At 71.6% G+C, this 230,686-nt stretch carries 182 protein-coding genes, 3 tRNA genes and 7 pseudogenes (1 of these 192 running past the window's edge); 84 read left to right on the top strand and 108 right to left on the bottom strand.

Annotated elements, in window-relative coordinates; genetic code table 11:
- The 3 genes and pseudogenes from AB0L74_RS07255 to AB0L74_RS07245 all read left to right on the top strand — a co-directional run.
- Positions 1-610 carry the 3' end of a carph-isopro domain-containing protein gene (locus AB0L74_RS07255; protein ID WP_365646652.1) on the top strand. It extends 836 nt beyond the left edge of the window, so 610 of the gene's 1,446 nt are visible here — the last part of the coding sequence; its start codon lies beyond the left edge, outside the window; the stop codon is at positions 608-610.
- An 11-nt stretch (positions 611-621) separates the two neighbouring features.
- A complete protein-coding gene (locus AB0L74_RS07250; RefSeq protein WP_365646649.1) occupies positions 622-1,575 on the top strand; it encodes an FAD-dependent oxidoreductase in 954 nt (317 codons plus the stop codon).
- Positions 1,576-1,588: 13 nt separating this feature from the next.
- Positions 1,589-1,900, top strand: a pseudogene (locus tag AB0L74_RS07245) (aminotransferase class I/II-fold pyridoxal phosphate-dependent enzyme); the annotation flags it as partial.
- A 222-nt stretch (positions 1,901-2,122) separates the two neighbouring features.
- Here the strand turns inward: AB0L74_RS07245 and AB0L74_RS07240 are convergent.
- Positions 2,123-2,650 carry a YbjN domain-containing protein gene (locus AB0L74_RS07240; RefSeq protein ID WP_365646646.1) on the bottom strand — a complete coding sequence of 176 codons (528 nt, stop codon included), beginning with the start codon at positions 2,648-2,650 and terminating at the stop codon, positions 2,123-2,125.
- Positions 2,651-2,799: 149 nt separating this feature from the next.
- Positions 2,800-5,397, bottom strand: coding sequence for an ATP-dependent chaperone ClpB (gene clpB / locus AB0L74_RS07235; RefSeq protein ID WP_365646643.1), 2,598 nt, complete (start codon positions 5,395-5,397; stop codon positions 2,800-2,802).
- A gap of 135 nt (positions 5,398-5,532) precedes the next feature.
- Here clpB and AB0L74_RS07230 point away from each other — a divergent pair, with 135 nt between their 5' ends.
- Positions 5,533-5,949 (top strand): TIGR03618 family F420-dependent PPOX class oxidoreductase, encoded by a 417-nt coding sequence (locus AB0L74_RS07230; protein WP_365646640.1) that lies wholly within the window; start codon positions 5,533-5,535, stop codon positions 5,947-5,949.
- A 147-nt stretch (positions 5,950-6,096) separates the two neighbouring features.
- On the opposite strand, the gene AB0L74_RS07225 is transcribed toward AB0L74_RS07230, so the two are convergent.
- Positions 6,097-6,432, bottom strand: coding sequence for a hypothetical protein (locus AB0L74_RS07225; RefSeq protein WP_365646637.1), 336 nt, complete (start codon positions 6,430-6,432; stop codon positions 6,097-6,099).
- Positions 6,433-6,685: 253 nt separating this feature from the next.
- On the opposite strand from AB0L74_RS07225, the gene AB0L74_RS07220 reads away from it, so the two are divergent.
- Positions 6,686-7,726 carry a helix-turn-helix transcriptional regulator gene (locus AB0L74_RS07220; RefSeq protein ID WP_365646634.1) on the top strand — a complete coding sequence of 347 codons (1,041 nt, stop codon included), beginning with the start codon at positions 6,686-6,688 and terminating at the stop codon, positions 7,724-7,726.
- A gap of 19 nt (positions 7,727-7,745) precedes the next feature.
- Here AB0L74_RS07220 and AB0L74_RS07215 read toward each other — a convergent pair whose 3' ends face one another.
- On the bottom strand, positions 7,746-8,783 hold the full coding sequence (locus AB0L74_RS07215) for a helix-turn-helix transcriptional regulator (RefSeq protein WP_365646730.1): 1,038 nt from the start codon (positions 8,781-8,783) through the stop codon (positions 7,746-7,748).
- Between the two features lie 188 nt (positions 8,784-8,971).
- Positions 8,972-10,078, bottom strand: a complete 1,107-nt coding sequence (locus AB0L74_RS07210) for a substrate-binding domain-containing protein (protein WP_365646631.1) — start codon at positions 10,076-10,078, stop codon at positions 8,972-8,974.
- A 399-nt stretch (positions 10,079-10,477) separates the two neighbouring features.
- Here AB0L74_RS07210 and AB0L74_RS07205 point away from each other — a divergent pair, with 399 nt between their 5' ends.
- Complete coding sequence (locus AB0L74_RS07205; protein ID WP_365646628.1) at positions 10,478-12,886, top strand: PA14 domain-containing protein; 2,409 nt, start codon at positions 10,478-10,480, stop codon at positions 12,884-12,886.
- 86 nt (positions 12,887-12,972) lie between these two features.
- Here AB0L74_RS07205 and AB0L74_RS07200 read toward each other — a convergent pair whose 3' ends face one another.
- The 4 genes from AB0L74_RS07200 to dnaK are packed head-to-tail and all read right to left on the bottom strand — an operon-like array spanning position 12,973 to position 17,170.
- Positions 12,973-13,443 (bottom strand): helix-turn-helix domain-containing protein, encoded by a 471-nt coding sequence (locus AB0L74_RS07200; protein WP_365646727.1) that lies wholly within the window; start codon positions 13,441-13,443, stop codon positions 12,973-12,975.
- Between the two features lie 5 nt (positions 13,444-13,448).
- Positions 13,449-14,624, bottom strand: a complete 1,176-nt coding sequence (gene dnaJ, locus AB0L74_RS07195) for a molecular chaperone DnaJ (RefSeq protein WP_365646625.1) — start codon at positions 14,622-14,624, stop codon at positions 13,449-13,451.
- Between the two features lie 36 nt (positions 14,625-14,660).
- Positions 14,661-15,329, bottom strand: a complete 669-nt coding sequence (gene grpE / locus AB0L74_RS07190; protein WP_365646622.1) for a nucleotide exchange factor GrpE — start codon at positions 15,327-15,329, stop codon at positions 14,661-14,663.
- On the bottom strand, positions 15,326-17,170 hold the full coding sequence (gene dnaK / locus AB0L74_RS07185; RefSeq protein ID WP_365646619.1) for a molecular chaperone DnaK: 1,845 nt from the start codon (positions 17,168-17,170) through the stop codon (positions 15,326-15,328). The genes grpE and dnaK overlap by 4 nt, the downstream gene beginning before the upstream one ends.
- A gap of 608 nt (positions 17,171-17,778) precedes the next feature.
- Between dnaK and AB0L74_RS07180 the strand changes: the two genes are divergently transcribed.
- Together AB0L74_RS07180 and AB0L74_RS07175 are read left to right on the top strand one after the other, a co-directional pair.
- Positions 17,779-20,076 carry a (Fe-S)-binding protein gene (locus tag AB0L74_RS07180; protein WP_365646616.1) on the top strand — a complete coding sequence of 766 codons (2,298 nt, stop codon included), beginning with the start codon at positions 17,779-17,781 and terminating at the stop codon, positions 20,074-20,076.
- 173 nt (positions 20,077-20,249) lie between these two features.
- Entirely contained in the window at positions 20,250-21,317 is a 1,068-nt protein-coding gene (locus AB0L74_RS07175) for a Yip1 family protein (protein WP_365646613.1), read from the top strand.
- 118 nt (positions 21,318-21,435) lie between these two features.
- Here AB0L74_RS07175 and AB0L74_RS07170 read toward each other — a convergent pair whose 3' ends face one another.
- Together AB0L74_RS07170 and dcd are read right to left on the bottom strand one after the other, a co-directional pair.
- Positions 21,436-21,933: a phosphoribosyltransferase gene (locus AB0L74_RS07170; RefSeq protein ID WP_164397822.1), complete on the bottom strand. Its 498-nt coding sequence runs from the start codon at positions 21,931-21,933 to the stop codon at positions 21,436-21,438.
- A 67-nt stretch (positions 21,934-22,000) separates the two neighbouring features.
- On the bottom strand, positions 22,001-22,576 hold the full coding sequence (gene dcd / locus AB0L74_RS07165; RefSeq protein ID WP_029381043.1) for a dCTP deaminase: 576 nt from the start codon (positions 22,574-22,576) through the stop codon (positions 22,001-22,003).
- An 853-nt stretch (positions 22,577-23,429) separates the two neighbouring features.
- Between dcd and AB0L74_RS07160 the strand changes: the two genes are divergently transcribed.
- Positions 23,430-23,503, top strand: a tRNA-Gly gene (locus AB0L74_RS07160).
- Positions 23,504-23,629: 126 nt separating this feature from the next.
- On the opposite strand, the gene AB0L74_RS07155 is transcribed toward AB0L74_RS07160, so the two are convergent.
- Both AB0L74_RS07155 and AB0L74_RS07150 read right to left on the bottom strand, forming a co-directional pair.
- On the bottom strand, positions 23,630-24,196 hold the full coding sequence (locus tag AB0L74_RS07155; RefSeq protein WP_365646611.1) for a flavoprotein: 567 nt from the start codon (positions 24,194-24,196) through the stop codon (positions 23,630-23,632).
- On the bottom strand, positions 24,193-25,506 hold the full coding sequence (locus AB0L74_RS07150) for a helix-turn-helix transcriptional regulator (protein ID WP_365646608.1): 1,314 nt from the start codon (positions 25,504-25,506) through the stop codon (positions 24,193-24,195). The genes AB0L74_RS07155 and AB0L74_RS07150 overlap by 4 nt, the downstream gene beginning before the upstream one ends.
- Positions 25,507-25,681: 175 nt before the next feature.
- Here AB0L74_RS07150 and AB0L74_RS07145 point away from each other — a divergent pair, with 175 nt between their 5' ends.
- Together AB0L74_RS07145 and AB0L74_RS07140 are read left to right on the top strand one after the other, a co-directional pair.
- Positions 25,682-26,269, top strand: a complete 588-nt coding sequence (locus AB0L74_RS07145) for an ATP-binding protein (RefSeq protein ID WP_365646606.1) — start codon at positions 25,682-25,684, stop codon at positions 26,267-26,269.
- A complete protein-coding gene (locus AB0L74_RS07140) occupies positions 26,263-26,646 on the top strand; it encodes a hypothetical protein (protein ID WP_365646603.1) in 384 nt (127 codons plus the stop codon). The genes AB0L74_RS07145 and AB0L74_RS07140 overlap by 7 nt, the downstream gene beginning before the upstream one ends.
- Positions 26,647-27,065: 419 nt before the next feature.
- Here the strand turns inward: AB0L74_RS07140 and AB0L74_RS07135 are convergent, their stop codons facing one another.
- Entirely contained in the window at positions 27,066-28,244 is a 1,179-nt protein-coding gene (locus AB0L74_RS07135; protein WP_365646601.1) for a hypothetical protein, read from the bottom strand.
- A 953-nt stretch (positions 28,245-29,197) separates the two neighbouring features.
- Here AB0L74_RS07135 and AB0L74_RS07130 point away from each other — a divergent pair.
- Together AB0L74_RS07130 and AB0L74_RS07125 are read left to right on the top strand one after the other, a co-directional pair.
- On the top strand, positions 29,198-29,797 hold the full coding sequence (locus AB0L74_RS07130) for a hypothetical protein (RefSeq protein ID WP_365646598.1): 600 nt from the start codon (positions 29,198-29,200) through the stop codon (positions 29,795-29,797).
- 1,119 nt (positions 29,798-30,916) lie between these two features.
- A complete protein-coding gene (locus AB0L74_RS07125; RefSeq protein WP_365646595.1) occupies positions 30,917-31,117 on the top strand; it encodes a dehydrogenase in 201 nt (66 codons plus the stop codon).
- A gap of 182 nt (positions 31,118-31,299) precedes the next feature.
- Here the strand turns inward: AB0L74_RS07125 and AB0L74_RS07120 are convergent, their stop codons facing one another.
- Positions 31,300-31,872, bottom strand: a complete 573-nt coding sequence (locus AB0L74_RS07120; protein ID WP_365646593.1) for a hypothetical protein — start codon at positions 31,870-31,872, stop codon at positions 31,300-31,302.
- 145 nt (positions 31,873-32,017) lie between these two features.
- On the opposite strand from AB0L74_RS07120, the gene AB0L74_RS07115 reads away from it, so the two are divergent.
- Positions 32,018-32,371 carry a hypothetical protein gene (locus AB0L74_RS07115; protein WP_365646590.1) on the top strand — a complete coding sequence of 118 codons (354 nt, stop codon included), beginning with the start codon at positions 32,018-32,020 and terminating at the stop codon, positions 32,369-32,371.
- A 152-nt stretch (positions 32,372-32,523) separates the two neighbouring features.
- On the opposite strand, the pseudogene AB0L74_RS07110 reads toward AB0L74_RS07115, so the two are convergent.
- The 3 genes and pseudogenes from AB0L74_RS07110 to AB0L74_RS07100 all read right to left on the bottom strand — a co-directional run.
- Positions 32,524-33,692: pseudogene (locus AB0L74_RS07110) on the bottom strand (tyrosine-type recombinase/integrase).
- Positions 33,692-33,904, bottom strand: a complete 213-nt coding sequence (locus tag AB0L74_RS07105) for an excisionase family DNA-binding protein (RefSeq protein ID WP_365646587.1) — start codon at positions 33,902-33,904, stop codon at positions 33,692-33,694. The pseudogene AB0L74_RS07110 and the gene AB0L74_RS07105 overlap by 1 nt, the downstream one beginning before the upstream one ends.
- Positions 33,901-34,620: pseudogene (locus AB0L74_RS07100) on the bottom strand (replication initiator); the annotation flags it as partial. The pseudogene AB0L74_RS07100 and the gene AB0L74_RS07105, both read right to left, overlap by 4 nt.
- Positions 34,621-35,309: 689 nt before the next feature.
- Here AB0L74_RS07100 and AB0L74_RS07095 point away from each other — a divergent pair.
- Complete coding sequence (locus AB0L74_RS07095) at positions 35,310-35,972, top strand: HAD-IA family hydrolase (RefSeq protein ID WP_365646584.1); 663 nt, start codon at positions 35,310-35,312, stop codon at positions 35,970-35,972.
- 58 nt (positions 35,973-36,030) lie between these two features.
- Here the strand turns inward: AB0L74_RS07095 and AB0L74_RS07090 are convergent.
- Positions 36,031-36,265, bottom strand: a pseudogene (locus AB0L74_RS07090) (IS701 family transposase); the annotation flags it as partial.
- A 344-nt stretch (positions 36,266-36,609) separates the two neighbouring features.
- On the bottom strand, positions 36,610-37,215 hold the full coding sequence (locus tag AB0L74_RS07085; RefSeq protein WP_365646581.1) for a lytic polysaccharide monooxygenase: 606 nt from the start codon (positions 37,213-37,215) through the stop codon (positions 36,610-36,612).
- Between the two features lie 374 nt (positions 37,216-37,589).
- Here AB0L74_RS07085 and AB0L74_RS07080 point away from each other — a divergent pair, with 374 nt between their 5' ends.
- The 3 genes from AB0L74_RS07080 (at position 37,590) to AB0L74_RS07070 (ending at position 39,375) form a co-directional block, all read left to right on the top strand.
- Positions 37,590-38,360: a calcium-binding protein gene (locus tag AB0L74_RS07080; RefSeq protein ID WP_365646578.1), complete on the top strand. Its 771-nt coding sequence runs from the start codon at positions 37,590-37,592 to the stop codon at positions 38,358-38,360.
- 245 nt (positions 38,361-38,605) lie between these two features.
- A complete protein-coding gene (locus tag AB0L74_RS07075; RefSeq protein ID WP_365646575.1) occupies positions 38,606-39,004 on the top strand; it encodes an MmcQ/YjbR family DNA-binding protein in 399 nt (132 codons plus the stop codon).
- Positions 39,001-39,375: an MmcQ/YjbR family DNA-binding protein gene (locus tag AB0L74_RS07070; protein ID WP_365646573.1), complete on the top strand. Its 375-nt coding sequence runs from the start codon at positions 39,001-39,003 to the stop codon at positions 39,373-39,375. Before AB0L74_RS07075 ends, AB0L74_RS07070 begins: the two co-directional genes overlap by 4 nt.
- A 36-nt stretch (positions 39,376-39,411) precedes the next feature.
- On the opposite strand, the gene AB0L74_RS07065 is transcribed toward AB0L74_RS07070, so the two are convergent.
- Positions 39,412-40,686 carry a beta-ketoacyl-[acyl-carrier-protein] synthase family protein gene (locus tag AB0L74_RS07065; protein ID WP_365646570.1) on the bottom strand — a complete coding sequence of 425 codons (1,275 nt, stop codon included), beginning with the start codon at positions 40,684-40,686 and terminating at the stop codon, positions 39,412-39,414.
- A 200-nt stretch (positions 40,687-40,886) separates the two neighbouring features.
- On the opposite strand from AB0L74_RS07065, the gene AB0L74_RS07060 reads away from it, so the two are divergent.
- Complete coding sequence (locus tag AB0L74_RS07060; RefSeq protein WP_365646567.1) at positions 40,887-41,651, top strand: helix-turn-helix transcriptional regulator; 765 nt, start codon at positions 40,887-40,889, stop codon at positions 41,649-41,651.
- Positions 41,652-41,875: 224 nt separating this feature from the next.
- Positions 41,876-42,550: a LuxR C-terminal-related transcriptional regulator gene (locus AB0L74_RS07055; RefSeq protein ID WP_365646565.1), complete on the top strand. Its 675-nt coding sequence runs from the start codon at positions 41,876-41,878 to the stop codon at positions 42,548-42,550.
- Positions 42,551-42,643: 93 nt separating this feature from the next.
- Here the strand turns inward: AB0L74_RS07055 and AB0L74_RS07050 are convergent, their stop codons facing one another.
- Positions 42,644-43,621: an aldo/keto reductase gene (locus AB0L74_RS07050; protein ID WP_365646562.1), complete on the bottom strand. Its 978-nt coding sequence runs from the start codon at positions 43,619-43,621 to the stop codon at positions 42,644-42,646.
- 235 nt (positions 43,622-43,856) lie between these two features.
- Between AB0L74_RS07050 and AB0L74_RS07045 the strand changes: the two genes are divergently transcribed.
- From AB0L74_RS07045 to AB0L74_RS07000, 10 genes are all read left to right on the top strand, one after another.
- Entirely contained in the window at positions 43,857-44,348 is a 492-nt protein-coding gene (locus AB0L74_RS07045; protein ID WP_365646559.1) for a hotdog fold thioesterase, read from the top strand.
- Entirely contained in the window at positions 44,345-45,358 is a 1,014-nt protein-coding gene (locus tag AB0L74_RS07040) for an AvrD family protein (RefSeq protein WP_365646556.1), read from the top strand. The genes AB0L74_RS07045 and AB0L74_RS07040 overlap by 4 nt, the downstream gene beginning before the upstream one ends.
- A complete protein-coding gene (locus tag AB0L74_RS07035) occupies positions 45,355-46,356 on the top strand; it encodes a beta-ketoacyl-ACP synthase III (protein ID WP_365646553.1) in 1,002 nt (333 codons plus the stop codon). Before AB0L74_RS07040 ends, AB0L74_RS07035 begins: the two co-directional genes overlap by 4 nt.
- A gap of 67 nt (positions 46,357-46,423) precedes the next feature.
- The gene (locus AB0L74_RS07030; protein ID WP_365646551.1) at positions 46,424-46,684 is read left to right on the top strand and encodes a phosphopantetheine-binding protein; all 261 of its coding nucleotides are present in this window, start codon (positions 46,424-46,426) and stop codon (positions 46,682-46,684) included.
- A 3-nt stretch (positions 46,685-46,687) separates the two neighbouring features.
- Positions 46,688-47,380, top strand: coding sequence for a histidine phosphatase family protein (locus AB0L74_RS07025; RefSeq protein WP_365646549.1), 693 nt, complete (start codon positions 46,688-46,690; stop codon positions 47,378-47,380).
- Positions 47,377-47,670 carry a putative quinol monooxygenase gene (locus tag AB0L74_RS07020; RefSeq protein WP_365646546.1) on the top strand — a complete coding sequence of 98 codons (294 nt, stop codon included), beginning with the start codon at positions 47,377-47,379 and terminating at the stop codon, positions 47,668-47,670. Before AB0L74_RS07025 ends, AB0L74_RS07020 begins: the two co-directional genes overlap by 4 nt.
- 15 nt (positions 47,671-47,685) lie before the next feature.
- Positions 47,686-49,248 (top strand): FAD-dependent monooxygenase, encoded by a 1,563-nt coding sequence (locus tag AB0L74_RS07015; RefSeq protein ID WP_365646543.1) that lies wholly within the window; start codon positions 47,686-47,688, stop codon positions 49,246-49,248.
- Positions 49,249-49,283: 35 nt separating this feature from the next.
- Positions 49,284-49,838, top strand: coding sequence for a carboxymuconolactone decarboxylase family protein (locus AB0L74_RS07010; RefSeq protein ID WP_365646540.1), 555 nt, complete (start codon positions 49,284-49,286; stop codon positions 49,836-49,838).
- 9 nt (positions 49,839-49,847) lie between these two features.
- Positions 49,848-50,828 carry an aldo/keto reductase gene (locus AB0L74_RS07005; protein WP_365646537.1) on the top strand — a complete coding sequence of 327 codons (981 nt, stop codon included), beginning with the start codon at positions 49,848-49,850 and terminating at the stop codon, positions 50,826-50,828.
- Positions 50,829-50,846: 18 nt separating this feature from the next.
- Complete coding sequence (locus AB0L74_RS07000) at positions 50,847-51,803, top strand: ketoacyl-ACP synthase III family protein (protein ID WP_365646534.1); 957 nt, start codon at positions 50,847-50,849, stop codon at positions 51,801-51,803.
- A gap of 65 nt (positions 51,804-51,868) precedes the next feature.
- On the opposite strand, the gene AB0L74_RS06995 is transcribed toward AB0L74_RS07000, so the two are convergent.
- Together AB0L74_RS06995 and AB0L74_RS06990 are read right to left on the bottom strand one after the other, a co-directional pair.
- The gene (locus AB0L74_RS06995; RefSeq protein ID WP_365646531.1) at positions 51,869-52,729 is read right to left on the bottom strand and encodes a helix-turn-helix transcriptional regulator; all 861 of its coding nucleotides are present in this window, start codon (positions 52,727-52,729) and stop codon (positions 51,869-51,871) included.
- Positions 52,730-52,857: 128 nt separating this feature from the next.
- Positions 52,858-54,240, bottom strand: a complete 1,383-nt coding sequence (locus tag AB0L74_RS06990) for an MFS transporter (protein ID WP_365646528.1) — start codon at positions 54,238-54,240, stop codon at positions 52,858-52,860.
- 316 nt (positions 54,241-54,556) lie between these two features.
- Between AB0L74_RS06990 and AB0L74_RS06985 the strand changes: the two are divergent.
- Positions 54,557-54,681 (top strand): annotated as a pseudogene (locus AB0L74_RS06985) (type II toxin-antitoxin system VapB family antitoxin); the annotation flags it as partial.
- Between the two features lie 543 nt (positions 54,682-55,224).
- Here the strand turns inward: AB0L74_RS06985 and AB0L74_RS06980 are convergent.
- The 3 genes from AB0L74_RS06980 to AB0L74_RS06970 form a co-directional block, all read right to left on the bottom strand.
- Positions 55,225-55,797 carry an RloB family protein gene (locus AB0L74_RS06980; RefSeq protein WP_365646526.1) on the bottom strand — a complete coding sequence of 191 codons (573 nt, stop codon included), beginning with the start codon at positions 55,795-55,797 and terminating at the stop codon, positions 55,225-55,227.
- A 56-nt stretch (positions 55,798-55,853) separates the two neighbouring features.
- The gene (locus AB0L74_RS06975; protein WP_365646523.1) at positions 55,854-57,164 is read right to left on the bottom strand and encodes an ATP-binding protein; all 1,311 of its coding nucleotides are present in this window, start codon (positions 57,162-57,164) and stop codon (positions 55,854-55,856) included.
- A gap of 510 nt (positions 57,165-57,674) precedes the next feature.
- Positions 57,675-60,878, bottom strand: a complete 3,204-nt coding sequence (locus tag AB0L74_RS06970; RefSeq protein WP_365646520.1) for a BTAD domain-containing putative transcriptional regulator — start codon at positions 60,876-60,878, stop codon at positions 57,675-57,677.
- 170 nt (positions 60,879-61,048) lie between these two features.
- Between AB0L74_RS06970 and AB0L74_RS06965 the strand changes: the two genes are divergently transcribed.
- Positions 61,049-61,828, top strand: coding sequence for an SDR family oxidoreductase (locus AB0L74_RS06965; protein ID WP_365646518.1), 780 nt, complete (start codon positions 61,049-61,051; stop codon positions 61,826-61,828).
- A gap of 347 nt (positions 61,829-62,175) precedes the next feature.
- On the top strand, positions 62,176-63,063 hold the full coding sequence (locus tag AB0L74_RS06960; protein WP_365646515.1) for a septum formation family protein: 888 nt from the start codon (positions 62,176-62,178) through the stop codon (positions 63,061-63,063).
- A gap of 305 nt (positions 63,064-63,368) precedes the next feature.
- Here AB0L74_RS06960 and AB0L74_RS06955 read toward each other — a convergent pair whose 3' ends face one another.
- The 11 genes from AB0L74_RS06955 to AB0L74_RS06905 form a co-directional block, all read right to left on the bottom strand.
- Positions 63,369-64,400, bottom strand: a complete 1,032-nt coding sequence (locus tag AB0L74_RS06955) for an amino acid--tRNA ligase-related protein (RefSeq protein ID WP_365646513.1) — start codon at positions 64,398-64,400, stop codon at positions 63,369-63,371.
- A gap of 177 nt (positions 64,401-64,577) precedes the next feature.
- Positions 64,578-65,492 carry a hypothetical protein gene (locus AB0L74_RS06950; RefSeq protein ID WP_365646510.1) on the bottom strand — a complete coding sequence of 305 codons (915 nt, stop codon included), beginning with the start codon at positions 65,490-65,492 and terminating at the stop codon, positions 64,578-64,580.
- Positions 65,493-65,523: 31 nt separating this feature from the next.
- Positions 65,524-66,711: a cytochrome P450 gene (locus tag AB0L74_RS06945; protein WP_365646507.1), complete on the bottom strand. Its 1,188-nt coding sequence runs from the start codon at positions 66,709-66,711 to the stop codon at positions 65,524-65,526.
- Positions 66,704-67,702, bottom strand: coding sequence for a hypothetical protein (locus tag AB0L74_RS06940; protein WP_365646504.1), 999 nt, complete (start codon positions 67,700-67,702; stop codon positions 66,704-66,706). The genes AB0L74_RS06945 and AB0L74_RS06940 overlap by 8 nt, the downstream gene beginning before the upstream one ends.
- Positions 67,703-67,713: 11 nt before the next feature.
- A complete protein-coding gene (locus AB0L74_RS06935; protein WP_365646501.1) occupies positions 67,714-68,253 on the bottom strand; it encodes a hypothetical protein in 540 nt (179 codons plus the stop codon).
- Between the two features lie 75 nt (positions 68,254-68,328).
- The gene (locus AB0L74_RS06930; protein ID WP_365646498.1) at positions 68,329-69,690 is read right to left on the bottom strand and encodes a HisS family protein; all 1,362 of its coding nucleotides are present in this window, start codon (positions 69,688-69,690) and stop codon (positions 68,329-68,331) included.
- A gap of 107 nt (positions 69,691-69,797) precedes the next feature.
- Entirely contained in the window at positions 69,798-70,823 is a 1,026-nt protein-coding gene (locus AB0L74_RS06925) for a S66 peptidase family protein (RefSeq protein WP_365646495.1), read from the bottom strand.
- A 9-nt stretch (positions 70,824-70,832) separates the two neighbouring features.
- On the bottom strand, positions 70,833-71,651 hold the full coding sequence (locus AB0L74_RS06920; RefSeq protein ID WP_365646492.1) for a class I SAM-dependent methyltransferase: 819 nt from the start codon (positions 71,649-71,651) through the stop codon (positions 70,833-70,835).
- Positions 71,652-71,742: 91 nt separating this feature from the next.
- Positions 71,743-73,026: an ATP-grasp domain-containing protein gene (locus AB0L74_RS06915; protein WP_365646490.1), complete on the bottom strand. Its 1,284-nt coding sequence runs from the start codon at positions 73,024-73,026 to the stop codon at positions 71,743-71,745.
- A gap of 64 nt (positions 73,027-73,090) precedes the next feature.
- The gene (locus tag AB0L74_RS06910; protein ID WP_365646487.1) at positions 73,091-74,308 is read right to left on the bottom strand and encodes an ATP-grasp domain-containing protein; all 1,218 of its coding nucleotides are present in this window, start codon (positions 74,306-74,308) and stop codon (positions 73,091-73,093) included.
- 25 nt (positions 74,309-74,333) lie between these two features.
- Positions 74,334-75,629, bottom strand: coding sequence for an MFS transporter (locus AB0L74_RS06905; protein ID WP_365646484.1), 1,296 nt, complete (start codon positions 75,627-75,629; stop codon positions 74,334-74,336).
- Positions 75,630-76,307: 678 nt separating this feature from the next.
- Between AB0L74_RS06905 and AB0L74_RS06900 the strand changes: the two genes are divergently transcribed.
- Complete coding sequence (locus tag AB0L74_RS06900) at positions 76,308-77,108, top strand: LuxR C-terminal-related transcriptional regulator (RefSeq protein WP_365646482.1); 801 nt, start codon at positions 76,308-76,310, stop codon at positions 77,106-77,108.
- 7 nt (positions 77,109-77,115) lie between these two features.
- Here the strand turns inward: AB0L74_RS06900 and AB0L74_RS06895 are convergent, their stop codons facing one another.
- Positions 77,116-77,946, bottom strand: coding sequence for an FkbM family methyltransferase (locus AB0L74_RS06895; protein ID WP_365646479.1), 831 nt, complete (start codon positions 77,944-77,946; stop codon positions 77,116-77,118).
- A 157-nt stretch (positions 77,947-78,103) separates the two neighbouring features.
- Entirely contained in the window at positions 78,104-79,423 is a 1,320-nt protein-coding gene (gene hisS, locus AB0L74_RS06890) for a histidine--tRNA ligase (protein ID WP_365646476.1), read from the bottom strand.
- A 451-nt stretch (positions 79,424-79,874) separates the two neighbouring features.
- On the opposite strand from hisS, the gene AB0L74_RS06885 reads away from it, so the two are divergent.
- Entirely contained in the window at positions 79,875-83,117 is a 3,243-nt protein-coding gene (locus tag AB0L74_RS06885) for an FG-GAP-like repeat-containing protein (RefSeq protein ID WP_365646474.1), read from the top strand.
- A gap of 96 nt (positions 83,118-83,213) precedes the next feature.
- Here AB0L74_RS06885 and AB0L74_RS06880 read toward each other — a convergent pair whose 3' ends face one another.
- The 4 genes from AB0L74_RS06880 to AB0L74_RS06865 form a co-directional block, all read right to left on the bottom strand.
- Entirely contained in the window at positions 83,214-84,437 is a 1,224-nt protein-coding gene (locus tag AB0L74_RS06880) for an FG-GAP-like repeat-containing protein (protein WP_365646471.1), read from the bottom strand.
- Between the two features lie 179 nt (positions 84,438-84,616).
- Positions 84,617-85,903, bottom strand: a complete 1,287-nt coding sequence (locus AB0L74_RS06875; protein ID WP_365646469.1) for a phosphatase PAP2 family protein — start codon at positions 85,901-85,903, stop codon at positions 84,617-84,619.
- Between the two features lie 413 nt (positions 85,904-86,316).
- Positions 86,317-88,995 carry an ABC transporter substrate-binding protein gene (locus tag AB0L74_RS06870; protein WP_365646466.1) on the bottom strand — a complete coding sequence of 893 codons (2,679 nt, stop codon included), beginning with the start codon at positions 88,993-88,995 and terminating at the stop codon, positions 86,317-86,319.
- Between the two features lie 298 nt (positions 88,996-89,293).
- Entirely contained in the window at positions 89,294-90,292 is a 999-nt protein-coding gene (locus tag AB0L74_RS06865; protein ID WP_365646463.1) for a helix-turn-helix domain-containing protein, read from the bottom strand.
- 152 nt (positions 90,293-90,444) lie between these two features.
- Here AB0L74_RS06865 and AB0L74_RS06860 point away from each other — a divergent pair, with 152 nt between their 5' ends.
- The 3 genes from AB0L74_RS06860 (at position 90,445) to AB0L74_RS06850 (ending at position 95,708) form a co-directional block, all read left to right on the top strand.
- Positions 90,445-91,497 carry a saccharopine dehydrogenase NADP-binding domain-containing protein gene (locus AB0L74_RS06860; RefSeq protein WP_365646460.1) on the top strand — a complete coding sequence of 351 codons (1,053 nt, stop codon included), beginning with the start codon at positions 90,445-90,447 and terminating at the stop codon, positions 91,495-91,497.
- A gap of 886 nt (positions 91,498-92,383) precedes the next feature.
- Positions 92,384-94,717, top strand: a complete 2,334-nt coding sequence (locus AB0L74_RS06855; protein WP_365646457.1) for a hypothetical protein — start codon at positions 92,384-92,386, stop codon at positions 94,715-94,717.
- Positions 94,718-94,760: 43 nt separating this feature from the next.
- Positions 94,761-95,708, top strand: a complete 948-nt coding sequence (locus tag AB0L74_RS06850) for a VCBS repeat-containing protein (protein ID WP_365646453.1) — start codon at positions 94,761-94,763, stop codon at positions 95,706-95,708.
- Positions 95,709-95,781: 73 nt separating this feature from the next.
- Here the strand turns inward: AB0L74_RS06850 and AB0L74_RS06845 are convergent, their stop codons facing one another.
- The 3 genes from AB0L74_RS06845 to AB0L74_RS06835 form a co-directional block, all read right to left on the bottom strand.
- The gene (locus tag AB0L74_RS06845; RefSeq protein WP_365646450.1) at positions 95,782-96,810 is read right to left on the bottom strand and encodes a hemolysin family protein; all 1,029 of its coding nucleotides are present in this window, start codon (positions 96,808-96,810) and stop codon (positions 95,782-95,784) included.
- Positions 96,807-98,222, bottom strand: coding sequence for a hemolysin family protein (locus tag AB0L74_RS06840; protein ID WP_365646448.1), 1,416 nt, complete (start codon positions 98,220-98,222; stop codon positions 96,807-96,809). The genes AB0L74_RS06845 and AB0L74_RS06840 overlap by 4 nt, the downstream gene beginning before the upstream one ends.
- Positions 98,223-98,532: 310 nt before the next feature.
- Positions 98,533-100,146: a right-handed parallel beta-helix repeat-containing protein gene (locus AB0L74_RS06835; protein ID WP_365646446.1), complete on the bottom strand. Its 1,614-nt coding sequence runs from the start codon at positions 100,144-100,146 to the stop codon at positions 98,533-98,535.
- Positions 100,147-100,435: 289 nt separating this feature from the next.
- Between AB0L74_RS06835 and AB0L74_RS06830 the strand changes: the two genes are divergently transcribed.
- On the top strand, positions 100,436-100,810 hold the full coding sequence (locus AB0L74_RS06830) for a DUF6479 family protein (protein WP_029385106.1): 375 nt from the start codon (positions 100,436-100,438) through the stop codon (positions 100,808-100,810).
- Positions 100,811-101,191: 381 nt separating this feature from the next.
- The gene (locus AB0L74_RS06825) at positions 101,192-101,566 is read left to right on the top strand and encodes a hypothetical protein (protein WP_365646444.1); all 375 of its coding nucleotides are present in this window, start codon (positions 101,192-101,194) and stop codon (positions 101,564-101,566) included.
- A 72-nt stretch (positions 101,567-101,638) separates the two neighbouring features.
- Here the strand turns inward: AB0L74_RS06825 and AB0L74_RS06820 are convergent, their stop codons facing one another.
- Positions 101,639-103,312: an alpha-amylase family glycosyl hydrolase gene (locus AB0L74_RS06820; protein ID WP_365646442.1), complete on the bottom strand. Its 1,674-nt coding sequence runs from the start codon at positions 103,310-103,312 to the stop codon at positions 101,639-101,641.
- A 309-nt stretch (positions 103,313-103,621) separates the two neighbouring features.
- Between AB0L74_RS06820 and AB0L74_RS06815 the strand changes: the two genes are divergently transcribed.
- Positions 103,622-104,605, top strand: coding sequence for an LAETG motif-containing sortase-dependent surface protein (locus AB0L74_RS06815; protein ID WP_365646439.1), 984 nt, complete (start codon positions 103,622-103,624; stop codon positions 104,603-104,605).
- A gap of 151 nt (positions 104,606-104,756) precedes the next feature.
- Here AB0L74_RS06815 and AB0L74_RS06810 read toward each other — a convergent pair whose 3' ends face one another.
- The 3 genes and pseudogenes from AB0L74_RS06810 to AB0L74_RS06800 form a co-directional block, all read right to left on the bottom strand.
- Entirely contained in the window at positions 104,757-105,725 is a 969-nt protein-coding gene (locus AB0L74_RS06810; RefSeq protein WP_365646724.1) for a nucleoside hydrolase, read from the bottom strand.
- A 55-nt stretch (positions 105,726-105,780) separates the two neighbouring features.
- A pseudogene (thrS, locus tag AB0L74_RS06805) lies at positions 105,781-106,999 on the bottom strand (threonine--tRNA ligase).
- Positions 107,000-107,260: 261 nt separating this feature from the next.
- Positions 107,261-107,542, bottom strand: coding sequence for a hypothetical protein (locus tag AB0L74_RS06800; RefSeq protein WP_365646436.1), 282 nt, complete (start codon positions 107,540-107,542; stop codon positions 107,261-107,263).
- 1,148 nt (positions 107,543-108,690) lie between these two features.
- On the opposite strand from AB0L74_RS06800, the pseudogene AB0L74_RS06795 reads away from it, so the two are divergent.
- Positions 108,691-109,070: pseudogene (locus tag AB0L74_RS06795) on the top strand (Scr1 family TA system antitoxin-like transcriptional regulator); the annotation flags it as partial.
- A 51-nt stretch (positions 109,071-109,121) separates the two neighbouring features.
- Here AB0L74_RS06795 and AB0L74_RS06790 read toward each other — a convergent pair.
- Complete coding sequence (locus tag AB0L74_RS06790; protein WP_365646433.1) at positions 109,122-109,904, bottom strand: GntR family transcriptional regulator; 783 nt, start codon at positions 109,902-109,904, stop codon at positions 109,122-109,124.
- A 296-nt stretch (positions 109,905-110,200) separates the two neighbouring features.
- Between AB0L74_RS06790 and AB0L74_RS06785 the strand changes: the two genes are divergently transcribed.
- A complete protein-coding gene (locus AB0L74_RS06785; RefSeq protein WP_365646430.1) occupies positions 110,201-110,638 on the top strand; it encodes an ATP-binding protein in 438 nt (145 codons plus the stop codon).
- A gap of 134 nt (positions 110,639-110,772) precedes the next feature.
- Here the strand turns inward: AB0L74_RS06785 and AB0L74_RS06780 are convergent, their stop codons facing one another.
- Complete coding sequence (locus AB0L74_RS06780; protein ID WP_365646721.1) at positions 110,773-111,456, bottom strand: GAF and ANTAR domain-containing protein; 684 nt, start codon at positions 111,454-111,456, stop codon at positions 110,773-110,775.
- A 507-nt stretch (positions 111,457-111,963) separates the two neighbouring features.
- On the opposite strand from AB0L74_RS06780, the gene AB0L74_RS06775 reads away from it, so the two are divergent.
- Positions 111,964-112,161 carry a hypothetical protein gene (locus AB0L74_RS06775; RefSeq protein ID WP_365646428.1) on the top strand — a complete coding sequence of 66 codons (198 nt, stop codon included), beginning with the start codon at positions 111,964-111,966 and terminating at the stop codon, positions 112,159-112,161.
- 21 nt (positions 112,162-112,182) lie between these two features.
- Here the strand turns inward: AB0L74_RS06775 and AB0L74_RS06770 are convergent, their stop codons facing one another.
- From AB0L74_RS06770 to AB0L74_RS06750, 5 genes are all read right to left on the bottom strand, one after another.
- Positions 112,183-113,595, bottom strand: coding sequence for an extracellular solute-binding protein (locus AB0L74_RS06770; RefSeq protein WP_365646425.1), 1,413 nt, complete (start codon positions 113,593-113,595; stop codon positions 112,183-112,185).
- Positions 113,592-116,183, bottom strand: coding sequence for a substrate-binding domain-containing protein (locus AB0L74_RS06765; RefSeq protein ID WP_365646422.1), 2,592 nt, complete (start codon positions 116,181-116,183; stop codon positions 113,592-113,594). The genes AB0L74_RS06770 and AB0L74_RS06765 overlap by 4 nt, the downstream gene beginning before the upstream one ends.
- 4 nt (positions 116,184-116,187) lie before the next feature.
- Positions 116,188-116,550: a hypothetical protein gene (locus tag AB0L74_RS06760; protein ID WP_365646420.1), complete on the bottom strand. Its 363-nt coding sequence runs from the start codon at positions 116,548-116,550 to the stop codon at positions 116,188-116,190.
- A 148-nt stretch (positions 116,551-116,698) separates the two neighbouring features.
- Positions 116,699-117,760 (bottom strand): hypothetical protein, encoded by a 1,062-nt coding sequence (locus AB0L74_RS06755; protein WP_365646417.1) that lies wholly within the window; start codon positions 117,758-117,760, stop codon positions 116,699-116,701.
- Between the two features lie 85 nt (positions 117,761-117,845).
- Positions 117,846-118,946 carry a PP2C family protein-serine/threonine phosphatase gene (locus AB0L74_RS06750; RefSeq protein WP_365646414.1) on the bottom strand — a complete coding sequence of 367 codons (1,101 nt, stop codon included), beginning with the start codon at positions 118,944-118,946 and terminating at the stop codon, positions 117,846-117,848.
- 259 nt (positions 118,947-119,205) lie between these two features.
- Between AB0L74_RS06750 and AB0L74_RS06745 the strand changes: the two genes are divergently transcribed.
- The 4 genes from AB0L74_RS06745 to AB0L74_RS06730 all read left to right on the top strand — a co-directional run bounded on the left by AB0L74_RS06745 (position 119,206) and on the right by AB0L74_RS06730 (position 122,834).
- Positions 119,206-119,673: a hypothetical protein gene (locus AB0L74_RS06745; protein WP_365646412.1), complete on the top strand. Its 468-nt coding sequence runs from the start codon at positions 119,206-119,208 to the stop codon at positions 119,671-119,673.
- A 385-nt stretch (positions 119,674-120,058) separates the two neighbouring features.
- Positions 120,059-120,982 (top strand): hypothetical protein, encoded by a 924-nt coding sequence (locus AB0L74_RS06740; protein ID WP_365646409.1) that lies wholly within the window; start codon positions 120,059-120,061, stop codon positions 120,980-120,982.
- Between the two features lie 25 nt (positions 120,983-121,007).
- Positions 121,008-121,805, top strand: coding sequence for an alpha/beta hydrolase (locus AB0L74_RS06735; protein WP_365646407.1), 798 nt, complete (start codon positions 121,008-121,010; stop codon positions 121,803-121,805).
- A 15-nt stretch (positions 121,806-121,820) separates the two neighbouring features.
- Positions 121,821-122,834: an endonuclease/exonuclease/phosphatase family protein gene (locus AB0L74_RS06730; RefSeq protein ID WP_365646718.1), complete on the top strand. Its 1,014-nt coding sequence runs from the start codon at positions 121,821-121,823 to the stop codon at positions 122,832-122,834.
- A 92-nt stretch (positions 122,835-122,926) separates the two neighbouring features.
- Here the strand turns inward: AB0L74_RS06730 and AB0L74_RS06725 are convergent, their stop codons facing one another.
- On the bottom strand, positions 122,927-124,999 hold the full coding sequence (locus AB0L74_RS06725) for a PhoX family protein (RefSeq protein WP_365646404.1): 2,073 nt from the start codon (positions 124,997-124,999) through the stop codon (positions 122,927-122,929).
- 255 nt (positions 125,000-125,254) lie between these two features.
- Between AB0L74_RS06725 and AB0L74_RS06720 the strand changes: the two genes are divergently transcribed.
- The 3 genes from AB0L74_RS06720 (at position 125,255) to AB0L74_RS06710 (ending at position 128,989) form a co-directional block, all read left to right on the top strand.
- Positions 125,255-126,793, top strand: coding sequence for a VWA domain-containing protein (locus AB0L74_RS06720; protein ID WP_365646401.1), 1,539 nt, complete (start codon positions 125,255-125,257; stop codon positions 126,791-126,793).
- A 95-nt stretch (positions 126,794-126,888) separates the two neighbouring features.
- Entirely contained in the window at positions 126,889-128,505 is a 1,617-nt protein-coding gene (metG, locus tag AB0L74_RS06715; protein ID WP_365646398.1) for a methionine--tRNA ligase, read from the top strand.
- A gap of 118 nt (positions 128,506-128,623) precedes the next feature.
- The gene (locus tag AB0L74_RS06710) at positions 128,624-128,989 is read left to right on the top strand and encodes a PH domain-containing protein (RefSeq protein ID WP_365646395.1); all 366 of its coding nucleotides are present in this window, start codon (positions 128,624-128,626) and stop codon (positions 128,987-128,989) included.
- Positions 128,990-129,509: 520 nt separating this feature from the next.
- Here the strand turns inward: AB0L74_RS06710 and aspS are convergent.
- A complete protein-coding gene (aspS, locus tag AB0L74_RS06705; RefSeq protein ID WP_365646392.1) occupies positions 129,510-131,273 on the bottom strand; it encodes an aspartate--tRNA ligase in 1,764 nt (587 codons plus the stop codon).
- 226 nt (positions 131,274-131,499) lie between these two features.
- Between aspS and AB0L74_RS06700 the strand changes: the two genes are divergently transcribed.
- A complete protein-coding gene (locus tag AB0L74_RS06700; RefSeq protein WP_365646390.1) occupies positions 131,500-133,659 on the top strand; it encodes a SpoIIE family protein phosphatase in 2,160 nt (719 codons plus the stop codon).
- On the opposite strand, the gene AB0L74_RS06695 is transcribed toward AB0L74_RS06700, so the two are convergent.
- The 3 genes from AB0L74_RS06695 to AB0L74_RS06685 all read right to left on the bottom strand — a co-directional run bounded on the left by AB0L74_RS06695 (position 133,584) and on the right by AB0L74_RS06685 (position 136,381).
- Positions 133,584-134,687, bottom strand: coding sequence for an AI-2E family transporter (locus AB0L74_RS06695; protein ID WP_365646387.1), 1,104 nt, complete (start codon positions 134,685-134,687; stop codon positions 133,584-133,586). The two genes, AB0L74_RS06700 and AB0L74_RS06695, sit on opposite strands and share 76 nt — an antisense overlap.
- A 133-nt stretch (positions 134,688-134,820) precedes the next feature.
- The gene (locus tag AB0L74_RS06690; RefSeq protein WP_365646385.1) at positions 134,821-135,798 is read right to left on the bottom strand and encodes a pirin family protein; all 978 of its coding nucleotides are present in this window, start codon (positions 135,796-135,798) and stop codon (positions 134,821-134,823) included.
- Positions 135,799-135,913: 115 nt separating this feature from the next.
- Complete coding sequence (locus AB0L74_RS06685; protein ID WP_365646382.1) at positions 135,914-136,381, bottom strand: SseB family protein; 468 nt, start codon at positions 136,379-136,381, stop codon at positions 135,914-135,916.
- A gap of 144 nt (positions 136,382-136,525) precedes the next feature.
- On the opposite strand from AB0L74_RS06685, the gene AB0L74_RS06680 reads away from it, so the two are divergent.
- The 6 genes from AB0L74_RS06680 to AB0L74_RS06655 all read left to right on the top strand — a co-directional run bounded on the left by AB0L74_RS06680 (position 136,526) and on the right by AB0L74_RS06655 (position 143,482).
- Positions 136,526-138,352 carry an acyl-CoA dehydrogenase gene (locus AB0L74_RS06680; protein WP_365646379.1) on the top strand — a complete coding sequence of 609 codons (1,827 nt, stop codon included), beginning with the start codon at positions 136,526-136,528 and terminating at the stop codon, positions 138,350-138,352.
- 83 nt (positions 138,353-138,435) lie between these two features.
- Positions 138,436-139,734: a M18 family aminopeptidase gene (locus tag AB0L74_RS06675; protein WP_365646376.1), complete on the top strand. Its 1,299-nt coding sequence runs from the start codon at positions 138,436-138,438 to the stop codon at positions 139,732-139,734.
- Positions 139,735-139,871: 137 nt separating this feature from the next.
- Positions 139,872-140,126 carry a DUF6458 family protein gene (locus AB0L74_RS06670; protein ID WP_365646373.1) on the top strand — a complete coding sequence of 85 codons (255 nt, stop codon included), beginning with the start codon at positions 139,872-139,874 and terminating at the stop codon, positions 140,124-140,126.
- Between the two features lie 80 nt (positions 140,127-140,206).
- The gene (locus AB0L74_RS06665; RefSeq protein WP_365646370.1) at positions 140,207-140,545 is read left to right on the top strand and encodes a hypothetical protein; all 339 of its coding nucleotides are present in this window, start codon (positions 140,207-140,209) and stop codon (positions 140,543-140,545) included.
- A 209-nt stretch (positions 140,546-140,754) separates the two neighbouring features.
- A complete protein-coding gene (locus tag AB0L74_RS06660; RefSeq protein ID WP_365646367.1) occupies positions 140,755-141,063 on the top strand; it encodes a hypothetical protein in 309 nt (102 codons plus the stop codon).
- Positions 141,064-141,166: 103 nt separating this feature from the next.
- Positions 141,167-143,482, top strand: a complete 2,316-nt coding sequence (locus AB0L74_RS06655; RefSeq protein WP_365646364.1) for a hypothetical protein — start codon at positions 141,167-141,169, stop codon at positions 143,480-143,482.
- A gap of 111 nt (positions 143,483-143,593) precedes the next feature.
- On the opposite strand, the gene AB0L74_RS06650 is transcribed toward AB0L74_RS06655, so the two are convergent.
- Both AB0L74_RS06650 and AB0L74_RS06645 read right to left on the bottom strand, forming a co-directional pair.
- Complete coding sequence (locus AB0L74_RS06650; RefSeq protein WP_365646361.1) at positions 143,594-145,405, bottom strand: NHL domain-containing thioredoxin family protein; 1,812 nt, start codon at positions 145,403-145,405, stop codon at positions 143,594-143,596.
- 68 nt (positions 145,406-145,473) lie between these two features.
- Positions 145,474-145,686, bottom strand: coding sequence for a hypothetical protein (locus tag AB0L74_RS06645; RefSeq protein ID WP_365646357.1), 213 nt, complete (start codon positions 145,684-145,686; stop codon positions 145,474-145,476).
- Between the two features lie 47 nt (positions 145,687-145,733).
- On the opposite strand from AB0L74_RS06645, the gene AB0L74_RS06640 reads away from it, so the two are divergent.
- Both AB0L74_RS06640 and AB0L74_RS06635 read left to right on the top strand, forming a co-directional pair.
- On the top strand, positions 145,734-145,988 hold the full coding sequence (locus AB0L74_RS06640; RefSeq protein WP_365646354.1) for a hypothetical protein: 255 nt from the start codon (positions 145,734-145,736) through the stop codon (positions 145,986-145,988).
- A gap of 121 nt (positions 145,989-146,109) precedes the next feature.
- On the top strand, positions 146,110-146,604 hold the full coding sequence (locus AB0L74_RS06635; protein WP_365646351.1) for an LURP-one-related family protein: 495 nt from the start codon (positions 146,110-146,112) through the stop codon (positions 146,602-146,604).
- Positions 146,605-146,631: 27 nt separating this feature from the next.
- On the opposite strand, the gene AB0L74_RS06630 is transcribed toward AB0L74_RS06635, so the two are convergent.
- Positions 146,632-147,429, bottom strand: a complete 798-nt coding sequence (locus AB0L74_RS06630) for a carbon-nitrogen family hydrolase (RefSeq protein ID WP_365646348.1) — start codon at positions 147,427-147,429, stop codon at positions 146,632-146,634.
- 245 nt (positions 147,430-147,674) lie between these two features.
- Here AB0L74_RS06630 and AB0L74_RS06625 point away from each other — a divergent pair, with 245 nt between their 5' ends.
- Positions 147,675-148,499, top strand: coding sequence for a maleylpyruvate isomerase family mycothiol-dependent enzyme (locus tag AB0L74_RS06625; protein WP_365646345.1), 825 nt, complete (start codon positions 147,675-147,677; stop codon positions 148,497-148,499).
- Between the two features lie 66 nt (positions 148,500-148,565).
- On the opposite strand, the gene AB0L74_RS06620 is transcribed toward AB0L74_RS06625, so the two are convergent.
- A complete protein-coding gene (locus AB0L74_RS06620) occupies positions 148,566-149,864 on the bottom strand; it encodes an MFS transporter (protein WP_365646342.1) in 1,299 nt (432 codons plus the stop codon).
- Entirely contained in the window at positions 149,861-150,511 is a 651-nt protein-coding gene (locus tag AB0L74_RS06615; protein ID WP_365646339.1) for a GntR family transcriptional regulator, read from the bottom strand. Before AB0L74_RS06615 ends, AB0L74_RS06620 begins: the two co-directional genes overlap by 4 nt.
- A gap of 209 nt (positions 150,512-150,720) precedes the next feature.
- Here AB0L74_RS06615 and AB0L74_RS06610 point away from each other — a divergent pair, with 209 nt between their 5' ends.
- On the top strand, positions 150,721-151,620 hold the full coding sequence (locus AB0L74_RS06610; protein ID WP_365646337.1) for a D-alanyl-D-alanine carboxypeptidase: 900 nt from the start codon (positions 150,721-150,723) through the stop codon (positions 151,618-151,620).
- 118 nt (positions 151,621-151,738) lie between these two features.
- On the opposite strand, the gene AB0L74_RS06605 is transcribed toward AB0L74_RS06610, so the two are convergent.
- From AB0L74_RS06605 to pdhA (AB0L74_RS06595), 3 genes are read right to left on the bottom strand one after another with little or no spacing between them, the layout of a single operon-like run.
- Positions 151,739-153,169, bottom strand: a complete 1,431-nt coding sequence (locus tag AB0L74_RS06605) for a dihydrolipoamide acetyltransferase family protein (protein ID WP_365646334.1) — start codon at positions 153,167-153,169, stop codon at positions 151,739-151,741.
- A gap of 10 nt (positions 153,170-153,179) precedes the next feature.
- Entirely contained in the window at positions 153,180-154,145 is a 966-nt protein-coding gene (locus AB0L74_RS06600; RefSeq protein WP_365646715.1) for an alpha-ketoacid dehydrogenase subunit beta, read from the bottom strand.
- A 17-nt stretch (positions 154,146-154,162) separates the two neighbouring features.
- Positions 154,163-155,398 carry a pyruvate dehydrogenase (acetyl-transferring) E1 component subunit alpha gene (pdhA, locus tag AB0L74_RS06595; protein WP_365646331.1) on the bottom strand — a complete coding sequence of 412 codons (1,236 nt, stop codon included), beginning with the start codon at positions 155,396-155,398 and terminating at the stop codon, positions 154,163-154,165.
- A 353-nt stretch (positions 155,399-155,751) separates the two neighbouring features.
- On the opposite strand from pdhA (AB0L74_RS06595), the gene AB0L74_RS06590 reads away from it, so the two are divergent.
- Together AB0L74_RS06590 and AB0L74_RS06585 are read left to right on the top strand one after the other, a co-directional pair.
- A complete protein-coding gene (locus AB0L74_RS06590; RefSeq protein ID WP_365646328.1) occupies positions 155,752-156,408 on the top strand; it encodes a response regulator transcription factor in 657 nt (218 codons plus the stop codon).
- A 155-nt stretch (positions 156,409-156,563) separates the two neighbouring features.
- A complete protein-coding gene (locus AB0L74_RS06585) occupies positions 156,564-156,992 on the top strand; it encodes a pyridoxamine 5'-phosphate oxidase family protein (RefSeq protein WP_365646325.1) in 429 nt (142 codons plus the stop codon).
- A gap of 133 nt (positions 156,993-157,125) precedes the next feature.
- Here AB0L74_RS06585 and AB0L74_RS06580 read toward each other — a convergent pair whose 3' ends face one another.
- Positions 157,126-158,739, bottom strand: coding sequence for a protein kinase (locus AB0L74_RS06580; protein ID WP_365646712.1), 1,614 nt, complete (start codon positions 158,737-158,739; stop codon positions 157,126-157,128).
- Positions 158,740-159,414: 675 nt separating this feature from the next.
- Positions 159,415-159,960, bottom strand: coding sequence for a bacterial proteasome activator family protein (locus tag AB0L74_RS06575; protein WP_365646322.1), 546 nt, complete (start codon positions 159,958-159,960; stop codon positions 159,415-159,417).
- An 859-nt stretch (positions 159,961-160,819) separates the two neighbouring features.
- Between AB0L74_RS06575 and AB0L74_RS06570 the strand changes: the two genes are divergently transcribed.
- A complete protein-coding gene (locus AB0L74_RS06570) occupies positions 160,820-161,125 on the top strand; it encodes a hypothetical protein (RefSeq protein WP_365646319.1) in 306 nt (101 codons plus the stop codon).
- Positions 161,126-161,145: 20 nt separating this feature from the next.
- On the opposite strand, the gene AB0L74_RS06565 is transcribed toward AB0L74_RS06570, so the two are convergent.
- The gene (locus AB0L74_RS06565; protein ID WP_365646317.1) at positions 161,146-162,126 is read right to left on the bottom strand and encodes an NAD(P)H-quinone oxidoreductase; all 981 of its coding nucleotides are present in this window, start codon (positions 162,124-162,126) and stop codon (positions 161,146-161,148) included.
- Positions 162,127-162,307: 181 nt separating this feature from the next.
- On the opposite strand from AB0L74_RS06565, the gene AB0L74_RS06560 reads away from it, so the two are divergent.
- Together AB0L74_RS06560 and AB0L74_RS06555 are read left to right on the top strand one after the other, a co-directional pair.
- Entirely contained in the window at positions 162,308-163,393 is a 1,086-nt protein-coding gene (locus tag AB0L74_RS06560) for an ATP-binding cassette domain-containing protein (RefSeq protein ID WP_365646314.1), read from the top strand.
- A complete protein-coding gene (locus AB0L74_RS06555) occupies positions 163,390-164,238 on the top strand; it encodes an ABC transporter permease (RefSeq protein ID WP_365646311.1) in 849 nt (282 codons plus the stop codon). The genes AB0L74_RS06560 and AB0L74_RS06555 overlap by 4 nt, the downstream gene beginning before the upstream one ends.
- Positions 164,239-164,304: 66 nt before the next feature.
- On the opposite strand, the gene AB0L74_RS06550 is transcribed toward AB0L74_RS06555, so the two are convergent.
- From AB0L74_RS06550 to pdhA (AB0L74_RS06525), 6 genes are read right to left on the bottom strand one after another with little or no spacing between them, the layout of a single operon-like run.
- A complete protein-coding gene (locus tag AB0L74_RS06550; protein WP_365646308.1) occupies positions 164,305-165,402 on the bottom strand; it encodes a potassium channel family protein in 1,098 nt (365 codons plus the stop codon).
- Positions 165,399-166,910 (bottom strand): molybdopterin molybdotransferase MoeA, encoded by a 1,512-nt coding sequence (locus AB0L74_RS06545; RefSeq protein WP_365646305.1) that lies wholly within the window; start codon positions 166,908-166,910, stop codon positions 165,399-165,401. Before AB0L74_RS06545 ends, AB0L74_RS06550 begins: the two co-directional genes overlap by 4 nt.
- Entirely contained in the window at positions 166,907-167,842 is a 936-nt protein-coding gene (locus AB0L74_RS06540) for an NTP transferase domain-containing protein (RefSeq protein WP_365646302.1), read from the bottom strand. Before AB0L74_RS06540 ends, AB0L74_RS06545 begins: the two co-directional genes overlap by 4 nt.
- Before the next feature lie 55 nt (positions 167,843-167,897).
- Positions 167,898-169,481: a dihydrolipoamide acetyltransferase family protein gene (locus AB0L74_RS06535; protein WP_365646299.1), complete on the bottom strand. Its 1,584-nt coding sequence runs from the start codon at positions 169,479-169,481 to the stop codon at positions 167,898-167,900.
- Complete coding sequence (locus tag AB0L74_RS06530; protein ID WP_365646297.1) at positions 169,481-170,485, bottom strand: alpha-ketoacid dehydrogenase subunit beta; 1,005 nt, start codon at positions 170,483-170,485, stop codon at positions 169,481-169,483. The genes AB0L74_RS06535 and AB0L74_RS06530 overlap by 1 nt, the downstream gene beginning before the upstream one ends.
- Positions 170,485-171,684 (bottom strand): pyruvate dehydrogenase (acetyl-transferring) E1 component subunit alpha, encoded by a 1,200-nt coding sequence (gene pdhA / locus AB0L74_RS06525; RefSeq protein ID WP_365646294.1) that lies wholly within the window; start codon positions 171,682-171,684, stop codon positions 170,485-170,487. Before pdhA (AB0L74_RS06525) ends, AB0L74_RS06530 begins: the two co-directional genes overlap by 1 nt.
- Positions 171,685-171,861: 177 nt before the next feature.
- Between pdhA (AB0L74_RS06525) and AB0L74_RS06520 the strand changes: the two genes are divergently transcribed.
- A complete protein-coding gene (locus tag AB0L74_RS06520; protein WP_365646291.1) occupies positions 171,862-172,449 on the top strand; it encodes an Lrp/AsnC family transcriptional regulator in 588 nt (195 codons plus the stop codon).
- A gap of 120 nt (positions 172,450-172,569) precedes the next feature.
- Here AB0L74_RS06520 and AB0L74_RS06515 read toward each other — a convergent pair whose 3' ends face one another.
- Together AB0L74_RS06515 and AB0L74_RS06510 are read right to left on the bottom strand one after the other, a co-directional pair.
- Positions 172,570-173,157 (bottom strand): TetR/AcrR family transcriptional regulator, encoded by a 588-nt coding sequence (locus AB0L74_RS06515; RefSeq protein ID WP_365646288.1) that lies wholly within the window; start codon positions 173,155-173,157, stop codon positions 172,570-172,572.
- The gene (locus AB0L74_RS06510) at positions 173,154-174,671 is read right to left on the bottom strand and encodes a 3-hydroxyacyl-CoA dehydrogenase (protein WP_365646285.1); all 1,518 of its coding nucleotides are present in this window, start codon (positions 174,669-174,671) and stop codon (positions 173,154-173,156) included. Before AB0L74_RS06510 ends, AB0L74_RS06515 begins: the two co-directional genes overlap by 4 nt.
- A 160-nt stretch (positions 174,672-174,831) precedes the next feature.
- Between AB0L74_RS06510 and paaN the strand changes: the two genes are divergently transcribed.
- Positions 174,832-176,529 carry a phenylacetic acid degradation protein PaaN gene (paaN, locus tag AB0L74_RS06505; protein ID WP_365646283.1) on the top strand — a complete coding sequence of 566 codons (1,698 nt, stop codon included), beginning with the start codon at positions 174,832-174,834 and terminating at the stop codon, positions 176,527-176,529.
- Here the strand turns inward: paaN and AB0L74_RS06500 are convergent.
- The 3 genes from AB0L74_RS06500 to AB0L74_RS06490 are packed head-to-tail and all read right to left on the bottom strand — an operon-like array spanning position 176,526 to position 179,508.
- The gene (locus AB0L74_RS06500) at positions 176,526-177,296 is read right to left on the bottom strand and encodes a TrmH family RNA methyltransferase (protein WP_365646281.1); all 771 of its coding nucleotides are present in this window, start codon (positions 177,294-177,296) and stop codon (positions 176,526-176,528) included. The two genes, paaN and AB0L74_RS06500, sit on opposite strands and share 4 nt — an antisense overlap.
- On the bottom strand, positions 177,293-178,555 hold the full coding sequence (locus AB0L74_RS06495; protein WP_365646278.1) for an HTTM domain-containing protein: 1,263 nt from the start codon (positions 178,553-178,555) through the stop codon (positions 177,293-177,295). The genes AB0L74_RS06500 and AB0L74_RS06495 overlap by 4 nt, the downstream gene beginning before the upstream one ends.
- The gene (locus AB0L74_RS06490; RefSeq protein ID WP_365646275.1) at positions 178,552-179,508 is read right to left on the bottom strand and encodes a DUF5819 family protein; all 957 of its coding nucleotides are present in this window, start codon (positions 179,506-179,508) and stop codon (positions 178,552-178,554) included. Before AB0L74_RS06490 ends, AB0L74_RS06495 begins: the two co-directional genes overlap by 4 nt.
- 419 nt (positions 179,509-179,927) lie before the next feature.
- Between AB0L74_RS06490 and paaA the strand changes: the two genes are divergently transcribed.
- The 5 genes from paaA to AB0L74_RS06465 are packed head-to-tail and all read left to right on the top strand — an operon-like array spanning position 179,928 to position 183,577.
- Positions 179,928-180,914, top strand: a complete 987-nt coding sequence (paaA, locus tag AB0L74_RS06485) for a 1,2-phenylacetyl-CoA epoxidase subunit PaaA (protein ID WP_365646272.1) — start codon at positions 179,928-179,930, stop codon at positions 180,912-180,914.
- Positions 180,911-181,198, top strand: coding sequence for a 1,2-phenylacetyl-CoA epoxidase subunit PaaB (gene paaB / locus AB0L74_RS06480; RefSeq protein ID WP_029386333.1), 288 nt, complete (start codon positions 180,911-180,913; stop codon positions 181,196-181,198). Before paaA ends, paaB begins: the two co-directional genes overlap by 4 nt.
- Positions 181,195-181,917 (top strand): 1,2-phenylacetyl-CoA epoxidase subunit PaaC, encoded by a 723-nt coding sequence (paaC, locus tag AB0L74_RS06475; RefSeq protein ID WP_365646269.1) that lies wholly within the window; start codon positions 181,195-181,197, stop codon positions 181,915-181,917. Before paaB ends, paaC begins: the two co-directional genes overlap by 4 nt.
- On the top strand, positions 181,911-182,513 hold the full coding sequence (paaD, locus tag AB0L74_RS06470) for a 1,2-phenylacetyl-CoA epoxidase subunit PaaD (protein ID WP_365646266.1): 603 nt from the start codon (positions 181,911-181,913) through the stop codon (positions 182,511-182,513). Before paaC ends, paaD begins: the two co-directional genes overlap by 7 nt.
- Entirely contained in the window at positions 182,513-183,577 is a 1,065-nt protein-coding gene (locus tag AB0L74_RS06465) for a 2Fe-2S iron-sulfur cluster-binding protein (RefSeq protein ID WP_365646263.1), read from the top strand. The genes paaD and AB0L74_RS06465 overlap by 1 nt, the downstream gene beginning before the upstream one ends.
- 48 nt (positions 183,578-183,625) lie before the next feature.
- Here the strand turns inward: AB0L74_RS06465 and AB0L74_RS06460 are convergent, their stop codons facing one another.
- Positions 183,626-183,955: a rhodanese-like domain-containing protein gene (locus tag AB0L74_RS06460; RefSeq protein ID WP_365646709.1), complete on the bottom strand. Its 330-nt coding sequence runs from the start codon at positions 183,953-183,955 to the stop codon at positions 183,626-183,628.
- Between the two features lie 145 nt (positions 183,956-184,100).
- Complete coding sequence (locus tag AB0L74_RS06455) at positions 184,101-184,904, bottom strand: hypothetical protein (protein WP_365646261.1); 804 nt, start codon at positions 184,902-184,904, stop codon at positions 184,101-184,103.
- 239 nt (positions 184,905-185,143) lie between these two features.
- Here AB0L74_RS06455 and AB0L74_RS06450 point away from each other — a divergent pair, with 239 nt between their 5' ends.
- Both AB0L74_RS06450 and AB0L74_RS06445 read left to right on the top strand, forming a co-directional pair.
- The gene (locus tag AB0L74_RS06450) at positions 185,144-185,989 is read left to right on the top strand and encodes a carbohydrate-binding protein (protein ID WP_365646258.1); all 846 of its coding nucleotides are present in this window, start codon (positions 185,144-185,146) and stop codon (positions 185,987-185,989) included.
- 570 nt (positions 185,990-186,559) lie between these two features.
- Positions 186,560-187,363 carry a BTAD domain-containing putative transcriptional regulator gene (locus AB0L74_RS06445; protein ID WP_365646255.1) on the top strand — a complete coding sequence of 268 codons (804 nt, stop codon included), beginning with the start codon at positions 186,560-186,562 and terminating at the stop codon, positions 187,361-187,363.
- A gap of 144 nt (positions 187,364-187,507) precedes the next feature.
- Here the strand turns inward: AB0L74_RS06445 and AB0L74_RS06440 are convergent, their stop codons facing one another.
- The 13 genes from AB0L74_RS06440 to AB0L74_RS06380 form a co-directional block, all read right to left on the bottom strand.
- A complete protein-coding gene (locus tag AB0L74_RS06440) occupies positions 187,508-188,446 on the bottom strand; it encodes a beta-ketoacyl-ACP synthase III (RefSeq protein ID WP_365646251.1) in 939 nt (312 codons plus the stop codon).
- A gap of 306 nt (positions 188,447-188,752) precedes the next feature.
- On the bottom strand, positions 188,753-190,222 hold the full coding sequence (locus AB0L74_RS06435) for an MFS transporter (RefSeq protein ID WP_365646248.1): 1,470 nt from the start codon (positions 190,220-190,222) through the stop codon (positions 188,753-188,755).
- Positions 190,223-190,257: 35 nt separating this feature from the next.
- A complete protein-coding gene (locus AB0L74_RS06430; RefSeq protein WP_365646245.1) occupies positions 190,258-198,615 on the bottom strand; it encodes a type I polyketide synthase in 8,358 nt (2,785 codons plus the stop codon).
- A 49-nt stretch (positions 198,616-198,664) separates the two neighbouring features.
- Complete coding sequence (locus AB0L74_RS06425; protein ID WP_365646242.1) at positions 198,665-199,528, bottom strand: alpha/beta hydrolase; 864 nt, start codon at positions 199,526-199,528, stop codon at positions 198,665-198,667.
- A gap of 144 nt (positions 199,529-199,672) precedes the next feature.
- Positions 199,673-201,244, bottom strand: coding sequence for a fatty acid--CoA ligase (locus AB0L74_RS06420; RefSeq protein WP_365646239.1), 1,572 nt, complete (start codon positions 201,242-201,244; stop codon positions 199,673-199,675).
- Between the two features lie 46 nt (positions 201,245-201,290).
- Positions 201,291-202,748, bottom strand: coding sequence for a polyketide synthase (locus AB0L74_RS06415; protein WP_365646236.1), 1,458 nt, complete (start codon positions 202,746-202,748; stop codon positions 201,291-201,293).
- Positions 202,749-202,752: 4 nt separating this feature from the next.
- A complete protein-coding gene (locus AB0L74_RS06410; RefSeq protein ID WP_365646233.1) occupies positions 202,753-209,181 on the bottom strand; it encodes a type I polyketide synthase in 6,429 nt (2,142 codons plus the stop codon).
- Positions 209,182-209,251: 70 nt separating this feature from the next.
- The gene (locus AB0L74_RS06405) at positions 209,252-209,653 is read right to left on the bottom strand and encodes an acyl carrier protein (RefSeq protein ID WP_365646231.1); all 402 of its coding nucleotides are present in this window, start codon (positions 209,651-209,653) and stop codon (positions 209,252-209,254) included.
- A gap of 7 nt (positions 209,654-209,660) precedes the next feature.
- Positions 209,661-210,236, bottom strand: a complete 576-nt coding sequence (locus AB0L74_RS06400) for an FcoT family thioesterase (RefSeq protein WP_365646228.1) — start codon at positions 210,234-210,236, stop codon at positions 209,661-209,663.
- A 22-nt stretch (positions 210,237-210,258) separates the two neighbouring features.
- Positions 210,259-211,479 carry a cytochrome P450 gene (locus AB0L74_RS06395; protein ID WP_365646225.1) on the bottom strand — a complete coding sequence of 407 codons (1,221 nt, stop codon included), beginning with the start codon at positions 211,477-211,479 and terminating at the stop codon, positions 210,259-210,261.
- A gap of 2 nt (positions 211,480-211,481) precedes the next feature.
- Positions 211,482-212,684: a cytochrome P450 gene (locus AB0L74_RS06390; RefSeq protein ID WP_365646222.1), complete on the bottom strand. Its 1,203-nt coding sequence runs from the start codon at positions 212,682-212,684 to the stop codon at positions 211,482-211,484.
- Between the two features lie 40 nt (positions 212,685-212,724).
- Positions 212,725-213,612, bottom strand: a complete 888-nt coding sequence (locus tag AB0L74_RS06385; RefSeq protein WP_365646219.1) for a TauD/TfdA family dioxygenase — start codon at positions 213,610-213,612, stop codon at positions 212,725-212,727.
- A 520-nt stretch (positions 213,613-214,132) separates the two neighbouring features.
- A tRNA-Leu gene (locus tag AB0L74_RS06380) sits at positions 214,133-214,216 on the bottom strand.
- 514 nt (positions 214,217-214,730) lie between these two features.
- Between AB0L74_RS06380 and AB0L74_RS06375 the strand changes: the two genes are divergently transcribed.
- From AB0L74_RS06375 to pknB, 6 genes are all read left to right on the top strand, one after another.
- Positions 214,731-215,600, top strand: a complete 870-nt coding sequence (locus tag AB0L74_RS06375; protein ID WP_365646216.1) for a DUF3662 and FHA domain-containing protein — start codon at positions 214,731-214,733, stop codon at positions 215,598-215,600.
- A gap of 10 nt (positions 215,601-215,610) precedes the next feature.
- Positions 215,611-216,120, top strand: coding sequence for an FHA domain-containing protein (locus AB0L74_RS06370; protein ID WP_365646213.1), 510 nt, complete (start codon positions 215,611-215,613; stop codon positions 216,118-216,120).
- A 140-nt stretch (positions 216,121-216,260) separates the two neighbouring features.
- Positions 216,261-217,823, top strand: a complete 1,563-nt coding sequence (locus AB0L74_RS06365) for a Stp1/IreP family PP2C-type Ser/Thr phosphatase (RefSeq protein ID WP_365646210.1) — start codon at positions 216,261-216,263, stop codon at positions 217,821-217,823.
- Between the two features lie 27 nt (positions 217,824-217,850).
- A complete protein-coding gene (locus tag AB0L74_RS06360) occupies positions 217,851-219,296 on the top strand; it encodes an FtsW/RodA/SpoVE family cell cycle protein (RefSeq protein WP_365646207.1) in 1,446 nt (481 codons plus the stop codon).
- Positions 219,293-220,765 (top strand): penicillin-binding protein 2, encoded by a 1,473-nt coding sequence (locus AB0L74_RS06355; RefSeq protein ID WP_365646205.1) that lies wholly within the window; start codon positions 219,293-219,295, stop codon positions 220,763-220,765. Before AB0L74_RS06360 ends, AB0L74_RS06355 begins: the two co-directional genes overlap by 4 nt.
- A gap of 250 nt (positions 220,766-221,015) precedes the next feature.
- Positions 221,016-223,031, top strand: a complete 2,016-nt coding sequence (pknB, locus tag AB0L74_RS06350; RefSeq protein ID WP_365646202.1) for a Stk1 family PASTA domain-containing Ser/Thr kinase — start codon at positions 221,016-221,018, stop codon at positions 223,029-223,031.
- A gap of 89 nt (positions 223,032-223,120) precedes the next feature.
- Here the strand turns inward: pknB and AB0L74_RS06345 are convergent, their stop codons facing one another.
- The 5 genes from AB0L74_RS06345 to AB0L74_RS06325 form a co-directional block, all read right to left on the bottom strand.
- Positions 223,121-223,885: a class E sortase gene (locus tag AB0L74_RS06345; RefSeq protein ID WP_365646199.1), complete on the bottom strand. Its 765-nt coding sequence runs from the start codon at positions 223,883-223,885 to the stop codon at positions 223,121-223,123.
- A 13-nt stretch (positions 223,886-223,898) separates the two neighbouring features.
- A complete protein-coding gene (locus AB0L74_RS06340) occupies positions 223,899-225,137 on the bottom strand; it encodes a class E sortase (protein ID WP_365646196.1) in 1,239 nt (412 codons plus the stop codon).
- Positions 225,134-225,772, bottom strand: coding sequence for an aminodeoxychorismate/anthranilate synthase component II (locus AB0L74_RS06335; RefSeq protein WP_365646193.1), 639 nt, complete (start codon positions 225,770-225,772; stop codon positions 225,134-225,136). The genes AB0L74_RS06340 and AB0L74_RS06335 overlap by 4 nt, the downstream gene beginning before the upstream one ends.
- Positions 225,769-225,966, bottom strand: coding sequence for a hypothetical protein (locus tag AB0L74_RS06330; protein WP_365646191.1), 198 nt, complete (start codon positions 225,964-225,966; stop codon positions 225,769-225,771). The genes AB0L74_RS06335 and AB0L74_RS06330 overlap by 4 nt, the downstream gene beginning before the upstream one ends.
- Before the next feature lie 81 nt (positions 225,967-226,047).
- Positions 226,048-226,827, bottom strand: coding sequence for a DUF881 domain-containing protein (locus AB0L74_RS06325; RefSeq protein ID WP_365646188.1), 780 nt, complete (start codon positions 226,825-226,827; stop codon positions 226,048-226,050).
- Between the two features lie 141 nt (positions 226,828-226,968).
- On the opposite strand from AB0L74_RS06325, the gene crgA reads away from it, so the two are divergent.
- Complete coding sequence (crgA, locus tag AB0L74_RS06320; protein WP_365646185.1) at positions 226,969-227,223, top strand: cell division protein CrgA; 255 nt, start codon at positions 226,969-226,971, stop codon at positions 227,221-227,223.
- Between the two features lie 258 nt (positions 227,224-227,481).
- Here crgA and AB0L74_RS06315 read toward each other — a convergent pair whose 3' ends face one another.
- Both AB0L74_RS06315 and AB0L74_RS06310 read right to left on the bottom strand, forming a co-directional pair.
- The gene (locus AB0L74_RS06315; RefSeq protein WP_365646182.1) at positions 227,482-228,396 is read right to left on the bottom strand and encodes a rhomboid family intramembrane serine protease; all 915 of its coding nucleotides are present in this window, start codon (positions 228,394-228,396) and stop codon (positions 227,482-227,484) included.
- Positions 228,397-228,486: 90 nt separating this feature from the next.
- On the bottom strand, positions 228,487-229,020 hold the full coding sequence (locus AB0L74_RS06310) for a peptidylprolyl isomerase (RefSeq protein WP_365646180.1): 534 nt from the start codon (positions 229,018-229,020) through the stop codon (positions 228,487-228,489).
- A gap of 455 nt (positions 229,021-229,475) precedes the next feature.
- Here AB0L74_RS06310 and AB0L74_RS06305 point away from each other — a divergent pair, with 455 nt between their 5' ends.
- Entirely contained in the window at positions 229,476-230,192 is a 717-nt protein-coding gene (locus tag AB0L74_RS06305) for a DUF5324 family protein (protein ID WP_365646177.1), read from the top strand.
- A 303-nt stretch (positions 230,193-230,495) separates the two neighbouring features.
- Here the strand turns inward: AB0L74_RS06305 and AB0L74_RS06300 are convergent.
- Positions 230,496-230,568 (bottom strand) — tRNA-Ala (locus tag AB0L74_RS06300).
- Between the last annotated feature and the right edge of the window lie 118 nt (positions 230,569-230,686).

Genomic DNA, 230,686 nt, shown 5'->3' with positions numbered 1-230,686 from the left:
CCTTGGCGAGGCCGCCCGCCGTGCCGGCGACGCCGCCCCGCTGGCCGTCCGGGCGTCCGTCCTGTCCCGGCTCGCCTACGCGTACGCCGCCGCCGGCCGTGACAACGACTTCGCCCACACCCGTGGTGCTGCCCGCGAACTGATCGCAAGCCGGGACGGCCGCCAAGAAGAGCCCCGCTGGATGTACTTCCTCACCGACAACCACCTGGACTGCCAGGCCGGCTACGGCCTCATCCAGATGGGTCGTGCACAGCAGAAGGCGGAGAGCGGAAAGAAGAGCCGTCGCTTCCTCGCCCAGGGGACCGAGATGCTCAGGTCCGGGGCGTACGGCGTCCCGCGCGGTGACCCCAGCCAGCGCCGAGCCATGTTCGAGGGAGCCTGGCTGGCCCTGGGCCACAGTGCCCACGGAGACCTGGAGGCAGCCTGCGAGATCGGCCAGATCGCCGCCGACCGCCTGGGTGTCGTCCGCTCACCGCGCAGCGCGGCGCTGCTCCACCAGCTTGCCGCCGACCTCCGCCGCCGACAGCGCAACCCTCACGTGCGCGGCTTCCTGCCGGCCCTGGAGGACGCCCTCGCCCGACACGCCCCATCGACGCAACCCGGCCGTTAGGGTCGGGGTTCATGACCGCAGGGGAGCGCGTTGTCGTCGTCGGGGCCGGGGTGGCTGGACTCACCACGGCCGTCGTTCTCGCCGAGGCCGGGGCTTCGGTGCACGTGATCGCCGAGCAGGTGCCGGGGGTCACGTCGCTGGCGGCCGGGGCGATGTGGGGGCCTTACCTGGTCGAGCCGAAGGACAAGGTCGACCAGTGGGGGCAGCGGTCCCTGGAGGTCTTCCGGAAACTGGCCCAGGACCCGGGGACGGGCGTCCGGCTCACCAGTGGCATCGAGGCGTCCCGCACGGCCGAGGCCGCGCCGGACTGGGCCACCACTCTGCCGGGTTTCCGACCGTGCGAGCGGGCCGAACTGCCGGCCGGGTTCACGGCGGGTTACCGGTTCACCGTGCCACTGATCGACATGCCCACCTACCTCGACCACCTCCTGCGCCGGCTCCGCGATGCCGGAGGTGTGGTCGAGCGGCGACGGCTGACCTCGCTCTCGGACGCCGGTCCGGCTTCGGCGATCGTCAACTGCGCGGGCCTCGGGGCACGCGACCTGGTTCCGGACCCTGACCTCCGGCCCATCCGCGGCCAGCACGTCGTCGTCACCAACCCCGGGCTGACCGAGTTCTTCTCCGAGGACACCGGCCTCTCCCCGGACCTCCTGTGCTTCTACCCGCACGGGGACACCCTCGTGCTGGGGGGCACGGCGATCGACGGCGAGGGCGACCTGGCCCCCGACGACAAGGCGGCGGCCGGCATCCTCGCCCGCTGTGCCGAGGTCGAGCCCCGACTCGCCCAGGCTCGTGTCCTGGAACACCGGGTCGGCGCTCGACCGACCCGTGCCACGGTCCGTGTGGAGGAAGAGGTGCGGGACGACGGCACCGTGCTCGTGCACAACTACGGGCACGGAGGCGCCGGCGTCACGCTGTCGTGGGGGTGCGCTGAGGAGGTTTTGGCGTTGCTCTTTGCCAAGTGATCTAAACCTGGAGGTACAGACCCTGCGGGCCAAGCGGGACCTGCTCGCGGCGGGGCTGGCGGAGGCCGGGTTCGGGGTGTTCCGTCCCGCCGGGACCTATTTCGTCACCACCGACATCCGCCCGCTCGGCTTCGACGACGGCTTCGCCTTCTGCCGCGCCCTGCCCGAACGCGCGGGTGTGGTCGCCATCCCCAACGCGGTCTTCTACGACCACCGGGAGCAGGGCGCTCCCTTCGTGCGGTTCGCGTTCTGCAAGCGCACCGCGGTGCTGGAGGAGGCCGTGGCACGGCTGACGGCGCTGACGCCCCGGCCGGCGGCCGGCTGACCGCGGGCCCTTCCCGGCGCCGTCCGTCCACAGGCTGTGGACGGACGGCGCCCGCCTCCGGACCGGGCGGCGGCGCCTCCCACCGCCCGCGCGGGACCCCCGGTACGCGCGCGAGAGCCCGGCCCCGGCACGCCACCGCGAGGGTGGGTGCCCGGCCGGGCTCTCCGCGTACGGCGCGCGCCCGTCGGCACGCGCCGGGACGCCGTGGGGCCGACGGGCGGCCTACTCGTCGTCCTCGGGCTTCTCCGCGTCGTTGACCTCCTGCTCCAGGCCCAGCTGCTCGACGAGCCAGCGGTCGAACTCGATCGCCGCGCGCACCCAGCTGACCGTGGAGGAGACGAAGTGCTCCAGGCTCACGCCCATGCCGATCAGCATCTGGGCCTCGCCGATCAGGCGGACCGTGCCGTCGTCGTGGGTGTGGGTGTAGACCTTGGGCCACAGGGTGCGCCGGTTCCAGTCGTCGATGGACTCCAGCAGCTGCGGCTTCTCGCCGATCTGGTGGGGCCGGTCGTAGAACGTCCGCACCGAGAAGACCTGCTGGTCGGCCTCGCCGCGGAACATGAAGTACGTGCGGAACTGCTCCCACGGCGCCGCGAGGTCTCCCTCCTCGTCGACGACGTACTTGAGCTCCATCTGCTCCAGGAGCTGCTTCACGAGATCCTGATCCGGGACGACGGGGCCCGCCGGTCCTTGGGGCTGCGGCTCGGGCTGGCCCCCGAAGTTCGGAATCGAGGACGGGTCGATGCTCACCGTGAATTTCCCTTCGTGCGGATCTCGCCATCCTCCCTCATCCGGGGAGGGGGGTGGCAAGGCCCGGCCGGATCTGTCTGCCATCGGCGGACACGATCCGGCCGGTCGGGGGGCGCCCGGCACCCGCCGGAGTGACGGGCCGGGCCGTCCTACAGCGTCTTGGCGACGGCCGGACCCACGATCAGCCCGTCACCGGCGCGGTCCACGCGCACGGTGTCGCCGTCCTTGATCTCGCCGGACAGGATCTCCTTGGCGAGGCGGTCGCCGATGGCGCTCTGGACCAGACGGCGCAGCGGGCGGGCGCCGTAGGCCGGATCCAGGCCCTCCTCCGCGAGCCAGGCCAGGGCCCCGGGCGTGACGTCGAGGCTGAGGCGCCGCTCGGCGAGCCGCCGGGCCAGGCGGTCGATCTGGAGGCGCGCGATGCGCTCCAGCTCGGGCTTGGTCAGGGCGGCGAAGACCACCAGATCGTCGAGCCGGTTGAGGAACTCCGGCTTGAACGAGGCGCGGACCACCTCCAGGACCTGCTCCCTCTTCTCCGTCTCGCTGGTGAGCGGGTCGACCAGGAACTGGCTGCCCAGGTTGGAGGTGAGCACCAGGATGGTGTTGCGGAAGTCGACCGTGCGGCCCTGGCCGTCGGTGAGGCGGCCGTCGTCCAGCACCTGCAACAGGATGTCGAAGACCTCGGGGTGGGCCTTCTCCACCTCGTCCAGCAGCACCACGCTGTACGGGCGGCGGCGCACGGCCTCGGTCAGCTGGCCGCCCTCCTCGTAGCCGACGTACCCGGGCGGGGCGCCGACCAGGCGGGCCACGCTGTGCTTCTCGCTGTACTCCGACATGTCGATGCGGACCATCGCCCGCTCGTCGTCGAAGAGGAAGTCGGCCAGGGCCTTGGCCAGCTCCGTCTTGCCGACGCCGGTCGGGCCCAGGAAGAGGAAGGAGCCGGTGGGCCGGTCGGGGTCGGCGATGCCCGCGCGGGAGCGCCGTACCGCGTCGGAGACCGCCCGCACGGCCTCCGTCTGCCCGATCAGCCGCCTGCCCAGCTCGTCCTCCATCCGCAGCAGCTTCTGCGTCTCGCCCTCCAGCAGCCGCCCGGCGGGGATGCCGGTCCAGGAGGCGACGACGTCCGCGATGTCGTCGGGGCCGACCTCCTCCTTCACCATCGTGTCCCTGGCGACCTCCTCCTCGGCCTGCGAGGCGGCCTCCAGCTCCTTCTCCAGGGCCGGGATCTCGCCGTACAGCAGCTTGGAGGCGGTGTCGAAGTCGCCGTCGCGCTGGGCGCGCTCGGCCTGGCCGCGCAGCTCGTCCAGCTTCTCCTTCAGCTCGCCGACCCGGTTGAGGGACTGCTTCTCCTTCTCCCAGCGGGCCCCCAGGCCGCGCAGCTCCTCCTCCTTGTCGGCCAGGTCGCGGCGCAGCTTCTCCAGGCGCTCCCTGGACGCCTGGTCGGTCTCCCGGCCGAGGGCGAGCTCCTCCATCTTCAGCCGGTCCACGGCACGCTGGAGTTCGTCGATCTCGACGGGCGAGGAGTCGATCTCCATGCGCAGCCGGGAGGCCGCCTCGTCGACGAGGTCGATGGCCTTGTCGGGCAGGAAGCGGGAGGTGATGTACCGGTCGGACAGGGTCGCCGCCGCCACCAGCGCGCTGTCGGCGATCTGCACCTTGTGGTGGGCCTCGTAGCGACCCTTGAGGCCGCGCAGGATCGCGATGGAGTCCTCGACGGTCGGCTCGGCCACCAGCACCTGCTGGAAGCGCCGCTCCAGCGCCGGGTCCTTCTCGATCCGCTCGCGGTACTCGTCGAGCGTCGTCGCGCCCACCATGCGCAGCTCGCCGCGCGCGAGCATGGGCTTGAGCATGTTCCCGGCGTCCATGGCGGAGTCGCCGCCGGCGCCCGCGCCCACGACGGTGTGCAGCTCGTCGATGAAGGTGACGATCTGCCCGTCGGAGTCCTTGATCTCGGCGAGGACGGTCTTCAGCCGCTCCTCGAACTCACCCCGGTACTTCGCGCCCGCCACCATCGCGCCCAGGTCGAGCGCGACCAGCCGCTTGTCCCGCAGCGACTCCGGCACGTCCCCCTTCACGATCCGCTGGGCGAGACCCTCGACGACGGCGGTCTTGCCGACGCCGGGCTCGCCGATCAGGACGGGGTTGTTCTTGGTCCGGCGGCTGAGCACCTGCACGACCCGCCGGATCTCCTGGTCCCGCCCGATGACCGGGTCCAGCCTGCCCTCGCGGGCGGCGGCGGTCAGGTCGGTGCCGAACTTCTCCAGCGCCTTGTACTGCCCCTCGGGGTCGGGGGTGGTCACGCGGCGCCCTCCCCTCGTCTTGCGGAAGGCCTCCAGCAGCTTCTTCGCGGCGGCGCCCTGCCGCTGGAGCACCTCCCCGGCCGCGCCGCCCTTGGCGGCGATGCCGATGAGCAGGTGCTCGGTGGACAGGTACTCGTCGCCGAGTTCCCGGGCGCGGGCCTGGGCGTCGGCGATGACGGCGAGCATCTCGCGGTTGGGCTGCGGCGGCGCCACCGTGGATCCCGTCACACTGGGCAGCCCGGCGAGAATCCGCTCCGCGCCGGAGCGTACGGCCGCCAGGTCGGCCTCGACCGCGACGAGCAGGTCGGTGATGTTCTCGTTGTCCTGCCCCTGAAGCAGAGCCAGCAGCAGGTGGGCGGGGGTGAGATCGGCGTGCCCCTCGGTCACGGCCCGGCTGCTGGCCGCGTTGATCGCGTCCCGGCTCCGGTTGGTCAGCTCGGCGTCCACGTTCGCGTTCTCCTCCTAGCGTCAGCTGACGGCCACATCTCCCAGTGCTGACTCAGTAAACGTACACAAAGTTGAGTCTATTCCACTCAAGGAGGCCAGGGGAGGATGGCGGCGGGGACGGGTTAGGTTGCGGGCATGGCCCCCACGTACTCCGTCGATCCGGCCGAGCCGGACGCGCCCTATCTGCGTTTCTGGCAGGAGCGGCATCTCGCCACGCTGACCACGCCGCGCCCGGACGGCACCCCGCACGTCGTCCCCGTCGGCGTCACCTACGATCCCGGGAGCCGGCTGGCACGGGTGATCGCCAACGAGTCCAGCGCGAAGGTGCGGAACGTCCTGGCGGCGGGCCCGGAGGGGATACCGGCGGCCGTGTGCCAGGTCGACGGCCGGCGCTGGGCGACACTGGAGGGCCGGGCCCGGGTCAGCACCGAACCGGAGCGGATCGCGGAGGCCGAGCGGCGCTACGCGGAGCGCTACGGGCGGCAGCCGTCGCCCAACCCGTCCCGCGTGGTGATCGAGATAGCGCTGGAGCGGGCGATGGGGCGCGGCTGAGCCACCGGCGAATTCGAGCCGCTCCGGCAATCGCCCGGTGTCGGAAGAAGTCCTCATAAAACGTCAGCGGCGTCACCGTGTTCAGGTCACGGTGACGCCGCTGCGGGGGGAAGCACCTGAGCGATCTTTTGCGACGGGGGAATCGCGTCAGGCACTGCGGGGGGTGGCCGAGATGGTCCTCACATCGGGGGTCTCCGGCTGCACGAGCCGGTGGTCCCGCTGGTCCAGGTTCACAAAGATCATTCCGTACCGGATGGCACACCGCACGGGCTGCGGCGCCCCCCTGGGCCGCCGCAGGCACCGGTACGCTCGTACGTCTCCGTCCTCGTCCCGCGTCACGACGACCGGTTCACCGAAGACGGTCACCATCAGCGAGTCACCGCTGTGGGGGATGGCGGTGACCAGGTCGATGAAGTGCCAGCCGGAACGGTAGGCCGTCGCCATCTCGCGACGGAACGACCGGTCGTCGGGTGGAGTCGTCACATCAACGCTCCGAGTTCACGACAATCGACGGCCAGTGGCTGTCCGCCCGGGCGTCGCCCTTCGTTCCGGCAAAACCACTCAGTGCACCGAAGGCCGCAACGGCGGAGAGAGCGGCGGCAAGCACCGAGCGAAGCAGTCTCTTACGCATGGTCGGCTTCGTCCTCACTAGGTAAGTCTTCTCTTCCCCCGTCATGTAAGACGATGGCTCATTCGAACACGTCATGGCCACACAATCGATGCATCATGTTCCTGCATGTTCAGGACCCTGGGGGGTGGAGATTTCGTGGAAAACCAGACCAAGGCGGCACATCCCCACGCGGTGACCGAACTGTGCGAGGAAGGCAGCCGACTCTACGCGAACGCCCTGCGTAGCGGGCGGATCCCCCGCTCCGACGCGGAGTGCGCCCCCTGCCTGACGGAGTTCGCCCTTCTCCACCCGGATCCGGACGATCAGGACTGGCTGCGCCCCGTGCCGCCCGCGGTGGCGCTCGCCCGGCGTCTCGATCCCATCGAGCGCGACATCGCCGAACGCAGGCGGCTGTCACTCCGGCTCGCCGACGCCTTCGAGCCGTTCATGACGCTCGGCGTCCAGCCGGCGAGCAGCGCCCTCGCCATCACGGTGCTGGAGGGCAGCGGCCGGATCAACGCGGCCCTGGATCTGGCCACCGCGCAGTGCCGTTGCGAGATGCTCACCATCCAGCCCAGCGACGACCGCTTCTCCGAACGGAGCCTCGCCCAGGGCCTGGAGCGCGACAAGCCGCTGACCGAGCGCGGGGTGCGGATCCGCACGCTCTACCAGCACACCGCGCGCTACAGCCCGCAGAAGCTGGCCTACGTCGCCCAACTGGCCGGCGGCAAGGCGGAGTACCGCACGATCGACGAGGTGGTGGAGCGCCTCATCGTCTGCGACGAGACGGTGGCGTTCATCCCCACCCGCGACGACCAGCAGGTCGCCCTGGAGATCCGCCATCCCGGCCTCGTCCGGTACCTGATCAAGGTCTTCGAGTTCATGTGGAGCCGGTCCGTCCCGCTGAGCGCCGGGGGCCGCTACGATCCCGCGCCCGGCGGCATCACGGACATCCAGTACTCCATCGCCAAGCTCCTCGTGGAGGGGCACGTCGACGAGGCCATCGCCCGCCGCCTCGGCATGAACGTCAGGACGTGCCGTGCCCACATAGCCAAGCTGGCCGCCACCCTCGGCAGCGGCAGCCGCGCCCAACTCGGCTACCTCATCGCCCAGTCGGGCATCCTGGAACCGCGGGACCGGCCGTCGCCGCGGGAGAGCCAGGCGTGAGGGGCCCGGCCCGGCCGCCTCACCGGGCGCCCGGGGAGCCCCGCTCGGGAACGCCGGGCAAGGCGGCCGGGCGCGGCGGCCCGTCCAGGCCCGCCTGGGCGATCCGCACGCCCAGCTGGGTGCGGCTGGCCGCCCCCAGCGTCTCCGACAGACGCGCGATGTGGGCCCGGCAGGTACGGACGCTGATGCCGAGCCGCTCGGCGATCACCGCGTCCTGGTGGCCCTCCGCCAGCAGCGCCGCTATCGACCGCTCCCGGTGCGAGATGCCCTCGATGCCGGTGTCCGGCAGCGGCGCGGTCAGCGGCACCGCCAGCCGCCACAGGCGCTCGAAGACCGTGGCCAGGTAGGAGACGAGGGCCGGGTGGCGCAGCTCCAGCGCCATGGAGCAGTCGGCGTTGGCGGGGATGAAGGCCACCGTGCGGTCGAAGAGGATGAGGCGGTCGACGACCTCGTCCAGGGTGCGCGCCTCCACCGCGTCGCCCATCAGCTCCAGATAGCCGAGCAGGCCCTGGCCGTGCCGCGCCACATGCGTGTACAGGTCCCGCATCCGCACCCCGCGCCCGCGCAGCGCCAGTGCCCGGTGCAGTCCCTCCGCCAGCTCGTGCTCGCGGCGGATGCCGCCGGGCTGCACGGTGAGCACCTCCGTCGTGCACGCCTGGGTCGCCTCGTCCATCGCGGTCTGGATGCGGGCGAGGCCGTCCAGGACGCGGATCGCGGAGCCCTCCGGGACGGCCTGGCCCGGCTGGGCCCGGCGGCCCAGCCCCGCGTACCACTCGAAGGCCGCCACCGCCGAGTCCACCCGGCGCTGGCCGGCGCTCACCTCGTCGCGCACCTCCCGCAGCAGGCGGGTCATGACCTCCTGCGGGGAGGTCGGCACGAGCCAGTCCATGTCGTCGGGGTCGGGGTGCAACAGGGCGAGCTCCAGCAGGCAGGGCACCGGCTCCGCGTCCCGGCGGGACACCCGGCCGCGCCGCACGGCCCGGGAATACACCCGGTCCCCGGCCTCGCACAGTCGGTCAGCACCGTGCGGATGCCCGTCCGCCCCGTGCCCGGCCATCACCCAGCCCACCCCCGGTTCCAGCCCGCTTCCGCAGCGCAACTATGCGCGGCGGAAACCGGGCCCGCAACACGGCTCCTGACGGGGCGGCAGCCGGGAATCACCGGTTCACACCGCTGTGTCCCGGGCTCGGGTCACCACGCCGATGCAAGCTGTCATATCATCAGAAACATTTCCGGGGCGGGTGGCTATTTCAAGCCGATCGCCGCGCAGTCGGCCGCGTACGCGGCTGTGCAGATGTCGGACACCTCGTAGATGCCGTCCGCGACGACGGTGCTCGCGATGTTCGCCTTGGTCAGGGAGACGACGGGCACGAGCTGCGCCGGGATGCCCTTGTGGGTGGGGCTGTCGACCTTGTCCCGGGTCAGCGCGTCGAACTGGATGTCCCGTCCCTGGACCTTGGCCACGGCCATCTCCGCGGCGCTCTCCGCCTCCTGCGGGTAGGGCTTGTAGACGCTCATGTACTGCTCGCCGGCGACGATCCGCTGCACCGCCGCCAGTTCGGCGTCCTGCCCGGTGATCGGCGGCAGGTCGGTGACGCCCGCCGCCTTCAGCGCCTTGACGACGCCGCCCGCCATCCCGTCGTTGGCGGAGTACACCGCGGCGATGTTCTCCTTGCCGATCGCCTCGATCGCCTCGGCCATGTGGGCCTGGGCGTTCTCCGGCTTCCAGTCCTCGGTGTCGTAGGACTTGGCGATGGTCACCTTGCCGTTCAGCTCGGACATCGCGCCCGCCTTGAACTGCTTGGCGTTGGGGTCGGTGGGCGAGCCGTTCACCATGACGACCCTGGCCGACCCGCCGGCCTTGTCGCCGAGGGCCTCCAGCAGGGCCCGGCCCTGCGCCTCGCCGACCAGCTCATTGTCGAAGGAGATGTAGGCGTCGATCGGGCCCTCGGCCAGCCGGTCGTAGGCGATGACCGGGATGCCGGCGTCCTTGGCCTTGCGCACGCCCTGCGCGATGGCGTGCGCGTCGACGGCGTCCAGCACGATCACGTCGACCCCGTCGTCGATCATCGTCTGCAACTGCTCGGCCTGCTTGTCGGCGCTGGCCTGCGCGTTGGCGTACGCGACCCTGCCCTTGTTCCCGGTGAGGGAGGCGACCTTCTTCTTGAAGATGGGGTAGTCGAAGTGCTCGTAGCGCGTGTTCGCCGTCTCCGGGAGCAGCAGGCCCACCGTGATGTCGTCGCCCTTGGTGGGGCTCGCCTCGCCGCCGCTCTCCGTCGCGTTCAGCACACCGCAGGAGGCCAGCGAAAGAGTCACCGCGGACGCGGCCACGGACAGGGCGATACGACGCATGCAGGGGCTCACTTCTGACGCCTTCCGGACACGGGGACTCTTCGCACCCCAGGTGACTGAAAAGCCAACGCGGCGGCGCCACCCAGCGTCAAGCGGAACCACTTAACGAGATGACAACACCACGCTCCGCATAGATTGTGAAGACGCAGCGGAATCATCTCCCGACTCCCTTCACCTCCCCGCGCCCACCCCGCACCCACCCCGCGCCCTCCCCCGCGCTCTCATCCGCCCGCCCCCACCCACCTCTTTCCGCCTCTTCCCGCCGCCAAGTCCCGTGCCGGGACCGCCACTCGGCGGGCGGCCGGCGCGCGGGCGGGCGCCGTACAACCACTCCCCCACCTCACGAGTCCTGTTCAGGAAGGCGGCACCCCGCCTCTTCGACGCCGAGCAGAGGACCGAATGAAACCAGCCAGACGCATGACCGCGGCCGCCGCGACCGCCGTCGTGCTCACCACCGCCGGCGGCCTGCTCACCGCCGGCATCACCCCGGCTCCCGCGGTCACCGGCTGCGCCTCGCTCGTCTACCAGCGGCAGTTCTACGCGAACACCACCTTCTCCGGCACCCCGAAGAGGACCGACTGCGACTCGGCCGTCGACCAGAACTGGGGCTCCGGGGCCCCCGCCCCCGGCCTGCCGGCCAACCACGTCGCCGTCCGCTGGACCGTCACCCGCGACTTCGGCTCCGGCGGCCCGTTCGCCTTCACCGCCGCGGCCCAGGACGGCGTCCGGGTGTACCTGGACGGCGTCCGCAAGCTCGACCTGTGGAAGAACGTGTCGTCGACGGTGAAGAAGACCGTCAACGTCACCGTCCCCGCCGGGCGGCACACCCTCCGCGTCGACTTCGTCAACTGGACCGGCACCGCGAACGTCCGCTTCTCCTACACCCCCCGGACCGCCGCCGCCGTCGACAAGGTGCGGCCCCTGACCCCGGCCGGGGCGGCGGTGACGTACGACAAGGCGACCGGCAAGGCCAAGGTCACCTGGTCCCGGAACAAGGAGATGGACCTCGCCGGCTACCGCGTCCACCGCCGCCTGAAGGGCAGCGGCGCCTGGACGCGGCTGACCACCACGGCGGCCGCCTCGCACACCGACACCCCGCCGAAGACCGGCGCGGTCTACTACTACGAGGTCCGCGCGCTCGACAAGGCCGGCAACGAGTCGGCGGGCACGGCCGACCTCGGCGTCACCACCGTCGACAAGACCCCGCCCGCGGCCCCCTCCATCGAGCTGGACGCCTGCCCGACCGACGCCACCGTCGCCGGGCCCGAGCTCATCGCCACCGCCGACAGCGCCCTGTACGAAGCCCAGCGGCAGAACCCCGCCACCGGTGCCTGGACCACCGTCCACACCGGCGGCAAGGGCACCTTCTGCGACCCGGGGCAGCCCGCCGACGGCACGAAGGCCACCTACCGGGGACGGGCCCGCGACGCGGCCGGCAACTGGTCGGCGTACTCCGCCGCCACCACCCTCACCCTGGGGGACCACATCCCGCCCGCGGCCCCCGCCGACGCGCGCGCCGCCTACCGGGACGGCATCCCGCGCCTGACGTGGACGCCGGTGAAGGACGCCGTCTCCTACGAGGTGTGGCAGTACGACCCCACCACCGGCGAGCAGCTCGACGCGTTCGCCACGGGCGCCGCCACCACGGCGACGGACGTGGCGCCGCTCCAGCGGACCGCCGTCGCGGAGGAGTACCGGTACGCGGTGCGCGCCCTGGACGCCGCGGGCAACCCCTCCCCGCCCGCCGGGATCACCGTGCGCACGGCGGACCGGACGGAGGCCATCGCCCCGTACCAGGTCACCGCGGGCCGCCGGGGCGACGCGGTCGTCCTGCGCTGGCGCGGCGCCGACCCGTGGACGGTCGACGCCGCCCACCTGCCGTCGTACCGCGTCCTGCGCACGGACCCGGCGACGGGCGAGACGACGACCGTCGAGCGGTGTGCGCCGCCGAGCGGGGACGGCCCGCCCGGGCCGCCGTCCCTGCGCACCGTCCCCGCCCGTGACTCCTACGACCCGGAGTACGTGACCTGGTCCCACGCGGTGGTGTACGGGGAGTGCGTGGACGCCTCGGGCGCCTCCAGGACCACGTACGAGTACCGCGTCGTCACCATCGACCGCCACGGGCACCCCTCCGCGCCGAGCGCGCCCGTCACGGCGACCACCGGCGACACCGTGCGCCCCGCCCCGGTCACCGGCCTGACCGCCGAGGTGATCCCGATGGGCGTGCACCTGAGCTGGGAGCCGTCGCCCGAGGACGACGCCTTCGCGTACTACGTCTGGCAGGGCACCACCGACCCAGAGACGGGACGGACGGTGTGGGAGCGCAGCTGCGTGGGCGGTGACTCGCTCTCCGAGACCGAGATCTACTGCCCGACGCTGCCGGACGGCCGCGAGCACGTCTACCGGGTGGCCGCCATCGACCGGACACCCGCGCACGACGAGGGACCGGAGTCCTTCCTCCCGGCGGAGATCACCGTCGCCCTGCCCGACACCCGCCCGCCGGGCTGGTCCGGCACCGGGGTCACCGCCGACCAGTACCCGGAGCTCTTCGTCCACTGCGGCCAGACGCTCTACGCCCCGCCCTGCGAGAACTGGACCGACTACCGCTACGAGCGGTGGGACCCGGCCACCGCCTCCTGGACCACGCTCGCCACGGGCAAGACCGACGACCCGCAGTTCCACCTGGACATGGAGGTGCACGAGAACCGGCTCGGGCTCTACCACTACCGGGCCGTCTACAGCGACCCGTCGGGCGCCGAGAAGGTCATGTGGGAACACGCCTACGGCATCTGGGACACCTGGCTGTGAGGTGACCCGGCCGGCCCGCACGCCGGCACGCCGAAGGGGCCCGGAGACACCCTCCGGGCCCCTTCGCCGCGCGTGCGCGCGCCGCGTCAGTCCGACTGCTGCTGCCGCTTGGGCCGCCACACCACCAGCGCGCTGGTCTGCTGCACCTCCTGGTACGGCACCAGGTCGCGCCGGTAGGAGGCGTGCACCGCCGCCTCGCGCTGGCGCATCGCCGCCGCCGCTCCGTCGAGCGCGTCCTGGAGCTCCTGGACACGGGCCTGGAGCGCGGCGACCTGGTTCTCCAGTTCGATGATGCGCTTGATGCCGGCCAGGTTGATGCCCTCGTCCTGCGACAGCTGCTGCACCTGGCGCAGCAGCTGGATGTCGCGGGCCGAGTAGCGCCGACCCCGGCCGGCCGTGCGGTCCGGGGAGACGAGGCCGAGCCGGTCGTACTGCCGCAGCGTCTGCGGGTGCAGGCCGGAGAGCTGGGCGGCGACCGAGATGACGTAGACCGGGGTGTCCTCGGTCAGCTCATACGGTGAGAAACCCCCGCGCTGGCGGGGACGGCGGCCGTCCATCTCCCTCATGCTCCCTTCGCGGCCTCGAACAGCTCCGCCCGCGGATCCTCGCCCGCGGTCGCCTCGCGATACGCCTCGAGCGCGTCACGAGCCTTCCCCGACAGGTCCCGCGGAACACTCACCTCCACGGTGACCAGCAGATCACCGCGGGTGCCGTCCTTGCGGACCGCGCCCTTGCCCCGGGCCCGCATGGTGCGGCCGTTGGGGGTGCCCGCCGGCAGCTTCAGCGTGACCGGCGGTCCGCCCAGGGTCGGGACGCGGATCTCCCCGCCGAGGGCCGCCTCGGCGTAGGTGACGGGCACGGTGACGGTGAGGTTGTCGCCCTTGCGGCCGAAGACCGGGTGGTCCTTGACGTGCACCACCACGTACAGGTCGCCCGCCGGGCCGCCCCGCTCGCCCGGCGCGCCCTTGCCGCGCAGCCGGATCCGCTGGCCGTCCGACACCCCGGCCGGGATGCGGACCTGCATCGTCCGGGAGGACTTGGCGCGTCCGGAGCCCTTGCAGACCTCGCAGGGGCTCTCCGCGATCAGGCCGCGGCCCTTGCAGTCCGGGCAGGGGTCGGTCAGCGAGAAACCGCCGCCGGAGCCCCGCGCGACCTGGCCGGTGCCAACGCAGGTCGGGCACACCCGCGGCGTGCCGTTCTTGTCGCCGGTGCCCGAGCATGCCTTGCAGGGCGCCTGCGACGACATCCTGAGCGGGACCGTCGCGCCCTCGATCGCCTCCGTGAAGCTGAGCGTGACCTCGGACTCCACGTCCTGGCCGCGCCGCGGCTGGGTGCGCGTGGCACCCGTGCCGCCGCGGTTGAACAGGCCCCCGAAGACGTCACCGAGCCCGCCGCCGAAGCCGCCGGCCCCCTGACCCTGACCCTGACCGCCGAACAGGTCGCTCAGGTCGAAGTTGAAGGAGCCGCCGCCCGCGCCGGGCCCCGGGCGGAAGCCACCGTTGCCGAAGAGGGCGCGGGCCTCGTCGTACTCCTTGCGCTTCTTGGGGTCGCCGAGGACGTCGTTCGCCTCGGAGATCTCCTTGAACCGCTCCTCGGCCCGGGCGTTGCCCTTGTTGGCGTCCGGGTGGAACTCGCGGGCGAGCTTCCGGTACGCCTTCTTGATCTCGGCCTCGGTGGCGTCCTTGGGGACGCCGAGGACCTTGTAGTAGTCCTTCTCGATGAAGTCCTTGGTGCTCATCCCCGACGTCCCTCCTTCCCTGCGTCCGTTATAACGTCAGCCCTCCTCCGGGCCACCGTTCTCCTTGTTCTCCGCGGTGTCCGCCTCCGCCTCGGTGCTCTCCTCGGCCGGCTTGACGGTCTGCGCACCCGGCTGCGGCTCGGCGACGGCCACCCGCGCGGGGCGGATGGTGCGCTCGCCGATGCGGTACCCGGGCTGCAGGATCGCCACGCACGTCGTCTCGGTGACGTCCGGCGCGTAGGAGTGCATCAGGGCCTCGTGGATCGTCGGGTCGAAGGGCTCGCCCTCCTTGCCGAACTGCTGGAGGCCCAGCTTGGCCGCGACCGTCTCCAGCGACTCCGCGACGGACTTGAAGCCGCCGACGAGTTCGCCGTGTTCCCGCGCGCGGCCGATGTCGTCGAGCACGGGCAGGAGCTCGGCCAGGAGGTTCGCGACGGCGATCTCCTTGACCGCGGCCCGGTCGCGCTCGACCCGGCGGCGGTAGTTCTGGTACTCGGCCTGGAGGCGCTGGAGGTCCGCCGTCCGCTCGTTCAGCGCGGTGCGCACCTGGTCCAGCTGTGCCAGCAGGCCCGCCTTGTCACTCGCGTCCCCGTCCGGGGCCGCCCCCTCCTCCGGGGAGGGAGCGGCCTTCGGCTCGGCGTCGTCGGGGGTGGCGCCGGAGGGGACGTCGGGCTTCTCCTCGAAGCCCGGGTTCTCCTCCGTCACGCGGCACCGTCCTTCCGGTCCTCGTCGACGATCTCGGCGTCGACCACGTCGTCGTCGGCCTTGGCCTCACCGGCACCGGCGGAGGCACCGCCGGCGGCCTGCGCGGCCTGGGCGTCGGCGTACATGGCCTGGCCGAGCTTCTGCGAGACGGCCGCGACCTTCTCCGTGGCGGTGCGGATCTCGGCCGTGTCCTCGCCCTTGAGCTTCTCCTTCAGCTCGGCGACCGCTTCCTCGACCTCGGTCTTGACCTCGGCCGGGACCTTGTCCTCGTTGTCCTTGAGGAACTTCTCGGTCTGGTAGACGAGCTGCTCGCCCTGGTTGCGGGTCTCGGCGGCCTCGCGGCGCTTGTGGTCCTCCTCCGCGTAGCGCTCGGCCTCCTCGCGCATGCGGTCGACCTCTTCCTTCGGGAGCGAGGAGCCGCCGGTGACGGTCATCTTCTGCTCCTTGCCGGTGCCGAGGTCCTTCGCCGTGACGTGCATGATGCCGTTGGCGTCGATGTCGAAGGAGACCTCGATCTGCGGGACGCCGCGCGGCGCCGGGGGCAGACCGGTCAGCTCGAACATGCCGAGCTTCTTGTTGTACGCGGCGATCTCGCGCTCGCCCTGGTAGACCTGGATCTGCACCGACGGCTGGTTGTCCTCGGCGGTGGTGAAGATCTCGGACCGCTTGGTCGGGATCGTCGTGTTCCGCTCGATCAGCTTGGTCATGATGCCGCCCTTGGTCTCGATGCCGAGGGACAGCGGGGTGACGTCGAGCAGCAGGACGTCCTTGACCTCGCCCTTGAGGACACCGGCCTGGAGCGAGGCGCCGATGGCGACGACCTCGTCCGGGTTCACACCCTTGTTGGCCTCCTTGCCGCCGGTCAGCTCCTTGACGAGCTCGGCGACGGCGGGCATACGGGTGGAACCGCCGACCAGGACGACGTGGTCGATCTCGTTGATCGAGATGCCGGCGTCCTTGATCACGTTGTGGAACGGCGTCTTGCAGCGCTCCAGCAGATCCGCGGTCAGCTGCTGGAACTGGGCGCGGGTCAGCTTCTCGTCGAGGTGCAGGGGGCCCTCGGCGGAGGCGGTGATGTAGGGCAGGTTGATCGAGGTCTCGGTGGACGAGGACAGCTCGATCTTCGCCTTCTCGGCGGCCTCGCGCAGGCGCTGGAGCGCCATCTTGTCCTTGCTGAGGTCCACGCCGTGGCCGGACTGGAACTGCTTGACCAGGTAGTCGACGACGCGCTGGTCCCAGTCGTCACCACCGAGGTGGTTGTCACCGTTGGTGGCCTTCACCTCGACGACGCCGTCGCCGATCTCCAGCAGCGAGACGTCGAAGGTGCCGCCGCCGAGGTCGAAGACCAGGATGGTCTGGTCGTCCTTGTCGAGGCCGTAGGCCAGGGCGGCCGCGGTCGGCTCGTTCACGATCCGCAGCACGTTCAGACCGGCGATCTCGCCGGCCTCCTTGGTGGCCTGGCGCTCGGCGTCGTTGAAGTACGCCGGGACGGTGATGACCGCGTCGGTGACCTTCTCGCCCAGGTATGCCTCGGCGTCCCGCTTCAGCTTCTGCAGCACGAAGGCGCTGATCTGCTGCGGGTTGAAGTCCTTGCCGTCCAGGTTGATCTTCCAGTCGGTGCCCATGTGGCGCTTGACCGACCGGATGGTCCTGTCGACGTTGGTGACGGCCTGGCGCTTGGCCACCTCACCGACCAGCACCTCGCCGTTCTTGGCGAAGGCGACGACGGACGGCGTGGTCCTGGCACCCTCGGCGTTGGTGATGACGGTGGGCTCGCCGCCCTCCAGAACGCTGACGACGGAGTTAGTCGTGCCCAGGTCGATGCCGACCGCACGTGCCATGGTTGATTCCTCCAGCTGACTTGAGTGGAACAGGCTCAAGTGTGCCCGAGGCCCCGGTCTGGGTCAACAGACCTGAGCCCGACAGGCTCAACTCTTATCCACGCCTTACGCGCAACCGCGCCTCGACCTGGGGAAATCCGGAGAACGGCCCGGAAAGCGAAAAGGCGCGCGGACGCGCCGACGGGCGATGCGGCCACCGCGCGGTCGACGGACACCCGGACCCCCGGCCCCCCGGACCCACAGACGCACTCGGACACCCGGACCCACAGACGCACCCGGACACCCGGACCCCCGGACACCCGGGCACCCGCCCCCTTCGCCCGCCGAAGACGAACCCGAACATCCCAGTTTGCCGGTCTTTTGTCAGAATGGACCTGCCCCCCCCCAGTGAGGCATCGCGTCCGACCGGCCGGGCGCACGGGCGGCCGGGCGGTCAGGGTCGCCTCAGCGACGCAGATCACCGCACGCCTGGCTACAGTGCGGCAGGAGATACGGGTAGTCTCAGACGGACTGGGTAAGTTACCGCTTAGTAATCAGCACCGTATCCGCCATCACCGCCATCACCGCGATCACCTCGCAGAACCGCCTCGCAGGCCCGAGGAGCCTCCATGCAACTCGCCGCGATCATCGTGTCGCTGGTCCTGACCGTGGTCGGCGTGGCGCTGCTCGCGCGCGCCATCGGCCAGTTCGTCCGGTACTTCAGACTGGGCCAGCCCGTACCCGCCGGCACCCGGACCGACAACCCCTACCAGCGCAGCGTGACGCTGGTGCGGGAGTTCCTCGGCCACACCCGCATGAACCGGTGGGGCATCGTCGGCATCGCCCACTGGTTCGTGGCCATCGGCTTCCTGACGCTGCCGCCGACCATCGTCACCGCCTACGGCCAGCTCTTCCAGGCCGACTGGACGCTTCCGGTCCTCGGCGGCTTCCTGCCGTACGAGCTGTACATCGAGTTCATCAGCGCGATGACGACCCTCGGCATCCTGGCGCTGATGGTCATCCGGCTGCTGAGCCTGCCCTCGCGCCCGGGCCGCAAGTCCCGCTTCGCGGGCTCCAAGATGGGCCAGGCGTACTTCGTCGAGTACGTCATCCTCACCATCGGTCTCGCGATCTACGTACTGCGCGGCCTGGAGGGCGCCCTGCACCACGTGGACCACTACGAGGCGGCGTACTTCGCCTCGTACCCGCTGGTACTGGCGTTCAAGGGACTGAGCGTCGCGACGCTGCAGAACCTGGTCTACCTCTTCGCCATGATCAAGCTGGGCACGACCATGATCTGGATGATCACGGTCAGCCTGAACACCAACATGGGCGTGGCCTGGCACCGCTTCCTGGCCTTCCCCAACATCTGGTTCAAGCGCAACGCCACCGGTGAGACGGCCCTGGGCGCGCTCCAGCCGATGACGAGCGGCGGCAAGCCGATCGACTTCACCGACCCCGGTGACGACGACGTCTTCGGCGTCTCCCAGGTCGAGCAGTTCTCCTGGAAGGGCCTGCTGGACTTCTCCACCTGCACCGAGTGCGGCCGCTGCCAGTCGCAGTGCCCGGCCTGGAACACGGGCAAGCCCCTCTCCCCCAAGCTGCTGATCATGTCGCTGCGGGACCACGCCCACGCCAAGGCGCCGTACCTGCTGGCCGGCGGCGGCAAGACGATGGAGGGCGAGGAGAAGGCGTCCGAGGAGCAGCTGAAGGACGTGCCCGCCGCCGCCCTGGCGGAGGCCGAGCGCCCGCTGGTCGGCACGCTGGAGGAGAACGGCGTCATCGACCCGGACGTCCTGTGGTCCTGCACCACCTGCGGCGCCTGCGTCGAGCAGTGCCCCGTCGACATCGAGCACGTCGACCACATCGTCGACATGCGCCGCTACCAGGTGATGATCGAGTCCGCGTTCCCGTCCGAGGCGGGCACGATGCTCAAGAACCTGGAGAAGAAGGGCAACCCCTGGGGCCTGGCGAAGAAGCAGCGCCTGGAGTGGACCAAGGAGGTCGACTTCGAGGTCCCGGTCGTCGGCAAGGACATCGAGGACCTGTCCGAGGTCGAGTACCTGTACTGGGTCGGCTGCGCCGGCGCCCTGGAGGACCGCGCCAAGAAGACCACCAAGGCCTTCGCCGAGCTGCTCCACATCGCGGGCGTGAAGTTCGCGATCATGGGCGGTGACGAGAAGTGCACCGGCGACTCCGCCCGCCGCCTGGGCAACGAGCCCCTGTTCCAGGAGCTCGGCATGGAGAACGTCATGGCGCTGAACGCGGCGTTCGGTGAGGAGCTGGACGACGACGGCAAGGTCACGCCGGAGTCGAGGAAGCCGAAGTCGGCGAAGAAGATCGTCGCCACCTGCCCGCACTGCCTCAACACGCTGGGCAACGAGTACCCGCAGCTGGGCGGCGACTACGAGGTCATCCACCACACCCAGCTGCTCCAGCACCTGGTCGACGAGGGGAAGCTGATCCCGGTGACCCCGGTCGACGGCATCATCACCTACCACGACCCCTGCTACCTGGGCCGCCACAACAAGATCTACACGCCCCCGCGCGAGATCATCGGCAAGGTCCCGGGCCTGCGCAACGAGGAGATGCACCGCCACAAGGAGCGCGGCTTCTGCTGCGGCGCCGGCGGCGCCCGGATGTGGATGGAGGAGCGGATCGGCAAGCGCATCAACAACGAGCGCGTCGACGAGGCCCTCTCCCTCAACCCGGACATCGTCTCCACCGCCTGCCCGTTCTGCCTGGTGATGCTGACCGACTCGGTCAACGGCAAGAAGAACGACGGCAAAGCCAAGGAGTCCATCCAGGTCGTCGACGTCGCCCAGCTGCTGCTGGACTCCGTCAAGACCCCGGCCGCGGACGAGGACGAGCCGCCCGCGGGCTCGGCGGACTCCGCGAACGCGCCGGAGCCCGAGCCGGTGAAGTAACCGGCACCGGTCCGTAAGGAACACCGGTCCCTTCCGGGAACCCGGCGCCCCGCCGCCCCGGCACCCCCAGCGTCCACGCGTCCGCGCGGGCCCTGGGGGTGCCGCCGTTTCCGGGGCGGCCCCGACGCCCCCTAGGGGACACGCCGGTGAACCCCCGTCATGCCCCGTAAGGGATGTCACAGCTCGGCCGCAAAGCCCGGCCCGAAAGGCCGGGCCCGGCACGTCACCCGCCGGGAACAGGTACGTTCGAAGACGTGGCTGGATTCAGGATCGGACGCGGCCGGGACAACGGCGCTCCTCAGACGCGACCGCAACACCCCCCGTACGGGCAGCAGACGCCGCAGGGGCCGTCGTACGGCTACCCCCCGGCACCGCAGCCGTACCCGCAGCAGCAGCCGCCGTCCTACGGCGGCGGTCCCGGCACACCCGGCAGCCCCTGGCCGCAGCCGAACGGAGGCGGCTACGGCGGTGGCGGCCACGGCGAGCCGGAGTACTTCGGCGACGGCGGCGCCCACCCGCCGGGCCCGCCCGGACCGCAGGGCCCGCACGGCGGCGTTCCGGGCGCCCCGGGTGCCCCGCAGGGGGCCTACGCGGCCAACAACCCGGGCCACACCCAGGCCTTCTCGATCGGCGAGGACCCCTACACCCAGGGCGAGACCTACCGCGCCGGCTCGGCCACCGCGCCGGCCGGCCCGGTCGGCCCGCGCCTGCCCTGGAAGGAACTGCTGAAGGGCATCGTCACCGCGCCCAACCAGACCTTCCTGCGGATGCGGGACTACACGATGTGGGGCCCCGCCCTCGTCGTCACCTTCTGCTACGGCCTGCTGGCGGTCTTCGGCTTCGACGGCGCGCGCGAGGACGCGATCAACGCCACCCTGTCGAACGCGATCCCGATCGTGCTGACGACGTCCGTCGCGATGGTCCTGAGCGCCTTCGTCCTGGGCGTGGTCACCCACACCCTGGCCCGCCAGCTCGGCGGCGACGGCGCCTGGCAGCCCACGGTGGGCCTGTCCATGCTGATCATGTCCGTCACGGACGCGCCCCGCCTGGTCGTCGCGATGTTCCTCGGCGGCGACGCGCCCTTCGTCCAGATCCTGGGCTGGGCCACCTGGATCGCGGCCGGCGTCCTGCTGACCCTCATGGTCCGCCGCTCCCACGATCTGCCCTGGCCCAAGGCGCTCGGCGCCTGTGCGATCCAGCTGATCGCCCTGCTGTCGATCGTGAAGCTGGGCACGTTCTAGAAGACGCTCAGGCCCATACGGAAGCCCCCGGCGAGACCTCGGTTCCGGTTCCAGAGGTCGTCGCCGGGGGCTTTCCCTGTCCTCTCCCCCGCCCTGTTCGTTCCCGCCGTCCCCGGCGTCAGGCGTCGAGCACCTGCCCGCTCCGCTTGACCACGGGCGGCTGGACGGACCACGGGAAGTTGATCCAGTCGTCGGTCCGCTTCCAGACGTACTCGCACTTCACCAGCGAGTGGGACTTCTCATAGATCACCGCGCTGCGCACCTCGGCCACGGCATCGAGGCAGAACTCGCGCACCAGCTTCAGCGTCTTGCCGGTGTCGGCGACGTCGTCGGCGATCAGGACCTTCTTGTCGGAGAAGTCGATGGCGTTGGGCACCGGCGCCAGCATCACCGGCATCTCCAGCGTGGTACCGACGCCGGTGTAGAACTCCACGTTCACGAGGTGGATGTTCTTGCAGTCCAGGGCGTAGGCGAGCCCGCCGGCGACGAACACGCCGCCCCGGGCGATGGAGAGCACGATGTCCGGCTCGTACCCGTCGTCGGCGACGGCCTGCGCGAGCTCCCGGACGGCGACGCCGAACTGCTCGTAACTCAGATTCTCCCGTACGTCACTCATTACCTGCGTCCTGCCTGCGTCGTCGCTGCGTCCAGGCCGCGCGCACGGCTCGCGCCGCGCGTGCCGCTCATACCTGGGTCCGGTGGAAATTGATGAAGGAACGCGAGGCGGTCGGCCCCCGCTGCCCCTGATAACGCGACCCGTACCGCTCACTCCCGTACGGGTGCGCGGCCGGCGAACTGAGCCGGAACATGCACAGCTGGCCGATCTTCATGCCGGGCCACAGCTTGATCGGCAGGGTGGCGAGATTGGACAGCTCCAGGGTCACGTGCCCGGAGAACCCGGGGTCGATGAACCCGGCGGTGGAGTGGGTGACGAGCCCGAGCCGCCCGAGGGAGCTCTTCCCCTCCAGCCGCGAGGCGAGATCGTCGGGCAGCGTGATGACCTCATACGTACTGGCCAGCACGAACTCACCGGGGTGCAGGATGAACGGTTCGTCCCCCTCGGGCTCGACGAGCCGCGTGAGGTCCGCCTGCTCGACGGACGGGTCGATGTGCGGGTACCGGTGGTTCTCGAACACCCGGAAGTAACGGTCCAGGCGCACGTCGATGCTGGACGGCTGCACCATGGATTCGTCATAGGGATCGATCCGTACCCGCCCGGCGTCGATCTCGGCCCGGATGTCCTTGTCTGAGAGAAGCACGCCCCGAGGATACGCAAGGCGCGCGGAGCAGCCACAATCGCGGCCTCTCCGCGCGCCCGGACGATCTCGCGATCGCGCTGCCGCTAGTGCTTCTGCATCTCCAAACTCACGGGCACGGCACTGCGCAGCCGCGCGCAGCGCGGACAGCGGACGAGCCGCCCGGGACCGAGTCGCTCGGCCTGCTGCATCGGGAACGAAGCGGTGCTGAAAACGTGCCCATCGGCACAGCGGACGACGGTGCGCTCCATCAAGTCCTGAAGTCCCTTCCCCAAGAGCCGCGTCTGGCTTACTGCCCTGACGACAAAAGCCACACTACGGGATCAAAGGAACGACTCTCCAGGCGGCACTCCGCCCCGCCGGAGCCCACCCCCGGGGCCGGGTCGGAGGCCCGTCGGGGTCCGGGTCGGAGGCCCCGTCGGGGTCCGGACCGGAGGCCCCGTCAGGGTCCGGATCGGAGGTCCGTCGCGGCCCCTGCCGCGCGCCGGAGTCCCTGGCGGGGGCTGTGTCGGGGCCCCTGCCAGACCCGCGCCAAGACCCCTGCCGGAGCGCACTCCGAGGTCCCGCCGGCTCCCTCCCCGGCGGCCCGTCGGGGCCCGCCGGGGACCAGCCGGGCAGTCCGCCCCGCCTCCGGCCGATTACCCTCCGGACGGCCGCTCCAGTCCCTTCCCTCACCCCGTTCCAGAACCCCGCGACTCCCTCGAGGCCCCCACCGTACGCCCCAACTCCGGTGGCCCGCAGCCGGATCCCCTCGCCGGACAACGCGCGCAGGCCCCACGGCGTGACCACCGGGAGCCTGGGATGTTGTACAGTAGGCGAGCGTCCGGACACCGGTTCCGACCGGTGTCTTACGTACGCGGGTGTAGTTTAATGGTAGAACATCAGCTTCCCAAGCTGAGAGCGCGAGTTCGATTCTCGTCACCCGCTCCATGCTTAAGGCCCAGGTCAGAGACCTGGGCCTTGTTGTTGTGCGGCGTGATAGGTGGGCCTATGCCACAGGCGTGCCAGTTCCGCACCACAAGGGGCTCGCAGGGTGACCTCCGCCAGTGGTGAAGGTCACCGACCGGCCGACGACCGGGTACGAAGCCGCGGTGCCAGGAGGTCAAGGGCCTCCTCCCAGCGGAAGCTGTCGGCGCCGCCGCCTGCCTTGGGCTGGTGGGGTTCGTAGGAGCCGATCAGGATGCCCATCTCCCGGAGCTGGTCCAGGCTTCGCTGATAGGCGGGGTGAGCCGCTTGGGCGGCGTTCAGGTAGGGAAGGACAGCCGTGGGAACACCCATCCCGTACGCCTCGCAGAGGATCCCGAGGGCGAGGGTGTCCGATATGCCTGCCGCCCATTTGTTGACCGTGTTGAAGCTGGCCGGGGCGACGGCGATGGCGTCCGCCGGCGGGAGTGGACGGGGATCGCCGGGTGCGCGCCAAGCGGAGCGGATCGGATAGCCCGTCTGTTTCTCGATCGCTGCGGTGTCGAGGAATCCCAGGCCTCGGGGAGTGGCGACGACGCCCACGTCCCAGTGTCGCTCCTGTGCTGCTGTGATCAGCCTGTCGACGTCGGCAGCGACGCCACACGCGCAGACGACGACGTACAGGAAGGGCCTCTTGTCCGAAGCGCTCGACTCGTTCACGCGGTGACTCCCAGGCGGCGGCTGAATCGGTGCAGTTCCGGCAGGGTACGGCGGCGATCGCGGGCGGCCATGCCGGCGACCAGCTCACGGACGGCAGGACGGCGGACGTCCTGGGCGGCGCAGGTCTCGGCGATGCGCAGGGCCTGGTAGCCGTCTGCGAGCCGTCCCTGCTGACTGTAGGCGCGGGCCGTGTCGATCCACAGAGAGGCCCGGCGTTCGGGGACAGGAAGGGGACGGCGCATGAGCGGGCGGGCCGTCCGCAGGGCGCGGTCGGCGTCACCGAAGGCCACCAAGGCGCTGACCTCGTGCAGGGCGACGTTGGTGGGGCTGAAGCTGGCCCAGGCGTCCGGCCGGTCGAGCGCGACGTAGCGCGCCACTTCCTTCGCCTCCGTGAGCAGTTCCCGCGCCGCGCCACGGTCCCCGCCGCTGCCGGCCGAGGTGACACCACGCAGTAACAGCAGTCCGAGGGCCGCGAGGTACTGCGGAGACCGGCGGTCGTAGGACCCGGTGAGCCGCTCGGCAGTGTGCCGGACGAGGCTGACAGCCTGGGTCGGGTGCTTCGCGCGCGCCAGGACGTGGGCCTGCACGCGGACGCTCGACGCCAGGACCACCGGGTCGCCGCAACGCTCGGCCTCGGTCATGGCCCGGCCGACGGCGAGCCAGGCGTTGCCCTGGTCGTTCTGCTTGAGCAGCAGACTGGTCAGGGTCTGATACGCGGTGGCCAGCAGCCCCGAGAGGTCGGTGCTGCCCGCCGTACCGCCGGACGCCTGCCGCAGGTCCGCGATCAGACCCGGCAGCACTTGCTCCAGCCCTGCGTAGTCACAGAGGTGGAAGAGCCTGCGTGCTGCGCCGACGCGCAGACGAAGGCAGTTCGTGTCCAGCGAGGCACCGGTGCCCTCCGGGCTGGTTCCCGGCAACAGCGCCCGCACGAGCCCGATACGCGCGTCAGAGGAGTCGCAGGCGGGAGAGTCACTGACGAGAGGATCGGGGGAAGCAGTGAGCGCGGCGGTACTCACGGCCATGCTCGCGGCGATGAAGGTGCGGCGCTGCATATCTTCTGCTCCCGGGTCGGCGGTGGAGGCTTCACGAGCGACGGCGAGACCTACCTCCCATGCTGGGATGCGGAGTTCCGCCGCAACCGCACGCAGCACTCCCATGTTGTCCGTGCCACGCCCGCTCTCCAGTCGGCTCACCTTGGACTGGTGGTATCCCAACGAGGCGGCGACGTCCTTTTGCGAGCGGCCCTGTAGTACCCGGGCACGGCGAATCACCTCGCCGATCCGTATCGACTCACTGTGCGCTGCGGCCATCTGTCACGGATCCTTCCGCCGTTGACCCCGCCTGCTCAACGAGCGTAGGTCAGCCGTGCCTCGCCGAGATGCGGAACCTGCATACCTGATGCAGCGTCGGCACCGGTGCAGGCCGGTGACCGCGCCGGACTGCTTGCCTGAAACGGCCGCACACGTTCACGAAGGGCCGCCGTTGATGGACACGCACAAGTTCACCCTGCCGGTACTTGCCAGCCCTATCGCCGTCACCGATGCGCGGCACCGAGCGGTGCGCGCGATAGGGGGCTGGAGTGGAGAGTGGGATGCCGAGGTGCTGCAGAGGGCCGAACTCGTACTCAGCGAACTGCTCACCAACGCCGTACAGCACGCCGGCTCCAGTCACATCCTCCTGACCCTGTACCCCCGGGCACCCGTGTTGAGGATGGAGGTCCATGACACCAGTGCATCCCTGCCGAAGATCGGTCTCCCGGACACGTACAGCGAGAACGGCAGAGGCATGTTCCTCGTCTCCGCACTCGCCGACCGCTACGGGACCGAGCGGAAACACAGGGGCAAATGCTGCTGGGCCGAGATCGACCTGCCCTCCGCACCCGGCAGGCAGCTCATCACCGGCTCCACCCACGACCCTTCGGATGACCGACCACAGCCACAACCCCACCACGAACACCACACACCTGGCGGCTACGACCACTCCGCACCGAGCCATACGTCCGAAGCACCTCCCCATCGGGCGGCGACTTCGCACGTACCGGCCGACACCCACCCGGGAGACTCCCGATGCTGAAGACGGCACCGAGACGGGGCTTCTGGTGCGAGTGCTGGACACAGAGCCTGACCGAACAGGGCCCACCAACACTGGTGGCATCGTTCAACGCCTACTCCGCCCCGCAAGCGGACCGCTGGGTAGCGGTCGCCCTCCAGACGATCTCCCCGGCCCTGGACGCGGACGCCTACACCGATGCGTGGGAGTGGATGTACGACGGCCGGATCGACACCCGACGAGCCCTGCTGCGAGCCGAGCCCTGCACGGTGTCACTGACCCACGCCGGCACCCGCATCACCTGGACGATCCGACCGGCGTTCTTCCTGCCTCTCGCGCACCGCCAGGGTGCCGAACTCCCGGCATGCGCTCACGACTTCACGCCCCGCTCGGAAGAGTGAGTTACAACTTTCTCTACTGGTTCAAGCCCGCGCACGGCGCGGGTGCGCACCGCCTGTACGGCGGGGCCGCCGCCCTGTCTTCGCCAGCGGCGGCCCCGCCCGGCGGCGCGCTGGCGGCAGCGGGCAGGAAGTGGGAAGAAGTGGGAAGACACCCTCTGTGGCTGGGGCGGTCGGCTCCACGGCTTTAGGCAGCCACTTTGGGGCGAGCCTCTAAGATCATGGCCCCAACGTCGTGCTTCAACGGGCAGGTCCACAGACTGCCCGACGCGCCGGAAGCTTACGGGGCCATGATCACTCGCCCCAAAGCAGCTCCAGCCCAAAGCCGCTCCACCGACCTAGTCAAATCTTTAGGTTCTGTCGACCTACCGCGCGTATGTACGGGCTACCTTCAGCTGCGACATATGGCCGCATTTTGAGAACTATTCATCTTGGCGTGTAATCGTCACAGTGCCCCATGGCCATTTCATGCCTGCAGTACTTCGTTGCTTCCTTTTCGACATCCTTCTTTTGTAGATTCTGTTCCAAACGAGCGCGAACAGAAGGACAGTCGCAAGCAAAATGATGTAACCCTTCCAGGCGCCTATAGCTCCCTGGGCAGCGAGATCCCTGAGGGGAGCAGCCGCGGTTCCCCAAATCCCCGTTGGTGGAATTTTTTTTGCTACGCTCAATGTGTCCTCTACGGCGGGAAGACCCAGAACCGCTGCTGCTACAGCAGCTGTGGCGGCAAGCGTATTAGCGCGCCGAGCAGAACGCTGCGAATCGCGCGTTGCGACAAGCTGCTGAAGTTGACTCAAGCATTCAAGCGTGTGCCCGTAAAGGCGATCCGCCCCTAGTCCATGCAAAATAGCGCCGGCGGCATCTCTGGCCGTACCGTAGGACAAAGGTGAATTGCGATACTCTCTCATTCCGAAGATTGCATCTTGTTGAAGTTGGGCGATCTCCCTCAAATGGCCAGCACTCCCGGCAACTCGCTCATCGATCATCTTAATTTGCCAGTACTGCAAAAGCGCGCACTCGACGACAATGATGTGATTTAGATGCCCGGCGTACTCCTCGGGACCAGAGAACTCAGGCCACCGGATAGAGATGGTGTGACTCGCACCCATGTAAATCGAGTGGTCAAGGTCTAGTGATCGGTCCCGTGGTACGAGTTCCGAAATCGCTTCCCCTCTTTCGCCACGTCGGGAGGTGTAGCGCGCCAGCAACGAGACAAGCTCGGCGGAATGAAGACTACGAAATTGCTCCTCAGATTCGCAGCAATCGATCTTTTTTACGAAAATTACAGGGTGGCACAGCCATTCGCTAGATGGCTCGTTGACGGCGAGATTAAAAATGGCGTCTAGGTAGGCCGTAAACAGGTCGGCCACGGATGCGGGATCCTGAAAACGGCACCTGCGCCACCGAGTTCCCGCCCTCTCGCCTTCAATCCAGTGCCCCAGCAATCGTTCTTCAAGATCTCGGCTAGGCGTAGCGGCGCGAAGCAACACCTCAGGATACTCGGCGGCAGATATGATTGCACTTCCGCCAAACTGCATGCGCTCTAGCTCGACGGTCGATATGTTGCGAGGAAATTTGAGCGCGATCTGAATCTGAATCACACCGGATGAGTGAAGGAGCAATGTGGCATTCGCGTATACGCCCTCAGTGTAATCCTCGGCTCCCCTTTCGATGCCTCCATTCAAGACGTTAAGCCATACTACGACTGGCTTCAGGTGCAACCTAAGGTAAGGTTCGCTATTCAGGTAGTCTGGCCTGTACATGTCCTGCTCGATCGTGTGCTGAACCGCATTTATGAACTGTGCTTCAGCAACGGATCTCCGGATAAAATCCTCAGTTTCTCTTGTGCGTTCACTTACCTCTTCAAGCGAGGAAGCGTAACTAGTCCGTGCGGATTCGGAAAAAATCGATCCGAGAATCAGGGGTGCCATCTTTATTGCTTGTCGAGGATGTCTGCGTATCCACCTCCATGGTCTACCGCCGCGCAAATCGGATGCAAGTTGTCCATAGGACTCGCTCAGGTGAATCAGATTGGACAATTCTGCGTATCGAGGTGCTACTCGCACTTCAGGGTCACTGGGGGAGCCGACTGTTTCAGCGATTTCCGCCTCTAGGATTTTGTGCGCAACCTGGTGCACATCCATGCGACTGGATCCGCCAGCCGTAAAAACGAAGTAGCCGATGCTGTCTGCGACCGTTGCTGTGTGGGAGGAGCCATCCGTCATGCTTCAGTGAAGCATGACCCGGCGGCTCTTGATCCCGGAACCGCGCAACCCCTTCACCTCCCGAGGGCGACTCACGAACCCGCCGGCGCTACAGGCATCGCTTCGGGTGTCGAATGCATTGAGAAGTGACCTCACCAGTCAGAAGCTTCTGCGAAAGCCCCCTGGGTCACGGACTGATCGCTCACGTACTATTCCAGCGCCTTGCAAGCTCCTGCCGTTGCGCCTTCAACGGACCCCTTCGCGCCGCTTGGCCGGATCCGCCCTCTTGTTGATGCTTCATGCACGTGCCACACAGTTGGTAGGCGGGTGACTAGGGAGGGGGACTCTGCATGTCCGTGCTGGGTGGCGACCAGGGTGAGCCGTCGAGTTGGGCCGTGGAGCGGTTTGGGCGGCATGCCAGCAGGCTCGTCGAAGCGAGCCCGGAGCAACTGGCTCGGGCCCACACCCGTGCTCATGCAGTACACCTCGCCGCGAGGCTGAAGAAGCGCAGCCCTTACGGCTCGACGTTGGCGGAGGCAGTGCGCGAGAACCTGGCGGACATCGCGCGGGAGCTGGGAGAAGCCGTGCGGGATCTACGCGGGTACGAGTACGCCGTCATCAACGGCCATGCGCTCTTTCCCTTCAAGTACGCCAACCGGCTCAGGCCTCTTGAACGGGCGCGCCTGGCTGCTGACGCTTCCCCTACCCGCCGCCGCATGCTCTTGAGTCACGGGCCTGACCCGGAGGACGGCCTTTTCCCGCTGGATGACGAGTACACGACCGAGGAGTACGAGAATCTGCACGAGACCTTCGCTGGTCTGCCTGTTCTTCACCGCCGACCCGGAGGGCGGCATCCACGTGATCCATTGGGGAGAAGCACGCCTGGAGCCGGATCGCACTTTCACCTGGCTTCACAGCGAGCAGCTGCGGGTGGCGACCCAGTCGCTTGAGTGAGCGGTTCCCAGCCCTGGGCCGTCCCTGGGCCGTCCGAGGGTCCCCGAGGCCGACCAACGGTGACCGACAGTGACAGGTGTGCCGCGCCCTCTCAGCAGCGAAACCGCAGGTCAGGGGGCTCTAGCGGAACGGGTTTCCCCCCAGGGGTGGCGGTCGGGCAAGATGGGGTGTTTCTTGCCAACCAACCGGTCGCTCCGAGCGCGCTGGCCATTCGAGCACACAGACCGCTCCTGGGCTCTACAGTGGTGCCGTCGAGTTGCCCTAACCGAGGAGGCGCCCCATGCAGTGTCCCTCGTGTTCTGCGCCCACGACCGTTGTAACGATCAGTGAAGACGGCAGCGGCACTTCAGTCAGTCGACGCCGCCAGTGCTTTGAGTGTGGACTGAGGTTCACAACCGTCGTAACCCTGTCGCTCGTTGTGATCCCTCGCAACGGCGTAACCGAGCCCTTTTCTCGGCAATCCGTGATCACAGGTGTTCGCGCAGCAGCGCAGCGAAACGTACGCGTTGTCGATGCCCTTGCTCAACAGGGCGGTTCGTGGCGGCAACCGGGCCGCCCACTGCCCAGTCATCTCCCTGAATACCTCAAGACCGAACCCAGCACGAGCGGCGGATGGTCACCGTTCTCGCTGGCTTCTGCTTCGGGCCGGGGCTGTTCCAGCGTCGTCGTTTCACTCGTCTGACGTCTGCATGCAAGGAGCGCGGTGCGCAGTCCGGCCCTTTAGCGCGCCCACGCTTTCATGGGGTCATTGATCCAAGACTTTGTCATCAACGTGCTGAGCGGCGTACTGATCAGCCTGTCGGGCTTGACGATACGGCGACTGCGCCAACGTCACGCCCGTCAGCGCAGCGAGCCGACATCAACGACGGACACCAACAGCAACGAGTAGCAGCGGGCACCAACGGGCGAGTGTGAGGTGGGCGTCAACCTCGAGGCGGTCGGTTGGGCTCGTGACAACGATGAGTGTCTGACTGCGTGACAACGCCAACGTACAGCGGTGGACAAGCACGCGCACCTGCGGACCATCACGGCAGGTGAGACGCGCACCAGCCCGAGGTCGGACGCTCGCCCAAGTTGCTTCTGGACGAAGAGGTCGCTCCGTTAGGGTGCGCCGCATGACCGACTTCGCTCCGGACTGTCCTGAGTGCAGCCAGCCCATGAAGGCGGGCGGCTTTGTCCTCTCCCCGCGGGAGGACGATGGCCGGCGCGCCTGCCGGTTGCTCTGGGGGTGTGCCGGTCGGCATGTCTGGTGGCGCTGGGCCGACCGGCCGGACGGGTCTTTGGAAGCCTGCCCGGTGCCCAAGCTGTTCCGCTGATATCCAACGCTGACGTCAACGAGCGTGGACGGCAGCGACACGCGGCAACCGCGTCCGGCACTGTGCCCGAGGCGAGTCGGGAGCAAGACGAGGGTAGATCGAACTTTTAAAGGCAACGCAGCCCGTAGGGCGGTACCTAGGCGTCCAGGGTCCCCGGCTGCGGTGACTCGCGGGAATGGTGATCACGCTGTCGTGCCGTCGTCATCCAAGGCAGCCTGTGCGGCATCGATGAATGCATCCAGCCCCATATCTAGTTTCAGTAAGCGTTCCTCGGCCTGACGGAAAGATCTCCGGAGTGCATCTATTTCGCGAGGCGTACTGATAAGTGACGCCAACGAGGAAGTCAAAGCGAAAGAACGGTTACAGACAGACTTGGCGGTTGTCGTCACGTCTTTAGGGCCAGCTAATTGGACGCGGGTAAGAACCTTCAATGCGTCAGTATGAAGTCTGTAGGCATCGGTCAGCAGTGAAGCGGGATCTCTAACTCCCGATGATTGGAGGTGTCGATCCAACTCTTCCTGGTCTTCTGGCGGGGATTCTTCAAACAAGGGACTGGCGTGAGCCATCTGTTCCCTGACCGTGGCTATGAACTCTTCGTAGACCGCCTGCCGGGCGTCGCGCCGTTGTCGCCGGTGCTCACCGCGCGCTGTGATCTTCGCTTGTTCCCGCGCGGACCATCCCGTAGCGAGTGCCGCCGCCGTCGTTGCAACGGCCCCTGCGAGAGCGCCCAGTACTGCTGCCAACCCTGCGTCCATGGACAGAGTTTCGCAGGAGCGCGACGCATTTACCGGACCTAGCCGATCACGGCGCAATTGGAGCGGTGACGGGTCGTCATTTTTAGTGGCCTTCACGGCAGCGCCGGCTCACGACACCGCCAGTCGAGGCAGCTAGGTTGAGAGTGTGGACGAGGAAGCGATCACCATCAGGCTCACGCGCGATCAAGCGTTCGTGCTGTCGGACTGGCTCTACCAGGTCATGTTCCAGTCCGACGACCTTCAGGGGATCGTGCATGACCGCGCCATCTGGTCGCCGATCTACGCGATCTCCGGAACGCTCGACAAGACGCTGAGCGAGATCTTCATGCCCGACTACGGCCCACGCCTTGAAGCGGCCAAGGAGCGTCTCCGCGCCGATCTGTATGGGGGAGCCGACGAGCCGACGGCACCAGGTCAGGACACAGCCGACGCACCACAAGCGCACCATATGGAGCGGGGAACAGCGGGCAACCACGGTGAAAGCGACCAGGGACGATGAGACCTAGTGTCGGGCGAACGCCCAGTTCAGCAGCCCTATCCGCCCCAAATGCCCGCAGCTTCCCAAGCTGAGAGCGCGAGTTCGATTCTCGTCACCCGCTCCATGCTTAAGGCCCAGGTCAGAGACCTGGGCCTTGTTGTTGTGCTCGGTGATCAGTCGCCGCGTGCCAGATCCGTGCCAGAACGCTTGTCGGCCGCCTTCTTGGCAGCCTCCGCCCGGGCCTTCCGCACGGTGGCGTCGAGGCCGGCGGCGACCTCTTCCTGCCGCTCCTCGTCGGAGTGCTGGTAGATCAGCGCGGTCTTCTCGGAGGACTGCCCGGCGCGGACCATCGTGTCCTTGAGGGTGGCGCCGGACCGGGTGGAGAGGGTGTGCCCGGTGTGGCGGAGGTCGTAGAACCGGAAGCCTTCGGGCATGCCGACGATCTCCCGTGCCTTACGCCACTTCCGCCCGAAGGTGCTACGGCGGAATGGGGCGCCCTTCTCCCCCACGAAGACCAGCCCGTCCGGCCCCGGCTCGGCGTACGACTCCAGGTGCCAGCGCAGCTCCCGGCGAAGAAACGCGGGAAGAATCACAGTCCGGGTTCCGGCCTCCGACTTCGTGTCGCCCGGACGCGTCGTCCGTTCATCCGCTCGGGTTCGGCAAGGCGGACCCTGATCCGCAGGTTCTCCAGGTCGACGTCCCGGCGGCGCAGGCCGGCCAGCTCTTCCGGCCGCATCGAACCGTAGGCACCGAGGTAGACCATCAGCCGCCACCGCATCCCGACCGCTTCGGCGAGCGCGTCGACCTGGGCGACGGTGGCAATGCGCCGTTCGGCCGCCTTCTCTTTGCCGGCGCCCTTGATCCGGCACAGATTGCGCGTGATCAGCTCATCGTCCACGGCCGTCTCCATGATGGCCTTCAGGAGGCGGTATGCCTTGGCCGTCATGGTCTTGGCCCCGGTCACCCGCAGCCGCTCGGCCCGCCACTCACGCACGAGCGGCGCCGTGATCTCGTCCAGGTCGGAGTCGGCGAAGGCGGCCAGGTACCTGTCGAGGAGGTAGCGGTACAGATCCCGGGTGAGCGGGGCCAGTTCCCGTTCCTCCACCCACTTGTCGGCGTAGGCCCGGAAGCTCACCGCACCGGCCTCCGGGTCCCGCCACTCTCCCCGTCGGATCTCGGCCTGCTTCTCCGCGAGCCAGTCGTCCGCGTCGGCGATCGTCGCGAAGGTCTCGGGCGCCGGGCGCATCACACCGTCCGGTCCGGGATACCGCGCCTGATAGCGGCCGGAGGGAAGTCGCCTGATCGCACCGAAACGGCGGCGCTTGCCCTTGTTGTTGGCCATCAGGCGGCCCGCCCGTAGCGCGTACGAGGACGCCTCAGCGGCTCCACCGTGCGAGCCTTGATGAACTCCTCGACCACACTCTCGGGGATGCGCACGTGACGGCCGACCTTCACGTACCGGATGCGCCGCTCCTCGATCAGCCGCCGGGGGAAGCGAGCGGTCGTGCCGAGCAGTTCGGCGACCTGGTCCACGGACAGGTAGCGGTCGTTCATGCGGTGGGCTCTCCTTCCGTACCGGGAGCGGGTTCGAGGGATGCGGCAAGCCAGGCTTCGGTGTCGGACAGGCCGGTGCCGGCGAAGACCCAGTGGGCGAGGACGTACGTCGTGTCTGCCGGGCGTTCGTCGGTTGCTGCCTGGGCGCGGCGCCATGCGGCGCGGGCGTCGCGGAGGGCGCCCAGGGTGGTGGAGTAGCGGCGGGACTTGGTGGAGAAGTGGCCGCGGAATCCGAGCATGTGGGCCCAGGCGCGCAGGCGGAGGTGTTCCAGGTCCTTGCGGGCGCCGAGGGCCCAGGCGGTGCGGATGAGGCGGCGGGCGTGGTCGCTGATGTCGAGCTGGGCGAGTTCGGCGGCGAACTTGAGCGGCCGGTCGAGGACGCCCGTCGCGGTCTCGGCGCCCTTGGTGGCGTACTTGGCGATGTACGCCGCCACGGCCCGCTCGGTCAGCTCCTGGCCGTCGTTGAAGTCGGCGGAGCGGATGGTGCGTACGTCGAGTTGGCGGCCGAAGGTGAAGGTGTGGGCGCGGTGGTCGATGACCGGGCCGTCGACGCGTGCCTTGGTGGCTGCCGCGTGGATGGCGTCGGTGAGCAGGTCGGCGGTGGCCCAGGACGGGGGCGGGGTGTCGGCTCCGCCGGGGCCGTCGAGGCGAATGACCGCGTGGAAGTGGACGGCTCCGCGCTTCTGGTACTCGGCGACCTTGGCGAAGGACACGCGGGGCGGCCCCCAAGCCGGCAAATGAACCAAGGGCGAGCCTCGGCCGGTACGAGGAAGCCACGGCCCTCGGCCTTGCGGCATCGAACGGGCTCTTCGCGCCGCGTGCCCCTGGCGTGCCCGTGAGAGCAGACAACCACGGTCGACAGTGGTGCGACCTCGCGCCCCTGGGCGCCGCACCAGAGGAATACACCCGGGTCAGGGACTACCTGCCTCCCCAAGCGCCGTCGCTTCCCACGCTGAGAGCGCGAGTTCGATTCTCGTCACCCGCTCCAGTGGGAGGCCCAGGTCCGAGACCTGGGCCTTTTTTGCTGCGCACGGTGATCGTTCGCCGCGTGCCAGATTCGTGCCTGAAGTGCCGCCGGTTCACCTCTCCGTCGCCTCAGCCGGAGCTTCGGTTGGTGACCATCGAAACCGGCGGTGACCTCTTCCCGCCACTCCTTGTTCACGCCAGGGCTGAGTCAGCGTCCTTCGGTCGTGCCCGCACGGGTCCCCGTGCTGCACGGCCAGCCAGTAGGGACCACGCAGCGGGGGCGACCACGCCGGAATGCGGCAGTGCTGAGTGCGTCCTTCGGCACACCACCCGAAGCGGGGCCCGCGCGCCGTACAAGTCCTGCGGCTTGTGCAGCATCCGTGCGTCCGCCGCGCGGTAGCGTCTTCATGAGGAGGCCGAGCGAGAGGGAGCACGCAGCATGCCGCAGCCCGTGGGGACCGCGAACCGCCAAGCCGGGCAAGGGCTCATCCTGGACTTCGCCGGCGTGCTGACCGCCGATCCGCTCGCCGTGCACCGCGCCTGGTGCGAGTCGGAAGGGCTTCCCCCGGAAGCGTGGCGCGCCACCCTCAACGACAACCCTGAAGGCCGGCGGCTTTACACGGCGCTGGAGATCGGTGAGATCGACCAGGAGGAGTGGAACAAACGCACCGCAGCCCTTCTCGGTGCCCATGTCGCACCGGACAACCTGATGGGGCGCGCCTGGGCCGCGGTGCCCCCGGCTCGGCGCATGGCCGCGCTCGCACGCGCTGCCAAGAGCGGGGGGTGCCGTCTCGCTCTCCTGTCGAACAGCTTCGGCACAGACCCCTTCAACCCGTACCAGCGCACCGGCATCTGGGACCTGTTCGATGTGCGCGTCATTTCCGAGCAGGTCGGCATGGCGAAACCCGACCCTGCTATCTACGAGCTGACGTTGGAACGGCTTGGGCTTCCTGCGCGGGCATGCGTATTCGTCGACGACCATCCTCGGAACCTGCCGCCTGCTGAAGCCCTGGGTATCACTACCATCCTGGCGACTGATGAAGCCACCACGGTGGCCGAACTTGAAGCGTTGCTCGGAGTGAGCGCCGCGCTTTCCGTCTAGAGGTGACTTCCAGCCAACTCGTCGTATCCGCGGTGTCCATGAGCGTCGTCGAGGCCGGAGTTTCGTCGATGACGAGCACTCCGTTGTCATCGCCGAGGTGCTCGGCGACGTACGACTGCGAGTCGTCGCGGACGCCGTCAGCGGTCCAGGTCGCTCCGTTGACAACCGCTGGAGGCCGTCGGGCGTGCGGTGCCCGGCGAACTCCGCCAACTGCCGGCTGTTCTCGCGGTTCGAGGGGGGCAGCAGGCACACAGGTCCCGCATCCGGCGCCGCGGGTCAGCACGGCCAAAGCGGTGGCCGGTGCGGAGGAAAGGGGCGTCGAGTTTCCGTCCCAGCCAGCGTTCGCGTGTTCATCGACCAGGCTGGGAGGCACTCGTATCAGGGGCCGGCCGCTTTCCCGATCCACTCGTTGGGGGGGGCGTGCAAGACCGCCCCCGGCGCACCACCCGCCCACTGCACTGCGGACGTCGCCCCTGACCAGGCCAGGAAGTGACTGCGGCTGGATTACCAGGAGCGCGGGAAGCCCCGTCGGGGCAGGGTGACCCTATGGGTCCCCTGTCCCGACGGAGCTCGGTCGGCCGGGCGGCGGGTTACCGGCGCCCGGCAGAGGCCGGTGCCGTGTGCGGCGCTCCCCGGCTCAGCCGAAGTTCACGTCGCTGCACCACATGTAGGCCTGGTCGAGGTGCGAGGCCTGCCAGATCACGAACACGATGTGGTGTCCGGTGTAGCCGGAGGTCTGGACGGGGAACGTGATGTTCTGCGCCGGAGCGAAGCGGCCGGTCTGCGTGATGAAGTCGAGGTTGCCCCAGCCCAGGGTCTGGGTCTTGGGGTTGAAGCCCTGCTTGCTCACGTAGACCTTGAAGTAGTCGGCGCCGTGGGACGCCTGGTCGTAGAGCTGGACCGAGAAGTTGTTGCCGACGGTGGTGGTCTTCCACGCCCCGGGCTTGTCCAGGCTCGCGTTCCTCGAGAGGTTGTTGCTGCAGAGCGTCCCGTCGGGGGTCCGCGCCTGGAACTGGCCACCGAGGCCGTCGCGGAGCGCGCTCATCCAGTTCCACATGGTGTCGGGGTTGGCCTGGAAGGCCTGCCAACACATGGGGTCTTGGGTCTGCATGGCCGGGTTCGTGTGGTTGCTGCCCCACGTCTTCCAGCACTGGTACGCGCGGGAGGCGGGGCCAACGATGGTGCCGTGAGCCTGGGCGGGGGCCGACCAGGTCAGTGCGCCGGCGACCAAGGCGAACAGCATGACGAGCGCCTGGAGAGGCCGGCGGAGGGACCACCGCGAACGCCCCGTTAAGGGACTGTGATTACGCATGTGGGGGGAACTCCTTCCAGTGGCAAGGCTGTAATGGGAGCGCTCCCAACGGTAGGTCCTCTGAGTGAAATGTCAATGAAACGAACGGAGTTGATCACACGGCCGGTCAGCGAGCAGGCAATCCGCCGTGATCCGGGAGCCAGCACCGCTCCCGGGACAGCGGCTCACCATGGCACCGCGTCACCTCGCGGTCTTGCGGATCCGGACCAGCGGGGAAGACTGCCTCCACGACCGGGTCCGCCCGGTCCCCGGCAGCATCACGCCAAGCAGGTCGGTCCACCGTCACTCCACCGAAATGAGGTCTCATGAACCGAAACCGAACCGCCGTCAGCGCGGTCGCCGTGACCCTGTTCACCGCCGGCCTCGCCGTCGGCCCGGCGGCCGCCGCCCCCGCCGCCGAGGCGAAGGCCCGCGTCGGAGCCGACTGGGCGACTCAGTCGATCGTCTTCACCGCCGCCGCGGGGCAGACCAACAACCTCAACATATTCTCGATGTACACCAGCGACGGGATCCGGCGGATCGGCGTCAGCGACGTGGTCCCGCTCGAACCGGGCGACCACTGCGCGTACTCCAGAGCCGAGGACACGACCTCCGTCGTCTGCGAACTGCCCGCCGACAGCGCCCGGCCCGACAGGATCGACGTCTTCCTCGGCGACGGCGACGACACGATCGCCGCCTTCACCCCCGGGATCGGCACCGTCAGCGGCGGCCCCGGCGACGACGAACTGCACGCCCACACCGCCCGCACGGTGCTGGGCGGCGCGGGAAACGACATGGTCATGGGACCCGCCGCCCTGCACGGCGGCGACGGCATGGACCACCTGATGGGCGACAGCAGCAACCAGCGGATGTGGGGCGGCCGGGGCGATGACATGATCGAGGGCTACGGCGGTGACGACACCGTGCACGCCGGCCCCGGCGACGACCACGCCATGGGCGGGGACGGCCGCGACATCGTCCTCGGCGGCCCCGGCAACGACACACTGGACGGCGAAGGCGGCGACGACCTCGTCTGCGGTGGCACCGGAAAGGACTCCCTCGAAGGCGGACCCGGCCGCGACATCGTCCTCCCGTAAGCGCGTCTTCCATGCCCGAAGGCCCTGTCCCGCGGCGCGAACAGCGTCGCGGGCGCGCCGAGCCACCGCCGTCGGCGACCCGCCACCCGAGCCGCGTCAGCCGCGAACGCCGAAGACGGAAGCTCTGCCCGTTTTGCCCGCTTTGGAGAGAGGATGGAAGCGCGCCCCGCCCTCATGGGGCGCCCGGCCGCTTTTGTGGTCGGCGTCCCTGCCCGCTACCGCCCCAGGAAGGAAGGGAGACGCTCGTGAACGGATCGACCCTGCAGACGTTCGCCGCCGAGTGCGCGGAGCGACTTCCCGGAGCCCGGCTGGAGCATCCCTTCGGCCCGGACTGGGAAGTGTTCAAGGTACACGGCAAGGTGTTCATGCTGATGACCAGCGTGCCCGGCGAACCGGTCGTGATCCTGAAGTCGGAGCCGGGTGAGGCTGAGGCCCTGCGTGAGGCGCATGCGGACGTCACCCGCGGTTACCACATGAACAAAAGGCACTGGATCACGCTTGAGGGCGGCGACTCGCTCGACAAGAAGCTGGTCGAGGAGCTCGTCACCGAGTCCTACCGGCTCGTGGTCGGCAACCTTCCCCGGACGAAGCAGCCGGTCGATCCGGAAACGTACGGCACCCACGCCCGGGCCGCGCGACGATGACGATCACCGGAAAACGGCTCCAGGATGTCGCGCGCGGCACCGCGAGGAAACTGCCCGGCGTCAGCAACGGGCGCCCGTTCACCGAGAAGCTGGACGTCTACAAGGTGGCGGGGAAGGTCTTCCTGATCGTCACGGACGACCCCGACGAGCAGATCATCACCGTCAAGGCCGAGCCTGACCTCGCACGGTCCCTGCGACAGGAGCACGATTGCGTTGCTCCCGGGCGGTACCTCGACAAACGGCACTGGATCTCCGTGAGCGCGGGGCAGGACATCACCCCGGGGACGGTGGAGGACCTCGTCGGCCATTCCTACGACCTCGTCCTGGAATCGGTACCGCGCAAGCGGCAGCCCCGGGGAGCGGGGCAGTAGCCGGAGAGAGTGGTATCCCACCGGCCGACCATGACGTCACCGACGTCGCAGCGCCAGGACCGCGTTGTGGCCGCCGAAGCCGAACGAATTGCTGAGGGCCAGGTCGCCCCGCTCAGGCAGCGGGCGGGCGAAATTGGCGACGACGTCGAGCGGGATCGCATCGTCGAGGTCGTCGCAGCCCATGGTCGGCGGGATGATCCCGTGGTGCAGAGAGAGTGCCGTGGCCACCGCCTCCACACCACCCGCGGCGCCCTGAAGGTGCCCGAGGCTTCCCTTGAGAGCGGTGACCGGAACGGGGACGACGCCGTCCGCGTCACCGAAGACGGTGCTGAGGGCGGTAGCTTCCGCGAGGTCGCCCTCGACGGTCGCGGTTGCGTGTGCGTTGATGTGGATCACGTCGGCAGTGTCGGCGTCCGCGTCCTCGACCGCACGCCGCAGGGCGGCCGTTATTCCCCTGCCCGTCGGGTCTGGTGCGGCCATGTGGTGCGCATCGGCCGACAGACCCCACCCGGCGGCCTCGCAGTAGATCCGGGCGCCCCGGGCCAGCGCGTGTTCCTCCGACTCCAGCAGCAGCAGACCCGCGCCCTCGCTGTTCACAAACCCCTCCCTGTCCTTGGCGAAGGGCCGGGACGCGGCTTCGGGGGTGTCGTTGCGAGCGGACAGCGCTCGCATCGCGGAGAACGCGGCCATGACCTCGGGCGTCACGGCGGCCTCCGCCCCGCCGGCGAGCACGACGTCGAGGCGTCCGTACCTGATGCGGTCGATGGCCTGGCCGATGGCTTCCGTGCCGGAGGCGCAGGCGCTGACCACGGTGCGGGCCTCCCCCGTGATGCTCAGGTCGAGCGAGATCTGGGACGCCGCCTGGGAGGGCACGGCCATGGGCGCGGTGAGTGGCGGCACCGCCCGGGCGCCCTTGTCCCGCAGTCGGCGGTCGCCCTCCACCAGTACACTGGTGCCACCGATGATGGTGCCGACGCACACGCCCACCCGCTCCGGGTTCAGCCCACCATCTCGGGTGCCGCCCTCGGGAAGCCCGGCGTCCCGCCATGCCTCGCGAGCCGCCACCACCGCTAGCCTCGCAGCCCGGTTCATGCGCCGCGCCTGTGGCTTTGGCAGGAGTTCGGCGGCATCGACCGGCACCGTTCCGGCGATCCGGACCGGAAGACCCGCAAACTCGGGCTCCGTCAGCGCCCGGATACCCGAGCGGCCGGCGAGCAGTCCTTCCCAGAGGGATGTTCTCCCGACGCCGAGCGGCGTGATGGCGCCCAATCCGGTAACGACTACCCGTCTTGGCGCGGACATGACAAGCATTTTATGAGACTCCCCTTCGTCTCTGGCGACTTCTTTAAGTTCTTCCCAAAGATCCCTCGACCGACTGCACCACGAACACGAACCGAGGCACACTCATGTTCGAAGGAGTCAATGACGCCTCCGGTTAGCGTGGATTGTTCGATGACTGACACGAACGGGGGACCATGACGGAGGCGCACGTCTCAGACATACTGGAACCAGTGGAGTTCCAGCTGGAGCTCACCGACCTTCCGAACCTTCTGCGCGCATGGCGCACCGAGGCAGGGCTGAAACTCGGGCGTGGCAAGGCCCTGCCGCAGAGGGAGGTCGCCCAGCGGATGGGCGTTAGCGAGCGCTGGTACCGCGCGCTGGAAAGCGGGGCACAAGTCCCGCTGACGACCGACACGTTGACCGTACTCGCGGACGCGCTGGTCCTTGGCCCCGACGAACGTACAGCGTTGTACTGGTACCGGGTAACCGAGGTGTCGGACGACAGGCAGTCGATGAACGACGGGGGCAGGGTCGGCCCGCTCAAGGAGCTGGTCAACGCTCAGTCGACGTTCCCCGCCTACCTCATCGACCGTGCGTGGAATCTCATCGCCTACAACGCGCTCATGGCTCAGTGGTTTCCCTGGGTCCGTGACCCGGAAGCCAATCTAATGCGCTGGGTCCTACTGAATCCTGAATCACGTGAGCAGATAGTGGACTGGAATAAACAGGCCGCGCTATACCTCGCACAGTTGAGGTTCGCACTCTTCCGGAGTCCGGACGATCCGACACTCACTGATTTACTGACGTGCGTGCAGCACGAACCAGTGTGCCGCGAACTCTGGAACGCCGGGCCACGCATCGTCGCGTTCCGGCAGGGAGGGAGATTCCGCCTAATGCTCCCCCATGTATCAAAGACCGAGTTGGTTGTCACCGCCCAGGTCCTCCTCCCCGCTTACCGTCCAGGCGCTCGCTTTGTAGCTCTGATGCCAGCGTAACGGCGCCCATCCTCATGGCCACTCTACACAGGAAAAGTTGACCGCCAAGCGGCAAATTTTTGCCGCTTGACAACCTTCAATGGCCCTTGCAGCCTCTTTTAGGCGCAAGTTGTGACCCATTGAGCTGCTGCTGTCACGTGGCCAGGGTCGCGCCGAAGGGCGCACGGGGGGTCCGTGCCAAGTCCGTGTATCTCATAATGCGGAATGGTGACATGGAAAGCCAGATGCTCGTCAGATCCGACAACAGCCAGACGACGTTTCAACCACTGACCGACTCGGACTCCGTGGCGGACCTGCTGGACACCCTGCGCCTCCGCACGATGCGGGAATTACGGCTCGCGCTGCCTCGTCACCCTTACGACCGCCGGGTGCGGGAGCGAGCGGCGCTGCTCGCCGCCCAGCTCGTGCGCAATGGGGCACAGGTGCGCGTGCTGTACGTGGCGGACGTCGCCCGCGATCCCGCGCAGGCCGAGGACCTGCGGCGCATGGCGGCGACCGGGGCGCAGATGCGGGCCCTGCCGCACCTGCCGGTCTGGATGGCCGTGGCCGACCGGAACCTGGCGATCGTGCCCTCGGACTCCGGGATCGGCGACTCCTCGGCCGCGGTCCTGCACGGACGGCCTCTGGTCAGAGCCCACCAGGCGTTCTTCGACCAGGTGTGGGTGAGTTGCGCACCGCCGGACGGCCGCGTCGGCACGGCCGGGCCGTCCGGTCCGGACGAGCGGGAGCGGGAGGCGCTGGCGCTTCTCGCCGAGGGACTGACGGACGAGGCCATCTCCCGCCGGACCGGCCTGTCGGTCCGCACGGTCCGCCGGACCGTAGCCGGCATGATGTCGAGGATGGGTGCCCAGAGCCGCTTCCAGGCGGGGGTGGAAGCGGCCCGAAGGCAGTGGATCTGACCCGAAGGCCGTAGGTCCGACGGGGGCCGGCAACCGGCTCGATCGGCAGGGCCACCGCGGACCCGCACCGTTTCCTGGGCAGGCCCCTCGGTGCTACAGCCCCGTGCGGGCCAGGTCCTGGTCGGCGTAGCGTTCGCCGGCCGGCGGGGTGAGGGCATCGAGCCGGGCCAGTTGCTCGGCCGTGAGGACGACCGTCGCCGCGGCGGCGTTCTCCTCGACACGGCTCACACGCCGGGTGCCGGGAATGGGGACGATGTCCTCCCCCCGAGCCAGCAGCCAGGCGAGCGCCACCTGCGCGGGTGTGGCCCCGACGCTGTGGGCCACCGCCTCCACCTCGTCGACGATCCGCAGGTTCCTCTCGAAGTTGCCCTTGGCGAACCGGGGCGTGGTCAGCCGGAAGTCGTCCGGGGCGAGCTCCTGGGTAGAGCGGATCGCGCCGGTGAGGAACCCCCGGCCCAGTGGCGAGTAGGCGACGAGTCCGATGCCCAGCTCGCGGAAAATCGGCAGCAGTGTCTCAGCGGGCTCGCGGGTCCACAGCGAGTACTCGGTCTGCACCGCCGTCAGGGGGTGCACGGCATGGGCGCGCCGGATGGTGTCCGGGCCGGCCTCCGACAGTCCTACGTGCCGTACCTTTCCCTCCCGCACCAACTCGGCCAGCGCGCCCATGGTGTCCTCGATCGGCGTGTCCGGGTCGACGCGGTGCTGGTAGTAGAGGTCGATGCGGTCGGTTCCCAGGCGCCGCAGCGAGCCTTCCACCGCCTTGCGCACATTTGCCGGTGAGCTGTCGAGCACGTTGGGACCGGCGCCGTCATGGGAGACCAGCCCGAACTTGGTGGCGATCACCACCTCCTCGCGCCGCCCGGCGATCGCCCGTCCGACCAACTCCTCGTTGACGAACGGCCCGTAGATCTCGGCGGTGTCGATGAGATTGACGCCGAGGTCCAAGGCCCTTCGGATGGTGCGTACAGCTTCCCCCTCGTCGCTGCTCGCTCCCGTGTAGTAGTCGGACATCGACATGGCTCCGAGGCCGATGCGTGATACATCGAGCCCGCCGAGCGAAACGCGCTGCACTGAGACCGCGCTCCCTTCCTCTTTCTTAACTCCATGGTCACCCAGGTGCCGTGGGCGACGTACTGAAGCATCCCCGGGTTTCAGCCGGTTTACTTCAACAGGACAAGCCTTCCCAGGTTCGGCGAAAGCGCCAGTGGCTTGGCAGCAACAGGCCATGAACCTGTTGCCGGTCGCACCACGATGTTTGACTTGTATTGGCCCGCTGGTGCGGGCCAATCAACAGACGGAGACCCTTATGCCGAACATGATGCTCGGCCCGATGCGGGTCGACAGCGCGTACGAAGGAGAACAACTCACCCGGCGCATGGGCATAGAAATACTCACCTGCGAGCCGGGACTTGTAGTAGGCACCATGCCCGTCTCCGGCAATCGCCAGCCGGTCGGCATTCTTCACGGCGGAGCCAACGCCGTGTTCGCCGAGACCTTGGGTTCCCTCGCCGCGTTTCTCTACGCGGGCCCCGGTGGCAACGCGGTGGGCGTCGACCTTTCCTGCACCCACCACCGCTGGGTCTCCTCGGGGACCGTCACCGGAGTGTGTCAGCCCCTGGGCGAACGGCTGGCCATGGCCTCGTACGAGATCGTCATCAGCGACGACTCCGGCAACCGGACGTGCACGGCACGGCTCACCTGCGCCATCCGGCGCGGCGATCGCCGCGGGCCGGGCGCCTACCCGGCCGCCGGCCGGTGGACCCCGCGCGACCCATCCCGACGAACGGAGCACCGATGACCCCGACTTCAGCACCGACCGCGGTGGCGTCCGTCGACGATCACCTCGGCCCGGCCGAGCAGCGGTTCTTCGGCCTGGGCTTTCGCCGGGTCGGCTATGACATCGGCGAACTGCGCCTCACCCGCGGCACGGGCGGAGCCGTGCGGGCCACTTCCTCCGTGAGCGTCAGCTACCCGGCCGACTGGTCGAAGAAGGCGGCCGGCACCGATCTGCGCCCCCACTTCAGCACCGTTGACGGCCTCGTCGTCGCTGCCCAACTGGCCGAGGCGTGCCTCACCGGCCTCGTCACCGATCTGCGCGACGGTTGGCTGCGCCGCGTGCGGGTGACGGCCGGCGGCACCCCGCAGGAGGACCTGGAGCGGTTGCCGGCCGAGGCGACGCTGCGCCGCACCCACCCCCTCACAGGCGAGCCAGGGCGTGCGGTGTCCCTGGTCGACTGCGCGGTCGGCACGATGCGAGTACGCTGCGAGGTCGTCCACGCCTCGCCGACGGGGACGGTGCGGGACACACACGCCTACTCCGGCCTGGACGCCCTCCTCGGCCCGGCCCCGGACCGCTACTTCGGCACCGGGTTCACCACCCGGCGGCAGCTCATCCGCGGGGTGGCGGTCGACCACCGGGCGCTGCGCGCCGACGCCGTGCTGACCGTCGCCCACGAGGACGGCGCGTCCGTGCCCACCGCGGGAATGGAGGGGGCGCACCAACCGTCCGTGTCGCTGATCGACGCCTTTGTCACGGCCCTCCAGCTCGCCCAGATCATGCTCTACGACCTCGACGGCATGCGCCGCCAGGACAGCAACACCCTGTGGATGCGGCAGACCACGCTGACCGCCTCCCGCCCGGACCGCCCCACAGAGGCGATACCGGTGACGACCCGGCTGGACGAGCCCGGTCTGCTGCACATGGGCGGCGGCACTTGGCGCACGCTGGACGTGGTGGCCGAACTCGCCGGCCTCCACGTGCGCTCGGCGGTCGCCCACCAGCTCCCGGAAGGGAGCGTGGCGGCATGACCCGGGCGGCCGTACTCGCCGGCGTGGGCGGCTTCGTGCCCCCGCGTGTGGTGACGAACGACGAGCTTTCCCGGCGGCTGGACACGTCCGACGACTGGATCCGCACCCGGACCGGCATCGCCGAGCGTCATGTCGTCGACCCGGGCACCAGCACCGGCGACCTGGCCGTCGAGGCCGGCGAGCGGGCGTTGGAGAACGCCGGTGCGCACGGTGCCGACCTGGTGATCGTCGCCACCACCACCCCTGACCGTCCGTGTCCGGCGACGGCTCCGGTGGTGGCCGCCCGCCTGGGCCTGACCGGCGTCCCCGCGTACGACGTGGCGGCCGTGTGCTCAGGATTCGTCTACGCCCTCCAGGCCGGCGCCTGTGCCGTGACCGCGGGCTTCGCCGAGCGGGCGCTGGTCATCGGCGCCGAGTCCTTCAGCACCATCCTGGATCCGGAGGACCGCACCACTGCCGTGATCTTCGGCGACGGGGCGGGCGCGGTGCTGCTGCGGGCTGGAGAACGCACCGAGCCGGGCGCCGTACTGGACGTCCACCTGGGCAGCGACGGTTCGATGACGGACCTGATCACGGTGCGCGGAGGCGGTGCCGAGGAACGGTCCAGGGGCGGCACCGCACGTCCGGAGGACCGGTACTTCCGGATGGACGGCAGATCCGTGTTCTTCACCGCGGTGCGCCGTATGGCGGAGTCCTCACGCACCGTGCTGGCCCGTACCGGCTGGGAGGTCGCCGACGTCGACCGGCTCGTGGGCCACCAGGCCAACACCCGCATCATCCACGCCGTCGCCGAACAACTCGGGCTGCCGCCGGAGCGCGCCGTACTCAACATTGAGCGCGTCGGCAACACATCCGCCGCCTCCATCCCGCTCGCCCTCGCCGACGGTCTGGCCGATGGCACCCTCACGGCCGGTGACCGGGTGCTGCTGACCGCCTTCGGCGGCGGTGCCACCTGGGGCTCGGCCACCCTCGTCTGGCCCGACCTGCCGGTCGGCTGAACCCCCGGCCGGCCGGGTCGGCCCGGCCTGCCCGACTCCCGTACGCCCACATACTCCGAGGTGACCCATGACCGGTTCCGTGTCCACGATGATCATCGAGATCCTCACCGGCAAGTTCGATATACCGCAGGAGGAGGTGGCCCAGAGCACCGTCTTCGAGGACCTGGCGGTGGACTCCCTGGCCCTGCTGGAGATGTCGCTGCTGCTGGAGAAGCGGCTCGGCGTCTCCATCGCCGAAGGCGTCCTGAGCGCCCAGCAGACCATTGCCGAAGCCGCCCGCGCGATCGAGGCCCTCGGTGCGCCGATGGCCGCTGGTACCACCCTCTGAGCCGTGCGCGTCGTACTGCTCCGGCACGGAGAGACCGACCGCAACGCCGCCGACCGCTTCCAGGCCCAGACCGACGTCCCGCTCAACGACGAGGGGGTACGGCAGGCGCAGCACGCCGCCCGCTCGCTGCCGCCCGGCGGCTGGGCAGCCGTCTACTCCTCGCCGATGGCACGGGCGGCCCAGACCGCCGCGTACGCCGCCGGCCGGTTCGACGTACCCCACCACCGGATCGACGGCCTGCGGGAGCGCCATCTCGGCCGCCTCGACGGGCTGCGTCGCGCCGAGTTCGCCCGGAGCCACCCGGCGACCATGCGGCGTCTGCTGGACGACCCCGGCTACGCCCCGCCGGGCGGCGAGAGCGGCCACGCCGCGCGGGCCCGCTTCTGCGCGGCGCTCCACGATGTGCTCATCGCGGAACGGACCGCCGGGCAGGTCCTGGTGGTGACGCACGGTGGGGTGCTGAACCTGGTGGCCAGAGCCCTCGCCGCCACCCGCGCCGAAGTGCCGCACGTCATGGTCGGCACCTGCCGCGCGGTCTGCCTGGACACCGAGTGGACCGCCCAGGGCCGTCCCCGGGTCGCCCTGCGCTGGTGGAACGCCGCCCCCCAGGAGTGCGCCGGGACGGAGCGGCCCTGCGCACCTCTCACCTTCATCGACCTCGACACCCTCACCGCCGAGAAAGTGGCCCACGCATGAGCATCGAAATCACCGTTCTCTTCGACGTCGTACCGGACCGCATGGACTCGGTCACCTCCGCGTTCCAGGAGCTGTGCGGCGCGACCCGAAAGGAGGAAGGCGCGCTGCGCTTCGACGCCTTCCGGTCCGAGGAGCACCAGAACGTCATCGTGCTGGTGGAGGACTGGGCGGACCAGCGGGCCATCGACGCGCACATGAAGGAGCCCTACGTCGCCGATTTCCTCGCCCGCACCGAGGGCGCGTTCGTCCGCCCGCCGCACGTCCACCGCCTGAGCGCGCTCGGCGCCTGAGCCGTGGTGAGCGACATGCAGCGACCGCGCGTTCTCGTCGTCGGGGCCGGCCCCGTGGGGATGGTGCTCGCCGCCGAGCTCCTGCGCCACGGGGTGCGAGCCGACATCATCTCCAAGCTCCGCAGGCAGAGCCCGCACTCCCGGGCCACCATCCTGTGGCCGCGCATCCTCGAACTGCTGGACCGGATCGGCGTGGGCCGGAAGCTGGTCGAAGGCGGGCACTACTTCGACCAGATGAACTATTACTCGAACAAGAAAATGATCGGCCTGGTCCGCTTCGACCGGCTGCGGGGTGTCGGTTATCCCTTCGCCATCACCATCCCGCAGTGGCGCACCGAGGCCATCCTGGAAGAGCATCTGTCCGAGCTCGGCGGCCGCATCGACTACGACCACACGTTCCTCGACGGCACCCGGCACCCGCACGCGGTGAACTGCCGGCTCCGCCTGCCCGACGGCACCGAGGAGACCCGTACCTACGATTACGTGGTTGGAGCCGACGGTTACAACAGCGTCGTGCGCGAGGCGTTCGGCTTCCGGTTCGCGGGTCGCACCCTCAGAACCCGGCTGGCCATCACCGACGCCGAGATCCTGGGTGAGACCACCAGCAGCGAGGCGGCGTACTACCTGACCCGGACCGGCAACATGGTGCTGGCGCCGCTCGGCGACGGCATCTTCCGCGTCGGCGCCAGCGTGCCCGAGGACTACACCGGGGACACACCCGACCGCGCGTTCTTCGAGAAACTGCTCGCCGAACGCGTCCCCGGGGCGCGGCGGCTCGGCGAGATGCGCTTCAGCGGAGTCTTCACCGCGCACGTCCGCTCCGCGAGCACGTACGGCAGCGACCGCGTCTTCCTGGCCGGCGACTCGGCGCACGCCATGAGCCCGTCCGGTGCGCAGGGCCTGAACACCGGCATCCAGGACGCGGTCAATCTAGGCTGGAAGCTGGCCGGCGTGGTGCGTGGCGACTACCGCCCCGAACTGCTCGACAGTTACGACACCGAGCGCCGGCCGGCCGTCGACCAGGTGGCCACGCTGTCCACCCGGCTCGCCCGGATCGGGCTGTACTCCACCCGGCACCAGACTCTGGCGCGTGACGCCGTCTACCGGCTCGGCACGGCGACGCAGACCCTGGAGAAGGTCCTCGCGCCCAGGCTCGCCCAGATCGACACCCACTACGGGCCACGGCCGAGGCGGCGCACCCTGGTGCCGGGCGAACGGCTGCCGCTGGGCTGGCGCGAGTCCAGCACCCAGCCCGTGCTCGCCGTGGACCGCTTCACGGTCCTGTTGTGGCCGGGACTGGAGTACCGCCACGAGCACTGGACGCAGCTCGTCGACGCGCTGCGTGCCAAGGTGTCCGGCGCCGCGCTCACCGACCTCGGCGGCCGGCCGCCCGGCTCGCTGCTCGGCAAACTGCCGCGCGAGGCGCAGGCGTTGGTGGTCCGGCCCGACGGCCACGTGGACGCCCTCGTCCCGTTGGACACTCGCTCCGCCGAGACCTGCGTGCACACGGTCACCCGGGCCCTCGCCCGCCATGTGCACGAGACCGCAGCGGCGGACCTCACCCCCGTATCCGCATGACCCCTTCATCCCCTCCACGACACAAGGAGCCCGGCATGTCCTCCCGCGTCACCCTCACCGAAGTCGCCGACATGACGCCCGAGCAGCGCGCGGTGTATGAGAAGTTCGAGTCCAACCTGACGCGTGCGCTGCTGTTGACCAAGAACTCGGCCGCCGCCCACCTCGCGCTCGGCGCCACCTTCACCGTCGGGCTGCTGAGCCTGCTGGACCGCGAGGTGATCGTGCTGCGCGTGGCCAGACTGCGGGACAGCGAGTTCGAGCGCCTGCTGCACTACCCGCTGGCCAGGAAGGCCGGTCTGGACGACACCGAGATCAAGGCGATCGAGGACGCCTTGTACGACGAGATGCCGGCCGAGCGCGCCGCGCTGGTCCGCTACGTCACGGACTGCATGGTCGACCACAAGGCGAGCGAGGAAGCGTACCGGGAGCTGCGCACGTACTACTCCCAGAATGAGATCGCCGAGGTGACCCACCTCGCCGGCCACAGTGCCATGACCGCCATGTACCTGGCCAGCCTGGACATCCCACTCGACGAGTCCGACGCCTCCTGGGACCGGCTGACCGAGGTGCGGGACAAGGTCAAGGGCTGAGGCGACGACGTGCGGTATGTGCGACTGGGCTCCTCCGGCCTGAAGGTGTCCCGCCTTGCGCTGGGCTGCATGAGCTACGGCGAACCCGGCCTCGGCACCCATCCGTGGTCGTTGCCCGAAGAGGAGGGCCTGCCCTTCCTCGCGCAGGCCCTCGACCTCGGCGTCAATTTCTTCGACACCGCGAACATCTACTCCCTCGGAACCAGCGAGGAGTTCCTCGGCCGTGCGCTGAAGAAACTTACCCGTCGCGAAGATGTGGTCGTCGCGACGAAGGTGTACGAGAAGCTCGACGCCAAGCCGCTGTCGGGCGGCCTGTCCCGCTCGGCCATCATGCGCGAGCTCGACGCCAGCCTGCGCCGCTTGGACACCGACTACATCGACCTCTACATCATCCACCGCTGGGACTACGAGACGCCCATCGAGGAGACGATGGAGGCGCTGCACGACGTGGTGCGCGCCGGCAAGGTCCGCTACATCGGCGCCTCGTCCATGCACACCTGGCAGTTCGTGAAGGCGCAGTACGTCGCCGATCTGCACGGCTGGACCCGGTTCGTGAGCATGCAGAACCACTACAACCTCATCAACCGTGAGGAAGAGCGGGAAATGCTGCCGTACTGCCTGGCCGAGGGCGTCGGCGTCACCCCGTGGAGCCCGTTGGCCCGTGGCCGGCTCGCGCGGGACTGGGGGACGGAATCGTCGCGCACGGCGGGCGACCCGATCCAGGACAGGTTCTACGGCCCGACCGAGCAGGCCGACCGTGCGGTGGCCCGGGTGGTCGCGCAGATCGCCGCCGAGCGGGGCGTCCCCATGGCGCAGGTGGCCCTGGCCTGGCTGCTGCGGCAGCCGGCGGTCACCGCACCCGTCGTCGGTGCGACGAAGCCGCATCACCTCCGGGACGCGGTGGCCGCCTTGGAGCTGGAGCTGGAGGACGCCGAAGTGGCCCGGCTCGAGGCGCCCTATGTGCCGCACGCCGTCGTGGAATACGTCTGACAGGCAGATGGAGAAACCGTGGGAATAGCCGACTACGCCCTGGCCATGCCAAGTGGCAAACGCAGCGTCGACGAAGTCAGCCGGGAGTCCGGGTACGGCCTGGAAAAGCTGGGGCAGATCCTGCCGTCGGGGAAGTTCTCCGTGCTGGCCGAGGGCGAGACCGCCTGGGGTCTGGGACGGGATGCCGCGGCCCGGCTGCTGGACCGCAGCCCGGTGCCGCTGGACGAGATCGGTCTCGTCCTCTACGCGGGATCCAGCGAATGGGGTACACCGTTCTGGTCGCCCGCGGCCAAGATCGCAGCCGAGCTGGGGATCAGGCAGGCGCACTGCTACGAGGTCTCCAACTTCTGCAATGCCGGCATGGTGGCCGTACAGCTGGCCGATGACCAGGTCCGGGCGGGTACGCACAAGTACGCGCTGGTGGTCATCGCGGACCGGCTCAGCGAACTCGTCGAGTACGGCACCGGCTACATCGAGCTGTTCAACTTCGCGGACGGCGCGGCCGCTGTACTGCTCACCGCGGACGCCACGACCACCCGGTACGAGGTGCTGGGCGGGTCCCACCACACCGACCCACAGTGGGTGGACTCCTACTACGGCGAGATCAAGGACGGCGAGGTCAAGGTCGAACGGGGCGAGAAACTGGACGGCCTCGGCGAGGCGTTCCTGGACAACTTCACGACCCTGACGCATAAGGTTCTCGCCGACATCGGCGGCGAGGTGGCCGACGTGGCGTACTTCCTCGTCACGCATGGCAACCAGGACACCCACCGCAAGTACCTGGCCGCGCTCGGTGTGGACGCCTCCCGCAGTGTCTTCCAGTACGAGCGCGACGGTCACCTGGGCGGCGTCGATCCGCTCCAGGCCCTGGAGGAGCTGGAGCGGGAGAACCGGATCAGCTCGGGTGACCTCGTGATCGTCGCGACGGCCGGGTCGGGCTTCACCTGGGGCGTCACGGCGCTCCGGCGGACCTGACCACCTGCCCCCACCGAACGACCGCACCCCGGCCCGCTTGAGCCGGGGTGCGGTCGTTTCGCAGGTCAGCCGTGGTGCACCGAGTTCAGATCCACCGTGAGCAGCCGCAGCGCCGCCTCGTGCGGGGAGTCCGGCTCCGCGTGGTAGAACTTCAGGATGTTGCCGTCCTGGAGCTCCGCCGACTGGTACATCAACTCCAGTTCGCCGACCACCGGATGGTCGAACAGTTTGGTGCCCTCGACGCAGTTCGACACCCGCTGACGGCACCACAACTCGGCGAACTCCTCGCTTCGCATGGTGAGCTCACCTATCAGCTCGGCCAACTGCGGATCGTGCCGGTGGCTTCCGGAGATGAACCGCAGATACGTCACGTTCGACTCCGACTCCGTGGCCCAGTCCGCGTAGAGCGCGCGGACCTCGTCATCGAGGAAGTTCATCTTGATGACGTTCGGCCGCTGATCGGGGTCCTCGGGAGCCCGGAAGCCGAGGTGCGGTGCGAACAACCGGTGGTACAGGGAGTTCCAGCTGAGGATGTCGCAGCGGTAGTTCAGCACGGCCGCCACCACGTTATCGAGCGAGGTGACCAGCATCCTCGTGTACGGGCTGACCTGGTCCAGGCGCGGCGCCGGCTCGTGCGGGTCCGGCACCGGCGTACCGATCTTGAGCAGGTAGTCCCGCTCGTCGGAGCTCAGTCGCAGGGCACGGGCGATGGAGAGCAGGACCTGCGGCGAGGCGTGCGCGGTCTGCGACTGCTCCAGCCGTGTGTAGTACGTCTGGCTCACCCCCGCGAGCGCGGCCACCTCCTCGCGCCGCAGCCCCGGAACCCGCCGGGAGCCACTGGACCGCAGTCCCATCTGCTCGGGCCGGATGCGTTCGCGCATCTGCCGCAGGTAGCTGCCGAGATCCGTGTTCACGATGTGCTCCACCCTTTCGATTATGAAGTGCCCTACGGGGTCGGCAATGCCGCTCGGTACCGGGTGAGGTATGCCACGGCGGCCGGGAAGACGGGACGGGGGGGGAACCGTCTTCCCGGCCGCGGGCCGCTGCCCGGGCCTCAGCCCGGCAGGGCCGTCCTGCGGCGCAGGGCCGCCCACAGCAGCAGGCCGATCACGACCTGGCAGCCGCCGGCGACGCCGATCGCGGTGTGGATGCCCTCCAGTTCCTCCGCGACGGTCACCGTGCCGTGCCCGATGACAGCCGCGAACACCGCGCTGATCAGCGGGATGCCGATGGCGATGCCGACCTGCTGGCTCTGGGTGGCCATGCCGGTCGCCATGCCCTGCATGTCGGAATCGATGGAGGAGGTGGCGATCACCATGAAGGACAGTGCCGCCGTCATGGAGAAGAAGGCGTTCACGAACTGGGTGGCGATCAACGGGATCAGCCAGCGCGAGTCAGCCGTCGCCCACAGCGCGGGCAGCATGAACGCGCCCTGGAGGAACAAGGAGACCCCGAGCATGGTGCGCGGCCGGACGCGCTGGAGGATGCGCGGACCGACGGTGCCCGCGATGATCTGGCCCACGCCGATACCGAGCAGCACCAGACCGGCGACGAGGGACGAGAGTCCGAGCACGTCCTGGACGTACAGGCCGGTGAAGAAGATCAGCGCGGTCTCGCCGCCGAAGATGAACAGGGCGGCCAGGTTACCGAAGGCGATGTCGGGCTTCTTCAGAACCCGCACGGGCACCAGGGCGTCGGTGGTGCGGCTCTCCACGGCCCAGAAGACGCCCATCAGGGCGGCGGCGACGATCAGGGTCCCGCCGGCGATGATGTCGAAGCCTTCCTCGCCGACCCGGGTGACGCCGTAGATCCCGGAGAACAAGCCAAGGGTGATGAGCAGGGCTCCGGGCAGGTCGACGCGGGTGCGCTGCTCGGCACGGCTCTCATCGACGACCAGCGGCACGACCAGGATCGCCGCGATGGCCACGGGGATGTTGATGAAGAACGCCCAGCGCCAGGAAAACATGTCCGTGAGGAAACCGCCGAGGATGGCGCCGACGCTGAAGCCGGAGCTCATCATCACGCTATTCAGGCCGAGCGCGCGGGTGCGCAGGGCGGGTTCGGTGAAGGCGGTGGTGAGCAGGGCGAGCGCGGCGGGCGTGACGGCGGCGGTCGACAGGCCCTGGAGGGTACGGGCGACCAGCAGCATCGTGGGGGACTCCGCGATTCCACCGACGAGGGACGAGACGGCGAGGACGGCCATTCCGGCGGTGAAGATGCGCCGGCGTCCCACATAGTCGCCCACGCGCCCGAAGACCAGGGTGCATCCGGCGGCGCACAGAGCGAACGTCGTGGTGATCCACTGGAGGCCGCCGGTGGAGAACCCGAGGGCGGTGCCCACCTCGGGCAGCGCGACATTCAGGACGGAGAAGTCGGCGGCCATCATGAACTGCGAGGCCAGGAGCACCACCAAGGCGGCGATCTGGCGCCCGGTCATCCGAACACGGCCTGACTGCGCGACTGCGGCACTCGTGGTGGTATCAGCGGTGGTCATGCCCTCAGCCTCGGATGCGCGGGTCCGCCCAGCCAGATCCCCCTTGACGGCAGTCCTGCGGAGACTGTCACCGGCAGTGCCACCTTCAGCGTCAGCCGCGCAGGTCCGCCGCGGCCGGGGCCAAGGGCCGCGGCGGAACTGTGTGCTCCCCCGAAGCCGCCGCTGACCAGGCATCCGACCGAGCCGGGCCGAGCACAGCGCTCGTTCGCGCGGGTACGCGGGGCCAGGCGGTGTCGTCCGTCCACGATGCCGTCTGACCACCCCGGTCAACACCGCGCTTCGCGAGGTGATGGAGAACCGGCGGCGGGCCTTGGCGCTCACCCGCCTGCGGGCGTCGGCGGAAGAGGGCGCTTCGATCTCGACCTCTTCGAGGACAAGGGAAACTCCGCCGATGAACGCCGCACAGTACCTGATCGACACCTCGCATGTGGTGTCGAAATACCGAGGGGGCCCGACGGAGAGGGCCCACGTGAGTACTCGTGCTGGACGGAAAACCCGGCCGAGCAGGGCCCGCCGGCACTGCTGGCGTCGTCCGACGCCTACTCCGCCACCCAGACGGACCGTTGGTTAACGGTCGCACTCCGCATGATCCCGGCACTGGACTCGGACGCCTCGCCGAAGCCTAGGAATGGGTGTATGTAGGCGGAATTGACACCAGACGAGCCCTGCTACGCACCGAGCTATACACGGTGTCACGGACTCGTACCAGCACCCGCATCACCTCGACGATCCGACCAGTGCTCTTCCTGCCCCTCGCACACCGTCAGGACACCGAACTCCCGGCACGCGTGTACAACTTACGCCCCACCCGCCAGAGTGAGTTGCAACTTTTTCTGCAGGTTCAAGCCCGCGCACCGGTGCGCGGACGCACGCCGCCTCTGCGACGCGCTCGCGGCTGCGGACATGAAGGTGGGAGACACCCAGGTCTTACGAGCCCTTACGAGTCCTACCCTTACATGCCAACTCCAACTCGGCGACAAGCTCAGACACTGAGGAACTGGGATTCGGCGGTTTGTGATTAACCTGAATATCGTCACACTTTGCAGCCCTCAGCTTGGCTTCAACATATTTTCCATAAGGGAAATTAGAGGGCAAGATTTTGCCTGAGATGGCATATTTTTTAAGCTTCTCCGCGAGCGCGTGGGCGGTGACCCACGCGGTGCATTCCTCGAAATGCCAAAGTAGCCAAATCTCGAAGCATGGACTACTTACAGCAATATCTAGCCCTTTTTGAGAGGCTAGCTTGCACGCGGCAGGAAGGGTTGCATGGGCATCCACATCGACCACGCACCAGACAGAGTCAAACGCATCACCGCTCTGGGCCTCTCGGCTACGGCGCTGATCGGCTTCACGAACGACACTCAAGGGGTCTCGGCCAGTCCCGATGGGCTTGATTGATATCACATGCACCGCTTGAGCATTGAGGTGCGACGCCAGGCCTTCGAAGTATTGAGGCTCAGTCTTGACCCCTTCCGCGACGATCAGAATCTTCTTGTTCACCTGTCTCTTGCCGCGGGACTTAGATATCCGTTGCGAACCTCTAACCTGACGGCGACTCACTCATGATCTCCTACAACCAAGGAAGCACGCAGATCCTCCCAGGAGACGGCAGGTACCGCCCCGTAGCGCCCGCTTAGGTAGCGGCGCTCCAGGTTATGATCAGCCTTGACTGGAAAGTCCGTCAAGGGGAAGTACTCAGATGCCCCGTCAACACCCTTCTCCGCGAACCAGACGTCCTCCTTTCCCAAGGCACCTCCGGCCAGGTGGCCCATAAGTGACGTGTCATGCGAGGCGAAAATCAACTGGGCGCCCTTAGTATTGATCTCTGTATCCCTGAAGAGAGAGATGAAGGCAGCAGTGAGGCGAGGATGCAAGCTAGCGTCGATCTCATCGACGACGAAGACTTGACCGTTATCGATAGCTCGTATCGCCGGGATTGCGAGCGACAGCCAAGCTACCGTCCCACTACTTTCGCTCTCAATGTCAAGAACATAATTCTTTCCTCCGTCCCCGCCTTTGTGCCAGAACTTGATTTTACGCTGCTGATCCGCAAGGAACGACTCTAGGAAATCATCCTTAGCGACTCGAGCATTCGGGAACGTATCGAACACCTGCTCGGCGACAGTGGTGAACATTTTCCGCATCTCAGGGGAAAGTTCTACATCTTCGACTGCCAGCCGGGAAATGCCGAGGTCCGCGAACTTCAATAGGCTTTCAGCTTTCTGTCGAACTGAGTCGCTTTCCATCCACTTCTTAATCGCGCTAATTCTCCCCTGCTGTTGAGTTTCCGAGTAAGCCGCATACTGGATGTGTCGAGTAAGTCGGCGGTGCACGCGTTTCGCTTCGGCATGATTCAACTTAGCGGCTACCGACAAGAAAAGGTTTTTCGGTCCCGTCATGCGGGAGATGCGAACGTTCTCTCCCTTCAAGAATCGACCGAAAGTGTAAGCCCCGGGTTCGGGGCCCGATCGTTCGAAAAGAACCCTGCGTCGTCCTTCAGGGAAGGTTGCGAGCCACTCTGCCTTTACTCCCTCAACATCGCTCTCAAACCCGTACTCATACCTGATTTCGTCAAGCGTGAAGTCGAATTCGTAGGCCGATGTTTGATGTGCGCAGAGACTATCCAAGATGAATGGGTGATACGGAAATTTTTCTTCCTCACCCCAAGCGGCAGATTTCCTGATGGCGTCAAGGGCGAAATGAATCGCATGGAGCAAGTTCGTCTTTCCAGATGCGTTAGACCCGAAAATGCCTACGATTCGGTTCGTCACAGACTTCCAGTCGCCGTCAGCCGGCCTCACGCCCTCGAAGCTCGACTTCGTCAGTACTAGCTCAGTGGAGTCTCGGATCGATCGATGGTTGGTCACACGGAACCTGAGTAGCATGATCACATCACCCGTTGAGTGCAGTTTCGGAGTCTCTGAGGATGTTTTCCATCCCTAGCCGTGTTGAAACTGTACCCATGCGGTACGTGCTGAGCCAGACTCATCAGCCGGGCTCGGCTCACAGCGGGGGTCTCGCGTGAAACAACTGTGGCAGCAGACGGCACCTGGGGGCGGCTGTCTGAGGACATGACGACCCGATTTAACGATCGGAAGCTGCGGTCGACGTCAGTGACGGCACCGACCAGTCAGGCCCCGTGGCCGCTCCTCTCGGCAACGGCCGAAAGCTGACCCTCTGGCGGCGCACTCAAAAGTGAGCCGCTTGGTGATCTTCGTCTGACTCTGACATTGGTGATGAAGGTCAGGAGGAAGGGTGACCTCATGGAGGACTGGGCAGAGATGCATCGCCTGCACCGGGCGGATCAGATGCCGATCCGGGCGGTCGCCCGGCACCTGGGCATCTCGAAGAAGGCGGGGCCGGCCGCGCGGCTTCGGTCACCGCGCTTCCCGCCCGGGGTCCCGTGCCGGGGAGCGTTCCACGGGCGCCGGGCCGATCGCGGCCCGGATCCGGTCGACGTCCCCGCGCTCGGCCGCGGGCAGTGGGGCACCGAGCCGTTCCCTGACCGCGGTGGCCGCGTCGAGCAGCCGTACCGCGCCTCGGCGGTTGCCCGCCAGGGCGCGAGCACCCGCCAGCCCTTCCAGAGCCAGGGCCACCGCGCGGGGATCACCGGTGCGCCGGGCCGTGGCCAGGCCGTCGCGGTGCAGGGCCAGGGCGGCCGGGGCGTCACCGCGCAGTTCGGCGATGAAGCCCAGCTCCGCCAGGATCAACGCGGTCCCGTGATCGCTGTCCAGCCGGCGGTTCCACTCCAGCCAGCCGGTCAGGTACGCCTCGGCCTCGTCGAGGCGGCCACGTCGGCGAGCCACCAGGCCGAGACCGACCTCGGCGATCTCCTGACCGGGACGGTCACCGTGGCGGACGGCGAGAGCACGGGCCCGCTCGTGGAACCGCTCCGCCTGACCGTGGTCACCGGACAGCAGGGCGACCCTGCCCAGTTCGACGAGTCGCCGTACGGCCTCCGTCCACATCCCGAGCTCCTCGCTGATCTCCAGCCCCTCGCGGTGGTGCGCCGAGGCCCGCTCGTAGTCCCCGGTGATCTCCGCGAGCGCGCCGAGCACGGCCGCGGCCTGCACCTGGCCCCAGCCGTCACCCAGGTCCCGGAAGACCCTCAGCGCCTCCTCGCTGTCGGCCCGGGCCGCGGCCAGGCCGCCGCGCACCTGCCGCAGTACGCCCCGCGTGCTGAGCGCCGCGGCGGTGACCCACCGGTCACCGAGCTCGGCGGCGCCCGTCAGGACCCCCTCGATCAGCCTCTCGCTCTCCGCCGGGTCACCGATCCGGCACGCCGCGAACCCCAGGACCCACAGGGCCCGTACCCGCTCTTCCCGGTCGTCGAAGGCGTCCGCGACGTCGAGGGCGTCCGCGATCGGGCCGAGCCGCGCGCCGGATCCCCGCTCCCCGCTCAGCATGGCGAAGGCGGCCAGCCACGCCTCGGTGGTGGTGTGCGCGGCCCGCCGTGCGGAGCGGTCCGCCGGGAGGGCCACGGCGGCGGTCAGGGAGCGGACGGCCTCGCCGGTCCGTCCGCGCAGGAACCAGTACCAGGACAGAGCCCGGGTCAGCCGCAGCGCCTCGTCGGGCATCGCGTTCCGTACGCAATGGTCCAGGAGCGCGCGGAAGTTCGCCGCCTCCGGGTCGAGCCGCCGCAGCCAGTGGCGCTGCCGCGCGCCCCGCAGCCCGTCCTGGGACCGCACGGCCAGGTCCGTGTAGTAGCGGACGTGGGCGCGGCGCACGGCCGCCGTCTCGCCCGCCTCGTCGAGCTTTTCGAGGCAGTACGCGGCCACCGACTCGAGCAGGCGGTACCGCGGGCCGTGCTCGCCGTGGGTGACGGAGACCAGGGAGCGGTCCACCAGCCGGGCGAGCAGGTCGAGGACCTCCGCGGGCTTCACACCGCCTCCCGGGCACACCGCCTCGGCGGCTTCGAGCGTGCAGCCTTCGGCGTGTACGGCCAGCCTGCGCAGGACGGTCCGTTCGGCCGCCGTCAGGAGCTCCCAGCTCCAGTCGATCATCGCCCGCAGGGTCCGCTGGCGGGTCGGCGCGTCCCGGCGTCCCGTGGTGAGCAGGTGAAACCGGTCGTCGAGCCGCCGGGCCAACTGCTCGACGCCCAGAGCCCGTATGCGGGTGGCAGCCAGTTCGACGGCCAGCGGGATGCCGTCCAGACGCCGGCAGATCGAGGCGACGGCCGGGGAGTTGCCGTCGGTCAGGACGAAGCCGGGTGACGCGTCGGCGGCTCTGGCCGCGAAGAGGCGGAGGGCGTCCGGCTCGTCGAGGGGCTCGACCGTCCACAGCCGTTCGCCCGCGATCCCCAGCGGTTCCTGGCTGGTGGCCAGGATCCGGATGCCCGGAGCACCGCGCAGCAGCGTCTCGGCGAGCCTGGCGGCGGCCTCGATGACGTGTTCGCAGTTGTCCAGGAGAAGCAGGAGACGCTTGTCGCGCAGTGCCTCGGTCAGGCGCTCGGTCGTGTCCGTGCCGGGGGTTCCGGTGTCGTCGCGGATGCCCAGGGCCGTGGCGGCTGCCTCGGCCAGCTCGTCGGCCGTGCACCGCGGGCCGGGCTCCCCGGCCCGGCCGCGGCCCGCCAGCTCCACCAGCCAGGAGCCGTCGGGCAGGCCCGTGATGACGCGGGTCGCCGTCTCCAGCGCCAGTCGGGTCTTGCCCACGCCTCCGGGGCCGGTCAGGGTCACCAGCCGGCCGGTGGACAGCAGCTCCCCGATCCCGGTGACCTCCTTCTCACGGCCGATGAGGGGGGTGGCGGGCACGGGGAGGTTCGTCCGCGGGCGCGGGCCGGCGGCGGGCTCGTCGTCCCCCCGGCCGGCGGGTGCGGCGATCGCGGCGCCGACGGCCCTCAGCTCGGGTTCGTGGCGCAGTATCTCCTCGTACAGGCCGGTCAGGGCGGGCCCGGGGTCCAGGCCGAGCTCCTCGGCGAGCAGCCGGCGCAGCTCGTGGTAGGAGTCCAGCGCCTCGCTCGGCCGGCCCGCCCGGTACAGGGCGCGCATGTGGGCCGCGCGCAGCCGCTCGCGGAGCGGGTGCCGTCCCAGCGGGCCGGTCAGCTCGGCTGCCACAACCGCGTGCTCGCCCAGCTCCAGGCGCGTCTCGGCGTGTTCCTCCACAGCGGCCAGCCGTTGCTCTTCGAGGCGGGTGACGGCCTCCCGTACGAACGGCTCGTCGCGGAAGTCGGCGTACGCGGGCCCCCGCCACAGGTCCAGGGCCTCGGTCAGCAGCGCGGCCCGGTGGTGTGGTTCCGGGGTGGTCCGCGCCCGTGCGGTCAGGGCCGTGAACCGTGCCGCGTCCACCGCCTCCGGCTCCACACGCAGCACGTAACCCGGCGCCCGGTACGACACCAGGTCACGGCCGCCACCGCCCGCCGCCAGCGCGCGGCGCAGCCGGGAGACCCGGGTCTGCACCGCACCCGTCCGGTCGGCGGGCGGGCGGCCGTCCCACAGATCCTCGGCGAGGGTGTCCGCCGGTACGACGCGCCCCGGTTCGACCAGGAGCCCGGCCAGCAGGGCCCGCACCTTCCGCTCCGGCACCGGCACCGGCTCGCCGTCGTCCGTCCACACGGCCAGCGGCCCCAGTACTCCGAAACGCATGCGGCGAGCGTAACCCGGTCCCGCACCGGCCTACGGGCCGTCAGGTCGGGCCGGGAGCAGCGGACGCCAGCAGCCCGTCGGAAGTCCGTCAGAAGTCCGTCGGAACTTCTCCAGCGCGCGAGGCCATCGTGATCCCCGTCCGCACGGTCCGCAGGAAAGAGGCAGGGATCATGAACACGTACACGGGCAAGAAGGCCGTCATCACCGGTGGTACGCACGGCATGGGGCTGGCGATCGCCAAGGCGCTGCTCGACGGTGGCGCCGAGGTCGTCCTCACCGGACGCAACGAGAGGACGCTGGAGGAGGCGAGGACGGAACTGGCCTCCCGATCGGCCCACGTCGTCCGCTCCGACGCCGCCAGCCTGGCCGACATCGACGCGCTCGGCGCGCTCGTCGAGGAGCGGCTCGGCCGTGTCGACGCCCTCTTCGTCAACCACGGAACGGCGGAGTTCCAGACACTCCAGGAGGCCACGGAGGAGTCCTTCGACCGGCAGTTCACGGTCAACACCAAGGGGTCCTTCTTCACCGTCAAGCGACTGGCCCCGCTGCTGTCGGACGGTGGCTCGCTCGTCTTCACCACCGTCGCCAACGACGTCATCTTCCCCGGCCTCAGCGCCTACTCGGGGTCGAAGGAGGCGCTGCGGGCCATCGCCCAGGTGCTCGCCGCCGAACTGCTGCCCCGCCGCATCCGGGTGAACGCGGTGGCGCCCGGGTTCATCGAGACCCCGACCATGGGCGTCGTGGGCCTGACCGCCGAGCAGCGGGCCGCCTTCCTCAAGCAGGGCGAGACGAGCACGCCCTTGCGGCGCAACGGCACTGTCGGGGAAGTGGCGAAGGCCGCGCTCTTCCTGGCCTTCGAGGCCACCTTCACCACCGGTGTCGAACTGCCCGTCGACGGGGGGTGGGGACAGGGCCTCGTCGCTCCCGCGCACCAGGAGCCGGCGTCCTGACCCCCGGGCCGGCCCGTGGGCCGCGCGGGCCAGCCGTGGGCCGCGCGGGCCGCCGGGGCCGTGGCCGTCCCCGGCCCCCGCAGGCCATCGACAGGGTGGACGACGTCCCGGCGGCAGGCGGTCACTCCCGCCACCGCCTGTTCCGGTGGCCGTCGGCACCGGGTGCGTTCCGAGGAAACCGGGTCGCGGCCGCGGGCGGCCCGCGACCCGGTTACAACCCTCGCCGCCCGTCACGAGTCAAAGACGCCGCGATGAGGTGAGGGGCCGGCCTCGGCCAACCGGGCCGCGGCGGATGGCATACGATCCGCATGCCCCTCATAAAGATCACATAAGAGGATGTACACGCCATGGCAGTCCGCGCCCCCTATCGTTCCCTTCGCGGCATATCCGCCGTTGCCGCCCTGCTCGCGATCGGCGCGACGGGATGCTCGGACGTCACCGACGCCGTCGACAGCGCCAAGGACGGCGCGAAGAAGGTGGCCCGTCAGCGCTCGGTGTTCTCGCTGGACATCGGTGACTGCTACAACCCGACCGGCAAGGCCGAGGGGACGGCGTACACCGTCGAGATCGTGCCCTGCGAGGAGGCGCACGCGGGCCAGGTCGTCGGCGAATTCGCGATCGACGAGGGCAAGGAGTTCCCCGGCGACGACGGTATCTCGGCGATCGCGGACACCCGTTGCCCGGTCGAGGCGCAGAAGTACGCCCCGGACACCTGGGCGCTCCCCAAGGGCGCCACCCTCTTCTACTACACCCCGACCAAGGAGAGCTGGACGACGGGCGACCGCGCGGTGAGCTGCACCTACACCGCGGAGAAGGGCACGCTCAGCGGCACGCTGGACACCGCCAAGTCCCTCAAGCCCGAGCAGCTCACGTACCTCAACGGTTCGAACGCTGTCTACGAGGCCCTGTGGGCGAACCAGCCCGAGAAGGAGACCGTCGAGGACGACCTGGCTGGTTACAAGGCGCAGGCCAAGGCCGTCAGCGCCGCCCTCGACGCCCACGTCAAGGGGCTGAAGGGCATCGAGGGCACGGAGGTCGGCAAGCTCCGCTCGACGCTGACGAAGGCGGCCGGCGACTGGAAGAAGGCCGCGAACGCCGCCGACGCCGACGCGTTCTACCTCGCCTACGACCCGGCGTTCACCGGCATCGACCCGAACAAGTCGGTGGCCGCCCGCAAGGAACTGGGCCTGGCCACCACCGTCCCGGCCGACGAGGCCGAGGTCTGGGCGGCCTGACACCCGCCGGATCGGGCCCGAGCGGCTCTCCTCTCCCGCCCCATGACCGAAGGCCCAGGTCGGACGACCTGGGCCTTACGTGTCGTCAATCCAGGTCGGCGACCTGGGAGGGCGTACCGCCGAAGGGCCGGGTGCCTCGCGATCCGGTCAGCCCGGTCACCTCGTCTGTCCGTTCGGGTGGATCCAGCGGCGGACACATTCCATCGGGGGAGGTTCGTGGTCGATGGCGTCACCGAAGCCGAGGGGCGGGCGCTGGTCGCCGTCCGGCGACGGCTCACCTGTCTCAGCCGACGCCCGGGACGTGGTCACGGCAGGATGTTCGTTCCGTTGAAGCGGAGAAGCAGCGCCAGGTCCCGGATGTCGTCGTGCTGGGTGGCCCACAGCAGGAACCGCTCGACGCCCAGGCCGAATCCGGAGGTACGCAGGGGATGCCGGGCGTTCATGGTCACGTACCAGTCGTACGCGTCTTCGGGGACCTCGTGCAGCGCGAGCGCGCGTCGCAGATCGGTGACATCGGTGTGGCGCTCACCGGCGCCCACCGTCTCCCCGATGCCGAAGAGCAGATCCGCGCTCAGTGCCTTGGCCGGGTCGTCCGGGGAGAACGCCTGGTAGAAGGGCACGCTGAGGTGGTCCGGATGCGTCAGCCAGACGTAACCGCCGAACTTGTCCATGAGCAGGCGCTCACCCTTGCGGGTCAGGCTGCGGCACTGCGGCTCCAGCACGTTGACCGTGTCGGGCTCGCCCGCGAGCAGGTCGACCGCCTCGTCGAAGGAGACCCTGGGGAGTGCGCCGCTGCCCGCCAGTATCTCCAGGTGCTCCACGGTCCCGGCCATCTCGGAGACGATCTGCCGACCGTGGAGGAGAAGGGAGGAGGCGAGGTGCCTCAGGTACTCCTCGACGACGGCCATGACGTCCTCGAGCCCGCCCGCGATCTCCGCCTCGCTGTGGAAGAACTGGCACAGGTGCGTCTGGTCCGCCGCCTCGCCGCGGAAGGACGGCATGAGGTAGTACGCCCCCTCGGGCGCGAGCCGGCAGCCGAACTCGAGCATGAACTGCATCGAGTCCGCCAGGTAGGTGTGCACGCCCTCCAGTTCCACTTCCACCGGTGAGCTGTCGCTGCCGCGGCCCATCGGGCTGGAGATGGAGCCCGTGGTGATCGGCAGGTGCAGGTTGCGCGCGCCCTTGGCGGTCCAGAACTCCGTCGTGGAGCGCGTCACGATGTCCTGGAGCACGGTCAGGGACCGGTACCAGGGGTCCTCCAGAACGGCCAGGTAATGCTTCTCCGGGCGGGTCCACGAGCGTGGAGCCTTGATGGTTTCCCCGGACGCGATGGGCATGATTCTCCTCCGTCGTTTCCTGCGTGATGACGTGCTCTTGCCGTCGAGATCCGCCAGTCCCATACTTTTTCGCCGCCCTGGGGCCGGTCCAGGTTTCGGCGGTGCGGGCGGTCGCCATGACGTGTCGCCGCCACCCGCGGCCCCCTTCTCACATGGTGGGAACAGCGGCGGGGGGCTTCATGGCCACAGCAGCGCCAAACAGTCGGCCAGCAGGCGCGTGGACTGCGGCGAGTGATCGCCGGCGGCCGGCCCCGACCGCAGCCGGCGGGCCATGTCCCGGTACGACGACACACGCAGCTCGCCCGGGGAAGGCACGGGATACAGCACCGTTCGAGAGGCGTCCTCGACCCACAGCCCGCGGCCTTGCAGGTGTACGGACCGCTCGGTGTCCGTCAGCCTGAGTTGGACGCTGCCGACCACGGACCGGATCGTGACCGCCAGCGACAGCCGGGCCCCGCTGGCGAACTCCACGGAGCCGGCGGCCACCCCGGCCTCGAAGCCCTCGGCCCGCGCCGTCACCGGCTTGCCGAAGAGCTGGCAGACGAGGTCGAGGTAGGGGCTGACCGCGCCCAGGACGTCCTGCGGGACGGATCGGGCACGGGCGGGAGCCGCCCCTGGCCGTCGCCCCGGTCCGGGCGTCGGAGCCGGAACCGGCACATATTCGGAGACGAGCAGCCCGCCGCAGGCCAGCGTCGTCCAGGGCACTCGGGTGAGGGCTTGGTCGAGGGCCAGCAACCCGCGCAGCGGAAGCACCATACCGATGGCGGCCTTGCCCTCGGCGCCTCCCTCGTCGAGCTGGTCGAGTTCCGCGAGCGACAGCGGCGGCCCCTCTTCCAGCAGCACCGCCTTGCCGGCGGCACGGGCCGCCGAGCTGAGGGCCACCCGGTGCTCGGGCGGAACCGCGAGGACGACGAGCTCGATCTCCGGGCTGTCGAGAAGGTCGGCCCATTTCCGTGTGGCCTCCGGCGACGATCCCGGTGCCTCACTGACATCGCGTTCGGTGTACGCGGCGAAGAGTTCGCAGCGTCTCAGGGTGTCACGTGCCCGGTAAGCGGCGAGCCCGCCACCGACGACGGCCGTGTGAATAGCCATAGTTCGCTTCCGACGATCCGGTTGTTGTCCTCTAGACGGAGATCGCCACTCGTTGCCAGGTGGTCGCGCCGAACGCCGGCGACCGCACGCTCTCCACGGCACGCGGGCCTACGGCCTCGAACCAGGCCAGCAACGCGCCCAGGCCCTCCCTCAGGACGACCCGGGCGAGCACGGCGCCGAGGCAGTAGTGCTTGCCGAGTCCGAACGCCAGATGGCGTGGCCCCACCCGGCCGGGGTCGAACGTGTCCGGACGGTCGTAGACGGCTTCGTCCCGGTTGGCCGAGGCGATCACCAAGACGACACGCTGACCGGCGGGCACGTGGTGACCGCCGATCTCCACGGGGGCGGTGGTGGTGCGCGGCACGAAGTGGAACGGGGCGTCGTAGCGCAGGGCCTCCTCCACGACCGCGTCCACAGCGGTGGGTCCGGCAAAAGCCGCCCACTCTCGCGGGTCGCGGCGCAGCAGTACGTCCGCCGCCGTGGCGAGCGCGCTCGCCACCGGGTCGATGCCTCCCGTGAGCAACTGGGAGAAGAGAGCCAGCGCCTCGTCCGCGTCCAGCTTCGCCAGGCCGCGCAGAGGGACCAGGCGGTCGTCCGCGGTGGCCAGCAGCCGCGGGAGGACGACGTCCTGGAGGTAGCCGCGGAGTTCGTCGACGGCCGCCAGGGCGACACGGGCCCGTGCGGGGTCCGCCGTCGGCGTGCTCAGGAAACCGATGAGCTGGGCCGACCACTCACCGACCCGGTCCACGTCGCCGGGCGGCACGCCGAGCACGGCGCAGGTGAGCCGCGCGGCCAGGGGTGCGGCGAAGGCCTGGTGGAGGTCGGCCTCGCCCGGCCGGATCTCCCGGAGCAGTTCATGTGCGGTGTCGCGCACCCGGGACGCCCATGCCTCGGCGGTGCGGCGCGGGAAGGCGGGCGCCACCACCTCGCGCAGGCGGGTCTGGTGGGGCGGGTCGCTGAAGACCATCCAGGATTCGAAGAACGCGACCGCCCGCCTGATCTCGGGAAGGCCGGCGGGGTCCGGCCGTCCCGTGTAGTCGCCCGGCACGGCCGAGAGGGTCGGCTCGGTCAGCATGCGCGACACCAGGTCGTATGTGGTGACGTACCAGGAGTTGGTCGGCGGGTTCCAGTGGACGGGCTCCGTCGCGCGCATCCGGGCGAAGACGGGGTAGGGGTCGACAGCCGTCTCGGACGACACCAGTGCTGCCGGATCAAACACGGCGACGCCTCCTCTTCAGCCAGGACCTGACCAGGGGAGCGGCGCCGGCCAGCGCCCCCACGACCGCTAGCTGGCGCCCGGCCGGCGCGCTGCGTGTGCCGGCCGCCAGCAGCCGCCGGTACGCGCGCGAGGACGCGGCGGGTGCCGTGAAGAGCGGTACCGAGAACCAGGACAGATGCCAGAAGGAGATGTCCAGCGTGGCCTTGATCGCGCCGTGGAAGGCCGCCGAGGACAGCCCCAGCAGGGCCTTGCGCTTCCACAGCACGACGAGCGCGGGCGCGAAGGCGAGTTCGTAGAGCAGCGCGGCCGTGGACGCGGCGCGCGCCAGCTCCGGACTCATCGCCGACAGGCGTTTGCCCGTCGGTGTCCCCAGTTCCGCCCACGCTCCCCGCAGCGTCCGTCCCCGCGCCCACCTCCAGCCCACCGCGGTGAGCTTGGCCAGAGCGGATTGCAGGTACATGGTGGCGTAGTAGGCCTGCATGGCCGTGAGCAGGGCGGCGGCGTACTCCTCGTGCGGGTTCCGGCTACCGGGTTCGGCACTGTCGTCGAGAAGGGAGAGCAGGCCCAGGAACACGTTGAGGTGGCTGTTGTAGCTGTACAGGCTGTCGTCTAGGGCGACCACCCGTCGCTGGAGCAGCGCGAAGGAGGCGTTGGCGGTGATCTTGACGGCGGGGTGCTTGGCGCCGAGCATCCAGGCTCCGGTCGACGCGGCGGCGACGCAGCGCAGTGCCTCGTAAGCCAGGGGGTGGAGGGTCCAGCCGCTCCCCCGCTTGCCGGCGGCCTGGTCGACCAAGGGCTGGTAGTCGGCGAGGAACCGGCCCGGGGGGAGGTGCCACACCGTGCGCAGTACCGCGGCTCCTGTGGTGAGACGGCACAGAAGCAACCGGTCCGCCGCTCCCTGCTGGCCCAGTCCAGCCGACGTCACGGCCGTGAGCCAGTGACCGGCGAGCCGGGTCACCGGTTCGCGGGCGGCGGGCTCGGAACGCCCCATAGTGGGTTCCCCTACCTTTCCTGTAGATGCCATCGGATGTCCTTGTCCGCGGCGATGCCGCGCGGATCGTGGCGGTGGAGCAGCCGTACCGAGCACACCGAGGTGCGGTCGAAGGCGTCGCAGGTGTCGTCGACCTCGACCAGATAGAAGTCGAGGGCCTGGAAGGGGGCCGCCGTCGGGGACCGCGGGGCGGCCCGCACCTCGTCGAAGTCGTCCCAGGGGGTCTCGTTGATCAGCGCGAGTGTCCGCTCACAGAACCTCGTGCGCAGCTCCCGGTCCTCCGTGACGAAGAAGAGCTTGTTCAGGATGGAGATGACCCGGAAGAACTCCACCGGAAGCAGACACCACGGGTCGGTCGGCCCGACGACGCCTCCGTCCGCGTCGTGGAGCACGATCCTCATCTGGTGCCGACGCTCCGGCAGGTCGTAGTTGAACATGTTGTAGGCGCAGAACGGCCAGGTGTTGCGGTCGCGGAAGGTGTGCCAGAACTGGACTGCCAGGTAGCCGGCCGCCACCGTCACAACGGTGCGCGCGGAGCGCTGGATGGTCATGCTCGCCTCCGGGCGGCGGCCGAACCGGGGCGGTGTGCCGCCCCTGGCTCGGCCGTCCGCCGACGTTCGTCCGGGTCAGGAAGCGTCCGCGGTGACGGCCGCGACGATCCCGTCCCGGGTCACGTGCCGCTCCGCGCCGGAGGCCATGCACCTGACGGTGGCCTCTCCGGTGTCCAGGACCGAGACGAGTCGGGCCACTTCGGCCTCCTCGGCGATGCCGAGGGCCTTGGCCCCGTCCACCGGGTCGAAGACGGCCTGGACCGACAGCCCCGCGTCCCGCAGCCGGCGCACGGTCTCCAGCACGGTCTGCGCGTCCCCGCCCTCGTGCCGGACGACCGTCACCGCGTCCCGGCGCAGGCCGCGCTGCTTGCGCACGCCGTCCTCGCGCAGCAGCCCCATCAGCCGTGCGAGGCCCACGGACATCCCCACCCCGGGATAACTCCTGCCGTTGACGTGCTTGAGCAGGTCCTCGTAGCGGCCGCCGGCGCCGATCGCGCCCCAGTGCTCGCGTCCGGTGGCGAACGTCTCGAAGACCGTTCCCGTGTAGTAGTCGTGTCCCCGGGTGATGGAGAAGTCCAGGACCAGGTGGTCTTCGGGCATGCCCAGGTCGTGGGCCGCCCGGATCACGGTGTCCAGCTCGTCCACGCCCACGAGCTCCGCACCGCGCAGCTTGAGCAGGTCACGGGCGTCGGACAAGGTGGGCGAGGCGACCAGCCGGCCGAGGTCCGCGGCCACGTGCTCGGGTATCCCCGACGCCGCCAGCTGCTGGACGGTCTGCTCCACCGGCTGCCGGTTGCCCTTGTCGAGGATCTGCACGATCGCGCGGGCCCGGTGCACCCGTACGCCGTGGCTGTCCAGCAGCGCGGCGAGCACCTTGCGGTTGGAGATGTGGACCGTGAAGCCGTCGACGCCGATGTTCTGAAAGGCGCCGACCAGGGCATTGGCGATCTCCGCGTCGTAGAGCAGGCTGAGCTCACCCTGCCCGATGACGTCCACGTCACACTGGTAGAACTCGCGCCAGTGCGTGGCGGTGGGCATCTGCTCGGCCCGCCACACCTTGTTGATCTGATAGCAGTGCAGCGGGAAGGACAGGCGCGCGGAGTGCTCGGCGATGAAGCGGGATACGGGCACCGTCAGGTCGTAGCGCAGGGCCAGATTGGCTCCGGTGTACGACTCGGGAGGCTCCTGCACGGTGAAGGCGAACTCGGGGATGCCCCCGTCCAGGTACTGGGCGCCGCCGGCTACGAGAACCTCCTGGCGCTGGATGCAGGCCGAGTCGAGCGGGCGGAAGCCCCGTGCCTCGAAGCCCCGGCCGATCGTACGGATGACGTCCTGCTCGAACATCACATCCGCGGGCAGCGACTCGGGGAATCCCGGCATGGAGATGTCGAGCTGCCTGGCCGCGGTTTCCTCGCGTCCTTGTGTGGTGATGCTCATCGATTGATCCAATCTTGTCTGCGGGACGGCTCCACCGGCCCGTCCCGGGTACGGCTCTTCCGACGTCAGACGGGCCCATCCCTTGCCGCGCGGGCTGTAGCCGCCCATCAGGCGGCCGGGCCCAAGAGGGTGAGGCGCGGGTCCTCCCCCTCCGCGCAGAGCAGGCGTGCCCTCGCGCCCACCGGTACGGTCGCCATGGGGGTCGAGTGACCGAACGCGTAGCCCGCCGCGATCGGCAGGTGCGCGGGCACGATGTCCCGCAGGACCTGGTCGTAGTCGGTGAACCCGCTCAGGCACGGTCGCGGACTGCCGATCCGGCCCACCAGCACGCCCACCGCCCGGTCGAAGACCCCGGCCTGCCGCAACTGCGCGAGGCGGGCGGCGAACTCGTCCGGGGCGACGCCCTCACTCTCCAGGAAGACCAGGCCGTCCGGTGCCGGGTCGGCGTACGGCGTACCGAGGGTGAGCGACAGCACGGCCAGCGAGCCGCCCCAGAGGACGCCCTCGGCCTCCGTCACGCCCGCGCGCACCGTACGGAGCCGCTCGCCGCCCGCGCGGGGCGCGCGCGGGCGGTCGTCCTCCTTGTCCCACCAGAGCATCTCGTCCGACCAGGCGCCGGGATCGGTGAGGACACGGCGAGCCCAGCGTCCGTCCAGACCGGTGACGGCGCGGAACTCCGCCCTGGTGTACTCCCAGGCGCCCGCCGCCTCGCCCCACTCGGAGATCACCATCGGTCCGTGGAAGGCCACCAGGCCGGTACGCCGGGCGGTGGTGTTCAGCAGCGAGGTGAGGTCGCTGTACCCGATCAGCGGCTTGCGGGCATCACCCACCAGCTGCCAGTCGATGTACGGGAGTACGTTGATCAGCGTCCAGCCTCCGACGGCGGCGACGACGCCGTCGCACGCGGGGTCCTCGAGCGCCCGGTGCAGTTCTGCGGCCAGTGCGGCGGGGTCTGCCGTCGACACCCCGTCGGCTGCGGCGCAGGAAGGCAGCGGGCGTACCGTGAACCCTTCCTCCCGCAGCGCCCGCACCCCCCGGGCGAACCGCCTGGGAAAGGCGACGGGCGCCGGTGAACTGGGGGCCCACACCGCGACGGTCGCGTCCTTGGTCAGGGCGTGCGGCCACGTGGTCATGAGCGGTCCTTACAGCGCGGTGGAGGTGAACAGCTCGGGCTCGACGTCCGTCGGCTCCTTGCGGACCAGCAGCGTGGTGAAGCCCATGTGACTGAGGTTCACGCGGAACAGCTGCATCTGCTCGCGGTACCGCTTGCCCAGCAGCTCGCGTGCGTCATCGTCCAGCTGGTCCAGGTGCGGCCGGCGCAGGATGTCGTCCACGAACCGGTCGACCTCATCGGCCGGGACCGCGTCGAAGCGGTAGTCCTGGAGCCAGTACTCGTGCCGGTCGGCACCAACGAAGAAGTCGATCCAGAAGTCGCGGTAGAGGGGTGTGATGTCGACCTGGATGGCCGCGCGCACGTCGGCCACCAGCTGGTCGGAGGGGACGTCGATGTAGTACATCGGGATCGCGCCGATGAAGCCGCCGGTCTTGAGGACCCGCGTGTACTCGGTGAGGGCCTTGTCACGGTCCGGGATGAGGGAGGTGACGTTTCCGCAGAAGACCATGTCGAAGTGCCCGGACGGATAACCGGTGTCGGTGGCGTCCTTGCGCTCGAAGGTGATGAGGTGGGCGACACCGGCCGCCTCGGCCCGGCGGCGGGCCTCGACCAGGCTCTCCTCGTTGATGTCGATCGCGGTGATGCGGCAGCCGACGAGCTTGGCCAGCTCCACCGCGGTGATGCCCGTGCTGGTGCCGATCTCCAGCACGTGCGAGTCCCGGGAGAGGAAGCCGTGCCGCGCGATCTGAGCGATGCTGCGCATACCGCCCGGCGGACGGTTGGTCTCCCGGACCACGCCGATCAGCTGGTTGTAGTCCATCTTCTCGATCTCGTTGACGCTGAACATGCGCTGTTCTCCTTCTCTTGTGACGGGTTCTCGCTCGTGGGAGGTTGGATGAGGGGGCTTCGTGCCTGCCGGGAGACGGCGTGGCAGGGGGTCAGCCGAGGGGCTCGACCTCGGTCCTCAGTTCGCCGGCGACGCGGCGGGCGAGTGCCTCGTACTCCTCGCGGCTGTCGGCGCCCAGGACCACGAAGGCGCACCACTCGGAGGGGTTGGTCCGTTCGACACGGTCTCCGACGCCGCGCAGCCGCTGCGCCCGCAGAACGCCGTCGACCGCCAGCATGTCCTCCACGGTCGGGATGGCCGCGATGCGTCCCGCCCGCGGGGGGCGCAGATGGAGTGCCCCGAGGCAGGGCTTGCTGGGACGGGGCTCGGGGATCCGCCCGGTCACCGTGGCACGGGCGATGGCCGTGTGGATCTCGTAGCCGAGGTACTCGCTGATCACGGCGCCGATCCAGCCGCCCGCCATGCGGGAGGCGATCTCGGAGAAGACCAGCTCGCCGTCGGGCCGTTCGAAGAGCTCCAGGTGGGTGGCGCCGTGGGTGATGCCCAGCGCCGAGTTGACCTCGTGGTGCAGCTTGGTCACGCGCCGGTACAACTCCGGAGCCTCGTCCTCGGTGATGAGGTAGCTGCCGTCCTCCGGGGTCCCGTCGGGCCCGGGTGCGGCGTCGGGGTCCAGCAGGGCCAGTCGCGGGCGGTAGTAGGTGCTGATGAGCAGGTAGAGCGGACGGCCGTCGTGCCACAGCGCGTCGACGTGCAACTCGCTTCCGGCAACGAACTCCTCGGCCGTGAGCTGGTGTGACTTGAGATGCGGGTCAGGCGCGATGCCCTCCAGCACCGACCGCAGTTCGTCCGGGTGGTCGACCCTGACCGCGCCGATGGTCCCGGAGCCGGCCACCGGCTTGACCACGATCGGGAAGGCGAGCCGGTCGCGTACGGCGGCCACGTCGTCGGCTCGGGAGGGATCGGCCAGCGTGACCCAGTCGGCGGTCGGGACGCCGGCCCGGCGGACACGCTCCTTCATCAGCCGCTTGTCGCGGAAGGAGACGTGCCACAGGGGGTCGTCGGCCAGCCCGAGCAGCACCCCGAGGTATCCCGCGCCGAACTGGCTGAACTCGGTGAAGCTCACGATGTGGTCGACGGCCACCCCCCGCACGACGAGGTCCGTGGCGACCGCCGCCATTTCCTCCAGGGAGTCGAAGTCCTTGATTTCGTACACCCGCTCGACCTGGGTGAGGAGTTCCCGGTCGGGATTCATGAACGTGGTGTCGAAATGGTCCAGGATGAGGAAGACGTGCGGGGTGAGGTCGAGCATGCAGCGGACCAGCGGTTCGCTCCATTTGCAGATGACTACGTGAGGGTGTCCGGCGGAGGAAGGCATGGCACATCCAGGCGGAGAAGGCGATGGGGGCGGGGAAAAGGACCGGGCCGACGGGTGGGGCGGACTACTGGATCCGGAAGGAGAATTCCGAAAGGACGCGAACCGCCGTCTCGCGCAGGGCCGGCTCGCTGTCCGCGGTGATCAGGAACGCCGCGAAGAAGTTCTCGTGGTCGAGGGAGCTGACCCGGAAGCCGTCCCAGACGTACCCGTCGACCACACCGGGCAGCCGCGTCATGCGCTCCAGCGGGGTGGCGTCGACGACCAAGCCCACCTCGCGGGGTTCGACGTTGACGAGACCGACCAGTTCGTCGTTGCGCTTCACCGTACGCAGCAGAGCGGGGTCCTCCTCGCCCAGCGCCATGAGGATCATCTGTTCGACCGCGTCGATGCCGCAGGTCCGCCGGATGGCGGCGGGATACACGCCGCCGGCGACCCGGGGGTTGATCTCGATCAGTTCCGCGGAGCCGTCCTCGGCCACCCGGGCCTCGACGTGCAGCCAGCCCCTTGCCAGTCCGAGGTCCGCGCACAGGGCGCTGACCCTGCCGATCACGGTGTCGGCGCCGGCCCGTACCCCGCCCGGGGGCAGCGGAGAGACCAGCACGCCGGTGTCGTGGTTGCGCCGCTCATCGCGCGCGCTCTTGTCGGCGAGAAACAGGCCGTGGAACTCGCCGTCGAGTACGGGACCGTCGATCGAGATCTCGACGCCGTCGATGTGTTCCTCGACGATGATCTCGAAATCCGGTCCGGCCGCGCCGGCGATGTCCCGCAGGTGCCGCCCGAGCTCCTCCTCGTCGTCGGCCCGGCGCACCAGCCGCGAGGCGCCCGAGTCGACACACGGCTTCACGACGACCGGGTAGGCGGGCACCGCCGAGGTGTCGTACGCGCCTGCCCGGCCGCTGTCGAACCAGAGCGAGGACAGCCCGAGACGACGCATCCCGGCCCGCACCCCGGCCTTGCTGACCAGCACCTCGCGTGCGCTTTCGCCGCCCGGCAAGCCGTAGTGCCGGGCGAGCCGGGCCTGCCAGCCGATGAGCGGATCGACCAGGTTGACCACGCCCGCTGGGGTCACACCGGCGGCCTCGACGGCCGTCACCGCCCGGGGGAGGCTCGCGCCGTCCCAGTCGACGACCACATGGGCGTCGCACGCGTCGCGGTTGATGTCGTCGGGGTTCTCCGAGACCAGGACCGGCCGCCTGCCGAGGTTCCTGAGCAGCTCCGCCACGTGGCGGACCCCGCCCGCGGACCTCTTCGAAAGGACGAGTACGTCTTGAGACTGTGGCATCTGGGCATCTCTCCGGTTCAGTCGATCACTTCTCGGGTCGGCCGTCGGCACCGGGCACGGTCGGGAGGGGGGTTCCTTCCTCGTCCCGACCGCGCTCCCGCGGCGTCGTCCACCTGCACGCGATGCCGCACCCGATCGCGGCGATGCCGCCGGCGAGCATGATCGTTCGGACGCTGGTGACCTGGGCGAGGACGCCGGCGGTGAGGGCGGCGAGCAGGGCGGCTCCGTAGCTCGCCGCCTGGGTCGTCGCGTACACCCGTCCGATCAGCGCGTGCGGGGTGACCCGTTGCAGGTACGAGGTGACCGCCACGTTGTAGACGAAGGTGGCCGCGCCGATGGCGAAGAAGGAACCGAGCGCGAGCCAGAGCCCCGGGGCCAAGCCGAAGGCGGCGCGCGACATGCCGACGCCCACCAGGGACAGCACCATGGTCGGACCCGTGCCGAGCCGGGCGGCGACGCGCGGCGCGACCCAGCCGCCCAGGGCGCTGCCCACGGCCGCCGCCGTGAACAGCAGGGCGTATTCCTCGTCCGTCAGCCGCAGGTCCTGCTTGGCGTAGACGACCAGCAGGGCCGACCCGGTGAGCAGGACGAAGTTCAGGGCCGCGGAGGTCAGCGCGATGGCACGGACCAGAGGCGTGTGCCAGATGGCGGCGACCCCCTCGCGCAGGTCGCGGCCGACCCCGGAGGCAGCGGAGCGGATGGTCCCCGTCCGGATGCGCGGCCGGGCACCGGGTCGGCCCGTGACGGGCGCGGCGGGCCCGCGCACCATGAGGACGAGAACCATGGCGCCCGCGAAGGTGGCCCCGTTGGCGAGGAACGGCAGGCTCGCCGACACCCCGATGAGGAATCCCGCGACCGGGGAGCCCAGGACGTCCTGGGCGAGCATGCGTGCGATGAAGAGGCGCGAGTTGCCCCTCTCCAGTAGCCGTTCCGGAAGCAGCTCCGCGAGAAGCGGCTGTGCGGCGCTGTCGGCGAACACCTCCAGCAGCGGGAGCAGCACGGCCAGTGCGTAGACGGAAAGGAGGTCGGTCTCTCCGTCCTGAACCAGCAGCGCGAACGCCAGGACCAGCAGGGCGCGCAGGCCGTGGGCCACCGCGATCACCCCTCTCCGGTCGAGACGGTCGACCATGACGCCGGCGAGCGGACCGACGAGCAGCCCCGGCAGGGCGGCGAATACCGCGATCAAGGTGATGTCGACGGGGTCGTCACTGACGGAATAAGCGATAAGGGGGAGCGCCACGATACGCATCCCGTCGCCCAGGTTCGCGAGCGTGGCGGAAGACCACAGGGTCCAATACCGCTTGCCCAGTACACCTTCCACCGTTTCCCCCATCAGATTTCCAACAGACCGCCTGAGATTCGCCGGGCGTTTACCACCAGCCATTGATAAGAAGTTGCATCATTCCTCCTTGCGCATTGGACTGCCTTTTTCGGAACACCGGGCGGCTCCCCGCTCGGTGACGAAATCATCGCCCGAGAAAGAGGGGCGGGTCCAGCTTTCTCGACTTCGTCCTTTCGCCTTGGCGCCTGCCGGACACGACGGCAGGACATCTCACGATCCGAGACACCCCAGGCAGCACCCGCCGCACCGGGAAGGAGGTGCCACACACCGGAAGTAAAGTTGAATCCGCAACAAACACTTAAAAAACGCAGATGGTTGGTGTACTGTCACGGGCGACCGCCGGGGCCGTTGGCGCCCCGGCCAGCAGGAATGCCGGCCCCGTCCGGAGGGCCGGCAATGAATACGAGACGTATTCAAGGGGGGTTGTTCATGGGAGCAGGCACCGATTCCGCAGAGGCGTTGAGCCAGGTGTTGTATCGCACCGCGCGCGGCCGATGTTCGTGGGAACCAGATGACGTGGCCGAGGAAATGGCGTGCTCACCCCTGGAAGCGGAGCAGGCGATCCGGCGCCTGAAAGAGATGGGGCTTCTGCTACCGGCCCCTTCCCACCCGTCCGGATACCAGGTAGTGCGGCCCGGGAATGCCCTCTCGCGCCTCATGTCACTCGAACGGGAACTCACCGAGGGGTGGATCCGGGAACGGGCGCATCGTCAGGAACAGATCCTGGCCCTGCTGCGGGAGTTCCCGCTGCATACCGGACCGAGCCCCGAGGCGACCATCGATCTGCTGCCCAGCGGGGCCGCGGTGAACGACTACATCGAGGAGCACACGCTGGAGGCCAGGGTGCAGGAACAGGCCATGCACCCCGGCGGGGTACCGCCCGTGGAGCTCGTGGACCAGATGATCCACCGCGATGTCGCCGCGCTCCAGCAGGGAGTCCGCCTCCAGGCGATCTACGCCCACCACCTGGCCGCGGTGCCGCATCTGCACGAGTACCTCACCGAGGTCGGCCGGCACGGGGCGGACGTACGCGTCGCTCCCGCCGTGCCGTTGCGCATGCTCGTGATCGACGACGACCTCGCCATCCTCCCGATCGACCCCCAGGACACCGCGCGGGGCGCGTTCGCCATCCGCAGCCACCAGGTGATCGGAGCGCTGCGCGCCGTGTTCCGGTTCCACTGGGCCGCCGCCGCACCGCTGACCGCATCCTCCGAGCGGCAGGAGGTCAGCCATCTGCTCAGCCCGTCCGAGAAGATGGTCATCCACATGATGGCGATGGGAACGAAGGACGAGGCGATCGCCAGGCAGCTCGGCGTCTCCACCCGCACGCTGAGCCGCAAGATCTCGCAGCTGCTGGACCGGCTGAGCGTGCAGACCCGCTTCCAGGCGGCGGTGAAACTCACGCGTGCCGGCGTACTGGACATCACGGAGTCCTCCCTCCAGAGCCTGGCCGGCTGAACCCCGCTTACGCGGCCTGGCGGCCCGGGTGCCGGGCGTGGAGGTAGACGATGCCGTACAGATCGGTCCGGCCCTCCGCCCGCAGGACCTCGCCGGCCGCGTCGCAGTAGTCGATCGCCGCGTCCCCGGCGGCAGGCACCTCCTCACCGGTCACGAGATCGTGACCGGTGAGGTCGTAGCCGATGGCACGGAGGAGCCCCAGGAGATCCGCGGGGTCGTGCCCGTTGGCGCGCAGACCGTCCGGCCAGAATTCCAGCCAGATGTCGGGGCGGGCCGTCTCCAGCACGCCTCGGGCACCCTTGAGCGCCTCCAGCTCCCAGCCCTCCACGTCCAGCTTGAGCAGGTCCAAAGTCCGTCCGGCGAGGCGGTCCGCGCACACGTCGTCCAGCGTGATCACGGGCACTGTCACGGAGTCCACCGGGGCGGGCACCAGACTGGGGTTGAGCGCGTGGCAGGCGAGGTTCGTCGCGCTCCGCCACAGCTCCAGACTGCCCGGCGCCGCCCCGGCGGCCGCCGCCACGATCTCGACGTTGTCGTGACCGTTCGCGGCCATGTTCCGTGCGAGCAGCCCGGCCATCACGGGCTCCGGCTCCATGGAGACGACCCGCCCGTGCCGGCCCACGTGGTGGGCGAAGAGCGAGGCGGTGTAGCCGTAGTTGGCGCCCACGTCCAGCACCGTCGCCCCCGGCCTCGTGAGCAGGCGCAGCAGCCTGGTCTCGTGCTCCCAGCTCACTCCGGAGGTCAGCACGTCACCGTAATGGCTGGCGTCCTCCCGCAAGACCGTCAGCCGCGCGCCCCACCCGGTCTCGATGTCGACCTGTGTGAATTCCCGCATCATGCGCACCAGCCCTGGAGAGAGTCAACGGACGCCCTCGGCGTCCCGACCCCATCCTTGGCGAACGCCCCACCCGCTTCCAGCCTTGCAGGCGTCCCAAACCTGCCATGTCGGGAACACGCCAGGTCCGCGGTGTCCCGCTCCGCGGGCGGCATGCGCGTCAGGAACGCTGCCACGTCTCCGGGTCGGCGCTGCGCTGTTCGCCCGTGGCGAGGTCCTTGACCTCGTGTTCCCGGTCCTCGGAGAACGGGGGGAACCAGACGAACGGGATGCCCTTGCGGGAGGCGTACCGGATCTGCTTCGCCACCTTGTCCGCCTGGTGGTACAGCTCGACGTTCAGGCCCCGGCCGCGCAGCCTGCCGGCCACCTCGGCGGCGGCGGCGCGGCGCTCGTCCGAGGGCAGCACCACCAGCACGTCACTCGGGGACGACGGACCCGTCGTCACCAGGCCCTCGGCGAGCAGCTTGGCGAAGATGCGGGTCAGACCGATCGACATGCCGATGCCGGGCAGGCTGCGGCGGATGAAGGACCCCGCCAGGTTCTCGTACCGGCCGCCGGAGCAGATGCTGCCGTAGTTCGGCCAGTCCTTGAACTTCCCCTCGTAGACGGTCCCCGTGTAGTAGTCGAGACCCCGGGCGATGGACAGGTCCGCCACCACGCTGCCCTCGGGCAGATCCCGCAGCGAGTCCATGACGAACGCCAGCTCGTCCAGCCCTTCGGCGAGGAGGTCGGAACGCACTCCCACGGCCCGCACGGCATCCGTGACGGTGGCGTGCGTGGCACGCACGGAGGCGAGTTCCAGGCAGGCTCCGACCTGCCGGTCGGTCAGCCCCACCTTGACCGAGAGCAGCTCGCCGACCCCCTTGGCGCCGATCTTGTCCAGCTTGTCGACGGTACGGATGACCTCCAGCGGATCGTCGATGCCCAGTCCCTGGTAGAAACCCTGGAGAACCTTGCGGTTGTTGATGCCGAGAGCCCACTCGGGAAGGTCCAGGCCCGTCATCACGTCGTGGATGACCCGCGGCAGCTCCGCGTCGAAGTGCAGCGGCACGTGGTCGATGTTGATGACGTCGATGTCACACTGGGTGAACTCCCTGAAACGGCCCTCCTGAGCCCGTTCACCGCGCCATACCCGCTGGATCTGGTAGCGCTTGAACGGGAACACGAGATCGTTGAAGTGCTGCGCCACATAACGGGCGAACGGCACGGTCAGGTCGAAGTGCAGACCGAGCCGGGAGTCCGAGGAGTCCGCGGCGTCCTCTTGCAAACGCCGCAGCGTGTAGACCTCCTGCGACGTCTCGCCCTTCGCCATCAGCACGTCGAGGGACTCGACGGACGGCGTCTCGACGGAACAGAACCCGTACCTCTCGAAGCCGGCCCGGACCACGTCGAGCCAATGCTGCTCCACGATCCGCACCTCGGGGAGCCACTCGGGGAAGCCACTGATTGCCGCTGGGCGGACCATCTGCTGGTCGGTCATCTGTGCCGCTTTCCTTGATACGAGATACAGGGACGGATGGACGTCACAGAACCCTGGGTACACACCGTCCTGTCTACGTCAACGTCCTTCGCGGGGAACCGAATCATGGTACGTGCCGGTCCGGACGAGGCCGCCGGCCGTCCACCGGGGGGACGACCGCCTCGCCGGGCCGGCCTGACCGGGGACCCGCCGGATCGCGCCCGAGCGGGATCGGTGTGGCGCTCGCCGGCGCCCACAAGGCGGGCCCGGGGTGCGGGACGCCGGCATCGGCGCCGCGGCGGCGGAGGCCGCCGGCGGCGCCGGTGCGGAGCGCCGTCGGCGCTTGAACGGGTTCGAAACCCGGCTGTCCTGTGGTGATTCCCCCTGCTACTGTCGCCCTGCTCGCGCGGGGATGAGCGGCGGTTCCATGAGCGCCCCCCTTGCGTCGACTGCCCTGGGGAGGGACTCTTTCGTGAATCGTCCGCTGAACGGGCGGGCCCGGCGCCACCGGCATGCGCTCGGCCGTATCGCTCTCACCGTCACGCTCGCCGTGACCGCCGCAACAGGCACCGCCGCGGGGACGGCCGCCGCCACGGGGACGGCCGCCGCCGAAACCCCCGGCGCGTTGTCCGATCCCGTCGTCATCAGCCCGGGCGCGCGCTTCGTGCCCCGCGCCACCATCGTCCTGAACGCCGGCGAGACCGGCTTCCTCACCGCCCAGGAGGGCGACGACCGGCTCCGCTGGATCGACTACGCCACCGGTGCGACGACCGTCCTCGACCACCGGCTGCCCGAGCCCCTCTCCTACGACGTGGACGACTTCCGTTTCTCCGCGTACCCGGCGGACTTCGGCCACGGCTCCGACACCGTCGCCCTCTACTCGCCGTCCCCGGCCCCGCACGTGACGCTCCAGCGGGTGGCCGACGGCGGGCCGGCGGTCACGGTCCCGATCCCGGACGGCCAGACGTACGTCGCCACCTACGGCGACACCGTCATCACCCGGACCGGTCCGGAGAACGCCGCGACGGGCCTGCACCTGCTGCGCGTGGAGAACGGCGAGGTGCGGGACCAGAGGCTGGAGGGTCTGCCGGAGGGCTGGAACCTCTCGGTCGGCGAGGGCGACGCCCGGTCCGTCGCCGTCCGCGCGATCAAGTGGGAGGACACCACCATGTCCCAGGGGTGGTGGGTCGTCGACCTCGCCACCGGCGCCGTGAAGGCGCTCGCCACGCACGGCGAGAGCGTCTCCTTCGACCGGGACACCGTCTTCCACCTCGGCGCCCCGGAGCCCTACGCCGCCCAGGTGTACCGCCGGGACGACCTGGACGCGGAGCCCACCACCCTCGACCTGCGGGACATCTCCTACGACGACACCGTCCGGCCCTTCGCCGGCGGCCTCGTCACCGTCTCCCGGCCGAACCCGGGCAACAACGAGTACCGGGGCAACAAGCTGTTCCTGCACGACCTCGACGGGACGCTGCTGGAGCCCCTGCTGGACGTCGCCTCCCCCACCCTGCACCGCACGCCCGACGGCTCCCTCCTGGTGACCGGCGCGGAGGAGGAGACCGACCGCGGCCCCCTCGACTGGGGGTACTACCTCCTCACCCCCGCCGCGGACGGCACCATCGCCCGCAAGCGCCTCGCGGACATCGAGGACCGGGAGGCCGAGCCGGCCGGTATCTCGCTGGGCAGCGGCATTCTCACCACGGCCGACGACTCGCAGCTCTTCATGCCGCACACCTACGTCGGCGGCTACCGGAGCACCTGGCTGAAGACCTCCGGCCGCCCCGAGGAGCTGAACTCGACCGTCGACGGCCTCGTGGCGGGCCGCGACAGCGACTGCGGCGACGCCGAGAGCGGCTACTGCGTGACCATGTTCGCGAGCGGTGACGGACACCACGGCCGCAAGGCCGGAACCGAGCAGGACGTCACCATGCTCTACCGCAACGGCGCCGCCTCCTGGGGGCCGCGGGTGACCTCCGGACTCGGCAGCCCGGAACTCGTCGACCTCTCGGGCCGGTTCGGTGTCGTGGACCAGGCGTGGGGCGGTCAGCAGGCGGTCCTCCACTTCAAGGACGGCGACGCCGGGAGCGTGCTCATGAAGCGGGAGCCGGTCGCGGCCTCCGTCTGGGGCGACACCCTGTGGAGCGCCGACGGCAGCTGGGACGACCCCGGCTCGGGCCTGCCGACCACGGTGGCGGCGAAGAACCTGTCGACCAGTGCCGCGGTTGAGAGCTTCGACGCGGGGTGCGTCCCCCGCGAGCTCCAGGCCGTGGGCCGCTGGGTGTACTGGCAGTGCGACGACTCCTGGCCCAACTACAGGGGCGGCGGTGTCTACGACCGGCAGGCCAAGCGCTCCCTGAGGCTCGGTGCCGCCAAGTCGCTCCTCGGCGACGGCTACCTGGTCCGCCACTCGGACGCGGCCGGCCTCACCCTCGTCGACCTGCACAACGGCCTCCCGGCCGGCGGCACGGAGGCGGACCTGCCGCGGCGGGTGGTCGTCACCGCCGCCGAGCTGGGGGACCGGACCGGGCGCCGGTCCGGGTGGACCGTCGACCGCTTCGGCGGTCACGTCGCCTACACGGGTGCGGACCGCCGGGTGCGGATCGTCCCGTCGGGCGTCCCGGCCTCCCGGATCGCCGTCATCGACGCCGACACGCCCGCCCTGGACATCAAGGCCGGCGCGTGGAAGCCGCGTTGGTGGCTGTCGAAGCCGGCGGCGTCGTGGTCGCTGACGCTGAAGAACAAGGCGACCGGCAAGACCGTGCGGACGCTGTCCGGCGGGGAGGCCCGGGGTCTGGTCGCTCCGTCGTGGGACGGCAGGGACGCGGCCGGGGCGTACGTCCCGAACGGTGCTTACACCTGGACCCTGACCGCGAAGCCCGCCGACGGCGTCCAGGCGGACCTCTCCGCCTCCGGGACGGTGCCGGTGACCGGCGGTGCCGCCGTGTGGCGCGACATGGCCGGTGACGACGGGTTCGGCGACCTGCTGGCGACGGACACGGCCGGGGCCGTGTCGCTGTACCGGGGCACCGGGACCGGCGCGCTGTCGTCCCGGATCGCCGCTTCCGGCGACACGTTCGCCGCCGGCTCCGTGCTCGTGCCCGTCGGGGACGTGGACGGCGACCGGTGCGCCGATGTGCTCGTCCGGGTGGGCGACCAGCTGCGGGCCTACCGGCCGGGGTGCGGGAAGATCGTCACCGCCTCGTCGCCGTACACGCCGATCGGCGCCGGCTGGGCCCAGTACGACCAGCTGACGTCGCCGGGTGATGTGAACGGGGACGGATTCGTCGACCTGATCGCCCGCCAGGCGTCTACCGGCGACATCTACTTCTACGCCGGGACGGCCGATCACCGGCTGAAGCCCCGGGTGCGGATCCAGACCAACTGGAAGCTGTACAAGCGGATCGCCGGGGCCGGGGACCTGAACGGTGACGGGCGTGGCGACCTGCTCGGGCTCGACTCCGCCGGTGTGCTGTGGCGGTACTACGGGACCTCCACCGGTGGCGTGACCCCGCGGGTGCGGGTCGGCGGCGGGTGGGGCGGCTACTCCGCTCTCGTCGGCACCGGTGACCTGTCCGGGGACGGACGCGCCGATCTGCTGGCGCGGGACACCGCCGGGAAGCTGTGGCGGTACGCCTCCACGGGGGCCGGTACGTACGGCGGCCGGGTACTGATCGGCACCGGCGGCTGGAACGGGTTCAAGGGCCTGTTCTGACGTTCTGACGCCCACGTACGCGCGAGGCGCTCGGCTGGAGGGTTCCGGTCGAGCGCCTCGCGCTGTTCGGTGCGGTCAGCGGGTTCCGTCCGCGGCTCAGAAGGCGCCGTTCAGGTTCCACCAGTCGGTGCCGGTCACGACTCCCCGCTCCAGCGCGCCGGTGCCGCGGCCCGCGTACACGAGCAGGCAGCCGGCGCCCCGGCACTCTTCCCCGACGTAGTTGCCGGTGGTGGTGGTGACGAGGTCGGAGCGGCCGTCGCCGGTGACGTCGCCCACTCCCAGAAGGGCGGCCATGGCGTTCCAGCCGCCGTTGCCGACCAGGACGCGTCCGCCGAGGGCGCCGGTGCGGCCGGGGTAGAGCCACAGCTTCCCGGTGGACGCCTCACGGGCGTACAGGTCGGGGTGGCCGTCGCCGTTGGCGTCGCCGACGCCGGCGAGCGCGTTCATGGCGTTCCAGCCGCCGGTGCCGATCAGCTTGCGGGAGCCGAGGGTGCCGGCGGAGGTGCCGGGGTAGAGCCACAGCTTGCCGGTGGCCTTCTCGACCGTGAGCAGGTCGGAGCGGCGGTCGCCGGTCAGGTCGCCGACGGCGGTGATCCGGCTCATGGCGTTCCAGCCGCCGGTGCCGATCAGCTTGCGGGAGCCGACGGAGCCGGTGCCCGTGCCGGGGTAGAGCCACAGCTTGCCGGTGGACGCCTCGCGGGCGATGACGTCCTCGCGGCCGTCGCCGCTGAAGTCACCGTGCCGGACGAGGGCGTTCATGGCGTTCCAGCCGCCCGTGCCCACCATCCGCCCGGTGGTGTCACCGGGCAGCAGCCACAGCCGGCCCGCCTTGTCCCGGACGAGGAGATCGGACCGGCGGTCGCCGTTCAGGTCACCGAAGCCCGCCGCCCGGGGGGCGGGTGTCGCGTACCAGTCCGGGTAGGCCGGGGAGGAGCACTCCCGGGCGCTGGGGACGAACTTCACCGAGCTGACGGCGCCGCCCCCGTTGCCCCACTCGGTGCCCGCGGGGTCGGGGGCCCACACGTCGGCGCCGCCGGAGGTCTCGCCGTAGTTCGGGTCGTCGTACAGGCAGGCGTACCTGGAGGTGCGGTTCACGACCGCCCGGAAGGTGTTGTCCCAGCTCCCGAGCGTCGCCTTGTCGGTGTTCGTCTTGAACATGGTGCCGGTGCCGTCGTACGTCTTCCAGGCACAGAAGTAACCCGACGGGCAGTCGCCGATCGCCGCCTGTGCGGGCGACGCGCCCGCGCCGAGGAGCCCGAGCGAGGTGAGCCCCAGCGCCGTGGCCAGCGTGGCCAGGCGTCGGAGCAGGGGTGTGCGCATGTATTCCCTCCCTGACGCGGCGCGGAGAGACGCTCAACGCGCCGCGGATGGACGATATCCCGCCAACGCGATCACCGGTCCGCGCGGGGCGCCCCGGCCACCTCGGGTGGCCCGCAGGCGCCCCGCCCACGGCCCCGTGTTGCCGGGCGCCGGGCGCCGGACCCCTGGTGCTGGGCACCTCACACCGTTTCGAGTCGCGGTTCCGGTCGCCTCGCCGGGGCCGGTGCCTTCGTCTCCCACCGTTTCGTGGTCCGTACATAGCCGTGGACCACCGACGCCGTCGCCAGGAGGAGCAGCGGTCCGCACACCCACGGATGTCCGGCCATCGGCACCGCCAGATAGCGCGCCGACAACAAGAGCGCGGCGAAGACCACCGTCCCGTGCACGGCCAACCGGATCCCCGACCGGTCCCAGCCGCGGTCGAGCGAGCGCAGCGCCGTCTCGATCGTGAGCGTGAAGACCACGCCGGCCAGGAGGTCGATGCCGTAGTGGTAGCCGAAACCCAGCGTCGCGCCGAGCGTGGCGATGAGCCAAAACGTTCCTGCACAGCGCAGGAACCGCGGTCCCGTGCGGGAATGGAGGAAGATCGCGGTGGCCCACGCCGTGTGCAGGCTGGGCATGCAGTTGCGGGGGGTGACCTCGTCGTAGGTCACCGGGTGCGGGGTGCCGATCGGCGGGAGCGTGTCCGGCCACAGGTTGGCCACGGCCCACTCCTCACCGCCGGTGCCGAAGGCGCCGGTGCCGTAGGTGAAGACCGGTCCCACCACCGGGAAGATCATGTAGATGCCCGGCCCGAGGAGGCCGATGGTCAGGAAGGTGCGCACCAGGTGGTGGCGCGGGAAGCGGCGCTCGGCCGCCACGTCGCGCAGCTGGTAGAGCGCGACGACGACCGCGGCCACCGCCAGCTGAACGTAGACCCAGTCGAGCACCTGGGCGCCTGCCGGGCCCGCGGCCGCGACGATCCGGCCCACCACCCATGACGGATTGCCCAGCGCGTGATCGGCGGTCGCCACGTACGGGTCGAGCACCTCCGGGCGGGTCTTGGAGGTGATCAGCAGCCAGGCATCACCCGTCTTGCGGCCGGCCACCAGCAGCAGGCCCAGGCCGACACCCTTCAGCAGCAGGACCCGTTCCCGGCCCGTGCGGCGCGTGACGGCGATGACCGCGCAGCCCAGGATCACCCACAGCGCGCCGTTGCCGAAGGAGTGGCCTTCGGTGACCTCGGCGTCGAGCGCCCACCGCACCAGCGAGAAGGCGATGTCGACGCCGATGGCGGCACCGGCCGCGAGGAACCGCTGCCGCCAGGTGAGCACGACCATCGTCAACGCCAGGCCGGCGTACAGCAGAGGGCCCGATGCCGGAGGGTGGACCACCTCCCGCGCCTGGTTGGTGATCGGCCCCGGCAGGCCGTAGTGGCGCGCGGCGATCTCCAGCGCGATGAGGAAACCGAGGGCCGCCGCGCTCACCGCGGCCCACAGCGGTGCCCGTGACCGGCGCCACGCCGCGAACAGGACGTCACGTCTCGTTCGCGTAGATATATGCGTTTTTTCAGATATCAATTGTTCAGCCGATTTACTAGGTTTTCAGGCACTGGAGGTTCGCCCGTGACGTCCTCGACGGCCGCCCGTGGCGTTCGCCGAGGTCCGCCCGTGGCGTTCTTGACCGGTGCGGGACGGGCCGCAGGATGACGCCGCGCACCGCGCCGGGTTAGACGGGCCCGGACACGGCGAGGTTGTCCTCCTTACTGCGGTTCACTGCGGCTCACTGCGGCTTACTGCGACTCAGTGCGGCTCACTGCTGCCTGCTGCCGCTTACCGCCTCTCGTCAGGGCGTTGCCGGACGGCCGGCACGCCCATGATCCCGGACGCCGCGGGCGGCGTCAGCCCGCGCAGGGCGAGCCCTGGGCCTCGCTGGACTGGCCCTGGCGGTAGGCGCCGCAGGCGAGGACCGCTTCGGGCTGGTTGCCCGACTGACGCAGCAGGACGAGGGTCTTGTCGTGGGGCGGGGCGTTGGCGCCGTCGTAGGAGACGTATCCGGTGGCTCCGTGGAAGGCGATGCCGGTGCCGAGGACCAGGCGGACGGAGGTGCGGTCGACGTCCGGGTCGGCCCGGCCGGCCTGGCGGACCGCCTCCGACAGGACGTGGAAGGCGTCGTAGGAGACCGCGGAGTGGCCGTCCTGCCGCCAGGGGTCCGTGCCCTTGGTGGTGTTCTTCACGTAGGCGTCGTAGTCGGCCACGAACTGCACGGTCCGGTCGCTGGCGGCCGGGTCGTCGGCCGGCAGCCGGTGCGCGGAGTAGTACAGACGCAGCCAGTCCTTGTTGGCGAAGGCGCCGGTCTGCGCCACGTTGGTCAGCTCGTTGCCGCCGAGCACCGTCACGTCGCGCGCGGTGCACGTCCCGGCGGTGTCCATGGAGTTGATGAGCGCGGTGAAGTCCTTGGCCCTGGCCGACCAGTACACCACCGAGTCCGGCTTGTCCGCGAGCGCGTCGCAGAGCTCCCGTGCCAGCAGGGCGGCGTCGGGCTGCCTGACGGCTCCGCTCAGCGGGGTGGGGCCGAAGTCGCCTTCCTGGTTGAAGTCGAACGCCTGGTAGGTACCGTCGAAGGCGTCGACGAACCGGCGGGCGAGGCTGTTGCTGTACAGGTCGCCGGAGCTCTCGATCACGATCGCGTGGTCGGCCGGGGTGCAGCGGTTCTCGGAGCCGGGCTCGGCGACGATGTTCTTCGTGGCCGCGAAGTCCGCCTCGATCCGCGCCTCGCGGGAATTGAACGGTGTGGACGGCCAGTAGGTGTGCGCGGCGGAGCCGTCGAGCATCTCGTCGGCGGTCGCGGTGGTGCCGATGGTGGGGACGCCCGCCTCGCCGAGGACCTGGAGGGCCGCCTTGGTCTCGTCGCGGCTCTGCGCGTAGCCCAGGACGCCGATGACGCGCTCGGACTCCGGGACGCGCTTGTCGTCCGCCAGTTCCGCGACGAGCCTCTTCGCCTCCTTCTCGGCGTCGCGGAAGGCGACACCGGCCTCGCGGACCTCCACGCGCAGGGGGATGAGGGAGTCGTCGGCGGCGGCCTCGCGGTTGAGCTTCTCCTGCCACATCGCGATGCCGCGCAGCTCCGGGATGGTTCCGTCGAAGCGTGTCTCGTCGTCGGTCGTCGGCGGGTCGGACACGAAGGCGACGGCCGTCCGCACGGTGCGGCCCTGTCGGGCGTACTGCTCGGCGCGCGCGTTCTGGTCTTCGATGGTCTTCACGGCCGCCTTGTACCAGGCGGTGGTCTCCACCGGGACCGGCTCCGCGGGCGCGGAATCCGCCACGGAGCCGGTGCCGCCGAGGCAGTCGCGCGACGGCGGGAAGAAGACGGGCGGGAGCAGCAGTCCCGCGGCGAGCAGGGCGAGTACGGCCACCCCGCCCACGATCGCGGTGGGCACGTACCGGCTGAACCGGAACGTCCTCGGCCGGACGGGCAGGACGGGTACGCCGCCCGCCGCCAGGGCGGCCTCGGAGACGGTGACCAGGACCGGGGGCTGGCCGGCGGCGCCGTCGTCGGCGAGGCGCACGCTCGCCTCCGGGAAGGTGCTCTCGACCGGGTCGCCCAGCTCCCGCAGCAGCTCCTCGGAGGGCACGCCCACGGCGATGACGAGCGGGCCCGGCGGCCCGGCGGTGGCCTGGGCGCGGCGCAGGGACCGCAGGAAGCGCTCGGCGGCGCGGGCGCCCGGCTCTCCCGCCGGGGGCAGTTCCACGAACAGCACCGGGCGGCTGGTCCTGCGGCGCCGGCCGGGCAGGATGCGGCCGATCGCGGGGCGGCGCAGGTCCTCCAGCAGGGCGCGCAGGACGAGCCAGTCGAGCTCCTGGAGCGCCTCCTCGTGGGCCGGGTCGTCCATGAGCTGGACGGAGCGCTCGGCGGCCACGCGGTCCATCACGCGGAAGAGGTTGCCGCTGCCCTGGGCCACCGGTTCCGCCGCGAGCCAGCCCCGCATCACCTTGCGGGAGATACGGCGGGCCCACAGCCACCGGGGGAGCAGCTGGACGAACGACAGCCAGCTGAGGCCGGCCAGGAAACCGGCGAGCCCGTCGAGCGACGGGCCCTCCATCCTGGTGAAGGCCAGCGGGCCGCCCCGGTGGGCGCGCCGCTCCCCGGCGTGCAGCCGCAGCCCGGCTTCCTGGTTCGCGTTGGTCGCCCACTCCTGCGGGTTGGACCTGATGTACTCCACCAGGTCGCACATGATGTGGAAGCGCGGGAAGCGGCGAGGGGTCATGTGCTGCGGCGTACTGCGGTACAGCTGCGTTCCGGCGCTGACGGAGAGCAGCCGGGCGTCGGCCTCCTCCCCGGTTCCGGCCGGCAGGTGGGCGAACGGCACCCGCTGCCGCAGCGCTCCGGTCAGGGCGGTGACGACACCGTCCACGCCGCCGCGGTACGACGCCCGCGGCACGCGCAGGAGGAACAGCGGCGGCGTGGTCTTCAGCTTGGCCCGGTTCTCGTACCCGGGGGCCACGGTGACCCGGAACTCCCGTACGAACTCGATGGCCTGGTCATTGGGAAATCTAGGGTCGCCGATGGGTGCGGTCATGTGGAACTCCCCCGTGTTCACTGATCAGCGCACGGGCCGGCGGACGGCACCGGCTCCGGCTGACTCGACCTGCTGCGTGCGTGCGACGTCGGAGACGGCGGTGGAGCCGAGGCCGTCGAGGACGAGAAGAGGAAGTTGAGGATAGCCGCGTTGTGGCGGGGGTCACAACGGGGCATCGGGAGCGTCCCGGCGGCCGGAGGGCCCTCGGCGTCCCGGTCTCCGGATGGGTGGGACGGGATGCCGCCCGCCCCTCGCGCGGACCGGCGCCCGGGGCCGCGGGGAAGGCGACGGGGCTACGTCACGTGACGGCCGGCCGGGGGGCTCGGTGGTGCGGTCCGCCGTCGCGCGGACCGGGCAGGGCGCGGGCGCGGAAGGTGCGGCGGTAGGTGTCCGGGGGGACGCCGACCGTGCGGTTGAAGTGGCGGCGCAGGGTCGTCGCGGTGCCCATGCCGGTGGCCGTCGCGATGGCGTCGACGCTGTCGTCGGTGGTCTCCAGCAGTTCCTGGGCGTGGCGGATCCGCTGGGACAGCAGCCATCGCAGCGGGGTGGTGCCGGTCACCGCCCGGAAGTGGCGGCCCAGGTTGCGGGAGCTCGTGCGGGCCTGGCGGGCCAGGTCCTCCACGGTCAGCGGCTGGTCGAGCCGTGCGAGCACCCAGGGGAACAGGCCGGCGAGCGGATGGCCGGCCGGGTCCGGCACCGGGGTGGAGACGAACTGCGCCTGGCCGCCGTCCCGGTGCGGCGGTACGACGAGGCGGCGGGCGACGGCGTTGGCGACCGACGCGCCGTGGTCGAGGCGGACCAGGTGCAGGCACAGGTCCATGGCGGCCGCCTTGCCGGCGGAGGTGAGGACGCTGCCGTTGTCCACGTAGAGCACGTCCGGGTCCACCGTCACCCGGGGATGGCGGTCCGCCAGGGCCCGGGTGTGCGCCCAGTGGGTGGTCGCCCGCCTCCCGTCCAGCAGGCCGGCGGCGGCCAGGACGAAGGCGCCCGTGCACAGGGAGACCACCCGCGCGCCCGCCTCGTGGGCCGCGCGCACCGCGTCGGCCAGAGCGGCGGGCGGCTCCGCGTCGACGTCGGCCCAGCCCGGGACGATCACGGTGTCGGCGTGCGCCAGCCGGTCGAGGCCGTGGTCGGGTTCCAGCCGGAACCGGCCGGCCCGCACGGCCTCCGGCCCGCAGAGGACCAGGTCGTACCAGGGGCCCTCTACGGCGACCGGAGCGGGGCCGAACACCTCGCAGGCCAGGGCGAGTTCGAGGTGCAGCATCCCGTCGGTGACGGCCAGCGCGACAGTCTTCACGTCCGGAATTGTATGGGTCACGGCGTTCCGGACACTCACGGTGGGACGCCCGGCCTCGACAGGATGTCCACGACGGAGCGCGGCGGATCACCGCGGCGGGCCGTTGCGGCGGATCACCGCCGCGGATCATTTCGATGGCGAGGGGGACATTCATGGGGTCGGGACCGACGGTGGCGGTGTACGGCGCGTACGGGCACACCGGGCGCTTCGTGGTGGCACAGATGCGGGAGCGCGGGTTCACACCGGTTCTCTCCGGCCGCGACGCCGGCAGGCTGAAGGAGCTGGCGGCCTCCGGGGCCGGAGCCGAGGTCCGTCCGGCGAGCGTCGACGACCCCGCCTCGCTGGACCGCGCGCTGGCCGGCGCGGCGGCCGTCGTCAACTGTGCCGGGCCCTTCGCCACGACCGCCGCCCCGGTGATCGAGGCGGCGCTGCGCGCCGGGATCCCGTACGTGGACGTGGCGGCCGAGATCGAGGCCAACGCCGACACGTTCACGCGCTTCGGGGACCGTGCCCGTGCCGCGGGAGCGGTGATCGTCCCCGCGATGGCCTTCTACGGCGGCCTCGGCGACCTGCTGGTCACGGCCGCGATGGGTGACTGGACCTCGGCCGACGAGGCGCACATCGCCTACGGGCTGGAAAGCTGGCACCCCACCGCCGGGACCCGGGCCGCGGGCGCGGTCTCCCGGCGGCGGCGCGACGGCCGGCGCGTCCGCTACGCGAACGGGCGGCTGGAGTACCGCCACGACGAGCCGCCGGCCCTGGAGTGGCCCTTCCCCTCCCCGATGGGCACCCGGGCCGTCATCGGGGAGTTCACGATGGCGGACGTCGTCACCGTCCCCAGCCACCTGTCCATCCCCGAGGTGCGCACCTACATGACGGTCGAGGCGGCCCGGGACATCGCCGCCCCGGACACGCCGGCACCGGCCGCGGTCGACGAGCGGGGACGCTCCGCGCAGACCTTCCTCGTCGACGTCGTCGTACGCTCCGGGGGCCGTGAGCGGCGCGCCGTGGCGCGGGGGCAGGACATCTACGCCGTCACCGCGCCGCTCGCCGTGGAAGCGGTGGACCACATCCTCACGGGGCGGACCAGGACGGCCGGTGTGGCCTCCGCCGGGGAGATCTTCGACGCGCCCGGCTTCCTCCGCGCGCTGTCCGCGCACCTCTCCGTGGACCTGCCGCCCGCCGCCCGAACGGGCGGTGCCTGACCGGTCCCGGCGGCCCCAGGGCGTGCCGGTGCCTCGACGCCGGGTGCGCGGCCGGCGCTGGCAGGTCGTCCCCTGGCCATCGACGAAGCCCGGTCGTCGGTTGGGTCCCGGGCGCGTTCCCCGGGCCGCCCCCAGACAGACCGGGGATGCAGCCATTCCCTTCAGAGCTGGAACCCCCGGAAGCCGGCCGCGCGTGGGGAACCATAGCCGCGGGCACTGACAACGGGCCCTGACCGGCCGGCGGACGTCCGCGCCCGGCCGGGCGGTGGGCCGGCGCACCCCTGACTCGGCGGCGTCCAGTCGCAGTTGATTGCCCGTTAGATCCTTCCGGTCGTCCGGCGAAAGGCACACTGGGACCACGCGGGACGCGGCGACGTACTCGGGGGCTTCAAGGTGACGGTGTCGGTGAGAGTGTCCTACGCCTGGCGCTGCGCGGAGTGCGGCAGGGGGTGCGAGGCTCCGGTGTGGCGCGTCGTCGACGCCCGCGAGCGCGCCGACGTTCTCGGCGGCCCCGGTGATCCGGACGGTTTCGGCCCCGGTCTGTGCTGGGTCGCGTGCGACGGCTGCGGCGCACGGGAGCACATCGAGGCGCCGCTGCTGGTGCTGCGCCCCGGGGCCGCGGTGCCGGCCTTGTTCGCGACCTCCGTCGCGGAGCTCCAGCGGGACGCCTCGGCCACCGCGGCCGAGCTGGTGGGCCAGGCCGCGGCCGCCGGGGCCTTTCGCGGCGCGCCCCTCGCCGAGCAGGTGATCCCGCTGCCCCGCAGGCTGCTGCCGTTCGTGCTGAGCCGGGACGTGGACCGGGACCTGGCGGACCCCGAGGCGGCGTGCCGGGAACTGGCGCCCCACGGGCCGCCGACGGTCGCCAACTACCGGCACTTCCTCCAGTGTGTGGGCGGAGGACCGGAGCGGGACCCGCGTCGCGGAACTGCTGCACGCGGTCACGACCGGCCTGCCGGACCGGCTGGCCGAGCCGGTCCGCGCGCACCCCGAGCTGACCGGCGGCACCCTGGTGCGCGACGCGGGCCTGGAGGAGCTGCGCGCGGCCGCCGGCACCCCGCTGGAAGCGGCGCTGCGCGTACGCCAGCGGCTCCTGGACGACCTGTGCGGCGGCCGGGTCGATCCCGGCACGGCGATCGGCCGCTACGCCGCGCCGCTGGGCGCCTTCGCCGGTGGCCTGCGGGCCCGGCTGTACGCGATGTACCACGAGGTGCGGGCCGCCGCCGGCACGGACGTGATCCCGCTCGCCCGCGAGGCGCTCGGACTGGCCGGGCGGCTCGGCGAGGAGGAGGTGGAGACGGAACTCGCCGCGAGACTCGGCGAACGCCTGGTGGCCGCCGCACGCACCGGGCTCGACGCCGCCGGCCTGTCCGAGGCGCTGCGCGTACTGGGACTCGCCCTGGCCCGGCTCCCCGAGGGCAGCCCGCAGTGGGCCGAGGTGGCGAACAACCTCGCCGCCGCCCAGCACCTGCGGGACGACGGCGACCGGCTGGAGCGCTGGGAGGCCGCCCGTGACCTGCTCACCCGTGCCGCCGGGCTCGACCGCCGCGCCCACCCCGAGCACTGGGCGCGGATCCAGACCAACTACGGGCTGCTGCTGGCCGAACGCCCGGGCGGCGGCGCCGCCGATCTCACCGCGGGCATCGGCCGCGTCCGGGCCGGTCTGGCGGAGAGGTCCCCCGAGCGCGACCGCGTCGACTGGGCGTACTCCCTGCTCAACCTGGGACTGCTGCTGTACCGGCGCGCCGGGCCGGACGACGTGCGGCAGGCGGAGCGGTGCTGCCGGGACGCCCTGCGGCACCTGCGCCCGGACGACGACCCCGTGCTGTGGTCGCAGACGCAGTGCAACCTGGCCGACCTGCTGCTCGCCCGCGACCCGGCGGACCCGCGCGGGGCCCGGGACGCGGCCGCCGCCGTACTGGCGTGGGACGCCGGGCACCCGGGCCTGCTCGACACCGGCCGCGTCACCTGGCTCCTCGCCCGGGCCACCGACCGCCTCGACGGGCCCGGCGGCCCCGAGGGCGTACGGCTGCGCCGCGCGGCCCTGGCGGCCGTGCCGCCGCGCGTCTCCCCGTCCCTGCACCTCGCCATCGCCCGGGAGGTGCTCGACGCCCTGGCCGCCGCCGGAGACTGGACCGGCGCGGCCGAGGCGGCGTCGGACATGCTGACCGCCGTCCACGCGCTGTACGACGCCCAGGTCACCGCCGCCGGCCGCCGCAGCGTGCTCGCCGAGGCGACCGGGATCTCCCGCTGGGCCGCCTTCCTGCTGGCCCGCGCGGGGCACCCGGACCGGGCGGTCGTGGCGATCGAACGCGGCCTGGCCTGCGAGCTGTCGGTGGTGACCGGGCGAGCCGCGGTGGACCTGGAGGCGCTGGAGCGGGCCGATCCCGCGCTGGCCCGCCGCTACCGGCAGGCCCGCGAGCGGTACCGGTCCCTGGCCGCGCGAGCGCCCGCCGCCCCGGCGGGCGGGCCCGCGGCGGGAACCGTCCTCGCGGCGGGGGCGCAGGCGGCGGCGGAGCGCGCCGTGCGCACGGTGATCGGGGAGATCCGCGCGATCCCCGGCTTCGCGGACTTCCTGCGCACCACCGAGCTGGCGGACATCGTGCGGTCCACCGGCGGCACACCGCTCGTCTACCTGGTGAACGCGCCCTGGGGCAGCTGCGTCCTCACCATCCCCCGCGGGGCGGACGCCCGGGCGGCCGGCGGCGGCACGCCCGGCGCCGCCCCGCGGGCCCCCGCCGTGCGGGCGTGCTTCGTCCCCGAGGTGAGCAGCGCCTCGATCGTCCGGCTCCTGACCCTGGACCCGGCCGGCGGCGGCCCGGGGCTCCTCTTGGTCCAGCAGGCCGACGCGGCCCGGCGCCGCCGTCTGCTCCCGGCGGCCCTGGACCGCCTGCGCGACCTCCACGTGAACACGCCGGCGTCCATGCCGGCGTCCTTGCCCACGTCCTTGCCGTCGTGCTCCCCGCCGCGCCGGAGCGTCGTCCGTAACCGGGACGGCCTCGCCGTTCCCGCGCCGGCCCCCGTCATGCGCTTCATCCGGTCCCCCCTCACAGGAAGAAGTCCTGTCCACGAGTCTGGACACCTCCGGCCCCCGCGACAAGACACCGCCCACCGGGGAAACGGGCACCCGCGACCCCTCGAACGCGGGTCGAACGCGAGGCGGCAAACCCTGATGAGACGTGCGCGGTCCCGTGAGAGGCTTGTGATCATCGGTGGCACATGACATGTGCCGTTCAGTCGCATCCGCATCCCAGGGGGGACACTGCATGATCAGCACCCGACGTCGCCGTGCGCTCCGGGGCGCCCTCACCGCCACCGCCGTCACGGCCGTGCTGGCCACCGCGGCGGGCACGGCCCTCGCCGCCGGCGACCCCGCCGGGACCGACCGGCCGCGGGCCGCGGCCAGGGCCGAGCTGCGCGCCCGGGACGCCCAGGCCGCGGGGGTGAGCGCCCGCGCGGCCGGCACGGTGGAGACGCCCAGCTTCTCCATGCGGGCGGTGGACAAGCAGAGCGCCTACCTCTACCTGTACTTCCCGGACCGCCAGGGCGGCTTCGGGCCCCGGGAGCCCGTCGAGGTGAGCTTCGACGCCTTCGCCGACGTGATCGACGTCGACAACGACAAGGACGGGTACGGCGACGGCACCTGGTACGTCTACAAGGACGGCAGGCTGAACTACAGCTACATCGACGACGACCTCGGGTACCACAGCAGCCAGGTCGGCAAGGGCTGGAACATCTACTCCACGATCCTCTCCCCCGGTGACCTCGGCGGAGCCCCGGAGGCCGACCTCATCGGCCTCGACGAGGCCGGGGTGCTGTGGGGATACCTCGCCTACCCGGACGGCACGCTCACCACGCGGACGCGGATCGGCGGCGGCTGGGGCCAGTACACCCAGCTCGCCGGCCAGGGCGATCTGACCGGCGACGGCACGTCCGACATCGTCGCCCGGGACACGTCCGGCGTCCTGTGGCTCTACCAGGGCACCGGCGACTACAAGGCCCCCTTCGCCACCCGCACGAGGATCGGCGGCGGCTGGAACGTCTACGACCGGCTGCTGTCGGTCGGCGACCTCGACGCCGACGGCAGGACGGACCTGGTCGCCCGGCAGCCGAACGGCGACCTGTACCGGTACTCGGGCACGGGTAACGCCGCGGCCGTGTTCGAGAAGCCGGTCAAGATCGGCCACGGGTTCCAGATCTACAACCTGCTGTAGCGGCGGAAGCGGCGACACGGGGGAGGGGCGGCCGGCGGAACCGGCCGCCCCTCCCCCTTTTCCGGCGCCCGGGTCAGTTCGGGGTCGCCACCGGCGCGGGGCCCACCAGTTCGGTCAGGACGTCCTCCATCGTGACGAAACCGAGCACCGCGCCCGTCTCGCCGGTCACCGCGGCCAGATGGCTGTCCATGCCCCGCAGCGCGGTGAGGGTGTCGTCGAGCGGGGTGTCGAGGCGGACGTGGGTGACCGGGTGCAGGGCGCCGCGCGGGAAGGGACGGTCCCGGTCGGTGATGCCGAGGGTGTCCTTGATGTGGAGGTAGCCGAGCAGGGTGCCCTCGGGGCCGGTCACCGGGAAGCGGGAGTAGCCCGCCTCGGCGGCCAGGCGCTCCAGCCGGGCCGGGGTGATCGTGTGGTCGACCGTGCGCATCCGGTGCACCGGCACCAGGATCTCGCCGACCGGGCGGGTACCCAGCTCCAGCGCGTCCCGCAGGCGTTCGCCGTCGGCGGGCGTCAGCAGTCCGGCCTCGCTGGCGTCGACGACCATACGGGCCAGCTGGTCGTCGGTGAAGACGGCCTCCACCTCGTCCTTCGGCTCCACGCGCAGCAGTCTCAGCAGCGCGTTGGCGAAGGCGTTGATGCCGAAGATCACCGGCTTGAGCGCCCGGGTCAGGGCGACCAGCGGCGGGCCGAGCAGCAGCGCGGTGGCGGCCGGGGCGGCCAGCGCGATGTTCTTCGGGATCATCTCGCCGATCAGCATGTGCAGGTACGTCGCCAGGGCCAGCGCGATCGCGAACGCGACGGGATGGACCAGGGCGTGCGGCATGTGCACCGCCTCGAACGCCGGCTCCAGCAGGTGCGCGATGGCCGGTTCGGCGACCGCGCCCAGCACCAGCGAGGAGACGGTGATGCCCAGCTGCGCGGTGGCCATCAGCGCCGAGAGGTGCTCCAGGCCCCACAGGGTCATCCGGGCCCGTTTGTCGCCTTCCCTCGCGCGGGGCTCGATCTGGCTGCGGCGGACGGAGATCAGGGCGAACTCGCCGCCCACGAAGAACGCGTTCGTCACCAGCGTCAGGGCGCCGATGAGGAGCTGCACCGCGGTCATCGGGCCACCTCCGCCCGCTCGGCGGCGGGCCGGCCGACCGGCCGGCCGACCACCCGGCCGCCCACGGCACCGCCGGACGCGGCACCGCCGGACGCGGCACCGCCGGAAGCGGGCGCGGGCGCGGTGATGCGGACGCGGTCGGCGCGGTGGTGCTCGACGTCGAGGACGTCCAGCCGCCACCCGTCCAGGTCGATCACGTCGCCCTTGGCGGGGATGCGGGCCAGGTGGGTGGCGATGAGTCCCGCCACCGTCTCGTAGGGCCCCTCCGGCGCGGTCAGGCCGATGCCGGCGAGGCGGTCGATACGGACCGAGCCGTCCGCCTCCCAGGCCGCGCGGCCGTCCGCGCCGGCGGGGGCGGGCAGCAGGTCCGGAGCCTCGACGGGGTCGTGCTCGTCGCGCACCTCGCCGACGACCTCCTCGACGATGTCCTCGACCGTGGCCACACCGGCCGTGCCGCCGTACTCGTCGATGACGACGGCCATCGTGCGGCTCGCGCGCAGGCGCTCCAGGAGCCGGTCGGCGGGCAGGCTGTCGGGCACCAGCAGCGGCGCGGTGGCCAGCTCGGTGACGGGGGTGTCCGCCCGGCGGTGCGGGGGCAGCGCGAGGACGTCGCGGATGTGGACGGTGCCGATGACCTCGTCCAGGCTGTCCCGGTAGACCGGGAAGCGGGACAGGCCGGTGGCGTGGGTGAGGTTGGCCGCGTCCGCGGCGGTGGCGTGGGCCTCCAGGGCCTTGACGTCCACGCGCGGCGTCATCACGTTCTCCGCGGTCAGCTCGCCCAGGTGCAGGGTCCGTACGAACAGTTCGGCGCTGTCGGCCTCCAGGGCGCCCTCGGCGGCGGAGTGCCGGGCGAGGGCGACCAGTTCCTCGGGGGTGCGGGCCGAGGCCAGTTCCTCGGCGGGCTCCAGGCCGAAGCGGCGCACGAAGCGGTTCGCGGTGTTGTTCAGATGCGTGATGAACGGGCCGAACGCGGCCGTGAAACCGCGCTGCGGGCCGGCCACCACCTTGGCGACCGCCAGCGGCCGGGATATCGCCCAGTTCTTGGGCACCAGCTCGCCGATGACCATCAGGACGACCGTGGAGAGGGCCACGCCCAGCACGGTCGCCACCGAGGAGGCGGCGCCGCCCAGACCGAGCGCGGCCAGCGGGCCGCGCAGCAGCACGGCGAGTGACGGCTCGGCGAGCATGCCGATGACCAGGGAGGTGACGGTGATGCCGAGCTGGGCGCCGGACAGCTGGAGGGTCAGGCGGCGTACCGCCTTCCACGCGCTCTCGGCGCCGCGCTCACCGGCCTCGGCGGCGCGTTCCAGGTCACCGCGCTCGACGGTGGTCAGCGAGAACTCGGCCGCGACGAACAGGGCGCAGGCCAGGGTGAGCAGGAGGGCCAGCAGGAGCAGTAGGACCTCGGTCACCGTGCCACCCCCGCTTCCTCACGAGCGGGCGGCACGGGCCGCGGGCGGGACCGGACACGGCCGGCACGGCTGGTACTGGGAGGCTCCATTGCGGAACGGGACTCCTTTAACGGGGTCGATGGGTCGGAACCCATGGTAAGGGAAGGTAAAGGGCGGGCAAAGTGATACCCGCTGCCTGTGAGAACGGCTGGATCTGGCCGGTTGTTCCCCCGCGGGCGCACCCCGCAAACGCCGCCCTGGTGTGACGCGGCGCGGCGCCCGCGCCCGGGACGGAGCCGGGTGGCGGCCGCCGCCCGGCGCGGGCGGCCGCTCAGCCGTCGTTGTCCCGCCAGCGTCCGCCGTGGGGGGCCGAGTCGAAGCGGGTGGCGGCGGAGGCGTTGCCGGTGAAGTCGTTGCCGGAGACCCGGCCGGCGGTCCAGGCGGAGTCGCCGGTGAGCCACAGGGCGTGGGTCTGGGTGCGGGGGTGCCGGTCGTCCCGGATCCGGTTGCCGTGGACGTACGGGTGGGTCACGGCCGTCGCGGCGGTGAGGCCGGCGCGCGGGGCGGGGGCGGCGGGGAGGCGGTAGGCGGTGCCGGGGGCGGGTGTGCCGCCGGGCCAGGCCGTGGCGGCGCCGGGGCGGTGCGGGGCCAGGAGGAGGTCGGTCGCCGTGTTGTCCAGCACCACGGCGCTCCGCCCGCCCACCGTGACCTCCTTACCGCGGTGGCCGCCCACGGGCCAGTCGGCGTTGTCGTCGGTCAGCGTCCGGGCCGTGTGGCGGACGCCCGCGCCGTCTCCGTGGGCCTCCGGCGCGGCGCGGCGTCCGTTGTTCCGGACGCGGTTGCCGAGGATCGCCGGTTCGCGCAGCGGGGCGTCGAGGCGGACGCCGTCGAGGCCGTTGTCGTGGATGTCGTTGGATTCCAGGACGATGTCGGTGGCCGCTTCCTGGTCGCCGCCGGCCAGGTTGTGCTGCCAGTAGCCGTACCGGCCGTTGTTGCTGATGCGGTTGCCGCGGAAGGCGTAGGAGCCCGGGGTGTTGCCGAGGGCGACCCCGTCGCCGGCGTTGCCGTCGATGAGGCAGCCGGTGACGGTGCCGCCGCGCCCGCCGATGCTCGTGGTGCCCTGCGACGACACGTCGAACCCGGCCTGGTGGTTGGCGATCAGGGTGCAGCAGGTCACCAGCAGCCCGTCGGCGCCCCAGTCGGAGATGCCGAAGCGGTTGTCCTCGGCGTGGCAGGCGGTGATGCGGATGCCGCGCGGCGGCGTCCAGTGGTCCTGCTGGAGTTCCAGGAAGATGCCGTTGGTGCCGTTGCCGGTGGCCGTGCAGTCGGTCACCGCCAGCCGCTCGACCGGGCCCCAGCCGCCGACGCCGATGCCGAGTCCCGCGCCGCCCATCTGATCGCCGCAGTCCTGCCGCCCGCACCGCTCGACGAGCAGGCCCTCGACGACGGTGTCCTGGAGGAAGTCGCAGCCGAAGCCGGTGGCCGCCGTGTCGTGGATCCACAGGTCGCTGAAGCGGCCCCGCAGCACGTACTGGAGGCCGAGTCCCTTGGCCAGGACGTCGTACTCCGGCGTCCGCACGCCCGAACCGTCGATCTCGAAGTGCGCGAAGGTCACGTCGGCGATGTGATCGTCCGGTCCGGCGCCGTGCTGGGCGGTGGTGAACCAGGCCAGCGGCACCGGGGACGCCGGGGCGCCGGGGTTGCACAGCTCGAAGCAGGTGGTGCCGCGCCCGGCGCCGATCAGCGAGACGCCGCTGCGCCACAGCACCGGCCGGTCCCGGATCACGTACCGGCCGGCGGGGACCCGGACGGTCCGGGGGCGGCCGTCCGCGGCGCAGGCGTCGCCCAGCGCGTCCACCAGCTTCTGGAGCGCCGGCTGGTCGTTGGTGGTGCCGTCCCCGGCCAGACCGTGGTCGCGGGCGTCGACCGTCAGCGGCAGGTTCATACGGGATCCCTCCAGGATGACGGCGGATGACGGCGGATGACGGCGGCCGGCGCGTACGGGACGACGCGGGGCCCGCGGCGGCCGTGGCCCCGCGCGCGGGAGGACGCCGGGCCCGCGGCCGTGGCCGGGCCGCCGCTCCCCCGCCGGGTACCAGCCTTCCCCGCGCCTCAATCGCCCGGCGGACCGGGACCCACGGGTGCGGCACCGCCCGGCACGCGGGCCCGGCCCGCCTCACAATTATTCGGACATTTAGGGCGTTTATTAGCAATTCTGAGGTAATAATCAGAACATGAGTACGGCAATGTATGGACTGGCGGCCTCATCCGAGCACGCGCTCAACATGACCGCGGCCTTCATCGGTGGGCTGGTGATCGCCGGAGCGCTGATCTGGGCCGTCCGTGTCGGCATGCGGGTCATGGAGCAGGAACTGGAACGCCCCCGTCCTGAAGAACAGCCGAAGCTCCCCGCCACCGGTCCCGTCCGCGAGGAACGGGAGATGCGGGAGCCGGACGAGGTGCCCCTGGTGGTGGACGGGAGCGGACGGCTCATGCCGTACCAGCTCCATCCCGCCAGCACCCGGCGGGGCAAGGACCAGCAGCGGCGCCGCTGGATCCCGGGCTCCAGCGGCTCCTTCGGCGGCGGCGGGCTGCCCCCCGGGGTGTGACGCCCGGGCATGGCGCCGGGGTGCCCCCCGTCGGCCGGGCGGCCCCGCCGTCCCGCCCGGGACGCCGATGTTCACGGGCGGTGAAGCGCCGCCCGGCGTGAAGGGTGCGACCAGGGGCGGCCTCGCTTCGGCACGCGCGCCCTCTCCGGCGACGTGCGAGCGGAGGTGGCCCGCGCGGTGCGCTGCTGACCCCCGGGTCGGAACCGGCCGGGGACGGCGAGCGGCCGCCCCCGGGCCGGCCCCGCACCGCACTTGTCAACGCGGGGTCGGGCGGGGTAAAGCGTTGACCGACGGCCCCGTGAGCCCGTGAGCCCGCTCCCGGGGCGCGTCCCGCGTCCGAAAGCGACCGACGTCCGTCCGTCCGATCGGAGGTGTGCCGCAGTGACGATCACCGAGCTTGCCGTGGAGCGTGTCGAGTTCACCTGCGGGTCGTGCTGGCACCGCTGGAGCGCCGACTACGACGTCCAGCGCCACCTCGACGACCAGGGCCAGGAGTGGGAGTACTTCTCCCGGGACAACACGGCCGTACCGTCCCCGTACACCGCCGAAGGGGCGCCCCCGTGCCCGTACTGCGGGCGGCGCTGGGTCGGCCGGCTCGCGGCGCGGCGGCCCGTCCCCCTGTCCGGCTCCCCCGGTGCCCCCCGCAGCCGGGTGCCGGCGGAGGGCACCCACCGCCCCGAGCGGCACACGGCGCCGCTGCTGGAGTCGGCCGGCCACCCGCAGCCGGCCCCCGGCGCTCCGGAACCGAGCGCCTGACGGCGGCCGGGCCCCCACCGCGCCCCGGCACGGCGGCACGGCGGGGGCCCGGTCCCCCACCCCCGTGGAGACCTACAGGGCCAGCCAGGCGGTGGTGTCCGGGCCGAGGCGTCCGTCCTCCAGGGGCGCGCTGGTCACCAGCACCTCCCCGGCGGGCAGCGACACCGCCGCGCCGGTGAGGTTGGCGACGCAGCGCCAGCGGTCGGAGCGGTCGAACTGGAGCACGCCGGGCGGGGCGTCGTCCGCCCAGGCCAGCGTCTCGCCGTCGAGCAGCTTGCGGCGCAGCCGCAGGGCCGTGCGGTACAGCTCCAGGGTGGAGCCCGCCACCCCGTCCTGGGCCTCGGCGGCGTACGCGGCGAAGGCGGGCGGCTGCGGCAGCCAGGACCCGCCCGGCCCGAAGCCGTACGACGGCCCGGTCGTCGTCCACGGCAGCGGCACCCGGCAGCCGTCGCGGCCCTTGCGGACGTGCCCGGTCTGCTCCCAGATCGGGTCCTGGAGCACCTCGGTGGGCAGGTCGGCCACCTCGGGCAGGCCGAGCTCCTCGCCCTGGTAGACGTAGGCCGAGCCGGGCAGGGCCAGCATCAGCAGGGTCGCGGCCCGGGCCCGGCGCAGGCCGGCCGCCTCGTCGACCGCCGGGGCGTGGCCGCCGGACAGCAGCCAGGCGTTGTCGTCCGTTCCCTCGGGCAGCATCAGGCGGGAGGTGTGGCGGACGACGTCGTGGTTGGACAGCACCCAGGTCGCCGACGCGCCGGCGGCCGACGCCTCGGCCAGCGACGCGGTGATGACACGCCGCAGGTCGCCGGCGTCCCAGCGGGTCTGGAGGTACTCGAAGTTGAACGCCTGCCCCAGCTCGTCCGGGCGGGCGTACAGCGCGCGCCGGGCCCCGGGCACCCACGCCTCGGCGACCGCCATGCGGGGCGGGGTGTAGGCGTCCAGGATCTTCCGCCAGTCGCGGTAGATCTCGTGCACCTCGTCGCGGTCGTAGAAGGGGTGGGTCCCGGGCTCGAACCCGGACAGGGCCGCCTCCCTGCTCAGCTCGGGTGAGCCGAGGTCGCGCAGGGGCTCGCTCAGGTCCTTGGCGAGCGCGTGGGCGACGTCGACGCGGAAGCCGTCCACGCCCCGGTCGGACCAGAACTTCAAGGTGGTGCGGAAGTCGGCCTGGACCTGTTCGTTCTCCCAGTTCAGGTCGGGCTGCTCGGGGGTGAACAGGTGCAGGTACCACTGCCCGTCGGGCACCCGCCGCCAGGCGCTGCCACCGAAGACGGACTGCCAGTCGGTGGGCGGGAGTTCGCCGCGCTCCCCGCGCCCGTCGCGGAAGACGTACCGGTCGCGGGCGGCCGAGCCGGGCCCGGCGTTCAGGGCCTCCTGGAACCACACGTGCCGGTGCGAGGTGTGGTTGGGCACGAGGTCGACGATCACCTTCAGGCCGAGGCGGTGGGCCTCGGCCACCAGGGCGCCGAAGTCGTCCAGGGTCCCCAGGCGCGGGTCGACGTCCCGGTAGTCCTCGACGTCGTAGCCGCCGTCGGCGAGTTCGGAGGGGTAGAACGGGCTGAGCCAGAGCGCGTCGACGCCGAGGGCGGCCAGATGGGTCAGGCGCTGGGTGACGCCGCGGAGGTCTCCGAGCCCGTCGCCGTCGGCGTCGGCGAAGCTGCGCGGATAGATCTGGTAGATGACGGCCTGCCGCCACCAGCGGGGATCCTGGGACGACAGGTCGGGCGGGCCGGGCGTCGTGGTGCGGACGGTCACGCGGTCTCCTCTGCGGTGCGTGCGGGCGACAGCATGAAATCTGTCCACAACGCCGGAAAAGTGAACACGCGCCCCTTGCGGAACGGTTCGGTCCCGGTGTGGCAAAAGTGTGCAGACCTGTGAACGTCTTTAACATAACCGCAGGTTGACAGGGGTGATCGCCCACGCCCACCATGGGGTTGACTGTGACTCAGGAGATTGGTGAGTCCGGTTTTCTTCGACCACTCAGCCCCGGTACGGCCGGCCCGCGCGTTGTCCGCTGCCCGCCGCCGTCGCCCGGGTACTGCACACGCCAAGAAGAGGAACCGCATGTCCATAGCGAGACGTGTCACCGTGCGCCGCCTGCTGGGGGCGGGCGCCGCGAGCCTCGCCCTGTGCGCCGCGTCCGTCGCCTCCGCCTCCGGGGCCTTCGCCCACGGCAAGCCGGGCGGCGACGGCTGGGGCTCCGGCGGTGGCTACAAGCCCGGGACGGGCGCGGGCACGGTCACCCAGACCGACCGCTGCCAGTTCTCGCTCGACGGCACCACGTTCTCCGACTCGGTCAAGGTCGACGACCAGAACCTGAAGCCGACCGAGGACGGCAAGGTCCACATCAAGGTCCGCGCCGCCGGCGACGCCGCCAGCTGCACGGCCTCCCTGGCCTCCTACCTCGCCCACGGCCCCACCTTCGCCACCTCCGGCGAGCAGGTCTTCGTCGACTTCGACACCGTGACGGTCAAGCCCGGCGAGACCGGCTCCCTCGACATCGCGGTGCCGGACGCGGGCTGCTACGCGCAGATCGACCTGTACCGCGGGGCGGTCCGGTACGACGGCAAGCTGGACGCGAACGACGGATTCGAGCACGGCCCGCTGCCCAAGGGCCCGGACGGCTCCGTCATCAAGGACAAGCTGATCGCCGCCTGGAACGGCGGGACGAAGGACTGCACGGCCGGCACCGGCCAGCCGCCCGCCGAGCCCGAGCCCGAGCCGTCGGCCCCGGAGTCCTCCGCGCCGGCGGACACGCCGGAGCCCAGCGCCCCGGCGTCGGAGAGCCCGGCCGGCACGCCGTCGGCCGACACCCCGTCGAGCCAGGCGCCCTCCTCCGAGGCCCCGGCGGGCCAGACCCCGTCCGCCTCGGCCTCCGCGCCGGCCGCGGCGGCCCCCTCCGCCACGCCGAACGGCGGCAGCGGCGACCTGGCCGAGACCGGCGCCGACAGCAACACCCTGCCGATCGCCATCGGCGCGGCGGTGCTGCTGGCGGGCGGCGCCGGCATCGTGCTGGCGACGCGCCGCCGCCGCGCGGCCCGCTCCTGACGCACGGCCCGGCCCGCACCCGAACGCCCCGGAGCCCCTCCGGGGCGTTCGCCGTCCACGCCCCCTTCCCCGGCGTCCTAACGGACCCGGGGCCCGCCCGGCACCACGTGACGGCTCCTCCCGTACGGCTCCCCCCCGTACGGCCCTTCGCTTACGGCCCTTCCACGGCGGCCAGGTACAGCTTCACGTACCGCTCCACGTCGACGCCGAGGGCCACGTCCACCAGCGTCTGCTCCCGCCCGCCCTGGTGGATCTCGGACTCGCCGGGGCGGGCCCGGCGGTCGACGACCGTCTGACCGCGCGCCGGCCCGGGGGCCAACGACACCTCGACCGGCAGGAGTTGCGTGGTCAGGCCCTCCGGGTCGACGACCGCGCAGACCGCGCCCGCGTCACCGAGGCCGCCGCCGGGCTCCGCCTCGTCGGTGGCCGGGCCTCGGTGGGCGAGCAGCTCGCCCGCCAGCCGGGCCCCCGGCTCCGCACTGCCGCGCAGCCGCGTCACATCCGCCCCGGGGACGACGACCCGCTGGAACACGTCCAGCCCGTACATGGTCATCGGCACCCCGGCGGTGAGCAGGACCGCCGCCGCCTCCGGGTCGTGCCAGACGTTGAACTCGGCGACCGGTGTGGCGTTCCCGGTGGCCACCGCGCCGCCCATGAACACGATCCGCTCGATGTTGCGGGTGACCTCGGGGTGGGTGCGCAGCAGCAGGGCGATGTTGGTCAGGGGTGCCATCGGGATGAGGGTGACCGGGCGCGGCGAGGCGAGGATCTCGCGGCGCAGCAGCGTCACCGCGTCCACGTCGGCCGCGGTGCGGGCGGGGGCGGGCAGGCCCAGGTCGCCCATGCCGTCCCGGCCGTGCACATGCCGGGCGGTGCGCACCTCCTCGACCAGCGGGCGCTCGGCGCCCCGCGCGACGGGGACGCCGGGCGCGCCGGCCTGCTCCAGCACGGTCAGGGTGTTGCGGACGACGCCGTCGACGTCCGTGTTCCCGGCCACGCAGGTGACCGCGCGCAGGTCCAGGCCCGGGTGGCGGACCGCGAACAACAGGGCGAGGGCGTCGTCGATGCCGGTGTCGCAGTCGATGATCACCGGGATGGGCTGTTCGGACGTCACGGCCAGGGCTCCTTCCAGCGACTGCGCGGGACCTGGCGCCCGCGGCCCCTCCAGCGCGACCTTACGCGGGTCCCCACAGCTCCCTCCCCCGCTCCCGCGCCCGTTCGCCGATCCGCCGCAGCAGTTCCGCGCCGGGCACCGCCCCCGGCCGCCGCCCGTCGCGCAGCCGTACGGCCACCGGATCGCCGTCGGCGGCCTCCCGCTCCCCGATCACCGCCTGGTACGGCACCAGCCGCGCCGCCCTGATCCGGGCGCCCAGGGTGCCCCGCTCGAGCCCGGCCGCCTCGGCCCGCAGTCCCCGTGCGACGGCCTCGCCCACCAGCTCGTACGCCCGCTCCTGCTGCGCCTCGCCGACCGGCAGCACCACCAGCTGCACGGGCGCCAGCCATACGGGGAAGGCACCGCCGTGCACCTCGATCAGATGCGCGACGGCCCGCTCCACGCTGCCGATGACACTGCGGTGCACCATGACCGGACGGCGGCCGCGCCCGTCGGGGCCGGTGTACCGCAGGCCGAAGCGCGCGGGCTGGTGGAAGTCGACCTGCACGGTGGACAGGGTGGTCTCGCGTCCGGCGGCGTCCGCGATCTGCACATCGATCTTGGGCCCGTAGAAGGCGGCCTCCCCTTCCACGGCGTCGTACGGCAGTCCGTCCAGCGCCTCCTCCAGCAGGGCGGTCGCCCGCCGCCACAGCTCCGGGTCGGCGACGTACTTGCCGCCGGGGCCGGGCAGGGAGAGCCGGTACCGGGCGGCGCGGATGCCGAGGTCGGCGTAGGCGCGGCGGATCAGGCCGAGGGCCGCCCGGGCCTCACCGGCCGCCTGCCCGGGGGTGCAGAAGATGTGCGCGTCGTTGAGGTGGATGGCCCGGACGCGGGTCAGGCCGCCGAGCACCCCGGACGGTTCCGACCGGTACATGGTGCCCAGCTCGGCTATCCGCAGCGGCAGCTCGCGGTGGCTTCGGGCGCGGGAGCGGTAGACGAGCGCGTGGTGCGGGGCACAGGCTGGGGCGCAGGACCACCTCCTCGGCGCCCAGCCGCATCGGCGGGAACATGTCCTCGCGGTACAGCTCCCAGTGGCCGGATATCTCGTACAGCTCGCGTTTGCCGAGGTCCGGCGAGTACACATGCCGGTACCCGGCACGCAGTTCCGCCTCGCGGACGTACTCCTCTAGGATGCGCCGGACGGTCGCTCCGTCGGGCAGCCAGTACGGCAGCCCGGCGCCCATCAGGGGGTCGGTGCCGAAGATGCCCAGGTCGCGGCCCAGGCGTCGGTGGTCATGCACGGTGCACTCCTCACAGCCGGATACGGCCGTACCGGCCGGACACGGCCGTACAGGGGGAGGGCGAGCACCACACGACGAAGCCCCGGGCGCTCACCCCGGGGCTTCGGACATCTGCGGAACAGCCGTCAGCGCGCCGGGACACTCTCCGGCGTCGTCGTCGAAGACGGGCGGGCGCACATGACGGGCTGCATGGACAGGACGCTAACAGCGGGGCGGCGGCCGGCACGAGCCGATTTCTTCCCTCGCTTTCTTCCCTCGCTGTCAGCGGTGCCCGGGGAGCAGGGGGAGGAGCGCGCCGGCCGGCCCGCCCACGATGTGCACCGACTTGGTGTCCCGCTCGATGGCGTTGCGCGAGCAGTCGACGTTGTTGTCGTCGGGGTTGATGTTCGGCTGGACGAGGATCTCGACGATGTCGCAGCTGGCGACCCGCTGGCTGTTGTCGAACGTCGCCTTGTCGTCATCGGCCGCCTGAGCGGTGCCCGTGGCACCGCCGACGACGGCGAAAGCGGCGAACGTGCAGGCGAGTGCGTTCCTGAGCTTCATATCACTCTTACCTTCCAAAACCTTGTCGTGTCGGCACACCGGCAGACGGGTGCGACGGCGGGTCTCCGCGCCCTGGTCAACGAGACATCACCCGCGTCCGCATTGCCCCGACCGGGTTGCCCACCCGGCCCTCGCCCGCCGACCCCACTCGTGCGCCCAGCCGCTCGGAGCAGGGTGCGCGCACCATCCACCGGGTCATATCCCCATAGCGGCGAGCACCCGGCTCGTGTCGGTCAGGCTGTCAGAGTGCGGTTGGCTGGAGCAGGAAGGTAGAGCGTGAATCGGACACTGAGCGTGGACGTCACATGACGATGCAGCCTCGGCACGCGGGCTCTGCCGACGAGCGGCTGGTCGCCGATGCTGGGAGCGCTGCGGGTCGCAACCGGGCGACAGTGAACGTGGCTGAACATGGGAAACCGAGCCGGCCGCGCGTGATCCTAGAGCTGACTTCACCACCATGGCACGTCCAGGCTGTCAGTCGGGATCACCTTGGCTCTGGCTGAAATCTTCCTGTCGAGGGCCCATACAAGGGCGCGCAGCTCACGCGCACTCTTCTTCGGCAAGGCGTGAATCACGGCTTCGAGGTGGCCGCGGAAGTCGATGTCGTAGCACCCACACTTGAGGACGCTGCAGTTGCCGCAGCCAGGACCCATGAGTGAGTCCACGAGTTGTCTCAGAGGTCCGTGGGCCACGGCCTTCCAATGCCAGAACGCCTCTTCCGTGGCTTCGGGCCAGAAGCGGGTCCGTTCAAGCCGGCGCAGGTCAGCTGTGCAAGACCCGGAAAGGCGGTCGATGAACGGGTACCGTCGCTGCCTCAGTCGGTGGGCAGGAAGGTCTCTTCGCAGGGCTGATGGGCGCCTACGCGGCATTGCCCTTTCGGTTGTCGGTCATGAGGGCAAGGTACAGAACGACGTGTTCTGTGGCCACCGCGTATCCGCTGACCGAAGCCCTGGGCTCGGAAAGCTGCCGTCTGCTGCGGCTTGTGGGTGCTGACCCGAGCGGAGGGTCGGTTGCGGCCTCGTCGGGACCCGCCGCGTTCACCACGGTTGCCCACTGTTTCCGGCTCGATCTGTGCGCTCACGGGTGCCCGGCCCCCTTTCAGCTGGCCAGGCGCAAGCGGTCTGTCTACGATGCGGACACGCTTGAACCGCACTCCAACGCCCGAGGACCTGCGCAAATGGGCGGAGGCAACCGGTCAGCGGGAGCGTACGACGAACTGGTCGTGCGTCTCCGTGGGTTTCGAGTCCCGCATCAGGTCGTGGCGGCGTCAACCAGAAGCCATCGGTCTGGACACGGTCGAGCTGGAGATCATCCCGCTTTCCGCTTCACTCCCCCGGCCACCACTTTGTGGATCTACGACGACCGCCAGGTGATCGTGGAGAACTGGCATGCGGAGTTGTGGATCGACGACAAGGCGAGCGTATACACCTATCTGCGGACCTGGAAAATACTCCGCGAGTCCGCCGCGTGCGACGCTGAGGCGCAGAACCTCGTCACCGCAGCAAGACGAGCGTTGCACTGTTGCTGACGTGACTGTCCGGAAGACAGACGGTGGACTGTGGGCCGTAGTCGATGCCTACTAGTCGTCGGCCGGAGCAGTCCCCGGGCCTGCGTCGAAGTCGTACTCCAGGATGTACGAGGAGGCGTCCAGGGTCATCTCGTTGATCTCGACAGGGCGGCCCTCGGCCGTGTACGCGGTGCGGCAGATGAGGATGACCGGGGTGCCCGCCGACATGCTCAGTCGCGTCGCCTCGTCCTTCGACGGCATGCGTGAACGAATCTCTTCGCGGAAGTGCACCGGCGCGTGACCGCGTTCGGCGAGCCTGGCGTACGTGCCGCCCGGTCCGGTGTTTTCCCTGGTGACGACGGACCCCGCGACCAGCGACATGGGGAGATGGCTCGTCGCGAGCAGGACCGGCTTGCCGTCGAGGACGAAACGCCGGCGCCTCACGCACACCGTCTCGCCATCGGCCAGGTCCAGGACGGCGCCGATATGTTCGGGGGCCGGTTCCTCGGACACGGTGATCTCGTCGACCTCCAGGGCCCTGTTCTCGACGTCCGCCGACCAGATGGAACGGCCGTTGCCCCACCGGTCGCGACTCAGCCGCTGGATGCCCCGGCGGCGTAGCGGGCGAAAGGCCCGGACGAAGACGCCGGCACCCTTGCGGGCTTCGACGACGCCTTCCTCCCGCAGGACGCTCAACGCCTGTCGGGCCGTCATCCGGGCCACGCCGTACGTGGACATGAGCTCGTTCTCCCCCGGAAGCCGATCACCGGGCCCGTACTCGCCCGTCTCGATGGCCTCACGCAGGGAGTCCGCGATCCGCTGGTACTTGGGCCGACGGTCGTCGGTAGTGGCCATTCCGGAACCCTCCTCGCTTCTCTAGACACCTTAGGCCATAGGTCAGGGGCTTGCTCGCTGCGCGTAGCCACCACTGGCCACTCTCGATGGACCCTTCCTGGCGCCAATTGACATCTCTAGAGATGTACGGGAATCTCCTCATGTCTAGAGAGGTTGTGTCATCGACCTCAGGAGGCGGTGGGGTGTCTGCGTGTCCTCGCGTCAGCGTCCGGTCCTGGTCGACGGCGCTGCGGACGCACCGTCCCGCCCGTCCCCTGTGCGCCGATCGAGACGGCAGCGGCAAGGAGTGAACGCGGATGAGCTTCGTGATCGACCGGTATCCCTGTGAGGAGTCACCACGGCTGGGGGCGATGACCCTGCGTCCGACTCCGGATTCCGTCCCTCGGGCCCGACGCTGGTTCCGGAAGTTCATCGCACCGTACGACCCGCGCTGCTCGGTGGACGACTGTGTGCTGGCGCTCTCGGAGTTGGTGACCAACGCCGTTCTCCACGGGCAGTCGGACGAGGAGTGGGTCCTGCGGGTCGAGTGGTTCCGAGAGGGCACCTCGCTGCGCGTGGAGGTGCACAACCCGGGCCTCCCGGAGGGTGTGTGCCTCCGACGCCCGGACACCGACGACCTCCATGGCCGTGGTCTTCTCCTGGTCGACTCCGTCGCCGCATCCTGGGATTGCGGACCGAGCCGTTTCGGGGGCACGGTCGTCTCCTTCGTGATGGCCGATGCCTGGCCTCCGTGAGGGACCGGGCCGCGCTCACCGTCGTGGTGTCGGTCACGGCCGGTGACTCCAGCCAGGCCATCGGGCGGTGCACCCCAAGAAAACCGGCCCCCTCGGGCCTGACCCGCTGCCCCGTGCCCCCGCGGGGCGGGGTGTCACCCGTCCCGTTCGAACCGTTTCCGATGGGTCACGACGTCGCGGGCCACGTCGTGGGCGGTGCGGCCGTGGGCGAAGGCGTGGGCGCGCAGGCGGGCCAGGGCCTCGTCGGCGCCGACGCCGAGCTGGGCCATGATCATGCCGACGGCCTGGAAGACCTCGTCGTGCTCGGCGGCCAGGCCGCTCAGCCAGGGGGCGCCGCCCTGGATGTCGTACTCCTCGCCGTGCGGCAGCGCCATCAGGGCCACCGTCATCACGGCGGCGATCAGGCGCGCGGTGTGCAGCTCGGGGCCGGTGAGGGTGCCGGGGGTGTCGCGGTAGAGGTCGAGGGTGCCCACGCACACCGAGTCGTTGCCGAGCGGCAGGGCGTAGACGGCGCGCACCCCGACGGCCGTGGCCTGCTGGGCGTAGACCGGCCAGCGGCGGGCGTCCGGGCCCGCCGCCAGGTCGCGGGCGAGCACGGGCCGGCCGGTCTCGGTGGCCTCGACACAGGGGCCCTCGCCCAGGGTGGCCTGGATGTCGGCCAGATAGGCGGCCAGATCGCCGCTGGCGCACAGCTGGACGGGGACGCCGTCACTGCGCAGCGACGCGCTCGCGCCGGTCACCGGCAGCAGCCGTACCGCCACCTCGCACAGGCGCCCCGGCACCTCGCCGGGCCCGGCGCGCCCCATGCCCTCGGTGATCGCCTCGGCGGTGCGGCTCGGTTCCGCCGGGTCCTGGTGGGGACCGGCTCCGTGTCCGGACGACCGGCGACCGTCGCCGCCCAGCCCGTCGCGACGGTCGTCGTCCCTGGGCCGCACGCCCACCGCCTCCTTCGATCACCGCGGCCGGCCACGTCGACGGATTCCCGGGCAGGCACGTGGCCGCCAACGGCGCCACCTGCCCGGTGACGAGCCCCGACTACCCGGGGCCACCGGGGTGAAACCGGCGCGCGGGGGCCCGGCCCGGTGCCCGTCGGGGCGCGGCGCCCCGGGGTCTTCGCCCCTTCCGCTCGTCCGGCGCGGGCCCGTGTGGCACGGGCCGGCCGGTGGCTTGCCGCCGCCTTGCCCGGACGGCCCCGACAGCCCTAAGTTGAACGGTGAATCAGCGTGTTCGGCAGACACCCGCCGAGGCGCGATCCCCCCCACTCCCCTGCCGCTCGCCGCCGACCGCCGCCGAGCGGCAACCCTGACCCCTGTTGCGAGGTCGCCGTGCTCGTCCCCACCCCTTCCGCCGAGCGGTACGCCAGAGGATTCGCCGCCGCCGTGGTGGCCGTGACCGCCCTGGTCCTGGCGGCCAACGCGGGCCCCGTCCAGCCGGACGGCCCCGCCCCCGCCCCGCGCACCGCCCACGCCCCCGGCGCCTCGGTGACCGAGGCCGGGGCCGGGGCCGGGGCCCACCGGCCGTAGCGGGCGCGCCCGGCCGGGGCGTCAGTCCGGCAGCGCCTTGCGCAGGTCCGCGTCGAGCGCCCGGGCCAGGTCCTGGTCGCTCGGCGGGCGGGAGCCGAACAGGGTGCCGAGCCGGGCCGTGAACGTCTGCGTGAAGGCGCCGTACAGCGGTGTGCGCGGGCGGTGCACCGCCTCGCGGAGGGCGGGCAGCAGGATGCGGCGGGCGTACTCGGGGCGGCCGGCCGCGTCCCGGGGCATGCGGTCGGCGCTCTCCCCGGTGGGCGACGGCGACGGTCCGCGCGGCGCGGCCACCGTGCAGCGGACGCCGTCGTCCGTGTAGGCGGAGACGCGGGTGGCGGCGAAGCCCGCGTCGAGCAGGCAGCGTTCGCTCTCCCGGCCGGTGAGGAAGGCGATCAGTTCGGCCGCCTTGTCCGCCCGCCGGGACGCGTCGGTCACGGCGAGGTTCTGCCCGCCCAGCACCGCCCGGCCGGGCAGCGGGGCCACGGCGAGCTGCTCCTTGGTGAAGGACTGGTACAGCGTGCGGTACACGTACGGCCAGTGCCGCAGGAACGCCGTGCGCCCGTCGGCGAAGTCGCCGGCCGAGGCGGCCTCGTCGGACCGGAAGGCGCCGGGCAGGATGTACGACGCCTCGCTGCGCTCGCGCAGTTCGGCGATCCCCCGGGCGAGCTGCTCGACGGTGGCGCGGTAGCGGCCCTCGCCGTCGGTGAGCTCCAGGTCCGGTACGGCCGAGGCGAACGCCTCCAGCGCGTTGACCGTACGTCCCTCATAGGCGGCGAGCTGGGTGGTCCAGCCCTGGTCGTAGGCGCCCGGGTCCCGGTCGTCCAGGGCGATGACCAGGGTCCGCAGCCGGTCCCAGTCCAGGCCGGCGCTCAGGTCGGTGTGCTGGACGCCCGCCTGTTCGAGGTAGTCGCGCCGGTAGTAGAGCAGGCCGACGTCGCTGTTGAAGGGCACCGCGTACACCCGGCCGTCCCACCGGGCGGTGCTCGCCACCGGCGGGATGACGTCGTCGTCGACCATCCGCTCGGGCAGCGGGCGGATCAGGCGCGCGGCGGCGAACTCCGGCACCCAGGTGACGTCCAGGTTGACCACGTCGTACCCGGCGCTGCCCGACTGGAGCGCGCCGAGGAGCTGGCTGCGCTGCTCGTCGGCGCTGCCGGGGAGCTCCACCAGACGGGCGCGGTACCCGGTGCCCCGCTGCTCCTGCCGGGTGTTCCAGGCGTCGATGAGCCGCCGGCGGACGCCGTTCTCGCCGGTGACGTCGCGGCCGCTGGCGATCACGATGTCCCCGGGCCCGTCGGCGGTGGGCGGCGCCTGCGCTCCGCCGCGCCCGTGGCCGTCCCCGCCGCCGGTGCAGGCGGCCAGCGCGAAGAGGACGGCGAGCAGCGCGGCGATCCGCCGCGGCACCGCCGCCCGGCCCGCCAGTGGCCGGCTCATGCGTCCTCCCCCGTTCCCGTGCGGGCCACCTCGTCGCGCAGGGCGGCGGCGATGTCGTCGTCGGCGTCCAGGCAGCGGCCGCCGCCGGCCGCGGAGACCTCGGCGTCCGGCTTGCCCCGGTCGCAGCGCCCGCCCTTCAGCGACACCATCGCCACCGGCACCCGCGCCGCGCGCGACAGGCCGCGGATGTCGTCGAGGCGCTCGTCGGTGAGCCGGCCCGCGTCCTCGTCGTCGGTGATGTACACGATCAGTTGGGGGCGCTCGTCGTCGGCGCCGCGCCGCTGCATCTCGTCGAGCGCGGCGCGCAGCGCCCCGTACGGATCGGCCTCGGCGTCCCGGACGCGGGCCAGCCGGTCGATGGCGCGTTCGGCCTCGCGGCGGGAGTGCGCGGTGAGCGGCAGCAGCATGTCGTAGGTGTCCTCGCCGGTGCCGTACACCGCCCACACGCCGTACTCGTCCCGGGGGCCGAGTCCGCCGAGGGACTGTTTCAGCAGGCCGGGGCCGCCACTGGGGCCCTCCCACAGATCGGCCATGGAGCCGGAGCTGTCCAGCAGGAACAGCACCCGGCCGGGGCCGTGGGCGCCCCGGTAGCCGGCCAGGGCCGCCTCCATCGCGTCCCGCCCGGCGGGCTCGGTGAGCGGGGACGGGTCGTGCAGCACCCCCTCGGCCACGTCGTCCTCGTCCAGCAGCGGCCGGTCGCCCTCGGCCGCGCGGAACCCGTCCCGGCCGAACACCTCCCGCCCCCCGTCCCCGAGGAGCCAGGACCGGAAGCCGTCGGCCGCCTCGTCGCGGTCGGCCTCGTCGCGGTCGGCGCCCTCCCAGCGCACCCGGACGAACGTGGGTTCCAGGCCGGGGACGTCGACGGGGTACTGGGCGATGCGCGGGGCGCGCCGCGCGCTGTCGCAGCCGACGCCGCTCTTCATCAGGAACTCGGGGACGAGGGCCGCGGTGCGGTCGTCCACGGCGTCGTCGTCGGGCAGGGCGCACAGCAGGTCGGCGGAGGTGGGTGAGGGCGGGCCCGGCTGGTCGACGCGGCGCTCGGCGCGGCCGGGGTCCCACGGTTCGGTGCGGTACAGGCCGACCGTGGCGAGCAGCCCGGTGTCGGCGAACTCCGGGTCGGGGCGGTGTACCGCGGCGTCCCCGCGCCGGTCGCGCAGGGCGTCGATCATCTCGTTGAGCGTCGGGCCGCGGCGTTCGTCGAGCTGGTCGGCGGCGAGGTCCTGGGGCACGGCCAGCACCACCGGGGAGTAGGCGAGCGGTTCCTCGTCCGGGTCGAGGGCGGCGACGGCGTCCGTGTCCTGCCCGAGGCTGACCCGGGCGGCGTCCGCGCGGGAGGCGGGTATCCACACGTCCGGCTGCGGGCCGATGTCGCGCTGCGGGTTGACGTCGTCCTCGTGCGGGTCCTGCCAGGCGCCGGTCTGCCCGCGCAGGGCGGCGACCGCGTCGGCGGATCCGGCGCTGTAGACGGTGATGCCGCTGCGCCGGCAGCCGTCGCCGGTGGTGTTGTCGTCCGAGGTGAGGTAGGCGTCGGCGGCGGCCCGGACGGTCGGCTCCAAGTCGGGATCGGTCAGCACGCGCAGCTCCAGGGCCGGTGCGCAGGAGGCGCGGTCACCGGCGACGACGGCGGTGACGCCGTACCAGCCCAGGGCGAGGGCGGCCAGCCCGAGCAGGACGGCGGCGGCGCGGGCGGCCGGACGGCGGCCGGGCCGCCACCGCCCCGGCCGGGACCGCGCCCGGGCCCGAACGGCGGCGGCCGCCGTCCTCAGCGCGGCGAACAGGCGCGCCCAGAGCGAGGGCGCCGGAGGAGGGGGCGGGGGCGGGGGCGGCGGAGGCGGCACCGGCGAGTGTGCCGTACCGGCGGACAGCAGGACGTCCTCGCCGGGTTCGGTCCGGCTCTGCGGCTCCCACGGGTCGCCGCGCACGGTGTGGTGGCCGCCCTCGGCCATCCGCTCCCGCAGCCGCTCGGCGAGGCCCTGGAACGACAGCTCCCGCCCGCTGTCCAGCAGCTCCGCGAGTTCCCCGGTGAACGGCGTCGGCGTGTGCGGGGGGCCCGCGTCGATCCGGTGGTTGGCCTGCACGCTCATCAGCAGCAGCACGCGCCGCTTGTCGCGGAACGTCTCCCAGATCCAGGCGGCGTTGCCCGCGAAGCAGCAGTCGAGGACGACGACGATCCGCCGGGCGGGGCTGGTGGCGAGGACGGTCAGGACGGTGGTGAACATCTCCGCGCCGGGGAAGACGGCGTGCCCGCCCGCCACGACGCGCGCGTTGCGCATCTGGAGGAACAGCTCGTCCCCCGCGCTGGGGATCGCCCCGTGCCCGGCGAAGTACAGCAGCAGCAGGCCGTCGGCCTCCCTGGCGACGGTGCCCAGCCTCCGGCTGAAGTCGTCCAGGGTGGGCGAGGGCAGCACGGCGATCTCGTGCTCGCCGAACACCCCTCCCCGCCGCAGCGCCTCCCGCAGGCGGTGCACGTTGTGCTTGACGGCGGGGAGGTCTCCGGGCACGCCGTCCGGCGGCTGGGTGAGGTCGTACTCGGACACCCCGACCAGCAGCGCCCGGTTCACCAGACCGCGTGGGTCGAAACCGGCCACCGGGTTACCTGTCGTCGAGGTTCACCGGCTCGACACGGCCCTCGGGAGGTTCGCCGTCCTCCACCTCGCGGCGGTTGGCACGCCATGCCTGCACGGCCTTCTTGACCTGGTCCAGCAGCTCCTTGAAGAGAACGGAGCCCGCGCTGCCGGCCAGCGCCACCACGATCTCCATGCCGATGCCCATGGGGGCACCGGTCTCGTCGGTGCGGCTGCGCTCGTGGATGCGCAGCCGGCCCGTGCGGACCAGTTCCTCCAGTGGCTTCTCCCGCTCCAGCCATTTGCGCAGGGCACCGATGTCGCTCTCGCTCGCGGTCCCGTCCAGCCGGATCCGGATACCCGGTGTGGTCACTCCGTCCCCCTCAGCCATGACTCACCATGATGGCACCGGGGTCACGCGCAGGGGAGGGTTCGTACGCCGCCGTCTCGGGGCGTGCGCGGGCGCGCGCGCCACGGGGGTCACTCCCGTCCCGGCCGTGCGCCGGGGCGGGAGCGACCCGGCCGCGCGCCGGGGCGCGTCAGGGCTGGGTCTGCAACCGGCTGAGCTGCCGCCGTACGTGGTCCAGCGCGCCCGCCCGTCGGCCGGGCACCCGGGCCCGCAGCTCCGCGAGCGCGCTGCCGAGTTCCCGCGCGCGGGCCGCGTCGCGGATCCGCCCCCACTGGTGGTGGGCCCGGTCGGCGGCGGCCTCGACGGCGGGCGCGTCGGGCGCCTGGCCCGCGTTGAGCCGGGCGGTGGCCACGGTGAGCCAGGTACGGCAGCTGCGCACCGGGTCCCCGGCGAGCATCGCCAGGTCGGCGCGGACCTCGGCCCAGTGCAGCGCCTCCTCCGACGCGGTGCCGTACGCCTGCCGGGCGGCCCGTTCGTGGTGGGCGGCGAGGGCGTCGGCGTCGGCGTGCCGGCCGGCCTGGACGGCGGCGGCGATGGCGGCGTGCGGGTCGCTCGGCACGGGGCCCGGCGCGGTCAGCACCAGGCCGGGGGGCGGGCCCTCGGCGGCGGTGCGGGCCAGCGCGTGCTGGTGGAGCTGGTCCAGCGGGGGCCGGTGCCCGCTGCGCAGGATCGTCGCGAGGCTCTTCATGTACGCCGGCGCGGCCACCGCCCGCCGGGCCGGCGGCGGCGCGATGCGCCCGTACACGGCGTTGTCGCGGCCCGAGTCGAGCGGATGGGCGCCGAGCCACTCCCACGTCTCCTGGTCCGCGTGCAGGTCCAGCAGCAGGGTCGTCGCGCCCGGCGGGCGCAGCCGCAGCTCCTCGCGTATCCACTGCCAGGGCAGGGCGGTGTAGCGGACGGTGGCCGGGGTGGTGCGGGCCAGCGCGAGATGGGGCAGGCGCTGGCGCCGGTCGAGCTGGAGCTGCCCGGTGACGTAGACGGAGAGCGGGCCGGGGGCCGCCGCGGCGGCGCGCAGCCGGGTGAGCACCGCCTGCGGTTCCAGGGGGTCGGCGAGTTCGATGACGGTCGCGGTGTCCGTGCCGGACAGCACGGAGGGCGGCACGGCGGCGAGGACGGGCAGGACGGAGGCGGCGTCCACCAGGCGTCCCTTGCCCACGGGCGAGGCCGCGAGCAGCAGCACGGTTCCGGGCATGTCCTCCCCCTGTCGGTCACGTGACGATCACGTACGGCAGCACGGTAACCGGTGCGGTCGGACCGGGGGGCCGCACGGCGGACGCTCACCCGTCCCGGGGGTGGGGCGGGCGCCGCACCGCGAACACCGTCGTGTCGTCGGCCAGGCGGCCCCCGCAGTGGCGCAGGGTGCCGTCGCGGACGTGGGCGGCCAGGCGGCGCGGCTCGGTGACGCCGGGGTCGGCGGCGACCGCGCGGGCCACCTCCTCGCCCAGCCGGTAGAAGCAGCCCTGCCGGTCGCGGGCCTCGGTGACCCCGTCCGTGACCAGCAGCAGCGTCTCGCCGGGGGCGAGGGGCAGGCGGCGCACGGTCGGACGGTGGGGCGCGAGTTCGCCGAGGCCCAGCGGCAGCCCGTCGCCGGCCGGGAGCTGCCGTACACCGTCGGGGCCCACGGCCAGCGGGGGTTCGTGGCCGAAGACGACGGCGTCCACGGCGCCGGGCTCGTCCTCGGGGAAGCCGAGCAGGACGGCGGTGGCGAACCGGTCGCCGTCGGTCCGGCCCAGGGCGGCGGTGTGGCCGCGGTGGCGGACGATGCGGGTCTCCAGGCGTTCGGCGACCGTGGCGAGGTCGGGTTCGTGGTAGGCCGCCTCGCGGAACGTGCCGAGCAGGGCCGCCGCCGCCTCCACCGCGCCGAGCCCCTTGCCCTGCACGTCGCCGACGAGGACCCGGGTGCCGTGCGGGCCGGGCTGGATGTCGTAGAAGTCGCCGCCGACGCGGGCCTCGGTGTCCGAGGCGAGGTAGACACCGGCGTGCTCCAGGCCGCCCCAGCCCGGCGGCAGCGGGCGCAGCACGGTGCGGCGGGTGGTGTCGGCGATGTCCCGCATGTGCAGCATGCGCCGCTCGCCGCGGACCCGGATCACGCAGGCGGCGACGGCGAGGACGCTGCCGACGGTGACGAGGATGAAGTCGGGCAGGCCGGTCTGGTACTGGTGCGGCCAGGCGCTGTCCACCGTGACGTAGGTCAGCAGCGCGAGCACCGCGAAGACCGCCGTGCCCCACACCCCGCACAGCGCGGCGGCGATGCCGGGCACCAGCACGATCCAGGAGATGATCCGGAACTCGCCGGTGGTGTTGTAGTCGGCCACCGCGATACCGGCGAGCAGCAGCAGCGGCGGCACCCAGCCCATGCTCCGGCCGCGCAGCCGCATCAGCGGCTGGTTCCGGTATGCCGCCTCGGCGCCGCCCCGGGCACGCGGCGGCGGGCCGGGCGGCCACCACCGGCCACCCGCCGGCCTCGGAACGCCACCACCCCTCACGCGCCCCAGCGAAACACGGTGCCGCCCGGCTCGCATCCGGGCGGCGCCCGCCCCCGCCGCGGGGCGCCGCTTGCGCCGACTTGCCGGTCCTCCACCCCCGGTGTGCGCTGGAAGACGGGGGTGGAGAGAGTGGAGCGAGAGGAGTGCCCTCATGACCTACGCGGCACCCGCGTCCGGCGGGACCAGCGGACGAGCCCTTCCCTCCGGCCGCCCACCGGCCCGTACGCCGGACGTCTTCGGCCCGGGCGTGCACGCGGCGGCGAAGTGGGCGGTGCCCGTCGTGCTCGGGCTGATCTACGGCTACTGGGCCGCCGCCAACCGGCGCGGCGGCGGGCCCATCACCGGCTGGAACCTGCTGTTCGGCTTCCTGACCGCGCTGGCGTTCATGGCGCTCTACGTCGCCGTCCGCGCGGTGGCCCAGCGGCTGGGGCGCGAACCGCACGCCGTGCTGTGGGCCGCGTTCACCGGCAGCGCGGTGGGGTTCCTCTACCGCCAGAGCGAATCGGCCACCCTGCTGAGGTCCTGCGGCATGGGGCTGCTGGTCGGCCTGGCCCTGTTCCTCATGCTCTTCTACTGGTACTACACGCGGGAGGAGGCGGAACGGCCACCGACCGCCTGACCCACCCGGACCGGGCCCGCGGGTTCCCGGCCGGACCGGGCCCGCGGGGCCCCGGCCGTGCCGAGCGCGGGGTCGCCGCCCGTCCGCCCGGGGACCCGCGTCCGTGGTGGCCGGCCCATACGGGGAGGCGGTCGGCCGGAGACGGTCAACCGAAGAGGGACAGCCGAAGGCGGTCAGCCGAAGACGGTCAGCCGAAGACGGTCAGCCGAAGACGCCTCCGGTCCCGCCCCGTCCGGCTGTCCCGGCACCGCCCGTGCCGTCCCGCCCCCTCCGGCGGACCGGGCACCGACCGCGCCGGTCCGCCGTCCCCCGCGCGGCGGACCGGATACCCCCGTCCGCCTCCCGCCGCTCGCGAGGCCCGCCCCGCCGGGGCTTGTCTGGGAGGGTGTCCCCCCGTCCGCGCAACGCCCTGTCGGCCGTCCTGACCGCCCTCGCCTGTCTGCTCCTGCCGTGCGGCACGCTGGCGGCCTGGGTGGCGTACGGCCTCGCCGACACCGGCCGGTACACCACCGCCATGGCGCCGCTCGCCGCCGATCCGCAGGTGCGGGAGGCGGTCGCCGTCGCGGTGGGGGACGGGATCGCCCGGGAGGCCGGCGCCGGGCCGCTGGACGGCGCCATGGGGCCGTTCGTGCGGGACGCGGCCCGGTCGTTCACCCGGACCGAGGCGTTCCGCGCGGGCTGGGACACCGCGAACCGGACCGTGCACGGCGCCGTCCTGCGCGCCCTGCGCGCCGAGCGGTGGGAGCACCGTCCGGTCACCGTCGACCTGGCCCGGGTCACCGCCCGCGTCAAGGACGAGCTCGCCCGCGATCACGTGCCGTTCGCCCACCGCATCCCCGTCCGGCACATCGAGATCACCGTGCTTCCGGCCGCGCAGACGGACCGGCTGAGGAAGGGCTACCACGTGCTCGACATCGCGGGCCGCTGGCTGCCCTGCGCGGCCGTCGCCTTCGCCCTGGCCGGCATCGCCGCCGCCACCTGCCGACGCCGCGCGATCACCGCCACCGGCCTCGGCACCGCACTCGGCGGCGCGCTGCTCCTCCTCGCCGTCGCGGTCGGCCGCCGCCTCACCCTCACCGCTCTGCCCGGCCCGCCGCGCCGCCCCGCCGCGGCGGCCGTGTACGACGCCCTCACCGCCACCCTGCGCACGGCCTCCTGGCTGCTGATCGCCCTCGGCCTGGCCGTGGCCCTGGCCTCCTGGCTCACCGGCCTGTTCCTGCGCCGCCGCGCCCCCGTGTCCGGCGGCCCCCCGGCCCCGTCCTCCGCCGCCGAACCGAGGCCCTCGCCAAGTTCCCCGTTGCCGCCCTGAGTTCACCCTGCCTAGGGTCACCGCCATGGCACCCTTCCTCGCATACGAAGACCGCGGCGGCGACGGCACCGGCGACCCGGCCGCCACCCCGCTCGTCCTGATCCACGGCCACCCCTTCGACCGCACCATGTGGGCGCCCCAGCTCGGGGTCTTCTCGGCGTCCCGCCGGGTGATCGCCCCCGATCTGCGGGGGTACGGCGCGTCCCCCCTCAGCCCCGCCCTCACGGACTTCGGCGGATTCGCGGAGGACATCGAGGCGCTGCTGGACGAGCTGGGGGTGGCGTCCTGCGTCCTGGCCGGGCTGTCGATGGGGGGCCAGATCGTGATGGACTGCTACGCCCGTTTCCCCCACCGTGTCCGGGGGCTGGTCCTGGCCGACACCTCCCCCGTGGCGGAGACGCCCGAGGGCAGGGCCGCGCGCCACGCGCTGGCGGACCGCCTGCTGCGCGAGGGCCTGCGCGGATACGCCGACGAGGTGCTGGAGAAGATGGTCGCCCCGTACGCGGACCCGGAGGTCAAGGCCCATGTCCACCGCATGATGACGGCAACCCGTCCGGAGGGCGCCGCGGCGGCCCTGCGTGCCCGCGCCGAACGCCCCGACTACCGTGAGACGCTCGCCCGCGCCACGGTCCCCTCCCTGGTCGTCGTGGGCGCCGACGACACCTACACCCCGGTCTCCGGCGCCGAGTCCCTGCACGCGCTGCTCCCCGGCTCCACCCTGTGTGTCGTCGAGGGCGCGGCCCATCTGCCGAACCTGGAGCGGCCCGAGCGGTTCAACGCGGCCCTGGCGGAGTTCCTGGCCCGCGTCGACAGAAAGGCATGAGGGGGCGTGAGGGAGATGGGCACGGCGGTTCCGTCGTGGGCGGTCACCGGCGACGCGCCGGGCGGGCGGCGGGCGCGGCCCCGACGCCGGCGCCGGGCCGGGGCGTGGTGCGCCGGGCTGCTGTTCGCCGCGGTGAGCGTGGTCGCCGGATGCCGGGTGGCCGGCACCGACGGCATGACGCCGGTGCCGCAGCTGCTCGCCTTCCTTCCGTGGCTGCTGGTGCCGGCCGGCGCCGGGCTGCTGCTGGCGCTGGTCTCCCGCTGGTGGACCGGGATGGCGTGGGGCGTGCTGCTGCTCGGCCTGCTGGCGTGGCACATCGAGCCGTACGGCACGACCGGCGACCCCATCGGCCTTCCCGTGGCCGAGGTGCGGGTGCTGACCTCCAACGTCGAGTTCGGGCAGGGTACCGGCGCGCTGATCGAGGCGGTGCGCCGCGAGAAGCCGGATCTCGTCTTCGTCCAGGAGTGCCCGCCCTCGTGTGACGCGGCGCTGCGCGGCCGCCTCGCGGCGGACTATCCCCACCGCCGGGCCGTCGAGGGCGACGGCTCCCGGGGCAGTGTCATCCTCAGCCGCTTCCCGCTCCGGGCCACCGCCGGCGTCCCCGCCACGATGGGCATGCCCGGCGCCGTCGCCGACGTGCGCGGGCACTCCGTACGGCTCCAGCTCGCCCATCCGATGCCGCCGCTGCCCGGCGGCATCGGTCTGTGGCGCGCGGAGCTGGACGCGGTGCGCGACGCCGTCGCCGCGGACACCCGCACCCCCACCGTGCTGGCGGGCGACTTCAACGCCACCCAGGACCACGCCGCCTTCCGCCGCATCCTGGACACCGGGCTGCGCGACGCCGCCCGCCTGGCCGGCTCCGACCGGGCGCCCACCTGGCCGTCGCCCACCACGCCGGGGTTCGGCGCGCAGATCGATCACGTGCTGGTGTCGGAGGACTTCACCGTCCGCGACGCCCGCTTCCTCGATATCGCGGGCTCCGATCACCGGGCGGTGGTGGCGGGCCTCACGCTGCACGGGCGGGGCTGACCCGGAATCCGTACGACGGCGGCGGCGCGCCGCTCCGGGCCGGTGGGACCGGGGAGCGGCGCGCCGCCGTGGCACGCGGGTGACCGCCGGGGTCAGACGCCGATGTCGCGCCCGTCCGCGCGCCACACGGCCACGACCGCCGGGCGGACGAGGGAGCCGGGCCCGTCGGGCCAGGTGCTGGCGGGCTTGTCCACCGAGGCTCCGTCGACCTCGCCCGGGTGCTGCACGGCGACCAGGACGCGCCGGTCCTGGACGACCGGACCGCAGGTCTCCGCGCCCGTCGGGACGGTGAGGAACTGCTTCAGCTCACCGCGCCGGTCGCCCTTGACGGCGACGCCGAAGAGACCGTCGTGGCTGCCGAGGGCGTTGCCGTCGGTGGACAGCCACAGGTTGCCGTGCGGGTCGAAGGCGACGTTGTCCGGGCAGGAGATCGGGCTGACCGCGTCCTTCGGGAAGCCGGCGAAGTACGTCGCCGGGTCCTCCGGGTCGCCCGCGACGAGGAACAGCGACCAGGCGAACGACGTGCTCTCCGGCCGGTTCCACCGCTCGGTCAGCTCCAGGACGTGCCCGTGCTTGTTGCCGGGGCGCGGGTTGGCCTCGTCGGGGCCCGCGTAACCGGCCTTGCCGCGGTTGGAGTTGTTGGTGAGGGCGACGTACACCTTGCCGGTGACCGGGGAGGGCTCGATGTCCTCGGGGCGGTCCATCTTCGTCGCGCCGACCTTGTCACCGGCCAGCCGCGTGAAGACGCACACCTCCTCGGCGGTCATGCCCGGTACGTGCGAGACGGCTCCGTCGGCGGTGGCGGTCACCAGCGGGATCCACTGCCCGCCGCCGTCGAACTCGCCGTCGGCCGGCAGCGTGCCCGTGCCGTCGATCTCGATGGCCGGGGAGTCACCGGTGAGCTTGGCGACGTACAGCGTCCCCTCGTCCAGCAGCGACAGGTTGTGCTCGCGCACCGCCCGGGAGGTGCCCTTCCTCATCCGCTTGCTGCCGACGAACTTGTAGAAGTAGTCGAACCGCTCGTCGTCACCGGAGTAGACGACCGGGCGCCCGTCGTGGGTGAGCCGCACGGTCGCGGCCTCGTGCTTGAACCGGCCGAGGGCGGTGTGCTTGCGCGGCGTGGAGTGCGGGTCGTACGGGTCGAGCTCGACGACGTACCCGAACCGGTGCACCTCGTTCGGCTCCCGCGCGACGTCGAACCGCTTGTCGAACCGCTCCCACTTGCGCTCGGTGGCGCCGGTGCCGATCCCGTACCGCTTGTCCGTCGCCCGGCCGCCGTTGGCGAAGTACTGGTTGAAGTTCTCCTCGCCGTGCAGCGTCGTGCCCCACGGGGTGGTGCCGCCGGAGCAGTTGTTGAGCGTGCCGAGCACCTTGGTGCCGGTGCGGTCGGCGGAGGTCTTCACCAGGTCGGACCCGGCGGCGGGCCCGGTGAGCCGGAACTCGGTGGTGGCGGTGACCCGCCGGTTGAGGTGGTGCCGGGTGACGGGCGTCAGCTTGCCGGTCCGGCGGTCCTCCTCCACGACCACGGCGGACAGCCCGTGCGCGGCCCAGGCGATCTCCACCTGCTCGCGGGTCGGGTTGTCGGGGTCGTACCCGCGGAACATGAGCACCTCGTCGGTGTACTCGTGGTTGGCGACGAGGAGCTGCCGGCCCCGCTCGCCGGGCAGCGGCAGCAGCGCGAGGAAGTCGTTGTTGTAACCGAACTGCCCGGCCTGCGCCTCCGCGGTCTGCTTCTCCGGGTCGAACGCGGGCGCCCCGCGCAGAATGGGCTCGCCCCAGCGGATGACGACGTTCTGGCGGTAGCCCTCCGGTACGACCACGGCGTCCCGCGTGTTGGGCGCCACCGGCGTGAACCGCAGTCCGCGCGCGCCCTTCTGCTTTCCACGCGCCGCGGCCCGCGCCGCCGGGGCGGCGTTCGCCTCGGGCGCCCCCGCAAGGGTGACCGTCCCGGCGCCCGCCGCGGCGACGGTGACGACGGCGGCGGCCCGCATCATCGAACGGCGGCTGAGCGCACCGGCGATGACATCGCCGACGTACTCGTTGGAGCTGGTGTTGGGCACCTCGTGGAAGCAGGCGTCACCACACCGGAAACGACAGGTCATGGCGGACCGTCCACCGGGATGCGACCCGGACGGCGTTCCGATCAGCGGCAGCAGCTTGCGCACGGTTGTTCTCCCCTGGGATGCCCTGAGATGCCCTTGGTGTCAGCGCGACCGTATGAGCACGTACGTGCGGGAAACGGGCGCCGGGATGAACAACGAGTGAACCCCCGACATCCGGAAGGAAGGCCGGGACCCGGCTTGACGAGTCCGGGTTTTCGTGGCAGACGGTGCCGGGGATAAGAAACCGGGGCCGCTAACCTTACGTGTCCGTCCTGGCCAGGGATTGACGGGCTTCACCTCATGCGAAGGGTTGCGCACATGGGCATTCTCACTCTCCTGCGGAACGCGTTCGGCCGGTCACGCAAAGCGAAGACGGCACCGGCGGAGGGTGCGGCGCCGCAGCCGCCCGCACGGACCGCGCCCGAGCCGGCCCCGGAGACGGCCCCCGAGACGACCGCCGAGGCGCCCCCCGCCCCCGAACCGAAGCTCCCCTCCCAGTCCGCACCCCGGACCACCACCGCCACCCCCGCGCCCGCCCCGCAGGTCCCCGAACCCCGCCCGTCCGGCGCAGGCGAACACGAACTCGTCACCGCCGCCTTCGACAAGGTCACGGTGCCGAAGCCGACCCGGGCACCGGACCAGAAGGACGACGCGACGACCGAGGCGGAGACCGGGGCCCTGGGGGCTCCGGGGGTGGCGGAGCCCGAGCCCGAAGCCAAGGCCGAGGCCCGGACCGAGACAGAACCCGAGCGCGAGGCCCGGACCGAGACAGAACCCGAGCGCGAGGCCCGGACCGAGACAGAACCCAAGCCCGAGCCCGAGCCCCAGCCCGAAACCAAGATCGAGCCCGAGCCCGAGACCGGCACCGAGGCCGAGCCCGAAACCAAGACCGAGACCGAGCCCGAGACCGGCACCGAGGCCGAGCCCGAAACCAAGACCGAGACCGAGACAGAACCCGAGACCGGCACCGAGGCCAAGCAGACGGTGCGGGAACCGCAACCCCAGCCCGCCCCCTCCCCGAAGCCCGCTCCGGCTCCCGAGCCCGCCGCGGCCCCCGAGCCCGCTACCGCCGAAACGGCAGACCCGGGACCGGCCGAAACGGCGCCGGCCCAAACGGCGCCGGCCGAGGCAGAGTCGGCCGAGGCGGAACCGGCCGAGGCGGAACCGGCCGCCGCGGACGAGGCCAAGGCCGGCAAGCCCGCCGTCTCCGCCGCGCGCGTCCGCTCCCGCGCCCCCCACCTCTCCGCCGCGTACAAGGCCGCCGGCGCCGCCCTCAGGAAGTACGGCCTCACCGGCGCCCGTGCCAAGGTGTACCTGGTCCTGGACCGCTCCGCCTCCATGCGCCCGTACTACAAGGACGGCTCCGCCCAGGCGCTGGCCGAGCAGACCCTCGCCCTCGCCGCGCACCTCGACCCCGAGGCCACGGTCCCCGTCGTGTTCTTCTCGACCGAACTGGACGGCACCGGCGAGCTCACCCTCACCGAGCACGAGAACAAGATCGACGAGCTGCACGGCGCCCTCGGCCGCATGGGCCGTACCAGCTACCACGCGGCCGTCGCGGAGGTCGTCGCCGCGCACGGGAAGTCCGCCCCCGGCACCCCCGCCCTGGTGGTCTTCCAGACGGACGGCGCGCCCGACGCGAAGACGCCCGCGACCCGGGCCCTGGAGGACGCCGCGGCGCACCACCCCGCCGTCTTCTTCTCCTTCGTCGCCTTCGGCGATCCGGAGAACAAGGCGTTCGACTACCTCCGCAAGCTGCGCACGGGCAACGCCTCCCACTTCCTCGCCGGCGAGGAACCCCGCGAGCTGACGGACAAGGAGCTGTACGAGGGCATCCTCGCGTCCTGGCGCCCGTGATCACGCGCGGCCGGGGGGCGGACGGGGACCGGCGCCGCGTCCACCCCCCGAAACGCGTGTGAGTCGATCCTGCCGGGACCAGTAGGATTTCGACCATGGCGGCCACTGGATCCGAGAAGCAGGGTGGCAAGGCGTTCTACGTCAGCACCCCCATTTACTACGTCAACGACGCTCCTCACCTGGGCCACGCCTACACGACCGTCGCAGGGGACGTGCTCACGCGCTGGCACCGTCAGCGCGGCGAGAAGGTGTGGTACCTCACCGGCACGGACGAGCACGGTCAGAAGATCATGCGCACCGCGGAGGCGAACGGCGTCAGCCCGCAGGAGTGGGCCGACAAGCTCGTCACCGAAGCGTGGAAGCCTCTCTGGGAGCACCTGGAGATCGCGAACGACGACTTCATCCGCACCACGCAGCAGCGGCACACCGTCCGCGTCCAGGAGTTCGTGCAGGACCTGTACGACAAGGGCGAGATCTACAAGGGCGGCTACGAGGGCCCGTACTGCGTGGGCTGCGAGGAGTACAAGCTCCCCGGCGAGCTGCTCGACGGCGAGGGCGAGTACGCGGGCCAGAAGCTGTGCCCGATCCACAAGAAGCCGGTGGAGATCCTCAGCGAGGAGAACTACTTCTTCAAGCTGAGCGCGTACGGCGAGAAGCTCCTCGCGCACTACGCGGCCAACCCGGACTTCATCCAGCCCGAGTCCGCGCGCAACGAGGTCGTGAACTTCGTCCGCCAGGGCCTCCAGGACCTCTCCATCTCCCGCTCGACCTTCGACTGGGGCATCCCGATCCCCTGGGACGAGAAGCACGTCATCTACGTGTGGGTCGACGCGCTGCTGAACTACGCCACCGCGGTCGGCTACAACGAGAACCAGGAGAAGTTCGAGGCCACCTTCCCGGCCGACGTCCACCTGGTCGGCAAGGACATCCTCCGCTTCCACGCCGTGATCTGGCCCGCCATGCTGATGGCGCAGGGCCTGCCGCTGCCCGGCAAGGTCGCGGCCAACGGCTGGCTGATGGTCGGCGGCGAGAAGATGTCGAAGTCGAACCTGACCGGCATCAAGCCGCAGGACCTGACCTCGCACTTCGGCGTGGACGCCTACCGCTGGTACTTCCTGCGCGCGATCGCCTTCGGCCAGGACGGCTCCTTCTCCTGGGAGGACTTCTCCGCCCGGTACACCTCCGAGCTGGCCAACGACTACGGCAACCTCGCCTCGCGCGTCGCCGCGATGGTCGGCAAGTACTTCGGCGGCACGCTGCCGGAGGCGACGGCGGTGGGCGAGGCCGAGAAGGCGATCCACGCCGGACTCGCCAAGGCCGTCGCGGAGGCCGACCGGAAGATCGGCGAGAAGCTGGACTTCCAGGGCGGCATCCTCGCCGTCTTCGACTTCATCAAGCAGGTCAACGGCTACATCACGGAGCAGGAGCCGTGGAAGGTGGCCAAGGACGACTCACCGGAGGGCAAGGCCCGCCTGGCGACGATCCTCTACACCGCCGCGGAGTCGCTCCGGGCGGTGGCGGTCCTGCTGAACCCGGTCATGCCGGAGACGAGCCAGAAGCTCTGGGACTCGCTGGGCGCCGAGGCTTCCCTCGGCGGCCTCGCGGACCAGAGGGTCCAGGAGGCCGCGGACTGGGGCCGGCTGCCGGCCGGCTCGACGGTCACCAAGGGCGCCGTGCTCTTCCCGCGTCTCGAGGAGAAGCCGAGCGCGTAACACGCTCGCTACAGCGCAGGGCCCGGGAGAAGGAGATCTTCTCCCGGGCCCTGCGCTTTGCGATGATCACCAGCGGGCGGCCGTCCGGCCGCCGACGCTCGAGTGGGGGGACCGCACCATGGCACTGTTCGGCAACGCGCACACCGTCGACCCGGCCCAGGCCCAGCGGGACTACGCCCGTCTGCTGGGACACGGCGAGCAGGTGCACGCCGCCTACCTGCTGATCCGGGACACCATCCTGTTCACCGACCGCCGTCTGATCCTGGTCGACAAGCAGGGCATCACCGGCAAGAAGACGGAATACCACTCCATCCCGTACCGGAGCATCACCCACTTCTCCGTGGAGACCGCGGGCACCTTCGACCTCGACGCCGAACTGAAGATCTGGATCTCCGGCAACCCGACCCCCCTCCAGAAGACCTTCACCAAGGGCGTCGACATCTACGAGGTCCAGGGCCTCCTGACCCAGTACGTCGCCCGATAGCCCACCCGGCCACCGGGCGCCGGCCCGGGCGAGACCAGCCCGGGGGGCACCCGCACCCCGGCCGGAGACAGGTGGAAGGGAATCGTGTCGTCTGTCGTCACCTGTTTCCCCGGGCGGGGAACGCTCATCGAGACGGCCTGCCTCGAAGGCGAGGCGAAGGGAGCGGCGCGCGGAGAGGCTCTGGGCGAGGCGCGAGCCGTCCTGCGGGTGCCGGAGACGCGCGGCATCCCCGTCTCCGACGCCGTCCGCGAGCGCATCACCTCCTGCACCGGTCTCGCCCGCCTCGACGACTGGCTCGGCCGGGCCGTGACCGTCGCGACAGCGGAGGAGCTGTTCACCGGCGAAACCGAGGGGAGCCCGGGCAGCCGGGGAAGCCGAAGGCACCGAAGGGGTCGAGGGCGGGGAGCCGGAGCGCGCCGGCGGCTGAGAGCGGGCGGCATACGGCAGGGGCCCGGCACCGAGATCGCTCCGGTGCCGGGCCCGCTGTCCTTGCCTTGCCCTTGTCCCTGCCGTCGAGGGACTACTTCGGCTGCGGCTTGCGCACCGACAGGTGCAGCTCCTTCAGCCGGGACTCCTCCAGCTCGGTCGGCGCGCCCATCATCAGGTCCTGGGCGTTGCCGTTGAGCGGGAAGGCGATCGTCTCGCGGATGTTGGGCTCGTCGGCCAGCAGCATGACGATGCGGTCGACGCCCGGGGCGATGCCGCCGTGCGGCGGGGCGCCGAAGCGGAAGGCGCGCAGCATGCCGGCGAACTCGCGCTCGACGGTCTCGTGGTCGTAGCCCGCGATCTCGAACGCCTTGAGCATGATGTCCGGCTCGTGGTTCCGGATCGCGCCGGAGGACAGCTCCACGCCGTTGCAGACGATGTCGTACTGCCAGGCCAGGATGGACAGCGGGTCCTGGGTCTCCAGGGCCTCCATGCCGCCCTGCGGCATCGAGAACGGGTTGTGCGAGAAGTCGATCTTGCCGGTCTCCTCGTCCTTCTCGTACATCGGGAAGTCGACGATCCAGCAGAAGCGGAAGACGTTCTCCTCGAAGTGACCGGCGCGCCGGGCGGCCTCGACCCGCACCGCGCCCATGATCTTGGAGACCTCGTCGAACTCGCCCGCGCCGAAGAAGACCGCGTGGCCGGCGGCCAGCGACAGGCGCTTGGTGAGCTCGGCGACGTTGTCCTCGGTGAGGAACTTGGCGATCGGGCCGGTGAGGGTGCCGTCCTCGCCGACGCGCACCCAGGCCAGGCCCTTGGCGCCCTGCGAGACGGCGTAGTCACCGAGCTGGTCGAAGAACTTGCGGGGCTGGGCGGCGACGTCCGGCACCGGCAGCGCGCGCACGTGCTTGCCGGCGAAGGCCTTGAACTCCGAGCCCTCGAAGATGTCGGTGATGTCGACGAGCTCCAGCTTGGCGCGCAGGTCCGGCTTGTCGGAGCCGTACTTCAGCATCGCCTCGCGGAACGGGATCCGCGGGAAGGGGGAGGTGACCTCCCGGCCGCCGCCGAACTCGGTGAACAGCTCGGTCATGAGCTTCTCGATCGGCTGGAAGACGTCCTCCTGCTCGACGAAGCTCATCTCGACGTCGAGCTGGTAGAACTCGCCCGGCGAGCGGTCGGCGCGGGCGTCCTCGTCGCGGAAGCAGGGCGCGATCTGGAAGTAGCGGTCGAAGCCGGAGATCATCAGCAGCTGCTTGAACTGCTGCGGGGCCTGCGGGAGGGCGTAGAACCTGCCCGGGTGCAGGCGAGAGGGGACCACGAAGTCACGCGCGCCCTCCGGGGAGGTCGCGGTGAGGATCGGCGTGGCCATCTCGTTGAAGCCCAGCGCCGTCATCTTCTGGCGGATCGCGCCGATGACCGCCGTACGCAGCATGATGTTGCGGTGCATGCGCTCGCGGCGCAGGTCCAGGAAGCGGTACTCCAGGCGCCGCTCCTCGTTGACCCCGTCCTCGGTGTTGATGGTGAAGGGGAGCGGGGCGGCGGCGCCGAGCAGCTCGACCTCGCCGACCTCGACCTCGATCTCGCCGGTCGGCAGGTCGGGGTTCACGTTCTCGGTTCCACGTGAAACAACCCGGCCGTCGACACGGACGGTCGACTCCTTGGAGAGCTTGTCGAGCGCCTCGTACGCGGGGGTGCCCGGACGGGCGACGAGCTGCGTGATGCCGTAGTGGTCGCGCAGATCGATGAAGAGGATGCCGCCCAGGTCGCGCCGATTGTGCAGCCAGCCACTCAGCCGGACGTCGGTGCCGACGTCAGAGGCGCGGAGCTCGCCGCAGGTGTGGGACCTGTACCGATGCATCGTCGTTCATCCAGTCTTCGCGGATTCGGGAATCTCCGGGGCCCGGTGCCCGGACTTCCCCAGGGTACCGGCCGCCCCACGGTCGGCTCTCCTCCCTTTCGCCTCCCGTTCCGCCGGAGCACGGCTGCGTGGCGGCACGGCCGGGGCCGTACACCGGCCGTGCTCAGGCCGCGCACCGGTACGCGAGCGGTGGCAGCGTGCGAAGACCTCTTCTTAAAGTGGGGCAATGCGCACTGGTGAGCCCCTGCCCGCCGTGGGGGACGTCCTCGCCGCCCTGGCCACCGGGCTGTGGCACTGCGACACCGCGGCCGGGCTGGTGACGGTCGACGCCGAGGCGGCCCGGCTGCTCGGGCTGCCCGCCCGGCAGGGGACCGTCACGGAGGCCCAGGTCCGCGCCCGGCTCCATCCGGGTGACTGGACCGAGATCACCGGCGTGGTGCAGCTCGCCGCGGCCGAGGGCACCGTCGCCGAGGTGCGCCTGAGGGTGATGGACAAGCGGGGCCGGGTGGTGCGCGTCGTACGCAGCCGCTCCCTGCCGTCCTTCGACCCCGAACGCAAGGCGTATGAACTCGTCGGCACCCTCCAGGAGGTCACCGATCCGCCGCCGGGCACGGCCGCCGGGAGCGGAGGCGCGGTCACCGGCGACTGGCGCCGCTCGCGGGAGGCGTTCCTGCTGGACGCGGGGAGGGCGCTGGCGCAGGCGCGGTCCACGCAGGAGGTGCTGCGGGTCGTGGCCAACCTGGCGATGCCGGGTTTCTCGCCGGACGGGCTCGCGGTGTTCGGCGTGGAGGGCGACCGGCTGACGGTCATCGGGCACCACGGGCAGCGGCCGGGGGACGAGAACCCGTTCGCCCAGATGTCCCTGGAGACGGACTATCCGGCGGCCGAGGTGGTCCGCACCGGCCGGGCCGTCTATCTCTCCTCCCCGGAGGAGTACCGGGCCCGCTACCCGCTCACCTGGCCGCTCGCCCAGCGCTTCGGCCGCAGCTCGTGGGCGTTCATGCCGCTGACCGTGGCGGGCCGCACGATGGGCGCCTGGATGGCCGGTTTCGCGCATCCGGTGGCGTTCACCCCGGACGAGCGGTCGGTGCTGGCCACGGTCGCCCGGATGCTGGCGCAGGCCCTGTCGCAGGCCGGTGCCGCCGAGACCCAGCGGGAGCTGACCGACGGGCTCCAGCGGTCGATGCTGCCGGTGCTGGGCCCGCGGATTCCGGGCATGGGCGTCGCCGCCCGCTATGTGCCCACCGGGGGCGGACTCCAGGTCGGCGGCGACTGGTACGACGTGATCGCGCTGCCGCAGGGACGCTTCGCGCTGGTCATCGGCGATGTGCAGGGGCACGACGTCCGGGCGGCCGGCCTGATGGGGCAGCTGCGCATCGCCCTGCGCGCCTACGCCTCCGAGGGGCACCGTCCCGACGCGGTCCTCGCCCGCGCCTCCCGCTTCTTCCACGACCTCGCCGACAACCCCGACGACCCCGGCGACCTGCGCTTCGCGACCTGCCTGTACGCCGAGGTCGACCCGGCGACCGGGACGGTGGAGACCGCCCGCGCCGGTCATCTGGACCCGGTGGTGCGCATGGCGGACGGGACCGCGATGCTGCGGGCCACGGCCGGAGGGCTCCCCCTCGGCATCGACCCGGACTGCGACTACCCGACCACGCGGCTCGCGCTGGAACCCGGCGAGACGCTGCTGCTGTGCACGGACGGCCTGGTCGAGACCGGCGGCCACGACCTGTACACCGGCTGGCTGCGCATCCGGCGGATCCTGGAGGGAAGCGACGGCGACCTGGAGGGGCTGGCCGACACGCTGGTGCAGGCCGTGCTCGGGCCGTCCTCCCACCACACCACCGGCCCGCTGCCCGACCGGCGGGAGGACGACATCGCCCTGGTGCTGCTGCGCCGCGATCCGGAGACCGGCGGTGCCGCACGCCGGCCGGTGCGCCGCACCATGCTCACCATCGCCCAGGCCGAGCCCGAGCGGATCGGCACCGCCCGCCGGCATCTGCGCGACCTGCTGCACGACTGGCCCAGCGAGGAGCAGACCGACGCGGCGGTGCTGCTGCTGTCCGAGACGCTGACCAACGTGCTCGTCCACACCGACGCCGACGCGCTGCTGGTGGCGGAGGTGACCGGGGCGCCGGGCGAGCGGCGGATCCGCGTCGAGGTCTTCGACAACGGCGACGACCTGCCGCACAAGCGCCGGCCGGGGGAGATGGCGTCCTCCGGGCGCGGCCTGATGCTGATCGAGCTGCTCGCGGACGAGTGGGGCGTCGCCCCGCGCGGGGAGGGCAAGAGCATCTGGTTCGAGATCTACGAGCGCGGAGCCGGGGACTCCGGGGACCCGGACGGTCCGGGGGCCCCGGGGGGCGGATGCGCCGCCGCGTAGCGGTCCCGCAGCTCGTGGGCGACGCCGAAGGCGGCGGCCGTCAGCGGCACCGCGAGCAGCATGCCGACGATCCCGGCCACCGACGCCCCGCCGGTGATCGTCACCATGACCACCGCCGGATGCATCTGCACCGTCCGGCTCTGGATCAGCGGCTGGAGCACGTGTCCCTCCAGCACCTGCACGGCCAGCACCACCCCGAGCGCCCACAGCGCGATGACGAAGCCCCGGTCGGCGAGGGCGACCAGCACCGCCACCGCCCCGGAGATGAAGGCGCCGAGGTAGGGGATGTAGGCGCCGACGAAGACCAGCGCGCCCAGGCCGGCGGCGCCCGGCACGTCGAGGACGAGCAGGCCGACGGTGATGCAGAGGGCGTCGATCAGGGCGATGAACGTGGTCCCGCGCATGAAGCCCTCGACGGCCTCGAAGGCACGCCGGGCCATCGCCTCGGCGGTGTCTCCCCCGCCGCGCGGGACCAGCGAGCGCAGGGCGCCGACGGCCCGGCCGGAGTCCCGCAGGAAGAAGAAGACGAGCAGCAGGGCGAGGACGGCCATGGCGATGATCTCGCCCACCACGCTGACCCCGCTGATCACCCCGGAGGCGGCCGTCCCGCCGAACTTCGACAACAGCTCGCGCGCGTTGGCGGCGAGGTCGTCCAGCGAGGTCCCGGCCGCGCCGAAGTGCCGGGCGAGGTCCTGGGCGGCGGCGCGGAGCGAGGCGACGATCTGGTCGCCGGTGTCGATGAGCGCGGCCACCACGATGTACACGGCCCCGCCCACCACGGCGACGACGGCGGCACAGGTGAGCCCGGCCGCCAGCGACCGCTGCACCCCGGACCGCACCAGCCACCGGTACACCGGGCCGAGCAGGGCCGAGCCGAGCAGCGCGAGCAGCACGGGCACCACCGCCGTGCGGAACTCCACGCACAGCCGGATCCCGACGTAGACCACGCCGCTGACGAGCAGTACGACGGCACACCAGGCGGCGAGCCGGCGTACGGGATCGGGAAGCGGCGGTGTGGGGGCGGGCACGCCTCCAGCGGATCACGCGCCGGGCGGGCTGTCCCGCGCGGACGGCCCGCCCGGGTGACACCTCATCAGCCGGACGTGCCGTCCGGGTGACGCGGCGTCAGCCCGGCCGTCCGCGTGACATGCCGCCAGCCGCTCAGGCCCCCGGCCCGCTCGCCGACATGCCGTGCACCGCCGGGACGGTGCCCAGCCGGCCCTTCTGGAAGTCCTCGAAGGCCTGCATGAGCTCGTCCTTGGTGTTCATCACGAACGGGCCGTAGTGGGCCATCGGCTCGCGGATCGGCCGGCCGCCGAGGAGGACGACCTCCAGGTCGGGGGTACGGGACTCCTGCTTGTCGTCGGCGCGGACGGTGAGCGAGGAGCCGGCGCCGAAGACGGCGGTCTGGCCGAGGCGGACCGGGCGTCGCTCGGCGCCGACGCTGCCGCGCCCGGCCAGCACGTACGCCAGGCCGTTGAACTCCTCCCGCCAGGGCAGGGTGACCTCCGCGCCCGGCGCCAGCGTGGCGTGGATCATCGTGATCGGCGTGTGGGTGACGCCGGGGCCGGTGTGGCCGTCCAGCTCACCGGCGATGACGCGCAGCAGCGCGCCGCCGTCGGGCGAGGTCAGCAGCTGGACCTGGCCGCCGCGGATGTCCTGGTAGCGCGGGGCCATCATCTTGTCCTTGGCCGGCAGGTTCACCCACAGCTGGAGGCCGTGGAAGAGGCCGCCGGACATCACCAGCGCCTCCGGCGGGGCCTCGATGTGCAGCAGGCCGCTGCCCGCGGTCATCCACTGGGTGTCGCCGTTGGTGATGGAGCCGCCGCCGCCGTGGCTGTCCTGGTGGTCGAAGGCGCCGTCGATGATGTAGGTGACGGTCTCGAAGCCGCGGTGGGGGTGCCAGGGGGTGCCCTTGGGCTCTCCGGGCGCGTACTCCACCTCACCCATCTGGTCCATCATGATGAACGGGTCGAGGTGGCGGTAGTTGATCCCCGCGAACGCCCGGCGCACCGGGAATCCCTCGCCCTCGAAACCGCTGGGCGCGGTCGTGACGGTGAGCACGGGGCGTGCCACGGCGTCGGCGGGGGCGGTCACACGGGGCAGCGTCAACGGGTTCTCGACGGTCACGGCAGGCATGTCGGTACCTCCTCAGGCACGGCCTACTTTAGTTGAGTATTGAACTTCCTGCCACCCCCAACGGAAAAGGCCCGGGGGAGATTCCCCCGGGCCCGCGGCGACGCGCCGGCGACGGCTAGCCGTACATCCGCCGCATGGCGAAGTCCACCATCTCCTCCACCGCCTTGGCGTCGAAGACGATCCGGTGCTCTCCCTCCATGTCCAGCACGAAGCCGTAGCCGGTCGGCAGCAGGTCGAGCACCTCCGCACCGGTGATCACGAAGTACTTGGACTCCTTGCCCGCGTACCGCCGCAGCTCCTTGAGCGTGGTGAACATCGGGATCACCGGCTGCTGGGTGTTGTGCAGGGCGAGGAAACCGGGGTTGTCGCCGCGCGGGCAGTAGACCTTCGACGTCGCGAAGATCTGCTGGAAGTCCTCGGCGGTCATCTGCCCGGTGGTGAAGGCGCGCACCGCGTCCGCGAGCGACGGCGGGGACGGCTCGGGGTACAGCGGCGGCTGCTGCCCGTACCCGCCGTTCATCGGCTGCTGCGGCGGGGCGTACTGCTGCTGCTGAGGACCCGCGGTCTGGTCGTAGCCGTACATGCCGCAAAGAGTAACGAGTCACAGATGACCCGATCGGGGTTGCTTCTTATTACCGACGGGTAGCATCATCGTAGCTACTAGCTGGTACGTGAAACCGAGCGCGAGGAGTCAGTGCCTCGCCGATCTCTCTACGGAGCCGTCGCCATGGGGCACTACAAGCCGAACCTCCGGGACATCGAGTTCAACCTCTTCGAGGTGCTCGGCCGCGACAAGCTGTACGGCACCGGCCCGTTCGCGGAGATGGACGTCGATACCGCCAAGAGCATCCTGGAGGAGCTCGCCCGCCTGTCGGAGAACGAGCTGGCGGAGTCCTTCGCCGACGCCGACCGCAACCCGCCGGTCTTCGACCCGGAGACGAACACCGCGCCGGTCCCGGCGTCCTTCAAGAAGAGCTACCAGGCCTTCATGGACTCCGAGTACTGGCGGCTCGGCCTGCCCGAGGAGATCGGCGGCACCACCTCGCCGCGCTCCCTGATCTGGGCCTACGCGGAGCTGATCCTGGGCGCCAACCCGGCCGTGTGGATGTACTCCTCCGGCCCGGCCTTCGCGGGCATCCTCTTCGACGAGGGCAACGAGGTCCAGAAGCACATCGCCAAGATCGCCGTCGAGCGGCAGTGGGGCTCCACGATGGTGCTCACCGAGCCCGACGCCGGCTCGGACGTCGGCGCCGGCCGCGCCAAGGCCGTGCGGCAGGAGGACGGCTCCTGGCACATCGAGGGCGTGAAGCGCTTCATCACCTCCGGCGAGCACGACATGTCGGAGAACATCCTCCACTACGTCCTCGCCCGCCCCGAGGGCGCCGGCCCCGGCACCAAGGGCCTGTCCCTCTTCCTCGTCCCGAAGTACCTCTTCGACTTCGAGACCGGCGAGCTGGGCGAGCGCAACGGCGTCTACGCCACCAACGTCGAGCACAAGATGGGCCTGAAGGTCTCCAACACCTGCGAGATGACCTTCGGCGACCGGCACCCCGCCAAGGGCTGGCTGATCGGCGACAAGCACGACGGCATCCGCCAGATGTTCCGCATCATCGAGTTCGCCCGGATGATGGTCGGCACGAAGGCGATCTCCACGCTGTCGACGGGCTACCTCAACGCGCTGGAGTACGCCAAGGAGCGCGTCCAGGGCCCGGACCTGGCCAACTTCATGGACAAGACCGCGCCCAAGGTCACCATCACCCACCACCCCGACGTGCGCCGCTCGCTGATGACGCAGAAGGCGTACGCGGAGGGCATGCGCGCGCTGGTGATGTACACCGCCTCCATCCAGGACGAGATCCAGGTCAAGGAGGCGAACGGCGAGGACGCCTCCGCCGAGCACGCCCTGAACGACCTGCTCCTGCCGATCGTGAAGGGCTACGGCTCGGAGAAGGCGTACGAGCAGCTCGCCCAGTCGCTCCAGACCTTCGGCGGCTCCGGCTTCCTCCAGGAGTACCCGGTCGAGCAGTACATCCGCGACTCCAAGATCGACACCCTGTACGAGGGCACCACCGCGATCCAGGGCCAGGACTACTTCTTCCGGAAGATCGTCCGCAACCAGGGCGCCGCGCTGAACTCCCTCGCCGAGGACATCAAGAAGTTCCTCGCCCTGGGCACCGGCGGCGAGGAGCTGGCCGGCGCCCGCGAGCACCTCGCCAAGGCCGCCGTGGAGCTGGAGGCCATCGTCGGCCTGATGCTCACCGACCTCGCGGCCACCGAGAAGGACGTCAAGAACATCTACAAGGTGGGGCTCAACACCACCCGCCTGCTGATGGCCTCCGGTGACGTGATCGTCGGCTACCTGCTGCTCAAGGGCGCCGCGATCGCCGCCGAGAAGCTGCCCACGGCGTCCGCCAAGGACAAGGCGTTCTACACCGGCAAGATCGCCGCGGCGAGGTTCTTCGCCGCGAACGTCCTGCCGGGCGTCACCTGCGCCCGCAAGGTGGCCGAGGGCGTCGGCCTGGACATCATGGAGCTGGACGAGGCCGCGTTCTAGGCCGGAGTCCTCTCCCGTCCCTGTACGAGGGTCCGTTCCCGTCCTGCCGGGAGCGGGCCCTCGCCCGTCGTTAAGGTGAACCCATGAGCGCACCCTCCCGCTTCCACCACCCCCACACCGACGACCTCATGGCCTTCCTGGCGGCGAGCCCGACGCCGTACCACGCCGTGGCGAACGCCGCCGAGCGCCTGGAGAAGGCGGGCTTCCGGCAGGTCGCGGAGACGGACGCCTGGGACGGGACCAGCGGCGGCAAGTACGTGCTGCGCGGCGGCGCGATCGTGGCCTGGTACGTCCCCGAGGGCTCGGCTCCCCACACCCCCTTCCGGATCGTCGGCGCGCACACCGACTCCCCCAACCTGCGCGTCAAGCCGCTGCCCGACAGCGGGGCGCACGGCTGGCGCCAGGTCGCCGTGGAGATCTACGGCGGGCCGCTGATGAACTCCTGGCTCGACCGGGACCTGGGCCTGGCCGGCCGCCTCACCCTGCGGGACGGCTCGGCGCGGCTGGTCGACGTCGGGCGCCCGCTGCTGCGCGTCCCGCAGCTCGCCATCCACCTGGACCGCAGCGTCTCCACCGAGGGCCTGAAGCTGGACAAGCAACGGCACCTCCAGCCCGTGTGGGGCCTGGGCGACGACGTCCGCGACGGCGACCTCATCGCCTTCCTGGCGGAGACGGCCGGCCTCGCCTCCGGCGAGGTCACCGGCTGGGACCTGATGACGTACCCCGTGGAGGCCCCGGCCTACCTGGGCCGCGACCGGGAGCTGGTGGCGGGCCCGCGCATGGACAACCTGCTGTCCGTGCACGCCGGTACGGCCGCCCTGGCCGCCGTCGCCGCCTCCGGCGGCGCCCTGCCGTACATCCCCGTGCTGGCCGCCTTCGACCACGAGGAGAACGGCTCCCAGTCGGACACCGGCGCGGACGGCCCGCTGCTCGGCACGGTGCTGGAGCGCTCGGTGTTCGCGCGCGGAGGGTCGTACGAGGACCGGGCACGCGCCTTCGCCGGCACCGTCTGCCTGTCCTCGGACACCGGGCACGCCGTGCACCCGAACTACGCGGAGCGCCACGACCCGACGCACCACCCGCGCGTCAACGGCGGACCCATCCTGAAGGTCAACGTCAACAACCGCTACGCGACCGACGGCTCGGGCCGCGCGGTGTTCGCCGCCGCCTGCGAGAAGGCCGGTGTCCCCTTCCAGTCCTTCGTCTCCCACAACTCCATGCCGTGCGGCACGACGATCGGCCCCATCACCGCCGCCCGGCACGGCATCCGCACGGTCGACATCGGCGTGGCGATCCTGTCGATGCACAGCGCCCGGGAGCTGTGCGGCGCGGACGACCCGTACCTGCTGGCGAACGCGCTGGTGGCGTTCCTGGAAGGCTAGGGCCTTCCCTTGGGATCACGCCGGGCTCGCGCCCGGAACACCCCACGGCTGCATGGGGGTTGACACCCGGGGTACTCGCACGGAACCGGATCGACCGGAAAGCCCGGACCGACCGGACCGACAGGGAGGCGACACTCATGGGCCTCGGCGGGTGCATCATCCTCATCGCCGTGGGAGCCATCCTCACGTTCGCGACCGACTGGGACATGCGGGGCGTCAACCTCGATCTGGTGGGCGTCATCCTCATGATCGTCGGCCTGATCGGCGTCTCGACGTTCAGCAGCATCGCCCGGCGCCGGCGTGTGGTGGTCCCGCCCACCACACCGGTCGTCGACGAGCAGGCGGCCCACCACCACCGCCGCGACGGATACAGCGACGGGTACGGCGTCTGAATCGAACGCCGATTTCGAAAGTCAGGTTTCCGGCGCACGCCGCACTCTACTGAGTTATCAACTCAGTAGAGTGCCGCGTTATGGACTTCACTGTTATCGCCCACGCGGTCGAGGTGGACCACGGGGTCAAGCGCCTTTCCATGCGCTTCATCAAGAAGTACGCGGCGCCGGAACGCCAGCGCCTGAGCGCCGAGCTGTGCGCGGAGATCTCGCAGGAGTTCGAACGGCTGGGCCTGCTCACCCTGCCCCGCCGGTTGCCGACGTCGGAGAACGAGTACGTCTTCGTTCTGGCGAAGGACGGCCCGCTGGGCCAGACGGTGGCGCTCGCCTCGTCCCTCGCCGCACTCGATCAGCTCGGCGAGAACAGGATGCCGTGGCTCTTCGACAATCACCCGGACGCCAAAAAACTTCTGACCTGATTCCCGAACTTTCCACAGCCGACGCGGTCGCGCCCCTAAATGATCTGATCGTATTCGTACAACTTCAATCCGGGCCGATTGATCAGATGAGTCGGCAGAACGCATTCGCTAGATTCGGGACCGCGCGAAGCGAGGCGCCTGCAACGCGCGAGCACCGCCGTTGCAGCGGACGCTCCATCACTTCTCTTTGGTGTGCCATGGAGTAAGCCATGAACGCTTTCGCAGATCATTCCGCCGTCCCCGCCGCCGGCGGCAGGGGCGGGCAATGCTCCGTCATATTCGCGCAGGCGAAGAGCGGTTCCGATTGCGTCCATGTCGGCGCCCCGGAGGCCGAGACGGCCGCGCCCGCCCGGTACGGGTTCCGCGCAGAGCCCCACGCCGGCACCGCGTCGCACGTCCCGCCCGAGGACACCCTTCGCGCACGCGAACTCGCGGTCGGACAGAGCTCGTCGCGGCACTTCCCGTGGGACCGGCTCCCCGCACCGCTGCCCGGCGCCGAGCGCCCCGCCGGCCCCTGACGCTCCCCGCACCGGCCCGCCGGCGCCCCTGCCGGACGCCGCTCCTCCTCTCCGGCGCGCTCCCTCTTCTTCCCCGTCTCCCACCTCCACGAGGACTTCGCCCATGCCCCTTCCCGTCCCCCGCTCCTTCTCGGTGCAGTGGGGTTCCGAGTCCGTCCTGGTGTCGAACGTCGACCCCGGCCTGCCGTCCCCCGCCACGGACGCCGACCTCGCCACGGTGGCGACGGCGGGCCGGAACAACCCCGCCGCCCTGCTGCCCGAGGCCGCCTGGCAGGCCATCGCCCGCGCCACCACCAGCCCCGACGCGGTGGCCGTCCAGCTACGGCCGACGGCGGCCGATCCGACCGGGCTGCTCATGGTGGAGAACGTCGACGGCGCGACGCTGCGCTCGGTCGTCACCCGGGTGCACCTGAGCGAGCTGCTGCCCGGCATCCAGCCCCGTACCGGCATGGAGGTCATGGAGATCCCCGACCCCCAGGTGCAGGGGGTCACGGACGGCGGCCGGCCCTGCGCCAGCGTCCGGTACCGCTACCAGGACCTCGACCACCTGCGGAACCACGTGTGGCAGACCCTGCACGGCACCCTGTCGCTCAACAGCTACGGGCCCTCCATCCTCGCCCGCAAGGTCACCCGCAACCTGATCACCCACCCGGTCGAGATCACCTTCGAGGACGGCACCGAGCCCTTCCACGCCCTGGTGGTCCGGGACGGCATCACCCGGCTCGCCAGCGCCTGGGAGGTGCTCGCCGGCCCCGACGCCGAGGCCGCGGACGTCGCCCAGCTCGCGGTCGACTCGCTCTTCGGCAAGACGGCCGCCGCGTCCGGGCCGGGCGGCGAACCCCTGGAGCGGCGGCTGGCCGCGGGGCGGGAGAAGTGGCGCCGCAGGCTCCGGGAGGAGTTCGCCCGGGAGATCGCCGCGCCGGAACCCGGCCCGCGCGCCGCCCAGATCGCCCAGACCTACGTCGTGCCCGCGCAGATCGCCGTGGGCGCCGAAGGGCACCCGGGCCACCTCCTCGCCGCCGAGGACATCTTCGACGACGCCATCCGCTCCGTACTGGCCTCCGTGCACGTCGAGTTCAAGCAGTGGGACACGGCCGCGCAGAACGTCGAGGTCGCCACGCGCGCCCTGAAGCGGGTGATCCAGCTCGGGGAGTCGCTGGTACCGAGGGACGATCTTCAGACCATCTACGGGCTCGCCGTCGGCCGGATCCCCGTGGAGGAACTGCCCCGCGTCTTCGACGAGGAACCGGCACCCCCCGGCACGGCCCTGTGGCGGGCCGTCTACCTGGTGCACTCCCTGACCCGCCCGGAGCTGCTGGAACCCCTCAAGGACCAGGCCAAGGCGATCAAGGGCGGCAAGCGCATGGGGCTGAAGGGCTTCGCGGAGCTCCTCGGTCCGCTGATCGACCTGCCCTGGCGGGCGTACAAGAAGCACGTCACCAAGCAGGCGCGCAATGCCTGGAACAACGGCGGCGTGCTGACCTCCGACGTGATCCAGGAGTGGGAGCCGCGCCCCACCGACGACTTCACCACCCTCGTGGGGCCCGCGATGGCCGGGGACATCGACGCGCGCTGCACCCTGGCCGTGGCCGGCGGCGTGGCCCTGATCGCCGACAAGCTGCTCACCCGGAACGTCGGGTCCGCCCTGATGGCCGCCAAGGAGAAGGGCGGCGTCCCCTTCCGCGCCGACGTCAACCAGGTGATCGAGGACCTGTCCCAGGAGCACAACGAGGCGGGGCTGTGGACCCTGGCCCTGGCCGCCGAACGGTTCCGCGGCGACTCGCTGCCGGAGAACGCGGTGACCATGCGCCAGCTGGTGCACAAGCAGCGGACCGGCGGCGCGGCCGGGGCCGCGGGCGTGCCGTACGCGCACTTCAAGGTGGACCTCTTGGCCGCGGACCGGATCGAGCGCGACGACGACGGCGTGCCGGTGCTGCTGCACCAGTGGGACGTCGTCTGGGTCTCGAACCCCGAACGCGCGCGCAAGGCCCATCCCCCGAGGCCGGCCCTCCTCCCCCCGCCGCGCCCGGCCTCCGGCGACGGCGCCCCGGGTACGGCCCCGGACGCGGAGGGCGCGGAGGGCACGCGGGGCACGCAGCCGTCCGGTGCGCCGGAAGCGGGCGCGGCCGGCGGGCCGGGCCCCGACCTCCGGCCGGCCAGCCGGCGTGCCGCCGACTACCGGCAGGTGCTGAAGGCGAACGTGACGGCGGCCCGGGACGCTCTGGACCAGCTGCTCCTGCTGGACCCGGAGGTCGGCGGCCACACCCCCGTCGTCCCGCAGAGCACCCTCGACGTCCTCCTCGACCAGCTCGTCAGCCTCCAGGCGGACGTGGAGAACCTGCGCCGGAAGACCGCGCGGGCCGACGACCCGGCCGCGGAACAGGACGCCGACGAGGAAGCGGTCGAGGCCGGCGTCTAGGGTCTTCCGCTCGGAGGTTTCCGCTCGGAAGTCTTCTGCTCGGAAGTCTTCCGCTCGGAAGTCTTCCGGTGCGGTGGTCTTCCGTTCGGAACAGGCCGCCCGGCGCCCCGGTCAGGCGTCGGCGTCCATGCCCGCCAGCACCAGCGGCAGCCGGTCCGCCCCGCCCTCGGTGAGACGGACCGGCACGCCCCAGTCCTGCTGGTGGACGTGGCAGGCCGGGTACTCGTTGGCGGGGTCGTCGTCGCAGGACGCCGCCATCGCGGAGACGTGCAGGACCCCTTCGGGGACGGCGGGGTCGAGTTCCAGGACGCGGGAGAGGTCGGTACCGGCGCCCTCGCCGTTCAGCAGCAGCTCCGGCGGTGTGGCGGAGACCAGCAGCCGGGTCGAGGGGCCGTACCGGGTGTCGAGCTTCTGCCCCGCCGGGGCCTGGAAGATCACGTCCAGCCGGAGCGTGCCGGGGGCCACCTCGGTCGCCGCGCGCTGGGTGCGGTGGGCGACGGCCTCCACCCGCACCGCCTCCTCCGGCAGCCGGAGCCGGGTCAGGCGGTGCCGGGCCGACTCCACCACCACGATGTCGGCACCGTCGAGGACGGCGTCGCTGGGCTCCCGCAGATCCGTGGCCAGGGTGGTGACCTGCCCCGTGTGCGGGTCGTAGCGGCGCAGGGCGTGGTTGTAGGTGTCGCTGACGGCGACCGATCCGTCGGGCAGTGCCGTGACGCCCAGCGGGTGCTGGAGCAGGGCCTGGCCGGCGTCCCCGTCCCGGTGCCCGAAGTCGAACAGCCCGGTGCCCACCGCGGTGTGCACGGCGCCGTCGAGGTCCACCCAGCGCAGCGCGGACGTCTCGGAGTCGGCGAGCCACAGCCGCTCGGGGGTGGCCGCGAGCCCCGACGGCTGCGCGAACCACGCCTCGGCGCCCGGACCGTCGACGAGTCCCTCGTTGGTCGTCCCGGCCGCGACGGCGACGGTCCCGCCGTCCGGGTCGTACGCCCACAGCTGGTGGACGCCGGCCATGGCGATCCACACCCGGCCGTTCCACCAGGCCACGTCCCAGGGCGAGGAGAGGCTGACCTCGCGCCCGGGGCCGGAGGTGGCGTCGCCCTGCATCCACTGGCGGCCGGTCCCGGCCAGGGTGGTGACCTCGCCGGAGGCCGGGTCGAGGCGGCGCAGGGCGTGGTTGACGGTGTCGGCGACGACCACGGAGCCGTCCTCAAGCAGCGCCAGCCCCTGCGGCTCGTTGAAGGCCGCGGTGGCGATGTCGCCGTCCGCGAAGCCGCGCGTCCCGGCGCCGATCCGCCGCACCACGCTCTCCCCGTCCGGCGCGAGCTCCACCAGCTGGTGCCGGGTGGTGTCGCTGACCAGGAAGTTCCCGGACGGCAGCAGCAGGGCCTTGCCCGGGAAGCGCAGGGTCGTCGGCTCCGGCTCCGGCGGCACGTACGGCCCGTCGCCGCGCCGCAGCGTCCCCTTCGCCGCGTGCTCCGCCTCCAGCTCCTCCACCAGCCGCTCGATGGCGTGGGCGTGCCCCTCGCCGGCGTGCTGCGCGACGATGTACCCCTCGGGGTCGATCACCACGAGCGTGGGCCAGGCCCGCACCGCGTACTGCTTCCAGGTGGCCAGCTCCGGGTCGTCCAGGACGGGGTGCTCGACGCCGTACCGCTCCACGGCGTCCAGCACCGCCTGGTGCTCGGCCTCGTGCACGAACTTCGGCGAGTGCACGCCGACGATCACGACCGTGTCCCGGTGTTTCTCCTCCAGCTCGCGCAGCTCGTCCAGGACGTGCAGGCAGTTGATGCAGCAGAAGGTCCAGAAATCAAGGATCAGGATGCGACCTCGGAAATCGGCCAAGGTCAGGTTCTTGCCGCCAGTGTTGATCCAACCGCCCTTGCCGACCAGTTCCGGGGCACGGACACGCGCACGCTTTGCCATACATCCATCCTGCCCGATGCGGGGCGACGGGATATCGAGGGTCGCCAGGCGGCGAGGTCGTCAGGGGCTCAGTCTCCGTCGCCGTCGTCTTCGTCGGCGTCGCCTCCCTCGCCGTCGTCTTCGTCTTCCTCGTCGTCGGCCAGGCGCTCGCCGCGTGAATGGGCGACGCGGAGGGCGTCGAACAAGCACTCCGCGAGCCGCGCGGCCGTAAAGCGCAGTTCCGCTCTGGACGCCTCGGGGTCGCCGAGCAGCTGCCGGGCCGCGGACGAAGCTGAAGTCACCGAGCGGCACGCTGTCCACCGCCGAGGCGATCTCCGTCGTCACGGGTGTGAAAGTTGGATACCGGAATATTTCGGCCGTCCGCCTGCTCGCTTGCTTTCTGGAGGTCGGCGCTTGGCGGGAAGCCGAAGAGCTGACGCTGGACATCCTGCCCACCATCAGTGAAACGTCATCGGCCCGCACGCTGAGATTGCTGACCGATGCCGCGCAACGCGGGAAATCCCTCCCCGCGGCCCCGGTCAACCTGCGGGACGCGCTGCGCCATGTCGAAGGCGTGATAGACGAAGACCCCTACGAGATGTGACGGCCGACCGCCGCCGGAGCGGGCCCGCGCGCTGTGGCCGCGTGGGCCGGAGCAGGCCCGGCTTCCGTCTGTCGGCCTACCGGCCGCGTCGGGCGACGGGTCCCGGGGAACCGCTCCGTGCATGAGATTCCTCGTGTACGACCGGCTCCTCGGCTTCGGTGACGACTACTGGATCGTGGACGACCGCGGCAGCAAGGTCTTCCTCGTCGACGGCAAGGCGATGCGCCTGCGGGACAGGTGGGAGCTGAAGGACGCGCAGGGGCGGGTCCTGATCGACATCCGGCAGAAGATGCTCGCCCTGCGGGACACGCTGGTGATCGAGCGGGGCGGCGAGCCGCTGGCGCGGATCAAGCGCAAGCGGCTGTCGCTGCTGCGCCACCACTACCGGGTCTCCCTGGCCGACGGGAACGAGCTGGACGTCAGCGGCCGGATCCTCGACCGTGAGTTCGCCATCGAGTACGACGGCGAACTCCTGGCCGTCGTCTCCCGGCGCCTGCTGACCGTGCGGGACACCTACGCCGTCGACATCGTCCGGGACGACGCCGACCCGGCGCTGCTCATCGCGGTGACGGTGTGCGTGATCCATCTCTCCGAGAAGGAACGGGAGGAAGGCTGATCCCCCCCTTCCCCCGGCCTCGCGCGGCTACCGGCGCGGAGGTGCCCCCAGGCCCAGGACGCGGTCCTTCAGCGCCGGGAACCGCTCCCGGGTGGACGCCACCGTCGCCGGGTCGAACTCCACGGTGAGGACCTGTTCGTCCGGGCCCGCCTCCGCGAGCACCTCGCCCCACGGGTCGACCGCGATCGAGTGGCCGGCCTGCGGAACTCCCGCGTGGGTCCCGGCCGTTCCGCACGCGAGGACGAACGCCTGGTTCTCCACCGCCCGGGCCTGGGCCAGCAGCGTCCAGTGGGCCCGGCGGCGCTCGGGCCAGCCCGCCGGGACGACGAAGGTCTCGGCACCGGCGGTGACCAGGCCGCGGAAGAGTTCGGGGAAGCGGAGGTCGTAGCAGGTGGCCACGCCGAGGGTGGTGTCCGGCAGACGGACCGTCACCAGCTCGTCCCCGGCGCCCATCAGCACGGCCTCGCCCTTGTCGAAGCCGAAGCGGTGGATCTTGCGGTAGGCGGCGGCCAGGTCACCGGAGGGGGAGAAGACGAGGGAGGTGTTGTACAGGGGACCGTCCGGGGCCCGCTCGGGGATCGAGCCCGCGTGCAGCCACACGCCCGCGTCGCTCGCGGCCTTGGCCATCGCCTCGTACGTGGGGCCCTGGAGCGGCTCGGCCTCGGCGCCGAAGTCCTCGAAGGCGAAGGCGCCGGTGGTCCACAGCTCGGGGAGGACGACGAGGTCGGCGCCCGCCTGTTCCCGTACCAGGGAGGCCGCCCGCCGGCGGCGCGAGGCGACCGGTTCCCCCTCGTCCACGGCGATCTGGATCAGAGAAGCGCGCACACTACCACCGTCCTGGCCATCGAGCCGTCCACACGGGCTTCCACACGGCCTACGATCGTCACACGAAAGCACTGCCGGGGTGCCGCACAGCAGCGTAACTTGGGGGTCCCCCCTGCTCGAAGCCCGCGCGCAGCGGAGCGAGGGCTCGGGGGAGTTTTCGAAGACGCCCGCCGAGTGCAGCCACCTCCCACTGGCACCGCCGCCACACAACCGCCCGTGTACCGACCGCCGAGGGGTCCTGTTCCGTGAGTCTGCATCCCGCCCTCCAGCCCTACGCCGATGCCTGGACCCACTCCATCGAGGCGATATCCGAGCTGGTCCAGCCGCTCGTGGAGGCCGAATGGAACCGGCGGACACCATGCCCGGGGTGGTCGGTCCGCGACGTGGTCTCCCATGTCATCGGGCTGGACTCGGAGATGCTCGGCGACCCGCGCCCCATCCACACGCTGCCGCGCGACCTGTTCCACGTCACCACCGACCACCAGCGCTACATGGAGCTCCAGGTCGACGTCCGCCGCCACCACACGGCACCGGAGATGACCTCCGAACTGGAGTACATGACCATCCGCCGGAACCGCCAGCTGCGCAACGACAACCGCGCTCCCGGCGCCACGGTGCGCGGTCCGTTCGGCACCGAGCTGACCCTGGAGGAGTCCATGCGGCGGCACGCCTTCGACGTGTGGGTCCACGAGCAGGACCTGCGCACCGCCCTCGGCCGCCCCGGCAACCTCGACTCCCCCGGCGCCTACGTCACCCGGGACGTGCTCCTCGACGAGCTGCCCCGGGTCGTCGCCGAGGACGCGCACGCGCCCCGCAGCTCGGCCGTGGTGGTGGACGTCCACGGCCCGGTGGAGTTCCTGCGCACGGTGCGGGTGGACATCCAGGGCCGCGGCACCCTGGAGACGGTCCCCGCGCTGGGGCCGGCCGCCTCCCTCTCCCTGGACTGGGAGACCTATGTGCGCATGGCCTGCGGCCGGGTCACGCCCGAGGCGGTGGCGGACCGCGTGAAGACGGACGGCGACCAGGAGCTGGCCGCGGCCATCCTGCGGAACTTCACGGTCACCAAGTAGTCCGGGTCCGCCGGGCGACCGCGGTGCCACGGGGCGCCGCCCGGCCGGGCCCGCGCCCCGGACAGGTCACGCGGGGACGTGCACCGTCTCCACCCGGCTCGCGACCAGCCGCTCCCGCTCCCGCCGGGCCGCGCGCCCGCGCAGCCGCAGGATCTGGACGACGCCGAACGCCTGGAGGACGAACACGGAGGAGAAGGCGACGGTGTAGTCGTCCCCGGTGGCGTCCAGCAGCACACCGATGGCCAGCAGCGTGGCCATCGAGGCGACGAAGCCGCCCATGTTGGTGATCCCGGACGCCGTGCCCTGCCGCTCCGGCGGGTTGGCCGGCCGCGCGAAGTCGAACCCGATCATCGACGCCGGACCGCAGGCGCCCAGCACCACGCACAGCACGATCAGCAAAGCCATCGGCGCCTGATCGCCGGGCCAGGCCAGCGTCGCCGCCCACAGGACGGCCGTCGCCGCCACCGTGCCCAGCGCCAGCGGCAGCCGCGCCCCGTGGTGCCGGGCGATGATCTGGCCGTAGACCAGGCCGACCGCCATGTTCGACAGCACGACCAGGGTGAGCAGCTCGCCGGCCGTGGCCCGGGACAGGCCCTGCGCCTCGACCAGGAACGGCAGACCCCACAGCAGCAGGAAGACCATCCCGGGGAACTGGGTGGTGAAGTGCACCCACAGTCCGAGCCGGGTCCCCGGCTCCCGCCACGACCGGACGATCTGCCGCCGTACGTAGGCGGCCCCCTGGTGGCCGGCCGGCTCCGGCTCGTACCCCTCGGGGTGGTCCTTCAGGAACAGCAGCAGGAGGACGAACACGGCGGCGCCCGCCAGCGCGCTGCCCGCGAACGCGGCCGTCCAGCCGATGCCGTGCAGCAGCCGGGCCAGGACGAGGGTGGAGACGAGGTTGCCCGCCATGCCGGCGAGTCCCGCGAGCTGGCCGATCAGCGGCCCCCGGCGGGCCGGGAACCAGCGGGTGCCCAGCCGCAGCACGCTGATGAAGGTCATCGCGTCACCGCAGCCCAGCAGCGCCCGCGAGGCGAGCGCCATGCCGTACGACGGTGAGAAGGCGAAGCCGAGCTGCCCCGCCGTGAACAGCACCACGCCGAGGCCCAGCACCTTCTTGGTGCCGAGCCGGTCGACGAGCAGGCCGACGGGTATCTGCATGCCCGCGTAGACCAGCAGCTGGAGGATGGAGAAGGTGGACAGGGCCGAGGCGCCCACGTGGAAGCGGTCGGCGGCGTCGAGGCCCGCCACCCCCAGCGACGTACGGAAGATGACGGCGACGAAGTAGACGGCGACGCCGACGCTCCAGACGGCGATCGCGCGCCGGCCGCCCGGCGGATCGGCGGGCAGGGTGGTGGAGCCGCTCATCGGACCTCCCCCCGGGCCAGGTGGGAGAACCAGCTCACATGGCGGTGGACGACGGCGACGGCCGCCTCCGCGTCCCCGGCGCGCAGCGCGTCGAGGATCTCCCCGTGCTCGGCCAGGGTCTTGGCGATCCGGTCGGGGTGGGAGTGCATGACGGCGACGCCCATGCGCAACTGCCGGTCGCGGAGCTGGTCGTAGAGCTTGGAGAGGATCTCGTTGCCGCCGCTGCGGACGATCTCGGCGTGGAAGCAGCGGTCGGTGACGGCGGCGGCGGCGAGGTCGCCCGCGGCGGCCTGCTCCTTCTGCCGGGCCAGCAGCCGCTCCAGCCGTTCGACCAGCCCGGGCGGGGCGGGGACGGCCTTGCGCGCCGCGTGCTCCTCGACCAGCAGCCGGGTCTCCACGACGTCGGCGATCTCCTGGGCGGAGACGGGCAGGACCAGGGCGCCCTTCTTCGGGTAGAGCCGGATCAGTCCCTCGGCCTCCAGCCGCAGCAGCGCCTCGCGCACCGGCGTGCGGGAGACCCCCACGGCCTCGGCGAGCTCGCCTTCGGTGAGCAGGGTGCCGCCCTCGTAACGGCGTTCCAGGACACCCTGCTTGACGTGTGTGTAGACGCGGTCGGCGGCGGGGGGTTGCTTCACGGCCATGGTCATGTCCACATGATAGATACAACAGGTACGCATCACGGCGGCCGTCCACCATGCGGACACCTCCGACCGCGTCCGGGGTACCCGCGAACACGTCCGTCTCACGGCACAACCATCCGCACCGGTCATACGTCAGACAGACGCGGCCCCGTGCTGCTCGCACCTCAACACGGCCGCGCACCCAGGGGCATTCAACGTAAATCGGGGTAACTCACTTGAAGATCGGCATTCAGGGCATTCGCCTGCACAGGGCCGCCGCCGTCGCCGTGACCACCGGCGCCGTGTTCGCGACCGGCGCCCTCACCGCGGCGCCCGCGCAGGCCGCCACCGCGCCCGCGATCGCCGCCAAGGGCGGCTTCGTGATGAACAACGCCACCGGCAAGTCGCTCTACACCAAGGCCGCGGACACCAAGCGCTCCACCGGCTCGACGACCAAGATCATGACCGCCAAGGTCGTCCTGTCCCAGCCCAACCTCAACCTGGACGCCAAGGTCACGATCCAGAAGGCGTACAGCGACTACATCGTGTCGAAGACCGCCTCCTCGGCGCGGCTGATCGTCGGCGACAAGGTCACGGTGCGTCAGCTGCTGTACGGGCTGATGCTGCCGTCGGGCTGCGACGCCGCGTACGCGCTGGCGGACAAGTTCGGCACCGGCTCCACCCGGGCCGCGCGCGTGAAGTCGTTCATCGGCAAGATGAACACCACCGCCAAGAGCCTGGGCCTGAAGAACACCCACTTCGACTCGTTCGACGGCATCGGCAACGGCGCGAACTACTCCACGCCGCGCGACCTGACGAAGCTGGCGAGCAGTGCGATGAAGAGCTCGACCTTCCGCACGATCGTCAAGACCAAGAAGTACACGGCCAAGACGGTCACCAAGACCGGCAGCACCCGCACGATGGCGCCGTGGGTCAACACCAACACCCTGCTGAACAACTACAGCGGCACCATCGGCGTGAAGACCGGCTCCGGCCCCGAGGCCAAGTACTGCCTGGTCTTCGCCGCCACCCGCAACGGCAAGACCGTCATCGGCACGGTGCTGGCCTCCACCTCGGCGACCCAGCGCGAGACGGACGCGAAGAAGCTGCTCACCTACGGCTTCGGCCGGGCCTGAGGCCCTGAGTCCCGGCGCCGGGCGCCCGGCGCCGGGGACGAGCGGGGGCGGGGACGAGCGGGGAGGGGACCGCCGCCACCGCGCGGCGGTCCCCTCCTTTCCGTTCCGGGGGGCGGGCTTACGCCCAGGTGATCAGCCGCTTGGGCTGCTCCAGGATCGCCGCCACGTCGGCGAGGACCTTCGACCCCAGTTCCCCGTCGACCAGGCGGTGGTCGAAGGAGAGCGCCAGGGTGGTGACCTGGCGGGGCTTCACCTTGCCCTTGTGGACCCAGGGCTGGGGCTTGATCGCGCCGACCGCGAGGATCGCGGACTCGCCCGGGTTGAGGATCGGCGTACCGGTGTCCACGCCGAAGACGCCGACGTTGGTGATGGTCACCGTCCCGCCCTGCATCGCCGCCGGGGAGGTCTTGCCCTCCCGGGCCGTGGTCACCAGCTCGCCGAGCGCCCGCGCCAGTTGCGGGAGCGTCTTGGCGTGGGCGTCCTTGATGTTGGGGACGATCAGGCCCCGGGGGGTCGCGGCGGCGATGCCCAGGTTGACGTAGTGCTTGACCACGATCTCCTGGGCCGCCTCGTCCCAGGACGCGTTGATGTCCGGGTTGCGCTTGACGGCGACCAGCAGCGCCTTGGCGATCAGCAGGAGCGGGTTCACCCGCAGCCCGGCGAACTCCTTGTCCTGCTTCAGCTCCTCGACCAGCTTCATCGTGCGGGTCACGTCCACCGTCACGAACTCCGTGACGTGCGGCGCGGTGAACGCGGAGCCGACCATCGCCGCCGCCGTCGCCTTGCGGACGCCCTTGACCGGGACGCGGGTCTCGCGGGCGGTGTCGTACGCCACCGGCGCGGGGGCGGCGGGAGCGGCCACCGGGACCGGCTCGGGCGCCGTCACCTGCCGCGGGGCCGCCTGCGGGGCCGCCGCCGCGTGGACGTCCTCGCGGGTGATGATCCCGTCCGGGCCGGTCGGGGTGACCGTCGCCAGATCGACGCCGAGGTCCTTGGCGAGCTTGCGCACGGGGGGCTTGGCCAGCGGACGCTCCCGGGTGACCTGACCGTGGCCGTTCAGCTCGGCCTGCACGGCGGCCTGGCCGGCGGCCTGCGCGGGCTCCGGGGCCGGGCTCGTGGCGGCCTCCGGGGTCTTGCGGGCGCGGCGGCGGGTCGAGGAGGTGGCCACGCCGTAGCCGACCAGGACCGGCTGGCGGCCCTGCGGCTTCGGCTCCCCGGCCGGTTCCTCGGCCGCGGGCGCCGGTTCGTGGGCGGCGGGCACCGGCTCCGCGGCGGCGGGGGCGGCGCCGCCCGACACGTCCACCGTGATGATCGGCGTGCCCACGTCCACCGTGGTGCCCTCGGGGAAGCGCAGCTCGCGGACCACGCCGTCGTACGGGATGGGGAGCTCGACGGCCGCCTTGGCGGTCTCGACCTCGCACACCACCTGGCCGTCGGTGACGGTGTCACCGGGCTGGACGTACCACTTGAGGATCTCGGCCTCGGTGAGTCCCTCGCCCACGTCGGGCATCTTGAACTCGCGCACGGAGCCTTCCGTCATCGTCGTCACGACCCTCTCCTCAGTACGCCAGCGAGCGGTCGACGGCATCCAGCACCCGGTCCAGGTCGGGCAGGTACTCCTCCTCCAGGCGGGCCGGCGGGTACGGGGCGTGGTAGCCGCCGACCCGGAGCACCGGGGCCTCCAGGTGGTAGAAGCAGCGCTCGGTGATCCGGGCGGCGATCTCCGCGCCGGAGCCGAAGAAGACCGGCGCCTCGTGGACCACGACCAGGCGGCGGGTCTTCTCCACCGACGCCTGGATCGCGTCGAAGTCCAGCGGGGAGACCGAGCGCAGGTCGAGCACCTCCAGGGACCTGCCCTCCTCGGCGGCGGCGTCGGCCACCTCCTGGCAGAGCTTCACCATCGGGCCGTAGGCGGCCAGGGTGAGGTCGGTGCCCTCGCGCACCACGCGCGCGGCGTGCAGCGGCCCGGGGATCGCCTCGGTGCTGACCTCGCCCTTGTCCCAGTAGCGGCGCTTGGGCTCGAAGTAGATCACCGGGTCGTCGCTCTGGATGGCCTGCTGCATCATCCAGTACGCGTCCGAGGCGTTGGACGGGCTGACCACCTTCAACCCCGCGACGTGCGCGAAGAGGGCCTCGGGGGACTCGGAGTGGTGTTCCACCGCGCCGATGCCGCCGCCGTAGGGGATGCGGATGACGACGGGGAGCTTGACCTTGCCCAGCGAGCGGGCGTGCATCTTCGCCAGCTGCGTGACGATCTGGTCGTACGCCGGGAAGACGAAGCCGTCGAACTGGATCTCCACCACAGGGCGGTAGCCGCGCAGGGCGAGGCCGATCGCCGTGCCCACGATGCCGGACTCGGCGAGGGGGGTGTCGATGACGCGGTCGTCGCCGAAGTCCTTCAGCAGGCCGTCCGTCACGCGGAACACACCGCCCAGCTTGCCGACGTCCTCGCCCATGACCAGGACCTTGGGGTCGGTCTCCAGGGCGCGGCGCAGCGACTCGTTGATCGCCTTGGCCAGGGCCATCTTCTCCACGGCCATGATCAGACCCCCTCTGCGTCGGCGAACGACGCCTGGTAGGCGGCGAACCGCGCCCGCTCCTCGTCGACGAGCGCGTGCCCGTCCGCGTACACGTTCTCGAAGATGGCGAACCGGTCCGGGTCCTCCATGGCGCGGACCGCCTCGCGCACCCGCTTGCCCAACGCCTCGCTCTCGGCCTCGAGTTCCGCGAAGAAGCTCTCGTCCGCGTGGTGTGCGGCTTCCAGGTGGCGGCGCAGGCGCAGGATCGGGTCCTTCGCCTCCCAGGCGGCCCGCTCGTCGTCGTGGCGGTAGCGGGAGGGGTCGTCGGAGGTGGTGTGGGCGCCCATGCGGTACGTCCACGCCTCGATCAGCGCCGGGCCCTCGCCGCGCCGGGCCCGCTCCAGCGCCCACCGGGTGACGGCGAGCGTGGCCAGGACGTCGTTGCCGTCGACACGGACGCCGGGGAAGCCGAAGCCCTGGGCACGCTGGTAGAGCGGCACCCGGGTCTGCTTCTCGTTGGACTCCGAGATCGCCCACTGGTTGTTCTGGCAGAAGAACACCACCGGGGCGTTGTAGACCGCGGCGAAGTTGAACGCCTCACTCACGTCGCCCTGGCTGGAGGCGCCGTCCCCGAAGTAGGCGATCACGGCCGAGTCCGCGCCGTCCTTGGCGATGCCCATGGCGTAACCGGTGGCGTGCAGCGCCTGCGAGCCGATGACGATCGTGTAGAGGTGGAAGTTGTTGCCGTTGGGGTCCCAGCCGCCGTTGTTCACGCCGCGGAACATGCCGAGCAGGTTGGTCGGGTCTACCCCGCGGCACCACGCGACGCCGTGCTCGCGGTAGGTGGGGAAGACGTAGTCGTCCTCGCGGGTGGCGCGGCCGGAGCCGATCTGGGCGGCCTCCTGGCCCAGCAGGGAGGCCCACAGGCCGAGCTCGCCCTGGCGTTGCAGAGCGGTGGCCTCGGCGTCGAAGCGCCGGGTGAGCACCATGTCGCGGTACAGGCCGCGCAGCTCGTCGGGGGTGATGCCGGCGACGTACGCGTCGTACTCGGCGTTCCCGACGCGCTCGCCCTCGGGCGTCAGCAGCTGGACGAGCTCGGGCTCGGTGCTCTGCGCGGTGGCCTTCTCGGCGCTCTTCTTGGCAGCGGTGCGGGCGGTGCGCTGGGTGCCGGTGGTGCCGGCCGCCTTCGTACCGGTCGTCCCGGTCTTGCTTCCGGCGCTGCGTCGCGGCTTGCGCGCGGCAGTGCTCTCCACGGTCACGTGTGCTCCTCCGTCGGTCCGGCGCCCGGGTTCGCCGGGTGCCTGGGGTCCCCCTGCTCCGTTCCGGAGCTCGGGAGAACGGCTCACCTGTCGGCCGAGAGGCACACGGGGTGGGTGCGCCCGGTCGGGAACAGGCGTGACAGGTGCCCCGGCGAGCGCCCTGCACAAGGCACGTTACCCAGTGCTCCACATTTCTGTGAAACCTATCCTGACCTGCGATTTTGCTTGGATTTCCAAGTAAATGCCGAAAGTCGGGAACAGGTACTGGTCACAGCCTTGCAGGGGGCCGGAACAACGGCACGTTATCCCGGCCACCCCGGGCACGGGAAGAGTTCGTGTGTGACACTGGCTCCGTGCGTGAAGAAAGACAAATCCGGGTATTTCTTCTCGATGACCATGAGGTCGTCCGCCGGGGCGTCCACGACCTGCTCGCGGGCGAGGACGACATCGAGGTGGTCGGCGAGGCCGGTACGGCGGCCGACGCTCTGGCCCGGATTCCGGCCACCCGCCCGGACGTGGCGGTGCTCGACGTCCGCCTCCCGGACGGCAGCGGCGTGGAGGTGTGCCGCGACGTCCGCTCCCGGGACGAGTCGGTCCGGTGCCTGATGCTGACCTCCTTCTCCGACGACGAGGCGCTCTTCGACGCGATCATGGCGGGTGCGTCCGGTTATGTCCTGAAGGACATCCGGGGCGGTGAGCTGCTGACGGCCGTGCGCGACGTCGCCGCGGGCAGGTCGCTGCTCGACCCGGTGGCCACCGCGCGCGTGCTGGAGCGGCTGCGCGGCGGCGGCACCCGGACCGACGACCCGCTCGCGCACCTGACCGAGCAGGAGCGCCGCATCCTGGAGCTGATCGGCGAGGGCCTGACCAACCGCGCGATCGGCGAGCGGCTGTACCTGGCCGAGAAGACCATCAAGAATTACGTCTCCGGTCTTCTGTCCAAACTCGGTATGCAGCGGCGTTCCCAGGCGGCGGCCTACGTGGCGCGGATGCAGGCCGAGGACCGCTGAGAAACACCGGCCCGGGGAGAGCGGCCCGCCATTCGGGCCGGGGCCGCGCCGTCGGCCATGCCGCCATTCCCGAGCGCGGGTTCGGGACTTACGTCCTGCCCGCCTCGGGGCGGGCGCCTCTACCGCCGCTTTCGCCGCTCGCGCACAGTGAGGGCATGTCCTCCCCCTCCGACCCGCGGCTCGCGCTGGGTCTGCTCGCCCGCACCTGCCACGGCCGGGCCGCCACCAGCATGCGCGCCCTGCCGTTCCTCGCCTTCGCGCGCCACGTCGTGGCCGACGGCCGCGTCCTGCTGCGCATGCCCGGGAACTGCGGCTACCAGCAGGCGTGCGCCGGCAGTGTGGTCGCCTACGGCACCGACAACCTGGGCTCCGCCCGGCCGGGCGAGAGGGTGTGGACCGCGCAGGTCGTGGGCCGGTGCGAGAGGTACCAGCCGACCGCGGCCGAGCTGGAGCTGTTCGGGCCCGCTCCGGCCCGGGTGGACGGCGAGCCCTTCGAACCCGTCTACCTGTGCGTCGAACCGCAGTTCGGCGTGGTGCACGGCGTGGACGGCGGTCCGGGGGGACCGGTGCGGACCACTGCGTGACGAGGGCCCGGCCGGCGCGCTCTGCCCTCCCGCGCGCACCCGTGCGTCCGCGCGCCCGCACAACGCGCCACGCGCATGGGGCCCGGTGCGGGCCCCATGCGCGTGGGGGTGTTCTCTCGCTTGTTTTTCCCGGTCAGCCGCCGAGCGGGTCCACCGGGCCGCTGGTCGCGCCGCCGCCCTGGTCGCCGCCGGTGCCGTCGTCACCGCCCGTAGGCGGCGACTGGCCGCCCGCCGGCGGCGACTGGCCGTCCGACTGGTCGTCCGTGGGCTCCGACGTCGCGGGGGGCGGCGACTCTCCGCCCGTCGGCTCCTGGGTCGGTTCCTCGGTCGGCGTGTACGACGGCGTGTAGGAGGGCTCCTCCGGCTGGGTCCAGCCGGAGCCACCGCCGTTGCCACCGGTGCCCGGATCGGTGCCGGGGTCGGTGTTCTCCTCCGTGGCGCCCTCGCTCGGCGTCTCGCTGGGCTTGGCTTCCTCGGTGCTCTGCGTGGCGCTGGGTGACTTGCTCGGACCGGGCTCCTCGCCCTTGTCGCCCCCGGCGCCGTTCAGCGCCAGCGCGGCCCCGGCCACGACCGCGATCACCGCGAGCACGGCGAGGACCCACAGCTTGCCCCGGCCGCTGCCGCGGTTGCCGTTCCCCTCGAAGCCGCCGTCGTCGCCGCCGTACCCGGTGGGCAGGATCGGCTGCGGGATCTGCGTGGTGCCGGCGCCGTGGTCGGAGTGCGGCAGCACGGTGGTGCCGGCGAGCCCGGCCGAGGGGGTGTGGCGGCCCTCGTGCATGCCGACCGGCCCGGTGTTCCAGGTGCCGGTGTGGCCGCCCTGCTCGTAGAGCATCTGGAGGGCGTACTGGACCAGCCCGCGCATCTCCTCCGCGGTCTGGAAGCGGTCGTCGGGCTCCTTGGCCAGCGAGCGCATGACCAGGCCGTCCAGCTCCGGCGGGCAGCCGTCGGACGCCTCGGAGGGAGGCGTCGGGATGTCCTGGACGTGCTGGTAGACCACCGACAGCGGGGTCTCGCCGGTGAAGGGCGGGCGCAGCGCGAGCAGTTCGTACAGCAGGCAGCCGGTGGCGTACAGGTCGGAACGGTGGTCGACGGCCTTGCCGAGGGCCTGTTCCGGCGAGAGGTACTGCGGGGTGCCCATGACCATGCCGGTCTGCGTCATGGTCGTGGACGCCCCGTGCAGGGCGCGGGCGATGCCGAAGTCCATCACCTTCACGGCGCCGTTGTGCGTGATGATGACGTTGGCCGGCTTGATGTCGCGGTGCACGATGCCGTGCTGGTGCGAGTAGGCCAGCGCCTCCAGGACGCCCGAGACGATGATCAGAGCCTGCTCCGGGCCCGGTGCCTCGGCGTTCATCAGCAGGTCGCGGATGGTGCGGCCCTCGACCAGCTCCATGACGATGTACGGCACGGACTGGCCGCCGACGAAGTCCTCGCCGGAGTCGTACACGGCGACGATCGCGTGGTGGTTGAGCCCGGCCACCGACTGGGCCTCGCGCGTGAAGCGGGCCTTGGAGACGGGGTCCTCCGCCAGGTCGGCCCGCAGCAGCTTGACCGCCACGGTCCGCCCGAGACGCACGTCCTCCGCGGCGAACACCTCGGCCATGCCGCCCCGTCCGAGCCTGTGGGTCAACCGGTACCGGCCGTCCCCGACCAGCCCGCCGTTGCCCCAGGTCTCCGGCGCGTCTGACATACCGCCGCCAGTCGCCTCGGGGTCGGACGGGCCCTGAGCGCGCTGCTGTGCCATCAGTCCTCGCCGTCGTTTCTGCCCGCGGTGCGCGCGGTGTTGTTACGGTCTCCGTCGGCCACGCTACAGCCTCCGCGCAAGCCTCCGGTCCGAGATGGGCGCCGGGACCGGCACGAGACGGACCGGTCATCAAACCCTGCCCCCGTGCCGACGTGCAAATTCCGTGGGCCGGCGGTACGCCGCCGGTAACGCTTGCGCGACGCTTCCTTCGCGTACGGACACGGAACGGGCACCCGGCTTGACGTGCCGGTGACCTTGGGCAGACTTTGGCCGGGAGCGGCCTTCGCACGGCCTCACCAGGCACTGTCGCCGTGAGATCACCGCCGTGGCGAAGCTCACGCACTCCGGCACCGCCTCGGCCCCGGCACCCGGCGAGGGCGGTCCGGCATGCCCTCCGGCGGCTCGGACGGGGGCGTCGGTGCGCCTTCCGGCTGCTGGAGCGCGGGCACGCCTTCGATGGCTGAGGCACGCCTTCCGGTGACTGGGGCGCGGGCGCGGCACTGGGGCACGCCTTCCGGTGACTGGGCGCGGCGCGGGCGGGTGGCGTCCGGGCCCGTGGAACGGGCGAAGGCCCGGCAGCCGATGCCGCCGGGCCCTTGGCCTGCCGTGTCATGCGCGCGAGTGCCGCGAGTGCCGCGGGGACACCCGCGGGCGCGGCAGGTACCGCGCGTGTCCCTCCTACAGGTACGGGCCGCCCGAGCGGCCGCCCATGGGGCCCTCCTCGCCACCGTCGTGGCCGAGGCCCGCCGGCAGGGCGCGGCGCATCTGCTCCAGCTGCGCGCGGGCGGCCATCTGCTGGGCGAACAAGGTGGTCTGGATGCCGTGGAAGAGGCCCTCCAGCCACCCCACGAGCTGCGCCTGGGCGATCCGCAGTTCAGCGTCGCTCGGGGTGCCCTCGTCCGTGAAGGGCAGGGAGAGCCGCTCCAGCTCCTCCACCAGCTCGGGCGCCAGGCCGTCCTCCAGCTCCTTCACCGAGCTGGCGTGGATCTCCTTGAGCCGGTTCCGGCTCGCCTCGTCCAGGGGAGCGGCACGCACCTCCTCCAGGAGCTGCTTGATCATGCTGCCGATCCGCATGACCTTGGCAGGCTGCTCCACCTGCTCCGTCACCGGGGTCTCGCGCGCTTCCTCGTCTCCGCCGCCACCGCCGCTGAGGGCCATGCCGTCCTGGCCGACGACCAGGATCTGGGGGTTCTCCGGTGACCTGTCGTTCCTCGGCATCTCCATGGCGCCATTGTCTCGTACGCGTCCGCCTCCCCTCCGCCACGCCCCCGGAGAAGACCGATCCACCGGTACGAGTGGAGGAACCCGGAATGCCGGAATTGACGGTTGATGTGAGGCTTATTCCGTCGATCTTGGCGACTGGCTAGACCGGGAGGGGGTCACCGACGTGACTCCATGGCTGCGGCTGGGGCCGCGGGTAGGGCGCGGGGCAGGGCTCGTACTGGCCCTGGGAGCGGTGCTGGGGACGGGAGCGGGCCTCTGCTGGCCCGGCGGCCCGGCGTACGCGGCGCGGCAGAGCGCCCTGACGGCGACCGGTTCCGTGGCGCCGGGCCCCGGCCCCGCGGCGGAGGCCCCGGGGCCCGGCGCGGCGCGCCGTGCCGGGACCGCGCCACCCGGCGGCGCCGTGTTCGCGCCGGGGCAGGTGCCGGACCGGAAACCCGAACCGGACCGATGGCCGGTGCCGGACCGGAAACCCGAACCGGACCGGCGGCCGGCGCCGGACCGGCAACCGGGACCGGACCAGCGGCCGGCGCCGGACCGGCAACCGGGACCGGACCAGCGGCCGGCGCCGGACCGGCAACCGGGACCGGACCGGCGGCCGGGAGCGGACCGGCGGCCGGAGGTCCCGGTTCCGCCTTCGTCCGCCACCGTCCCGGTCCCGTCCGTCACGGCCGCCACCGGCTCGGGGACGGCCTCGGCCTCCGCGCCCGCGGCCTCCCGGGGGGACGGCCACGGCTCCCGGCCGGTCGGCGGCGCCGCCCGGCGGCCCTCACCCGCGCGTTCCTCTCCCGCTCCCGCCGCCGAGCCGTCCCGGGCGGGCAGCAGGGCCGGTGCGGGGCGGGAGCGGCCCGGGCGCCGGGACGTGCCCGGCGCGGAGAAGGGCGCGGTCACGGACGCGGACCCGGCGTATCCGAAGGCGCCGGCCGAGGACGGCGGGAGTATGCCCGGCCGGGCGGACGCCTCCGCGCCGGTGCGGGAGACCGGGCCGGTCCCGGCCGCTCCCCCGGAGCGGCCGGGGGAGCGGGCCGTCGCTCACACCGAGCGAGCCGCGGGAACGGCCCCGCGGCTCCTGCCCCTCGGCAGCGGGCTGGTCCTGATCGGTCTCGGACTGGGCCTGGCCCTGTTCGCCCTCCGGCTGCGCAGGAGTCAGCGGTCGCAGGCCGGATGAGTGGCGGCCGTCCGGGGCGGTCAGGGGGCGACGAGCAGCACCTTGCCGATGTGCCCGCTCTCCTCCACGATCCGGTGCGCGGCGGACGCCTCGCTCATCGGCATCTCTCGGTCCACGACCGGGCGGACCCGGCCGGCGGCGAACAACGGCCACACGTGCTCCCGCACGGCCGCCACGATCGTCGCCTTCTCCTCCAGGGGGCGGGCCCGCAGCGAGGTCGCGCTGACGGCGGCGCGCTTGGTGAGGAGGGCACCGATGTTCAGCTCGGCCTTGTTGCCGCCCTGGAGGCCGATGATCGCCAGCCGGCCGTTGACGGCGAGCGCCTGGACGTTGCGGTCCAGGTACTTGGCGCCCATGTTGTCCAGGATGACGTCGGCGCCCGCGCCGTCGGTGGCCTGCTTGATCTCGGCGACGAAGTCCTGCTCCCGGTAGTTGATCAGGATGTCGGCGCCCAGTTGGGCGCAGCGTTCCAGCTTCTCCTTCGTGCCCGCCGTGACGGCCACCCTGGCGCCGACGGCCTTGGCGAGCTGGATCGCCATGGTGCCGATGCCGCTGGAACCCCCGTGCACCAGCAGGGTCTCGCCGGGGCGCAGGTGGGCGACCATGAAGACGTTGGACCAGACCGTGCAGACCACCTCGGGCAGGGCCGCGGCCTCCTTGAGCCCGACGCCGTCGGGCACCGGCAGGAGCTGGCCGGCCGGGACGGCCACCTTCTGCGCGTATCCGCCGCCGCCCAGCAGGGCGCACACCTCGTCGCCGACCGACCAGCCGGACACCCCCGGCCCCAGCGCGGCGATACGTCCGGAGCACTCCAGACCGGGGTGGCGGGGGGCACCGGGCGGCGGATCGTAGAAGCCCTGCCGCTGCATGATGTCGGCGCGGTTGACGGCACTGGCCGCCACCTCGACCAGGACCTCGCCCTCGCCGGGCACCGGATCGGGCACCTCGTCCCAGACCAGTACCTCGGGGCCTCCGGGTTCGGGAATCGTGATCGCGTGCATGAGAAGGACGCTACTCCTCCGGCCCGCGCCGGGCCCGCCGGCCCGTGCCCGCCGCCGGATCCGCCCGGGCCGTGCGCCCCGGCCGTGCCCCGGCCGCCGGGGCGTCGCCGTGCGGCGGCGACGAGTTTGCGCGACCGTGGAAGTCCCCCCTGCGCAGTCCGAGCACGCGGAAGGACCCCGCATGAGCACGCAGTCGTCCGGCCCCGCGATCGAGACGGCGGGCCTGGTGAAGACGTTCGGCGTGACCAGGGCCGTGGACGGCGTGGACCTGGTGGTGCCGGCCGGTACGGTCTACGGCCTCCTCGGCCCGAACGGCGCCGGCAAGACCACCGTGGTGAGGATGCTCGCCACCCTTCTCAGACCGGACGGCGGCGAGGCCCACGTCTTCGGTCACGACGTCGTGCACGCGGCGGACGAGGTACGCGGCCGGGTGAGCCTGACCGGGCAGTACGCCTCGCTGGACGAGGACCTCACCGGCACCGAGAACCTGGTCCTGCTGGGCCGGCTCCTCGGGCACCGCAAGAAGGCCGCGCGGGACCGGGCGGCGCGGCTGCTGGACGCCTTCGGGCTGACCGAGGCCGCCGCGAAGCAGGTCAAGCACTACTCGGGCGGCATGCGGCGCCGCATCGACATCGCCGCGTCGATCCTCAACACACCCGACCTGCTCTTTCTCGACGAGCCGACGAACGGGCTCGATCCGCGCAGCCGCAGCCAGGTCTGGGACATCGTGCGGGCCGTGGTCGCGCGGGGCACGACGGTGCTGCTGACCACGCAGTACCTGGACGAGGCCGACCAGCTGGCGTCCCGGATCGCCGTCATCGACAAGGGCAAGGTGATCGCCGAGGGCACCAAGGGCGAGCTGAAGGCGTCCGTGGGCGCCGGGTCCGTCCATCTGCGGCTGCGGGACGCGCGGCAGCGGCCGGACGCCGAACGGGTGCTGCGGACCGCGCTGCTCACCGAGGTGCAGCCGGAACCCGACCCGGTCGCCCTGACCGCCCGCCTGAGCGCGACGGCGAGCGCCGGCGCGGCCGACCTGGCCGTGCGGGCCCTCGGCGAACTGGCCCGGACGGGCATCACCGTCGACAGCTTCTCGCTGGGGCAGCCCAGCCTGGACGAGGTGTTCCTGGCGCTGACCGGCCACGCCACCGGCCCGGTCCAGGGCCGGGACGACGGGCAAGGCGACGGCCGGGACGACGGCCACGGCGGCAGCCGGGACACCGGACGCGGCATCGGCCCCGACACCAAGGAAGGCGAGGTGCCGGCATGAGTACGGCCGCGAGCACCGAGAGCAGGGAACTCACCCCGGTCAGCACCGAGTCGCTGGCCGCCGTCCTGGTGGCCGAGGAGCGGCCACCGCGGCCCGGCTCCCTGTCGACCTCGCTGGCGTTCGGCTGGCGCGCGATGCTGAAGATCAGACATGTGCCGGAGCAGCTCTTCGACGTCACCGCCTTCCCGATCATGAACCTGCTGATGTTCACGTACCTCTTCGGCGGCGCGCTGGCCGGGTCTCCGAGTGACTACGTCCAGTTCGTGCTGCCGGGCATCCTCGTGATGTCGGTCGTGATGATCACCATGTACACCGGTGTCTCCGTGAACACCGACATCGAGAAGGGCGTCTTCGACCGATTCCGCTCACTGCCCATCTGGCGCCCGTCGGCGATGGTCGGCTATCTGCTCGGCGACGCCCTGCGCTACATGATCGCGTCGGTCATCATGCTCACCGTCGGCCTGATCCTGGGCTACCGGCCGGGCGGTGGGGCCGGCGGCGTGGTCGCCGGTATCGCGCTGCTGCTGGTGTTCTCGTTCGGGTTCTCGTGGATCTGGACCATGTTCGGGCTCATGCTGCGCACCGAGAAGTCGGTGGTGAGCACCAGCATGATGGTGATCTTCCCGCTCACGTTCCTGTCCAACGTGTTCGTCGAGCCGAGGACCATGCCGGGCTGGCTCCAGGCGTTCGTCAACAACAACCCGATCACCCATCTGGCGTCCGCCGTGCGCGGGCTGATGGCGGGCGACTGGCCGGTGGACGAGATCGCCTGGTCGCTGGGCTGGACGGCGCTGTTCCTCCTGGTCTTCGGACCGGTGACGATGCGGCTGTACAACCGCAAGTAGCCGAGGCCGCCGCGGGGAACCCGGGCGGGCTCCCCGCGGCCTGGACGACCGCGGGCGGCCGGTGCCTCAGTCGCGCGGCAGCGGGCGGGCGTCGGGCGCGACCTGCCGGCCCGGGGTCGCCCGTACGATCGTGATCAGCCGGTCCGTCAGCTCCAGCCGGGCGACGGCCGGGTCGTCGTAGCCGAGCACCCGGTGCCCTCGTACGACGCTCACCACCAGGCTGTCGACCTCGCGCGGGCTCTTGCCCACCTCCGCCTTTATGACCGGGCGTTCCACGAGGTCGAGCCCGCTGCCCTGGTGGATCAGGTCCTCCATGACCATGCCCGCGGCGGGGCTGAGGACGGACAGCCCGAGCAGCCGGCCCGCCGCGCTGGCGCTGGTGATGACGACATCGGCGCCCGACTGCTTCAGCAGCGGAGCGTTCTCCTCCTCGCGTACCGCCGCCACTATCTTCGCTCCCCGGTTGAGCTGCCGCGCCGTCAGCGCCACCAGTACGGCGGTGTCGTCGCGCTGGGTGGCGATGATGATCTGCCGGGCCTTGTGCACCTCCGCCCGCTTCAGGACGTCACTGCGGGTCGCGTCGCCGACGACGCCCGCGAATCCGTCGGCGTTCGCCGCGTCGATCACCTTGCCGCTGGGGTCGACCACGACGACCTGCTCCTTCTTCAGTCCCGTGGCACAGACGGTCTGGAGCGCCGACCGTCCCTTGGTACCGAAGCCGATGACGACGGTGTGGTCGCGCAACATGGACCTCCAGCGGTTGAGGCGCCACTCCTCCCGGGTGCGCTCGGTGAGCACTTCGAGTGTGGTACCGACGAGGATGATCAGGAACATCACACGCAGCGGCGTGATGACGAAGATGTTGGTCAGGCGGGCACCGTCGCTGACCGGCGTGATGTCGCCGTACCCGGTGGTGGAGAGCGTGACGGTCGCGTAGTACCAGGCGTCGAGGAAGTCGACGGCGCCATCGGAGTTGTCGTTGTAGCCGTCATGGTCGGCGTAGACGAGCAGCGCGGTCAGGACGAGCACCAGCAGGGCCATGGTCAGCCGTTTGGCGACCTGGCGCATGGGCCGCTCCACCACTCTTCTCGGGAGGCTCACCCGATGGGTCACGAGATGTTCGTCCGCCTGGCGGGCGATCGCGTCCTGGCCCGGAAGTTTCACGTGAAACACACTCCGATTCCCCCGCTGGACCAGGGCAGGTCGAGCAGTTCGGTCTCCTCGCCCGGCCGGGCGCCGCCCGGGGGCACCACGGCGAGCGCGTCGGCCGCCGCGATGCCCCGCAGCATGGCCGGGCCGTTGTAGCGCAGCGGCACCGCGCGGTCGTCGCGCAGGACGACCGGCACGAGCCGGGTGTCGTGCGGATGCCCCTGCGCCGGGTCCTGAAGCGGCAGCCCGTACGGCTCCGGGGCCGGGCGGGCGGCCAGCGTGCGCAGCAGGGGTTCCGCGAGCGTGAGCAGGCCGGAGACGGCGGCGAGGGGGTTGCCGGGCAGCCCGACGAGGTGCCTGCCCCCCTCGATGCGGGCCAGCAGCATGGGGTGGCCGGGCCGCACCCTGACGCCGTCCACGAGGAGCTCGGCGCCGATGCGGCGCAGGGTGGGGTGCAGGTGGTCGACCGGGCCCGCGGCGGTCCCGCCGGTGGTGACGATGACGTCGGCGGCGGACGCCGTGACGGCGGTGCGCAGTGCCTCGGCGTCGTCACCGATCCGTCGTACGGAGGTGACCTCGGCGCCCAGCGCCCGCAGCCACGGCGGAAGCATCGGGCCGAGCGCGTCCCGGATCAGCCCGTCGTGCGGCAAGCCCTCGGTGAGCAGCTCGTCACCCAGGACCAGGACGTCGACGCGGGGACGCGGGACGGCCCTGAGGAAGTCGTACCCGGCCGCCGCGGCCAGTCCCAGCACCGCCGGGGTCACCGGCGTCCCCGCGGGCAGCAGCCGGTCACCGCTGCGGCACTCCTGGCCGCGCGGGCGGATGTCCTGGCCCGGCACGATCTCCCGCTCGCGTGGCGCGGCGTGCAGGCGGCCCTTGTCGTCGGTACGGCCGTGCTCGGTGCGGAGCACCGCGATGGCGTCCTCGGGGATGCGGGCACCGGTCGCGATCCGGACGGCCTCGCCGTCGGCGAGCGGCCGGTGCCCGGTGTGCCCGGCGAGGACACCGTCCTCGCGTACGTCCCAGGGGCCGGGGCCGGACACCGCCCAGCCGTCCATCGCCGAGGTGTCGAAGGAGGGCAGATCGGTCAGGGCGGTGAGGGGCTCGGCCAGGATGAGGCCCAGCGCGGCCTCCAGGGGCACGGACACCGGGGAAGGAGGGCTGCTGCGGACGGCGGCACGGGCGGCGCGGGCCGCGATCTCCCGAGCGGTGGGCCAGGGGGTGGCTCCGTGGCTCGCGTGGGCCCTGCGGCCACCGCGAGCGTCGCGCGTGTCCTGAGGACCCCGAGCGTCCTGAGGACCGCCGCGAGCGTCGTGGCGCTCGTGGCCGCCCCGGGCCCCGTGACCGGGCACGGAGTGCCTGTCCCGCGGCTCCCCCTGGCCGGTGGGCGCGGCGGGCGTGGACGGGCGGTCCGCCGGACGGGGTCCCTTGCCGTCGTTCACGAGGGCGAGCACCTCCTCGACGTCGAGGGCCTCGGCGTCCTCGGCGTCCCTTCCGGTGCCGGTGCTGCCGCGCGCGGTCATCCGGCGTCCGGGCGGGTGCCGGGAGCCGCGCCGGGGGCGGCATCGGACGCGGCCGTCGGGGAGGCGTCGGACGGCGTGCCCGCCGTCCGCTCCTCCTCCGCCCAGCGCAGGGCGAGCTCCGTCGCCTTGCGGGCGGCCTCGGCGACGGCCTGGGGACCGCCCCCGGCCCGCCCGGCCGCGTATCCGGCGAGGAAGGTGGTCAAGGGCGCCGCCGGCCTGGCCACCCCGTGGGCGGCGTCCCGGGCCAGGTCGAGCAGCACACCGGTGTCGACGTCCAGGTCGATGCCCAGTTCGTCCTTGACGGCGGAGATCCATTCATCCAACACGTGCCCATGCTCCCTGATACGTGCCCTCGCGGCGGCGATGTCGTCCCAGGTGTCGCAGTCGAAAGAGGCGACGGGATCGGCGATGCGCGCGAGGTGGAGTCCGGCGGTCAGCCGGCGCAGGGGCAGCCCGGTGAGGCCGCCGTGCCCGGCGGCGAGCGCGGCCAGCCCGCGGCGCAGCGCGCGGGCGCGGTAGGCGGCCACCAGCGGCTGGTCGCGGCCGTCGGCGTCGGCGCACAGGACGCCGTCGGCGCCGCTGTCCACAAGGGCGGCCAGCAGCCCGCGTACGGCCGTCCCGGCGAGGAACGGCAGGTCGGCCGAGAGGACCACGACGTGCTCGGCCGTGGTGTGACGCAGCCCGGCGTCGAGGGCGGCGAGCGGACCGGCGCCCGGCGGGTCCTCGCGGGCCCAGGTCACGGCCCGCGGGACGGGCCGTGGATCGGCGACGACCACGGTGGTCCGCGCCCCGGCACAGGCGGCGAGCACCCGGTCGAGCAGCGGGCGGCCGCCGACCCGGACGCCGGGCTTGTCGGCGCCTCCGAGCCGCCGGGCGGCCCCGCCCGCGAGCACGACGGCGTCGTACACGGCGGGCGGCTGATACGGGGTCACCCCCCGAGTATGCGCGTCCGGGCGATCACGGGGAACGCGGGGGAACCCCATCCCCTCACACGGTGCGCAGCAGCACCGCCGGCTGTTCCACGCAGTCCGCCACGTACCGCAGGAAACCGCCCGCCGTGCCGCCGTCGCACACCCGGTGGTCGAAGGTGAGCGACAGCTGGACCACCTGCCGCACCGCCAGCTCGCCTTCGTGCACCCAGGGCTTGGGCGCGATGCGGCCGACGCCGAGCATGGCGGCCTCGGGGTGGTTGAGGATCGGCGTGGAGCCGTCCACGCCGAACACCCCGTAGTTGTTCAGGGTGAAGGTGCCGCCGGTGAGGTCGGCGGGCGTCAGCGCCCCGGTGCGGGCCGCCTCCGTCAGCCGCGCGAACTCGGCGGTGAGCGACTCGGCGTTCCGGGCGTGCGCGTCCCGTACGACGGGGACGACCAGGCCCCGCTCGGTCTGGGCGGCGAAGCCCAGGTGCACCCGCTCGAACCGGACGATCTCCCTCGCCCCGGTGTCGACGGCGGAGTTCAGCTCGGGGAAGCGGGCGAGCGCGGCGGTGCAGATCCGGGCCAGCAGGGCGATCAGGGAGACCTTCGGCGCGCCGGCCGTGTCTGTCCCCGCCGACGCGCCGGCGGCGTTCATCGCCGCGCGGGCCCGCATCAGCTCGGTGGCGTCGGCGTCCACCCAGCAGGTGGCGTCCGGTATCTCGCGCCGGCTGCGGGAGAGCTTGTCGGCCACGGCGCCGCGCACGCCCTTGAGGGGCGTGCGGATGCCGTCCACGGCGCGGGCGGCGGTCGCCGGTGCGGCGGCGGCCTGCGTGGCGGCGACGGCCTGCGTGGCGGCGACGGCCTGCGGCGCCGGTGCCGCGCCCGCCGTCTCCCGCGCCGGTTCCGTGCCCGGGTGCGGCCCGGCCGGTGCCGGGGCCGTACGGCCCTGCGCCGCGGCGGCCCGCAGCGCGTACTCCACGTCCGCCCGCAGGATCAGCCCGTCGGGCCCGGACCCGGTCAGCTCCCGCAGGTCCAGGCCGTTCTGCCGGGCCAGCCTGCGGACCAGCGGCGAGATGACGGGAACGGGCCCGTCCACCGGGTCGGCGGCACGCGCGCGGCCGTTCGCCCCGGCCGGCGCCGGGAGGACGCCGCCGGCCGGCGGGCCCGGCCGCACCCTGCGCCGCCGCGCGGGCGCCCGGGAGGTGCCGTAACCGACGAGGACGTTGCCGGAGCCCTCGGTGCCCGGGTCCTCCCCGTCCGAGGCCGCGGTGTCCGCCCCGCCGGCTGCCGCGGCCTCCGCGCTTGCGGCGCTCCCGGCGGTCCCGGTGCTCGCGGGCCGCGCCCGCGCGGGGTGCGCGGGCGCGGACCGGTGCCCGCCGGTGCCGCCCGCGGCGGGGCGGCCCGGCTCGGGCTCGCCGACGGCCACCGTCAGCAACGGCGCCCCGACGGGCAGTTCGGTTCCCGCCTCGCCGAAGCGGGCCGTGACCACGCCGCCGTAGGGGCACGGCACCTCCACCATCGCCTTCGCCGTCTCGACCTCGACGACGGGCTGGTCGACGGCGACGGCGTCGCCCACCTCGACCAGCCAGCGCACGATCTCCGCCTCGGTGAGCCCTTCACCGAGGTCGGGCAGCTTGAACTCCAGCACCTGTGCCATCAGCTCTCGGCCTCCCATTGCAGACGCCCCACGGCGTCCAGGATCCGGTCCACACCGGGCAGGTGGTGGCGCTCCAGCATCGGCGGCGGATAGGGCACGTCGAACCCGGCCACCCGCAGCACCGGCGCCTCCAGGTGGTGGAAACAGCGCTCCGTGACCCGGGCCGCGATCTCCCCGCCCGGGCCCCCGAAGGAGCCCGACTCGTGGACGACGACCGCGCGTCCCGTCCGCCGCACCGAGGCGCACACCGTCTCGTCGTCGAACGGCACCAGGGAGCGCAGATCGACGACTTCGAGGTCCCAGCCCTCGGCCCGGGCCGCCTCGGCCGCCGCCATGCAGACGGCCACGGACGGCCCGTACGTGATGAGCGTGGCGCTCCGCCCCGAGCGCCGCACCACCGCGCGGCCTATCGGTTCAACGGGCGCCGGGTCGTCCGGGTTCCAGGAGTCCTTCGACCAGTACAGGCGCTTGGGCTCCAGGAAGACCACCGGGTCGTCGGAGGCGATGGCGGCGCGCAGCAGCCCGTAGGCGTCCGCGACGGTGGCGGGCGTGACGACATGGAGCCCCGGAGTCGCCATGTAGTACGCCTCGGAGGAGTCGCTGTGGTGTTCCACACCGCCGATGCCGCCGCCGTAGGGGACGCGCACGGTGAGCGGCAGGGGCATGCTCCCGCGCGTGCGGTTGCGCATTCTGGAGACATGGCTGACGAGCTGCTCGAACGCCGGATAGGCGAACGCGTCGAACTGCATCTCGACCACCGGCCGCAGCCCGTACATCGCCATGCCGACGGCCGTGCCCAGGATGCCGGCCTCCGCCAGCGGCGTGTCGGTGCAGCGGTCCTCGCCGAACTCCTTCGCGAGCCCGTCGGTGACCCGGAAGACGCCGCCGAGCGCGCCGACGTCCTCGCCGAGGACGTGAACGCTGTCGTCGGCGGCCATGGCGTCGCGCAGCGCGCGCGTGAGGGCCTGCGCCATGGTGGCCGGCCGGACGGCGACGGTGCTCATCACAGCGCTCCTTCCGGCCGCGGCGCCGCACCAAACCCGGCCGCTGCCGCTGCCTCTGCCTCTGCCTCTGCCGCTGCTTCGGCCTCGGCCTCCAGTTCGGCGCGCAGCCGCTCGCGCTGCTCCCTCAGCTGCGGGGTGGGCTCGGCGTACACATGGTCGAACAGATCCATGGGGTCGAGCACCGGGTCCTGGTGCATGCGGGCGCGCAGATCGGCGGCCATCGCCTCGGCGTCCTCGCGGGCCGCGCGCATCCCGTCCTCGTCGATCAGGCCCCGCGCGGTCAACTCGCGCTCCAGCAGCAGCACCGGGTCGTGCTCCCGCCAGGTGTCCACCTCGGCGTCCCCGCGGTAGCGGGTGGCGTCGTCGGCGTTGGTGTGCGCGTCGACGCGGTAGGTGATCGCCTCCACGAGTGTCGGGCCGCCTCCCGCGCGCGCGTGCCCTACGGCGTCGGTGAGGACCTCGTGCACGGCCGCGGCGTCGTTGCCGTCGACCAGGCGGCCGGGCATGCCGTAGCCGACGGCCTTGTGGGCCAGCGACGGGGCCGCGGTCTGCTTGGCGAGCGGGACGGAGATGGCGAAGCCGTTGTTCTGGACCAGGAAGACGACCGGGGCCCGCCAGACGGCGGCGAAGTTCAGCGCCTCGTGGAAGTCGCCCTCGCTGCTGCCGCCGTCGCCGACCATGGCCAGCGCGACCACGTCATCGCCCTTGAGGCGGGCGGCGTGCGCGAGGCCGACGGCGTGCGGCAGCTGGGTGGCGAGCGGCGTGCACAGGGGGGCGACGCGGTGCTCGTAGGGGTCGTAGCCGGTGTGCCAGTCGCCGCGCAGCAGGGTGAGGGCCTGGACGGGGTCGACGCCGCGGGCGATGACGGCGAGCGTGTCGCGGTAGCTCGGGAAGAGCCAGTCCCGCTCCTTCAGCGCCAGCGCGGCGGCGACCTCACAGGCTTCCTGGCCGGTGCTGGAGGGGTAGACGGCGAGGCGGCCCTGCTTGGTGAGGGCGGTGGCCTGCGTGTTGTAGCGGCGGCCACGGACCAGGTGGGCGTACAGCGTCCGCAGCAGCTCCGGGTCGGCCTGGCCGGCCGCCTCGGTGCCGAGGACGCGGTACGGCTCCGGGTCGGGCAGCAGCGGCGCGGGGTCGGTTCGGGGCTGCCAGGCGGGCGGCGGTGATGGCCGGTACGCGCCCCGCTGCTCCATGACCGTCATGACGGCACCTCCTCGTGGGAGCGGCTTCGCGGCGCGCCGCGGCTGTGTGACGCGCCTCACCTACCGATTGTTCGGTCGCCGGCACATTTTGGCTACAGGCACCCTCAGGCTGTGGACAAACGGTTCTCCACACCCTGAGATGAACGCAGTACGTCCATGGCGGGGAGGCGGGGGGACATGGCAGCTGAACGAATGGCCGAACCCGCCGAACGCCAAGGGGAGCCGGCCGCGTGCCAGGGGGAGGCCGCCGAGCGCCGCGCGGCCGCCACCGAGTGCCATGACGACGCGACCGGGCGCCACGACGCCGCCCTGCCGCCGCCCCGCCCGCTGGACGCCGTCGACCAGGACATCCTGCGCATGCTCCAGGCGGACGGCCGCGCCTCGGTACGGTCGGTCGCCGAGCGGGTCCACGTCTCCCGCGCGAACGCCTACGCCCGCATCAACCGGCTGGTCGAGGACGGTGTCATCCGCGGCTTCGGCGCCCGTGTCGACCACGAACGCGCGGGGCACGGCACCTCCGCGTACATCACCCTGAAGATCGTCCAGAACTCCTGGCGCACGGTGCGCGAGCAGCTCCGCCGGCTCCCCGGCGCCTCCCACATCGCCCTGGTGGGCGGCGATTTCGACGTCCTGCTGCTGGTGCACACGCCCGACAACCGGGCCCTGCGCGAGCTGGTCCTCACCCGGCTCCAGGCGATCCCCGAGGTGCTCAGCACCCGCACGCTGCTGGTCTTCGAGGAGGAGGACCTGGAGCCACAGAGCTGACCGGGACGGCCGGCACCGCCGGGGAACGGCCGGGGAACGGCCGGGGAACGGCCGGGGAACGGCCGGAACGGCCCCGCCGCCCCGGCCGGTGGTGCCTGCCCGTGGTACCCGCCGGGGCCGTCAGCCCCTGGTCAGCCCGGAGAACACCAGCCGCACCACCGCGTCGGCCACGTCCCGCTCGCCCATGCCGCGCCCGTCGGGCCGGTACCACTCCACGATCGAGTTGATCATGCCGAAGACCAGCCGGGTCGCCAGCCGCTCCTCGATGTCGCCGCGTACGTCCCCCTCGGCGGCCGCCGCCGACAGCAGCGCGGCCACCCGGTGGTCGAACTCGCGCCGCCGCTCCAGCGCCCACCGCTCGGTGCCGGTGTTGCCCCGTACCCGCAGCAGCAGGGTCACGTACGGCAGCTCGGCCATGAGCACCTCGACCATGCGCCGCACCACGTACTCCAGCCGCTCCACGGCGCGCCCCGCGCGCGCGTGCTCCTCGTCGAGGATGCCGAAGAGCTCGTCCAGGGCCCGGCTCACGGCCCGGCGCAGCAGCTCCTCCTTGCCCGTGACGTGGTGGTAGATCGACGACTTGGAGATCCCGGCGGCTTTGGAGAGGTGCTCCATGGAGGTGCCGTCGTATCCGCGCTCGTTGAAGACGCGCACGGCGACCGTCAGAAGCGTCTCCGGGGTGTACGTGTCACGCCTGGCTCCGGTCATGAGCTGCTGCCCTCCCGCTTGTCGGAGGCGTACGAGTGGCGGTACAGCGCGAGGGACGGCGCGTAGCGGCCGCAGGGGTCGCACGCGTGGAGCTCGTCGAGCAGCTCGTACGCCCAGGTGCAGCCCAGCCTGCGGCTCCACTCCAGCGGCCCCAGCGGGTAGTTGACGCCCAGGCGCATCGCGGTGTCGATGTCCTCCTCGGTGGCCACGCCCTTGGCGACCGCGTCGTGCGCCAGGTCGATGATCCGCGCGACCGTGCGCGCGACGATCATGCCGGGGACGTCGCCGATGACGCTGACCTTCTTGCCGAGCGCCTGGAACAGGCCGGTGGCCTGGGCCAGCGTCGCCGGGGAGGTGTCCTGGGAGGCGGCCAGCGCGATGCGGCCGGCCTTGCGGTAGTCGAGCGCGAGGTCGAAGTAGACCACGTCCCGGAACTCCACGGAGGTCTGGCCGTCGGCGAGCGCCAGCTGACCGCCGCTGGGCAGGACCAGCCGGGTGCCGCTGTCCTCGGCCTCCTCGCGGACCTCGATGCCCGCCTCGCGGATCAGCGCGAGCAGCTCGCGGGCCGGGCCGAGGCCGCCCTCGGCGACGACGTACGCGGGCGGCTCGGCCGGCTCGGCGGTGTGCGGCTCGGGGCGTTCGGCGCCGTCGCGGTAGTCGTACCAGCCCTGTCCGCTCTTGCGGCCGAGCCGGCCGGACTCGACCAGCCGGCGCTGGGCGAGCGACGGCGTGAAGCGCGCGTCCTGGAAGAAGGACTGCCACACGGAGTGCGTGACGGACTCGTTGACGTCCTGGCCGATGAGGTCGGTGAGCTCGAAGGCGCCCATCCGGAAGCCGCCCGACTCGCGCAGCACCGCGTCGATGGTGGCCGGGTCGGCGGCCTGGGCCTCGTAGACCGCGAACGCCTCGGCGTAGAAGGGCCGCGCGATGCGGTTGACGATGAAGCCGGGGGTGTCGGCGCAGGCCACCGGGGTCTTGCCCCAGGCCCGGGCGGTCTCGTACGCGCGCGTGGCCGACGTGACGTCGGTGGCGAACCCGGAGACCACCTCCACCAGTGGCATCAGCGGCGCCGGGTTGAAGAAGTGCAGGCCGACGAGGCGGCCGGGCGCGCGCAGGGTGCCCGCGACGGCCGTCACGGACAGGGACGAGGTGTTGGTGGCGAGCAGGCAGTCGGCGCCGACGACGCCCTCCAGGTCGCGGAACAACTCCTGCTTGACGTCGAGCCGTTCGGCCACCGCCTCGACGACCAGGGCGCTGTCGGCGAGTTCGGCGAGGCTCCCGGCGGGCCGCAGCCGGGCGCGTGCGGCGTCCCGGGCGGCACCGGTGAGGCGCTCCTTCTCGACGAGCCGGTCGAGACGGGCGCCGATCGCGTCGGCCGCCTCGCGGGCGCGGCCGGGGACGGCGTCGTACAGCCGCACGGGATGGCCCGCGACCAGCGCGACCTGGGCGATGCCCTGGCCCATGGTGCCGGTGCCGACGACTGCCACGGGGCTGCTGAGGTCGAGTGCTGTCATGTGCGCGATCCTCCCGCACGGGGTTTTCCACAGATGCGGCGGTCCCCCTTGTCCCGACCGATCGTTCGGTTACTCTAACTCTGTCCGGCTGTTCCCGCCCAGGTTTCCGCCCAGGTCATGAGCTCGACGAAGAGTTCACCAGACGAGGAGTTGGTCCCCCATGGCCGCCGAACTCACCGCGCACACCCTGATCACCCGGCACCGGCCCACCCTCGACCGGGCGCTGGAGGCGATCCGCACGCGCGCGTACTGGTCCCCGCACCCCGAACACCCCAAGGCGTACGGGGAGGACGGCGGCCTGGACGCGGCGGCGGGCAGGGCCGCCTTCGACGCCCTGCTCGGCACCCGCCTCGACCTCGGCCAGCCCGGCACGGACGACTGGGTGGGCGGCGAGGTCTCCCCGTACGGCATCGAGCTCGGCGTCACCTACCCGCACGCGGACGCCGACGTGCTGCTGCCCGCCATGCGGGCCGGGCAGCGGGCGTGGCGGGACGCCGGCCCGGAGCTGCGCGCGGCGGTCTGCCTGGAGATCCTCAAGCGGATCAGCGACCGGACGCACGAGTTCGCCCACGCGGTCATGCACACCTCGGGCCAGGCGTTCATGATGGCGTTCCAGGCGGGCGGCCCGCACGCGCAGGACCGCGGCCTGGAGGCGGTGGCGTACGCGTACGCGGAACAGGTCCGCACACCGGAGTCGGCCGAGTGGACCAAGCCCCAGGGCAAGCGCGACCCGCTGGCGCTGACCAAGCGCTTCACGCCGGTCCCGCGCGGCATCGGCCTGGTGATCGGCTGCAACACCTTCCCGACGTGGAACGGCTATCCGGGCCTGTTCGCCTCCCTGGCCACCGGCAACGCGGTCCTGGTCAAGCCCCACCCGCGCGCGGTGCTGCCGCTCGCGCTCACCGTGCGGACCGCGCGCGAGGCGCTCGCCGAGGCGGGCTTCGACCCGAACCTGGTCGCCCTGGCCGCCGAGCGCCCCGGCGAGGGCATCGCCAAGACCCTCGCCACCCGCCCCGAGATCCGCATCGTCGACTACACCGGCTCCACGGCCTTCGGCGACTGGCTGGAGGCCAACGCCCGCCAGGCGCAGGTCTACACGGAGAAGGCCGGCGTCAACACGGTGATCGTGGAGTCGACCGGCGACTACGCGGGCATGCTCGCCAACCTGGCCTTCTCGCTGTCGCTGTACAGCGGCCAGATGTGCACCACCCCGCAGAACCTGCTGATCCCCCGCGACGGCATCCGCACCGACCAGGGCCCGAAGACCTACGAGGAGGTCACCGCGGACCTGGCGAAGGCCGTCGGCACGCTCCTCGCCGACGACGCGCGCGCGGCGGCGCTGCTCGGCGCCATCGTCAACCCGGACGTCAAGGCCCGCCTGGAGGCCGCCGCCGGCCTCGGCGAGCTCGCCCTGGCCTCGCGCGAGGTGACCCACCCCGACTTCCCGGACGCGGTCGTGCGCACGCCGGTGATCGTGAAGCTGGACGGCGCCAAGCCCGACGACGAGGCCGCCTGGATGAGCGAGTGCTTCGGGCCGGTCTCCTTCGCGGTGGCCGTCGACTCCGCCGGCCACGCGGTGGAGCTGCTGCGCCGCGGCGTCCGCGAGAAGGGCGCGATGACGGTCGGCGCGTACACCACCGACGAGGAGGTCGAGCGGGCCGTGCGGGAGGTCTGCCTGGAGGAGGCGGCCCAGCTCTCGCTCAACCTGACCGGCGGGGTGTACGTCAACCAGACGGCCGCCTTCTCCGACTTCCACGGCTCGGGCGGCAACCCGGCGGCCAACGCGGCCCTGTGCGACGCGGCGTTCGTGGCCAACCGCTTCCGGGTGGTGGAGGTCCGCCGGGAGGCCGCCTCTTAGGAGGACCGCGGTCCGCCGCCGGTGGCGCTCCAGTGGTAGAGCGTCATGGCCACGCTGGTGGCCAGGTTGTAGCTGGAGACCTGGGGGCGCATCGGCAGGGACAGCAGCTGGTCGGCACGCGCGCGCAAGTCGGCGGAGAGTCCGCTGCGCTCCGACCCGAAGGCGAGGACGGCGTCGTCCGGCAGCTTCACTCCGCGCAGGTCCTCGCCCTCCGGGTCCAGCGCGAACACCGGCCCCGGCGGCAGCTCGCCGGCGTCCAGCCGCTCCACCGCGGTGGCGAAGTGCAGCCCCGCCCCGCCGCGCACCACGGTGGGGTGCCACGGGTCGAGCGGGCCGGTGGTGACGACGCCGGTGGCGCCGAAACCGGCGGCCAGCCGGATGACGGCCCCCGCGTTGCCCAGGTTGCGCGGCTGGTCGAGGACGACGACCGGCGCGGTGCGGGGCGTGCGGGCCAGCGCCCGCAGGTTGGCCGCGCGCGAGGGCCGTACGGCCAGGGCGGCCACGGCGGTGGGATGCGGGCGCGGCACGAGGGAGGCGTACGCGGCGTGCGGCACCTCCGTCAGCAGCGCGTCCAGCGCGTCCCGCACGTCCGGCGCCAGCTCGTCGGCGAGGGCCAGGGCCGCCGCGCGGTCGGCGGTGACGGCCACGGGCACCTCGGCACCGAAGCGCACGGCGTGCTTGAGGGCGTGGAAGCCGTCGAGCAGCACCGGGGAGGCGGAGGCGAGTCGGCGCCAGGCGGTGAGGGCGTCCAGGGCGGCGTCGGTCATGCCGTGAAGCCTACGTGCGGGCGCCGCTCGTCCTCCCGTCCGCGCTGCCCCGGCACCGGCGCCCGGCCGTCCCCGCCGCGCGCGAGCCGTCCCCGCGCGCGTGCCGCCCAGCCGCCCAGGCGGCGCAGGAACGGCGTGGGCAGGAAGACCGCGTCGGCCGTGATCATCGCCAGCGAGAAGAACGGCAGCCCGAGGACGACCGCGATCGCGGCGTGCTCGACGATCATGACGGCCAGCAGGACGTTCTTCACCCGCCGGTGGAAGAGCGTGAACGGGAAGGCGACCTGCGCGATCACGGTGCCGTAGGTGAGGAGCATGACCAGGGTGCCGCTGGCGGACAGCAGCCCGGCGAGGGCGGGCCACGGCGAGAAGTAGTCCAGGTGCAGCGGGTAGTAGACGGCGGTGCCGTCCTGCCAGCGCGACCCCTGCACCTTGTACCAGCCCGCGGTCGCGTAGATCAGGCACGTCTCGGCCATGATCACGAGCAGGGCGCCGTTGTGCGCGATGGTGGCGACGACGTCGAGGAGTATCCGCGGCTCGCCGCCGCGCGCACGGGACGGCTCACCGCCACTCGCGCCGGGTGGCTCGTCGCCGCACGCCTGGCGGCCGGCCAGCCACCACAGGGCCTGCCCGAGCCATACACCTCCCAGCAGCACCGGTATGAACCGGTCACCGTCGAGCCGCCCCGCGAGCGCCGCCGCGATCAGGACGAGTCCGAGCACGCCCCACAGGGCGGGGCCGGTCCGGTCCCGGACGCGTCCGCCCCGCGCGCGTGCCGCACGCGCGCGCCGCGCCCGCCGCGCGTCCAGGGACCAGACCTGGCCGCAGCGCGTGAAGACGAGGTAGACGCTCATCAGATGCAGGACGTTGTCGCCGCCGTCCCCGACGAAGACGCTGCGGTTCTGGAGCGACAGCACGCCCACCATGAAGAGCACCGACGTCGTGCGGGTGCGCCAGCCCAGTACCAGCAGCGCACCGGTCAGCACCGACAGCGCGTAGACGGTCTCGAACCAGACCCGCCCGTCCAGCCACATCAGCGCCGTGAAGGAGCCGTTGTCCGCGATCAGCCGCTCGGCGAGCTCCCGGCTCCAGGGGCCGTCGGGACCGTACAGCTCGTGGCGGTGGGGAAACTCCCGCAGCAGGAAGAGCAGCCAGGTCGCGCCGAGCCCGATACGGACCACGGCGGTCTGGTACGGGCCGAGGGCGGAGCCGGTGACATGGGCGATGCCGCGCGAGAGCGACGAAGCCAGGCGGTTCACTCCGCTCCCCTTTCCGCCGCGCGGTCCTCACCGGTCCGGTCCGTGGGAACCGGCCACCACGGCAGCACCCGGTGGACCGGCCGGGCCGAGACCTTCTCGTGGCTCCAGGGGGGCGGCGGCACGCTGGTGGTCCGGGACCGGAACTGGACCCGCTCGACGACGCCGCCCGGCCCGGCCGCGTCGTTCCGCTCCAGGCGGAGCACCCCGATACGGCGCAGGTAGGTCTCGGCCAGCGCCCCGCGCAGGCCCACCGGGCGGTTGCGGGAGTCATGGGTGGCGACATAGAAGTCCCAGGCCCGGCGGAGCTGGTTCTGCCGGGTGTGGCTCGGCAGCGGATCGCCGTCGATGGCCCTGCCGTCCTCGGCGGACAGGTCGTACCAGCCGGTGGTGCGGACCCCGCCGTCCGCCGTGCCGACCTCCGCGCGGACCTGGACGGCGATGTTCTGCTGCAACGGGTTGGGCGCGAACAGCTTCCAGTTCTGCTCGAACTCGGGGTAGATCCACTCGTCCACCACGTCGCCGTGCCGTTTGCTGAGCGTGTTCGGCGGCGCTACGTGCAGGAACAGCATCCCGAGGTGGACGCAGACGGCCGCCGCGACGAGCGCGAGCGCGCACGCGGCCACGATCTGGTACCGCGGGGACAGCGCGGCGACACCGGTGGCCGATCCGACGGTCTCCGCGGGCCCGGCGTGTGCCGCCCCGGGCCCGGCGTGTGCCGCCCCGGGCCCGGCGTGTGCCGCCCCGGGCCCGGCGTGTGCCGTCCCCGGCCCGGCGTGTGCCTCATCGGTCCCATAGGACACGGGAAGCCCGGACACCTCCTCCGCCCCGGCCGTCACCGCACCGGCCCCGCCCGGCGTATCGGCCCCGCCCGGCGTATCGGTATCGGCGGAGGGCCGCCGACCCGGCCCGTCCGGCTCCTGCCGGGTGCCCGAGCCCGTGTCGTCCGCGTCCATCCCACCTCGTTCCCCATCGATCCCACGTCGGTCCAACGCCGGTCCCACGTCGGTCCCGCGTCGGCCCCGGTCGTCGGTCCCGCCGCCACGCCCCACGACCCGCGCCTCCCCCGGGCCCCCGCCCCCGCCGTCCGTCGGCCACCGGGCGCCGTACCTCCCGCCCTCGCACGCCTGTCGCGGCCCTCGGCGGCACCCGAACCGGAACGGTACTCAGCACCGGCCCGCCGGACCCGCCCCTTGGCCGGACCGGACCGCCACCGTTCGGCCACGGGCCTACCCGCCCCTGTTCGTCCACAGGCCGGCCCGGCGGGTTATCCACAGCGGTTGACACCTTACGGCGCCCGTCCCACCATGGAATCGCACGAACCGAACGATCGGTCGGGGGCAGGTTCCGGGCAGGCCCAGGTCGAGGGGGACCCATGGCGACAGCAGCAGCGCAGGACACGGCCCGTGGCGCGGAGGGCGACACCGCCGCCCGCGCGCGCGCCTTCGACGCGGCCGTGGCGGCCGACGAGCGCATCGAGCCACGTGACTGGATGCCCGACGCCTACCGCGCGACCCTCGTGCGCCAGATCGCCCAGCACGCCCACTCCGAGATCATCGGCATGCAGCCGGAGGCCAACTGGATCACGCGCGCGCCCTCCCTGCGCCGCAAGGCCATCCTGATGGCCAAGGTCCAGGACGAGGCCGGCCACGGTCTGTACCTGTACGGCGCGGCCGAGACCCTCGGCGTGAGCCGTGACGAGCTGCTCGACAAGCTCCACTCCGGCCGCCAGAAGTACTCGTCGATCTTCAACTACCCGACCCTGACCTGGGCGGACGTCGGCGCGATCGGCTGGCTGGTGGACGGCGCGGCGATCACCAACCAGGTGCCCCTGTGCCGCTGTTCCTACGGCCCGTACGCGCGCGCGATGGTCCGCGTCTGCAAGGAGGAGTCCTTCCACCAGCGCCAGGGCTACGAACTGCTGCTGGCCCTCAGCCGGGGCACGCCGGAGCAGCACGCGATGGCCCAGGACGCGGTCGACCGCTGGTGGTGGCCCTCGCTGATGATGTTCGGACCACCCGACGACGCCTCCCGGCACTCGGCGCAGTCGATGGCCTGGAAGATCAAACGGCACTCCAACGACGAGCTGCGCCAGCGCTTCGTCGACATCTGCGTCCCCCAGGCCGAGTCCCTCGGCCTCACCCTGCCCGACCCGGACCTGAAGTGGAACGAGGAGCGGGGGCACTACGACTTCGGCCCGATCGACTGGACGGAGTTCCAAGAGGTCCTCAAGGGCAACGGGCCGTGCAACGAACAGCGGCTGAACCAGCGCAGGCGCGCCCACGACGAGGGCGCCTGGGTCCGGGAGGCGGCCGCGGCCTACGCGGACAAGCACGGCGAGACGGGAGCCACGCGCGCATGACGACCACCGACTGGCCGCTGTGGGAGGTCTTCGTCCGCTCCCGGCGCGGCCTCTCCCACACCCACGCCGGCAGCCTGCACGCGCCCGACGCGGAACTGGCCCTGCGCAACGCCCGCGACCTGTACACACGGCGCGGCGAGGGCGTCTCCATCTGGGTCGTGCCGTCCTCGGCGATCACCGCGTCCTCCCCCGACGAGAAGGACCCGTTCTTCGAGCCGGCCGCCGACAAGCCGTACCGGCACCCGACGTTCTACGAGATCCCGGAGGGAGTGAAGCACCTGTGACGACCGCCACCGCCACCGCGACCGCCGCCCTCGCGCTCGGCGACGACGCCCTGGTGCTCTCCCACCGGCTCGGCGAATGGGCCGGCCGCGCCCCCGTCCTGGAGGAGGAGGTCGCCCTCGCCAACATCGCCCTGGACCTGCTCGGCCAGGCCCGGGTGCTGCTGTCCATGGCCGGCGACGAGGACGAGCTGGCGTATCTGCGCGAGGAACGCGCCTTCCGCAACCTCCAGCTGGTGGAGCAGCCCAACGGCGACTTCGCCCACACCATCGCCCGCCAGCTGTACTTCTCCGCCTACCAGCACCTGCTCTACGGCCGGCTGGCCGAGGGAGACGGCCCGTTCGCCCCGCTCGCCGCGAAGGCCGTCAAGGAGGTCGCCTACCACCTCGACCACGCCGAGCAGTGGACCCTGCGGCTCGGCGACGGCACGGACGTCAGCCACGAGCGCATGCGGCGGGCGTGCGCCGCGCTGTGGCGGTACACCGGCGAGATGTTCCAGCCGGTGCCGGGCCTCGACGCCGACTGGGCGGCGATGGAGACGGCCTGGCTGGAGCGGGTGGGGGAGGTGCTGCGCCGGGCCACCCTCACGGTCCCCGACGGGCCGCGGTCGGGAGCGTGGACGGCCGGAGCGGGCCGCCAGGGCCTGCACACCGAGCCGTTCGGCCGGATGCTCGCCGAGATGCAGCATCTGCACCGCAGCCACCCGGGGGCGTCATGGTGACGCTCACCCCGCTGGAGGCGGAGCTCCTGGAGATCGCCGGCTCGGTCCCCGACCCCGAGCTGCCCGTTCTCACCCTGCGCGACCTGGGCGTGCTCCGGGCGGTGCGCGTCCGCGGCACCGGCGCGGTCGAGGTCGAACTGACCCCGACCTACACCGGCTGCCCGGCCGTCGAGGCGATGTCCCGGGACATCGAGCGGGCCCTGCGCGACCGGGGCATACGCGAGGTCACGGTCCGCACGGTGCTCACCCCGGCCTGGTCCACGGACGACATCACGGACGAGGGCCGCCGCAAACTGCGCCGGTTCGGCATCGCCCCGCCACGCGTCCGCCGGGAGACCGGACAGTCAGGACAGACAGGTCAGACGGACCAGACCGGTGTGACGAGTCAGACCGGTCAGACCCGTCAGCCCGGTCCGGTGCCGCTGGAGCTGGGCCCCACCCGCACCCGTGCGGCCGCCGGCCCGGACCCCGTCCGCTGCCCGCGCTGCGGCCGCGCCGACACCGAACTGCTCAGCCGCTTCTCCTCCACCGCGTGCAAGGCACTGCGCCGCTGCCTCGCCTGCCGTGAACCGTTCGACCACTTCAAGGAGTTGTGATGGCCCGCTTCCACACGCTCCGGGTGACCGCGGTCGACCGGCTCACCGACGACTCCGTCGCCCTCACCCTCGGCGTTCCCCCGGAGCTGCGCGAGGAGTACCGGCACACCGCCGGCCAGCATCTCGCCCTGCGCCGCGCGGTGGACGGCACGGAGATCCGGCGCACCTACTCGATCTGCTCCCCCGCCCCCGCCCCCGGCGACGACGGTCCGCACGCCCTGCGGGTCGGAGTGCGGCTGGTCGAGGGCGGCGCGTTCTCGGCGTACGCGCTGAAGGAGATCGCCGTCGGTGACGAGCTGGAGGTCATGACCCCGGCGGGCCGCTTCACCCACGACCCCGCGCCCGGCCTGTACGCGGCGGTCGTCGGCGGCAGCGGCATCACCCCGGTGCTGTCGATCGTCTCCACCCTGCTGGCGCGCGAGCCGGCGGCCCGGTTCTGTCTGATCCGCAGCGACCGGACGACGGCCTCGACGATGTTCCTGGAGGAGGTCGCCGACCTGAAGGACCGCTATCCGCGGCGGCTCCAGCTGGTCACGGTCCTCTCCCGGGAGGAGCAGCAGGCGGGCCTGCCGTCCGGGCGGCTCGACCGGGACCGGCTCACCGGGCTGCTCCCGGCGCTGCTGCCGGTGGCCCAGGTGGCGGGATGGTTCCTGTGCGGGCCGTACGGCCTGGTGCGAGGGGCGGAACGGGCCCTGCGCGGGCTCGGTGTGCCGCGGACGCGGATCCACCAGGAGATCTTCCACGTGGACGCGGGCACGGCGGCGGCACCGGCCGCCCCGGCCCCCGCCCACAGCACGGTGACCGCCCGGCTCGACGGCCGCGGCGGGACCTGGCCGGTCCGGGAGGGCGAGTCGCTTCTGGAGACGGTGCTGCGCAACCGGCCCGACGCGCCGTACGCCTGCAAGGGCGGGGTGTGCGGGACCTGCCGGGCCCTCCTGGTCGCGGGCGAGGTGCGGATGGACCGCAATTTCGCGCTGGAGCCGGAGGAGACGGAGGCCGGATACGTCCTGGCGTGCCAGTCGCACCCCGCGACGGAGCGGGTGGAGCTGGACTTCGACCGCTGACGCCACCCGTCGGCCGCGCCCGCCGCCTCCGGCCGGTGGACGCGCCGTCTACAGGACGAAGCCGTCCTCGCCCTTGTCGTTCACCACGGGCCGCCCCGCGGCGGCCCACTGCTGCATGCCGCCGTCGACGTTCACCGCGTCGATGCCCTGCTGAACCAAGTACATGGTGACCTGGGCCGACCGTCCGCCGGAGCGGCAGATCACATGGACGCGGCCGTCCTGCGGCGCGGCCTCGGTCAGCTCGCCGTACCGCGCCACGAACTCGCTGATGGGAATGTGCAGCGCCCCCGCGGCGTGACCCGCCTGCCACTCGTCGTCCTCACGGACGTCCAGCAGGAAGTCGCCGTCCTTGAGGTGCGCGACCTCGACCGTGGGCACACCAGCTCCGAAACTCATGCCCCCGACGCTACCGGAACCGCCCGGCGGCACCACCCCGCCGGGCGCCCGCCGCCGCCGCGCCGCCACCGCGCCGGGGCCCCCGCCGCCGCCCGGTGGCCCGGCGCCCGGTCGCTCAGCGCCCTGATCAGGGGTTCTGCCCCAGCAACGCCGCCAGCTCGGCCTCCCGCTCGGCCACCTGCCCCCGCAGCTGCCCGGCGATCTCCTCCAGCAGCCCGTCGGGGTCGTCCGGGGCCAGCCGCAGCATGGCGCCGATGGCGCTGTCCTCCAGCTCCTTGGCCACCAGCGTGAGCAGCTCCTTGCGCCGGGCGAGCCATTCGAGGCGGGCGTACAGCTCCTCGCCGCGGTCGGGGCCCGCCGCGAGCTCCGGCCCGGCGGCCCACTCCTCCGCCAGCTCCCGCAGCTCCGTCTCGTCACCGCGGGCATAGGCGGCGTTGACGCGGGTGAGGAACTCCTCACGCCGCTTGCGCTCGGTGTCCTCCTGCGCCAGGTCGGGGTGGGCCTTGCGGACCAGTTCGCGGTAGAGCCCGCGCGCCTCCTCACTGGGCCGCACCCGCTGCGGGGGCCGCACCGGCTGCTCCGTGAGCATCGCCGCGGCCTCCGGGAACAGACCGCCCCCGTCCATCCAGCCGTGCAGCAGCTCCTCGACCCCCGGGATCGGCATCAGCCGGGCCTGCGCCTCGTCCGCCCGGCGCCGGTCCTCCGGGTCACCGGTGCGGTCGGCACGGGCCTTGAGGATCCGGGCGTCCAGCTCCTCCAGCCGCGCGTACATCGGGCCGAGCTTCTGCTCGTGCAGCCGGGAGAAGTTCTCGATCTCGACGCGGAAGGTCTCCACGGCGATCTCGTACTCGATCAGCGCCTGCTCGGCGGCCCGCACGGCACGCTCCAGCCGCTCCTCCGGGCGGGGCCGCTCAGCTTCCGGGGTCGTCACCCGACCAGCGTAGGCCACGGTCCGCGCCCCGCCCCTATTCGTCCGCCCCGGCCCCCGGTGATCCCGGCCCCTCCCCGCTCCCCTCCCCCTCCATAACACCGCGCAGAGGGCGGTATGAGAGCTGCTCCGCCCGTGCCCGCCCCCACTACCGTGACCGCCACCGCACCTCCCCGGCACACCGGCCCCGCGTGCCGCCTCCTCCCCCCGTTCCCCCCACCCCAGGAGACCGAGGAACCGCCATGACACCACCCGCACCGGACCCCTCCGGCACCGGACCCGACCGCCGGGTCAGCCGCAAGACCCTGCTGCGGGCGGCCATCGCCGCAGGCGCCTCCGCCCCGTTGCTCACCACCGGCACGGTGGCCCTCGCCCGGGACTCCCGCGCCCCGGGAACCGTCCTGACCCCGACGCCGCTGTGCGACGACGGCGACGGCCCCACGCACGAACAGATGGAAGGCCCCTACTTCAAGCCCAACTCCCCGCTGCGCACCGATCTGGCGGCCCCGGGCTCCACCGGCACCCCGCTGACCGTCAGCGGCTACGTCTTCGGCCGGAACTGCGTCCCGCTGTCCGCCGTGCTGCTCGACTTCTGGCAGGCCGACGCCTCCGGCGCCTACGACATGGCCGGATACGCCTTCCGCGGCCACCAGTTCACCGACTCCACCGGCGCGTTCGTACTGCGCACGATCGTGCCCGGCCTCTACCCCGGCCGCACCCGGCACATCCACGTCAAGGTCCAGGCGCCCGGCAAGCCGGTGCTCACCACGCAGCTCTACTTCCCGGGGGAACCGCGCAACGGCACGGACGCGCTCTTCGACCCAGCGCTGCTGATGAACGTCCGCGACGCCGGCGGGCGCAGGCAGGCCTCCTTCGACTTCGTCCTCGACGTGGCGGGCGTACCCGGGCCGGGCGAGCCCACCGACCCGCCGACCGAACCGCCGAGCGGTACCTGGACGCCGGGCCGGCCGTACGCGACGGGCGACAGGGTGACGTACGACGGCACCGCCTACCGCTGCCTCCAGGCCCACACGTCCATGCCCGGCTGGGAACCGCCCCGCGTCCCCGCCCTGTGGGGCCGCGCGTGAGCCACCGGCCCTGACCCCCGCCCGCCCCACCGCGGAACGAACGAGGCCCCGGCCGTGAGACAGCTCACGGCCGGGGCCTCGTCGTGCGGGAGGGACATCCCGGTCTGGATCGACGGTTTCCGGGAGTCATTTGTGAGGTCCCAGTGAATATCGACCGTCCTTCGAGGGCGGGCCGGAGGGCTTGCCATATGCTTACCGCACGGTTACGGAGATCGAACTCTCCACCGCTGGGCCCTCCCAGCCGTGTGCCGCCGGCCCTTCGGCCGGCTCCGCCTCCCGCTGCGCGAAACCGCTCGTCGCTCAGTCCCGGCGACGGCTCCGGCCCCGCGACCGCGTGGCCCGCGACCGCTTTGGCTCGCGTCCGCGCCATCGCTGAAGCGATCGGAGGCGGATCACGCGGTATCGCAGGTGGTAAATGCGTTAATAACCCGTTATTTCCCTATATCGTCATTGACTGAAACCTCAGGGAATCCTCAAAGTACTTGCCCGCCGCCGCGGCATCGTTGACGATGAAACGTGCTGCGGCGGGCCTCCCCCGCCTCACCCGAATAGACACGGGGGTGATTGGGCGTGCTTTTCCGTATTCTGGGTCCGCTCGGAATAGAGAAATCAAACGGCGAAAGCGTCAGGCCCTGGGCGCCGAAAAACCGTGCGTTACTTGCCTATCTCTGCGTCAACAATCACACAGCGATCTCCCCGGACCGGCTCATCAACGCGATCTGGTCGGGCACGCCGCCGCAGAGCGCTCACACCGCACTCCACGTCTACATCTGCAACCTGCGAAGCCGCTTCCGTGAGCTGGGGCTCGACGCCTCCGTCCTCACCACCCAGTCGACCGGATACGAACTGCGGCTCCCGCGCTCCTCCCTCGACCTCAATCTGTTCGAGGCCCATCTGACAGAGGCCCGTACCCTGCAAAGCCGCGGCGATCTCGAAGCCGCGTCCGCCGAACTGAGCGCCGCCGTCGCCCTCTGGCGCGGCCCGGCGCTGGCGGACTTCGGGGACATGCCCGCTTTCGCGGGAATCCGCCGGCTGCTCGACGAAAAACGTGTCTACGCCCACGAACGCCGACTCCAGCTGGAGCTGGGCCTGGGCCGTCACCACGAGCTGATCTGCGAGCTGTATTCGCTGATCGAAGCGCATCCGACCTGGGAGGCGATGTACGGCTACCTCATGATCTCCCTGTACCGCAGTGGCCGTACCGCGGACGCGCTGCGCGCCTTCGACCGAATCCGCGGCATTCTGGTCGAGGAGCTGGGCCTTGAGCCGGGACCGCAGCTACAGCATATTCAGCGGTCCATTCTCGCTCGCGATTCCTGGCTTGAGTCCGGTGCCGACCGTGGCGTTGCCGACGCCCAATTCTCCTTGCGATGACCACAAGGTCCGGCGCGCGGCCGGCGGTCCGTCGCTGAAGTACGGACCGCGGCGCACACGGTCGTCACGTCGTCGGCCGCGTCTGCGGCGCACGCGTGAGGAGGCGCCCGGTCAGGCTCCCGGGCCGGGCCGCCGGGCCACCCGTCACGGGCACCGGACGACCTGGCCGGCGTACGACAGACCGCCGCCGAAGCCGAAGAGCAGCACGGGGGACCCCGAGGTCAGTTCCCCCCGTTCCACCAGCTTGGAGAAGGCCAGCGGGATGCTCGCGGCCGAGGTGTTGCCGGAGTCCACGACGTCGCGCGCGATGACCGCGTTCACCGCGCCGATCAGCTTGGCGATCGGCTCGATGATCCGGAGATTGGCCTGGTGCAGGATGACACCGCCGAGTTCCTCCGGCGCGACGCCGGCACGCTCGCACACCGTCCTGGCGATGTCCGGAAGACTCGTCGTCGTCCACCGGTACACGGTCCGGCCCTCCTGGGAGAAGGATCCCCCCTTGCCCTCGATGAGCACGGCCCTGCCCATCTCGGGTACCGAACCCCAGACCACGGGGCTGATCTCGGCGGTGTCGGACGCGGTGACGACGACGGCACCCGCTCCGTCGCCGACCAGGACGCAGGTGGTGCGGTCGGACCAGTCCACGAAGTCCGTGAGCTTCTCGACCCCGATCACGAGGGCCTTCGTCGCGGAGCCGCCCTTGATGGCCAGATCGGCCATGGCCAGGGCGTGCGGGAAGCCGGAGCAGGCCGTGTTGACGTCCAGGGCCGCGGGCGCGGTGATGCCCAGCCGGTTCGCCACCCGCGCCGCCACGTTGGGAGAGCGCTCGTGGGAGGTGCAGGTCGCGACGATGACGAGATCGATCTCCGGGCCGGTCAGGCCGGCGTTGGCGAGGGCCTTCTGAGCCGCCTCCGCCGCCATGTCCGACACCGACTCGTCGGCCGCCGCCACATGCCGGGTGCGGATGCCCACCCGTCGCTGGATCCACTCGTCGCTGGTGTCGACCATCTCCGCCAGGGCGTCGTTGGTGAGTACCTTCTCCGGCTGGTAGTGCCCGATTGCCACAAGGCGAGATCCGGTCATAGTGGAGTTCTCCTGGTTCACGGACGATGGACTCGCCATCACCCTAGTCGTTTTCGAGTACGCGCTGGAGCGAAAAGGAGAGATCGACCGCCCACCCAATAACTTTGGATATGCGGAGAATTCAGGCGGACGGTGCGGCTTCCCCCCCTTCTCTCCCCCTTTCCGATGTGCCGTCGGCCGAAGCAGACGCTTTTCCCAGGAGAGTGTTTTCGGCATTCTCCAGGTGAAATCCGTGACCGCCGTGGAAGACCGCGCGCAGGGCGACTTCGGCACCGGACCGCGTCCGACGGCTCGGACCGTCCCATGTCAGGCGACGGTTTTCTCGGTCGGGCCGCTCTGCTGGGCCGCGGGGTTCCCCGGATTCGCCGGGCTCACGGGGATGCGGATCGCAAGCGGGGCCACCGCGGCGACGAAACAGCCGATCGCGGTGATCCAGAACGCTTCTTGATAAGCATCCAGGGTGGGCAGCGGCAATCCCTCGATGGTGTCACTGGCCAGAGTGGCACCGAGGACAGCCGTTCCTACGGCGCCGCCTACCGTACGGAATACCGCGTTCATTCCATTGGCGATTCCGCTCTGCTCGACGGGAACCGCGGAATTGATGGCGGCGGGCATGGCCGTATAAGCGAGGCCGACACCGAAACCGAATACCCCGGAGGCGAGATAGAGGCAGACCGGGTGCCCGTTCAGCACGGCGAGGAAGCCCATCGCCAGCCCCGCGAGCAGCCCGCCCAGCGACAGGGGGATCCGCGGGCCTCGCGCGGCGATCAGCTTGGCGCCGACCGGGGCGGCCGTCATGCTGCCGATGGCGGACGGCAGCAGCATCACACCGGCGAGCAGGACGTCGGCGCTGAATCCGTAGTGCGCGACCTCCTCCGGTGTCTGGGCGAAGTTGCTGATCACCATGAAGCACCCGTACATCCCGAAACCGATCACGGCGCCCGCCAGGTTGGTGATGGCCACGACGGGGCTCACCAGCATCCGGATGCTCACCAACGGGTCCCGCACCCTCAGCTCGACGACGACCCACACGGCCGCGATCACCACGGCCGCGGCGAAGAGGCCGACGATCCGTCCGGAGCCCCAGCCCCAGGCGTTGCCCTTGCTGACGGCGAGCAGCAGGGCGCACAGCCAGCCGGCCAGGGTGAGGGCGCCCAGCGCGTCCACCCTGGCGGCGTGATCGGTCGTCCGGTCCCTGGGGATGCCCGCCCAGGACCAGGCGATGGCGACGAGGCTGAGGAGCAGTCCGGCCCAGAAGACCGACTTGTGGCTCCACTGCTCCATCAGCAGCCCGGTGAGCACCAGGCCGAGGGCGCTGCCGATGCCCATCGCGGCGCTGACCGCCGCGATGCCGCCCGGGACCCGCTGCGGCGGAAGCTGGCCGCGCATCACGCTGATGGCCAGCGGGAGGACACCGCCGCCCGCGCCCTGGAGCACGCGGGCCACCACGAGCCAGGCGAACGACTCGGTGGTCACGGCGAGCACCGAGCCCAGCACCAGGCCGCCGAGCGAGACCAGCAGCATCGGTTTGCGGCCGTAGAGGTCCCCGAAGCGTCCCAGCAGCGGGGTGAGCACCGCGGCCGCGAGCAGGTTGGCGGTCATCAGCCAGGCGACCGTGCCGCCGGAGACGCGCATGGCCGCCGCGAGGGCGGGGAGGATCGGCACCACCGCGGTCTGCACCATGCTGAAGGCCAGCATGGACAGCACCAGCGCCGGCAGGATCTGGGTGCGGCCGGGTGCCTCGGGCGGCGCGGCCGCGTCGTGATTCGGATTCATACCCACTGCTTCTGTCGGGGGACGGCGGGGGTGGGTCACGGCTGGTCCGGTACGGCCTCCCTGGTCAGCACCTCACCGAGGTACTGTGCCAGCGCGGCGGCAGAGGGATGGTCGAAGACGAGTGTGGTCGGCAGCCGCAGGCCGGCCGCGGTGTTCAGCCGGCTGGTGAGTTCCAGCGCGGTCAGCGAGTCGAGGCCGAGCTCCCAGAACTCCCGGCCGGGCTCGACGGCGTCCGCGGAGGCGTACCCCATCACCGCGGCGATCTGCTCCCGGACGAACGCGAGGAGCGCGGCCGGCCGTTCCGCCTCCGGCAGCTCAGCGGTCCGCTCCCGGAGCGAGGCCCGCGGCGCCGTCCCCGGCCGCGCGGCCCCGGCCGGTGCCAGCCCGGACAGTACCCTGGCGAGGCCGCCGGACCGGGTGCGCAGCGCCTCGGCGTCGAGCGCGGCGGGCACGAGCACGGGCTCGTCCGCGGCGAGGGCGGCGTCGAACAGCTCGATCCCGCGCTCCGCGGACAGCGGTGCCAGGCCGGACCGGGCCATCCGGGCGATGTCGACGTCCGACAGGTTCGCCGCGATCCCCTCCTCGGGGTTCCACAGGCCCCAGGCCAGCGAGACGGCGGGCAGCCCGAGCGCCCTGCGCTGGTGTGCCAGCGCGTCCAGGACGTTGTTCGCCGCGGAGTAGTTGGCCTGTCCCGCGCCACCGAGCATGCCGATGACCGAGGAGAACAGGACGAACGCCGACAGGTCGTCGACCCTGGTCAGTTCGTGGAGGTTCAGCGCCGCCGTGCCCTTGGCCCGCAGGACGCGCTCCAGCCGCTTGGGCGTCAGCCCCGTGACGGTGCCGTCGTCGAGCACCCCCGCCGTGTGCACGACGGCGCCCAGCGGAGCGTCCTGCCGCAGCCGCGCCAGGGCCTCGGCCAGCGCCGGACGGTCGGCCGCGTCGCAGGCCAGGACGGACACCTCGGCGCCGAGCGCGGCCAGTTCGGCCGTCAGGCCGCCGGCGCCGGGCGCCGCCGGGCCGCGCCGGCTCAGCAGCGCCAGCCTCCGTACGCCGTGCCGCCGCACCAGATGGCGGGCGAACAGGCCGCCGAGCAGGCCGGTGCCGCCGGTGATGAGCACCGTGCGGTCCGGCGTCCAGGGTCCGCCGCCCGCCGCGGACGGGGAACGCCCGCCGCGGACCGCCGCCAGGCGGGGTTCCCGGACGGCGCCGGAGCGGACGGCCGTCTGCGGCTCGCCGGAGGTGATCGCGCCGATCAGCTGGTCCACCCCGCCTCCCCCCGGTTCGATGTCGACCAGGACGAACCGCCCGGGGTGTTCCGTCTGAGCGCTGCGGACCAGGCCCCAGACGGCCGCGCCCGCCGGATCGGACACCTCCTCGTCCGCACGGGCGGCCACCGCGCCCGCGGTGACGAGCACCAGCCGGGTCGCGGCCAGCCGAGTGTCGGCCAGCCATTCCTGCACCAGCCGGAGCGCGCGCCGGCTCGCCGCGGCGACCGCCTCGCCGGCGGTGTCCTTCTCCCCCGCGCAGGTGACGACGACGACCTCGGGCGGTGGCTCCGGGGCCCCCACCAGAGTGTCGAGGGCCAGCAGGTCCGGGCAGACGTCCACCGGTATCCCGGCGCTCTTGAACATCCCGGTCAGGCCGAGGTGGTCACTGCCCAGGAACGCCCACCGGCCGTCCGGCCCGCCGGCGGCCGCCGGGGCCGCGACGAGCGGCCACTCCAGCCGGTACAGCTCCCCCTGCCGCCTGCCGAGCGCCCGGCCGAGCTTCTCGGGCGTGGTGCGCTTCAGCAGCAGCGACTCGACCGAGGCCACCGGGCGGCCCGTGCCGTCCGCGAGGGCGAGCGAGACCGTCAGCCCGCCCGGCCCGCCGTCCTCGCGCGACGGGGTGACGCGGACCCGCAGGCGCCGCCCGCTCGGTGCGTACGTCTCGATCCCCTGCCAGGTGAAGGGCAGGGCGGGGTCCGGCTCCCGGTCCGGCGCCAGCACCGCGTGCAGCGCCGCGTCGAGCAGGACCGGGTGGAGGAGGAACCCGTGGTCCCCGTCCTCGCCGCCGGGGAGCTCCACGTCGGCGAAAAGCTCGTCCCCGAGCCGCCACAGGGCCCGCAGCCCGCGGAACCCGTCGCCGTACCGCAGACCGCGTGCGGCGAGCCGCTCGTAGACACCGGCGAGCTCCACCTCGACGGCTCCGGCGGGCGGCCAGCTGCCCTCGGCTGCCGGGGCGGCGTCCGGGCGGCCGGGGTCCGTCGCTTCCAGCCGGCCCGTCGCGTGCCGGGTCCACTCCCCGCCGGAGGCGTCCCGCGGCCGTGCGTGCACGGTGAAGGCGCGGTGGCCGTCCGCCCGCGCACCGCCGACGCTCACCCGTACGTCGAGCGCGGTTCCCTCGCGCAGGGCCATGGGCGCTTCCAGCACCAGCTCGCCGACCCGGCCGCCCCCCGTCCGCGCGGCGGCGTGCGCGGCCCACTCGGCGAACACCGCGCCCGGGACCAGGACCGTGTCCAGTACGACGTGGCCGGCCAGCCAGGGGTGGCTGTCCAGGCCCAGCCGGGCGGTGTACACGACGCCGTCGGTGGCGGGAAGTTCGACCGCCGCGCCGAGCAGCGGGTGGTCCGCCGCCCGGAGCCCGGCCCCGCCGAGGTCGGTGCCGCCGCGCGCCGGTGCGGTCAGCCAGTAGGACTGCCGGTCGAAGGCGTACGTCGGCAGCTCGACGGTGCGCGCCCCGGCCCGGGACGGCCCGGCCGCCCAGTCGACGTCGACCCCCTGGACGTACAGCGCGGCGAGCGCGGTGAGGAACGTCCGCTCCGCGGGCCGGTTGCGGCGGGCGGCGGCCGTCACCACGGCCGCCGGCGCCGCCGTCAGGCAGCCCTTCGCCATCGACGCCAGCACCCCGTCGGGCCCGACTTCGAGGAACCTCGTGACGCCCGCCGCCTCCAGCGCCCGTACACCGTCCAGGAACCGCACGGGCTGCCGCACGTGCCGGACCCAGTACTCGGCGGAGCACAAAGTCGACTCCTCGACCGGCCGGCCGGTCAGGTTGGAGACGACGGGCAGGGTGGGCGGACGGTAGTCGAGGGTCTCGGCGATGCGGGCGAACTCCTCCAGCATCGGCTCCACCTTCGCGGAGTGGAAGGCGTGGCTCACGGCCAGCCGCTTGGCCCGGCGGCCCCGCCGGCGCCACTGCGCCATGACGCGTGCCGCCTCGTCCGCGTCCCCCGCGACGACCGTCGAGGCGGGGCCGTTGAGCGCCGCGACGTCCAGCCGGGCGCCCCGCTCCGCGATCCACTCGGCGACCTCGTGTTCGGCCGCCTCCAGGGACACCATCGCCCCGCCGTCCGGCAGCCCGCCCAGCAGCCGGGCGCGGCTCGCCACCAGGAGGCAGGCGTCCGGCAGCGACAGGACCCCGGCCACGTGCGCGGCCGCGATCTCGCCGACCGAATGGCCCAGCAGGTAATCCGGGGTGACGCCCCAGTGCTGGAGCAGGCGGAACAGCGCCACCTCGAAGGCGAACAGGGCCGGCTGGGTCCACTCCGTACGGTCGATGAGCGCCGTCTCCCCGTCCGTGACGTCGGCGAACATCACCTCGCGGAGCGGGCGTCCGAGGTGGGGGTCCAGCTGCGCGCAGACCTCGTCCAGGGCCCGGGCGAAGGCGGGATGCGCCGCGTACAGGTCGCGGCCCATGCCGGGGTACTGGCTGCCCTGGCCGGTGAAGAGGAAGGCGACCCGTCCGGGTGTCGCCGCGCCCTGGACCACGTTTCCGGCGGGGGCGCCGTTCGCCAGGGATTCCAGGCCGCGGGTGAGCTCGTCGCGGTCCGCCGCGAGCACCACGGCCCGGTGTTCGAACGTCGAGCGGGTGGTGGCCAGGCTGTGGCCGAGGTCCCGCAGACCGGCGTCCACGGTCGCCGCGTGGCCCCTCAGGGCGGCCGCCTGGGCGCCCAGTGAGGCCGCGCTCCGGGCCGACAGCGGCAGCGGTACCGGCCCGGTCACGGGCTCCGGCTCCGGCTCCGGGGCGCTGGTCCCGGCGGCGGGGTCCGGCGCCTCCTCGATCACCACGTGGGCGTTGGTGCCGCTGATGCCGAAGGACGACACGCCGGCCCGGCGGGGGCCGTCGGCCCGCTCCCAGGGCACCGCCTCCCGCAGCAGCCGTACGTCTCCCGCGGACCAGTCGACGTGGGAGGTGGGGCGTTCGCCGTGCAGGGAACGCGGCAGGACGCCGTGGCGCATCGCCATGACCATCTTGATGACGCCGCCCACGCCGGCCGCGGCCTGGGTGTGGCCGGTGTTGGTCTTCAGCGAGCCCAGCCACAGCGGACGGCCGTCGGGACGGCCCTGCCCGTACGTGGCCAGCAGCGCGCCGGCTTCGACGGGATCGCCGAGGACCGTGCCGGTGCCGTGCGCCTCCACGACGTCGACCTGGCCGGGGCCGAGCCGGGCCGCGGCCAGCGCGTCCCGGATGACCCGCTCCTGCGCGGGGCCGTTCGGTGCCGTCAGCCCGTTGCTCGCGCCGTCCTGGTTGGCCGCCGTCCCCCGGACCACGGCGAGCACGCGGTGGCCCCGGCGGCGGGCCTCGGAGAGCCGTTCCAGCAGCAGCACGCCGGCGCCCTCGCCCCAGCCCGTGCCGTCCGCGTCGGCGGAGAAGGCCTTGCACCGGCCGTCGGGCGACAGGCCGCGCTGGCGGCTGAACTCCAGGAACATGCCGGGCGTCGCCATCACGGTCACCCCGCCGGCCAGCGCCATGGAGCACTCGCCGCGCCGCAGGGACTGAACGGCCAGGTGGAGCGCGACCAGCGAGGACGAGCAGGCGGTGTCGACCGTCACCGCCGGCCCCTGAAGCCCGAAGGTGTAGGAGAGCCGGCCGGAGAGCACGCTCGGGCTCGACCCCGTCAGCAGATAGCCCTCCAGGTCCTCCGGTGCCTCGCCGAGCGGCGGCCCGTACCCGGAGGGCATCGCCCCGATGAAGACGCCCGTGCGCGACCCGCGCAGCGTCCCGGGGACGATGCCGGCCCGCTCGAACGCCTCCCAGCCGATCTCCAGCAGGACGCGCTGCTGCGGGTCCATGCCCAGCGCCTCACGCGGGCTGATGCCAAAGAACGCCGCGTCGAACCGGGCGGCGTCGCGCAGGAAGCCGCCGGAGCGGACGTACGTGGTCTTCCGGTGCTCCGGTGAGGGGTGGTACAGGCCCTCGATGTCCCAGCCGCGGTCGGCCGGGAAGTCCCCGACGGCGTCCCCGCCCTCCGCCACGAGGCGCCACAGGTCCTCCGGGGAGGCCACCTCGCCCGGGTAGCGGCAGGCCATGCCGACGATGACGACCGGGTCGTCCCCGGCCGCCGGGGCGGCCGGCGCGGTGGCCTCGCCGCCGTCGGGCGACGACAGCAGCCGCCGGATCCTGCGGGCCAGCGCGAGCGGCGTCGGGTGGTCGTAGACCACGCTGACGGGCAGCTTCAGGCCGGTGGCCTCGACGAGTCGCTGGCGCAGCCGGACGGAGCCGAGGGAGTCGAACCCCAGGTCGCGGAAGGCCAGTTGGGCGTCGACCGCCTCGGGGCCGGCGTGTCCGAGCAGCACCGCGGCGTGCCGGCGGACGAGGTGCAGCGCCTCCTGCTCGCCGAGCGGCCCCCGCCGCGGCTCGGCGGTCTGCCGTTCCTCCTCCGGTACCGCTTCGGCGGGCCCGGCGGGCGCGGCGGCGGGGGCGGGTGCGCCGGGGGCCGCCAGCCAGTGCCGGGAGCGCTGGAACGGGTAGCCGGGCAGCTTGACCCGGCGGGCGCCGGTCCCGGCGTACCCCTTCGCCCAGTCGACCGGGACGCCCCGCACATAGGCCTCGGCGGCGGACCGCAGGAAGCGCCCGATCCCGCCCTCGCCCCGCTCCAGGGTGCCGACGACGGCGGCTTCCACCGGCTCGTCGGGGGACGTCTGCGCCGCGTCCTCGATGGTGTCCAGCATCCCGGCCACCAGCACCGGATGCGGGCTCACCTCGATGAAGACGGTGTGGCCGGAGTCCAGCAGCGCCCTGGTCGCGCGCTCGAACCGCACGGCCCCGCGCAGGTTCCGGTACCAGTACCCGGCGTCCAGGCGGAGCGTGTCCAGCCGCCCGCCGTCGGTGCTGGAGTAGTACGGGATGTCCGAGCGGCGGGGAGAGACGTCCTTCACCGCGTCGAGCACCTCGTCGCGGATGGCGTCGACCTGCGGCGAGTGCGAGGCGTAGTCGATCAGGATGGGGCGGCTGCGCACCCCGTCCCGTTCGAGGGCGGCGGCCAGCGCGGCGAGCGCCGCGGTGGATCCGCCGACGGCCGTCGAGCGGGGGCTGTTGACCACCGCCACGGACAGGTCGTCCGGGGAGCGTTCCAGATAGGGCAGGACGCCATCGACGGGCAGGGCGACGGACAGCAGCCCGCCGGTCCCGGCGATCCGGGCGATGGCCCGGCTGCGCAGGGCGACCGCGCGGGCGGCTTCCTCCAGGGTCAGGGCGCCGCAGACGCAGGCGGCGGCCAGTTCGCCCTGGGAGTGGCCCACCACGGCGTCGGGTTCGACGCCGTGCGCGCGCCATACGGCGGCCAGCGAGACCATGACCGAGAACAGCAGGGGCTGGACCACCTCCACGTCGTCCAGGCCCGGCGCTCCGGGGGCGCCGCGCAGCACCTCGGCCGGTGACCAGTCGACGTAGGGGGCCAGCGCCCGTGCGCACGCCTCCAGTTCGTCCCGGAAGACCGGGGAGCTCTCCAGCAGGCCGAGGGCCATGCCGGCCCATTGCGATCCCTGGCCGGGGAAGACGAACACGACCTTGGCCGGGTGCCGCGCGACGCCGCGCACCGCGGTGGCGTCCGCCTCGCCCGCCGCGAGCGCTTCCAGCGCCGCGCCGAACCCGGTACGGTCCCCGGCGACGACCACCGCCCTGTGCTCCATCGCCGAGCGCGTCGTGGCCAGCGAGTGGCCCACGTCCTCGGGCCGCAGCTCCGGGCGGCGGGCCAGGTGCCCGGCGAGGTCGCGTGCCTTGGCCTCCAGCGCCGCCCGGCTCCTGGCGCTCAGCGGCCAGGCCATGGCCCGCGGCGCCGGTGCGGTCGGCCGTGTCTCCTGCCCGGCGGGCCCGGGGGCCGGGCCGAGGATCACGTGGCAGTTGGTCCCGCCGATGCCGAAGGAGCTGACGCCGGCCAGCGGCCGCCGGCCGGGACGCGGCCAGGGTCCGCGGGAGCGCTGGACCTCGATGCCCGCCTCGTCCCGGAGCGAGCGGGGCCCGGGCGAGGCGTAGTTGAGGCTCCCGGGCAGCTCGCCGTGCTTGATGCTGAGGGCGGCCTTGAGCAGTCCGACGGCACCGGCCGCGCCTTCCAGGTGGCCGACGTTGGTCTTCACCGACCCCACGAGCAGCGGTGCGCCGGGCTCCCGCGATCCGGCGAACACCGCGGCGAGGGCGTCCGCCTCCAGCTCGTCGCCGCGTGCCGTGCCGGTGCCGTGCAGCTCGACGTACTGGATGTCGCCGGGCCGGACCCGGGCGCGGCGCTGGGCCTGCCTGATGACCGCGCTCTGGGCCGCCGGGTTGGGCACGCCGACGGCCTCGCCCCCGCCGTCGTTGTTGACCGCGCTGCCGAGGATCAGGCAGAGGACGTCGTCGCCGTCGGCGACCGCCCGGGACAGCGGCTTCAGGACGAACACCACGCCGCCCTCGCCCCGGACGAACCCGTTGGCCCGGGAGTCGAACGCGTAGCACCGGCCGTCGGGCGAGAGCACCCCGAACCGGTCGGCGCGCAGTGCCGACTCCTGGACCAGGTTGAGATGGACCCCGCCCGCGAGCGCGAGGTCACACTCGCCGGAGCGCAGGCTCTCGCAGGCCAGGTGCACGGCGACCAGCGAGGAGGACTGCCCGGAGTCGAGGGTGAGGCTGGGGCCCGCCAGCCCGAACAGGTGCGAGACCCGGTTGGCGATCATGCCGCGCTGGAGGCCGGTGAAGGAGTGCCGGGTGATGCCCTGCGCCCCGTACCGGTTCAGCAGCGCGTCGTAGTCGCCGGCGATGGCGCCGAAGAAGACACCGGCGGGGCTGCCCTGGACCTCGGAGGCGGGCAGGCCGGCGTCCTCGACCGCCTCCCAGCTCAGCTCCAGCATCAGCCGCTGCTGCGGGTCCATCGACGCGGCCTCCCGCGGCGAGACGCCGAAGAAGCCCGCGTCGAAGTCGCCGGCCCCGGCCACGAATCCGCCCCGGCCGGTGTTGCCGGGCCGAATCCCGGCCGGCCCGTCCGCCGCCCAGCGGTCGGAGGGCACCTCGGTGATGCCGTCCCGTCCCTCGCGGAGCAGTTGCCAGAAGCTCGACGGCCCCGCCGCCCCGGGCAGCCGGCAGGCCACGCCGACGACGGCGATCGGTTCACTCCGGGGACTGGGCGCGGGGCTTCCAGTGGATTCGGGCTGCCTGGTCATCGCTCTCACCTAGGGGTGTGATTACGGGTTGCTGACGAGTCCGGGCCCGCTACTCGCCAGGTGTCGCTTCGTCGCCCACGGCGAACGCCAGCACCTTGGTGATCACGGTGGCGTCGCCCAGGATCCGGCGGTGTCCGAGCCCTTCCGTCAGCAGGAACTCGGCCCGGTCGCCGTACGCGGCGGCGATGCGGCGGCCCTGCTCCACGCTGACCTCGCGGTCGTCGCGGTCGTGCACCACGAGGACCGGCTGCTCGATCTCCTCCGGGCGGTGCACGGGCGAGAAGGCGTTCCACATGTCCGGCTCGGAGGCGAAGAGCAGCTCGGTGCGGCGCCGCAGCTCCCGCGCGTACCCCGCCCGCAGGCCCAGCTGCTCGCAGAACATGCCCGGCAGGGAGGCGAATTCGCCCGCGGACCCGATGGACACCAGCCGGCCGGCCTTGATGCCGCGCCGCAGCGCGAGATAGCCCGTGACGCCGCCGAACGAGTGCCCGATGATCGCGCGGAACGGCCCGTGGCGGTCCTGGAGCCGCCGCAGCACGGCCAGGTGGTCCAGGATCGTGACGCCCTTGCCCTCGGAGTCGCCGTGGCCGAAGCCGTCGTAGGCCAGCGCGGGGACGCCGAGTTGCCGCAGCCCGTGGACGAACCCGGCGAAGTTGGCCGCCCGGCCGCCGAAGCCGTGGAGGAACAGCACCGGGTTGCCTCCCTCGCCCCAGCGGTAGGTCACCACGGCCTTGCCGTTCACGGTGATCTTCTCCACGACGGCCTGGTCGTGGACCGCCTGCTGGGGGCCGCGCACCTTGTCGCGCGCGACCGGCTCGCAGAACAGCCGCCAGACGTAACCGCCGAGCAGCCGGGGAGAGAGGTACGAGGCGGCGTTCAGCACCTTGCGCACGGCAGTGAACGATGAACTCATCACATCACCTGGAATTCCTGCCGGCGGCCAGGGGGCGGCCGGCCTCTGGGGGCAGCCGGACCCGGGAACGGGGAGCGGCCGGACCACGTACCGGCGGGTGTTCGCCGTGAACCTTGCGCACCGCCAACACCCGCCGGAAAGAGCCTAGTTCACCTTGCGCTGACGACCCTGCCAGAATGTGTCGCGCAATTGGCGGCGAAGGATCTTTCCGCTGGGGTTTCTGGGAAGCGTGCCGACGAACTCGTACCCGGTCGGGATCTTGAAGTCGGCGATCCTCCCTTTCAGCGACATCATCAGTTCCCGCGGTGTCACGGCCATCCCGGGACGCACCACCACGAACGCCCGGACCGCTTCCCCCCACCGCTCGTCGGGCACGCCGATCACGGCGGCCTCCAGCACCGCCTCGTGCTGGGTCAGCGCGTTCTCGATCTCCGCCGGATAGACGTTCTCCCCTCCGACGATGATCGTGTCCTTGATCCGGTCGCAGACGAACAGATACCCCTCTTCGTCGAGATAGCCGGCATCGCCCGTCATGATCCAGCCGTCCACCAGGGTGCTCGCGGTGGCCTCGGGCAGCCCCCAGTACTCGACCATGTGCGCGGGCGTGCGCAGGCACACCTCGCCCACGGCGCGTCCCCCGAGGCGGTTGCCGTCGCGGTCCACGATCCTGATGTCGAAGCCGGGGTAGGGCCGGCCGGCCGCCTGCATCCGCGGGCCCCCGATGACGTGTTCGTGGGGCGGCAGGCACACCGCGGTGTTGCCCGTCTCGGTGAGCCCGTAGATCTGCGCGAAGTCGCAGCCGATCCGTTCCACGGCCTGCCCGAGCAGCCGTTCGGAGATCGGGGAACCGCCGTACACCACCTTGCGCAGCGACGCGAAGTCCTCGTGGGTGACCTCCGGTTCGCTGAGCACCATCTGGAGCATCGAGGGCACCACGCACGCCGTGGTGACGCCGAGCTCGCGGATCCGCCGGACCGCCTCGCCGCTGATGAACATCCGCAGGGCGACGTTGGTGACGCCGGCGTTGAACCCCTGGGTGGCCCACCACAGCCCCCCGACGTGGAAGCCGGGGATGCCGATGAGGCTCACGTCGTCCTCCCGCCAGTCGATCCAGGACAGTCCCTCGGAGGCCAGCGCGTCCCGCACCGCGAAGAAGCTGCGGTGGGCGAGCACGACCCCCTTGGGCAGCCCCGTCGTCCCGCTGGTGTAGAGCTGCGCGACCGGGTCGTCCTGGTGCGCGGACCGGTCCGGGTCCGTGTCCGGGTGGCCGGCGGCCCAGCCGAGGATGCCCGCGCCCGCGTCGCCCTCGCGGTCCACGACGACGACCCGGACCCGGTGGGCCAGGGCCGCGATCGCCTTCTCGGCGAGCGCGCGGAACTCCTCCTCCACGAAGAGGACCTCCGTGCGGGAGTCCCGCAGGATGTGGTCCACCTCGCCGACGGTCAGCCGCCAGTTGATGGGCACCAGGACCAGTCCGGTCTTGGCGCAGGCGAAGAGCGCCTCGTAGTAGTGCTCCGACTCCTTGCCGAGATAGCCGATCCTGGCCCGCTCCGGCACCCCGGCCGCGCGCAGCGCGTGCGCCAGGCGGTTGCTGCGCCGGTGCAGCTCGCCGTAGGTGACGGTGCGCCCCTCGCACAGCACGGCCGGGTGGTCCGGGCGGCGCCCGGCGTGGAAGGCCACGCTCGCGTCGAGCGTCCGCAGGTTCGGAAAGTACATCGCTGCTCCTCGGTTCCTCGTTCCCAGACCTCGCGGCACTGCCGGGTCAGCTCCAGATGTTGTCGTCGGGCCAGTAGCGGCGTCCCCGGCCCGCCGTGCCGCGCGGCGCGGTCCGGGGCTCCGGGTCCGCGACCCCTTCCATCAGCACATGCGCGTGGGTGCCGGTGAAGCCGAACGAACTCACCGCCGCCATCGGCGAGTCCGTTTCGGGCCACGGCACGGCCGTACGGGGCAGCCTCAGGCCGGTGCGGTCCCACGGCACCGCCGGGTCCGGGGTGCCGATCCCCGGCTGCGGCGGGATGACCCGGTTCCGCAGGGCGAGCGCGGTCTTGATCAGCCCGGCGGCCCCGGAGGCCGTCTCCAGGTACCCGAGGTTGGCCTTGGCCGAGCCCAGGTAGAGCGGTGGCGCGTCGCTCGTGGCCCGCCGGTACGTCTCGGCGATCGCCTCCGCCTCGATGACCCCGCCGAGCTTGGAGCCGTTGGCCTGGGCCTCCAGGTACTGCACCTGGTGCGGGTCGACGGCGGCGTCCCGCAGCGCCTGGGCCATCACCCGGCGCTGCGCCACGGACGAGACCGCCGCCATCGCCGGCCGGTCCCCGTGCTGGTAGACGCCGCTGCCCTTGATCAGCGCGTACGGCCGGTCGCCGGCGGCACGGGCGTCCCGCTCGCGCTTGAGCACGAGCACCCCGCAGCCCTCGCCCCGGACGTGGCCGTCCGCCTCGCTGTCGAAGGGGCGGCTGCGCCCGGTGGGCGAGAGCATCCCCGCCCGCTCGAAGACGCCCGCCGTGAAGGGCGCCAGCGTCAGGTGGCAGGCGCCGGTGACCGCCACGTCGCACTCGCCGCGCCGCAGCGCCGACACGGCCAGGTGGACCGCGGTCAGGGCGGAGGAGCACGCCGTGTCCACGGTCAGCACGGGGCCGTTGAGGCGGAGCCCGGTGGCGACCCGGGCGGCCGTCGCGCTGAGCGCTCCGCCGGTCCCCATGTACGGGGAGAGGTCCTCGGCGCCCAGGCCGTTGCGGAGCGCGGCGAAGCCGTACTCCACCGTGCTCACCCCGGCGAAGACGCCCACCCGGGCCTCGGCGCGGTCGAACGGCGCCGTGTCCTCCAGCGCCTCGGCGGCACAGGTCAGCAGCAGCCGCTGCTGCGGGTCCATGTACCGCGCCTCCTCGTCCGGGATGCCGAAGCGCTCGGCGTCGAAGAGGTCCACGGCGTCCAGATAGGCACCCTGGGCGAGCAGGCCGGCCAGCGGCGCCAGGTCCGGTGCCGACACGTTCCACCGGGGGCGCCCGGTGGAGTCCTTGGGGATGCCGCCCCGCTCGGCGAGGACGCTGCGGCCCGCGGACAGCGCCTCCCAGTACTGCCGGGGGCCGTCGATGCCGCCGGGGAACCGGCACGCCATGCCGACGACGGCGATCCGCTCGGTCTCCTGCCGGCGCTGCCGCGCCAGCAGCAGGAGCAGCTGGGACTTGGAGAGTTGCTGCAACGACTCGATGTAGTCCTTCACCGGGTCACAGCTCCATCATCGCGGCGAGCTCGGCCTCCGCCTCGGCGTCGGTGAGCGCCGCCACATCGTCCGCGGCCGGCTCCTCCCCGGCCGCCGCCCGCGGCACGAGCTGCTGCTCCAGGTACTCGGCGAGCAGCCCGATCGACGGGTGGTCGAAGACGATCGCGGAGGACAGCGGCACCTGGAGGGCCGCTTCGAGGCTGTTCTTCAGTTCCACCGCGCTGAGCGAGTCCAGGCCCAGTTCGAGGAACTTCGCGTTGACGCCGACGTCGTCGGGGCCCTCGAAGTGGAGCAGTGCCGCGATCCGGGCCCGGACCAGCTCGTTGACCGAGGAGAGCCGTTCGGACCTCGGCAGGGCGCGCAGCGCGTCCAGGTCGACGGTGCGGACACCGGCGCCGCCGGCCCCGGCCACCTCGCGGTAGAAGGCGTTGGCGGCCGGCCGGCCCGAGACGAAGCGGTTCCAGTCGAACTCGCCGATCATCAGGTGCGCGGCGGGCTTCCCGAGCGCCTTGAACATCGCGCGGGTGCCGTCGGCGGGCTTGAGGAACCTCATGCCCTGGGACTCGATGCCGCGGACCAGCTGCTCGCTCAGCTCCGCGGCCATGCCCACCTCGGCCCAGGGTCCCCAGCTGACGCTCAGGCCCGGCAGGTCCCGCGCCCCGCGCCACTGCATGAGCGCGTCGATGAACGCGTTGCCCGCCGCGTAGTTGGCCTGCGCGGCCGACCCGACCACCGAGGCGATCGAGGAGAAGCCGACGAAGAACGGCTCGCCCGGCAGGTCGCGCAGCGCCTCGTGCAGGTGCCAGGTCCCGTACACCTTGGGCTGGAAGACCTTGTCGATGCTCTCCCAGGTGAGGGAGGAGATGGGCATGTCCGCGAGGACGCCGGCCGTGTGCAGCACGCCGCCCAGCGGGTGCGGTCCGTCCGCCACGAGGCCGGTCAGCCGCCTCACGTCGTCGGCCGAGGCCACGTCGCACTGGAGCGTGCGGACCCGTACCCCCTCGCCCAGTTCGGCGGCGAGCGCCGCGGCGTCCGCCTCGGGGACGGCGCGTCGACTCACCAGGACGAGGTCCCGCGCGCCGAGGTCGACGAGCTTGCGCGCCATCACCAGCCCCAGGGCGCCCAGGCCGCCGGTGATCACGTACGAGCGGTCGGCCGTGATGGTGACCGGGCGCTCGCGGAAGCCGTCCTCCGGCTCGAAGGCGATCACCAGCTTGCCGACGTTGGCGCCGCGGCTGAGGACCGCGAACGCCTCCTCGATCTCGTCCAGGGTGTAGGCGGTGGTCGGCAGCGGCCGCACCGCGCCCTCGGAGAGCAGCCCCGCCACCCTTTGGAGGATGCCCTTGTTGACCTTCCGCAGCTCCTCCTCGGCGAACTCGCTGAGGTCGAAGTTGTGGTACTCCACGTCCGGCCGCGCCGCACGCGCCTGTTCGGCCGACCAGATGCCGATCTTGCCGAGCTCCACGAACCGGCCGCCCTCGCCGAGCGCCTTCATGCCGGCCGCGATGTAGTCCTTGTTCAGGCTGTTCAGCACGATGTCGACACCCTTGCCGCCGGTGGCCTCCAGGACCTGGTCGGCGAAGTCGAGGGTGCGCGAGTCGAAGACGTGCTCGATGCCCTGGGCGCGCAGCAGTTCCTGCTTGCGGGCGCTGGCGGTGGCGATGATCTCGGCGCCCGCGAGTCGGGCGAGCTGTACCGCGGCCTGGCCCACGCCGCCGGCCGCCGCGTGGATGAGGATCGTGTCGCCCCGCTGGATGCCGGCCAGGTCGTGCAGCGCGTAGGAGGCGGTGACGTAGGCGGTGGCCAGACCGGCCGCCTCGGCGAACCCGACGTTGGCGGGCTTGCGCACGGCCATCGCCGACGGCACGGTGACCCGCCGCTTCATGCAGCCGAGGTGGCTGAGCAGCACCTCGTCGCCGGGGCGGAACTCGGCGTCGGGTCCGGCCGCGACCACCGTGCCGGCGCCCTCGAAGCCGAGGTCGAGCGGCTGGTACGCGATGCCGCTCTCCTCCGCGTGGGCCTTGAGCAGCCCCAGCACGTTGAGTACGTCCTTGAAGTTCAGGCCCGCCGCGTGCACCCGCACCTGGATCTGGTCGCCCACGGGTGCCACGTCCTCCACGGGCACGGGCCGGACGTTGGAGAACTCCCCGTACTCGGTGATGGCGAGCTCGAAGTTGGCGTCGTCCGGACCGGCCGGGTCGGCGCGGTGGATCCGGCGCACATGCCGGTGGCCGTCGCGGAAGGCGACCTGGTACTCGTCCGGCTCGGCGGTCAGCAGCTCGCCGGCCAGGGCCCCGCCGTCGCCGCCGACCGGGAGGTCGACCAGCGTGGGCCGGCAGGCGGGGTACTCGTTCCACAGTGTGAGGCCGAAGCCCCACAGGGTCGCGGCGGGCGAGACCTCCGAGGCGCGGCCCGGCCGGCCGGGCAGGTCGCCGGGCAGCCGCTGGGCGCCCTCGGTCACCAGCCACAGCCGCTGGTCGCGCCCGAACGCCGTCTTCTCCAGCGCCGCCAGGATTTCCAGCAGGTCGCGGTAGTTGGCCTCGCACTCGGAGCGCAGGCGCTCGGCGGTGACCGGTCCCGGGGTGCTCCGCCAGAACCAGCAGACGTCGGTGGGCCGCTCGTCCAGCAGCCCGGCGGCCGCCCGCGCGTCCGGCGCGCACGTCAGCGAGGCGCCGCCCGCGGCGAGGTGCTCGCGCAGGGACGCGAGACCGGCCGGGTCCCGGTGGACCACCAGCACGCGCCGCTCGCGCTCGCCGCCCAGGCGGACCAGGGAGCGCTTGACCCAGCGCGGCTCGTGGAACAGCTGCCGGCGCGGGGCGCCCGCGGCGCCGGTGACCTTCTTCAGCCGGAAGCCGTGCACGACGAAGACCGGCCGGCCGTGCTCGGTCAGGAGCATGTCGGCGGTCATCTCGCCGTCGGCGTTCTCCTCGCTGGTGAGCCGCACATGGCTGCGCAGCTCGTCGCTCTTGGGCTTCTTCAGCAGCTGGAAGCGGCCGAAGCCGACCGGGAGGTAGGTGTCGCCGTTGTCCAGCACCCCGGCCAGCGACTGGGTGACGTTGTCCAGCACGACCGGCGGCAGGTGCTCCAGCGCGTGGGCCGCCCGGCCGCGCAGCCGGGCGACGGAGACGCCGTCGCCCTGGCGCGCGATGTGCTCGATGCGCTGGAACTCCGGCCCGTACTCGAGCCCGAGGTCGGCGAACTCCGCGTACAGGTCGTCGGGGCGGCGGGGCGAGACCGGGTGGCCCTCGGCCGCCGCCTTCGCCTCCAGCTCCGCCGCGACCTCCCGCAGCTTCGGCAGCGGGGTGTACTCCACGCCGATCCGGGCGGTGACGTGGCGGCGCTCGATGGCGCCGTCGGCTCCCGGCGTCCGGCTGAGGATCTCCACCTCGGCGCCGCCGCCGGGGAGCTCCCGCAGCCGCGTACGGAGCTCGGCGCGCTGCTCCTCCGAGAGGATCAGCGGCTCCTGGATCGCCACGTCCTCCAGGACGCGGCCGCTCTCGCCGTACACCGCGTCCTGGAGGGCGAGCAGGATCTCGATGTAGCCGGCGCCCGGGAACACCGTCTGTCCCATGATGACGTGGTCGGCCAGGTACGACGGCTGGTCGGGGCCGACCTCGGCGGCGAACTCGCGCACCCCGTCCGCACGCTGCGCGGCGGTGCTCACCTCGGCGCCGAGCAGCGGGTGGTGCGCCCGGGAGGCGTCGGCCACGCGCTCCTTGGAGTGCCGGTCGCCGGTGATGGGCAGCCAGTAGCGCTTGGTGTCGAAGGCGTACGTCGGCAGTGCGGTGCGCCGTCCGCCGCGCCCTTGGTGGTAGCCCTTCCAGTCGATCCGCAGCCCGGCGGCGTAGCACTCGGCCACCGAGGCCCGGATGACCGAGGCGTCCGTGTCGCCCTTCGCCGAGCTCCGCAGCCAGCGGTGCTCCTTGGGGTCCAGGATGCGCTTGCCCAGTCCGAGCAGGGTTCCCGAGGGGCCCACCTCGATGAAGACGTGCCGGCCGCGCGCGCCGATGGCGGTCATACCGGCCTGGAAGTCGACGGGCTCCGCGATGTGCCGCACCCAGTACGCGGGGGTGGACATCTCGGCGAGGTCGGCGGTGCGGCCGGTGACGTTGGAGATCAGGGTGTATTCCGGCTCGCGGAAGACGATGTCCCGGATCTCCTCGCGGAAGGCGTCGAAGACCTCCGCCATCAGCGGCGAGTGGAAGGCGTGCGAGACCGCCAGCCGCTTGGTGCGCAGGCCGCGCTCCTCGATCCGGCCGGTGATGGCCGCCACGGAGTCCGCGCCACCGGAGATCACGCAGTGCCCCGGCGCGTTGAAGGCGCCGAAGGTGACGTCCTCGTACCCCTTGAGGAGGGGGGCGATCTCGTTCGCCGCGGCCTCCACGGCGGCCATCGCCCCGGGTGCGGTCACGGACTGCATCAGCCGGGCCCTGGCCGCGACCAGCCGGACCGCGTCCTGAAGCGAGAAGAGCCCGGCGACGGTCGCCGCGACCACCTCGCCGATGCTGTGGCCGATCAGGACGCTCGGCCGGACGCCCCAGCTCAGCCACAGTTGCGCGGTGGCGTACTCCAGGGCGAACAGCGCGGGCTGGGTGAAGCGGGTCTGGTCGATCGCCTCCGGGTCCGCGGCGTCACCGAGGACGAGTTCCTTGACGGACCGGCCGATCCGCGCCGTGAAGAGCCGGTCACAGGCGTCCAGGTGCTCCCGGAACACCGGGTAGGCGTCGTACAGCGGCCTGCCCATGCCCGCGTACTGAGAGCCCTGGCCGGTGAAGAGGAAGGCGGTCCTGCTCAGTTCGGGTCCGGCGGCGGGGGTGCGGCCGAGCAGCGCGGACAGCTCCTCGGTGTCGCGCACCACGCCCACCAGCCGGCTGCCGAAGTGGGCCCGGGCGACGTTGCTGGTGTAGCAGACGTCGGCCAGGTCCGGCTCCGGGTGTGCGGCGAGGTGCGCGCGGTACCGCTCCGTCTGGAGCGCCAGCGCCCTCTCGCTTTTGGCCGAGAGGGTGAAGATGTGCCCCCCGTCGGTCACCGACGGCTCGGCCGGGGGGAAGACGGGGGCCTGTTCCAGGACGGCGCAGGCGATGGTGCCCGCGAAGCCGAAGGAGTTGACGATGGCGCGGCGGGTCCGCGCCTTCCAGGGCCGGCCTTCGACCGGCACCTCGACGCAGTAGTCGTCCCACGGGATGTGCTCCGAGGGGGCCGCCATGTTCAGGTGCGGGTAGATCCGCCCGCTGTGCAGCTGGAGCGCCGCCTTGATCACGCCGCCGATGCCGGCCGCCGCCTCCATGTGGCCGACGTTGGTCTTCAGCGAGCCGACGACGATCGGCTCCGCCTTCGTGTGCGACCCGGCGAAGACGGACTGGATGGCCCCCATCTCGATGGGGTCGCCCAGCGAGGTGCCGGTGCCGTGCGCCTCGACGTACTGGATGTCGGCCGGGTCCAGCACCGCGTTGTCGAGCGCGGCGCGGATGACCATCTCCTGGGCGGAGCCGTTGGGCACGGTCAGGCCGCCGCTCTCGCCGTCCTGGCGCACGGCCGAGCCGCGGACCAGCGCCAGCACGCGGTCCCCGTCGCGCTTGGCGTCGGTGAGCCGCTTGAGTACGACCATGCCGCAGCCCTCGCTGCGGCTGTAGCCGTCGGCGGAGGAGTCGAAGGTCTTGCACTCGCCGTCGACGGAGAGCATGTTCGCCTGCGAGAAGACGATGTGGTTGCGGGGGTGGTGGATCACGTTCACGCCGCCGGCCAGCGCGATGTCGCACTCGCCGCGGCGCAGGCCCTCAGCGGCCAGGTGCAGGGTGACCAGGGAGGCGGAGCAGGCGGTGTCCACGGCCATGCTCGGTCCGCGCCAGCCGAGGAAGTACGAGATCCGGCCGGGCACGGCGGAGTGCGCCGTGCCGGTGCCTATGTGGGCGTCCAGCTCCTCGTACGCGAGGGCGTCCGCCTCGATGGTGTAGTCGACGGTGGAGACGCCGACGTACACCCCGCCGTTGCCGTTCCGCAGGCCGCTGGGGTCGATGCCCGCCTCTTCCAGGGCTTCCCACGCGGTCTCCAGCGCGAGCCGCTGCTGCGGATCGATGTACTGCGCTTCCTTGGGGGAGATGTTGAAGAACTGCGGGTCGAACCGGTCCACCCGGTCGAGGAATCCGCCGGCGAACGTTCGGATCTTGCCCTTCGCGTCCTTGCCGCCCGAGGAGAAACCCGCCACGTCCCAGCGGTCCTCGGGGATGGGCCCCGTGCCCGACCGGCCCTGCTCGAGGAATTCGGCGAAGCCGGAGAGCGTGGAGTTCCCGCCGGGGAACCGCATCCCGACGCCCACGATCGCGATGGGCTCGTGCTTTTCGAGCAGCAACTCCCTGAGAACGTGCCGCTGCTCCTCAAGTGCTTCGCGGGCAGCGTCCAGTTCTTCCCGCACATCTGGGCGCCGGTTCGACATCGTGGTTCCTCCGCTCCAGAGGCAGCGCTGCGCCCCCCGGAATAGATCGTTGGTCAGGCCAGGTGTGCGGTCAGGCTTGGTACAGGTCGTTCAGCAGGTCGTCGACCAGTGCCTTCCGGCCGGCCGGCACGGTGCCGGCGGCCTTCTCCCGCGTTATGGCCGGCTCCCCGGTCAGTTTCGGGAGGATCTCGTCTTGCAGGTATTCCACGAGACGGCCCAGGGTCGGCACAGCGAAGAGCACGGCCGTGTCGATGGCGCAGCCGAGCTGGGCCTCCAGACGCTGCTTGATCTCGGAGACCCGGAGTGAGGTCAGACCCAGGTCGAAGTAGTTCTGATCCAGCGGAACGTCTTCGTCCGCGGACATGAGCAGCGCGGTCCGCAGCTCGGCGCGCGCCAGCTCCTCGACCCGGGAGCGCCGCTCCGGCCGGGAAAGGGCGCGAAGCTGCTCCACCAGTGGCGTGGTCGTCGTCATGAATGCCTCAGGTTCGGTTCTGGTTGCTGACCGGGTTGGTGATGGCTATGCGGACTTCGCCGTGGCAGTTGCCGCCGTCCTCGTCCCAGTAACGGCAGGAGGTCTGCGCGACCAGCAGTGCCTCATGGAGGTCGTCCCCCTCCCATTCGGTGAGATCGAGGATCTGGATCTCACCGGAGAATTTCCCGTTCCGCATCGCCCGCCGGAAGGCGCTGCGGAAATCGGTGATGAGGAAGTCGGCGAGCTGACGCGACCAGTAGTCGTCCATGCTCCAGGAAGAGAGCGGTTCCAGGAGCCGCTCCTTGACCGCCTTGGCGATCACGTAATACATCATCTGGTTGTAGCAGATGTTGAATTCCACCGAGTTGAAATGGCCGGTGTCGTCGATATAACACGACTCCGGGATCTCGAACTCGCAGGACGCCGACACCCGTCCCGCCTCTCCGGGGCGGTCGGTCACCTTCACCACCGCGGACTTGAGGTACTGGCAGTTGAGCCGGTACGGCTTCAGCACCTGCTCGAGCAGTACCTCGTCGGTGGCGAACTCGGTCGCCTCCGACGGCGGCTGGGACAGGGTCGGCATCTCATTACCCCCCAGGAGGAGATCAGTACGTGACAGGCAGCTTTTCGAGGGACCGGATGGAGTAGCCGGGCCGCAGCCTGAGTTCCTCCGCCGGTACCGCCAGCCGGAGGTTCGGGAGGCGGTGCAGCACGGCCTCCAGCGCCGCCGTGATCTCCATCCGGGCGAGTTCGGCGCCGGAGCAGAAGTGCGGACCCTGCCCCAGGGCGACGTGGCGGTTGGGCGACCGGTCCGGCCGGAAGGCCTCGGGGTCCTCGAACTTCTCCGGGTCGCGGTTGGCCGCGCCGAGCGACAGGAACACGGCGGATCCGGCCGGGATGGTCACGCCGCCGACCTCGACGTCCTCGGCGGCGAACCGCCGCGCGGCGGTGTGGCTGGCGCCGTGCAGCCGCAGGAACTCCTCCACGGCCGAGGGCATCAGTTCCGGCCGCTCGCGCAGCCGCCGCGCCAGCTCCGGCTCCTCCAGCAGCCGCAGAACGGCCGAACCGATGACGCCGGCGGTGGGGTCGTAACCGCCGAGCAGGACCATGAAGCCGAGGCCCAGCAGTTCGTCGGTCTCCAGGGGCTCCTCCTGCCCCTCAAGGCCCCGGATCCAGTCGTTCCAGATGTCGTCGCCCGGTTCCTTCCGCTTGAGCTCGACCAGCCGGGAGAGGCAGTGCAGCATGCTGACGCCGCCCTCGCGCAGCGCCTCCTGGTCCAGGCCCACGAGCGCGTCGGCCCAGCGGCGGAAGTCCGCCCGCTCCCGCGCCGAGACGTCCAGCATCTCGGCGATGATCGTGATGGGCAGCGGCATGGCGAGGCTGGCCATCAGATCGGTCTCGCCGCTCTCCCCCAGCGCGGTGATGAGCTCGTCGGTCACCGCCTCGATACGGGGCCGCAGGGGCCGCACCCGCTTCGGCGCGAACGCCAGGTTCATGAACCGGCGCAGCCGCGTGTGCGCGGGCGGGTCCTCGCGCACCAGCGACCGGGAGAACTCGGCGGGCAGCGGGAACCGGTGGTAGTCGCCCTTGGCGTGGCGCACATGGCGCGCCAGCCGGTGGTCTCCCAGCAGCCGGTGCACCTCGGCGTAGCGGGTGACCAGCCAGGCGTCGTACCCCTCGGGCGTCTTGATGCGGTGGACCGGGCCCTCGGTGTGCAGACGCCGGTACGTCGCGTACGGGTCCGCGAAGTAGGCGGCGTCGAAGGGGGTCCGCACCCCGCCGTACGGGCAGCGGGGAGCCCCCGGGCCGGCCGGTTCCGTCGTCACGCTCAGAACCTGACCGGCAGCTCGTAGGGGACCCGGATCAGGTACGACGGGCGCCAGACGACCTCGTCCTCGGGCACGGCCAGCCTCATGTCCGGGAAGCGGCGGACCAGTTCGCCCAGCGCGATGCGCAGTTCGTGGCGGGCGAGCTCCTTGCCCGGGCAGTGGTGCGGGCCACGGCCGAAGCCGAGCTGCCAGTTCTCCTCGCGCTCGAAGTCCAGCGTGTCGGGGTCGGCGAAGCGCACCGGGCAGCGGTTGGCCGCGCCGAGCGAGATCAGCACGCAGTCGCCGGCGCGGATGGTCTGGCCGCCGATCTCCACGTCCTCGGCCGCGAACCGCCGGATGCCGCTGTGCGTCGAGCCGTCCCAGCGCATCAGCTCCTCGACCGCGTCCGGAATGATCTCCGGGTTGTTCCGCATCGCTTCGGCCTTCTCCGGGTACTTCAGCAGCGCCAGCACGGAGGCGCCGATCTGCCCGACCGTCGTGTCGTAGCCGCCGAGCAGCAGGAAGAAGGTCATGCCGATCATTTCCTGATCGGTCAGCGGCCGGCCCTCGTCGTCCTTGGCCGAGACCCAGTACGAGATCAGGTCGTCGGCCGGCTCCCGGCGCTTGAGGTCGATGAGTCCCTGGACGTAGACCAGCAGCTGCTCGGCGGCCTCGCGGGCGCGCTCCGGGGCGCCGCCGAGGAGCTCGTCGCTCCAGTAGCGGAAGTCGCCGCGCTGGTCGTCCGGCACACCGAGGATGCCGGTGGTCATCGCGATCGGGAGCGGCGCGGCCAGGCCGTCCATGATGTCGCCGCCGCCGTTGGCCTCCATGGCGTCCAGCAGTTCCCTGGTGACCTGCTCGATCCGGGGCACCATGGCCGCGACCCGCTTCGGGGTGAAGGCGAAGTTCATGAAGCGGCGCAGGCGGGTGTGGATCTGCCCGTCCTCCATGTGCAGGTTCCCGGAGCGGACGATCTCGGGCAGGATCTCGCTCTGGTAGTCGGGGCCGGCGTGCCGGCGGTTGCGGACCAGGCGTCGGTCCTTGAGCGCCTCGCTGGCCTCCTCGTAGCCGGTGATGAGCCAGACGTCGTTGCCGTCCGACAGGGACACCCGGTGCAGGGGCGCGCCCGTCTTGTGCAACTCGGCGTAGGTCGGATACGGGTCCTTGAAGAACGCCTCGTCGAACGGGTTCGGATACCTGGGGGCCGGCTGCGCTGTGGTCATGACGACTCTTTCTCGGTCGTGAGGTGCGAGAACAGGCTGGTCAGACGGAGATGCCCGCGTAGAACGGGAGGTGGTCGTGCACGGTGACGCGGTAGGAGACGGCGGGCTCCGGCGTCGCCGTGTGCAGCGCGCGGTGCACGAGGCTGCGGTTGTCCCAGAGCAGCAGGTCGCCCTTCTCGAAGGTCTGGAGGTGGATGTTCTCGTGCTCACCCGTCGGGTCGAGCTGGCCCACGGCCCCCAGCACCTCCTTCAGGACCGAGTCGTCGAGCCGGTTGCCGTCGGCGTCCCGCAGTTCGGCGGTGAATCCCTCGCTGATGTAGAGGACCTGCTCGCCGGTCCCCGGGTGCTTGAAGACCGCCGGATGCGGTGACGCCGGTGTCTTGGTCTCGATCTCGTCGAGGATCTCGGAGATCGGGCGGTACACGTCGGTCGGCCGGATCTTGAAGTACCGGCGCACGGTCTGCACCGCCACCGCGTCGGCGAGGGTGGCCTTCAGCTCGCCGGAGAGCTTCTCGTAGGCCTTCCCCATGTCGATGAAGTAGGTCCCGCGGTTCTTCTTCGGTATGACCTGGGGATAGATCAGCGTGAGCCCGAACGGCTTCGGCATGAACATGTAGTCGGCATGCCAGAACTTGCCCGTCTTCGGGACCCCGATCCGCTTGTCCCCGTCGCTCACATTCGAGGAGACGAAGACTTCCTTTACGTCGGGGTGCTGGTACATCGGCTCGTAGTACGTCTCGGGAGTGCCGAGCCTCCGGCCGAGTTCGAGAAATCGCTCGGGCGAGAGATCCTGGTTCTTGAGCACCAGGATCTTGTCGCGGTAGGTCCGGGCCTTGAGCTCTTCGAAGTCCTCGTCCGAAGCAGTGGCCAAATCGAAATCCTCGACCACTGCCCCCATCTTTTCGCCGGCCTGTCGACTGATTTTCAATTCAATCCTCCCCGTTGACTGAAAACGAACATTCATCGGCAAGCACACGCTTCCGACAACGCTAGCCCGAGGCGCTAAAGATCCCCTTAAAATGGACTTTTCATGATCATTGCCAGTTCGGCTGACAGGGGCGTCCTCGCCCGTCGCGCCGTGGACGAACGGGCCGCGGACCTGCTGGCACATCGGGTGGGTGCCGGGTGCCACGGACCCGGCCGTGGCGGGACCGCCGGGAGAGACGGCCGATGCCGGTGGAAGGAGCACCGGCAGGAGAGCGAGCCCCGCTCGTCGGCCCCGGTCGGCGAACCACCGGCCTCCCGAAGCCCCCACCCGGCCCTGAGACCTTCCTCACACAAGGAGCGTTCCGGGAGCCACGCAACGAGCCACGCACCCGAGATCCGCCAGACGCGCCATAACGGCGTGAGACAGACGTCACTTCACGCCAAACGACGAATGGGCGGCATCGCCATCGCGATGCCGCCCATTCCATCGTGCAGCCGGAGCACTTACGGTGCTCCCGTTGTGCGCGAGGGGGGAGTTGAACCCCCACGCCCTTGCGGGCACTGGAACCTGAATCCAGCGCGTCTGCCTATTCCGCCACCCGCGCATTGGGTGTGTCCTCCGGCTCCGTTCCTCCCGGCCCGGCGCCTTCCGACACCCAGAACATTAGCACGCCCGCGGGGGTGGATTCACATCCCTTCCCGCCGGGCTCCCTGGTCACCCCCCGGGGCGCCCCCGCGGGGCCGCGCCCGCGTGTGGACGGACACCCGTTCACGTATCAACCTCGTACCGGTCCCCCCCGTCTCCCCAGGAGCCGGGCGGGGTCCGCGGCCGGGTGCGGGACACTGGTCTGCGACCGCCTCTACGATCCTGGGCAGAAGTACGGAGAGCGCGCTTCCCCAGGCGTTCGAAGAGGAGCGCCACAGGGAACTTCGTCAGGCGACGGCGCGCGTGGGCGGCAGTCGGCGCGAGTCGACACCGGCCGACCGGGCCGACAGGGGGAACCAGCCGATCGACCGGCGCGTGGATACGATCAGTAAGCAGTACCAGGTAGGCAGTACGCAGGTAAGCAGTACACGGACAGGCAGAGCACAGGGCGGCAGCGGCGGAGGAGGTGCCCCATGGGAGTCCTGAAGAAGTTCGAGCAGCGTCTCGAAGGTCTGGTCAACGGCACCTTCGCCAAGGTGTTCAAGTCCGAGGTGCAGCCCGTGGAGATCGCGGGAGCGCTCCAGCGGGAGTGCGACAACAACGCGACCATCTGGAACCGGGACCGCACGGTCGTCCCCAACGACTTCATCGTGGAGCTGAGCACGCCGGACTTCGAGCGGCTCAGCCCCTACTCCGGGCAGCTCGGCGACGAGCTGGCCGGGATGGTGCGCGACTACGCCAAGCAGCAGCGCTACACCTTCATGGGCCCCATCAAGGTCCACCTGGAGAAGGCCGACGACCTCGACACCGGCCTGTACCGCGTGCGCAGCCGTACGCTCGCCTCCTCCACCAGCCAGCAGGCCCCCGGAGCGCCCGCGGCCCCTCCGGCCGGGCGCCCCGGCGGCTACGGCTACCCGCCCGCCGCCGCTCCCGCGCCGCCCCCGGGCGCCCCGCCCATGCCGTCCGCGCCGCCGCCCGGCGCCCCGGCGGGACGGCCCGGCGGATACGGCTACCCGCCGCCCGCGAGCGCCCCGCGGCCGCAGGCCGCCGCGTCCGGCGGGCGCACCCGCCACTGGATCGAGATCAACGGCACCCGCCACCAGATCTCCCGCCCGACGATGGTGCTGGGCCGCAGCACCGACGCCGACGTGCGGATCGACGACCCCGGCGTGAGCCGCCGGCACTGCGAGATCCGGACCGGAACGCCCTCGACGATCCAGGATCTCGGATCCACCAACGGCATCGTGGTGGACGGGCAGCACACCACCCGCGCTACGCTCCGCGACGGCTCGCGGATCGTCGTGGGCAGCACCACCGTTATCTATAGGCAAGCCGAAGGGTGATCCGGGGGCAATGTCAGAGCTGACCCTCACGGTCATGCGGCTGGGTTTTCTGGCCGTACTGTGGCTGTTCGTGATCGTGGCCGTGCAGGTCATCCGCAGCGATCTGTTCGGTACGCGCGTCACCCAGCGCGGGTCGCGACGCGACGCGGGCCGCGCGCAGCAGGCCGCGCGCCAGGCGCCGCCCCAGCAGCGCCAGCAGGCGAGCGGAGGCCGGGCGCGCCGCAACGCCCCCACCAAGCTGGTGGTGACCGAAGGCACACTCACCGGCACGACCGTCGCCCTGCAAGGCCAGACCATCACCCTGGGCCGGGCCCACGACTCGACGATCGTGCTGGACGACGACTACGCCTCCAGCCGCCATGCCAGGATCTATCCGGACCGCGACGGCCAGTGGATCGTCGAGGACCTGGGCTCCACCAACGGCACCTACCTGGACCGGACCCGGCTGACGACCCCCACACCGATTCCGCTGGGCGCGCCGATCCGCATCGGCAAGACCGTCATCGAGCTGCGGAAGTAGTGCTACGTCATGAATGAGCGCGAGCGGAGCGAGCACGCGGCGGCGGTCCCCCGCGAGGATCCCGGCGCGCTCCCGACCGGAGGGTGGGCAGTGTGGCTCGACACGACCGGCTGCATGCGGAGCCGACGGGCGAGGTGCGCATGAGTCTGTCACTGCGCTTCGCCGCCGGATCGCACAGAGGCATGATCCGGGAGGGCAACGAGGACTCCGGTTACGCCGGTCCGCGCCTGCTCGCCATCGCCGACGGCATGGGCGGCCAGGCGGCCGGCGAGGTCGCCTCCTCCGAGGTGATCTCCACCATCGTCGCCCTCGACGACGACGTGCCCGGTTCCGACATCCTCACCTCCCTCGGCACGGCCGTCCAGCGGGCCAACGACCAGTTGCGGCAGATGGTGGAGGACGACCCCAGCCTGGAGGGCATGGGGACCACCCTGACCGCGCTGCTGTGGACCGGGCAGCGGCTCGGACTCGTGCACGTCGGCGACTCGCGCGCGTATCTGCTGCGGGACGGCGTGCTGACCCAGATCACGCAGGACCACACCTGGGTGCAGCGCCTGGTCGACGAGGGGCGCATCACCGAGGAGGAGGCGAACACCCATCCGCAGCGGTCGCTGCTGATGCGGGCGCTGGGCAGCGGCGACCACGTCGAGCCCGACCTGTCGATCCGCGAGGTGCGCGCCGGCGACCGGTACCTGATCTGCTCCGACGGGCTGTCCGGTGTCGTCTCCCACCAGACGCTGGAGGACACCCTCGCCAGCTACCAGGGCCCCCAGGAGACCGTGCAGGAGCTGATCCAGCTCGCGCTGCGCGGGGGCGGGCCCGACAACATCACCGTCATCGTCGCCGACGTCCTCGACCTGGACACCGGCGACACCCTCACCGGGCAGCTGTCCGACGCCCCGGTCGTGGTCGGTGCCGTCGCCGAGAACCAGCACCAGACCGGCGACAACGGCATCATGCAGACCCCGGCCGGCCGCGCCGCCGGGCTCGGCCGCCGCGGGCGCGGGCAGGGCGGCGGGGGCGGCGAGTTCGGGCCGCCCGGCAGCGGCGACCCGGCGGGCTACGCCCCGTCCGGCGGCTTCGGCGACTACGGCGACGGCGACTTCACCAAGCCCGACAAGAGCCGCAGGTGGCTGAAGAGCTCCCTCTACACCGTGCTGGCCCTCGCCGTGGTGGGCGGCGGCCTGTACGGCGGCTGGCGCTGGACGCAGACCCAGTACTACGTCGGCGCCAAGGAAGGGCATGTCGCGCTCTACCGGGGCATCAGCCAGGACCTGGCCTGGGTGTCGCTGTCGAGGGTCGAGAAGGACCACCCCGAGATCGAACTCAAGTACCTGCCGCCGTACCAGCAGAAGCTGGTCAAGGCGACCATCGACGAGGGCAATCTGAAGAACGCCCAGGCGAAGATCGAAGAGCTGTCGGTACAGGCCTCCGCCTGCCGGAAGCAGGCCGAGCGGCGTGCCGCGGAGAGCGAGGCCGGCACGAAGACGGGCGAAAGCCAGGCCGGGGGCACCACGGGGGCCTCCCGTATCTCCTTCACCGCCAAGGCCACGCCGGCTCCGGACCCGACGGGCTCGCCGTCGGGTGCCGCGTCCGTCCCGTCGCCGTCCTCGTCTCCGTCCACGACCGCACCCACTCTCAGCCCCGGCCCCAGCCTCTCGGAGGAAGAGCAGAAGGTCGTCTCGCTGTGCGGTAAGCAGTAGGCAAGCCGTGAGAGGCCCTGTTACACGATGAGCAGTACGAACACACCGCACTCGCCGACGCACCACACGTCCACGATCGGCGCGATCGGCGCACCCAGCCGCCGCAACACCGAGCTCGCCCTGCTGGTGTTCGCCGTCGTCATCCCGGTCTTCGCCTACGCCAACGTGGGCCTGGCCATCAACGACGAGGTGCCCGCCGGGCTGCTGAGCTACGGGCTCGGCCTCGGCCTGCTGGCCGGCGTCGGCCATCTGGTCGTACGGAAGTTCGCCCCGTACGCGGACCCGCTGCTGCTGCCGCTGGCCACGCTGCTGAACGGGCTCGGGCTGGTCGCCATCTGGCGGCTGGACCAGTCCGAACTGCTCCAGTCGATCGAGCAGGCGGGGACCGCGGCGCCCCGGCAGCTGCTGTACACGGCGATGGGCATCGCGCTCTTCATCGTGGTGGTGATCTTCCTCAAGGACCACCGCGTGCTGCAGCGCTACACCTACATCTCCATGGTCGGCGCGCTCTTCCTGCTGCTGCTGCCGCTGGTCCCGGGCCTCGGCCAGAACATCTACGGCGCCAAGATCTGGATCTCGGTCGCGGGCTTCTCCATCCAGCCCGGCGAGTTCGCCAAGATCGTGCTGGCGGTGTTCTTCGCGGGCTATCTGATGGTCAAGCGGGACGCGCTGGCGCTGGCCAGCCGCCGCTTCATGGGGCTGTACCTGCCGCGCGGCCGCGACCTCGGCCCGATCCTCGTGGTCTGGGCGATCTCGATCCTGATCCTGGTCTTCGAGACCGACCTCGGTACGTCGCTGCTGTTCTTCGGCATGTTCGTGATCATGCTGTACGTCGCCACCGAGCGGACCAGCTGGATCGTCTTCGGTCTGCTGATGTCCGCGGCCGGCGCCGTCGGCGTGGCCAGCTTCGAGCCGCACATCCAGCAGCGGGTGGACGCCTGGCTCGATCCGATGCGCGAGTACACGCTCTCCCGCCAGGGCATCGGGGGCCACTCCGAGCAGGCCATGCAGGCGCTGTGGGCGTTCGGCTCCGGCGGCACCCTCGGCACCGGCTGGGGCCAGGGCCACTCCGACCTGATCCGGTTCGCCGCCAACTCCGACTTCATCCTCGCCACCTTCGGCGAGGAGCTGGGCCTGGCCGGCGTCATGGCGCTGCTGCTGCTGTACGCGCTGATCGCGGAGCGCGGCGTGCGCACCGCCCTGGCCGCCCGCGACCCGTTCGGCAAGCTGCTCGCCATCGGCCTGTCCGGCGCCTTCGCCCTCCAGGTCTTCGTCGTCGCCGGCGGTGTCATGGGCCTCATCCCGCTGACCGGTATGACGATGCCGTTCCTGGCGTACGGCGGTTCCTCCGTCATCGCCAACTGGGCCCTGATCGGCATCCTGCTGCGCATCAGCGACACCGCCCGCCGTCCGGCGCCCGCTCCCGCCGCCAACCCCGACGCCGAGATGACCCAGGTGGTCCGCCCGTCATGAACAAGCCCCTGCGCCGTATCGCGATCTTCTGCGGCCTGCTGGTCCTCACGCTGCTCATCCGGGACAACTGGCTCCAGTACGTCAAGGCCGACGACCTGAAGGACGACGAGCACAACCGCCGCGTCGCCATCGCCCGGTACGCCAGCCCGCGCGGCGACATCATCGTCGACGGCAAGGCCATCACGGGGCACGCGACCACCGACGGCGACTTCAAGTACAAGCGCACCTACAAGGACGGCGCGATGTGGGCGCCGGTGACCGGGTACGTCTCGCAGGTCTACGGCGCCACCCAGCTGGAGGCCATCGACGACGGCATCCTCACCGGCAACGACGACCGGCTCTTCTTCCGCAACACCCTCGACATGATCACGGGCAAGCAGAAGGAGGGCGGCAACGTCGTCACCACCCTCAACGCCGCCGCGCAGAAGGCCGCGTACAACGGCCTGAAGGCGCAAGGGGGCAAGGGCGCCGTGGTCGCCCTGGAGCCGTCCACCGGCAAGATCCTGGCGCTGGCCTCCTTCCCGTCGTACGACCCGTCGACGATCGCGGGCGACGGCGCCTCGGACGGCGAGGCGTGGAAGAAGCTCCAGAAGAAGAACAACCCGGCCGACCCGATGCTGAACCGGGCGCTGCGCGAGGTCTACCCGCCCGGCTCCACCTTCAAGGTGGTCACCGCCGCGGCGGCCCTGGAGCACGGCAAGTACACGGACGCGGACGCGAAGACCGACACCCCGCTGCCGTGGATCATGCCGGGCACGACGACCCCGCTGAAGAACGAGGGCAACATCCCCTGCGAGGACGCCACCTTGCGGGTCGCCCTCCAGTACTCCTGCAACACCGTCTTCGGCAAGATCGGCGCCGACCTCGGCAACGAGAGGATGCTGGAGACGGCCAAGAAGTTCGGCTTCACGGAGGAGCAGTTCACCCCGGTGCGCTCCAGCGCCTCGGTCTTCTCCGACAACATGAACGACTCGCAGACCGCGCTCTCCTCGATCGGCCAGTTCAACACGGCGGCCACCCCGTTGCAGATGGCCATGGTCGCCTCGGCCGTCGCCAACAACGGCACGCTGATGAAGCCGTACATGGTCGACGAGCTCCAGGCCCCGAACCTCGACACCATCGAGAAGACGGACCCCGAGGAGTACAGCAAGCCGCTCTCCCCGGAGAACGCGCAGATCCTCCAGTCGATGATGGAGACCGTCGTCAAGGACGGCACCGGCAAGAACGCGCAGATCCCCGGCGTCACCGTCGGCGGTAAGACCGGTACCGCCCAGCACGGCGTGGAGAACAGCGAGAACCCCTACGCCTGGTTCATCTCCTACGCCAAGCAGAGCGACAACAGCTCCCCGGTCGCGGTGGCCGTGGTCATCGAGGACGAGAACGCCAACCGCGACGACATCTCCGGCGGCGGCCTGGCGGCGCCGATCGCGAAGAGCGTGATGGAGGCCGTCATCAAGAGCAAGAAGTGAGGCCGCGGCAGCGGCCGGAGCACGGCGCGTGAGCGGAACGCGACGGACCTCCGGGCGGACGAACGCCCGGCCGTACGTGACTCCGCTCACGTCCGTTTCACATCGGTGCACGTTGCGATACCGGTCCTGTATCGGCTGACGGGCTTTGGCCAGGTCACACAAAGCGAGCCGGGTACGGTAGGCCCGGACGGCAGTCTCCGGCCGCACACGCGTGCCGGTCGGGACCGACGGAGAGGGCTGGTAGGTAACCATGGAAGAGCCGCGTCGCCTCGGCGGCCGGTACGAGCTGGGCCAAGTGCTCGGCCGTGGTGGCATGGCGGAGGTCTACCTCGGACATGACACCCGCCTCGGCCGCACCGTGGCGGTGAAGACGCTGCGCGCGGACCTCGCGCGCGACCCCACCTTCCAGGCCCGGTTCCGCCGGGAGGCCCAGTCGGCCGCCTCGCTCAACCACCCCGCGATCGTCGCGGTCTACGACACGGGCGAGGACTACATCGACGGGGTCTCCATCCCCTACATCGTCATGGAGTACGTCGACGGCTCCACCCTGCGCGAACTGCTGCACAGCGGCCGCAAGCTGCTGCCGGAGCGGGCCATGGAGATGACGATCGGCATCCTCCAGGGCCTGGAGTACGCCCACCGCAACGGCATCGTCCACCGTGACATCAAGCCGGCCAACGTCATGCTGACGCGGGGCGGCCAGGTCAAGGTGATGGACTTCGGCATCGCCCGGGCCATGGGCGACGCCGGCATGACGATGACGCAGACGGCGGCGGTCATCGGCACCGCCCAGTACCTCTCCCCGGAGCAGGCCAAGGGCGAGCAGGTCGACGCCCGCTCCGACCTGTACTCCACCGGCTGCCTGCTGTACGAGCTGCTGACGGTCCGTCCCCCCTTCGTCGGCGACTCCCCGGTCGCGGTGGCCTACCAGCACGTCCGGGAGGAGCCGCAGGCGCCGAGCGTCTTCGACCCCGAGATCACGCCCGAGATGGACGCGATCGTGCTGAAGGCGCTGGTGAAGGACCCGGACTACCGCTACCAGTCGGCCGACGAGATGCGCGCCGACATCGAGGCGTGCCTCGACGGGCAGCCGGTCGCCGCCACCGCGGCGATGGGTGCGGCGGGTTACGGCGGCTACCCCGACGACCAGCAGACGACGGCCCTGCGCGCCGACGCCGGCGGGCACGGGGGCGCCACGACGGTGCTGCCGCCGGTCGGCCCGGACGACGGCGGCTACGGCTACGACGACCGTCCCGACCGGCGCCGGCAGAAGAAGTCGTCCACCTCCACCGTCCTGCTGGTCCTGGCGGGCGTCCTCGTCCTGGTGGGCGCCATCCTGATCGGCAAGTACGCGTTCGGCGGGAACGGCGGGCCGGGCGACGACCGGGTTCCCGTGCCCCAGCTGGTCGGCCAGACGCAGGAGGGGGCCGGGGATCTGCTCACCAACGTCGACCTGAAGGTGGGGACGGTCACCCGGGAGCCCTGCGAGGAGCAGCCCAAGGGCAAGGTCTGCGAGCAGGACCCGCCCCAGGGCACCGAAGTCGACAAGCAGTCCGCGGTCAACCTGGTGGTGTCCACGGGCGCGCCGAAGGTGACGGTGCCGAGCGTGATCGGCCTGAGCCTGGAGGAGGCCCAATCGAAGCTGGAGGGCGACGACTACCAGTTCAAGGTGAAGACGCAGGAGCGCGAGACCTCGGACACCCCGGGCACCGTCCTGGACCAGGACCCGGTCAAGGGCAACGAGGTGGAGAAGGGATCGACGATCACCCTCGTCGTCGCCAAGGCCGTGCAGAAGTCCACCGTGCCGGACGTCATCGGCCAGGACTGCGACTCGGCGAAGAACCAGATGTCGGCGAACAACCTGGTCGGCAACTGCTCCGAGCAGGAGACCGACGACCCCAACCAGGTCGGCAAGGCCATCTCCACCACGCCGCAGGCGGGCCAGCAGGTCGACAGGGGATCGCCGGTGCAGATCATCATCGGCAAGGCCAAGGCGGTCGAGCAGGTGCAGGTGCCGGGCAACCTGGTGGGCATGTCACTCAAGGACGCCCGCAAGGCGCTCCAGGACACCGGCCTCCAGGTCGGCAACGTCACCGGGTCCCAGGACGACAACGCCCTGGTGCTCACGTCGGATCCGGCCCCGGGCGCCACGGTCGACAAGGGCTCCGCGGTGAACCTGGTCACCGTGGGCGGCGCAGGCCGGGACAACGGGAACGGGGACAACAACAACGGCGGCTTCATCGGCGGCCTCCGCGGCGAGGACTGACCCCCCCCCCGTCACCGGAACGTGAGAGAGCCCGGGTCCCCTGCCGGCAGGGGACCCGGGCTCTCTCATACGGGCGTCGCCCGGTGGGGTCAGCGCAGTTCCTTCGGCGGGGTCCGCTCGCCGTCCACCTTCTCCACCCGCTCCAGCTCGCCCCAGACGATGTACCGGTAGCGGCTGGTGTAGACCGGCGTGCAGGTCGTCAGCGTGATGTAGTGACCGGCCTTCTTCCGGCCGGACTCCTCGGGGACGGGGGCGAGGACGTCGACGTTGTACTTCGAGGTCTCGGGCAGGATGCCGTAGACCTTGTAGACGTACCACTTGTCCTTGGTCTCGAAGACGATCGGGTCGCCCTTCTCGATCTTGTCGATGCCGTGGAACTTGGCACCGTGGCCGTCGCGGTGGGCGGCCAGGGAGAAGTTGCCCTTCTTGCCCGACATCGGCAGCGTCGCCTTCACCGGATCGGTGTAGTAGCCGGCGACACCGTCGTTGAGGACCTTCATCGTCGTGCCCTTCTCGACGAGGATGTCGTCCTTCGTCATCGAGGGGACGTGCAGGAAGCCGATGCCGGCCTTGGTGTCCAGCTTGCCGGGACCGGTGTCCCTGCCCTGCATCCAGGTGTCGCGGACCTTGTCGGCCTGCCGGCCCGCGGCACGGTCGGCGATCACGTTCGTCCACCACAGCGAGTAGACGACGAACAGGCCCAGCACCAGGCCCGCGGTGATGAGGAGTTCACCGAAGAAGCCGACCGCCACGGCGATCGCCCCCCGGCCGCGGCGGCGCGGCGCGGGCGGCGCGGCGCCGGACGCGTCGGTGTGCTCGTGCTCTTCGTGGTCCGTTTCGGTGGTCGCTGCCACTGGTCATCTGCCCTTAATTGACGAGCGCATCCGGCTTGCCCTTGCTGCGCGGCCGTTCCTCGGCCATCTTGCCCCAGACGATCAGCCGGTACTTGCTGGTGAACTCCGGCGTGCAGGTGGTGAGCGTGATGTAGCGGCCGGGCCGGGTGAATCCCGATCCCCTGGGGATGGGGTCGAGCACACTGATATTGCCCGGTGAGGTCACCGGCAGCATGGACGCCATCTTGTAGACGAAGTACGTGTCCTGTGTCTCGACGACGATCGCGTCGCCGGGCGAGAGGCGGTTGATGTAGCGGAACGGCTCGCCGTGCGTGTTGCGGTGGCCCGCGAGCCCGAAGTTGCCGGTCTTGTCCTCCGGCATCGCGGTCTTCAGCGGCTCCGAGCCGTAGTGGCCGACCATGCCGCGGTCCAGCACGCCCTTGCTGCTGATGCCCTCGGCGATGGGCACCACCACGTCCAGCTTGGGGATGTGCAGGAGGGCGAAGCCCTGTCCCGGCTCGAAGGTGCCCGGGTTGCGCTTGCCGCTGGCCCAGTCGTCCTGGAGGCTGCTGGCCGCCTGGTCGGCCTGGGCGTGCGCACGGACGTTCGTCCACCACAGCTGGTAGGTGACGAACAGCAGCATCAGCACACCGGTCGTGATGAACAGCTCGCCGACGGCCCGGCTGGCGATCACGCCCGCGCTCGGTTTGCGCGCCCGGGCCCGGCGGCGGGCCTCGACCCGCGACAGGGGCCGGGACTCCTCGCCGTCGCGCGCGCGGTCCTGCCCGGGTGTCTCGGGGCGGGCCGGGCCGCCATGGCGCCCGTGGCGGCCCCTGGCGGCCTTCCTGCGGGCCGCGCGGCCGGGCGGGGGCGGAGCGGCACGGTCCGGGGGCGTCGAGGCGCCGGAGGCGGGGCGCGGACCGCCGGGGGGACCGGCCACCCGCAGCGCGACCGTCTCGTCGTCCGCGGGGGGTTCGTACGGCGGCTGCGCGGACGGCTCGCCAGGGGTTCCGTACGGCGTCCCGTACGGGGCCTCCGCCCCCGCGTACGGCTCCCGCGCGGCGGCGTACGGCTCCCGGGCCGCCTGGTACGCCTCCTCCGCCCAAGGCTCGTGGTACCCCTCCCCGGCCGGGGGGTACGCCCCCGCGCCCGGCCGGCCGTCCCCGAACGCGCCCGGATCCTCGTACGGCCGCCGCGCGTACGAGGTGCCCTGGTCGCCGGCGCCGCCGTAGGGGTCCGCGCCGGACTCGCGCTCGGGGCGCAGCGCGGTCACGCCGTGGCCCTGCCCACCACCGGGGCGAGCCCCGCCGACCTCGCCACGGCGCCCGTGTCACCGCACTCCGCCAGCCAGTTGGCCAGCATCCGGTGGCCGTGTTCGGTCAGGACCGACTCCGGGTGGAACTGCACGCCCTCGACGGGCAGTTCGCGGTGGCGCAGGCCCATGATGATGCCGTCCCGCGTGCGGGCCGTGACCTCCAGCTCGGCCGGCACGGTCGCGGGCTCGGCGGCCAGGGAGTGGTAGCGGGTCGCGGTGAAGGGCGAGGGCAGCCCGGCGAAGACGCCCTTGCCCTCGTGCTCCACCGGCGAGGTCTTGCCGTGCAGCAGCTGCGGCGCCCGGTCCACCACACCGCCGTACGCGACCTGCATCGACTGCATGCCGAGGCAGACCCCGAAGACGGGCACCCCGGTCGTCGCGCAGTGCCGCACCATGTCGACGCACACGCCGGCCTGCTCCGGCGCTCCGGGGCCGGGCGACAGCAGTACGCCGTCGAAGCCGTCCTGGGCGTGCGCGGTCGCCACCTCGTCGTTGCGCAGCACCTCGCACTCGGCGCCCAGCTGATACAGGTACTGCACCAGGTTGAAGACGAAGCTGTCGTAGTTGTCGACGACGAGAATCCGTGCGCTCACTGGTTGTCCACCGTCACATCGTTGAAGGGCAGCAGCGGTTCGGCCCATGGGAAGACGTACTCGAACAGCACGTAGACCACGGCCAGCACCAGCACGATCGAGAGCAGCGCCTTCACCCACGCGTTCCCCGGCAGATGCCGCCAGATCCAGCCGTACATGCCGTCCCTTCCGTCGCACCACGGCACCAGACTCACGCGCCGTACGGCACCAGACTAGGGCCTGTCGGCCTCCGGTTCCCCGGCCTCCACAGGTTGGACGGAATCCGCGGGGCCGGGTCACGGCACGGGCTGGGCGTAGCGCAGGTCGACCGCGCCGGAGTACCCCGGCAGGGTCGCCGTCCCCTCGTCCCGGACGTTCCAGCCCAGGCCGTAGACGTTGACGTACACCATGTAGTTCTGGATCGCCGGGGAGGCGGCGAGCGCCCGCTTCAGCCTCTCCGGGTCGCCGACCGCCGTGATCTTGTACGGCGGTGAGTAGACGCGGCCCTGGAGGATGAGGGTGTTGCCGACGCAGCGCACGGCGCTGGTGGAGATCAGCCTCTGGTCCATGACCTTGATGCCCTGGGCGCCGCCCTGCCACAGGGCGTTCACCACGGCCTGGAGGTCCTGCTGGTGGATGACCAGGTAGTCGGGCTGCGGCTCGGGATAGCCGGGCAGCTTGGCGGTGGCGTCCGGCGGGGCGTCGTCCAGCGTGACGGTGATCGCCTCGCCCGTCAGCTTCTGGGTGCCCGCCTTCCTCTCCAGCTCCGCGAGCTTGTCGTCCTCGGCTTTCGTGCTGCCGTCGTCGCGCTCGGCGAGGGATTCGATCTCGTGGCGCAGCGCCGCGTTGGACTCGTCGAGCCGGCCGTTGTCACGGCTGCGCTCCTGGATGAGATCGGACAGCTTCAGCAAGGAGGTGTCCGTGCGGATATTGGTGCCTTTGGCAGTATTGAAACTGGTGAAGAATATGAGTCCCGCGAGAGCGAAGACACCCGCCGTGAGCACCCGCACCGGCCGGATTCGGCGCCCGCGGGCAGGGCTGGTTCCCGCTGCGGGGGAGTCGGCAGAATTGCTCAACGTACCCTTATCTCCTTCGGCGCCACGGAAGCACTACGCTAACGGACGCCCGGGGAGCGCCTTTCCGTCCCCTGGCACGTTGCCCCGAGCCCGACCCAGTTCCCTGCGCGGCCACGCAGCGCATCGACAGGAGAGACCCTCGTGCCGAAGTCACGTATCCGCAAGAAGGCCGACTACACGCCGCCGCCGGCGAAGCAGGCGACCGCCCTCAAGATGAACAGCCGGGCCTGGGTCGCGCCGGTGATGCTCGCCATGTTCGTCATCGGGCTGGCCTGGATCGTCGTCTTCTACGTCACCGACGGCTCGTTGCCGCTCGACAAGCTGGACAACTGGAACATCGTGGTCGGCTTCGGCTTCATCGCCGCCGGATTCGGTGTCTCCACGCAGTGGAAGTAGCGGCCGCTTCCTCGTGAACACAGCTCTGCCCACGGCTATCCACTGAGTTATCCACAGCCGTTTTCCACAGTGGGGAAAAAGAACGACCATCTGTGGATAACTCATCGGGGGTTGACGCCGGTGTGACGGAACGACTGGTAACCGAAAACATGTTCGCCCCCTGCCTGACCTGCGAAAACACTGGTCAGCGACAGGGGGCACATGTGTTCCCGCACCGTGTGCACAGGATCCGCCACACGCTGTGGACAACATCTCCGCTCAGGTGAGCTGGCCCGTCCTCACCAGGGACAGCACGATGATCACGACGAGGACCAGGGCACAGGTGCCGTACTGGACCAGCGTCCGCCGCTCCCGCGGGGCGTGCACCATGCCGTAGCCGATCACGACACCGGCGACGAGACCTCCGATGTGGGCCTGCCAGGCGATGTTGGACCCCGGGCTGAAGGTGAAGACCAGGTTGATCGCCAGCAGGACGGCCACCGGGCGCATGTCCTGGTTGAGCCGGCGCATGAGGACGGCGGTCGCGCCGAACAGGCCGAAGATCGCGCCCGAGGCGCCGAGCGAGGGCTGGTTGGGCGCGGCGATCAGGTACGACAGTGTGCTTCCGGCCAGCCCGGAGAGGAAGTACAGCGCGAGGTAGCGGACACGGCCGAGGGCCGTTTCGAGCGGGCCGCCGATCCACCACAGGCTCAGCATGTTGAACAGCACGTGCAGGGTGCTGCCGTGCAGGAACATCGAGGTCAGCAGCCGGTACCACTGCCCCTCGGCCACGCCCTCGACGGAGCCCAGCAGAGGGACGTACGCCTGTCCGAGCAGGGTGAAGCGGTCGGTGAAGCGGTCGCCGACGGCGAGCTGCGCCAGGAACAGGGCGAGGTTGACGCCGATCAGCGCCTTGGTGAACAGGCGCGGGTCGGCCGTGACGGTACCGCCCGCCAGCGTGCGGGGCCGGGACGCGCCCGGCGCGTGCCCCGTTCCGGAGCCGCCGCGGACGCAGTCGGGGCACTGGAAGCCGACGGAGGCGTCGACCATGCACTCGGGGCATATCGGCCGCTCGCAGCGGGTGCAGCGGACGCCGGTCTCGCGGTCCGGGTGGCGGTAGCAGGTGGGCAGCGACCGGGCGTCCTTCGGACCGGTGTCCTCCGGGCCCCGCGGGCTGCCTGGCGCCTGATCCATGAGATCCCCTCGGTCGTCTGGCGGGCAATGCGCCGCCCCGCTCGTCCTTACGGACGAGCGGGGCGTTTGGTTCCCTGCGGGACGCGGGGCTCAGCCCTCGCGCGTCTGGACGACGACCGACTCGATGACGACGTCCTTGAGCGGACGGTCGGTGCGCGGGTTGGTCTGCGTGGTGGCGATGGAGTCCACGACCTTCTGGCTCTCGGCGTCGACGACCTCGCCGAAGATGGTGTGCTTGCGGTTCAGCCACGTCGTCGGGGCGACGGTGATGAAGAACTGCGAGCCGTTGGTGCCCGGGCCCGCGTTGGCCATCGCCAGCAGGTAGGGCTTGTCGAAGGACAGGTCCGGGTGGAACTCGTCCTCGAACTTGTAACCGGGGCCGCCGGTGCCGTTGCCCAGCGGGTCGCCGCCCTGGATCATGAACCCGCTGATCACCCGGTGGAAGACCGTGCCGTCGTAGAGCTTGTCCGTGGACTTCTGGCCGGTGGCCGGGTGGGTCCACTCCCGCTCGCCCTTGGCGAGCTCGACGAAGTTCTTGACCGTCTTGGGGGCGTGGTTCGGCAGGAGCCGGACGTCGATGTCGCCGTGGTTGGTCTTCAGGGTGGCGTAAAGCTGCTCAGCCACGTTCTGCCTTCCGTTGTCTTCCTGTGACTCCCTGATCCTCGCACGCCCCGCGCCGCACGTCGTCCGACAGGCGCTCCCGGCCCGTCGCCGGCTCGTGCCACCGCGTGGTCACGGCGTCGGTGACGGCGGGGGCACGGCGTGCCTCACGGCGGAATTACGGACCGAAAAGTGTGGGTCGGGCGCGCGACACGACGATCCGTGGCATTGTCGACCACAAGCTCCCGTTGCTCCTTGTTCATCCGCCCTTGTTGCTGATCCGCTCTCGACCACCGTTTCGTCACCGATTGGCATGGATGATTCGGTTGGCGTGAGTGGTCGGTGATGTTCCGGATGGGCGGGAGCCGGGGTACGTGACCCGGATGCCCGTCCACGCATGCCTGGCGCCGCGCCGGCAGGCATGATCCGTAAAAGGGTGGAAAGTCGAATTACCGTACGCCACCGAGGAGGAGGAACCCGTGACCCGCATCGACAGCGTGCGCGCCGCGACCGGTTCGGCGAAGGACAGCGTGCTGCACGCCGCGGACGTGGTGGCGCCCTACGCCGACACGGCCAAGGAGAGGGCCGCCCACTACGCACACGAGGCACGCGTACGGCTGGCGCCCAAGGTGTCGCAGGCCACCGGCCAGGCCCGGCTCCAGTACGGCGTGTATGTCGCGCCGCGTCTGGAGACGGCCCGCGCCCAGGCCCTCGCCCATGTGCCGCCGAAGATCGACCTGGCCGCCCAGGAGGCCGCCGTCCGTACCCGCAAGGCCGCCCGGCAGGCGGCCGTCTACTCCCGGCCGAAGATCGAGCAGGCGGTGGCCGTGGCCGGACCCGTCCGGGACGAGGCCGCGGCGCGAGGTGTCGCCGCGCTGGCCGCCCTGCGCGGTCAGATCTCGGCCAAGGACATCCAGAAACTCGTTCGCAGGAAGGAGCGGCGGGCGAAGGCCGGCCGCGTCGTCAAGGTCCTGGCGATCGTGGGCGCCGTCGCGGGTGGCGCCTTCGCCGCCTGGAAGTGGTGGGACAAGCAGGCCAACCCGGACTGGCTGGTGGAGCCGCCGGCGGCCACGGAGGTTCCCGAGACCGGTGGCGGTCTGACCTCGGTGGACGGCACCGGTCAGCCCGTGCTGGACCCGGAGGTCCAGGCCAAGCAGGCCGAGGAGGAGTCCGCCGACCGCGACGAGCAGCGCTGAGGCCGCCGGTCCGCATGGTTTCCCTCACGGGGCGCCCCTGATCATGGGGGCGCCCCGTTTCATGGGCTGCCCGCTTCATGGAGCTCCCCGTTTCTCGGGCTGCCTCGCCCTCCGTGGGGCGTTTCACGTGAAACCCGATCTCCGCCGCCGGGACGCCGGGTCCGTCTCCTCCCGCCCCCGCCTCCGGCAGCCCTCCTCCAGCAGCCCCCGGTGAGGGAAAGGAAGGGAGACCGGGAACATCCCACCGCAGACGAAAGCGACCCCCTTGACCGCGTTTTCGCTGGTCAAGGGGGTCGTCCGCAGTGGAGCCTAGGGGAGTCGAACCCCTGACATCTGCCATGCAAAGACAGCGCTCTACCAACTGAGCTAAGGCCCCGAAAGGGAGCGTCCGACCGGAAGGACCACGCAGCCGACGGGCGCCGCAGAACAGAGTACCGGGTCTCCCCCCGTATCCCGCAAAAGGATTGGGGGTCCCGATGAACGACCACGCTCCG

Source organism: Streptomyces sp. NPDC052020 (genome assembly GCF_040680575.1).
Lineage (GTDB): Bacteria > Actinomycetota > Actinomycetes > Streptomycetales > Streptomycetaceae > Streptomyces.
The sequence above is the reverse complement of the archived record's forward strand: the minus strand, read 5'-3'. Positions and strand labels throughout refer to the sequence as shown.

Coding starts and splice junctions, on each gene's coding strand:
- AB0L74_RS07250 (WP_365646649.1), top strand. CDS start 622: ATGACCGCAGGGGAGCGCGTTGTCGTCGTCGGGGCCGGGGTGGCTGGA.
- AB0L74_RS07230 (WP_365646640.1), top strand. CDS start 5,533: ATGGCCCCCACGTACTCCGTCGATCCGGCCGAGCCGGACGCGCCCTAT.
- AB0L74_RS07220 (WP_365646634.1), top strand. CDS start 6,686: ATGTTCAGGACCCTGGGGGGTGGAGATTTCGTGGAAAACCAGACCAAG.
- AB0L74_RS07215 (WP_365646730.1), bottom strand. CDS start 8,783: ATGGCCGGGCACGGGGCGGACGGGCATCCGCACGGTGCTGACCGACTG.
- AB0L74_RS07210 (WP_365646631.1), bottom strand. CDS start 10,078: ATGCGTCGTATCGCCCTGTCCGTGGCCGCGTCCGCGGTGACTCTTTCG.
- AB0L74_RS07205 (WP_365646628.1), top strand. CDS start 10,478: ATGAAACCAGCCAGACGCATGACCGCGGCCGCCGCGACCGCCGTCGTG.
- AB0L74_RS07200 (WP_365646727.1), bottom strand. CDS start 13,443: ATGGACGGCCGCCGTCCCCGCCAGCGCGGGGGTTTCTCACCGTATGAG.
- dnaJ (WP_365646625.1), bottom strand. CDS start 14,624: ATGAGCACCAAGGACTTCATCGAGAAGGACTACTACAAGGTCCTCGGC.
- dnaK (WP_365646619.1), bottom strand. CDS start 17,170: ATGGCACGTGCGGTCGGCATCGACCTGGGCACGACTAACTCCGTCGTC.
- AB0L74_RS07180 (WP_365646616.1), top strand. CDS start 17,779: ATGCAACTCGCCGCGATCATCGTGTCGCTGGTCCTGACCGTGGTCGGC.
- AB0L74_RS07175 (WP_365646613.1), top strand. CDS start 20,250: ATGTCACAGCTCGGCCGCAAAGCCCGGCCCGAAAGGCCGGGCCCGGCA.
- AB0L74_RS07170 (WP_164397822.1), bottom strand. CDS start 21,933: ATGAGTGACGTACGGGAGAATCTGAGTTACGAGCAGTTCGGCGTCGCC.
- AB0L74_RS07150 (WP_365646608.1), bottom strand. CDS start 25,506: ATGGCCGCAGCGCACAGTGAGTCGATACGGATCGGCGAGGTGATTCGC.
- AB0L74_RS07145 (WP_365646606.1), top strand. CDS start 25,682: ATGGACACGCACAAGTTCACCCTGCCGGTACTTGCCAGCCCTATCGCC.
- AB0L74_RS07140 (WP_365646603.1), top strand. CDS start 26,263: ATGCTGAAGACGGCACCGAGACGGGGCTTCTGGTGCGAGTGCTGGACA.
- AB0L74_RS07130 (WP_365646598.1), top strand. CDS start 29,198: ATGTCCGTGCTGGGTGGCGACCAGGGTGAGCCGTCGAGTTGGGCCGTG.
- AB0L74_RS07125 (WP_365646595.1), top strand. CDS start 30,917: ATGACCGACTTCGCTCCGGACTGTCCTGAGTGCAGCCAGCCCATGAAG.
- AB0L74_RS07120 (WP_365646593.1), bottom strand. CDS start 31,872: ATGGACGCAGGGTTGGCAGCAGTACTGGGCGCTCTCGCAGGGGCCGTT.
- AB0L74_RS07105 (WP_365646587.1), bottom strand. CDS start 33,904: ATGAACGACCGCTACCTGTCCGTGGACCAGGTCGCCGAACTGCTCGGC.
- AB0L74_RS07095 (WP_365646584.1), top strand. CDS start 35,310: ATGCCGCAGCCCGTGGGGACCGCGAACCGCCAAGCCGGGCAAGGGCTC.
- AB0L74_RS07085 (WP_365646581.1), bottom strand. CDS start 37,215: ATGCTGTTCGCCTTGGTCGCCGGCGCACTGACCTGGTCGGCCCCCGCC.
- AB0L74_RS07080 (WP_365646578.1), top strand. CDS start 37,590: ATGAACCGAAACCGAACCGCCGTCAGCGCGGTCGCCGTGACCCTGTTC.
- AB0L74_RS07070 (WP_365646573.1), top strand. CDS start 39,001: ATGACGATCACCGGAAAACGGCTCCAGGATGTCGCGCGCGGCACCGCG.
- AB0L74_RS07065 (WP_365646570.1), bottom strand. CDS start 40,686: ATGCTTGTCATGTCCGCGCCAAGACGGGTAGTCGTTACCGGATTGGGC.
- AB0L74_RS07055 (WP_365646565.1), top strand. CDS start 41,876: ATGCTCGTCAGATCCGACAACAGCCAGACGACGTTTCAACCACTGACC.
- AB0L74_RS07045 (WP_365646559.1), top strand. CDS start 43,857: ATGCCGAACATGATGCTCGGCCCGATGCGGGTCGACAGCGCGTACGAA.
- AB0L74_RS07040 (WP_365646556.1), top strand. CDS start 44,345: ATGACCCCGACTTCAGCACCGACCGCGGTGGCGTCCGTCGACGATCAC.
- AB0L74_RS07035 (WP_365646553.1), top strand. CDS start 45,355: ATGACCCGGGCGGCCGTACTCGCCGGCGTGGGCGGCTTCGTGCCCCCG.
- AB0L74_RS07030 (WP_365646551.1), top strand. CDS start 46,424: ATGACCGGTTCCGTGTCCACGATGATCATCGAGATCCTCACCGGCAAG.
- AB0L74_RS07020 (WP_365646546.1), top strand. CDS start 47,377: ATGAGCATCGAAATCACCGTTCTCTTCGACGTCGTACCGGACCGCATG.
- AB0L74_RS07015 (WP_365646543.1), top strand. CDS start 47,686: ATGCAGCGACCGCGCGTTCTCGTCGTCGGGGCCGGCCCCGTGGGGATG.
- AB0L74_RS07010 (WP_365646540.1), top strand. CDS start 49,284: ATGTCCTCCCGCGTCACCCTCACCGAAGTCGCCGACATGACGCCCGAG.
- AB0L74_RS06990 (WP_365646528.1), bottom strand. CDS start 54,240: ATGACCGGGCGCCAGATCGCCGCCTTGGTGGTGCTCCTGGCCTCGCAG.
- AB0L74_RS06970 (WP_365646520.1), bottom strand. CDS start 60,878: ATGCGTTTCGGAGTACTGGGGCCGCTGGCCGTGTGGACGGACGACGGC.
- AB0L74_RS06965 (WP_365646518.1), top strand. CDS start 61,049: ATGAACACGTACACGGGCAAGAAGGCCGTCATCACCGGTGGTACGCAC.
- AB0L74_RS06960 (WP_365646515.1), top strand. CDS start 62,176: ATGGCAGTCCGCGCCCCCTATCGTTCCCTTCGCGGCATATCCGCCGTT.
- AB0L74_RS06955 (WP_365646513.1), bottom strand. CDS start 64,400: ATGCCCATCGCGTCCGGGGAAACCATCAAGGCTCCACGCTCGTGGACC.
- AB0L74_RS06950 (WP_365646510.1), bottom strand. CDS start 65,492: ATGGCTATTCACACGGCCGTCGTCGGTGGCGGGCTCGCCGCTTACCGG.
- AB0L74_RS06940 (WP_365646504.1), bottom strand. CDS start 67,702: ATGGGGCGTTCCGAGCCCGCCGCCCGCGAACCGGTGACCCGGCTCGCC.
- AB0L74_RS06935 (WP_365646501.1), bottom strand. CDS start 68,253: ATGACCATCCAGCGCTCCGCGCGCACCGTTGTGACGGTGGCGGCCGGC.
- AB0L74_RS06930 (WP_365646498.1), bottom strand. CDS start 69,690: ATGAGCATCACCACACAAGGACGCGAGGAAACCGCGGCCAGGCAGCTC.
- AB0L74_RS06925 (WP_365646495.1), bottom strand. CDS start 70,823: ATGACCACGTGGCCGCACGCCCTGACCAAGGACGCGACCGTCGCGGTG.
- AB0L74_RS06920 (WP_365646492.1), bottom strand. CDS start 71,651: ATGTTCAGCGTCAACGAGATCGAGAAGATGGACTACAACCAGCTGATC.
- AB0L74_RS06915 (WP_365646490.1), bottom strand. CDS start 73,026: ATGCCTTCCTCCGCCGGACACCCTCACGTAGTCATCTGCAAATGGAGC.
- AB0L74_RS06910 (WP_365646487.1), bottom strand. CDS start 74,308: ATGCCACAGTCTCAAGACGTACTCGTCCTTTCGAAGAGGTCCGCGGGC.
- AB0L74_RS06900 (WP_365646482.1), top strand. CDS start 76,308: ATGTCACTCGAACGGGAACTCACCGAGGGGTGGATCCGGGAACGGGCG.
- AB0L74_RS06895 (WP_365646479.1), bottom strand. CDS start 77,946: ATGATGCGGGAATTCACACAGGTCGACATCGAGACCGGGTGGGGCGCG.
- hisS (WP_365646476.1), bottom strand. CDS start 79,423: ATGACCGACCAGCAGATGGTCCGCCCAGCGGCAATCAGTGGCTTCCCC.
- AB0L74_RS06880 (WP_365646471.1), bottom strand. CDS start 84,437: ATGCGCACACCCCTGCTCCGACGCCTGGCCACGCTGGCCACGGCGCTG.
- AB0L74_RS06870 (WP_365646466.1), bottom strand. CDS start 88,995: ATGACCGCACCCATCGGCGACCCTAGATTTCCCAATGACCAGGCCATC.
- AB0L74_RS06860 (WP_365646460.1), top strand. CDS start 90,445: ATGGGGTCGGGACCGACGGTGGCGGTGTACGGCGCGTACGGGCACACC.
- AB0L74_RS06850 (WP_365646453.1), top strand. CDS start 94,761: ATGATCAGCACCCGACGTCGCCGTGCGCTCCGGGGCGCCCTCACCGCC.
- AB0L74_RS06845 (WP_365646450.1), bottom strand. CDS start 96,810: ATGACCGCGGTGCAGCTCCTCATCGGCGCCCTGACGCTGGTGACGAAC.
- AB0L74_RS06835 (WP_365646446.1), bottom strand. CDS start 100,146: ATGAACCTGCCGCTGACGGTCGACGCCCGCGACCACGGTCTGGCCGGG.
- AB0L74_RS06830 (WP_029385106.1), top strand. CDS start 100,436: ATGAGTACGGCAATGTATGGACTGGCGGCCTCATCCGAGCACGCGCTC.
- AB0L74_RS06815 (WP_365646439.1), top strand. CDS start 103,622: ATGTCCATAGCGAGACGTGTCACCGTGCGCCGCCTGCTGGGGGCGGGC.
- AB0L74_RS06800 (WP_365646436.1), bottom strand. CDS start 107,542: ATGAAGCTCAGGAACGCACTCGCCTGCACGTTCGCCGCTTTCGCCGTC.
- AB0L74_RS06790 (WP_365646433.1), bottom strand. CDS start 109,904: ATGGCCACTACCGACGACCGTCGGCCCAAGTACCAGCGGATCGCGGAC.
- AB0L74_RS06785 (WP_365646430.1), top strand. CDS start 110,201: ATGAGCTTCGTGATCGACCGGTATCCCTGTGAGGAGTCACCACGGCTG.
- AB0L74_RS06770 (WP_365646425.1), bottom strand. CDS start 113,595: ATGAGCCGGCCACTGGCGGGCCGGGCGGCGGTGCCGCGGCGGATCGCC.
- AB0L74_RS06760 (WP_365646420.1), bottom strand. CDS start 116,550: ATGGCTGAGGGGGACGGAGTGACCACACCGGGTATCCGGATCCGGCTG.
- AB0L74_RS06755 (WP_365646417.1), bottom strand. CDS start 117,760: ATGCCCGGAACCGTGCTGCTGCTCGCGGCCTCGCCCGTGGGCAAGGGA.
- AB0L74_RS06750 (WP_365646414.1), bottom strand. CDS start 118,946: ATGCGGCTGCGCGGCCGGAGCATGGGCTGGGTGCCGCCGCTGCTGCTG.
- AB0L74_RS06745 (WP_365646412.1), top strand. CDS start 119,206: ATGACCTACGCGGCACCCGCGTCCGGCGGGACCAGCGGACGAGCCCTT.
- AB0L74_RS06735 (WP_365646407.1), top strand. CDS start 121,008: ATGGCACCCTTCCTCGCATACGAAGACCGCGGCGGCGACGGCACCGGC.
- AB0L74_RS06730 (WP_365646718.1), top strand. CDS start 121,821: ATGGGCACGGCGGTTCCGTCGTGGGCGGTCACCGGCGACGCGCCGGGC.
- AB0L74_RS06720 (WP_365646401.1), top strand. CDS start 125,255: ATGGGCATTCTCACTCTCCTGCGGAACGCGTTCGGCCGGTCACGCAAA.
- metG (WP_365646398.1), top strand. CDS start 126,889: ATGGCGGCCACTGGATCCGAGAAGCAGGGTGGCAAGGCGTTCTACGTC.
- AB0L74_RS06710 (WP_365646395.1), top strand. CDS start 128,624: ATGGCACTGTTCGGCAACGCGCACACCGTCGACCCGGCCCAGGCCCAG.
- aspS (WP_365646392.1), bottom strand. CDS start 131,273: ATGCATCGGTACAGGTCCCACACCTGCGGCGAGCTCCGCGCCTCTGAC.
- AB0L74_RS06700 (WP_365646390.1), top strand. CDS start 131,500: ATGCGCACTGGTGAGCCCCTGCCCGCCGTGGGGGACGTCCTCGCCGCC.
- AB0L74_RS06690 (WP_365646385.1), bottom strand. CDS start 135,798: ATGCCTGCCGTGACCGTCGAGAACCCGTTGACGCTGCCCCGTGTGACC.
- AB0L74_RS06685 (WP_365646382.1), bottom strand. CDS start 136,381: ATGTACGGCTACGACCAGACCGCGGGTCCTCAGCAGCAGCAGTACGCC.
- AB0L74_RS06680 (WP_365646379.1), top strand. CDS start 136,526: ATGGGGCACTACAAGCCGAACCTCCGGGACATCGAGTTCAACCTCTTC.
- AB0L74_RS06675 (WP_365646376.1), top strand. CDS start 138,436: ATGAGCGCACCCTCCCGCTTCCACCACCCCCACACCGACGACCTCATG.
- AB0L74_RS06670 (WP_365646373.1), top strand. CDS start 139,872: ATGGGCCTCGGCGGGTGCATCATCCTCATCGCCGTGGGAGCCATCCTC.
- AB0L74_RS06665 (WP_365646370.1), top strand. CDS start 140,207: ATGGACTTCACTGTTATCGCCCACGCGGTCGAGGTGGACCACGGGGTC.
- AB0L74_RS06660 (WP_365646367.1), top strand. CDS start 140,755: ATGAACGCTTTCGCAGATCATTCCGCCGTCCCCGCCGCCGGCGGCAGG.
- AB0L74_RS06655 (WP_365646364.1), top strand. CDS start 141,167: ATGCCCCTTCCCGTCCCCCGCTCCTTCTCGGTGCAGTGGGGTTCCGAG.
- AB0L74_RS06650 (WP_365646361.1), bottom strand. CDS start 145,405: ATGGCAAAGCGTGCGCGTGTCCGTGCCCCGGAACTGGTCGGCAAGGGC.
- AB0L74_RS06635 (WP_365646351.1), top strand. CDS start 146,110: ATGAGATTCCTCGTGTACGACCGGCTCCTCGGCTTCGGTGACGACTAC.
- AB0L74_RS06620 (WP_365646342.1), bottom strand. CDS start 149,864: ATGAGCGGCTCCACCACCCTGCCCGCCGATCCGCCGGGCGGCCGGCGC.
- AB0L74_RS06615 (WP_365646339.1), bottom strand. CDS start 150,511: ATGACCATGGCCGTGAAGCAACCCCCCGCCGCCGACCGCGTCTACACA.
- AB0L74_RS06600 (WP_365646715.1), bottom strand. CDS start 154,145: ATGGCCCTGGCCAAGGCGATCAACGAGTCGCTGCGCCGCGCCCTGGAG.
- AB0L74_RS06585 (WP_365646325.1), top strand. CDS start 156,564: ATGTCCTCCCCCTCCGACCCGCGGCTCGCGCTGGGTCTGCTCGCCCGC.
- AB0L74_RS06575 (WP_365646322.1), bottom strand. CDS start 159,960: ATGGAGATGCCGAGGAACGACAGGTCACCGGAGAACCCCCAGATCCTG.
- AB0L74_RS06565 (WP_365646317.1), bottom strand. CDS start 162,126: ATGCACGCGATCACGATTCCCGAACCCGGAGGCCCCGAGGTACTGGTC.
- AB0L74_RS06560 (WP_365646314.1), top strand. CDS start 162,308: ATGAGCACGCAGTCGTCCGGCCCCGCGATCGAGACGGCGGGCCTGGTG.
- AB0L74_RS06555 (WP_365646311.1), top strand. CDS start 163,390: ATGAGTACGGCCGCGAGCACCGAGAGCAGGGAACTCACCCCGGTCAGC.
- AB0L74_RS06545 (WP_365646305.1), bottom strand. CDS start 166,910: ATGACCGCGCGCGGCAGCACCGGCACCGGAAGGGACGCCGAGGACGCC.
- AB0L74_RS06535 (WP_365646299.1), bottom strand. CDS start 169,481: ATGGCACAGGTGCTGGAGTTCAAGCTGCCCGACCTCGGTGAAGGGCTC.
- AB0L74_RS06530 (WP_365646297.1), bottom strand. CDS start 170,485: ATGAGCACCGTCGCCGTCCGGCCGGCCACCATGGCGCAGGCCCTCACG.
- pdhA (WP_365646294.1), bottom strand. CDS start 171,684: ATGACGGTCATGGAGCAGCGGGGCGCGTACCGGCCATCACCGCCGCCC.
- AB0L74_RS06520 (WP_365646291.1), top strand. CDS start 171,862: ATGGCAGCTGAACGAATGGCCGAACCCGCCGAACGCCAAGGGGAGCCG.
- AB0L74_RS06515 (WP_365646288.1), bottom strand. CDS start 173,157: ATGACCGGAGCCAGGCGTGACACGTACACCCCGGAGACGCTTCTGACG.
- AB0L74_RS06510 (WP_365646285.1), bottom strand. CDS start 174,671: ATGACAGCACTCGACCTCAGCAGCCCCGTGGCAGTCGTCGGCACCGGC.
- paaN (WP_365646283.1), top strand. CDS start 174,832: ATGGCCGCCGAACTCACCGCGCACACCCTGATCACCCGGCACCGGCCC.
- AB0L74_RS06500 (WP_365646281.1), bottom strand. CDS start 177,296: ATGACCGACGCCGCCCTGGACGCCCTCACCGCCTGGCGCCGACTCGCC.
- AB0L74_RS06490 (WP_365646275.1), bottom strand. CDS start 179,508: ATGGACGCGGACGACACGGGCTCGGGCACCCGGCAGGAGCCGGACGGG.
- paaA (WP_365646272.1), top strand. CDS start 179,928: ATGGCGACAGCAGCAGCGCAGGACACGGCCCGTGGCGCGGAGGGCGAC.
- paaB (WP_029386333.1), top strand. CDS start 180,911: ATGACGACCACCGACTGGCCGCTGTGGGAGGTCTTCGTCCGCTCCCGG.
- paaD (WP_365646266.1), top strand. CDS start 181,911: ATGGTGACGCTCACCCCGCTGGAGGCGGAGCTCCTGGAGATCGCCGGC.
- AB0L74_RS06465 (WP_365646263.1), top strand. CDS start 182,513: ATGGCCCGCTTCCACACGCTCCGGGTGACCGCGGTCGACCGGCTCACC.
- AB0L74_RS06450 (WP_365646258.1), top strand. CDS start 185,144: ATGACACCACCCGCACCGGACCCCTCCGGCACCGGACCCGACCGCCGG.
- AB0L74_RS06440 (WP_365646251.1), bottom strand. CDS start 188,446: ATGACCGGATCTCGCCTTGTGGCAATCGGGCACTACCAGCCGGAGAAG.
- AB0L74_RS06435 (WP_365646248.1), bottom strand. CDS start 190,222: ATGAATCCGAATCACGACGCGGCCGCGCCGCCCGAGGCACCCGGCCGC.
- AB0L74_RS06430 (WP_365646245.1), bottom strand. CDS start 198,615: ATGACCAGGCAGCCCGAATCCACTGGAAGCCCCGCGCCCAGTCCCCGG.
- AB0L74_RS06425 (WP_365646242.1), bottom strand. CDS start 199,528: ATGAGTTCATCGTTCACTGCCGTGCGCAAGGTGCTGAACGCCGCCTCG.
- AB0L74_RS06420 (WP_365646239.1), bottom strand. CDS start 201,244: ATGTACTTTCCGAACCTGCGGACGCTCGACGCGAGCGTGGCCTTCCAC.
- AB0L74_RS06410 (WP_365646233.1), bottom strand. CDS start 209,181: ATGTCGAACCGGCGCCCAGATGTGCGGGAAGAACTGGACGCTGCCCGC.
- AB0L74_RS06405 (WP_365646231.1), bottom strand. CDS start 209,653: ATGACGACGACCACGCCACTGGTGGAGCAGCTTCGCGCCCTTTCCCGG.
- AB0L74_RS06400 (WP_365646228.1), bottom strand. CDS start 210,236: ATGCCGACCCTGTCCCAGCCGCCGTCGGAGGCGACCGAGTTCGCCACC.
- AB0L74_RS06390 (WP_365646222.1), bottom strand. CDS start 212,684: ATGACCACAGCGCAGCCGGCCCCCAGGTATCCGAACCCGTTCGACGAG.
- AB0L74_RS06375 (WP_365646216.1), top strand. CDS start 214,731: ATGGGAGTCCTGAAGAAGTTCGAGCAGCGTCTCGAAGGTCTGGTCAAC.
- AB0L74_RS06370 (WP_365646213.1), top strand. CDS start 215,611: ATGTCAGAGCTGACCCTCACGGTCATGCGGCTGGGTTTTCTGGCCGTA.
- AB0L74_RS06365 (WP_365646210.1), top strand. CDS start 216,261: ATGAGTCTGTCACTGCGCTTCGCCGCCGGATCGCACAGAGGCATGATC.
- AB0L74_RS06360 (WP_365646207.1), top strand. CDS start 217,851: ATGAGCAGTACGAACACACCGCACTCGCCGACGCACCACACGTCCACG.
- AB0L74_RS06355 (WP_365646205.1), top strand. CDS start 219,293: ATGAACAAGCCCCTGCGCCGTATCGCGATCTTCTGCGGCCTGCTGGTC.
- pknB (WP_365646202.1), top strand. CDS start 221,016: ATGGAAGAGCCGCGTCGCCTCGGCGGCCGGTACGAGCTGGGCCAAGTG.
- AB0L74_RS06315 (WP_365646182.1), bottom strand. CDS start 228,396: ATGGATCAGGCGCCAGGCAGCCCGCGGGGCCCGGAGGACACCGGTCCG.